Source organism: Rhodococcus sp. SB1D (genome assembly GCF_048573875.1).
GTDB lineage: Bacteria > Actinomycetota > Actinomycetes > Mycobacteriales > Mycobacteriaceae > Rhodococcus_F > Rhodococcus_F qingshengii.
Map to the genome: position 1 here is coordinate 115343 of NZ_JBMAIQ010000006.1, position 228341 is coordinate 343683.

230 protein-coding genes and 4 tRNA genes (1 of these 234 cut by a window edge) are annotated in these 228341 nt (G+C 62.9%); 95 read left to right on the forward strand and 139 right to left on the reverse strand.

Going from position 1 to position 228341, the window contains the following annotated elements; all coding sequences use genetic code 11:
* Positions 1 to 233: 233 nt before the first annotated feature.
* The 12 genes from ACN50D_RS15420 to ACN50D_RS15475 form a co-directional block, all read right to left on the reverse strand.
* Positions 234 to 926: a hypothetical protein gene (locus ACN50D_RS15420; protein ID WP_042453090.1), complete on the reverse strand. Its 693-nt coding sequence runs from the start codon at positions 924 to 926 to the stop codon at positions 234 to 236.
* A gap of 134 nt (positions 927 to 1060) precedes the next feature.
* Positions 1061 to 1780 (reverse strand): 50S ribosomal protein L1, encoded by a 720-nt coding sequence (gene rplA, locus ACN50D_RS15425; RefSeq protein WP_003941982.1) that lies wholly within the window; start codon positions 1778 to 1780, stop codon positions 1061 to 1063.
* A 109-nt stretch (positions 1781 to 1889) separates the two neighbouring features.
* Positions 1890 to 2324, reverse strand: a complete 435-nt coding sequence (gene rplK, locus ACN50D_RS15430) for a 50S ribosomal protein L11 (RefSeq protein ID WP_003941896.1) — start codon at positions 2322 to 2324, stop codon at positions 1890 to 1892.
* 66 nt (positions 2325 to 2390) lie between these two features.
* Positions 2391 to 3227 carry a transcription termination/antitermination protein NusG gene (gene nusG, locus ACN50D_RS15435; protein ID WP_003942049.1) on the reverse strand — a complete coding sequence of 279 codons (837 nt, stop codon included), beginning with the start codon at positions 3225 to 3227 and terminating at the stop codon, positions 2391 to 2393.
* 84 nt (positions 3228 to 3311) lie between these two features.
* Complete coding sequence (gene secE / locus ACN50D_RS15440; RefSeq protein ID WP_064113968.1) at positions 3312 to 3815, reverse strand: preprotein translocase subunit SecE; 504 nt, start codon at positions 3813 to 3815, stop codon at positions 3312 to 3314.
* A 31-nt stretch (positions 3816 to 3846) separates the two neighbouring features.
* Positions 3847 to 3919, reverse strand: a tRNA-Trp gene (locus ACN50D_RS15445).
* 173 nt (positions 3920 to 4092) lie between these two features.
* Positions 4093 to 4518, reverse strand: coding sequence for a (3R)-hydroxyacyl-ACP dehydratase subunit HadB (gene hadB, locus ACN50D_RS15450; protein WP_003941909.1), 426 nt, complete (start codon positions 4516 to 4518; stop codon positions 4093 to 4095).
* On the reverse strand, positions 4505 to 5059 hold the full coding sequence (gene hadA, locus ACN50D_RS15455) for a (3R)-hydroxyacyl-ACP dehydratase subunit HadA (RefSeq protein WP_212633896.1): 555 nt from the start codon (positions 5057 to 5059) through the stop codon (positions 4505 to 4507). The genes hadB and hadA overlap by 14 nt, the downstream gene beginning before the upstream one ends.
* Before the next feature lie 86 nt (positions 5060 to 5145).
* A complete protein-coding gene (gene rpmG / locus ACN50D_RS15460) occupies positions 5146 to 5313 on the reverse strand; it encodes a 50S ribosomal protein L33 (protein WP_003941903.1) in 168 nt (55 codons plus the stop codon).
* Between the two features lie 61 nt (positions 5314 to 5374).
* Positions 5375 to 5447: transfer RNA gene (locus tag ACN50D_RS15465), tRNA-Met, on the reverse strand.
* A 45-nt stretch (positions 5448 to 5492) separates the two neighbouring features.
* Positions 5493 to 5565: transfer RNA gene (locus ACN50D_RS15470), tRNA-Thr, on the reverse strand.
* 311 nt (positions 5566 to 5876) lie between these two features.
* Positions 5877 to 5959, reverse strand: a tRNA-Tyr gene (locus ACN50D_RS15475).
* A gap of 224 nt (positions 5960 to 6183) precedes the next feature.
* Between ACN50D_RS15475 and ACN50D_RS15480 the strand changes: the two genes are divergently transcribed.
* On the forward strand, positions 6184 to 6675 hold the full coding sequence (locus ACN50D_RS15480; protein ID WP_003941854.1) for a YajQ family cyclic di-GMP-binding protein: 492 nt from the start codon (positions 6184 to 6186) through the stop codon (positions 6673 to 6675).
* Positions 6676 to 6746: 71 nt separating this feature from the next.
* Here the strand turns inward: ACN50D_RS15480 and htpX are convergent, their stop codons facing one another.
* Positions 6747 to 7610 (reverse strand): zinc metalloprotease HtpX, encoded by an 864-nt coding sequence (gene htpX / locus ACN50D_RS15485; RefSeq protein WP_029254860.1) that lies wholly within the window; start codon positions 7608 to 7610, stop codon positions 6747 to 6749.
* Positions 7611 to 7763: 153 nt separating this feature from the next.
* The gene (locus ACN50D_RS15490) at positions 7764 to 8813 is read right to left on the reverse strand and encodes a polyprenyl synthetase family protein (RefSeq protein ID WP_037129929.1); all 1050 of its coding nucleotides are present in this window, start codon (positions 8811 to 8813) and stop codon (positions 7764 to 7766) included.
* Positions 8814 to 8917: 104 nt separating this feature from the next.
* On the opposite strand from ACN50D_RS15490, the gene ACN50D_RS15495 reads away from it, so the two are divergent.
* On the forward strand, positions 8918 to 10180 hold the full coding sequence (locus ACN50D_RS15495; RefSeq protein ID WP_372450153.1) for a geranylgeranyl reductase family protein: 1263 nt from the start codon (positions 8918 to 8920) through the stop codon (positions 10178 to 10180).
* Positions 10181 to 10235: 55 nt separating this feature from the next.
* Here ACN50D_RS15495 and ACN50D_RS15500 read toward each other — a convergent pair whose 3' ends face one another.
* The 4 genes from ACN50D_RS15500 to menD all read right to left on the reverse strand — a co-directional run bounded on the left by ACN50D_RS15500 (position 10236) and on the right by menD (position 14239).
* On the reverse strand, positions 10236 to 10934 hold the full coding sequence (locus ACN50D_RS15500; protein WP_042925614.1) for a demethylmenaquinone methyltransferase: 699 nt from the start codon (positions 10932 to 10934) through the stop codon (positions 10236 to 10238).
* 37 nt (positions 10935 to 10971) lie between these two features.
* The gene (locus ACN50D_RS15505) at positions 10972 to 12117 is read right to left on the reverse strand and encodes a glycosyltransferase family 4 protein (RefSeq protein ID WP_197523597.1); all 1146 of its coding nucleotides are present in this window, start codon (positions 12115 to 12117) and stop codon (positions 10972 to 10974) included.
* Positions 12118 to 12185: 68 nt separating this feature from the next.
* Positions 12186 to 12629, reverse strand: a complete 444-nt coding sequence (locus ACN50D_RS15510) for a DUF3592 domain-containing protein (RefSeq protein ID WP_007728471.1) — start codon at positions 12627 to 12629, stop codon at positions 12186 to 12188.
* Positions 12626 to 14239, reverse strand: a complete 1614-nt coding sequence (gene menD, locus ACN50D_RS15515; RefSeq protein ID WP_003942063.1) for a 2-succinyl-5-enolpyruvyl-6-hydroxy-3-cyclohexene-1-carboxylic-acid synthase — start codon at positions 14237 to 14239, stop codon at positions 12626 to 12628. Before menD ends, ACN50D_RS15510 begins: the two co-directional genes overlap by 4 nt.
* A gap of 68 nt (positions 14240 to 14307) precedes the next feature.
* Here menD and ACN50D_RS15520 point away from each other — a divergent pair, with 68 nt between their 5' ends.
* The gene (locus tag ACN50D_RS15520) at positions 14308 to 14910 is read left to right on the forward strand and encodes a flavin reductase family protein (protein WP_039972961.1); all 603 of its coding nucleotides are present in this window, start codon (positions 14308 to 14310) and stop codon (positions 14908 to 14910) included.
* A 58-nt stretch (positions 14911 to 14968) separates the two neighbouring features.
* Positions 14969 to 15796, forward strand: a complete 828-nt coding sequence (locus tag ACN50D_RS15525; RefSeq protein WP_042453072.1) for a siderophore-interacting protein — start codon at positions 14969 to 14971, stop codon at positions 15794 to 15796.
* A 66-nt stretch (positions 15797 to 15862) separates the two neighbouring features.
* On the opposite strand, the gene ACN50D_RS15530 is transcribed toward ACN50D_RS15525, so the two are convergent.
* The 3 genes from ACN50D_RS15530 to ACN50D_RS15540 are packed head-to-tail and all read right to left on the reverse strand — an operon-like array spanning position 15863 to position 17999.
* Positions 15863 to 16309 (reverse strand): DUF6918 family protein, encoded by a 447-nt coding sequence (locus ACN50D_RS15530; RefSeq protein ID WP_003941973.1) that lies wholly within the window; start codon positions 16307 to 16309, stop codon positions 15863 to 15865.
* 48 nt (positions 16310 to 16357) lie between these two features.
* Positions 16358 to 17353, reverse strand: coding sequence for an o-succinylbenzoate synthase (locus ACN50D_RS15535; RefSeq protein WP_007728475.1), 996 nt, complete (start codon positions 17351 to 17353; stop codon positions 16358 to 16360).
* A gap of 1 nt (position 17354) precedes the next feature.
* Positions 17355 to 17999 carry a PaaI family thioesterase gene (locus tag ACN50D_RS15540; protein WP_037129937.1) on the reverse strand — a complete coding sequence of 215 codons (645 nt, stop codon included), beginning with the start codon at positions 17997 to 17999 and terminating at the stop codon, positions 17355 to 17357.
* 83 nt (positions 18000 to 18082) lie between these two features.
* Here ACN50D_RS15540 and ACN50D_RS15545 point away from each other — a divergent pair, with 83 nt between their 5' ends.
* On the forward strand, positions 18083 to 18976 hold the full coding sequence (locus ACN50D_RS15545) for a 1,4-dihydroxy-2-naphthoyl-CoA synthase (protein ID WP_024487301.1): 894 nt from the start codon (positions 18083 to 18085) through the stop codon (positions 18974 to 18976).
* A gap of 28 nt (positions 18977 to 19004) precedes the next feature.
* Complete coding sequence (locus tag ACN50D_RS15550) at positions 19005 to 19394, forward strand: VOC family protein (protein WP_003941917.1); 390 nt, start codon at positions 19005 to 19007, stop codon at positions 19392 to 19394.
* Between the two features lie 97 nt (positions 19395 to 19491).
* Here the strand turns inward: ACN50D_RS15550 and ACN50D_RS15555 are convergent, their stop codons facing one another.
* Genes ACN50D_RS15555 through ACN50D_RS15575 form a run of 5 tightly spaced genes read right to left on the reverse strand, consistent with a single transcriptional unit; the run spans position 19492 to position 25088 of the window.
* Complete coding sequence (locus ACN50D_RS15555; RefSeq protein ID WP_003942018.1) at positions 19492 to 19851, reverse strand: hypothetical protein; 360 nt, start codon at positions 19849 to 19851, stop codon at positions 19492 to 19494.
* A gap of 2 nt (positions 19852 to 19853) precedes the next feature.
* A complete protein-coding gene (locus tag ACN50D_RS15560; RefSeq protein ID WP_003941866.1) occupies positions 19854 to 20612 on the reverse strand; it encodes an ABC transporter ATP-binding protein in 759 nt (252 codons plus the stop codon).
* Positions 20609 to 21352, reverse strand: a complete 744-nt coding sequence (locus tag ACN50D_RS15565; RefSeq protein WP_003942056.1) for an ABC transporter ATP-binding protein — start codon at positions 21350 to 21352, stop codon at positions 20609 to 20611. Before ACN50D_RS15565 ends, ACN50D_RS15560 begins: the two co-directional genes overlap by 4 nt.
* The gene (locus ACN50D_RS15570) at positions 21345 to 23603 is read right to left on the reverse strand and encodes an ABC transporter permease (protein ID WP_125050490.1); all 2259 of its coding nucleotides are present in this window, start codon (positions 23601 to 23603) and stop codon (positions 21345 to 21347) included. The genes ACN50D_RS15565 and ACN50D_RS15570 overlap by 8 nt, the downstream gene beginning before the upstream one ends.
* A gap of 60 nt (positions 23604 to 23663) precedes the next feature.
* Entirely contained in the window at positions 23664 to 25088 is a 1425-nt protein-coding gene (locus ACN50D_RS15575) for an ABC transporter substrate-binding protein (RefSeq protein ID WP_064443322.1), read from the reverse strand.
* Between the two features lie 284 nt (positions 25089 to 25372).
* On the opposite strand from ACN50D_RS15575, the gene ACN50D_RS15580 reads away from it, so the two are divergent.
* The 7 genes from ACN50D_RS15580 to ACN50D_RS15610 all read left to right on the forward strand — a co-directional run bounded on the left by ACN50D_RS15580 (position 25373) and on the right by ACN50D_RS15610 (position 30604).
* Positions 25373 to 26572, forward strand: coding sequence for an inorganic phosphate transporter (locus ACN50D_RS15580; protein ID WP_007728486.1), 1200 nt, complete (start codon positions 25373 to 25375; stop codon positions 26570 to 26572).
* 15 nt (positions 26573 to 26587) lie between these two features.
* The gene (locus ACN50D_RS15585; RefSeq protein WP_003942079.1) at positions 26588 to 26851 is read left to right on the forward strand and encodes a hypothetical protein; all 264 of its coding nucleotides are present in this window, start codon (positions 26588 to 26590) and stop codon (positions 26849 to 26851) included.
* A 54-nt stretch (positions 26852 to 26905) separates the two neighbouring features.
* Positions 26906 to 27241 (forward strand): DUF3349 domain-containing protein, encoded by a 336-nt coding sequence (locus ACN50D_RS15590; RefSeq protein ID WP_003941853.1) that lies wholly within the window; start codon positions 26906 to 26908, stop codon positions 27239 to 27241.
* Positions 27242 to 27245: 4 nt separating this feature from the next.
* Positions 27246 to 27548, forward strand: a complete 303-nt coding sequence (locus ACN50D_RS15595; protein ID WP_003941976.1) for a DUF3349 domain-containing protein — start codon at positions 27246 to 27248, stop codon at positions 27546 to 27548.
* Positions 27545 to 28684: an o-succinylbenzoate--CoA ligase gene (gene menE, locus ACN50D_RS15600; RefSeq protein WP_212633898.1), complete on the forward strand. Its 1140-nt coding sequence runs from the start codon at positions 27545 to 27547 to the stop codon at positions 28682 to 28684. Before ACN50D_RS15595 ends, menE begins: the two co-directional genes overlap by 4 nt.
* Before the next feature lie 88 nt (positions 28685 to 28772).
* Positions 28773 to 29780: a daunorubicin resistance protein DrrA family ABC transporter ATP-binding protein gene (locus ACN50D_RS15605; protein WP_003941960.1), complete on the forward strand. Its 1008-nt coding sequence runs from the start codon at positions 28773 to 28775 to the stop codon at positions 29778 to 29780.
* On the forward strand, positions 29777 to 30604 hold the full coding sequence (locus tag ACN50D_RS15610; protein WP_212633899.1) for an ABC transporter permease: 828 nt from the start codon (positions 29777 to 29779) through the stop codon (positions 30602 to 30604). Before ACN50D_RS15605 ends, ACN50D_RS15610 begins: the two co-directional genes overlap by 4 nt.
* Before the next feature lie 21 nt (positions 30605 to 30625).
* Here the strand turns inward: ACN50D_RS15610 and ACN50D_RS15615 are convergent, their stop codons facing one another.
* Positions 30626 to 33874, reverse strand: a complete 3249-nt coding sequence (locus tag ACN50D_RS15615; RefSeq protein WP_212633900.1) for a BTAD domain-containing putative transcriptional regulator — start codon at positions 33872 to 33874, stop codon at positions 30626 to 30628.
* A 49-nt stretch (positions 33875 to 33923) separates the two neighbouring features.
* On the opposite strand from ACN50D_RS15615, the gene ACN50D_RS15620 reads away from it, so the two are divergent.
* The gene (locus ACN50D_RS15620) at positions 33924 to 34793 is read left to right on the forward strand and encodes a 1,4-dihydroxy-2-naphthoate polyprenyltransferase (protein ID WP_007728497.1); all 870 of its coding nucleotides are present in this window, start codon (positions 33924 to 33926) and stop codon (positions 34791 to 34793) included.
* Positions 34794 to 34805: 12 nt separating this feature from the next.
* Here ACN50D_RS15620 and ACN50D_RS15625 read toward each other — a convergent pair whose 3' ends face one another.
* Genes ACN50D_RS15625 through ACN50D_RS15640 form a run of 4 tightly spaced genes read right to left on the reverse strand, consistent with a single transcriptional unit; the run spans position 34806 to position 36851 of the window.
* Positions 34806 to 35186: a phage holin family protein gene (locus tag ACN50D_RS15625; RefSeq protein ID WP_003941998.1), complete on the reverse strand. Its 381-nt coding sequence runs from the start codon at positions 35184 to 35186 to the stop codon at positions 34806 to 34808.
* A gap of 49 nt (positions 35187 to 35235) precedes the next feature.
* Positions 35236 to 35802: a Clp protease N-terminal domain-containing protein gene (locus ACN50D_RS15630; protein WP_003941949.1), complete on the reverse strand. Its 567-nt coding sequence runs from the start codon at positions 35800 to 35802 to the stop codon at positions 35236 to 35238.
* 5 nt (positions 35803 to 35807) lie between these two features.
* Positions 35808 to 36059, reverse strand: coding sequence for an HTH domain-containing protein (locus ACN50D_RS15635; RefSeq protein WP_003941869.1), 252 nt, complete (start codon positions 36057 to 36059; stop codon positions 35808 to 35810).
* 54 nt (positions 36060 to 36113) lie between these two features.
* Entirely contained in the window at positions 36114 to 36851 is a 738-nt protein-coding gene (locus ACN50D_RS15640; protein WP_054828445.1) for a lysophospholipid acyltransferase family protein, read from the reverse strand.
* A 122-nt stretch (positions 36852 to 36973) separates the two neighbouring features.
* Here ACN50D_RS15640 and ACN50D_RS15645 point away from each other — a divergent pair, with 122 nt between their 5' ends.
* Complete coding sequence (locus tag ACN50D_RS15645) at positions 36974 to 37597, forward strand: GNAT family N-acetyltransferase (RefSeq protein WP_063314764.1); 624 nt, start codon at positions 36974 to 36976, stop codon at positions 37595 to 37597.
* Here ACN50D_RS15645 and ACN50D_RS15650 read toward each other — a convergent pair.
* Positions 37495 to 38598 (reverse strand): PLP-dependent cysteine synthase family protein, encoded by a 1104-nt coding sequence (locus tag ACN50D_RS15650; RefSeq protein ID WP_212633901.1) that lies wholly within the window; start codon positions 38596 to 38598, stop codon positions 37495 to 37497. The genes ACN50D_RS15645 and ACN50D_RS15650 overlap by 103 nt on opposite strands.
* A complete protein-coding gene (locus ACN50D_RS15655; protein WP_030535490.1) occupies positions 38595 to 38981 on the reverse strand; it encodes a DUF4229 domain-containing protein in 387 nt (128 codons plus the stop codon). The genes ACN50D_RS15650 and ACN50D_RS15655 overlap by 4 nt, the downstream gene beginning before the upstream one ends.
* A gap of 309 nt (positions 38982 to 39290) precedes the next feature.
* On the opposite strand from ACN50D_RS15655, the gene ACN50D_RS15660 reads away from it, so the two are divergent.
* Both ACN50D_RS15660 and ACN50D_RS15665 read left to right on the forward strand, forming a co-directional pair.
* Positions 39291 to 39503: a BldC family transcriptional regulator gene (locus ACN50D_RS15660; protein WP_003942029.1), complete on the forward strand. Its 213-nt coding sequence runs from the start codon at positions 39291 to 39293 to the stop codon at positions 39501 to 39503.
* Positions 39504 to 39668: 165 nt separating this feature from the next.
* Entirely contained in the window at positions 39669 to 39875 is a 207-nt protein-coding gene (locus tag ACN50D_RS15665; protein WP_003941996.1) for a hypothetical protein, read from the forward strand.
* Positions 39876 to 39900: 25 nt separating this feature from the next.
* Here ACN50D_RS15665 and ACN50D_RS15670 read toward each other — a convergent pair whose 3' ends face one another.
* The 7 genes from ACN50D_RS15670 to hemL form a co-directional block, all read right to left on the reverse strand.
* Positions 39901 to 41580 carry a MinD/ParA family ATP-binding protein gene (locus ACN50D_RS15670; protein WP_212633902.1) on the reverse strand — a complete coding sequence of 560 codons (1680 nt, stop codon included), beginning with the start codon at positions 41578 to 41580 and terminating at the stop codon, positions 39901 to 39903.
* A gap of 143 nt (positions 41581 to 41723) precedes the next feature.
* On the reverse strand, positions 41724 to 42686 hold the full coding sequence (gene ccsB / locus ACN50D_RS15675) for a c-type cytochrome biogenesis protein CcsB (protein ID WP_003941951.1): 963 nt from the start codon (positions 42684 to 42686) through the stop codon (positions 41724 to 41726).
* Positions 42683 to 44347 (reverse strand): cytochrome c biogenesis protein ResB, encoded by a 1665-nt coding sequence (gene resB / locus ACN50D_RS15680; protein ID WP_003942064.1) that lies wholly within the window; start codon positions 44345 to 44347, stop codon positions 42683 to 42685. The genes ccsB and resB overlap by 4 nt, the downstream gene beginning before the upstream one ends.
* Positions 44344 to 45192, reverse strand: coding sequence for a cytochrome c biogenesis CcdA family protein (locus tag ACN50D_RS15685; RefSeq protein WP_007735278.1), 849 nt, complete (start codon positions 45190 to 45192; stop codon positions 44344 to 44346). Before ACN50D_RS15685 ends, resB begins: the two co-directional genes overlap by 4 nt.
* A 2-nt stretch (positions 45193 to 45194) precedes the next feature.
* The gene (locus ACN50D_RS15690; protein WP_003942071.1) at positions 45195 to 45800 is read right to left on the reverse strand and encodes a TlpA disulfide reductase family protein; all 606 of its coding nucleotides are present in this window, start codon (positions 45798 to 45800) and stop codon (positions 45195 to 45197) included.
* A complete protein-coding gene (locus tag ACN50D_RS15695) occupies positions 45797 to 46456 on the reverse strand; it encodes a histidine phosphatase family protein (RefSeq protein WP_003941868.1) in 660 nt (219 codons plus the stop codon). Before ACN50D_RS15695 ends, ACN50D_RS15690 begins: the two co-directional genes overlap by 4 nt.
* A 66-nt stretch (positions 46457 to 46522) precedes the next feature.
* Positions 46523 to 47848 carry a glutamate-1-semialdehyde 2,1-aminomutase gene (gene hemL, locus ACN50D_RS15700; RefSeq protein ID WP_037129903.1) on the reverse strand — a complete coding sequence of 442 codons (1326 nt, stop codon included), beginning with the start codon at positions 47846 to 47848 and terminating at the stop codon, positions 46523 to 46525.
* A 110-nt stretch (positions 47849 to 47958) separates the two neighbouring features.
* Between hemL and ACN50D_RS15705 the strand changes: the two genes are divergently transcribed.
* Both ACN50D_RS15705 and ACN50D_RS15710 read left to right on the forward strand, forming a co-directional pair.
* The gene (locus ACN50D_RS15705; RefSeq protein ID WP_042453034.1) at positions 47959 to 48306 is read left to right on the forward strand and encodes a hypothetical protein; all 348 of its coding nucleotides are present in this window, start codon (positions 47959 to 47961) and stop codon (positions 48304 to 48306) included.
* A gap of 59 nt (positions 48307 to 48365) precedes the next feature.
* On the forward strand, positions 48366 to 50297 hold the full coding sequence (locus tag ACN50D_RS15710; protein WP_024487810.1) for an acyl-CoA dehydrogenase: 1932 nt from the start codon (positions 48366 to 48368) through the stop codon (positions 50295 to 50297).
* A gap of 40 nt (positions 50298 to 50337) precedes the next feature.
* Here ACN50D_RS15710 and ACN50D_RS15715 read toward each other — a convergent pair whose 3' ends face one another.
* The gene (locus ACN50D_RS15715) at positions 50338 to 51354 is read right to left on the reverse strand and encodes an ABC transporter permease (protein ID WP_007735285.1); all 1017 of its coding nucleotides are present in this window, start codon (positions 51352 to 51354) and stop codon (positions 50338 to 50340) included.
* Between the two features lie 131 nt (positions 51355 to 51485).
* Here ACN50D_RS15715 and ACN50D_RS15720 point away from each other — a divergent pair, with 131 nt between their 5' ends.
* Entirely contained in the window at positions 51486 to 52046 is a 561-nt protein-coding gene (locus tag ACN50D_RS15720; protein WP_007735287.1) for a TetR family transcriptional regulator, read from the forward strand.
* Here ACN50D_RS15720 and ACN50D_RS15725 read toward each other — a convergent pair.
* From ACN50D_RS15725 to ACN50D_RS15765, 9 genes are all read right to left on the reverse strand, one after another.
* Positions 52037 to 52912, reverse strand: a complete 876-nt coding sequence (locus ACN50D_RS15725; RefSeq protein ID WP_081557560.1) for a TIGR03619 family F420-dependent LLM class oxidoreductase — start codon at positions 52910 to 52912, stop codon at positions 52037 to 52039. The two genes, ACN50D_RS15720 and ACN50D_RS15725, sit on opposite strands and share 10 nt — an antisense overlap.
* Positions 52909 to 54567: an ABC transporter substrate-binding protein gene (locus ACN50D_RS15730; protein ID WP_212633903.1), complete on the reverse strand. Its 1659-nt coding sequence runs from the start codon at positions 54565 to 54567 to the stop codon at positions 52909 to 52911. Before ACN50D_RS15730 ends, ACN50D_RS15725 begins: the two co-directional genes overlap by 4 nt.
* Before the next feature lie 24 nt (positions 54568 to 54591).
* On the reverse strand, positions 54592 to 55653 hold the full coding sequence (locus ACN50D_RS15735) for a DUF1214 domain-containing protein (RefSeq protein ID WP_064113988.1): 1062 nt from the start codon (positions 55651 to 55653) through the stop codon (positions 54592 to 54594).
* An 88-nt stretch (positions 55654 to 55741) separates the two neighbouring features.
* On the reverse strand, positions 55742 to 56887 hold the full coding sequence (locus ACN50D_RS15740; RefSeq protein WP_125050482.1) for a sulfotransferase family protein: 1146 nt from the start codon (positions 56885 to 56887) through the stop codon (positions 55742 to 55744).
* 22 nt (positions 56888 to 56909) lie between these two features.
* On the reverse strand, positions 56910 to 57701 hold the full coding sequence (locus tag ACN50D_RS15745) for an SDR family oxidoreductase (RefSeq protein ID WP_064113990.1): 792 nt from the start codon (positions 57699 to 57701) through the stop codon (positions 56910 to 56912).
* Complete coding sequence (locus ACN50D_RS15750; protein ID WP_003942015.1) at positions 57695 to 58054, reverse strand: nuclear transport factor 2 family protein; 360 nt, start codon at positions 58052 to 58054, stop codon at positions 57695 to 57697. Before ACN50D_RS15750 ends, ACN50D_RS15745 begins: the two co-directional genes overlap by 7 nt.
* Positions 58055 to 58078: 24 nt before the next feature.
* Positions 58079 to 59980, reverse strand: coding sequence for a sulfate adenylyltransferase subunit CysN (gene cysN, locus ACN50D_RS15755; protein WP_125050481.1), 1902 nt, complete (start codon positions 59978 to 59980; stop codon positions 58079 to 58081).
* Positions 59980 to 60885 carry a sulfate adenylyltransferase subunit CysD gene (cysD, locus tag ACN50D_RS15760; protein ID WP_019744365.1) on the reverse strand — a complete coding sequence of 302 codons (906 nt, stop codon included), beginning with the start codon at positions 60883 to 60885 and terminating at the stop codon, positions 59980 to 59982. Before cysD ends, cysN begins: the two co-directional genes overlap by 1 nt.
* A complete protein-coding gene (locus tag ACN50D_RS15765) occupies positions 60882 to 61628 on the reverse strand; it encodes a 3'(2'),5'-bisphosphate nucleotidase CysQ (protein ID WP_125050480.1) in 747 nt (248 codons plus the stop codon). Before ACN50D_RS15765 ends, cysD begins: the two co-directional genes overlap by 4 nt.
* A 254-nt stretch (positions 61629 to 61882) precedes the next feature.
* On the opposite strand from ACN50D_RS15765, the gene ACN50D_RS15770 reads away from it, so the two are divergent.
* A complete protein-coding gene (locus ACN50D_RS15770; protein WP_003942004.1) occupies positions 61883 to 62494 on the forward strand; it encodes a TetR/AcrR family transcriptional regulator in 612 nt (203 codons plus the stop codon).
* 12 nt (positions 62495 to 62506) lie between these two features.
* Here ACN50D_RS15770 and ACN50D_RS15775 read toward each other — a convergent pair whose 3' ends face one another.
* The 12 genes from ACN50D_RS15775 to ACN50D_RS15830 form a co-directional block, all read right to left on the reverse strand.
* The gene (locus ACN50D_RS15775; protein WP_003942012.1) at positions 62507 to 62788 is read right to left on the reverse strand and encodes a metal-sensitive transcriptional regulator; all 282 of its coding nucleotides are present in this window, start codon (positions 62786 to 62788) and stop codon (positions 62507 to 62509) included.
* A 31-nt stretch (positions 62789 to 62819) separates the two neighbouring features.
* Positions 62820 to 63092: a hypothetical protein gene (locus ACN50D_RS15780; RefSeq protein ID WP_064443318.1), complete on the reverse strand. Its 273-nt coding sequence runs from the start codon at positions 63090 to 63092 to the stop codon at positions 62820 to 62822.
* Positions 63085 to 63600, reverse strand: coding sequence for a hypothetical protein (locus ACN50D_RS15785; RefSeq protein ID WP_003941872.1), 516 nt, complete (start codon positions 63598 to 63600; stop codon positions 63085 to 63087). Before ACN50D_RS15785 ends, ACN50D_RS15780 begins: the two co-directional genes overlap by 8 nt.
* Positions 63593 to 64030 (reverse strand): hypothetical protein, encoded by a 438-nt coding sequence (locus tag ACN50D_RS15790; RefSeq protein WP_003942066.1) that lies wholly within the window; start codon positions 64028 to 64030, stop codon positions 63593 to 63595. The genes ACN50D_RS15785 and ACN50D_RS15790 overlap by 8 nt, the downstream gene beginning before the upstream one ends.
* A 15-nt stretch (positions 64031 to 64045) precedes the next feature.
* Entirely contained in the window at positions 64046 to 64201 is a 156-nt protein-coding gene (locus ACN50D_RS15795; RefSeq protein WP_003941930.1) for a hypothetical protein, read from the reverse strand.
* Positions 64202 to 64258: 57 nt separating this feature from the next.
* Positions 64259 to 64921: a hypothetical protein gene (locus ACN50D_RS15800; RefSeq protein ID WP_007735307.1), complete on the reverse strand. Its 663-nt coding sequence runs from the start codon at positions 64919 to 64921 to the stop codon at positions 64259 to 64261.
* Positions 64922 to 64970: 49 nt separating this feature from the next.
* On the reverse strand, positions 64971 to 65945 hold the full coding sequence (gene hemB / locus ACN50D_RS15805) for a porphobilinogen synthase (RefSeq protein WP_064074198.1): 975 nt from the start codon (positions 65943 to 65945) through the stop codon (positions 64971 to 64973).
* A gap of 75 nt (positions 65946 to 66020) precedes the next feature.
* Positions 66021 to 67583 (reverse strand): uroporphyrinogen-III synthase, encoded by a 1563-nt coding sequence (locus ACN50D_RS15810; protein ID WP_003941969.1) that lies wholly within the window; start codon positions 67581 to 67583, stop codon positions 66021 to 66023.
* A 60-nt stretch (positions 67584 to 67643) separates the two neighbouring features.
* Positions 67644 to 68618, reverse strand: coding sequence for a hydroxymethylbilane synthase (gene hemC, locus ACN50D_RS15815; protein ID WP_065455925.1), 975 nt, complete (start codon positions 68616 to 68618; stop codon positions 67644 to 67646).
* On the reverse strand, positions 68615 to 69976 hold the full coding sequence (locus ACN50D_RS15820) for a glutamyl-tRNA reductase (RefSeq protein WP_003941867.1): 1362 nt from the start codon (positions 69974 to 69976) through the stop codon (positions 68615 to 68617). Before ACN50D_RS15820 ends, hemC begins: the two co-directional genes overlap by 4 nt.
* A complete protein-coding gene (locus tag ACN50D_RS15825; protein ID WP_007735314.1) occupies positions 69973 to 70860 on the reverse strand; it encodes a redox-sensing transcriptional repressor Rex in 888 nt (295 codons plus the stop codon). Before ACN50D_RS15825 ends, ACN50D_RS15820 begins: the two co-directional genes overlap by 4 nt.
* A 140-nt stretch (positions 70861 to 71000) precedes the next feature.
* Positions 71001 to 71261: a glutaredoxin family protein gene (locus ACN50D_RS15830; protein ID WP_003941953.1), complete on the reverse strand. Its 261-nt coding sequence runs from the start codon at positions 71259 to 71261 to the stop codon at positions 71001 to 71003.
* 200 nt (positions 71262 to 71461) lie between these two features.
* Here ACN50D_RS15830 and ACN50D_RS15835 point away from each other — a divergent pair, with 200 nt between their 5' ends.
* The gene (locus ACN50D_RS15835; protein ID WP_081558766.1) at positions 71462 to 72457 is read left to right on the forward strand and encodes an HAD family hydrolase; all 996 of its coding nucleotides are present in this window, start codon (positions 71462 to 71464) and stop codon (positions 72455 to 72457) included.
* Positions 72458 to 72496: 39 nt separating this feature from the next.
* On the opposite strand, the gene ACN50D_RS15840 is transcribed toward ACN50D_RS15835, so the two are convergent.
* From ACN50D_RS15840 to ACN50D_RS15870, 7 genes are all read right to left on the reverse strand, one after another.
* A complete protein-coding gene (locus tag ACN50D_RS15840) occupies positions 72497 to 73534 on the reverse strand; it encodes a lysophospholipid acyltransferase family protein (protein WP_042923247.1) in 1038 nt (345 codons plus the stop codon).
* Positions 73531 to 74664 (reverse strand): NAD-dependent epimerase/dehydratase family protein, encoded by a 1134-nt coding sequence (locus ACN50D_RS15845; RefSeq protein ID WP_003941967.1) that lies wholly within the window; start codon positions 74662 to 74664, stop codon positions 73531 to 73533. Before ACN50D_RS15845 ends, ACN50D_RS15840 begins: the two co-directional genes overlap by 4 nt.
* Before the next feature lie 216 nt (positions 74665 to 74880).
* Complete coding sequence (locus ACN50D_RS15850; RefSeq protein WP_003402602.1) at positions 74881 to 74982, reverse strand: 30S ribosomal protein bS22; 102 nt, start codon at positions 74980 to 74982, stop codon at positions 74881 to 74883.
* Between the two features lie 244 nt (positions 74983 to 75226).
* A complete protein-coding gene (locus ACN50D_RS15855) occupies positions 75227 to 75463 on the reverse strand; it encodes a helix-turn-helix domain-containing protein (RefSeq protein ID WP_003941845.1) in 237 nt (78 codons plus the stop codon).
* 126 nt (positions 75464 to 75589) lie between these two features.
* Positions 75590 to 76405 (reverse strand): pyrroline-5-carboxylate reductase, encoded by an 816-nt coding sequence (proC, locus tag ACN50D_RS15860; RefSeq protein ID WP_003941923.1) that lies wholly within the window; start codon positions 76403 to 76405, stop codon positions 75590 to 75592.
* A 34-nt stretch (positions 76406 to 76439) separates the two neighbouring features.
* On the reverse strand, positions 76440 to 77285 hold the full coding sequence (locus ACN50D_RS15865; RefSeq protein ID WP_007735317.1) for a thioesterase family protein: 846 nt from the start codon (positions 77283 to 77285) through the stop codon (positions 76440 to 76442).
* Complete coding sequence (locus tag ACN50D_RS15870; RefSeq protein ID WP_063314776.1) at positions 77282 to 77920, reverse strand: MerR family transcriptional regulator; 639 nt, start codon at positions 77918 to 77920, stop codon at positions 77282 to 77284. The genes ACN50D_RS15865 and ACN50D_RS15870 overlap by 4 nt, the downstream gene beginning before the upstream one ends.
* A 150-nt stretch (positions 77921 to 78070) precedes the next feature.
* On the opposite strand from ACN50D_RS15870, the gene ACN50D_RS15875 reads away from it, so the two are divergent.
* The 4 genes from ACN50D_RS15875 (at position 78071) to ACN50D_RS15890 (ending at position 84086) form a co-directional block, all read left to right on the forward strand.
* A complete protein-coding gene (locus ACN50D_RS15875; protein WP_003942051.1) occupies positions 78071 to 78694 on the forward strand; it encodes a TetR/AcrR family transcriptional regulator in 624 nt (207 codons plus the stop codon).
* A gap of 155 nt (positions 78695 to 78849) precedes the next feature.
* Positions 78850 to 80316, forward strand: coding sequence for a wax ester/triacylglycerol synthase domain-containing protein (locus tag ACN50D_RS15880; RefSeq protein WP_003941881.1), 1467 nt, complete (start codon positions 78850 to 78852; stop codon positions 80314 to 80316).
* A gap of 3 nt (positions 80317 to 80319) precedes the next feature.
* Complete coding sequence (locus ACN50D_RS15885; protein ID WP_007735324.1) at positions 80320 to 82656, forward strand: glycerol-3-phosphate 1-O-acyltransferase; 2337 nt, start codon at positions 80320 to 80322, stop codon at positions 82654 to 82656.
* A complete protein-coding gene (locus tag ACN50D_RS15890; RefSeq protein ID WP_003941905.1) occupies positions 82653 to 84086 on the forward strand; it encodes an HAD-IB family hydrolase in 1434 nt (477 codons plus the stop codon). The genes ACN50D_RS15885 and ACN50D_RS15890 overlap by 4 nt, the downstream gene beginning before the upstream one ends.
* Here the strand turns inward: ACN50D_RS15890 and ACN50D_RS15895 are convergent.
* From ACN50D_RS15895 to ACN50D_RS15905, 3 genes are read right to left on the reverse strand one after another with little or no spacing between them, the layout of a single operon-like run.
* Complete coding sequence (locus ACN50D_RS15895) at positions 84066 to 84950, reverse strand: sugar phosphate isomerase/epimerase family protein (protein ID WP_042923251.1); 885 nt, start codon at positions 84948 to 84950, stop codon at positions 84066 to 84068. The genes ACN50D_RS15890 and ACN50D_RS15895 overlap by 21 nt on opposite strands.
* 7 nt (positions 84951 to 84957) lie before the next feature.
* Positions 84958 to 86091, reverse strand: a complete 1134-nt coding sequence (locus ACN50D_RS15900) for a hypothetical protein (RefSeq protein WP_064074200.1) — start codon at positions 86089 to 86091, stop codon at positions 84958 to 84960.
* On the reverse strand, positions 86091 to 87041 hold the full coding sequence (locus ACN50D_RS15905) for a Ppx/GppA phosphatase family protein (protein WP_003941975.1): 951 nt from the start codon (positions 87039 to 87041) through the stop codon (positions 86091 to 86093). The genes ACN50D_RS15900 and ACN50D_RS15905 overlap by 1 nt, the downstream gene beginning before the upstream one ends.
* Before the next feature lie 66 nt (positions 87042 to 87107).
* Between ACN50D_RS15905 and ACN50D_RS15910 the strand changes: the two genes are divergently transcribed.
* Positions 87108 to 87893 (forward strand): hypothetical protein, encoded by a 786-nt coding sequence (locus ACN50D_RS15910; protein WP_003941928.1) that lies wholly within the window; start codon positions 87108 to 87110, stop codon positions 87891 to 87893.
* An 87-nt stretch (positions 87894 to 87980) separates the two neighbouring features.
* Here ACN50D_RS15910 and ACN50D_RS15915 read toward each other — a convergent pair whose 3' ends face one another.
* The 8 genes from ACN50D_RS15915 to ACN50D_RS15950 all read right to left on the reverse strand — a co-directional run bounded on the left by ACN50D_RS15915 (position 87981) and on the right by ACN50D_RS15950 (position 96472).
* Positions 87981 to 88670, reverse strand: coding sequence for a response regulator transcription factor (locus ACN50D_RS15915; protein WP_003942020.1), 690 nt, complete (start codon positions 88668 to 88670; stop codon positions 87981 to 87983).
* Positions 88667 to 89902 carry a sensor histidine kinase gene (locus ACN50D_RS15920; protein ID WP_003941938.1) on the reverse strand — a complete coding sequence of 412 codons (1236 nt, stop codon included), beginning with the start codon at positions 89900 to 89902 and terminating at the stop codon, positions 88667 to 88669. The genes ACN50D_RS15915 and ACN50D_RS15920 overlap by 4 nt, the downstream gene beginning before the upstream one ends.
* Positions 89903 to 90064: 162 nt before the next feature.
* Positions 90065 to 90820, reverse strand: a complete 756-nt coding sequence (locus ACN50D_RS15925) for a phosphoglyceromutase (protein ID WP_003941992.1) — start codon at positions 90818 to 90820, stop codon at positions 90065 to 90067.
* A 46-nt stretch (positions 90821 to 90866) separates the two neighbouring features.
* A complete protein-coding gene (locus ACN50D_RS15930; RefSeq protein WP_064688317.1) occupies positions 90867 to 92468 on the reverse strand; it encodes an AMP-binding protein in 1602 nt (533 codons plus the stop codon).
* Between the two features lie 139 nt (positions 92469 to 92607).
* Positions 92608 to 93105: a YbjN domain-containing protein gene (locus ACN50D_RS15935; RefSeq protein ID WP_047268888.1), complete on the reverse strand. Its 498-nt coding sequence runs from the start codon at positions 93103 to 93105 to the stop codon at positions 92608 to 92610.
* Positions 93102 to 94430 (reverse strand): D-inositol-3-phosphate glycosyltransferase, encoded by a 1329-nt coding sequence (mshA, locus tag ACN50D_RS15940; protein ID WP_083059045.1) that lies wholly within the window; start codon positions 94428 to 94430, stop codon positions 93102 to 93104. Before mshA ends, ACN50D_RS15935 begins: the two co-directional genes overlap by 4 nt.
* A 42-nt stretch (positions 94431 to 94472) precedes the next feature.
* Entirely contained in the window at positions 94473 to 95300 is an 828-nt protein-coding gene (locus ACN50D_RS15945) for an alpha/beta fold hydrolase (RefSeq protein ID WP_042452989.1), read from the reverse strand.
* The gene (locus ACN50D_RS15950; RefSeq protein ID WP_003942019.1) at positions 95246 to 96472 is read right to left on the reverse strand and encodes an MFS transporter; all 1227 of its coding nucleotides are present in this window, start codon (positions 96470 to 96472) and stop codon (positions 95246 to 95248) included. Before ACN50D_RS15950 ends, ACN50D_RS15945 begins: the two co-directional genes overlap by 55 nt.
* Before the next feature lie 111 nt (positions 96473 to 96583).
* On the opposite strand from ACN50D_RS15950, the gene ACN50D_RS15955 reads away from it, so the two are divergent.
* The 3 genes from ACN50D_RS15955 to ACN50D_RS15965 all read left to right on the forward strand — a co-directional run bounded on the left by ACN50D_RS15955 (position 96584) and on the right by ACN50D_RS15965 (position 98815).
* Complete coding sequence (locus tag ACN50D_RS15955; RefSeq protein WP_003942001.1) at positions 96584 to 97357, forward strand: PIG-L family deacetylase; 774 nt, start codon at positions 96584 to 96586, stop codon at positions 97355 to 97357.
* 64 nt (positions 97358 to 97421) lie between these two features.
* Positions 97422 to 97814, forward strand: a complete 393-nt coding sequence (locus ACN50D_RS15960; protein ID WP_007735335.1) for a PaaI family thioesterase — start codon at positions 97422 to 97424, stop codon at positions 97812 to 97814.
* Positions 97811 to 98815 carry a tocopherol cyclase family protein gene (locus ACN50D_RS15965; RefSeq protein WP_212633904.1) on the forward strand — a complete coding sequence of 335 codons (1005 nt, stop codon included), beginning with the start codon at positions 97811 to 97813 and terminating at the stop codon, positions 98813 to 98815. Before ACN50D_RS15960 ends, ACN50D_RS15965 begins: the two co-directional genes overlap by 4 nt.
* Here the strand turns inward: ACN50D_RS15965 and ACN50D_RS15970 are convergent.
* The gene (locus ACN50D_RS15970; protein ID WP_161120413.1) at positions 98781 to 99650 is read right to left on the reverse strand and encodes a LysR family transcriptional regulator; all 870 of its coding nucleotides are present in this window, start codon (positions 99648 to 99650) and stop codon (positions 98781 to 98783) included. The genes ACN50D_RS15965 and ACN50D_RS15970 overlap by 35 nt on opposite strands.
* 70 nt (positions 99651 to 99720) lie before the next feature.
* Here ACN50D_RS15970 and ACN50D_RS15975 point away from each other — a divergent pair, with 70 nt between their 5' ends.
* Positions 99721 to 100080, forward strand: coding sequence for a YybH family protein (locus ACN50D_RS15975; protein WP_054782316.1), 360 nt, complete (start codon positions 99721 to 99723; stop codon positions 100078 to 100080).
* A gap of 15 nt (positions 100081 to 100095) precedes the next feature.
* Here the strand turns inward: ACN50D_RS15975 and ACN50D_RS15980 are convergent, their stop codons facing one another.
* Complete coding sequence (locus tag ACN50D_RS15980; protein ID WP_074447122.1) at positions 100096 to 101367, reverse strand: ROK family transcriptional regulator; 1272 nt, start codon at positions 101365 to 101367, stop codon at positions 100096 to 100098.
* A 342-nt stretch (positions 101368 to 101709) separates the two neighbouring features.
* On the opposite strand from ACN50D_RS15980, the gene ACN50D_RS15985 reads away from it, so the two are divergent.
* Genes ACN50D_RS15985 through ACN50D_RS15995 form a run of 3 tightly spaced genes read left to right on the forward strand, consistent with a single transcriptional unit; the run spans position 101710 to position 105770 of the window.
* Positions 101710 to 102687: a TauD/TfdA dioxygenase family protein gene (locus tag ACN50D_RS15985; RefSeq protein WP_042452972.1), complete on the forward strand. Its 978-nt coding sequence runs from the start codon at positions 101710 to 101712 to the stop codon at positions 102685 to 102687.
* Positions 102684 to 105005 carry an arylsulfatase gene (locus ACN50D_RS15990; protein ID WP_212633905.1) on the forward strand — a complete coding sequence of 774 codons (2322 nt, stop codon included), beginning with the start codon at positions 102684 to 102686 and terminating at the stop codon, positions 105003 to 105005. Before ACN50D_RS15985 ends, ACN50D_RS15990 begins: the two co-directional genes overlap by 4 nt.
* A 15-nt stretch (positions 105006 to 105020) precedes the next feature.
* Positions 105021 to 105770, forward strand: a complete 750-nt coding sequence (locus ACN50D_RS15995) for an SDR family NAD(P)-dependent oxidoreductase (protein ID WP_003942076.1) — start codon at positions 105021 to 105023, stop codon at positions 105768 to 105770.
* Between the two features lie 15 nt (positions 105771 to 105785).
* Here the strand turns inward: ACN50D_RS15995 and ACN50D_RS16000 are convergent, their stop codons facing one another.
* The 4 genes from ACN50D_RS16000 to ACN50D_RS16015 all read right to left on the reverse strand — a co-directional run bounded on the left by ACN50D_RS16000 (position 105786) and on the right by ACN50D_RS16015 (position 110472).
* Positions 105786 to 106544: an ESX secretion-associated protein EspG gene (locus tag ACN50D_RS16000; RefSeq protein WP_212633906.1), complete on the reverse strand. Its 759-nt coding sequence runs from the start codon at positions 106542 to 106544 to the stop codon at positions 105786 to 105788.
* A complete protein-coding gene (locus ACN50D_RS16005) occupies positions 106541 to 108079 on the reverse strand; it encodes a hypothetical protein (RefSeq protein WP_212633907.1) in 1539 nt (512 codons plus the stop codon). Before ACN50D_RS16005 ends, ACN50D_RS16000 begins: the two co-directional genes overlap by 4 nt.
* Positions 108080 to 108199: 120 nt before the next feature.
* Positions 108200 to 109396: a L,D-transpeptidase gene (locus tag ACN50D_RS16010; protein ID WP_042452959.1), complete on the reverse strand. Its 1197-nt coding sequence runs from the start codon at positions 109394 to 109396 to the stop codon at positions 108200 to 108202.
* A gap of 32 nt (positions 109397 to 109428) precedes the next feature.
* A complete protein-coding gene (locus tag ACN50D_RS16015) occupies positions 109429 to 110472 on the reverse strand; it encodes a UDP-N-acetylmuramate dehydrogenase (protein WP_212633908.1) in 1044 nt (347 codons plus the stop codon).
* A gap of 74 nt (positions 110473 to 110546) precedes the next feature.
* Here ACN50D_RS16015 and ACN50D_RS16020 point away from each other — a divergent pair, with 74 nt between their 5' ends.
* From ACN50D_RS16020 to ACN50D_RS16030, 3 genes are all read left to right on the forward strand, one after another.
* Positions 110547 to 111044 carry a DUF2505 domain-containing protein gene (locus ACN50D_RS16020; RefSeq protein WP_042452956.1) on the forward strand — a complete coding sequence of 166 codons (498 nt, stop codon included), beginning with the start codon at positions 110547 to 110549 and terminating at the stop codon, positions 111042 to 111044.
* A gap of 76 nt (positions 111045 to 111120) precedes the next feature.
* On the forward strand, positions 111121 to 111621 hold the full coding sequence (locus tag ACN50D_RS16025) for a DUF2505 domain-containing protein (RefSeq protein ID WP_007735352.1): 501 nt from the start codon (positions 111121 to 111123) through the stop codon (positions 111619 to 111621).
* A 7-nt stretch (positions 111622 to 111628) separates the two neighbouring features.
* Positions 111629 to 112417: a hypothetical protein gene (locus tag ACN50D_RS16030; RefSeq protein WP_007735354.1), complete on the forward strand. Its 789-nt coding sequence runs from the start codon at positions 111629 to 111631 to the stop codon at positions 112415 to 112417.
* 70 nt (positions 112418 to 112487) lie between these two features.
* Here ACN50D_RS16030 and ACN50D_RS16035 read toward each other — a convergent pair whose 3' ends face one another.
* From ACN50D_RS16035 to ACN50D_RS16045, 3 genes are all read right to left on the reverse strand, one after another.
* Entirely contained in the window at positions 112488 to 114521 is a 2034-nt protein-coding gene (locus ACN50D_RS16035; protein ID WP_212633909.1) for an Ig-like domain-containing protein, read from the reverse strand.
* Between the two features lie 81 nt (positions 114522 to 114602).
* Positions 114603 to 116033, reverse strand: a complete 1431-nt coding sequence (locus ACN50D_RS16040) for an Ig-like domain-containing protein (protein ID WP_249343201.1) — start codon at positions 116031 to 116033, stop codon at positions 114603 to 114605.
* A gap of 310 nt (positions 116034 to 116343) precedes the next feature.
* Positions 116344 to 116922, reverse strand: a complete 579-nt coding sequence (locus ACN50D_RS16045; RefSeq protein ID WP_003941523.1) for a type IV toxin-antitoxin system AbiEi family antitoxin domain-containing protein — start codon at positions 116920 to 116922, stop codon at positions 116344 to 116346.
* Positions 116923 to 117049: 127 nt separating this feature from the next.
* Between ACN50D_RS16045 and ACN50D_RS16050 the strand changes: the two genes are divergently transcribed.
* Positions 117050 to 117820 (forward strand): DUF2993 domain-containing protein, encoded by a 771-nt coding sequence (locus ACN50D_RS16050; protein WP_007735358.1) that lies wholly within the window; start codon positions 117050 to 117052, stop codon positions 117818 to 117820.
* On the opposite strand, the gene deoC is transcribed toward ACN50D_RS16050, so the two are convergent.
* The gene (deoC, locus tag ACN50D_RS16055) at positions 117817 to 118482 is read right to left on the reverse strand and encodes a deoxyribose-phosphate aldolase (protein ID WP_047268935.1); all 666 of its coding nucleotides are present in this window, start codon (positions 118480 to 118482) and stop codon (positions 117817 to 117819) included. The two genes, ACN50D_RS16050 and deoC, sit on opposite strands and share 4 nt — an antisense overlap.
* A gap of 64 nt (positions 118483 to 118546) precedes the next feature.
* Between deoC and purU the strand changes: the two genes are divergently transcribed.
* Positions 118547 to 119434: a formyltetrahydrofolate deformylase gene (purU, locus tag ACN50D_RS16060; protein WP_003941509.1), complete on the forward strand. Its 888-nt coding sequence runs from the start codon at positions 118547 to 118549 to the stop codon at positions 119432 to 119434.
* On the opposite strand, the gene ACN50D_RS16065 is transcribed toward purU, so the two are convergent.
* Positions 119431 to 120108, reverse strand: coding sequence for a GntR family transcriptional regulator (locus ACN50D_RS16065; RefSeq protein WP_050793986.1), 678 nt, complete (start codon positions 120106 to 120108; stop codon positions 119431 to 119433). The two genes, purU and ACN50D_RS16065, sit on opposite strands and share 4 nt — an antisense overlap.
* A gap of 174 nt (positions 120109 to 120282) precedes the next feature.
* Between ACN50D_RS16065 and ACN50D_RS16070 the strand changes: the two genes are divergently transcribed.
* Genes ACN50D_RS16070 through ACN50D_RS16080 form a run of 3 tightly spaced genes read left to right on the forward strand, consistent with a single transcriptional unit; the run spans position 120283 to position 123181 of the window.
* A complete protein-coding gene (locus ACN50D_RS16070) occupies positions 120283 to 121035 on the forward strand; it encodes an HpcH/HpaI aldolase family protein (RefSeq protein WP_003941499.1) in 753 nt (250 codons plus the stop codon).
* A complete protein-coding gene (locus ACN50D_RS16075; protein ID WP_003941494.1) occupies positions 121032 to 122396 on the forward strand; it encodes an MFS transporter in 1365 nt (454 codons plus the stop codon). The genes ACN50D_RS16070 and ACN50D_RS16075 overlap by 4 nt, the downstream gene beginning before the upstream one ends.
* Entirely contained in the window at positions 122384 to 123181 is a 798-nt protein-coding gene (locus ACN50D_RS16080; protein ID WP_003941519.1) for a carbon-nitrogen hydrolase family protein, read from the forward strand. The genes ACN50D_RS16075 and ACN50D_RS16080 overlap by 13 nt, the downstream gene beginning before the upstream one ends.
* On the opposite strand, the gene ACN50D_RS16085 is transcribed toward ACN50D_RS16080, so the two are convergent.
* From ACN50D_RS16085 to ACN50D_RS16105, 5 genes are all read right to left on the reverse strand, one after another.
* Entirely contained in the window at positions 123178 to 124209 is a 1032-nt protein-coding gene (locus ACN50D_RS16085) for an alpha/beta fold hydrolase (RefSeq protein ID WP_021333908.1), read from the reverse strand. The two genes, ACN50D_RS16080 and ACN50D_RS16085, sit on opposite strands and share 4 nt — an antisense overlap.
* A 168-nt stretch (positions 124210 to 124377) precedes the next feature.
* Positions 124378 to 124674, reverse strand: coding sequence for a DUF2516 family protein (locus ACN50D_RS16090; RefSeq protein WP_003941505.1), 297 nt, complete (start codon positions 124672 to 124674; stop codon positions 124378 to 124380).
* Between the two features lie 95 nt (positions 124675 to 124769).
* Positions 124770 to 125597: a heparin-binding hemagglutinin gene (locus ACN50D_RS16095; RefSeq protein ID WP_003941552.1), complete on the reverse strand. Its 828-nt coding sequence runs from the start codon at positions 125595 to 125597 to the stop codon at positions 124770 to 124772.
* Positions 125590 to 126096, reverse strand: a complete 507-nt coding sequence (locus ACN50D_RS16100; RefSeq protein ID WP_003941483.1) for a helix-turn-helix domain-containing protein — start codon at positions 126094 to 126096, stop codon at positions 125590 to 125592. The genes ACN50D_RS16095 and ACN50D_RS16100 overlap by 8 nt, the downstream gene beginning before the upstream one ends.
* A gap of 103 nt (positions 126097 to 126199) precedes the next feature.
* Positions 126200 to 127480 (reverse strand): DUF445 domain-containing protein, encoded by a 1281-nt coding sequence (locus ACN50D_RS16105; protein WP_020968906.1) that lies wholly within the window; start codon positions 127478 to 127480, stop codon positions 126200 to 126202.
* A gap of 170 nt (positions 127481 to 127650) precedes the next feature.
* Here ACN50D_RS16105 and ACN50D_RS16110 point away from each other — a divergent pair, with 170 nt between their 5' ends.
* Positions 127651 to 128385, forward strand: a complete 735-nt coding sequence (locus ACN50D_RS16110; RefSeq protein WP_003941527.1) for a TetR/AcrR family transcriptional regulator — start codon at positions 127651 to 127653, stop codon at positions 128383 to 128385.
* Between the two features lie 57 nt (positions 128386 to 128442).
* Positions 128443 to 129297, forward strand: coding sequence for a polyphosphate kinase 2 family protein (locus tag ACN50D_RS16115; protein WP_054827968.1), 855 nt, complete (start codon positions 128443 to 128445; stop codon positions 129295 to 129297).
* Positions 129298 to 129313: 16 nt separating this feature from the next.
* Here ACN50D_RS16115 and ACN50D_RS16120 read toward each other — a convergent pair whose 3' ends face one another.
* Positions 129314 to 129535 carry a hypothetical protein gene (locus ACN50D_RS16120; RefSeq protein ID WP_039973486.1) on the reverse strand — a complete coding sequence of 74 codons (222 nt, stop codon included), beginning with the start codon at positions 129533 to 129535 and terminating at the stop codon, positions 129314 to 129316.
* A gap of 114 nt (positions 129536 to 129649) precedes the next feature.
* Here ACN50D_RS16120 and ACN50D_RS16125 point away from each other — a divergent pair, with 114 nt between their 5' ends.
* Positions 129650 to 130219: a DUF2231 domain-containing protein gene (locus ACN50D_RS16125; RefSeq protein ID WP_064114015.1), complete on the forward strand. Its 570-nt coding sequence runs from the start codon at positions 129650 to 129652 to the stop codon at positions 130217 to 130219.
* 22 nt (positions 130220 to 130241) lie between these two features.
* Here ACN50D_RS16125 and ACN50D_RS16130 read toward each other — a convergent pair whose 3' ends face one another.
* Positions 130242 to 130655 carry a DUF6292 family protein gene (locus tag ACN50D_RS16130; protein WP_003941464.1) on the reverse strand — a complete coding sequence of 138 codons (414 nt, stop codon included), beginning with the start codon at positions 130653 to 130655 and terminating at the stop codon, positions 130242 to 130244.
* Positions 130656 to 130775: 120 nt separating this feature from the next.
* On the opposite strand from ACN50D_RS16130, the gene ACN50D_RS16135 reads away from it, so the two are divergent.
* On the forward strand, positions 130776 to 132044 hold the full coding sequence (locus ACN50D_RS16135) for a glycosyltransferase (RefSeq protein ID WP_212633910.1): 1269 nt from the start codon (positions 130776 to 130778) through the stop codon (positions 132042 to 132044).
* A gap of 68 nt (positions 132045 to 132112) precedes the next feature.
* Here ACN50D_RS16135 and ACN50D_RS16140 read toward each other — a convergent pair whose 3' ends face one another.
* Entirely contained in the window at positions 132113 to 132556 is a 444-nt protein-coding gene (locus ACN50D_RS16140) for an STAS domain-containing protein (protein WP_007735372.1), read from the reverse strand.
* Positions 132557 to 132947: 391 nt separating this feature from the next.
* On the opposite strand from ACN50D_RS16140, the gene ACN50D_RS16145 reads away from it, so the two are divergent.
* Together ACN50D_RS16145 and ACN50D_RS16150 are read left to right on the forward strand one after the other, a co-directional pair.
* Entirely contained in the window at positions 132948 to 133379 is a 432-nt protein-coding gene (locus ACN50D_RS16145; protein WP_003941553.1) for an ATP-binding protein, read from the forward strand.
* The gene (locus ACN50D_RS16150; RefSeq protein WP_003941515.1) at positions 133376 to 134170 is read left to right on the forward strand and encodes an RNA polymerase sigma factor SigF; all 795 of its coding nucleotides are present in this window, start codon (positions 133376 to 133378) and stop codon (positions 134168 to 134170) included. Before ACN50D_RS16145 ends, ACN50D_RS16150 begins: the two co-directional genes overlap by 4 nt.
* 37 nt (positions 134171 to 134207) lie before the next feature.
* Here the strand turns inward: ACN50D_RS16150 and ACN50D_RS16155 are convergent, their stop codons facing one another.
* The 4 genes from ACN50D_RS16155 to aceA form a co-directional block, all read right to left on the reverse strand.
* Positions 134208 to 135248 carry an NAD(P)-dependent alcohol dehydrogenase gene (locus tag ACN50D_RS16155; RefSeq protein WP_003941488.1) on the reverse strand — a complete coding sequence of 347 codons (1041 nt, stop codon included), beginning with the start codon at positions 135246 to 135248 and terminating at the stop codon, positions 134208 to 134210.
* Positions 135249 to 135311: 63 nt separating this feature from the next.
* Positions 135312 to 137627: a 5-methyltetrahydropteroyltriglutamate--homocysteine S-methyltransferase gene (metE, locus tag ACN50D_RS16160; protein ID WP_073512145.1), complete on the reverse strand. Its 2316-nt coding sequence runs from the start codon at positions 137625 to 137627 to the stop codon at positions 135312 to 135314.
* A gap of 91 nt (positions 137628 to 137718) precedes the next feature.
* On the reverse strand, positions 137719 to 138615 hold the full coding sequence (locus ACN50D_RS16165; RefSeq protein ID WP_003941541.1) for a 3-hydroxybutyryl-CoA dehydrogenase: 897 nt from the start codon (positions 138613 to 138615) through the stop codon (positions 137719 to 137721).
* A 184-nt stretch (positions 138616 to 138799) separates the two neighbouring features.
* Positions 138800 to 140089 (reverse strand): isocitrate lyase, encoded by a 1290-nt coding sequence (gene aceA, locus ACN50D_RS16170; protein ID WP_003941533.1) that lies wholly within the window; start codon positions 140087 to 140089, stop codon positions 138800 to 138802.
* Positions 140090 to 140592: 503 nt separating this feature from the next.
* On the opposite strand from aceA, the gene ACN50D_RS16175 reads away from it, so the two are divergent.
* The 4 genes from ACN50D_RS16175 to ramB all read left to right on the forward strand — a co-directional run bounded on the left by ACN50D_RS16175 (position 140593) and on the right by ramB (position 144475).
* A complete protein-coding gene (locus ACN50D_RS16175) occupies positions 140593 to 141216 on the forward strand; it encodes a serine/threonine protein kinase (RefSeq protein ID WP_223304378.1) in 624 nt (207 codons plus the stop codon).
* A 79-nt stretch (positions 141217 to 141295) separates the two neighbouring features.
* Positions 141296 to 141583, forward strand: a complete 288-nt coding sequence (locus ACN50D_RS16180) for an FmdB family zinc ribbon protein (protein WP_037129638.1) — start codon at positions 141296 to 141298, stop codon at positions 141581 to 141583.
* 94 nt (positions 141584 to 141677) lie between these two features.
* Positions 141678 to 142937 (forward strand): formamidase, encoded by a 1260-nt coding sequence (gene fmdA, locus ACN50D_RS16185; protein WP_042923284.1) that lies wholly within the window; start codon positions 141678 to 141680, stop codon positions 142935 to 142937.
* Between the two features lie 125 nt (positions 142938 to 143062).
* Positions 143063 to 144475, forward strand: coding sequence for an acetate metabolism transcriptional regulator RamB (ramB, locus tag ACN50D_RS16190; RefSeq protein ID WP_212633911.1), 1413 nt, complete (start codon positions 143063 to 143065; stop codon positions 144473 to 144475).
* 5 nt (positions 144476 to 144480) lie between these two features.
* On the opposite strand, the gene ACN50D_RS16195 is transcribed toward ramB, so the two are convergent.
* From ACN50D_RS16195 to ACN50D_RS16235, 9 genes are all read right to left on the reverse strand, one after another.
* Entirely contained in the window at positions 144481 to 145503 is a 1023-nt protein-coding gene (locus ACN50D_RS16195; RefSeq protein ID WP_042923292.1) for an alpha/beta hydrolase, read from the reverse strand.
* Between the two features lie 131 nt (positions 145504 to 145634).
* Positions 145635 to 146654 (reverse strand): alpha/beta hydrolase, encoded by a 1020-nt coding sequence (locus ACN50D_RS16200; protein ID WP_208689759.1) that lies wholly within the window; start codon positions 146652 to 146654, stop codon positions 145635 to 145637.
* 68 nt (positions 146655 to 146722) lie between these two features.
* Positions 146723 to 148363 carry a class I adenylate-forming enzyme family protein gene (locus ACN50D_RS16205; protein ID WP_054186878.1) on the reverse strand — a complete coding sequence of 547 codons (1641 nt, stop codon included), beginning with the start codon at positions 148361 to 148363 and terminating at the stop codon, positions 146723 to 146725.
* Positions 148364 to 148372: 9 nt separating this feature from the next.
* Positions 148373 to 149077 carry an ABC transporter ATP-binding protein gene (locus tag ACN50D_RS16210; protein WP_020906733.1) on the reverse strand — a complete coding sequence of 235 codons (705 nt, stop codon included), beginning with the start codon at positions 149075 to 149077 and terminating at the stop codon, positions 148373 to 148375.
* 1 nt (position 149078) lies between these two features.
* A complete protein-coding gene (locus ACN50D_RS16215) occupies positions 149079 to 149852 on the reverse strand; it encodes an ABC transporter ATP-binding protein (protein ID WP_007735383.1) in 774 nt (257 codons plus the stop codon).
* Positions 149849 to 150808 (reverse strand): branched-chain amino acid ABC transporter permease, encoded by a 960-nt coding sequence (locus ACN50D_RS16220; protein WP_228232622.1) that lies wholly within the window; start codon positions 150806 to 150808, stop codon positions 149849 to 149851. The genes ACN50D_RS16215 and ACN50D_RS16220 overlap by 4 nt, the downstream gene beginning before the upstream one ends.
* Before the next feature lie 68 nt (positions 150809 to 150876).
* Complete coding sequence (locus tag ACN50D_RS16225; protein WP_212633912.1) at positions 150877 to 151752, reverse strand: branched-chain amino acid ABC transporter permease; 876 nt, start codon at positions 151750 to 151752, stop codon at positions 150877 to 150879.
* A 15-nt stretch (positions 151753 to 151767) separates the two neighbouring features.
* Positions 151768 to 152952, reverse strand: coding sequence for an ABC transporter substrate-binding protein (locus ACN50D_RS16230; protein ID WP_042452925.1), 1185 nt, complete (start codon positions 152950 to 152952; stop codon positions 151768 to 151770).
* Between the two features lie 126 nt (positions 152953 to 153078).
* Positions 153079 to 153819 carry a TetR/AcrR family transcriptional regulator gene (locus ACN50D_RS16235; RefSeq protein ID WP_208689761.1) on the reverse strand — a complete coding sequence of 247 codons (741 nt, stop codon included), beginning with the start codon at positions 153817 to 153819 and terminating at the stop codon, positions 153079 to 153081.
* Between the two features lie 267 nt (positions 153820 to 154086).
* On the opposite strand from ACN50D_RS16235, the gene urtA reads away from it, so the two are divergent.
* Genes urtA through ACN50D_RS16265 form a run of 6 tightly spaced genes read left to right on the forward strand, consistent with a single transcriptional unit; the run spans position 154087 to position 159605 of the window.
* Positions 154087 to 155343 (forward strand): urea ABC transporter substrate-binding protein, encoded by a 1257-nt coding sequence (gene urtA / locus ACN50D_RS16240; RefSeq protein ID WP_212633913.1) that lies wholly within the window; start codon positions 154087 to 154089, stop codon positions 155341 to 155343.
* A 54-nt stretch (positions 155344 to 155397) separates the two neighbouring features.
* Positions 155398 to 156282, forward strand: a complete 885-nt coding sequence (urtB, locus tag ACN50D_RS16245; RefSeq protein ID WP_003941514.1) for an urea ABC transporter permease subunit UrtB — start codon at positions 155398 to 155400, stop codon at positions 156280 to 156282.
* A complete protein-coding gene (gene urtC, locus ACN50D_RS16250) occupies positions 156279 to 157385 on the forward strand; it encodes an urea ABC transporter permease subunit UrtC (protein ID WP_007735392.1) in 1107 nt (368 codons plus the stop codon). Before urtB ends, urtC begins: the two co-directional genes overlap by 4 nt.
* Positions 157382 to 158218, forward strand: coding sequence for an urea ABC transporter ATP-binding protein UrtD (gene urtD / locus ACN50D_RS16255; RefSeq protein ID WP_003941545.1), 837 nt, complete (start codon positions 157382 to 157384; stop codon positions 158216 to 158218). The genes urtC and urtD overlap by 4 nt, the downstream gene beginning before the upstream one ends.
* Before the next feature lie 3 nt (positions 158219 to 158221).
* Complete coding sequence (urtE, locus tag ACN50D_RS16260) at positions 158222 to 158914, forward strand: urea ABC transporter ATP-binding subunit UrtE (RefSeq protein WP_212633914.1); 693 nt, start codon at positions 158222 to 158224, stop codon at positions 158912 to 158914.
* Position 158915: 1 nt separating this feature from the next.
* Positions 158916 to 159605, forward strand: a complete 690-nt coding sequence (locus ACN50D_RS16265) for a GntR family transcriptional regulator (RefSeq protein WP_020906727.1) — start codon at positions 158916 to 158918, stop codon at positions 159603 to 159605.
* Here the strand turns inward: ACN50D_RS16265 and ACN50D_RS16270 are convergent, their stop codons facing one another.
* The gene (locus tag ACN50D_RS16270; RefSeq protein ID WP_419970234.1) at positions 159606 to 160295 is read right to left on the reverse strand and encodes a hypothetical protein; all 690 of its coding nucleotides are present in this window, start codon (positions 160293 to 160295) and stop codon (positions 159606 to 159608) included.
* Here ACN50D_RS16270 and ACN50D_RS16275 point away from each other — a divergent pair.
* The gene (locus tag ACN50D_RS16275; protein WP_144245902.1) at positions 160285 to 160515 is read left to right on the forward strand and encodes a hypothetical protein; all 231 of its coding nucleotides are present in this window, start codon (positions 160285 to 160287) and stop codon (positions 160513 to 160515) included. The genes ACN50D_RS16270 and ACN50D_RS16275 overlap by 11 nt on opposite strands.
* A gap of 565 nt (positions 160516 to 161080) precedes the next feature.
* Here the strand turns inward: ACN50D_RS16275 and ACN50D_RS16280 are convergent.
* The 3 genes from ACN50D_RS16280 to ACN50D_RS16290 are packed head-to-tail and all read right to left on the reverse strand — an operon-like array spanning position 161081 to position 162954.
* A complete protein-coding gene (locus ACN50D_RS16280; RefSeq protein ID WP_076949134.1) occupies positions 161081 to 161689 on the reverse strand; it encodes a signal peptidase I in 609 nt (202 codons plus the stop codon).
* A gap of 10 nt (positions 161690 to 161699) precedes the next feature.
* The gene (locus ACN50D_RS16285; RefSeq protein ID WP_228232510.1) at positions 161700 to 162317 is read right to left on the reverse strand and encodes a hypothetical protein; all 618 of its coding nucleotides are present in this window, start codon (positions 162315 to 162317) and stop codon (positions 161700 to 161702) included.
* Positions 162318 to 162324: 7 nt separating this feature from the next.
* The gene (locus ACN50D_RS16290; RefSeq protein WP_007735401.1) at positions 162325 to 162954 is read right to left on the reverse strand and encodes a SipW-dependent-type signal peptide-containing protein; all 630 of its coding nucleotides are present in this window, start codon (positions 162952 to 162954) and stop codon (positions 162325 to 162327) included.
* 227 nt (positions 162955 to 163181) lie between these two features.
* Between ACN50D_RS16290 and ACN50D_RS16295 the strand changes: the two genes are divergently transcribed.
* The 6 genes from ACN50D_RS16295 to atzF all read left to right on the forward strand — a co-directional run bounded on the left by ACN50D_RS16295 (position 163182) and on the right by atzF (position 169339).
* A complete protein-coding gene (locus ACN50D_RS16295) occupies positions 163182 to 164171 on the forward strand; it encodes an LLM class flavin-dependent oxidoreductase (RefSeq protein WP_076949133.1) in 990 nt (329 codons plus the stop codon).
* A gap of 9 nt (positions 164172 to 164180) precedes the next feature.
* Positions 164181 to 165401, forward strand: coding sequence for an MFS transporter (locus ACN50D_RS16300; RefSeq protein WP_212633916.1), 1221 nt, complete (start codon positions 164181 to 164183; stop codon positions 165399 to 165401).
* 96 nt (positions 165402 to 165497) lie between these two features.
* Positions 165498 to 166304, forward strand: coding sequence for an SDR family NAD(P)-dependent oxidoreductase (locus ACN50D_RS16305; protein ID WP_125050464.1), 807 nt, complete (start codon positions 165498 to 165500; stop codon positions 166302 to 166304).
* Entirely contained in the window at positions 166301 to 166834 is a 534-nt protein-coding gene (locus tag ACN50D_RS16310; RefSeq protein ID WP_003941526.1) for a carboxymuconolactone decarboxylase family protein, read from the forward strand. The genes ACN50D_RS16305 and ACN50D_RS16310 overlap by 4 nt, the downstream gene beginning before the upstream one ends.
* A 76-nt stretch (positions 166835 to 166910) precedes the next feature.
* Positions 166911 to 167612, forward strand: a complete 702-nt coding sequence (locus tag ACN50D_RS16315; RefSeq protein ID WP_019744458.1) for a GntR family transcriptional regulator — start codon at positions 166911 to 166913, stop codon at positions 167610 to 167612.
* Between the two features lie 17 nt (positions 167613 to 167629).
* The gene (gene atzF, locus ACN50D_RS16320) at positions 167630 to 169339 is read left to right on the forward strand and encodes an allophanate hydrolase (RefSeq protein ID WP_212633917.1); all 1710 of its coding nucleotides are present in this window, start codon (positions 167630 to 167632) and stop codon (positions 169337 to 169339) included.
* Between the two features lie 3 nt (positions 169340 to 169342).
* Here atzF and ACN50D_RS16325 read toward each other — a convergent pair whose 3' ends face one another.
* A complete protein-coding gene (locus tag ACN50D_RS16325; RefSeq protein ID WP_003941498.1) occupies positions 169343 to 169918 on the reverse strand; it encodes a TetR family transcriptional regulator in 576 nt (191 codons plus the stop codon).
* Positions 169919 to 169986: 68 nt separating this feature from the next.
* Between ACN50D_RS16325 and ACN50D_RS16330 the strand changes: the two genes are divergently transcribed.
* Entirely contained in the window at positions 169987 to 171588 is a 1602-nt protein-coding gene (locus tag ACN50D_RS16330) for an MFS transporter (protein WP_047268858.1), read from the forward strand.
* A gap of 52 nt (positions 171589 to 171640) precedes the next feature.
* Here ACN50D_RS16330 and ACN50D_RS16335 read toward each other — a convergent pair whose 3' ends face one another.
* Complete coding sequence (locus tag ACN50D_RS16335) at positions 171641 to 172492, reverse strand: SDR family oxidoreductase (RefSeq protein ID WP_212633918.1); 852 nt, start codon at positions 172490 to 172492, stop codon at positions 171641 to 171643.
* A gap of 118 nt (positions 172493 to 172610) precedes the next feature.
* Between ACN50D_RS16335 and ACN50D_RS16340 the strand changes: the two genes are divergently transcribed.
* Positions 172611 to 173060: a winged helix-turn-helix transcriptional regulator gene (locus ACN50D_RS16340; protein ID WP_007735410.1), complete on the forward strand. Its 450-nt coding sequence runs from the start codon at positions 172611 to 172613 to the stop codon at positions 173058 to 173060.
* On the opposite strand, the gene ACN50D_RS16345 is transcribed toward ACN50D_RS16340, so the two are convergent.
* From ACN50D_RS16345 to ACN50D_RS16355, 3 genes are all read right to left on the reverse strand, one after another.
* Positions 173036 to 174028, reverse strand: coding sequence for an iron-siderophore ABC transporter substrate-binding protein (locus ACN50D_RS16345; RefSeq protein WP_019744462.1), 993 nt, complete (start codon positions 174026 to 174028; stop codon positions 173036 to 173038). The two genes, ACN50D_RS16340 and ACN50D_RS16345, sit on opposite strands and share 25 nt — an antisense overlap.
* A 183-nt stretch (positions 174029 to 174211) precedes the next feature.
* A complete protein-coding gene (gene lpdA, locus ACN50D_RS16350; RefSeq protein ID WP_003941477.1) occupies positions 174212 to 175615 on the reverse strand; it encodes a dihydrolipoyl dehydrogenase in 1404 nt (467 codons plus the stop codon).
* Between the two features lie 49 nt (positions 175616 to 175664).
* Positions 175665 to 176651: a dipeptidase gene (locus ACN50D_RS16355; RefSeq protein ID WP_042450417.1), complete on the reverse strand. Its 987-nt coding sequence runs from the start codon at positions 176649 to 176651 to the stop codon at positions 175665 to 175667.
* Between the two features lie 233 nt (positions 176652 to 176884).
* On the opposite strand from ACN50D_RS16355, the gene ACN50D_RS16360 reads away from it, so the two are divergent.
* The 3 genes from ACN50D_RS16360 to ACN50D_RS16370 all read left to right on the forward strand — a co-directional run bounded on the left by ACN50D_RS16360 (position 176885) and on the right by ACN50D_RS16370 (position 181342).
* Positions 176885 to 177934: an alpha/beta hydrolase gene (locus ACN50D_RS16360; protein ID WP_007733735.1), complete on the forward strand. Its 1050-nt coding sequence runs from the start codon at positions 176885 to 176887 to the stop codon at positions 177932 to 177934.
* Between the two features lie 255 nt (positions 177935 to 178189).
* On the forward strand, positions 178190 to 179206 hold the full coding sequence (locus tag ACN50D_RS16365; RefSeq protein WP_007733734.1) for an alpha/beta hydrolase: 1017 nt from the start codon (positions 178190 to 178192) through the stop codon (positions 179204 to 179206).
* An 84-nt stretch (positions 179207 to 179290) separates the two neighbouring features.
* The gene (locus tag ACN50D_RS16370; protein ID WP_047268841.1) at positions 179291 to 181342 is read left to right on the forward strand and encodes a prolyl oligopeptidase family serine peptidase; all 2052 of its coding nucleotides are present in this window, start codon (positions 179291 to 179293) and stop codon (positions 181340 to 181342) included.
* Between the two features lie 4 nt (positions 181343 to 181346).
* Here ACN50D_RS16370 and ACN50D_RS16375 read toward each other — a convergent pair whose 3' ends face one another.
* The gene (locus tag ACN50D_RS16375) at positions 181347 to 182180 is read right to left on the reverse strand and encodes an alpha/beta fold hydrolase (protein ID WP_042450422.1); all 834 of its coding nucleotides are present in this window, start codon (positions 182178 to 182180) and stop codon (positions 181347 to 181349) included.
* Between the two features lie 51 nt (positions 182181 to 182231).
* Positions 182232 to 183146 carry a polyphosphate kinase 2 gene (gene ppk2, locus ACN50D_RS16380; protein WP_007733731.1) on the reverse strand — a complete coding sequence of 305 codons (915 nt, stop codon included), beginning with the start codon at positions 183144 to 183146 and terminating at the stop codon, positions 182232 to 182234.
* A 145-nt stretch (positions 183147 to 183291) separates the two neighbouring features.
* Here ppk2 and ACN50D_RS16385 point away from each other — a divergent pair, with 145 nt between their 5' ends.
* The gene (locus ACN50D_RS16385; RefSeq protein WP_003941534.1) at positions 183292 to 183495 is read left to right on the forward strand and encodes a PspC domain-containing protein; all 204 of its coding nucleotides are present in this window, start codon (positions 183292 to 183294) and stop codon (positions 183493 to 183495) included.
* Between the two features lie 271 nt (positions 183496 to 183766).
* On the opposite strand, the gene ACN50D_RS16390 is transcribed toward ACN50D_RS16385, so the two are convergent.
* The 4 genes from ACN50D_RS16390 to ACN50D_RS16405 all read right to left on the reverse strand — a co-directional run bounded on the left by ACN50D_RS16390 (position 183767) and on the right by ACN50D_RS16405 (position 188817).
* Positions 183767 to 185212 (reverse strand): wax ester/triacylglycerol synthase domain-containing protein, encoded by a 1446-nt coding sequence (locus ACN50D_RS16390; RefSeq protein ID WP_007733729.1) that lies wholly within the window; start codon positions 185210 to 185212, stop codon positions 183767 to 183769.
* Positions 185213 to 185494: 282 nt separating this feature from the next.
* On the reverse strand, positions 185495 to 187120 hold the full coding sequence (groL, locus tag ACN50D_RS16395; RefSeq protein WP_003941476.1) for a chaperonin GroEL: 1626 nt from the start codon (positions 187118 to 187120) through the stop codon (positions 185495 to 185497).
* Between the two features lie 273 nt (positions 187121 to 187393).
* Positions 187394 to 187951 (reverse strand): DUF6764 family protein, encoded by a 558-nt coding sequence (locus tag ACN50D_RS16400; protein ID WP_039973364.1) that lies wholly within the window; start codon positions 187949 to 187951, stop codon positions 187394 to 187396.
* A gap of 80 nt (positions 187952 to 188031) precedes the next feature.
* On the reverse strand, positions 188032 to 188817 hold the full coding sequence (locus tag ACN50D_RS16405) for an HAD-IIA family hydrolase (RefSeq protein WP_003941506.1): 786 nt from the start codon (positions 188815 to 188817) through the stop codon (positions 188032 to 188034).
* 82 nt (positions 188818 to 188899) lie between these two features.
* Between ACN50D_RS16405 and ACN50D_RS16410 the strand changes: the two genes are divergently transcribed.
* Together ACN50D_RS16410 and ACN50D_RS16415 are read left to right on the forward strand one after the other, a co-directional pair.
* A complete protein-coding gene (locus ACN50D_RS16410; protein WP_007733721.1) occupies positions 188900 to 190048 on the forward strand; it encodes a PucR family transcriptional regulator in 1149 nt (382 codons plus the stop codon).
* 1428 nt (positions 190049 to 191476) lie between these two features.
* Complete coding sequence (locus tag ACN50D_RS16415; protein ID WP_058228005.1) at positions 191477 to 192937, forward strand: wax ester/triacylglycerol synthase domain-containing protein; 1461 nt, start codon at positions 191477 to 191479, stop codon at positions 192935 to 192937.
* 211 nt (positions 192938 to 193148) lie between these two features.
* Here ACN50D_RS16415 and ACN50D_RS16420 read toward each other — a convergent pair whose 3' ends face one another.
* Positions 193149 to 193652, reverse strand: a complete 504-nt coding sequence (locus ACN50D_RS16420) for a hypothetical protein (protein ID WP_042450431.1) — start codon at positions 193650 to 193652, stop codon at positions 193149 to 193151.
* Positions 193653 to 194642: 990 nt separating this feature from the next.
* On the opposite strand from ACN50D_RS16420, the gene ACN50D_RS16425 reads away from it, so the two are divergent.
* Positions 194643 to 195896, forward strand: a complete 1254-nt coding sequence (locus ACN50D_RS16425; RefSeq protein ID WP_007733715.1) for an NAD(P)/FAD-dependent oxidoreductase — start codon at positions 194643 to 194645, stop codon at positions 195894 to 195896.
* Here the strand turns inward: ACN50D_RS16425 and ACN50D_RS16430 are convergent.
* Positions 195868 to 197259, reverse strand: a complete 1392-nt coding sequence (locus ACN50D_RS16430) for an amino acid permease (RefSeq protein ID WP_007733714.1) — start codon at positions 197257 to 197259, stop codon at positions 195868 to 195870. The two genes, ACN50D_RS16425 and ACN50D_RS16430, sit on opposite strands and share 29 nt — an antisense overlap.
* A 189-nt stretch (positions 197260 to 197448) precedes the next feature.
* On the opposite strand from ACN50D_RS16430, the gene ACN50D_RS16435 reads away from it, so the two are divergent.
* From ACN50D_RS16435 to ACN50D_RS16470, 8 genes are all read left to right on the forward strand, one after another.
* Positions 197449 to 197919, forward strand: coding sequence for an SRPBCC family protein (locus ACN50D_RS16435; protein WP_003941500.1), 471 nt, complete (start codon positions 197449 to 197451; stop codon positions 197917 to 197919).
* Between the two features lie 34 nt (positions 197920 to 197953).
* Entirely contained in the window at positions 197954 to 198406 is a 453-nt protein-coding gene (locus ACN50D_RS16440; protein ID WP_007733713.1) for a hypothetical protein, read from the forward strand.
* Positions 198396 to 199415: a MerR family DNA-binding transcriptional regulator gene (locus tag ACN50D_RS16445; RefSeq protein WP_007733712.1), complete on the forward strand. Its 1020-nt coding sequence runs from the start codon at positions 198396 to 198398 to the stop codon at positions 199413 to 199415. Before ACN50D_RS16440 ends, ACN50D_RS16445 begins: the two co-directional genes overlap by 11 nt.
* 72 nt (positions 199416 to 199487) lie before the next feature.
* A complete protein-coding gene (locus ACN50D_RS16450) occupies positions 199488 to 200201 on the forward strand; it encodes a phosphatidylserine decarboxylase (RefSeq protein ID WP_007733711.1) in 714 nt (237 codons plus the stop codon).
* Between the two features lie 59 nt (positions 200202 to 200260).
* Positions 200261 to 201091 carry a CDP-alcohol phosphatidyltransferase family protein gene (locus tag ACN50D_RS16455; protein ID WP_029254795.1) on the forward strand — a complete coding sequence of 277 codons (831 nt, stop codon included), beginning with the start codon at positions 200261 to 200263 and terminating at the stop codon, positions 201089 to 201091.
* A 21-nt stretch (positions 201092 to 201112) separates the two neighbouring features.
* A complete protein-coding gene (locus ACN50D_RS16460; protein WP_003941536.1) occupies positions 201113 to 203290 on the forward strand; it encodes an AAA family ATPase in 2178 nt (725 codons plus the stop codon).
* 9 nt (positions 203291 to 203299) lie between these two features.
* Entirely contained in the window at positions 203300 to 204922 is a 1623-nt protein-coding gene (locus ACN50D_RS16465) for an amidohydrolase (RefSeq protein WP_212633919.1), read from the forward strand.
* A gap of 432 nt (positions 204923 to 205354) precedes the next feature.
* The gene (locus ACN50D_RS16470) at positions 205355 to 206593 is read left to right on the forward strand and encodes an HNH endonuclease signature motif containing protein (RefSeq protein WP_212633920.1); all 1239 of its coding nucleotides are present in this window, start codon (positions 205355 to 205357) and stop codon (positions 206591 to 206593) included.
* An 88-nt stretch (positions 206594 to 206681) separates the two neighbouring features.
* Here the strand turns inward: ACN50D_RS16470 and ACN50D_RS16475 are convergent, their stop codons facing one another.
* The 3 genes from ACN50D_RS16475 to ACN50D_RS16485 are packed head-to-tail and all read right to left on the reverse strand — an operon-like array spanning position 206682 to position 209771.
* Positions 206682 to 207701 carry a DUF2804 domain-containing protein gene (locus ACN50D_RS16475; RefSeq protein ID WP_007730095.1) on the reverse strand — a complete coding sequence of 340 codons (1020 nt, stop codon included), beginning with the start codon at positions 207699 to 207701 and terminating at the stop codon, positions 206682 to 206684.
* Positions 207702 to 207703: 2 nt separating this feature from the next.
* A complete protein-coding gene (locus tag ACN50D_RS16480) occupies positions 207704 to 208456 on the reverse strand; it encodes an isocitrate lyase/PEP mutase family protein (protein ID WP_007730096.1) in 753 nt (250 codons plus the stop codon).
* Positions 208457 to 208502: 46 nt separating this feature from the next.
* Positions 208503 to 209771: a cytochrome P450 gene (locus ACN50D_RS16485; protein WP_003945041.1), complete on the reverse strand. Its 1269-nt coding sequence runs from the start codon at positions 209769 to 209771 to the stop codon at positions 208503 to 208505.
* Positions 209772 to 209899: 128 nt separating this feature from the next.
* Here ACN50D_RS16485 and ACN50D_RS16490 point away from each other — a divergent pair, with 128 nt between their 5' ends.
* The 3 genes from ACN50D_RS16490 (at position 209900) to ACN50D_RS16500 (ending at position 213419) form a co-directional block, all read left to right on the forward strand.
* A complete protein-coding gene (locus ACN50D_RS16490; RefSeq protein ID WP_003945046.1) occupies positions 209900 to 210535 on the forward strand; it encodes a TetR/AcrR family transcriptional regulator in 636 nt (211 codons plus the stop codon).
* A 9-nt stretch (positions 210536 to 210544) separates the two neighbouring features.
* Positions 210545 to 211972 carry a hypothetical protein gene (locus ACN50D_RS16495; protein ID WP_212633921.1) on the forward strand — a complete coding sequence of 476 codons (1428 nt, stop codon included), beginning with the start codon at positions 210545 to 210547 and terminating at the stop codon, positions 211970 to 211972.
* A gap of 67 nt (positions 211973 to 212039) precedes the next feature.
* Positions 212040 to 213419, forward strand: coding sequence for a hypothetical protein (locus ACN50D_RS16500; RefSeq protein ID WP_228402008.1), 1380 nt, complete (start codon positions 212040 to 212042; stop codon positions 213417 to 213419).
* On the opposite strand, the gene ACN50D_RS16505 is transcribed toward ACN50D_RS16500, so the two are convergent.
* The gene (locus ACN50D_RS16505; RefSeq protein WP_007730102.1) at positions 213376 to 213801 is read right to left on the reverse strand and encodes an NUDIX hydrolase; all 426 of its coding nucleotides are present in this window, start codon (positions 213799 to 213801) and stop codon (positions 213376 to 213378) included. The two genes, ACN50D_RS16500 and ACN50D_RS16505, sit on opposite strands and share 44 nt — an antisense overlap.
* Positions 213802 to 213991: 190 nt before the next feature.
* Here ACN50D_RS16505 and ACN50D_RS16510 point away from each other — a divergent pair, with 190 nt between their 5' ends.
* Genes ACN50D_RS16510 through mnhG form a run of 6 tightly spaced genes read left to right on the forward strand, consistent with a single transcriptional unit; the run spans position 213992 to position 220331 of the window.
* A complete protein-coding gene (locus ACN50D_RS16510) occupies positions 213992 to 216829 on the forward strand; it encodes a Na+/H+ antiporter subunit A (protein WP_007730104.1) in 2838 nt (945 codons plus the stop codon).
* Entirely contained in the window at positions 216826 to 217458 is a 633-nt protein-coding gene (locus tag ACN50D_RS16515; protein ID WP_003945054.1) for a Na(+)/H(+) antiporter subunit C, read from the forward strand. The genes ACN50D_RS16510 and ACN50D_RS16515 overlap by 4 nt, the downstream gene beginning before the upstream one ends.
* The gene (locus ACN50D_RS16520) at positions 217455 to 219155 is read left to right on the forward strand and encodes a Na+/H+ antiporter subunit D (RefSeq protein ID WP_212633922.1); all 1701 of its coding nucleotides are present in this window, start codon (positions 217455 to 217457) and stop codon (positions 219153 to 219155) included. Before ACN50D_RS16515 ends, ACN50D_RS16520 begins: the two co-directional genes overlap by 4 nt.
* A complete protein-coding gene (locus ACN50D_RS16525; protein WP_003945063.1) occupies positions 219152 to 219724 on the forward strand; it encodes a Na+/H+ antiporter subunit E in 573 nt (190 codons plus the stop codon). Before ACN50D_RS16520 ends, ACN50D_RS16525 begins: the two co-directional genes overlap by 4 nt.
* Positions 219721 to 219990 (forward strand): monovalent cation/H+ antiporter complex subunit F, encoded by a 270-nt coding sequence (locus ACN50D_RS16530; protein ID WP_003945061.1) that lies wholly within the window; start codon positions 219721 to 219723, stop codon positions 219988 to 219990. The genes ACN50D_RS16525 and ACN50D_RS16530 overlap by 4 nt, the downstream gene beginning before the upstream one ends.
* Entirely contained in the window at positions 219987 to 220331 is a 345-nt protein-coding gene (gene mnhG / locus ACN50D_RS16535) for a monovalent cation/H(+) antiporter subunit G (protein ID WP_003945045.1), read from the forward strand. The genes ACN50D_RS16530 and mnhG overlap by 4 nt, the downstream gene beginning before the upstream one ends.
* Here mnhG and ACN50D_RS16540 read toward each other — a convergent pair.
* From ACN50D_RS16540 to ACN50D_RS16560, 5 genes are all read right to left on the reverse strand, one after another.
* Positions 220297 to 221664, reverse strand: a complete 1368-nt coding sequence (locus ACN50D_RS16540) for a phosphatase PAP2 family protein (RefSeq protein ID WP_003945056.1) — start codon at positions 221662 to 221664, stop codon at positions 220297 to 220299. The genes mnhG and ACN50D_RS16540 overlap by 35 nt on opposite strands.
* A gap of 107 nt (positions 221665 to 221771) precedes the next feature.
* Positions 221772 to 222896 (reverse strand): glutamate--cysteine ligase, encoded by a 1125-nt coding sequence (locus ACN50D_RS16545; protein WP_003945034.1) that lies wholly within the window; start codon positions 222894 to 222896, stop codon positions 221772 to 221774.
* Positions 222897 to 222986: 90 nt separating this feature from the next.
* Positions 222987 to 223688 carry a superoxide dismutase[Cu-Zn] gene (sodC, locus tag ACN50D_RS16550; protein ID WP_212633923.1) on the reverse strand — a complete coding sequence of 234 codons (702 nt, stop codon included), beginning with the start codon at positions 223686 to 223688 and terminating at the stop codon, positions 222987 to 222989.
* Between the two features lie 95 nt (positions 223689 to 223783).
* Positions 223784 to 224374 (reverse strand): LytR C-terminal domain-containing protein, encoded by a 591-nt coding sequence (locus ACN50D_RS16555; protein WP_042926201.1) that lies wholly within the window; start codon positions 224372 to 224374, stop codon positions 223784 to 223786.
* Between the two features lie 53 nt (positions 224375 to 224427).
* Positions 224428 to 224778, reverse strand: coding sequence for a DUF3263 domain-containing protein (locus ACN50D_RS16560; RefSeq protein ID WP_007730120.1), 351 nt, complete (start codon positions 224776 to 224778; stop codon positions 224428 to 224430).
* A gap of 244 nt (positions 224779 to 225022) precedes the next feature.
* On the opposite strand from ACN50D_RS16560, the gene ACN50D_RS16565 reads away from it, so the two are divergent.
* The 3 genes from ACN50D_RS16565 to ACN50D_RS16575 are packed head-to-tail and all read left to right on the forward strand — an operon-like array spanning position 225023 to position 227391.
* The gene (locus tag ACN50D_RS16565) at positions 225023 to 225622 is read left to right on the forward strand and encodes a peptide deformylase (RefSeq protein WP_003945053.1); all 600 of its coding nucleotides are present in this window, start codon (positions 225023 to 225025) and stop codon (positions 225620 to 225622) included.
* A 10-nt stretch (positions 225623 to 225632) separates the two neighbouring features.
* On the forward strand, positions 225633 to 226574 hold the full coding sequence (locus tag ACN50D_RS16570) for an N-acetylglutamate synthase, CG3035 family (protein ID WP_419970235.1): 942 nt from the start codon (positions 225633 to 225635) through the stop codon (positions 226572 to 226574).
* Between the two features lie 16 nt (positions 226575 to 226590).
* A complete protein-coding gene (locus tag ACN50D_RS16575; protein WP_042926198.1) occupies positions 226591 to 227391 on the forward strand; it encodes an exodeoxyribonuclease III in 801 nt (266 codons plus the stop codon).
* Between the two features lie 44 nt (positions 227392 to 227435).
* Here the strand turns inward: ACN50D_RS16575 and ACN50D_RS16580 are convergent, their stop codons facing one another.
* Positions 227436 to 227867 (reverse strand): GNAT family N-acetyltransferase, encoded by a 432-nt coding sequence (locus ACN50D_RS16580; RefSeq protein ID WP_231915197.1) that lies wholly within the window; start codon positions 227865 to 227867, stop codon positions 227436 to 227438.
* A 156-nt stretch (positions 227868 to 228023) separates the two neighbouring features.
* Between ACN50D_RS16580 and thiD the strand changes: the two genes are divergently transcribed.
* Positions 228024 to 228341 carry the 5' portion of a bifunctional hydroxymethylpyrimidine kinase/phosphomethylpyrimidine kinase gene (thiD, locus tag ACN50D_RS16585; RefSeq protein WP_003945044.1) on the forward strand. It continues 525 nt past the right edge of the window, so only the first 318 of its 843 coding nucleotides appear in the window; the start codon lies at positions 228024 to 228026; the stop codon falls past the right edge of the window.

Consider the following 228341-nt stretch of genomic DNA (forward strand, 5'->3'; position numbering starts at 1 on the left):
CCAGGCAAACTGTAGAACCACTACATCAAGCTATCCCCCTACCTCGTTCACCTACGTGGGCCGCCGGGCACTCCCGGACTTTCAACCACACCCATCACTGAGTGCAATCACCAACGGTCTTGGGTAGAACATGATTTTGGGGTGAAGTTCATATCCAGCACTGAACTCCGCCTCGAAGACTACCTGACTGCTCGCTGCACAACCAAATCGGGTTCGTCACGCACCCGATTCCTTCAAGCACCGATAGCCCTGGCGATCTTGTGTTCGATTGCTGCCCGAGCTCGGTCCGGCAACACCAGCAGTCCATCGAGTTCCTTGTGGGCCTTCCGGTACGCACTCTGACGTTCCTGTGGCGTCGCGCCCTCGTCCATGGCCAGTCGCAGCAGACGTTGCGCCCTTACCAGGCGCTCTTGTTCGTCGAGGGTGAATCCGCTCCGTCGGCGGCGCTTCGCCTCAGCTTCCGCGATTTCGAAGGCGATCGAGTAAGCGTGCACCGCCTCGCGGTACTCGGTTTGTGCCTGCTGGTTGCCGATCATCGTCTCCGGATTGCCTGGGCGAAGCAGATCGGCACGATATTTGGCTCGATGAAAATCGGCCGTCAAAGGCTCGCGCATGTCCGTCATCATCGGGGTGTCGAGCAGTGTGACCGGATCGAGCTCATACGAGAACCATCGGGCGTCGACCGCATCGTGCTGCTCGATTGCCTTGGCCAGCTCTCGGCGCTGTGTTTCTTCGTCGGCGTGATGTTGTGCGTTGGCTTGCGCGATGGCGACCTTGGTCTGCTGCTTGAGCCGGAAGCGCTCTTGCCGGCGCTCGATCCGCCTTTCGTTGGCAACCGCGACACCCTTCAGCGCCCCACCGATGGTGCCGCCGAAAACGAAGATCAGCCACCAAAAGTTTCCGAGGAACTGGAACGCTTCGTGCATACCCCGATGATGCCACCGTTAGATCGATACCACCGATGGACCGATACCACCGGCAGGGATCACCCTCTCCCGAAACGACAAGAAGGCCGGCAGGGAGTGATCCCTGCCGGCCTTCTTGTTCGTATGCGGACTGCTTACGCGTCTGCAGCATCCTCGAGGAGGTTGCGAGTACGGTTCGGATCCACCGGGATGCCCGGACCGGTGGTGGTCGAGACCGTGATCTTCTTCACGTAGCGACCCTTGGCCGACGAGGGCTTCGCACGCAGGATCTCGTCCAGGGCTGCGCCGTAGTTCTCCACCAGCTTCTCATCGTCGAACGATGCCTTGCCGATGACGAAGTGCAGGTTGGCCTGCTTGTCGACGCGGAAGTTGATCTTTCCGCCCTTGATGTCGTTGACAGCCTTGGTGACATCCGCCGTGACGGTGCCCGTCTTCGGGTTCGGCATCAGGCCACGGGGTCCGAGGACACGGGCGATGCGGCCGACCTTGGCCATCTGATCAGGAGTCGCGATTGCGGCGTCGAAATCGACCCATCCACCCTGGATGCGCTCGATCAGGTCTTCTGCACCGACTACGTCAGCGCCTGCAGCCTCGGCTTCTGCTGCCTTCTCGCCAACAGCGAACACGATGACGCGAGCGGTCTTACCGGTGCCGTGGGGCAGGTTGACCGTTCCGCGGACCATCTGGTCAGCCTTACGGGGGTCGACGCCCAGACGAACTGCAACCTCAACGGTTGCATCCATCTTGGTGGACGACGTCTCCTTGGCGAGCTTTGCAGCCTGAAGCGGGCTGTAGAGCTTGTCTGCGTCGATCTTCTCAGCGGCGGCGAGGTACGCCTTGCTGCGCTTTGCCATTTGTTCTGTCCTTACTTGTCACTGCAGCGAATTACCTGTGCAGTGGTGAATGGTTCAGTTGTGGTCGGGGCCTGGCCGGCCCTCCCACGTAATGCTGTGGAGCGGACTATCAGCCCTGGACCGTGATGCCCATGGAACGAGCGGTGCCGGCGATGATCTTCGCGGCCTGCTCGATGTCATTGGCATTGAGGTCTTCAGCCTTGGTCTTCGCGATTTCGCGCACCTGATCCATGGTCACCGAGGCAACCTTGGTCTTGTGCGGTTCGCCGGAGCCCTTGGCGACGCCGGCTGCCTTGAGGAGCAGCTTGGCGGCGGGAGGGGTCTTCAGCTTGAAATCGAAGGTCCGGTCTTCGTAGACCGAGATCTCGACCGGCACAACGTTGCCGCGCTGGGACTCAGTCGCCGCGTTGTAGGCCTTGCAGAACTCCATGATGTTCACGCCGTGCTGACCGAGCGCGGGACCCACGGGAGGTGCAGGGTTAGCCTGACCTGCCTGGATCTGCAGCTTGATGAGCCCGGCGAGCTTCTTCTTCTTTGGGGGCATCTCTAGTTCCTAGTTTCTAGCTTGGGTGTGTGTCTTGCGTCGAACAAATTGCAAGTTTTGGGGTGGTCAGATCTTCGCGACCTGGTTGAAGTTGAGCTCAACCGGGGTTTCACGACCGAAGATCGACACGAGAACCTTGAGCTTCTGCTGCTCGCCGTTGACCTCGCTGATGCTGGCCGGAAGGGTTGCGAACGGGCCGTCCATGACGGTGACCGACTCGCCGACCTCGAAGTCGACCTCGATGAGGGGCTTGCCGAAGGACTCGGACGGTGCCTCGCCTGCTGCGACGGCGGCCGCTGCAGCCTGCTGCTTCTTCTGCTCCTGCTGCGGGAGCAGGAACTTGACGACCTCGTTGAGGGTCAGCGGCGAGGGACGCGACGTGGCACCGACAAAACCGGTGACACCAGGCGTGTTGCGCACGGCGCCCCACGACTCGTCGTTGAGCTCCATGCGAACGAGGATGTATCCGGGCAGAACCTTGCGGTTGACCTGCTTGCGCTGGCCGTTCTTGATCTCGGTGACCTCTTCGGTGGGAACTTCCACCTGGAAGATGTAGTCGCCGACATCGAGGTTCTGAACGCGAGTCTCGAGGTTGGTCTTGACCTTGTTCTCGTAACCGGCGTACGAGTGGATGACGTACCAGTCACCCGGGGCGCGGCGCAGCGCAGCCTTGAGTTCGGCAACGGGATCCTCGACCTCGAGCTCGGCGGCGGGAGCGGCCTCGTCGGAGTTCTCGGCATCGTCGGAGATGACGTCCTCGGTCGCTGCAGCGTCTGCATCAGTGCCTTCGGCAACGTCTGCATCGGTGCCTTCGGCAACCACGACGTCTACTTCGGCTGCCGCCTCGGCAGAAACACGCTCTTCGGCCAAAGCCTCATTCGTGTCGTTCTCGGGGGTGCTCACTGGGGCACTCGCTTCCTCTCGTTACTCGGACCCGGGTCGGGTCTTGTCGCGCTCGCAGGCAAAGACGCCCGACTGCTACGGCGATCAGCCGAACAGCCAGGTGACACCCTTGATCACAGCGATATCGACGCCGCTGATGAAAGCGACCATGAAGACCACGAACGTCAGCACGACGCTGGTGTAGGTGATCATCTGCTTGCGGTTCGGCCAGATGACCTTACGGAGTTCTGCGATGACCTCGCGGAAGAATTTGCGCAGGCGCTTGAAGATGTTGTCCTTCTTCGCCTTGGGCTTCTTGCCGGGGTTCGTTGCAGTCGGCTTGGCCGAAGATGTCCGGGATGCCGTCCGGGCCGGAGTCTTCACGGTGGACGCGCTGACCGAGGCGCCGCGTGCAGCGCGCTTGCCGGTCGGCTTGTTGGAAACCCCACTGGATGCGGAGGGAGCCTTTTCGGCACCGTCCTTGTCCAACGAAAGATCGGAACGCGTAGTCGCGTCAGCTGCAGTGTCGTCGACACCGGTCGAATCGGCAGACAGTGAAGTCTCCGCATCCGAAGTGTCGGCGTCGCGCTTGGCGCGCTCCTCGCTCACGTCGTTCCTCTCAGTCGCTGGCATCCGGGGGCAGGGGCGACAGGACTTGAACCTGCAACCTGCGGTTTTGGAGACCGCTGCTCTGCCAGTTGAGCTACGCCCCTTTGGTTGACCTCGACAGGTAGACCCTGCCTGAATCAACCGTTCTGCGATCACACAACATACGCGCTACCCGAGGTGAATGTCTTGCAACATTCAGGGCAGCGCGCAGCGCTGAGGAATCCCAGAAATCTCAGTGTACTTCAAAGCCCCGGAACAAACACAATCCGCCCTGCGATCAGGCTAGACGGACCGTGGCAGTGGCACGACCGAAGATCTTCTTACCTTCGGACTTGGCCACAATTGCCAGTACTGCGGTCTTGCTTTCTTCGTCGATCGACTTCACCTTGGCGGTGAACTCGATCTCGGCAGCCTTGTCGGCTGCCACGATCACCGGGCTCGTGAACCGTACGTTGTACTCGGTCACTGCGCCCGGATCTCCCAGCCATTCGGTGACGTAGCCGGCACCGATGCCCATGGAGAGCATGCCGTGCGCGACGACGTCCGGCAAGCCGGCAAGTCGTGCGACCTCGTCACTGAAGTGAATCGGATTGGGATCTCCCGAAACACCCGCGTAGTTGGCGAGGTTTCCACGCGTCAGGGTGACGGACTTCTCGGGGAGAAGTTCGCCGACACTCACGTCGGAAAATTTACGAAGCGACATGCATCATCACGTCCTTGACTGCGTGGGCGATGTTCTCGTCCACTTCCCCACCCGTTCGAGCAACAAGCGTCGTCCACGTGGTGACGACGGCTTCGTCGTTCTGATCGGTGATGATGTTCTTGGTCACGATGATGTCGCTACCTGCGGCCTGCCTGAACGAATCCAGGAAGACGTCGCTGAAGAGTCGGTCACCGACCTGCATGGGCTTGTGCAGCACCAAGCGCTGATCGGTCTGAAGAATCTGACTCAAGTCGTAGCCTGTGACGATCTCTTCGAACAGACGTCGCTGAGCAATGGCACCCACGATGGCGACGAACGTGATGGGAGCGATCAGGCCGTCGTATCCGAGGCCCTTGGCTGCCGACTCGTCGTAGTGCGCGGGATGGGCGTCCTGGACGGCGCGAGCGAACTCGCGCACCTTCTCGCGTCCGACCTCGTAGAAGTCTTCGACACGATAGTGGTGACCGACCATCTGGACGGCATGAGCGGCCGGGTCCGTAGGGACCTCGGCCGCTGCCTGGTTCTCTTGCAAATCTGTCACGCGGTGAGACTCTCTTCTAGCTAGGACCCGAAGACGCAGGCCCAGAGAGGGTCTTCCGCGAAAATCGTCGTCCTGTTAAGGACTTACTACTTCGACTCGCGATGCGACTGGTGGGTTCCGCAGTTGGGGCAGAACTTCTTGAGCTCCAGGCGATCGGGGTCGTTGCGCCGATTCTTCTTGGTGATGTAGTTGCGGTGCTTGCATACCTCGCAGGCCAAGGTGATCTTGGGCCGAACGTCGGTCGAGGAGGCCACGGGATGCCTTCTTTCGGGTGTATCTGATTACGAGCAATCAGGGTGGATCATGCATATTGTGTAGCGGTGACCGGACTTGAACCGGCGACGCAACGATTATGAGTCGTTTGCTCTACCAACTGAGCTACACCGCCTCGGTGTCGAGTGTCGCGCGGAAAGCACGGCACCACAATCCAGCGAGCCCCCTAACGGAATCGAACCGTTGACCTTTTCCTTACCATGGAAACGCTCTACCGACTGAGCTAAGGGGGCGTGGCTCAGGAGCGCGTTGCCGCTCTCTTGAAGCCTCCGAAAGATTACACACGAACGAGCGCCAGCACCAAATCCGCTGGTCATCGGGGCAAAAATGGTGCCGGAGCCCATTGTTGCACCGATCGGGGCCGCTGGCGAGGGCTTTGCGTGAACCAACTTGACCCCGCACTCCCCCGAAGGCATCCCCAGAAGCACTCCCGAGGCCCCTGAGCCGCAGCCGACGCCGGCGTCACCAACGCCCACCCGACCTCGGAACAAGCACAAAAAAGTCAGCCCCGACTCTCGTAAAGAGAATCGGGGCTGACTTGGTGTGGCAGATGTAGGATTCGAACCTACGTAGGCATAAGCCGACGGATTTACAGTCCGCTCCCATTGGCCGCTCGGGCAATCTGCCGTGCTTGCACCAGGCTTCGATCCGGCGCATTCGCAAGTATATCGCGACGTGCGGCGGCCGAAAACGGCTTCCTCGGTGCGGTGAGAAGAATACAACGAACACACCCCCATTTTGCAAACCGGGTGGTAACGGGCGGTGCCGACCCGATAACGTCGAGGTGTCCACCGGTATGGAAGGTGGGCGGAACTCGATGTTCGTGAACTACCGGAAAGCGGGAGTGTGAAGTGGCTGATTCGTCCTTCGACGTGGTGAGCAAGGTTGACCGTCAAGAGGTGGACAACGCCCTGCATCAGGCTGCCAAGGAGTTGACCACGCGTTTCGACTTCCGAAACACGGGAGCGTCGATCGAGTGGTCTGGTGAAGAGACGATCACGTTGAACGCCGACACCGAGGAGCGACTGCTGGCCGCCCTCGACGTGTTCAAGGAGAAGTTGATCCGTCGCGACATCTCGCTGAAGGCATTCGATGCCGGCGAGCCGGCGCAGTCCGGAAAGATCTACAAGCTGTCCGGAACCTTGGTCCAGGGCATCAGCAGCGAGAACGCGAAGAAGATCACCAAGAAGATTCGCGACGAGGGCCCCAAGGGCGTCAAGGCGCAGATCCAGGGTGAGGAACTTCGTGTGAGCAGCAAGAAGCGCGACGACCTCCAGGGCGTCATCTCCCTGCTCAAGGGTGAGGACTTCGGGATCGCCCTGCAGTTCGTGAACTACCGGTAGCAGGGGCTGCGCCCCTGTGCGCCTTTTTGGTAGTTCCGACGACCAGAAAGGCTCACAGGGGCCGAAGGCCCCTACATCCCCGCCATCTTCTCCAAACGCTCGATCCGGTCCGCCATGGGCGGATGCGTCGAGAACAGCTTGCTGACCTTGTCCCCCGCTCTGAAGGGGTTGGCGATCATCAGGTGGGACTGCGCCGCGAGCTTGGGCTCAGGCGGCAACGGCGCGGCTGCAACGCCCGACTCGAGCTTGCGCAGCGCCGACGCCAACGCCAGCGGGTCACCGGTGAGCTCGGCTCCCGATTGATCCGCCTGGTACTCGCGAGAGCGCGAGACGGCCAGCTTGACCACGGTTGCCGCGATCGGACCCAGTAGGGAGACGAGCAGCAGCGCGATCGGATTGCTTCCCTGCCCGTTCCCTCGGCCGCCGAAGATGCTCGCGTACATCGCGAAGTTGGCCAGGCCAGAGATGACGCTGGCCATCGCGCCGGCCACGGACGAGATCAAAATGTCCCGGTTGTAGACGTGGGAGAGTTCGTGCCCGAGCACGGCACGCAGTTCGCGTTCGTTCAGGATCTGCATGATGCCGCTGGTCACGCACACCGCGGCGTGCCGAGGGCTACGACCGGTGGCAAACGCGTTCGGGGCGTTCGTGGGGCTGATGTACAGCCTGGGCATCGGTTGGTGCGCCGTAGTGGCGAGTTCGCGCACGATCCGGTAGATCGCCGGTGCCTCGACCTCGGTGATGGGCTGGGCGCGCATCGATCGAAGCGCCAGCTTGTCGCTGTTGAAGTACACGTAGGCATTCATGCCGACGGCAAACAGAACGGATCCCCACAGAAGGAACGGGCTGTTGAACAGCGAGCCGATGAAGACGATCAGCGCCGACATCCCCACCAACAAGCCGAATGTCTTCGCACCGTTCGCGTAGCCGTGCAAACCGCTCACCTCTTGCCTCGCTGGAGCCGAAGGCTCACCCGAACTCCCCGGTGTATGCACCGGTTCTGTTCAGTCAACGAAGGACAGGGTCATCAGGGTTCCCACCCAGTGACTGTCGGGGTTTCCACCCGGTGGCCCCGATTCGCCGAGGTGTCAGCCGACTCGTTCGATCGTGTAATCGACGAGACGCACGAGCGCTTCGTTGGCCGGTCCCTGCGGGAGCTCAGCCAACTGAGCTTTCGCCGCGACGGCATACTCGCCCAGCTTTGCCTTCGCCTTGACCATGCCCGGCGAACGCTCGAGCAGTTCGAGAGCTTCTTCTACCAGGGCATCTTCGGTAACCGGGCCCGCGAGCAGCTCCCGCAGGCGATCTGCGTCGGCCCCTTCTTCGCGGAACGCGTACAGGACGGGCAGGGTGTGGACACCCTCGCGCAGGTCGGTGCCGGGCGTCTTGCCGGACTGCGCCGATACGGACGAGATGTCGATGATGTCGTCGGAGATCTGGAACGCGGTGCCGACGGCATCACCCAGGCGCTCGAGGCGCTCGATGTGAGCTGCGTCGGCGCCGGAGAAGGTGCCGCCGAAGCGTCCCGAAGCAGCGATCAGCGAACCGGTCTTCTCCCACACGACCTTGAGGTAGTGCTCGACCGGATCCTGCTCCTTCTTGACACCGATCGTCTCGCGCATCTGGCCGGTGACCAGTTCGGCGAATGTTTCGGCGATGATCCGAACGGCCTCAGGTCCGAGCGTCGACACCAGTCGTGATGCGTGCGCGAACAGATAGTCGCCGGCCAGGATCGCCACACTGTTTCCCCAGCGGGCGTTGGCGCTGGGTGCTCCGCGCCGCATGGACGCCTCGTCCATGACGTCGTCGTGATAGAGCGTCGCCAGGTGAACGAGTTCGGTGACAGTCGCTGCGGTGATGATCGACGGATCGTTCGGCACCGGTCCGAGTTGCGCGGTCAGGATCGTGAACAACGGACGGAAGCGCTTTCCACCAGCTCGCGCGAGATGCAGCGCGGCCTCGGTGAGGAAGTCTTCTCCGTCGGACAGCTCGCTGACCAACAACTCCTCGACATCGGAGAGTCCACCACGCACTACTGCGGCGAGCTGTTCGTCGCCCAGGTCGATGCCTGCAACGACGGTGCTCGATGCGGTTGCGTCGGCAGCAGTCTTTTCGGTGCTCACGATGTCAGTACCCATTCCTGTCGTCAGTGACGGCTCGGTTCCCACGGTAGTGAACCTAGCGGTTCGCACTCGGGACGGCCTCGCCACGGTGGCGATCGCGAGCCTGGGAAGATGTGAGTGTGTCCGTAGAAGAGCAGTCCCCCGTCGTCGATTCGCTTCCGAACGAAACCGACATTGTGGTCATCGGCGCAGGTCCCGCGGGTTCTTCGGCCGCTGCATGGGCCGCCCGCAGCGGCCGAGACGTCGTCCTCGTGGACGCTGCCGTCTTCCCGCGAGACAAGACTTGTGGTGATGGACTCACTCCGCGCGCCGTGGCCGAACTGGATCTCCTCGGCCTCGGCGAGTGGGTTCGGTCACATACGACGAACAAGGGCCTGCGGTTGTCCGGCTTCGGACAAGAACTCGAACTCGAGTGGCCGGGGACGTCGTTCCCGCCGATCGGCAGCGCCATCCCCCGCACCGAACTCGACGACGCCATTCGCCGGTGCGCCGTCGAATCGGGCGCGGTCATGGTCGAGGGCACCAAGGCCGTCGACGTCGAACTCGACGGTGATCGAGTAGCCGCCGTCGTACTCGCCGGCCCCTCGGGACGCAGCGCTCTTCGTTGCCGGACGCTGATCATCGCCGACGGCGTTCGCTCGACGCTCGGCAAGAAGCTGGGACGGCAGTGGCACCGGGACACCGCGTACGGCGTCGCGGCACGCGCTTACGTCGCGACGCCGCGCAGCGCCGACCCGTGGATCACCTCGCATCTGGAACTGCGGGACGCGGAGGGCACGTTGCAGGCGGGGTACGGCTGGATCTTCCCGCTCGGTACCGGCGAGGTGAACATCGGCGTCGGGACACTGGCGACGTCCAAGCGCCCGGCACCAGGTGCCTTGCGACCCTTGCTGGACCTCTACACCGATCAGCGCCGAAGCGAGTGGCAGTGGAGCAGCGAAATACATTCCGTCGCTTCGGCTTTGCTACCCATGGGTGGAGCCGTTTCCAACATCGCCGGACGCAACTGGGCCGTGATCGGCGACGCCGCAGCGTGTGTGAACCCGCTCAACGGTGAGGGCATCGACTACGGCCTCGAAGGCGGACGTCTGGTGGTCGAACAGCTCGGCGCCGACGATCTGACGGAGCTGTGGCCGACCGTGCTTCGGGAGCACTACGGGCAGGCGTTCTCGGTCGCGCGCCGGCTCGCAGGCCTGCTGACGGTTCCGCAGTTCCTGCCCGCGTCGGGTCCGATCGCGATGCGCTCACGGGCACTGATGACGGTCGCCGTTCGGGTGATGGGGAACCTCGTCACCGACGCCGACGTCGATCTGACGGCGAAGGCATGGCGTGCGTCGGGGGCCGCGTCGAGAAAGATCGACTCCCGACCGTTGTTCGGTTGAGCAAGTGCTGTGCGCCTTTATTAACCGCCGGGGGTTGATAAAGGCGCACAGCAGTTCAGGCAGTGGCGTAATGCAGCGCCACGATGCCGCCGGTGAGGTTGCGCCACTTGACGTTCTTCCACCCGGCAGCCTCGATCTTGCGGGCCAACTCTTCCTGGGTCGGCCAGGCGCGGATCGATTCGGCGAGGTAGACGTAGGCGTCGGGGTTGCTGCTGACGGTGCGTGCAACCCGAGGGAGCGCCTTCATGAGGTATTCCATGTAGACCGTGCGGAAGGGCCCGAAGACGGGCGTCGAGAACTCGCTGACGACGAGACGTCCGCCCGGCTTGGTGACGCGGGCGATCTCACGCAGTCCGGCTTCGAAGTCGGAGACGTTGCGCAGACCGAAGGAAATCGTCGCGGCGTCGAACACGTTGTCGGCATAGGGCAGGTACATCGCGTCACCTGCGACCATCGGAACTTTGCGCGAGATTCCGGCCTTGAGCATGCCCTTGGAGAAGTCGGTGGCGACGCACCAGGCACCGGAGCGCCCCAGTTCGACGGTCGAGACTCCGGTTCCGGCGGCGAGGTCGAGCACCTTCTCGCCCGGCTTCAGATCGAGGGCTTCGCGGGTGGCCTTGCGCCAACCCTTGTCCTGGCCGAAGGACAGCACGGTGTTGGTGAGGTCGTATCGCTCCGCGACGTCGTCGAACATCGACGCGACTTCGTGCGGTTGCTTCTCGAGAGTTGCTCGGGTTCCGTGTGTAGTGGCCACACCCGAAACGCTACCAACCCTCGGGCAGCGAGGGCGTTCAGGCTGCTCTGGCACCCGTTCGCCGCCCGAGGCCCTGCACGTCCTCGTAGTGACGGAGCAACTCTTCGCAGATTGCCGGCCAGGTCCGGTGCAGCACCGAGCGCCTCGCCGCGGAGCCGAACTGCACCCGCAGATCACGCTGACGAAGTGCGTCGACGGCGCTTGGCAGGAGTTCGGTGAACCTGTCCGTCGGCAGGAGGTAGCCGTTGCGGCAATGCGAGATCAGGTCACGCGGTCCGCCGGCGTCCGGTCCGACGACAGGCACACCACTCGCGAGGGCTTCCTGAACCGCCTGGCAGAAGGTCTCGTGCTCGCCGGGGTGAACGAATACGTCCAGGCTCGCATAGGCGTCGGCCAGCGCGGTACCGCCGAGTTGTCCGGTGAAGATCGCGTCCGGCATCAGTCGTCGTAGGTTCTCGCGGTCCGGGCCGTCTCCGACGACGACGATCTGCACACTGGGATCGCCGGCCAGGGCCGCCAATCGTTCGACGTGCTTTTCGGGCGCGAGGCGACCGACGAAGCCGACCACCAACCGGTCGCTGTCGCCGATCCAGGACTGCCGCAACACCGAGCTACGACGCGAAGGCGCGAATCGTTGTGCGTCGACGCCGCGGGCCCATCGGTGCACGCGCGGAATGCCGTGCTCTTCGAGGGCGTCGACTGCCGACGTGGAGGGCGCGAGTGTCCTGTTGCAGCTCTTGTGGATTCGACGGGTCCACGCCCATGCGGCGCGGCTGGTGACGCCGAGACCGTAGCTTTCGGCAAATCCGGCGACGTCGGTCTGGTAGACCGCGACGGTCGGGATCCCGAGCCGCTTGGCGACGGCCACTCCCCCGGCGCCGAGCAGGAACGGTGACGCCAGATGGACGACGTCGGGCGCGAAGGTCCGCACGGCCGTGGTCAATCGTGGTTGCGGCAGGCCGACGGGAAGTGAACTGACTTTGGGCACCATGACGGCTGGCACCCGAACCACCTGAACGCCTTCGTGTTCGGTGGCGGCAGAGGTGTCGGATCCGACGGTGTCCGGCGCAATGACCATGGCGTCGTGGCCAGTGCGATCGAGGTGTTCGAGCACGCGTAGTACCGAGTTGGTGACGCCGTTCATGTTGGGCAGGAATGACTCCGCAACGATGGCTACTCTCACACCGAGAACGGTGACAGGGCCAGGAAAAGTCCACGTCATGTTCGTGTGAAGTTCGGGCGAAGCGCGAACTAACTCGAGGCGACCGGCGCCGAACTTGCCGCCTGCGCTTCCCGCTTGCGCAGGTACCAGATCGACGGTCCAGCCAGGAGCCACGTCACGACGATCACCGATCCTGCCGGGATCAGCGCCACCGTCGCGTTGCGTCCCGCTACCCGGACCAAATCAGGGTCGGCTTTGGAGTACTCCACCTCGATGCGTTGTCCCACAGTCAGATTGGTGGGGTAGAGCACGCCGAGTTCAGGGTTGTGGTTGGCGCCGTCCGGTGTCACGAAGCTGATCGCCGAACGTAGCGAGCCTGCCGAGAGCACCTCGGCGGTTGCGGTCCCCATGTTCGATTCGATGGTCCGATCGTTGCGCCAGGCACCGAGAACCAGAATCACCGCGAGCACGGAAATGCCGACCGCAACCACCAGCACACCGATGCGGAGGCGACGCAGAACTGTTTGCGTCACAGCTGTGCCCGCACGGAAGCGTGGAGTTCGCGCAGCCCACTGCGATCCGTCGCGACCTCGAGCACACGAATGCCGTTGGCCGGTTGCGCCAGCGTCGTTGCCAGGGCGTCGACGGTGACCGCTGCGTGCGGCACGCGGTAGGCCGCGCACAGCGCAGCCAGGTCCATGCCGTGTGGTGTTCCGAACACTCGCTCGAAGACGCCGGCGTACTGCGGGTCGCCTTGTTCGAGGAGCTCGAAGATACCGCCGCCGTCGTCGTTGGCGACGACGATGGTGAGGTCGCTCGGCCTCGGCTCACCGGTCCCGATCAGCAGCCCGGACGCGTCGTGCAGGAAGGTCAGGTCGCCCATGAGAGCGACGGTCCGGCCGCCCTCGTACGCCAACGCAGCACCGACCGCCGCCGAGACGGTGCCGTCGATACCTGCGACGCCGCGATTCGACAGCACCCGTACGGCGGGCTTGGGATAGCTCACGAGGGCCGCGTCGCGAACAGGGTTGGATGCGCCGAGCAGAAGCTGGTCGCCGTCCGCGAGAGCATCCATCACAGCAGCTGCCACGTGCAGGCCGGTGGCCTTGGGGTGGGCGTCGAGTTGCTTGCGGACGGCAGTTTCGGCGTGCTCGGTCAGCGCGGCGCATCGAGCGATCCAGGCGGGATCGGGAGTCCCGGTGACCACTGCTCTGGTTCCGGTGGCGAGTACGTTGCCGGATACGTCCGGCCAGCGCGGCCCGGTAGTCAGCGCGTAGACGTCGACGCCCGGGTCGGCCAGCACCTTCGAGACCTGACGATGCAACGTCGGGCGGCCGGTGATGATCGCCTGCTTGGGCTTGAGTTGCGAGAGCGCGAGTGGATGCAGTGCGATCCCGTGCATCGGAGCCGTCGGCTCGGCCACGGTCGGCAGGCCGGCCAGCTCAGGCCGAAGCGCACTACCGTGTCCGGAAATGACCACCGTATCTGCGGTGAGGTCCAGATCGACGGGAACGTCGAGCGTCGCATTCTGGGTGGTGGTCCAGGCCGCACCGCCGGGACGGCCCTCCGGGACCGGCCCCTGCACGTGCACGTCCGGCACCAGCGGCTCACGAAGTGGAATGTCGAAATGCACCGGACCCGCGTTTCCGGATCGGGTTCCGCGGGCAGCGGCGAGGACCCGGCAGACCGCCGAGCGCCACTGGCTGTTCTGCGTCGAATCGTCCTCCGCCAGGCCCAGGCTGATGGTTGCGCGGACTTGACTGCCGAAGAGCCCGAGCTGCTCGACGGTCTGGTTGGCGCCGGTGCCGAGCATCTCGTACGGCCGGTTGGCGCTCAGGACCACCAGCGGCACTCGCGCGTAGTTGGCCTCGAGGACAGCGGGTCCGAGATTCGCGACGGCGGTCCCGGAAGTCATCACGATGGGGACCGGTCGTTTCCCGGCGATTGCCAGTCCGAGTGCCAGAAAGCCTGCTGTCCGCTCGTCGATCCGCATGTGCAGACGCAACCGGCCGTCGAGGTCGGCGGCCTGGAGGGCAAATGCGAGGGGCGCGTTGCGAGAGCCTGGACACAGCACGACTTCACGCACGCCACCACGAACCAGTTCGTCGACGACGGCTGTGGCTTGTGCAGTGGACGGATTCACGCCTTCAAGAGTGTCAGATGTTCGGGCGCAAGCATGCCCAGGGGCGGGGACAGCGGCATTATGTGTGGGTGCGCACACTCTTCGATCCAGCCGAGCTCGAACCCCGCCGGTTCTATCAGTTACTCACCGCTTCGGTGGTCCCCCGGCCGATTGCCTGGGTGTCCACCCTGTCGGCGGACGGCGTCGGCAATCTGGCTCCGTACAGCTTTTTCACCGTGGCAAGTTCGGCGCCGCCGATCGTGCAGTTCACGTCGGTCGGACGCAAGGACAGTCTGCGCAACATCGAAGCGACCGGCGAATTCGTGATCAACCTGGCGACTGCCAGGCTTGCCGACGTGGTGAACCAGAGTTCGGCCTTCTACGACGCCGAGGCCGACGAGTTTCTCGAGTTGAACATCCGTAGCGAGCCGAGCGAGCGGGTTCGCCCCGTCCGGGTCGCCGACTCCCCGATCGCCATCGAATGCACGCTCCACCAGGTCATCGAGGTCGGCAATTCATTTGTCGTGATGGGAAATGTGGTGGCGGTCGCAGTACGTCCCGAGGCTGTCGCCGACGACGGCCTGCCGGACTTCGCGGCAATCGCACCGATGAGCCGACTTGGCCGAGCGCAGTGGGGTCTTCCTCCCGAAGTCGTCGAAAAGGACAGACCCACCACTCCACAGCGACCGTAAATCAGGTTAGGGTTACCTGATTAGGTACGAGTAACAGATAATCAGGGAGCAACCAGTCATGGCCAAGCGCGCCAAGTTCGTGAAACCGGCCTCACGCAGCATCGTGTCGGCGCAGGTCGTGGCGAACAAACGAATCAGCCCCAGCTTCATCCGGGTGACCATTGCCGGCGAAGAGCTGTCCACCATCGCTCCGATGGGTGCCGATCAGTGGTTCCGCATGTTCATCCCGCAGGTCGGCCAGAGTGAACTCCGGTTGCCGAGCGCGGCCAGCAATCTCTGGTATGCGCAGTACCTGTTGATGTCCAAGGACACGCGACCCGTCGTGCGCAACTACACGATTCGCGCCTACCGTGCTGCCGGATCCGGTCTCTTCGGCGAGACCACGGAGATCGACATCGACTTCGCTTATCACGGCGACATCGGCCCGGCATCCGCGTGGGCGGACACCGCGTCGGCCGGCGACGAGGTCGCCCTCTTGGACGAAGGCTGCATCTACAACCCCACACCCGAGGCCAAGTGGCAACTGCTCGTCGGCGACGAGAGTGCACTTCCCGCGATCATCGGCATTCTGGAATCCGCGCCCGCAGACCTGCGTGCCGAGGTCTTCGTCGAGATTCCGAACATCGAAGACAAGCAAGACATTCCGGAGTTGGCGAACGTCAACGTGCATTGGCTCGTTCGCGAGGACGAACACGCGACGCCGGGTGTTCTGACCCTCGAGACCGTCCGCGCCGCCGAACTGCCCGAGGGGCCGTCGTACACCTTTGTCGCCGGCGAACAGGCACTCACCACCGGGCTGCGTCGGCACCTCGTGAACGACCGGAAGTTCGCCAAAACCGACATCACCTTCACCGGCTTCTGGCGCCACGGACATTCGGCTCACTGACAAACGCACCGAAAACGACGAGTGGCCCGAGAGAAACTCCCGGGCCACTCGTCGTTTTACGTTCGCTTATGCAGCGTGCTTCTGGATCACATCGCCCAGACGCGGCAGAGCTGCAGTCACATGCTTCTTCGCCGAACCGCGCAGCTTCGAGTACATCGACTTGACGACGGCCTTGTCGCTACCTTCGATACGCTCGTCCGTCACCTCGAGGAGGGAATCGGCAACCGCGTCGCCGCGGGCGCTGATGAAATCGGCGAAGCTACCTTCACCGGAAGCCGAGAATTCCTGCCAGTACGGCTCGAGCTTTGCCACGAAAGCCGGCAGAAGCGCGGTGACGGCGTCCGGCACGATGGACGGGCTCACCTTCTTGACCGCGCCGTAGCCACCCTTGAGAGCCAGCCCTGAGGCCCCCGACTTATCCGAAACCTCTGCGTCGATCAAGGTCTGCACGTCCGCGACGACCGCGGGAACCCGTGATTCCTCGAGCAGGGTTTCGTTCAGAGCTGCAACCACTTTCGATCCCTTCATTCTTCACTGATGTTCATCAGGTCGCGCCCGAGACTATACGAAATTCGGCTGGTCCCTACTGCCGAGTATCCGATGGCAGCGCCGAGCCCTCTCCAACCACCAGTCGCGCCGGTCCGCGGGCGCGGCCAGCGTCTCGAGCAGAACCGGATCAGGCTCGACGGCACCCACCGACAAAGCACCGTCGACAGCTGCCCCGGTGACCGCGACATCCCGGACGAACAGGCCGCCGGTACCGAGTCCGCAGGCAAACGGAAGGGCGGGCAAGGCTGCCGCGGCCGCCAGTCCCGCGGACATCCCCACAGCCGTGTCCAGAGCGCTCGAGACCACCACCGGCACCCCGTAGTCCGCCAGCTGCGCCGACAGCGCCACCACAGCACGCATTCCGCCCAGCGGCGGCACCTTCACGACGGCCACGTCCGCTCCCCCCGCTCGTACGACGCGCAGCGGGTCCTCGGCACGGCGAATGCTCTCGTCGGCAGCGATCCGCACACCGGTCCCCGCGGCGCGGACCCTGACCAGTTCCTCGACGCTTGCACACGGCTGCTCGGCGTATTCGAGTTCACCGTCATCGGTGATCGCTCGCAAGGCCGTGATCGCCTCGTCCACGCTCCACCCGCCGTTGGCGTCGACGCGCACGTTCGGGATGTGCCGACGCACCTCGTTCACCCGGGCGACGTCCTGCGCCAGCGACTGTCCCTTCTCGGCGACCTTGACCTTGGCGGTCCGGGCCCCGGGGAAGCGCTCCAGCAATTCCGGAACGGCAGACGCGTCGATCGCCGGCACGGTCGCGTTGACGGGAACTGCGTCACGAAGCGCAGGCGGCGGACCCAGCCACGCCGCTTCGATACCCGCGAGCAGCCACTGCGACGCCTCGTCGTCGTCGTACTCGACGAAGGGTGCGAATTCTCCCCACCCGGCCGGGCCGCGAACGAGCAGGGCCTCACGAGTCGTGATGCCGCGAAAGCGAACTCGCATCGGTAGTGCGAGCACCACGGCGTCCGCGATCAGATCGTCGAACGAGGGGAACATGTCAGGGCTGTCCCGGAAGCAGTTCGATCATGAGCGCCTCACCGTCGGCGAGGAGCTTGCCGTCGAGATCGGTCAAGCGCGCGCTGACAAAAGTCTTGCGACCCTCGACCCGATCCACCTGCCCCTCGATCACCAGTTGTTGATTGAGCGGAGTGATCGCGCGGTAATTGATGTGGAGGTAGCCGGTGCGGGAGATCGGACGGCCACCCGCGTGGACCGTCATCCCGAAGACGTCGTCGAACAGCAAGGGCAGGACACCGCCGTGAGCGGCGCCGTTGCCGCCCAGGTGGTAGCGACGGAAGACGCCGGTACTGCGGACTCCTTCGGTGTCGAACTTCTCGACCATCCACGGGAGCATGAGGAGGCTGCCGCGTCCGGGCAGTTGGATGTTCGAGCCTGCGGGCGACTTGCCTTCCGGGACCTCGTACGGAGTCAACCGATCGGCAAGCTCCTCGGCTTGCGTAGCGATGTCTGCGAGTACGTCGTCGGGAACATTGGTCGAGACGGCAAGGTCCTGCAACCTGCGCATCGCTTCGACGAAGCGGCCGAAGTCCGGACCTGCGGGAGTGTGCCGGAACCGTGGAAATCCGCCCCGCTTCTCACCGTCTGTGACGATCTCCGTGCCGTCTGCGGTTTGTTCGCTCATGACCTGCACGTTAGCGCGCCCGGGAACGTGTTCTACCTCAGGTATCCGTTAGACGCGCGAGCCGTGCCTCTATCGTGGCTCAGGTGACCTTCAACCCGCAGCTCTGGCGCCCTGTCCCCGGATTCGAGAACCTCACCGACATCACCTACCACCGGCATGTCAGCCAAGGCACCGTTCGCGTCGCCTTCGACCGACCGGAAGTGCGTAATGCGTTCCGCCCGCACACCGTCGACGAGTTGTACCGCGCGCTCGATCACGCCCGGATGACCTCCGACGTGGGAGCGGTGCTCCTGACCGGCAACGGACCGAGCGAGAAGGACGGCGGTTGGGCGTTCTGCTCCGGCGGAGACCAGCGCATCCGTGGTCGCAGCGGCTACCAGTACGCCGAAGGTGAAACGGCGGACACCGTCGACAAAGCACGCGCCGGGCGCCTGCACATCCTCGAGGTCCAGCGCTTGATCCGCTTCATGCCGAAGGTCGTGATCTGCCTGGTCAACGGCTGGGCTGCGGGCGGCGGCCACAGCCTGCACGTGGTGTGCGACCTGACGCTCGCCAGCCGCGAGCACGCACGGTTCAAGCAGACCGACGCCGACGTCGGAAGCTTCGACGGCGGCTACGGCAGCGCCTATCTGGCAAAGATGGTGGGCCAGAAGTTCGCTCGCGAGATCTTCTTCCTGGGTGAGACGTACACCGCCGAGGAAATGCATCAGATGGGCGCGGTCAACAAGGTTGTCGACCACGCGGAACTCGAAAACGTCGCGATCGACTGGGCCGGCAAGATCAACGGCAAGTCGCCGCAGGCACAGCGGATGCTCAAGTACGCGTTCAACCTGCAGGACGACGGGTTGGTCGGCCAGCAGCTGTTCGCCGGTGAGGCAACACGTTTGGCGTACATGACCGACGAGGCCGTCGAGGGTCGTGACTCGTTCCTCGAAAAGCGTGATCCCGACTGGTCACCATATCCCTGGTATTTCTGACACAGTAGGTGCGAGAGGGAGGTCGGACGTGGAGATTCTGAGCAGTCGGACGATATTGCGCCCGAGCGAGTACGAACGAACGCTGAGCTTCTACCGAGACACCCTCGGTCTGGCGATCGCTCGTGAATATCCCGGCGGCACAGTCTTCTTCGCCGGCCAAGGGCTGATCGAAGTCGCTGCGCACGGCGGCACCGGCGAGGGCGGCTTTCGCGGCGCGATCTGGCTGCAGGTCCGGGACCTCACTGCCGTTCAGACCGAACTGGTTCTCGCCGGGGTCAAGATCGCGCGCGAGGCAAGACAGGAACCGTGGGGTCTACACGAGATGTGGATCGCCGACCCGGACGGGACACCGATCGTGATGGTGCAGATCCCGGAGGACCATCCCATCCGACGCGATTCCCGGCCACCGTCCGCGTAGTCGAGACACCGCTGTAGCCGAGACACCGCTGTAGCCGAGCAATGACAGATGCCCGCCACGACTTTCGTGGCGGGCATCGTTCGGTTCTTCACAAAGATCAGTTGCGCGTGCTCAGCGCCTGCGAGATCTGATCTGTCTGTGCCTGGCCCTCGAGCAGTTGGCGAACCAGCCACAGCCGCAGCACCTTTGCCACCGATGCGGCCAGGAAGAGAGCGGCACCGACCACTGTCAGGGCGAGGAAAACCACGGTGAGGATCTGGTACGACACCAGATCCCGCAGGTCCGAGAGCGTCAGCGAAGAGATGTAGACGACGAAGGCGCCGACCACTCCGACGACCATGAGCACCAGGCCCGCGATGCGCGTCGCCGCGTCGCCGCCTGCCTGCTTCTTGTCCAGCTTCAACTCTGCGATGTTCTTCTTGAATTCCTCACGGCGATCTTCGGCGAGAGTAGTCATCGTCATCCTCCTAGATAACTGGTAGAAAGTTCGTTTTCGATGTCGTGTGGATCGCCGGTCTTGACGACGCGTCCCTGCAACATCAGTGCGGCCGAGGTCGCGATGGGCAGCACCGCTCGCGCGAACTGCTCGGCGACGAGAATGGAAATGCCTTCGGCTGCAAGCGAGCCGACGACGTCGTACATCTGCGAGACGATTCGAGGTGCGAGACCCATCGACAGCTCGTCGAGCAGGAGCACCGTCGGGTGAGTGCCGAGTGCCCGTGACAGCGCCAGCATCTGCTGCTCACCACCGGACATCGATCCGGCCAACTGTCCGCGCCGCTCCCCCAGGATCGGGAACCTGCCGTACGCAACCTCTTCGAGTTCGGCCAGCCCGACGCCCGTTCCGGTGGCGATCCACAGGTTTTCCCGCACAGTGAGGTTGGCGAAGATCCCGCGTCCTTCGGGGATGGAGCAGACCCCCAGCCGAGCCAACTCCGAAGGCTCGACTCCGTTCACGACCTGGCCCGCGAGCCGGAACTCGCCGCGGGTGACCGGAAGGACGCCCGAGCAGATCTTGAGCGTCGACGTCTTGCCGCCGCCGTTGGGTCCGAGCAGCGCCACCACGGCGCCCGGTTCCAGAATCAGGTCCACCCCGTGCAGAACTTCGATGGATCCGTAACCGGCGCGGACACCGGACAGTTCGAGCAACGGTTCGGCGCGGTCGGGGCTGCGTATACCCTCGTCGATTTTCGCCTCGCCAATTTTCGCTGAAGTCATACCGCCTCCTCCTCGGTCCCGATGTAGGCCGCGATCACTTCCGGATCCGTCCGGATCTTCTCCGGATCACCCGAGGCGAGGACTGCGCCGTAGTCGAGCACGTGGATGGTCGAGCACACTTTCATCACCAGCGGAATGTCGTGCTCCACCAGACAGATTCCGAGTCCACCCGCAGCAAGTTCGGTGAGCATCTCGGCAAAGACCTCGGTTTCCTGCTCCGTCTGACCCGAGGCCGGTTCGTCGAGCAGAAGCACTCGCGGATCGGTCATGAGGGCTCGTGCAACTTCGACGACGCGAGCCCGTCCGGTGGGGATGTCCGCGACGTCCTTGTCCGCGACATCCGTGAGCCCGGTCAGCTCCAGCAGGCGATCGGTCTCGCCGTCCACGTCGATCTTGTTGCGGCCGTTCGCCTTGTGGATGTCTCCCGCGACGCGCAGGTTGTCTCGCACCGACAGCGAGACGAACAGTTCGAGCCGCTGGAAGGTACGTGCCAGCCCGCGCCCCGCCCGCTTGTGCGGCGGCAGCTTCGTCACGTCGACGCCACCGAGGAACACCTGACCGGACGTGGGTTTCTGCAGCCCGGTGATGGTGTTGAAGAGCGTCGTCTTGCCGGCACCGTTCGGTCCGATGAGTCCTGTCACCGTTCCGGGTTGCACGGTGAGCGAAACGTCCTTCACCGCGACGTGTCCACCGAAACGAACGCTCACACCGCGCGTTTCGAGAAGTGGTGTATCAGACATGGACGGTCAACTCCTTCGGCGAGCCACCCTGGTACTGAGGAATCCCCAGTTCGCGGTCGATCTCGTCACGGATCTCGGGGCTGTAAGGGACATCGATCCCGATGTCCTCGGGAACGACTGTCGCTTTGGCGGCCAGTTCCTCCGGAGTGAGAACCGCGCTGGGCATGACCATCTCACCGATCACCGGCAGCATGAACACCACCGCGATCGTGATGGACGCGAACCACCAGTTGCCGAGTACACCGGTCAGAGCAAGGACGTAGGTCAGCAGAACGACTGCGGCGCCGCCGATCAGAACAGGCTTGGCACCGGCGAGCCGTCGGTAGCCCTCGATCACGCTGTGGACCGTTCCGCTGGGGTTCGCGCCGACGCCGATGCCGATCAGTGCCGGGCTGACTGCCGCGATGTTGCCGAAGAGCAGCCACATTCCCTCCAACTCCGGTTGCGCCGAAGCCAGATTGGTGAACGAGACCATGATGACCGCAAACCCGATTCCGGCCATCAGTCCACCGAACAGGGCGCCGGTGACGTATCCGATACCCGCGACGACGGTCAGCATGAGCAGCGAGAGGCTGACCATGATGGCAAAGCTCTCGCCCGAGACGGACCCCATGGCGCTCGACATCAGAATGCCGCCGAGACCGGCGATCCCCGAAGAGATCATGAAGACGCTCAGCTTGAGCCGAACCAGGCTCTGTCCGAGCATGGCCGAACCGGCCGGGCTGTCCTTCATCGCCGCGAGTCGGCGCCCGTAGCCGCTGTTACGCAACGCGATGACGCCGACGCCGAGTATCGAGAACAGCGCGGTCACGGTCATCAGGAACACCGTCTCGTTGCTCAGATCGAGCGGACCGATCTTCAGCGGAGGGAGGGCGATGTTCCCGTCCTTGAACAGCGAGTACTTCATGCCGAACATCTCGTGTTCGGTGGTGTCACGAAGAACCATGTTGGAGAGGAACACTCCGAAGGCCATGGTTGCCAGCGCGAGATACAGCCCCCTCAGCCGCAGCGCCGGTAGGGCGACGAGGCCACCGATCACGGCGGTGACGAGGACTCCGACGACGATGCCCCACAGGTTGAGGTGCGCAGCCAACCCGGAACCGGAGATCCCGAAGTGGAAGGCCACGATGGTAGCGATAGCGCCGAAAGACACCGGCGCCAAGTTCAATTCACCCGCGTAACCGGTGAGGAGTGTGAGCGAGAGCGCGATGATCGCGAAAGTCATTCCGATGGTCAGTGTGGTGACGGCGGACGTCACCATCAGCAGACGGATCAGGTAGACGATGACGATCAGGGCCACGCCCCAGACGACGGCCTTGCGCACGCTCGGCACGTGGTAACGCTCGCGAGTACGGGTGACCGCTCCACGCAACCGGTCCTGTGGGAGCACGATCAGCACCACGAACAGCGCGATCATCGGCAGGGAGACACGGAAATTCGACGTCCAACTCCAACTCGTCGGGAAGTACGCCAATACGTACGTACCGGCAAGCCCGAGGACCACGGCGCCGACGAACGTGCGCGGAATGCTGCGCAACCGGCCGAACATGGCCGCGGCAAACGCGTCGATCACCAAGAGTGTCAACATGTTCGCCTCGAGTGTGCCGCCACTGATCGGGGTGATCAGGATGCCGGCCAGGACTGCGAGCGTCGAACCCATCGCCCAGGACAGGGCCGCAAGACGCTCCGGATTGTGGCCGTTGAGGCGCAACAGTTCCGGATCGTCGACGACGCCGCGCATCGCGACACCGGCGCGGGTGCGCGTGAACAGGATGCGCAGGCCGACGGCGATGGCGATCGCAACGAGGATGCAGATCAACTCGTGGTAGCGGATGCTCGCGCCGAACACCGTGATCTTGGACTGGTCGCCGAAGAACATCTGCATCGTCCGAGCGGTCTCGGGGTGCCAGAACCAGTGCGAGATCGAGAGCATTCCGAGCAGGATCGAGACCGTCACAACGATTTTGGTGACCTCGGCGGTATCGCGCAGACCCTTCATGATCAGGACGTAGAGGCCGAGGCCCATCAGTGGCCCGACCAGGACGAGTGAAACCAGCAAGGCGACGAAAGTGGGAAGTTCCCAGCCGTAGCGCAACTGCCAGTAGATGAACGCACCGAGCATTGCCTGTGCACCGTGCGCGAAGTTGAAGATGCCTGACGTGTTGTACGTGAGTACCAGCCCGGAGGCGGCGATCGCGTACACGGACCCCAGGACCAGGCCCAGGATCGTGAAAGTGACAAAAGTGTTCATGGCTGAACCCTCGTTAGGGACTCGGGCGGCGGTTGGCGCTCGCCGCCCGAGTCGGAAGAATCAGGACTGCGGCTTGATGACGTTGGCGTTCTGGTACTTCGTCGACACGCGGTCAGCGCCGAGTTCGGTTCCCCAGGTGCTCTTGTCGGTCGCGACGAGGTACTTGGGGTCACACTTGAATTCGCCCGCGGTGGACGGGAACGCCTGCGAGTAGGTACTGCCCTTCAGCGAGGTCATGAGTCCGCAGGTGGCCGGCATGTTCTTGCCGGGATCGGTGACGGCATGCAATCCGCCGCCGTCCCACTCGTGAATGTTCGAGAGTTCGTTCACCATGCACTGACGCGTCAGATCGCTACCGCACTCGTCCGCGGCGGCCGCCCACAGTAGGAACGACGACGCCGCCTGCATACCGAGGAGCGCGGTCTTGCCACCCTGCTCGGAGACCAGATCCACGTACTTCTTCACTGCGGGCACCTTGTCCGCGTTCTCGAGCATCTGGAAGGTCATGCCCGCGTTGAGGTTGTCGAGCAGTCCGGTGTCCTTGTTCCAATCGGAGACGGTCGCGCCGTACCAGGTGGCTTCACCGAAGAAGACGGGATCGATCCCGACCTGGTCGAGGGCCTTCACGAAGTTCAGCTCCGACGGGCTTGCCGATCGTGACGTCCAGATCCCCTTCGCGCCGCACTCCTTGTACTTCTCGGCGAACGGCACATAGCTCGATTCCCCCTCGTAGTTGAGTGTGACGCCGCAATCCTTGAGCTTGAAACCCGCAGCCTCGGCGATCGAGCGAATCTTCGTGGTGGAGCTGATGATCGTGGGCATCGTGCTGTTGACGACGTCGAAGTCGTTCACCAGATCGGGGTGCATCTCGGCCATCTGGAACCACTGCGAACCGTTCGCGTAGTCGACCGGGAACGGGACACCCTGGAATGTCATCGGTCCGTTGGCTGCGTCGGGTGACACGGTGAAGCCTGGCACGGACACCAGGTTGCACGCGACACGCGTCTGCTCGGCGGTCTGATCCATCGCGAAGCCGTAGCCGACCATCATGAACTGGCTCGCGCACGCTTCCTGCATGACCGAGTTGGCCTGCGTCATCGCGGCGTCGTAGTCGGTTCCGACGACCTTGCGGCCGTTGATGCCGCCCTGATCGTTGCACCAAGAGATGAGCGCGTTCACCGCATCGCTCATTTCCTTGTTCAGCCCAGGAGACTTCACATAACCGCGGTCGTCACCGAACCCGATCTTGATCTCGGTGTCGCTGACGCCTTGATCGGTTGCGCCGGTGGCGTCGCCTTCACCACAGGGCGAATCGAGGGTGCCGAACTTCGCGTCGGATGTGCTCGACGCAAGGTCTGCGCTGACGCCGGGTCCGCCGACAGCGACGGCGTAGGGATCGTCACCACGATTCGATGCGCAGGCTGACGCCAGAACGGCGGTCGCGGCGAGTGCCACGATCAGCTTCGTGGACTTGTTGGGCTTCACGGTCGGAGCTCTCCTTCTCACTGACAGACACCGAGAAACAGGGGTGAAACCCCTGTTCCGGTGCGCTCGGTGCCCGTAGGTAATCAGCGTTTAAAACGGTCCGAATGTGCCTTCCCGGTGAGTGAGACCAAAAAGTGAGGTCCCACACAGGGTTCCGATTTCGTGGCGCTGAACACATCGCGAACGGCAGCGCCGCAGCCCACGCGCGGGGACGTACTCCGCGGAGCCCCTGTTCGCATCCCGTTCGCTGTACTTTTACGCGTTCGATACGCACAATTCACGTTGTGACCGCAGAGCTCGTAATCCTCCTGGTGGTAGTTGTCACCGCCCTCGCGTTCGATTTCACGAATGGTTTTCACGACACCGGTAACGCAATGGCCACCTCCATCGCGACCGGAGCACTCAAGCCCAAAGTTGCGGTCACACTTTCCGCGATCCTGAACCTGGTCGGTGCGTTCCTGTCCGTCGAGGTCGCTGCGACCGTGGCCAAAGGCGTCGTCAACCTCGGCGCGGTCAGTGGGCAGGATCTGCTGCTGATCGTCTTCGCCGGTCTCGTCGGCGGAATCATCTGGAATCTGGCGACCTGGCTGCTCGGATTGCCGTCGAGCTCCTCACACGCACTGTTCGGCGGATTGATCGGCGCCGCAATCGCCTCCATCGGTATGGGCGGCGTCGAGTGGGGTGGAGTTCTGACCAAGGTCGTCGTCCCCGCGATCCTCGCGCCGGTCGTCGCGGCCCTGGTCGCAGGCGTCGGTACCAAGCTCGTGTACCGAATCACCGCATCCGTCAAGGAAGACGAGCGTGAGCGCGGTTTCCGTTTCGGCCAGATCGGCACCGCCTCATTGATCTCACTTGCGCACGGCACCAATGACGCCCAGAAGACTATGGGCGTCATCTTTTTGGCCCTGGTCGCTCACGGCACCATCACCGCCGAGACCGAGATGCCGTTCTGGGTGAAGTTCACCTGTGCCGTCGCGATCGCTCTCGGCACCTACCTGGGCGGTTGGCGCATCATCCGCACCCTGGGCAAGGGCCTTGTCGAGATCGCCGCGCCGCAGGGTCTGGCAGCCGAAGCGTCGTCCGCCGCCATCATTCTCACGTCGAGCCACCTCGGACTCCCCCTCTCGACCACCCACGTCGCCACCGGATCGATCCTCGGTACCGGCATCGGGCGCAAGGGCGCCGAGGTCCGCTGGGGCGTCGCAGGCCGGATGGCCGCCGCCTGGTTGATCACCTTGCCGTCGGCCGCAGTGGTCGGCGCCATCTGCTGGGCACTCGCGCATCTGATCGGCGGCCTGGCCGGCGTGCTCGTCGTCTTCGCTGCCCTCATCGCGTTCGCGATCTTCATGTACCTGCGTTCGCGTAAGGAACCCGTAGACGCCGCCAACGTGACCGCCGAATGGGACGAGAATCCGGATGCGACGGCTCGCGAGATTCCGACTGCTGATCCCACTCCGTCCACCGAACCCACTCGCAACTCCTGAAAGGGGCGCAAGAGAATGCATCTACTCACCGATACCCTCGATTCGCTCTGGCAGGTAGTGGCAGTCGGACTGCTCTTCGGAGCCGGACTGCCGGCGATCTTCGCCTTCGGCCTCAAGTCGCTGAGTCTGCCGAACGCCGACGGCACCGAAGGACCGTCCACCCTGGGTAAAATGGGTGCGTACCTCTGTTTTGCGGTCGTGCTCGTCACGATCTTCGCCGGAATACTGTTGTTGATGAAGAACTTCTTGGCCAGCACGTTCGGAATCCACGTCTTCTGAGTGGTCGTCGCGGCACACCACTGAAACCACCGAAACGAAAATGAGGCCGAGGATTTGAGCAAGTATTCATTGCGCAGCGTGCTCGACTGGCTGCGTGCCGGGTATCCCGAGGGCATCCCGGACAAGGATCATTTTGCGCTGCTCGCCGTTCTCCGTCGTCGTCTGACCGACGAGGAGATCGAGCAGGTCGTTTCGATGTCCATCGAGTCGGCACACGAAGTGCCGGACCGCCATGTCGACTACGACACCATCCGCGCCATCATCGAGGGAATCCTCAACGAGGAGCCGTCCGAGGACGACGTCGATCGTGTCACCGAAAGGCTGCGCGCAGGTGGGTGGCCGGTCATCGAAGACGTGGACACCGACAACGAAGTTCGAGACGTGAGCTGACGTCATGGCCCTTCCGCCCTTCCTCACGTCGATAGTCGGCTGGTTGCGGGCCGGCTATCCCAATGGCGTCCCCGAGCAGGACTACATCCCACTTTTCGCGCTCCTCACTCGCAGACTCTCCGAAACCGAGGTCGACGCCGTCGCCGATGCGTTGATCGAGGACGGCGATCTGCCCATCGAGAAGACCGACATCCAGGTCCTCATCACGAAGATCACCAACGAGATGCCACTCGAAACCGACGTCGACCGCGTACGAAGCCATCTGGCTGCCGGTGGTTGGCCGCTGGCTGGACCGGACGTCCGGTGAACGTTCTTCGCACACTGGCCGTTCCACAGGGTGAGGCGGTCTTCGAGGTACTGCCTGCCATCGCGCAGATCCTGGACGGCGTGCACGACGCCGTGCTTCCCGTCCCGGCGGCCGACGCACGCGAGACGGCCCGACTGAGCGACGCTCTGCACCCCGATCAGCCCATCGACGACGGCATCTCGCTGGTGGTCGCCACGTCGGGGACCACCGGAACCCCGAAGGGCGCGATGCTCACCGCGAGCGCACTGCGAGCCAGCGGCGACGCGACCCACGAACGCCTCGGCGGCACCGGATCCTGGTTACTGGTTCTCCCCCCGCACCACATCGCCGGGATGCAAGTTCTGTTGCGCAGTGTCCTCGCCGGAACACAACCGGTGATCGTCGACGTCAGTGCGGGTTTCGACCCTGCCGCATTGCCGGGCGCTGTCGCCGCGATGAGCGGACCGCGCCGCTACACCTCGTTGGTGCCGACGCAGTTGGTCAAGGCACTCGGTGATCGCGCCGCGGTCGAGGCTCTGGCTTCGCTCGACGCGGTTCTGCTCGGCGGCGCTGCTACTCCCGCACCGGTACTCGCGCAGGCCACCGAAGCGGGCATCACCGTCGTCCGCACCTACGGGATGAGCGAAACGTCCGGCGGTTGCGTCTACGACGGAATCCCGTTGTCCGGAGCACAGATTCGTATCGACGACGGGCGAGTACTGCTGGGCGGTCCGATGCTCGCGTCCGGGTACCGCGGGCTTCCCGACCACCCCGCTTTCGCCGAACCCGGATGGTTCCGGACCGACGACGCCGGAGCTGTGGTCGACGGGGTCCTTCGCATCAGCGGCCGGTTGGACGAGGCAATCTCCACCGGCGGGCTGACCGTCGTACCGCAGGTGGTCGAGGCCGCGCTGGCCGATCACCCCGCCGTTCGCGAGTGCGCGGTGATCGGCATCGAGGACCCGCGGCTGGGGCAGCGGGTGGTGGCCGTCGTCGTACCCGAGGGCGAAGCTCCGACGCTCGACGAACTACGCGCACATGCTCAGCGGACACTCGACGTCACCGCAGCGCCGCGGGAACTCTTCGTCCTGGACGCGCTCCCCCTGCGCGGACCGGGCAAGCTCGACCGCGCCGCCCTGGTAGAGCGGTTCAGCTAGCAGCCGCAGCACCGACCTCGCGCGCTGTGCAAGTAACCGCAAGTTCCACGCAAGGTCCATGCAAGATCGGTCTGCCAAGCTTCATCCCATGAACCACACAGCTTCGCCTCTTGCCATCGAGGCCGACGGACTCGTCAAGAAGTTCGGCGAGCACCGCGCGGTCGACGGCGTCAGCCTCACCGTCCCCACCGGCTCGGTGTTCGGCGTCCTCGGGCCGAACGGCGCCGGCAAGACCACCACCGTCCGCATGCTCGCCACTCTCCTTCGCCCCGACGGCGGTGAGGCGCGCATCTTCGGCCACGACGTCAGCCGTGAACCCACCGCGGTCCGATCCCTGATCGGCGTCACCGGCCAGTACGCCTCCGTCGACGAGGATCTGACGGCGACCGAGAACCTCGTGATCTTCTCGCGGCTGCTCGGCCTGAGCCGCCGCGATGCGCGCACCAAGTCCCTGGAACTCCTCGAGGAGTTCGATCTGGTCGAGGCCGCGACCAAACCGCTGAAGAACTTCTCCGGTGGCATGCGTCGACGCCTGGATCTGGCGGCAAGCCTGATCGCGCGCCCGCCGCTGCTGTTTCTCGACGAGCCCACCACCGGCCTCGATCCGCGCACCCGCGCCCAGATGTGGGTGACCATCCGGCGACTCGTCGCCGAGGGTTCGACGGTGTTGCTCACCACGCAGTACCTCGACGAAGCCGATCAACTGGCCGATCGCATCGCGGTGATCGACCGCGGCCGCGTGATCGCCAACGGCACCGCCGACGAACTCAAGGCTTCGGTCGGGATCTCCTCGCTCCAACTCAAGCTGGTCGATCGTGATCGCACCGAGGAGGCTCGCTCGCTCATCGCCGCTGCGCTGAGCGTCGAGGTGGGTGTCACTCCCGAGGTCGGGCGGATCACCGCCCCGCTGAGCGACCCGTCGATCACGGCGGACCTGTTGATCCGTCTGCGTGAGCAAGGTATCGCCGTCGACGAAATCAACGTACAGAAACCCAGCCTGGACGAAGTGTTCCTGACCATCACCGGGCACCAGCCCGAAGACGGTGGTCGCAACGACGCCCAGTCCGACAACGACTCCGATCGGAGCGTCGCATGACAACCACTCTCACCAAACCCCGGTCGCCGATAGCCCAGCCGGATGTCGCACCCCGCCGCATCAGCCTGCAGCAGAGCTTCGCGAACACGTTCACGATGGCGTACCGCGGAATTCTCAAGATCAAGCACAACCCCGAGCAACTGTTCGACGTCGTCATCCAGCCGATCATCTTCACGTTGATGTTCACCTACATCTTCGGCGGCGCGATCGCCGGTGACGTGACGGCATATCTGCCGACGATCATCCCCGGCATCCTCGTCCAGACCGTCATCACCGGTTCCATCGTCACGGGCACTCAGCTTCGTGAGGACATGGACAAGGGCGTGTTCGACCGCTTCAAGTCCCTTCCCATCGCTCGTATCGCCCCGCTGTCCGGTGCATTGCTCGCCGACGTCGTGCGCTACGGCATCGCCACGACCATCACGTTCATCGTCGGTTTCGCGATGGGTTACCGCCCCGCAGGCGGCGTGGTCGGCATTCTGTCTGCCGCGATCCTGGTCATGGTGTGCGCGTTCTCCATCAGCTGGATCTTCGCTCTCATGGGCGTGCTGATGAACAAAGCGTCCACGGTGCAGGGTGTTTCGATGCTCGTGCTGTTCCCGCTGACGTTCCTGTCGAATGCGTTCGTCGATCCTGCCACCATGCCGAGTTGGCTTCAGAAGTTCGTGAACGTCAATCCGGTCTCACACCTGGTGACCGCGGTTCGCGAGCTGGCCAACGACGGCCACTTCGGTATCCACGTCGTGTGGTCGCTGGTGGGCGCCGCGGTGATCGTTGCCGTCATGGCACCTTTGACCGTGCGGATGTACATGCGCAAGACATAAGTCCCGCACCATCGTCCAGACCTAGTCCAGCACCGGTCCGCGAAGCGCAGCCAACACTGCTTCGCGGACCGCTCTGCGTGAGTAACCCGATACCTTCTCGGTTTCCACAGACCACCTGTCGGCTCCGACCAGACCAACCGCGAAGTCGGAGAGGCGCGCGTGATGGAGCGAGACGAAGTCTTGTCTCCCCGGCATTTTCAACGACAAAGCCATCAGTTCGACTCCGCGTTCGATGTTGCCCGTGACAAGATCGAACGACCCGATCGCCGACGCCAACGAACCCGCGAGCGGCAGGTCCGCGTAACCGTTGGGATCGAGCTTGAGAGCACTCGACTCCTTCATCTGCAGAACGCGGCCCGCCACCAGTTCGTGCCGGCCGTGAACTGCGTGAGCGCACACAGCCGCGGCACCGAGCAGAACGACGAAGGGATCACCGAAGATGTTCTCGATCGCAGAACCCAACAGCTCCAGCGCTTCTCGATACCGAGCCAAGCCCTCGTCGATACGGCCGTCCGCGAGATCCGCCTCGGCGATACTCGCTATGAGCGCCGCGCGCCGTTGATCGGTTTCGATGGCCCCGGTCCCACCCGAATGCGCCAATGCCGGACGTGCACGATCGAGAAGCACCCGACCACCAGCGGTGTCACCGGCCGCGATCATTGCTCCGGCTTGAAAGCAGATGAGCTGCATCGCCTCGTCACGCGCACCGAGGCGTTCCATCGACGCCGCCGCGATCGCGTAGAACTCGATGGCCTCGCCATAGCGGGCGGATTGGCTGTGAACCGACCCGACATGTTGGGCCGCCATCGCCAGACCCCACTCGTCACCGATGCTGGTGGCGTAGTCGAACAGAGTCTCCCCGTCCAGCAACGCACCGCGCAGATCTCCGATGTTCTCCCGCATGTTCGAACGCGCGGACAGCGCCGCCATTCGGGTCTCGGGATCGGAACTGCGAACGCCTTCGGCCACCAACCGCGCAAGTTTGTGGTTGGCGATCCCACTCGTGGTCAGCTCGATCAGAAATGCGAACAACGGACCGAGATCATCGCGCTCACGCAACAGCTTTCGAAGTCGGATCCGCGCACGGGCATGGTTTCGATCGGCCTCTCCGAAGAAGAGATGCATCGCCACCAGGATGAACGTAGCGCCCACCAGTTCTGCATTCACGTCGCGCAGATCGTTGTCCGCGGTCGCCCCGACGATCTTCGACGCCCAGTTCGAAATTTCCGAGTTCGATCCTCGTACGGCCCACAGAATCGCAAGGACGGGGAAGACGTTGGCTACGGTCACCGCGTCGCCGCGTTCCACGGCCCAGCGAAGTACAGCCAGAAGGTTGTCGTGCTCGGCGTCGAGGTCGGCAATCAGACGGAGCTGATCCGTCCGTGCACGCACGACGGCATCCTCGGCGATCGCAATCGCCCAGTCGTCGAGGCGCCGAATCACTTCCGGTCCCTCCCCGGACGCGGCGAGTTGCTCCTCGCCGTATTCACGGACAGTCTCGAGCATGTAGTACCGAAGATCTCCCTGCCCGTCGCTGACGGAAAGAAGTGACTGATTCACCAGCGCTTCGACGGCACTTGCCACATCGGTCAACTCGCCCCACCCGGCAACGGCTTGCGCCGAAGAAAGGGTGAAGCCGGCCGGGAATCGGCACAATCGACGCAACGCAATCTGATCCCCGCTGCCCAACAGATTCCAGCTCCAGTCGATCACCGCGTGCAGGGTGCGATGCCGATCCGGAGACGTCGGATCATCGGAGCGCAACAACGCGAACCTGTCTCGCAGTCTCGAACCGATTTCGTCGACGCTCATGGTGCGGACCCGCGCGGCAGCGAGCTCGATCGCCAGCGGGAGTCCGTCGAGCGTCGTACACAGCTTGACTACCGCGTCGACGTCCAGATGAACAGACGGCCGCACCGCACGGGCTCTCGCCGAGAAGAGTTCGACTGCCGAGCCGGTTCCGTCTTCGATCGCCAACGGCGGCAACGGGTACACCGCCTCGGCACTGATCATGAGCGGAGAACGACTGGTGGTCAGTACCGTCAGCTGACGACCGGCCGCGATCATCTCGGCCACGATCTCCGAACACGCGCCGATCACGTGCTCACAATTGTCGAGGATGAGCAACATCGGACCGGCGGACAGCGCCTCTTTGAGTCGCTCTCTCGCCGAATGCGTTCGGCCGACGGTCAATTTGCCTGGCGCCAGATCGGATTCGCTGATTCCGAGGGTGCCTCCGATGGCCGCGATGACATCTTCGCTGCTGCGCAACGACGCCAACTCCACGAGGACCACCGAGACGCCCGGCTGGTTCACGGATCCGCGCAGGCCCAATTCGTGTGCGAGACGGGTCTTTCCGGCGCCACCAGGTCCGAGAATGGTGACGACGCGCGAGCGGGCGAGCAAGGATTCGATCTGGTCGATGTCGTTGTCGCGACCGAGCAAGGTGTTGGGGGCAGCGCGCAGACCGATCGCACGCGCGGCCCGCGGTGTAGCCGCAGGTGCCCCGAGAAGTTCCGCGTTGAGAGTCACCAGTGCGGGTGACGGATCAGCGCCCAGGCGATTGGCGAGGTGGTTGCGGAACTCCGCGAACACTTCGAGTGCCTCGTTGACTCGGCCTGCTCCGGCGAGCGCACGCATCAACGCCTCGGCCGCTGTGTCGTCGAATGGGCTCGCCAGATGGCGTCCGCGCACCAGGGGAATGGCTGCCGCGTACTCCCCCAATGTGAGCAACGCGTCGATCTGCGCCGTCTCCAGTTCGTCGTACACCCGGCCTGCGTCGAGCGCCAGACGATCTGCAACGTCGCCGACGACGTCACTCCCGGGGGTACCGCGCCACAGGCGCAATGACGCGGTCGTGACGGCGAGCGCTTCGGACGCGTCGGCGCCGACGGTGCGCAGACCACGGGCGGCGTCCGCTGCCCTGGCCAGGTCGACACGCTCCCGAGCGAGAGTGAGCCGGTATCCGGCCGCCGTGACTTCGAGGGCCCCGTCCGGGAGTGCAGATCGCAGGCGCGAGACCTGAGTGTGGAGGGCGTTCATCGGTGAGCGCGGCGGCTCCAGCCCCCAGACGTCGTCGATCAGGCTCTGCGCGGTACGTGGCTCACCCGGATTGCGAGCCAGCGCAACCAGCAGAGTTCGAGCTCGCGGACCCGGCAACGGAACCAGACGACCGCCCACTTTGGTCGAAACGGGTCCGAGCAAGGCAATGTCTGCCAGGTCTTCGCCCGACTGCGCGTACCTGGCGCGCTCACTCACGTCTCGAGTCATGTGCTGATCCACCGCGTTCGATCGTATTGCACAGTGCAAAGATCGTTGTATGGCAACAGCTGCTCAATGGATCGAAGGCGCGAGGCCGCGCACACTCCCGAACGCGATTGCGCCCGTGCTGGTCGGCACCGGAGCCGCGGCGTCCCTGGACCTCGCAGTGTGGTGGAAGGCGCTCCTGGCACTGATCGTCTCCTTGGCCTTGATCGTCGGGGTGAATTTCGCGAACGACTACTCCGACGGAATCCGCGGAACGGACGACGACCGCGTCGGGCCACTGCGCTTGGTCGGATCGAAGTTGGTCAGTCCCGGAGCCGTGAAGGCCGCGGCGATCAGCTGCTTCACCGTTGCCGCGGTAGCCGGGTTCGTTCTGGCGGCGACCACAGCCTGGTGGCTGGTTGCGGTCGGCGTGTTCTGCATCATCGGTGCCTGGTTCTACACCGGCGGCAAGAAGCCTTACGGATACAGCGGGTTCGGCGAGATCGCCGTGTTCATCTTCTTCGGACTGATTGCAGTGCTGGGAACTCAGTTCGTACAGGCCGAGCGGGTGGATCTGGCCGGGCTGGCCGGCGCGATCGCCATCGGTTCGTTCTCGAGCGCGGTGCTCGTTGCCAACAATCTTCGAGACATCCCGACCGACACCGAGTCCGGAAAGATCACTCTCGCAGTCCGGCTCGGCGACGCCAGGACCCGCACGCTGCACGTGATCCTGCTGGCCGTCCCGTTCGTCGCGACCCTGCTGCTGATCCTGCGTACTCCGTGGGCATTGCTCGGATTGCTGGCGTTGCCACTGGCAATCCGAGCCAACGCCCCACTGCGTTCGGGCGGGCAGGGTATGGCCCTGATCCCCGCGTTGCGCGACACCGGACTCGCCATGCTCGTCTGGGGTGCCGCGACCGCAGTTGCGCTCAGTCTCGCCTGAAAGTCGACGGACTCAACGGTTGTCCGGGACGAACGCGCTGAGCAGGAAGTTCACGATCGAGATGATCAGCGCGCCCCAGACTGCCGTCCAGAAGCCGTCGACCGTCAAGCCGTAGGACGTTCCGGACGAGATCCACGCCGTCAGCATCAGCATGAGGGCGTTGATCACGAGCGTGAACAATCCGAGAGTCAGGATGAGCAGCGGTAGCGAGAGAAGCTGCACTACCGGCTTGATGAACGCGTTGACCACCGTGAAGATCAAAGCGATCACCGCGATTACGAGAACCGTGCCCCAGGTGCCGTTGTCGTGGTTGGCGATCGTGATGCCGGTGACCCACGCCGACGCCAGCCAGATGGCTATGCCGTTGATGATGAGACGTGCCAGAAATGTCATGTCTGAATGCTGGCACATCCCGCCCCGTGCATGCGGAGCCGTGCCGAATCTAGGCGGCGCGATTCATCTTCGCTTCCAAGCGCTCACGGATCACCGACATCGTGACCTGCGTTTCGAGGGCCTGACGGGTAGGCCCGTCGGCGACACGCAGGATGCCGAGCAGGATGTGTTCGGCGCCGATGCGATTGTCCTTGTGCGCGAGCGCTTCACGGAGCGAGAGTTCCAACACCTTCTTGGAGTCCTTCTCGAATCGTGAACGAGGGAACCCGAATCGGCTCTTGCGAGAAGTGTCGACGCCGTCCGGCACAGGAGTCTCGTCCAGCACACCTTCGCCGAAGGACTGCTCGAGACTCTCCCGAACCGCATCGAGATCGATGCCGATCGACTTGAGTATCTCGGCGTCGTCGTCGAAATTGTTGGAGCTACCTTCGTTCGATCCGGCGCCGGCGTGGCGGATCACGTCGAGCGTGACACCAGACTCGGTGAGCACCTCGGTGGCGATGCCCCGATCAGAGGTGAGCAGCGCGGTCAGAAGTTCCATCGGCGTGACAGGACCGGAGCCGGCGACAGCATCGACAACGACGCCTCGAGCCTGTGCGGAGAACCTTTCGAACATGGCAATTACCTGCCCTTCTCGCGCAGTGAACGCAGCATCGATTCCGACTGCGCGGACGCGTATTTCTTGTGGACGGCTTGACGGCTGACCTCGAGAGCTTCCGCGATCGCCTGCCAGGACCATCCGTGACGGCGCGCATTGGCGACCTGAATGGCCTCGAGTTTTTCGAGAAGACGACGCAGCGCTCGAACAGCACGCAATCCCTCGGTGGGATCCGGGCTACCAGCGGCAGCAGCGAGAGAGGTCGCTTCGGTCATGATGTCAATTTAGGTTGACAACCGGAATCTGTCAACCAAAATTGACAGGCGCGCCTAGTATCCGGCGACGGCCCCGTTCACTGCCACCTGCAAATCCGCCTGCACAGTTCGGGCGATATCCATCGGCTTGTCCGGAAGTTCGGTCACCGGCATTCCGACAAAGACACTCGCAGCCTTGACGTCGCCGGCCACCGGACCGTAGTTGATGCCGATCGACACCAGAGCCGGTGAGCATCCCAATTTCTCGGCGCGCGCGATGATGTGGCCGATTCCACTGTTGACGTGCTGCAACCGCGTCGGATCTTCGGTGTTGCACGTCCCTTCCGGGAAAATCGCCAGACAATCCCCGTTGCCCAGACGCTCGGCCGCGACGTCCATCATCACTCGGCCGGCATCCGAAACAGCCCGGAGGCCGTAGTTCTTGCTGCGAAAAACCGGGATGCTGCCCATCATGTCGACCTTCTTGCGCTGTGAAGGATCAACGAAGAGTTCGTCTTTGGCGAGGACCCGGGTCCGTCCGATCACTCGACGCAACGGAGTACGCCACGCGGTCGCGGCGAGCGTGAACTGGTCGCTCTCGGTCAGATGATTGACCGCCACGACCAACTGCGTCTTACGTTCCAGCAGAGTCTTCAGCGCAGCTTCCGCACCCGGCGCGTACCTCACTCGCGGGCGGTACTTCAGCGCCAATGCGGCATAAGCGAGCTTCGCCACGAATCGGTTCTGCTGATGACTGCGGTAGTACTCGTACACAGCCTCGTAATTGTCGAGTGAAACTTCAGGATTGCCCATGGTCCGCCCTCGCTGGAGAAGTGCCCCTTGACCAAACGATACACAACCTACGGTTGCGTAGGTTTGCGTTACAGAAGGCGTAGCGCTGGGAGAAACTCCACTCTCGAGGTAAAACGGTTTCTGTGATCCGCTCGGCCATATCCACCGACCTACCCGCACTGCAACAGATCGAGATAGCCGCGGGCGAACCGTTCCGAGACATCGGGATGGACGCCATCGCAGACGATCCACCGCCGACGCTCGACGAGTTGAACGATTTTCTCGCAGCCGAGCACATCTGGGTTCAGACCGACGCAAACGACGTACCCGTTGCGTACGCGCTCGTCGAGATCGTGGACGGCGGTGCGCATATCGAACAGGTCTCCGTTCACCCCGATCATGCCCGCAAAGGCCTCGGAGCTCAGCTGATCGACGCCGTCACCGAATGGGCGGCGGACCATCACCACGATCTCGTGACTCTGACGACGTTCGTCGACGTTCCGTGGAACGCGCCGTACTACGAGCGACTCGGGTTCGTGCGTCTGGCCGAGAACACGCTCTCTCCCGGCCTGATACGCATCAGAACGGACGAGCAGTCGTCCGGGCTGGACGCCTGGCCGCGGGTGACGATGAGCCGCCCGTCACACGGTCCGGCGCCGGCGATTCAGGAACTGGCCGTCCACGCACCCGAACGGACGAACTCGTCCAGCACTGCCGTCGGACCGAGCAGGTCGATCCCTTCCGACGCCACCCATTCGTCGTTGTAGTACGTCCCCGAGTAACGCTCTCCGCCGTCGCACAGGAGGGTGACGACGCTGCCGCTGCGCCCGGCCGCCATCATTTCGGCAATCAACGCAAAAGCTCCCCACAGGTTCGTCCCCGTCGAGCCGCCCACTTTGCGCCCCAGGGCTGTGCTGGCGTGCCGTGCGGCCGCGATCGAGCCTGCGTCCGGCACCTTGATCATTCGGTCGACCACCTGACCGACAAACGACGGTTCGACGCGCGGACGGCCGATGCCCTCGATCCGGGAACCTCGAGTACCGACGATCGACGGATCGCTCGCTCGCCACGCGTCGAAAAACACGGAGTGCTCCGGGTCCACCACGCACAGCCCCGTGTCGAATTTCCGGTAACGAAGAAAGCGGCCGATCGTGGCACCGGTTCCGCCCGTCCCGGCTCCGACGACCACCCAGTCGGGAATCGGATGTTCCTCGTGTTCGAGCTGAGTGAAGATCGATTCGGCGATGTTGTTGTTTCCGCGCCAATCCGTCGCGCGCTCGGCGTGGGTGAACTGGTCCATGTAGTGACCGTTCAACTCACTCGCGAGCCGATGCGATTCCGAGTAGATCGACGACGGATCGCTCACGAAATGACAACGTCCCCCCTGCGCCTCGATCAACGCGATCTTGGCGGGACTCGTGCTCGCGGGCATCACCGCGACAAAATCCAGGCCCAGCAACTTCGCGAAATACGCCTCGCTGACAGCCGTCGATCCGGACGACGCTTCGATGACAGTGGTCTCTTCGGTAACCCAGCCGTTGCAGATCGCGTAGAGGAAAAGCGACCGTGCGAGTCGATGCTTGAGACTCCCCGTGATGTGGGTCGACTCGTCCTTCAGATAAAGCTGGACGGTCCAGTTACTCGGCAGCGGATAGCGCAGCAGGTGAGTGTCCGCGCTGCGTTGCGCGTCGGCTTCGATCAACCGCACCGCGTTGTCGACCCACTGGCGTGAGGTCCGACGGTCGACGTCGAGCGACCCCGTGGTCACCGCCCGTCTCCGCGCAGCTTGGAGCGAAGATCGTCACGATCGGACCGACGCTGGGCGTCGACCGCCGCAATGCCCGCATTAACACGCTTGCGCAGTTTCGCGAAGAGCAGCAACGACAGCGGCAGCGCGATCAGAACTGCAAACAGCGCCGCGACGATCAAGGGAACGTCCGTGCCGGCGAGCTTTCCGCCACCGATGATGACGGCACCGATCACGACGACAAGCAGCAGCCGAGCGACCGAGTACAGCACCACGTCGCGGGCTAGTTGACCCTTGGTCACCGGCCCGGAAGCCGACTTTGCTTGCCCAGAGTTTGCGGAAGGTTTACTGGCCTTGACCGGCTCAGAAGGAACATTTTCGGGGTTTTCAGACAACTGACTCACCCTCTCAGGTTACCCATTCCGAATACGGGTGGGACCGAGCCCGCTATATCCATTTTGTCCTTTACTTAAACATTACTTTTTCTTGAAAGATCGACTACCCGGCTATATCTGTGCAAACATTGCGCTACCACTCAGAAAACGGTCGAATGTGAGCGAAGGACTTCGAAACAAACTCGACGCAGGTTTTTGGCAACTGGTCGACACACCGGTTCGGAACCAAAGTTCGGAATCACTGCTCGGTTCGGAATCACTGCTCGGTTCGGAATCACTGTTCGTCAAACGTTCGACATCAACATGGAGGACCTCACAATGAGCGCACCAACCTTCAATACCGCCGCAGACGCACTCATGACGCCCGGACAGGTAGCGGCATTGTTTCATGTCGATCCCAAGACCGTGACCCGCTGGGCACACGCAGGACGACTGGGCTCGCTTCGCACGCCAGGAGGACATCGTCGATTCCGTGAGACCGAGGTCATGCAGCTTCTGCGCTCGCTGACCACCGAAGCAGACAACAACTGAGCAAACTCGGCTCACTTCGAAGCACTTTGCAGTACCCGACAGATCTTGCAGTACCCGACAGATACAGCACTAGCGCACTGAGCCGAAACGCTTGTCCGCACCACTTCTGGTGAAGCGGGGCGGAGACTGAGTAGGCTCGACTTCAGTTCCCTGAGGAGGTGCGCCGTGTTGTATCTGTTGGCGTTGGTGGGTTTGGTGACATTGATCGTTCTGATGTGGAAGGCATTCGGGCCCGATCCGTCGACGCGCACCCCGGTGAGCGGTGTACGCGGGCCGGATGACGATCCCGAATTCCTGTGGAATGTGAACCAGCAAACACGACGCAAGCGCACGGAAGGTCCGGACGTACCGCCGACTGACGCGTCGACGTAGCGTCCGGGCTCGCCCGGCTATCCGATTACCGCCCCGTCAACGCGAACGGGGAGGCCGGAAAGTCCTGCGCAACCACCGCAGCCAACTCCAGCACCGCTTCCCGAGTACCTGGACGCAGCCGGTCCAGATCGATTTCGGCGCCCTCTTCCAAATGCGGATCGAACGGAATCAGTTTCACCGCTCGACAGCGCTGCTCGAAGTGCTCGACGACCCGCGGCAGATCAACCTTGCCCGAGCGAGGCCGTACCGCGTTGATGACAGCTACGGACGTGGCGACCAGCCTGCTGTAACCGTGAGCGTCGAGCCAGTCAAGTGTTGCGGAGGCGCTACGTGCACCGTCGACGGAACCGGAACTGACGACGATCAACGAATCTGCACCTTCGAGAATGGCCTGCATCGCCGAGTGCATCAATCCGGTGCCGCAGTCGGTCAGAACTATGCTGTAGAACTTCTCGAGCATGTCGACCGTGCGCGTGTAGTCCCCACCGCTGAAGGCCTCTGAAACTGCTGGATCGCTGTCGGAGGCAAGCACTTCGAGCCGGTGTCGATTTTGCGATGTGTAGCCACGGACGTCGCTGTACTTCTCGATGCTGTTCTCGTCGCGCAGCAGGTTTCGCACTGTTGCCGGAGTTTCGAGCGGGATCTTCTGGCTCAGCGTTCCCCGGTCGGGGTTTGCATCGACAGCGACGACGCGATCGCCGCGGATCGAGCCGAACATCGACCCCAGTGTCGCTGTGGTCGTGGTCTTTCCGACGCCGCCTTTGAGACTGAGCACCGCAACCTTGTAGCAGCCCTGCAGCGGCTGGTTGATCTGGCGCGTCAACTCGACGAGGTGCTGCTCTTTTGCACCGTTTCCGAGGTTCACCGATCGGCCGGACAACGTGTACAGCGCCTTGCGCCAGCCGCCCACCGGGGCAGGCCGGACAGGCCGCTTGACGAGGAGCGCAGCCGAGAGATCTTGCGCAGTCATCGGGAGAGCGGACTCGAAGCGACTGTCCGGAGCCGAGGTGAGTCCGGACTGCGGCATCGGAGCGCGAGTAGGTGGCGCCGTCGGCGGGGCCATCGGCACGGCCTGACCATTCTGGAGGGTGTGGCCGTTCTGCACCGGCGCAGCGCCGGGATGACCGAACTGCCGAATCGCGGGATTGGGCGGATGGACGCCGGGCGAAAAAGGTGCCTGCGGTTGCTGGAGCGGTCTCGCGGATGAATGCGCCGTCGGGCCGGGCTGCGAATTCTGAACAGGATGCAGGTTCTGAACAGGCTGCGAGTTCCGAACAGGCTGCGAGTTCCGAACAGGCTGCGAATTCTGAACAGGCTGCGGAACGCCAGTTCGTGAATCCGGAAGCGACCCTCCACGATTCGTAGGTTCGTAGGTCTGCATCGGCATCGCAGGCGAGGTCGAGAACTGGCCGTTGATCGGGCCTGGCTGCGCTGCCGGATACTGGATGACCGGAGTCTTGGGACCTGGTACCGGAGCCGCTGGGGTCGTCGTCGGCGGCGGAGCGGCGGGTGCACTGGGCGCCTGGCCGGCGACTTGCTGGAGCGGCCCGGAGTCGACCGGGGCCACGAAGAGACTACGAACGTCGCTGGGAACCGAGTCCGATGACGGCTCGGGCGCGGATGCGCGCGGCTCGCGCCGCGTCGGCTCGGCAGGGCGCACCGGCTCCCACAATCCTGCTCCGGCGTCTTCAATCTTGTCGGCCATCTCGCCGCTCCCCCTCGTCGATCCCACAGCTACCAGACAGCTAGTAATTCGCCAAGCTGCATCGTAACTGTTGCCCGCCCCTGACGTACCTACCGGTAATACCTACAGACCGGTCGGCAGCCACCCACGGTACCTCGAGAGGATCAGGTGAGTCCCGCGTAGGAGTGCAAGCCGGAGACGACCATGTTGATGATGAAGAGATTGAACAGCATCGCAACAAAACCGGCGATGTTGATCCAGGCGGCCTTCGTCTCCCGCCACCCGGAGGTTGCCCTCGCATGCAGGTAGGCCGCGTAGATCACCCAGGCGATGAAGGACATCGTCTCCTTCGGATCCCAACCCCAGAAGCGTCCCCACGCAGCTTCCGCCCAGATGGCACCGAGGATGACGCCGGCGCCGAACAGCGGAAACGCGATGATCGTGCTCTTGTACGCCAAGCGGTCGAGAGTCTGGGCATCCGGCAGTCGCTCTGCGATCCGGCCACCGATGCTCGTGCCTTCGTCACCGGGCGGGAACTTCAGTCGCAGCAGGAACAGAAGGCTCGCGATACCGCCGATCATGAAGATTCCGGAGCCGACGCTGACGATCGTCACGTGAATCGGAAGCCAGTACGAGCGTAGCGCCGGCACCACGGGAGCCGCGTCGGCGTAGAGGACCGTGCCGGCGAGGAACATCAAGATCAGAACCGGCACCAGCAGGAAGACCCACATCGGACGGTACGCCGGCTTGATCAACAGGACGTGCCCGACCAGCAACGACGCCGCACACGCCATCGCCACGAATTCGTACATGTTGCCGAGCGGGAATCGTTCCGTCGCAAATCCGCGGAGCACGATCGACGCGATGATCAGCACCGTTCCGACGACCAGGACAGCTCGGCCCATTCCGCCGAATCGTTCCGAGAGCGACTTGCTCGGAGTCTCCGCGACCCTGCCAGGCACGGATGCGTCGACACCGCCGGCGGAGACCAGTTCCTTGTCCTGAACCGCCTTTGCTCTGGCCGACGCGTACTGCACGATGAGCAGCACAAACGCCAGCACGAGCACGGTGAAGGCGGACTTGAAGGCCCAGTCGCTGTACTGCGCGAGTGTCTCGTTCGTTGTCATCGGGCGTTCTCCTGCGCGTGCGGTTGGTTCACCGCGGTGGTCGGATTGCTTTTCAGCAAGCGGTCGGCGAGGCGGTCGAACTCGTCGCCCCAGCCTGCGTGGTCGGTGCGGGCAAGCCCACCAAGTTCTACTACAGTACGTCGTTCGTCATCTGGATAGATACGTGCCCAGACGCGGCGACGCTTGATCACGAGCGAGACGAGTAGGCCCGCCATCATGGTCAACGCCGAAACCAACACCCACACCTGAGCGGGATCGTGGGAGACCTGCAGGTTCACGAAGTCGACGGCACCATCGAATCGCACCTGGGTTCCGTCGGCAAGCGTCGCGCTCTCCCCCGGAAACAGATTGACTCGATCCTGCTTGACCAGTCGGCCCTGATTGATCAGTTCGGTGTTGAGTTCGAACAGCGATTGCGGGTTACCGGTATCGAGTCCGGTGTCGCCCTTGTAGATGTCGATGGCGACTGCCGGATCGTTCATCGCCGGGTAACTCGACGACAGCAGGTTGCCGTGGAACAGCGCTGTGGGCGCGAACAATCCTTCGATGGCAATCTGATTCTTCCGACGCTCGTCCGCATCGGGATACATGCCGCCCGGCGGGTCGAAGCGCATCGCGCCACTGCTCAGGAACGTCGTGGCGTCGTCCGGACGCCACTGGAGCGTCTCGGTGCGGGTCTCACCGTTCGGGAACGTGACGGTGAATGTCGGCGCGTATCCGTGTCCCTGCAGGTACACACGATCGCCGGCGATCCGCAGTGGGTGGTTCACCTGGATGGTCGTGTCCCGCCAGGTATCGGACTCGAGGTCGTCGCCTGCCTGGTACGAGATGTCCGAGGTGAACATCTCGGCCTGACCGGTCTCGAGGTAGTCGGCCTGGAAATTCTTCACACGTACACACAGCGGGGTCATGCCGGTGCCGTCGAGGCTCAGACCGGCGACGAAGGAGTCGAACACTGCCGGCGAGGTCGTGCAGAACCCGGGGCCGTCGTTGGCGATGACGATGCGATTGCCCTCGTAGCCGAACAACTTGCCCGCGGCGATCGCGATCAACAATCCGACCAGCGAGAGGTGGAACACGAGGTTGCCGAACTCGCGGAGGTATCCCTTCTCCGCCGAGATGGTGATCTCGCCTTCGCGTCGTGATTTCGAATCGCCGCGACGCGTTTCGACGCGCCACCCGCGCAGTTCTTTCGACACCCGGGCAGCAAGTTCGTCGGGAGTCTCGCCGTCCACGACGCTCTTGGTGTGGTGCGGCAGGCGAGCAAGATTGCGCGGCGCATTCACCGGACGGGTGCGCAGCGCCTTCGCGTGCTCCACGCAACGCGGCAGGATGCAGCCGACCAGCGAGATGAAGAGCAGTGCGTAGATCGCGGTGAACCAGAAACTGCTGAACACGTCGAACAATTCGAGGCGGTCCATCCACGGACCGAGCGTCGGACGCGCGGCGATGTAGTCGGTGACCTTGCCCTCGTTGAGGGTTCGCTGTGGCAGCAGGGCGCCGGGGATCGCAGCGAGCGCGAGGAGGAACAGCAGTACCAGTGCGGTCCGCATCGAGGTGAGCCCGCGCCAGGTGTTGCGCCCGAGTGCAACGACTCGACCGATCACCGACTGCTTCGGCAGCACGGGTTTCGGGTGGTCGTTATTGTCGTCAGCTGTCATATCGGCAGCGTCACCTCCGAGATAAATGCGTCGCGAACCCAGCCGACGAACTGGTCCCACGCGCCTGTGACGAGGGCGATTCCCACTGCCACCAACATGATTCCGCCGAAAATTTGAATGGTGCGTGCATTACGACGCAACCAGCCGACGCCGGTCAGCGCGCGCGCCGATCCCAGCGCCAAGATGATGAACGGCAGGCCGAGTCCGATGCAGTACGCGACGATCAACGTGACACCACGCGCGGCGGTCATCCCGTCGGTTCCCGCCGCTACGGACATCACGCCTGCCAATGTCGGACCGAGGCACGGCGTCCAGCCCAGAGCGAACACTCCCCCGAGCAGCGGCGCACCCACCAGTGACGACACGCGACGCGGTTCGAAACGAACGTCCTTCTGCAGCGCCGGAATCAGCCCGATGAAGACGAGACCCATTGCGATGGTGACGACACCGCCCACTCGCATCAGGACCTCGCGGTTGACGAGCAGCGTGGAGATCACGCCGAATACCGACGCGGTCGCGAGGACGAACACAACGGTGAAGCCCGCGACGAACAGTCCGGCCGCACCGGCCACCCTCAGTCGACTGCTCCGGGTGATCGTCCGCGTCTTCGCCTCTTCGGCGGTGATCGCGGGAGCGTCGGCACCGACGACGCCGGCCAGGTAGGACAGGTAGCCGGGAACGAGCGGCACGACGCACGGTGAAGCGAACGACACCAGACCGGCGAGCACACAGGCGCCGAGGGCGAGCAGAAGCGGACCGGACGACGCCGCGTTCTGAAACGCTTCGCCCACACCGGCACTCAATGTGTCGCTGCCGGCCAGCAGCGTAGTGGTCGTGGTTGTCATTTTTACTGCGCGTCTTCCTGAGCTACTCGCTGGACGACGGGCAGCAAATCCTCGGCGAGAAGTTCTTGGAGGAACACCGCGGCGACGCGATGCTGGCGGTCCAGGACGATCGTCGTCGGAATGACCGACGTGGGGTAGCCGTCACCGAGGGCGATCAGCGAACGCATCGACGGGTCGTAGATCGACGGGTACGAGACCTTGTTGTCGACCACGAAGTCCTGCGCTTTGTTCTTGGTGTCGTCGCGGACGTTGATGCCGAGGAACTGCACGCCCGAATCCTTGGTCTGCTCGTAGACCTGTTCCAGGTCGTCGGCTTCGGCGCGGCACGGTCCGCACCACTGACCCCAGACGTTGAGAACGACGACCTTGCCCTCGAAGTCGTCGACACCGACCTTCTGACCTTCGTTCATCAGATCGGGCCCGGAGAGCTTGCCGATGGTGCCTCGGTCGGACGGCGGATCGTAGAAGATCTTGGTTTGTCCGCCCGGTGAGACGAAGTCGAAAGTTCCGCCCTGTGCGACGGCGTCGTCGCCGGTCGCGCAGGACGAGAGAAGAAGCATCGCCGACGCAGCGGCTGCGAATGCTGCGGCGATGCGGCGCGAAATCATGCTCCTGTCACTCTCGGGTCGGAGGCGCCGGCAGGTTCGGAGTAGACGATGTCGACCAGGGTGTCGCCTTCGTAGACCAGTGAGGTCAACGAGGCCAGTCCGCACTGACGGTGACGGGGGTCGTGCCAGAGACGCTCGCCTTGCAGGAATCGACGCAGAGTCCAGACCGGAAGCTGGTGGCTGACGACGACGGCTTCGTGTCCGACTGCCGCTACGCGGGCGGCATTGACGGCTGCGAGCATGCGATGCGCGATCTGCAGGTAGGGCTCGCCCCAGGACGGGGTGAACGGGTCACGCAGTTTCCACCAGTGACGCGGACGCGAGAGCGCACCGTCCCCGACGGCAACCTTGAGACCCTCGAACTCGTTGCCTGCCTCGATCAGATTTTCGTCCGTGACGATGTCGAGCTTGTGTGCCTCGGCGATCGGAGTCGCGGTCTCTTGTGCGCGCTGCAGCGGCGACGCGACCACGTGGGTGATGTCGTGATCGGCGAGCACCGACGCGACCGCACGAGCCTGAGCTTCGCCCGCCACCGACAACCGGAAACCCGGGAGCCGTCCGTAGAGGATCCCGCGCGGGTTGTGTACTTCGCCGTGGCGCAGGACGTGGACGATGGTGCGGGTGGACGTGTGGTCGGGGTGATCGGCGTCGGTCACAGTCGAGGGTCCTCGCTGAAGATGATGGATGTCGGAAGCGTGCGGGTGTTCTGGAATGGGAACTGGTCAGGGCTTGACGGCAGCAGCTGCGGCCTTGGCTGCGTGCGGCATGGCGTCGGCGATGATCGAGAAGGCTCGATCGTCGAGTGCTGCGGAGACGAACCACGCTTCGAACGCGCTCGGCGGCGGGTACACGCCGCGGGAGAGCAGTGCGTGGAAGAAGGCGGGGAATCGCCAGGTCTGCGCGGCTTTGGCTTCGTCGTAGTTGGTCACCGTGTTCTCGGTGAAGAACACGCTCACCAAGGTGCCTGCGTACTGCACTCGGTGTTCGACGCCTTCGGCGGTGAGTGCTTGGGTCATGAGGTCGCCGAGGGCGGTCGCGTTCCGGCCGAGCTTGGCGTACACCTCGGCGTCGGCGGCGCGCAGGCTCGCGAGTCCGGCGGCGACGGCTACGGGGTTACCCGAGAGGGTGCCTGCCTGGTAGACGGGACCGTCCGGTGCGAGGTGGCCCATGATGTCGGCGCGGCCGCCGAATGCTGCGGCGGGCAGTCCGCCGCTCATGACCTTGCCGAAGGTGTAGAGGTCGCCTGCGACGTTGTCGATGCCGTACCAACCCGAGGCACTGACGCGGAATCCGGTCATCACCTCGTCCATGATCAGGAGTGCGCCGTGCTCACGGGTGAGACGACGCAGTCCCTCGTTGAAACCGGGAAGCGGTGCGACGGCGCCCATGTTTCCGGCGGCAGCTTCGGTGATGACACACGCGATGGCGCCGGGATTGGCCGCGAAGGCCGCGGCCACCGCGTCGAGATCGTTGTAGCGCACGACGATGGTGTCTTCTGCTTGAGCGCCGGTCACGCCGGGAGAGGTCGGCAGCCCGAACGTCGCGAGGCCGGATCCGGCGTCGGCGAGAAGGGCGTCGACGTGGCCGTGATAGCAACCGGAGAACTTGACGATCTTGGTCCGCCCGGTGAATCCGCGGGCGAGGCGGACTGCGCTCATCGTGGCTTCGGTTCCGGAGTTGACCAGACGAACCTTTTCCACGGGCGCGACGCGGGCGACGATTTCCTCGGCGAGAGCAACTTCGCCTTCGGTCGGCGCACCGAAGGAGAGACCTCCGAGGGCTGCTTCGCGAACTGCTTCGACGACTGCCGGGTGAGCGTGCCCGAGAATCATCGGACCCCAGGACGACACCAGGTCGACGTAGTTGTTTCCGTCGACGTCGGTGAGGGTGTAGCCGGATGCTTCGCGAATGAATCGCGGTGTTCCGCCGACCGAACCGAACGCGCGGACGGGCGAGTTGACGCCACCCGGAATCACGTTGCCGGCACGTTCGAAGAGCCGAGCGGAGTTCGTTGCATGCACGTCGGGATCACCGGAAGACACAGTCACGGCTTCCAGTGTCCCAGTTCTGTCGAATCTGACAACGACAGGGTGTAGGACTTCGGTGCTCGAGGCGAGTTTTCCGGTCGAACGGGGCCCCGCGTGAGACGATTCCGGGCATGAAGCGACTGTTGACGACGCTGATGGTCTCGGCTGCGATTCTTCTCACATCGTGTGGTTCGGACGCTTCGAACGACGACAAGGCGACAGTTTCGTCGCCGCCGAGCACCACCGACTCGGCTCGAACCACCGCGGCGACGAGCACCGACCCCGCGTTTCTCGGCGGGTGTTCGGCGGTGTCCGTCTACGTTCAGCAGCGTGTTCAGAGCGGCGACACGTCGACCCAGACGGCGGGCGCCGACTTCCTGAAGATCGTCGAGAACGACCCTTCGTACCAGGCTATGTCCGAGAGCGAGAAGGAACTCTTCCGCCAAGGAATCGAAGCGGGTGCCGCGGGCTCCTGCTGAATGTGAGGTTGGGATCGAACCGGGTTGCCCGCGGTGCGCTACGCGCTATCGTCGGTTCCATGGCCACCACAGCGGACCACCTCAGGACAACACTCGACGGACGCTGGCGGGAGGTGCGTGAGCGCGTTCGCGGCGAATTGAACGACGAACGTTTTGCTCCGCACTACACACCCAACACCGCCATTGCGCGCTCCAAGGCTCTCGAACAGATGCGGGTCCTCGCCGATCTCGGGTACGCCGCAAACGGTTTCGCCGTCTCTCACGGCGGAACGGGCGACGCGGGTGGCGCCGTCACCAGCATCGAGATGCTCGCGATGTCCGACCTCTCACTGATGGTCAAGGCCGGCGTCCAGTGGGGTCTGTTCGGCGGCGCCATCGAAAACCTCGGCACCGAGCGTCACCACCAGGCGTACGTCAAGCCGCTGATCGATCTGGACCTGCTCGGTTGCTTTGCGATGACCGAGACCGGTCACGGCAGCGACGTCCAGGAACTCGAAACCACGGCGACCTACGACGTCGAGACGGGCGAGTTCGTCGTCAACTCCCCCACTCCGTCCTCTCGCAAGGACTACATCGGCGGCGCTGCCCAGCACGCCACCGTCGCAGCGGTGTTCGCACAGCTGATCACCGGAGGCGAAAGTCAGGGCGTCCACTGCTTTGTCGTGCCGATTCGTGACGACGCCGGCAACGACCTCCCCGGCGTCACGACGTCCGACTGCGGGCTCAAGGGTGGACTGCCCGGAGTCGACAACGGCCGCATCGTCTTCGACCAGGTCCGCATCCCGCGTGAGAATCTACTCAACCGTTACGCCGACGTCGCCGAGGACGGCACGTACAGCTCGGCGATCGAGAACCCGAACCGTCGTTTCTTCACGATGGTCGGCACACTGGTTCGTGGACGTGTCACCGTCGGTGGTTCCGCGGCAGCGGCCGCCCGCGTCGGATTGGCCATCGCCGGTCGATACGCCCTGCAGCGCAGGCAGTTCAGTGCTCCGAAGAGTGACGACGAAGTCCTGATCATGGACTACCTCGTCCACCAGAAGCGTCTGCTGCCGTTGATCGCCCGCTCGTACGCTCTGCAGTTCGCACAGAACGAACTCGTAGCCGCGATGCACGACATCCAGAGCAGCGACGACCCGGATCCGCAGGAGCAGCGCGAACTCGAAGGTCGCGCCGCCGGACTCAAGGCCGCCAACACCTGGCATGCCACTCGGGCCATCCAGGAGGCACGCGAAGCCTGCGGCGGCGCAGGCTATCTCGCCGAGAACCGCCTCACCGCACTCAAGGCGGACACCGACGTCTTCACCACGTTCGAGGGTGACAACCACGTTCTGACGCAGTTGGTCGCAAAAGAACTCCTCACCTCCTACGCCGACGAAGTCCGCGGCATGAGCCCTGTCGACTGGATGCGCTTCGCCGCTACGACGGTCTCCGACGTGGTCAAGAAACGCACGGCAGCGCAGCAGATCCTGCAGACGATCGTCGACACTCGCCAGGACAACGAAGAGGACGGCAGCCTCTTCAATCGCGGCACCCAGATGAAGATGTTCGAAGACCGCGAAGAGTACCTACTCGCCACTGCGGCAAGGCGATTGCAGGCAGCGCAGAAGCGCGAGGAGAACCCGTTCGACGCGTTCAACTTCGTGCAGGACCACGTGCTCAAAGCCGCTCAGGCGCACATCGAGCGCGTCATCCTGGAAGCATTCGTCGCCGGCATCGACTCGTGTGAGGACGAGACCGCAAAGGAACTCTTCGGCGAGGTGTGCGATCTCTACGCACTGTCCGTGATCGAAGAGGACAAGGCCTGGTTCATGGAGCACCGGCATCTGTCGGTGGAGCGTTCGAAGGCCGTGACGCGCGGAATCAACGAGCGTTGCCGCACCCTGCGCCCCCACGTCGAGACACTGATCGACGGGTTCGGCATTCCGGACATCCTGCTGGGGTCCGCGATGCTCGACGGACCGGGCACCGACGCGGTACGGCTGAAGTAAAGGGTTCGGGTAGGGTCGGCAATCGCCGGCCCCACCACACTCAGTGCGCTGCTGCCTTTTTCGACTGGCGAGAGGCGAGCAGTCCGGTCAGGCCGAGTGCCGCGACCAGCCAGATCCCCAGAACGAGCAGGTGCGGTCCGGCGCCGTTGCCACTGAAGTAGATGACGGAGCGGATGGGCTCCATGGCTGCCGATCCGAGCCAGAACGAATGGATGTGCTGCCAGAATCCCGGCAGGAACGACACCGGAATGGCACCACCCGAACTCGGGAAGTTGATGAAAACGAGCACCGTCAGCACCGCGAAGATCGCGGCTTGGCCGAGCAGTCGATTGAGCAGAATGCTCACCGCACCGACGGTGAACGTGTAAACCATCGAGATTCCCAGCAGTTGCAGGATCTGGCCGAATGACGCCCCGAAGGCGTGCATGAAGATGCTGGTGATGCCGAAGGCTATGAGCGGGGTGAGTATCGCCGCACCGGCCAGGATCGAATACTGCTCGCGCAACCGCATTCTCGGCGCAACCTGACTGAGCACCGTGATGGTCAGGTAGCCACCGAGGGTGCAGACGATCAGGAAGTAGAAGAGTCCGACAGTCGAGGAGTCGCGCGCCGTGACAGGCGCCGAGTCGATCACCGTGACCTGCTGCCCCGTCTGCTCCGCAACCGAATGCGCCAAGCTGCTCACCACGGAAACCGTCGAGGCGCCCGCGCCGGTGGCGATATGTGCGGTCACGGCGTCACCGATCTCGATGGCGCCGATCGCATCGCGGTTGTCGATCCGAGAGAGTGCGTCGGCGGCGTTGGCTGTGGCAACGATGTCGAACTTGTCACCCGACGAAGCCTGGATTCCGTCGATCAGCGGGGCCGTGACGGACGGCGACCCGACCACCACGATCGGTGCCTGATTCGGCGTCGGCGAATGGAAGGCGCTGACGTAGCACAAGCAGAACATGATGACGAAGAACAACGGAAATGCGAGTCCACTGCCCACCATCTTCCAATTGGTCGGCGGATCGACAACTTCTTCGCTGGGTACTCGGACGTCGGTATCTGTCATATTCCACGCTCTCTTCACTAACCGCATCTAGCTGTCAACACCGTTGACAGACTCAACAGTCAACACCGTTGACACGTTATAGTCAACGCCGTTGACAACGCGGTCGGCGAGCGAGCACCGAGGTCGATGTCGTGACACCCACGAGGCACACGCCAGAGCAGGAGCACCCCTCGACATCCGAGGCGATTCGCGCGGCGGCGTTCCAACTGTTCGGCGAGCACGGGTTCGGCGGCACGTCAGTTCGCGCCATCGCCAAAGTTGCCGGAATCGATCCGGCCCTGGTCATCCGGCATTTCGGGTCCAAAGAAGCACTGTTCCTGGAAACCACGCCGGTTGCGGACTACTTCGAAGGCCAGTTCGACGGCCCACTCGACACCCTCGGTGAGCGAATCGCCGCCTTCGTCCTGGGCAAGGCCGACGCCCGGATGCTGTCGGTGTACACAGCGCTCATGCGAGCGTCGGACAGTCCACGCATCCGGGAGCGACTCCGAGACATGACCGGAGTATTCGCCACCAATCTCGCCGCTCGTCTAGACGGCGAAGACGCGTACACCCGCGCACTCCTGGTCTCCGCCCAGGTGTCCGGGCTGTTGAGCGTCCTCAGCGACGAGAGTATCCCCCAGTCCGCAGATCGCGACGAGTTGGCAAAACTCTACGGCCGGGCGATGCAGACGCTGATCGATCAGTACTGAGCGATGACCTCCTCGGCAAACCGCCGAACGGAGTCGAGTCGTCCCTGACGATCACCGGAGTCAACTCCGTAGTGATACCAGGGCAAAACTCTGATTTCCGTGACTCCGAGAGTCTCGAGTTCGCGATATCCGTCCAGATCACGAACATCCGTCGGCGAGACGTTGACGCCGAAAGGAACATCGGCACGACCGTACTCGACCCGCAATTCCGTGAGACGATCGATGGCGCAGGCTAATTCGGCTTTGGTCGTGTTCACCGACATCCAACCGTCAGCCAGCCTGGCTGCACGACGCAACCCCGGTTCGCTGTGCCCACCGATGTAGATCGGAACCGGAATCTCCGGAGCAGGACTGATCATCAGAGCGTCGAAATCGTAGTGCTTGCCGTGGTATTCGACCCATTCCGGCCCACGTCCCGCACACACCGCCTTGATGATCTCGATGGCTTCGTCGGTACGCGCGCCGCGGGTGCGCATCTCGGTACCGGTGAAGGTGAATTCCTCGGGAATCCAGGACAAACCGACGCCGAGAGCGACGCGGTTCCTCGACATCACGGCCATGGTCGCGACCTGCTTGGCAGTCAACAGCGGATCGCGCAGTGGAAGTTTGAACACGTTGGTGTAGAACTGAATTCGCGATGTGACGGCCGCCATCGCCGCCATGGCAATGAACGGATCAGGCATCGGCGTCTCGGGCGCCCACATCCGCTTCCCGTCAGCAGTGTACGGGTACGGCGCCGACACCTGCTCCGGATAGAACACGGAATCCGGCATCGCGATTCCGTCGAACCCCACCTCTTCGGCGACCTGCGCCAACTCGCACAGTTCCAGCGCGTCGATCATCGCACCCGCCAAGGACCACTTCATCGTTCCACCGTTTCGCCGTTGGGCGAGATCCAAGCGCCGCCCAAGAACATGATGTCGGTGATGTTGCGAACGACGCCGTGAACGTTGCCGTCCCATGCGGTCAACACCGACGCCGGCCCCCAGATCACGTAAGGCACAGTCGCGTTGGCGTACTCCTGCACCTTGCTGATCGCCTCACGGACAGCATTGTCCGTCGATGCCGTCTGCACAGCTGTGATCATCGCGTCCATCTCCGGGTCCGCGAAGCCGGACGGGTTGTTCTTCGAATCACTGGCCATACTGTTGTACAAATTGAGGTACGGCGCTTCTTCTCCGACCGGAGCGCCACCTCTGGTCATGTCGAAATCGTGGTCCTTGTATACCCGTCGAACCAGATCGGTCACATCGGTCGCGTAGTCGATGGTGACGTCGAAACCGATCGCGTTCAGCGAAGCCTGAACCGTCAGTGCCGTCGCCTGTTGGCTCGGCTCCGAGGTGGTGAGGTAGCGGAGTTTCCCGTCGTACCCGTCGGACTTCGCTTGACCGAGCAGCGCCTTTGCCTTCACCTGATCGAACGGAATGCCTGCTGTGTTGTTGTACCAACGTGACGTCTGCGGGACCAGTTCGGAACTGGCGGTGCCCAATCCGTTGTTCGCCCGGGTATTGACCACCGCCGGATCCACCCCGTAGGCGATCGCCTGACGGACGCGAACATCGGCCCCGGGCTTGCCCTCACGGTTGTTGATCGTGCCGATCCCGTTCTGTCCGGTCGGACTGAGGTAACCCGAGTATCCGTCGTCGAGAGCTTGTTCGATCACGGCCTCGTCGCGGAGAATGTACGTCATGTCGATCTGGCCGCTCTTCAACGATTCGTACTGAGACTGCGCACCCGACGTGGGAACAAACCGCACTGTGTCCAGTGGAGGTTTACCGCCCTGATAATCCGTGCGTGCGGCGAGTACCAGTTCTTCGTGCGGGGCGAACTTGGCCAAGGTGAACGGACCCGCCCCGATCGGTGTGAACGCTCCCTCCCCGGTTCCTGAAACCGACCCTGCCTCTCCCCCTGAACTTCGCGCAACGATCATTCCGGGCCCGAGCGACAACAGCGCCGGGAATTGACGCCAGGGCCGCTCGAGCACGAATTCGACTGTGGTGGCGTCGGGCGTCTCGATCCGATCCACGATGTTGAGCCAGGTCTGCGATACATCACCCTTGCCTGCCACGAATCGATCGATACTCCACTTCACCGCTTCCGCGTCGAGCGGACTTCCGTCGCTGAAGGTGAGGCCATCAGCCAAAGTGACGGTGTACGAGGTGAAGTCGCTGTTGTTCGACAGTGTCTTCGCGAGTTGTGGCACGAAGCTCCCGTTTGTGGAGTCGCTGCGTACCAGCGTGTCGTAAATCGCGGCCATTTCGGTTCCGCCGGTCGAACCGGCGGCTTGCGTTCTCGTGGGGTCCAACGAGGAAGGGAACGAATAGGACCCGAAGGTGAGAACACCGCCGTCGATCCGCTCCCCCACATCTGGGGCGCCCACAAAACCAGCTGCGCCACTACTGCTCGGTGAAGCCGATCCCGAGTTGTCCCCACTGCTCGACGCGCAGCCGGCCAACATCAATGCACCGGCAAGCCCGAGCGCGACAAAGCGAGGGCCGAACCTAATCTTCCTGGTGTACATACGTTCCCAATCTCCGTCAGCGTGTCAGATCTTGACTACCTTCGACGTCGGGATCGGGTGCGAGTCCGCCTTGATCCAGCGCAGCGCCCATGTCCCCTCGGCATGCGAATCGGTGTCGATCCAGTTGCCATAACCCGGATCCTTCGCCGCCACGACGATTGTCATGGTGCCGTCGTCGTTGAGCTTCGCGGTGTGATTGTTGATGTAGATGTTCGTGCGGTTGTAGTCGAGGGACTCGACCCAGAAGTTCTGCAGCACGAAGTTGAAGTACTCGCAGTTCGGAACCTCGGTCTCGATGACCCACGCCTCGTCCTCGGCGAGCTTCCAGTAACCGTGGAAGTAGAAGATCGTCGGATCGCCGCCGGCATCCTGGAAGTAGTCCTGTCCCCAGTCGAAGATCTCGTTGGTGTGCGGCTGGAATTTGCGCGACCATTCCAGGAAGGTCTCCGCCATCCCCTTCACGATCCCGACGGACTTGGTGAGGCGCTCGCCGATCTCTTCCGGAGTCAACGGGACGAACTCCCCGTCCGGGTTCAGGCATTCGATGGTCAGATCACCGATGACCTCGTTGCGCCGATCCCGGTGAGTTTGCCGAACGGAGATGAGGTTGCTGTCGGGCGCCAAAGGCAGCCAAGCACCCTCGTCGGGCTTGTCGACGCTCGCGATGAACTCGAAACGGCCGTTCTCGTCGACCTCGAGGTCGTGGATATGCAGATCGCCGGTCTGCAGCATGGTGCCGTCGATGTGGTACCGATTTACGCGCGAGCCGAAGGTGATCAGCGGGACGGTGCCTCGGGTGCCGATGATCCGGTAGTTGTACTTACCGGAAATGTTGGCGCGCATGTAGACGTTGTCCGGGTTGTCGGCACCGATCTTCGTCATCATGTTCGGGTTCGGAGCCGACGAGAACTGCGGCCACCGCGGATCGGTGTACTCGACACAGTTGATCGTGCCGTACCGCAGCAACCGACTCAGGTAGCGGACGCCCTCGGCTTGAGTCAGCGGATCCTGAGGGACGATCTCGTCTTCCAGGACCTTTCCGACCTCGAGCAGATCTGCGCAGAACTTTTCCCAAACAGCATTCATGTGAATCTCCTTGTTTCGGTTGGGGCTTCGCCCTGTGCGCCTTTTTGGTAGTCGGCACTACCAAAAAGGCGCACAGGGCCGGAGGCCTTCAGGGTGTGGTGGAGAACTTCGCTTCGACGTCGGCAGCGCTCACGCCGAAATCCTCGAGCGAATAGCGATGCGACGGACGACGGTGCTCGGCAAGGCTGGCCTGATGCGACGCCTCCACCGCGGCGCGGGCGTCGTCTGTGAAGGGCAGGGCGAACTGTGCATAGATCTTCTCGACGGTGCCGACCGCATCGGCGATGAAGTCCTTGTAGTCGACGTCGATGAACTGATCGGGGTTGTAACGGCTACGGGCATTGTTGAAGTTCGCGTTCCCTCGCGCCCACAGGTCCAGTTGCGTGCGCCCGATGGCGGGACGGTCGAATGCCTTCGACATGTCGTGTCCGCCCTGCTCTACGAGGCTGAAGGTGGACGCCATCGATGTCAACGGGTCTCGGAAGGTCCGAACGAACAGTGCATCCGGATAGACCGACATGATCTCGTCGATCGCGAAGACATGGCTCGGGCTTTTGAGCACCCACCGTCTGTCCTGGTCGTGCAGCCCGATCAACTGCAGGTTCTTCTTGTGCCGCGCATATGTTTCGGTCCAGTCCTGCTCCGCCAGCCACCGGGTGTAACTCGGCACGTACGCCACCGTCTCGAACGCGGTCGAGAGCATCGTCTGCTGCAGCAGCCGCCAGCATTCCTCGACCTCCTCCGCCCCCATGAAATGAACCTTCATCAGGTCTGCCTCGTTACGCTGGCGAGCACGGTAGAAGGCGTCGGAGCGAACGTAATCTTCGTTCTCCGACCACGTGTCGCGCTCGGGGCGCGGCTGCGGCGTCTCGGCGAGCCACATCTCGGCGCCCTGATGCGCTGGGTCGGCACCGAGCAAGCGGTGCAGCGCGGTGCTGCCGGTGCGGGTCAACCCGACCACGAAGATCGGGCGTTCGATCGGAACATCTACGTGCTCTGGATATTTCGCGAATCCGGCCTCACTGGTCAGGCGACCCGCGAGCGCTCCGACGATCATCTTGCGAGCGATCACCTTGCCGTGAGGAGTGAGGTCGGCCTCGTTCTGGAACGACTCGAGGAGAACTCGAAGTCCTTCGAGATAGCCTTCGCTGCCGAAGTTTTCGTACCCGGCCGCCTCGCACGCAGCCTGGTGCAGGTGATCGATGGAACCGATGCCGTCGTAATCCTGTGTCATGGCTAGTCCTTGTATGAGTTGATCAGTGGTGCGTGTGACCGCAGTTGACGTCGAGACATTGCCCTGTGATGGCCCTGGCTGAATCGGACAGGAGGAAGACGACAGCGTTTGCGATGTCATCTGGCTCCGGCAATCGGCGCAGATCGGCGCCCGCTGCGATCTCGTCGTAGATCACCTTGGGGTCGACTCCTGCCTCCGCCGCCTTCTTCTCGAACATGTTCTTGACCGAGTCCGCCCAGATATAGCCGGGAGCAACCGAATTGACTCGAACGCCCTTGGGACCGAGATCGATCGACAAACTGCGTGCCATTGCCAGGAGCCCGGATTTCATGATGCGGTAGGCCCCGAACCCGGGAAGCTGGTTGCGCAACACCATGGACGTGACCATCACGACGGACCCGTGCGACTCGATCAATGCCGGAGCAAATTCTCTGGTGACGTTCAACGCCGCGAGCAAGTTGATGTCGATGCCCGACTGGATGGACGCCACGTCGGCGTCCAGGAGCGGGACCTGCGCGGGTTGAACAAATGCGTTGTTCACCAAGCAATGCGCCGCACCGAACTCAGCGACAGTTGTCTCCGCCAACGAAGCGATCGAATCGACGTCGGTGAGGTTCGTCGGTACGGCCAACGCGATTCCGCCGCGGTCTCGAATCTCCCTTGCCACCGATTCCAAGCGCTCGGGTGTGCGGGCAGCCAGAACAACCTTCGCTCCGGCCGCCGCACTCTGCAGCGCAATCGAACGACCCAGCGCCGGGCCCACTCCCGAGACGACGACAACCTTGCCTGCCAGCAGGCCCTGATGGGTCAGCACAGCGCCTGCGGATCGAGAACAACACTCAGGGAGATGATCTTGCCGTTCTCGTCGAACTCGAACACGTCGGTGGCAGCGAAGTCAGGGATACCGGCGCGCTGCACCCGAAGCTGCATCGCTGCGTACTTTCCCGTCACCGAAATCGGACCGAGCAGGCTGACTGTGAAATCGACCTGCGCGTTCGCGGTATCGAATTCGCGAATCTCGTCGATGCCGCGGTAGGTCTGGACCCCCAGCGGTTCGTGTTGAACTGCGTCGGGCGCAAACAGCGCAACCAGTCCGTCGACGTCGTGACTTCCGAGACACTTGACGTAATCTTCTACGGCAGAAACTATTTCAGCCCTGTCAGGCATGGATGCTCCTCGTGTTCAGGCGGATCAAGAAATGGTTCCGCGGGCGCGGAGATGGTCGACGATCGCGATCGCAGCGTCCTCGGTCGTCGTGACACTGGTGTCGATGTGAATGTCAGGGTTCTGCGGCGGTTCGTACGGCGAATCGATTCCGGTGAAGTTCACCAACTCGCCCCGTCGAGCCTTCTTGTACAGACCCTTGGGATCTCGCTCCTCTGCGACGGCAAGAGCGGTGTCGACGAAGATTTCGACGAACTGTTCGTCGCCGATCAATTCGCGGGCGGCATGACGCTCGGCCTCGAACGGTGAAATGAAGGACGCGAGCACGATCAGACCGGCGTCCGCCATCAGTCGGGTGACCTCGGTGACGCGACGGATGTTCTCGACGCGGTCGGCTTCGGTGAATCCGAGGTCTCGATTCAGCCCGTGACGGACGTTGTCTCCGTCGAGGAGGTAGGTGTGCGCGCCGAGTGCGTGTAGTTGACGCTCGACATCGTTCGCGATGGTCGACTTTCCCGAACCGGAGAGACCGGTGAACCACAGAACTGCGGGTTGGTGTCCCTTGAGCCTGGTGTGCGCGGCCTCGTCGACGTCGACGGATTGCCAGTGAATGTTGTCCGATCGACGCAGCGAGTGCGTGATCATGCCCGCACCGACAGTGCCGTTGGTGAGGCGGTCGATGAGGATGAAGCTACCGGTGTCACGGTTGCCGACGTACGGGTCGAACGGGACCGGTCGATCGAAACTGAGGTTGCACACACCGATTTCGTTGAGCGCGAGAGTAGTCGTTGCGGTCTTCTCGAGAGTGTTGACGTTGATCTTGTGTTTCGGTTTGGTGATGCGCGCAGTGACTGTGACGGTACCGATCTGGCACAGGAACGGCCGTTCGGGCAGCATGGGAGCCTCACCCATCCAGACGATGCAGGCCTCGAACTGATCGGCTACGGCCGGCGGATTGTCGCCGATGGACAGCACATCACCGCGACTGATGTCGATCTGGTCGGCGAGCGTGATGGTGACCGAGCGGCCCGCACCGGCAACGTCGAGGTCGCCACCCATGGTCACGATGCGCTCGACTGTGGACGTCTTTCCACTGGGGAGCACGCGGATGGGATCTCCGGGAGATACGGTGCCTGAAACGATCTGGCCGGAGAATCCGCGGAAGTCGAGGTCCGGCCGGTTGACCCACTGCACCGGCATCCGGAACGGAGCCGCGGCGGCAGCATCGTCGATGTCCACGCTTTCGAGATGCTCGATCAGGCTTGGTCCGGAGTACCACGGGGTATTCGCACTGCGCTCGGTGAGATTGTCACCCATGTATGCCGACATCGGGATGGCGACGAACCCGTCCAGACCGATCTCGTGAGCGAACTCTGCGTAATCCGCGGTAATGGCATCGAAGACCTCTTGCGAGTAGTCGACGAGGTCGAGTTTGTTCACGGCAAGCACCACGTGCTTGATCCCCAGCAACGACACCAGATACGAGTGCCGGCGGGTCTGAGTCAGTATCCCCTTGCGGGAATCGACAAGGATCACAGCAAGATCGGCGGTCGACGCGCCCGTCACCATGTTTCGGGTGTACTGCTCGTGCCCCGGAGTATCGGCGACGACGAACTTGCGTCGCTCGGTCGTGAAGTAGCGGTAGGCGACGTCGATCGTGATGCCCTGCTCACGTTCGGCGGCGAGACCGTCGACCAGGAGCGCGAAATCGAGCCCCTCCCCCTGAGTTCCGCTCTTGCGCGAATCGGCTTCGAGCGCCGTCAACTGGTCGTCGAAGACGAGTTTCGATTCGTAGAGCAGACGGCCGATCAAGGTGCTCTTGCCGTCGTCGACGCTGCCGCACGTGATGAATCGCAGCATGCTCTTGTTCGCATGACGTTCGAGGTACGCCTCGATGTCGTCAGCGATCAGATCCGAGGAAACAGTCATCAGAAGTACCCCTCTTGCTTCTTCTTCTCCATCGACGCACTGGAGTCGTGGTCGATGACCCGTCCCTGGCGTTCGGAAGTGGTGGTGAGCAACATTTCCGAGATGATCTCGGTCAGGCTCGTGGCGGTCGATTCGACGGCTCCGGTCAGCGGGTAGCAGCCGAGGGTGCGGAAACGAACGCTCTTGAGTTCCGGAGTCTCTCCCGGCAGCAACGGCATCCGGTCGTCGTCGACCATGATCAGCGCACCGTCCCGCTCGACGACGGGCCGCTTGTCGGCAAAATACAGCGGAACGATCGGAATCTCTTCCTGGCGTATGTATTCCCACACATCCAGCTCGGTCCAGTTCGAGAGAGGGAAGACGCGCAGGCTCTCGCCCGGCGCTTTGCGGACGTTGTACATCCGCCACAGTTCCGGTCGCTGCTGCTTGGGATCCCAACGGTGCGCAGCTGATCGGATCGAGAAGATGCGTTCCTTGGCGCGGGATTTTTCTTCGTCACGGCGGGCGCCGCCGAATGCAGCGTCGAACTTGTAGTGATCGAGGGCTTGTTTGAGGCCTTCGGTCTTCCACATGTCGGTATGGACAGCGCTGCCGTGAGTGAACGGGTTGATCCCCTGCTTCACGCAGTCCGGGTTGGTGTGGACGATCAGATCGAGATCGCCTGCAGCGGCGGTACTGTCACGAAGTTTGTACATTTCACGGAACTTCCACGTGGTATCGACGTGCAGAAGCGGAAACGGCAGCTTCGACGGATAGAAGGCCTTGCGCGCCAGATGCAGCATCACGGCGGAGTCCTTGCCCACCGAGTACAACATCACCGGGTTCTCGCTCTGGGCAACAGCTTCACGCATGATGTGAATGCTCTCGGCTTCGAGTCGTTCGAGGTGCGTCAGTGTCGCGGTCATCGGCCCAGTTCCTCCAGTGCTTTCGGGGCGAGTTCGGGTCGGCAGATCAGCAGATCCGGCAACCACGGGTTTTCCTGGTTGTAGCGCAGTTCGCTGCCATCGATACGCGAAACATGCAGTCCCGCAGCATGTGCGACAGCAACGGGCGCCGCCGAATCCCACTCGTACTGTCCGCCCACATGTGCGTAGATGTCTGCCTCACCCGAGACGACCGCCATTGCTTTGGCTCCGGCGGATCCCATTTCGATCAACTCCGCGCCCATCGAGTCGGCCATGCGCATGACCGGTTCCGGACGACGCGTCCGCGATACGACGACTCGAACCGGCGTCGCGGCATCCCGTTCGGTCCGATCATCGCTGCTCGAATAGGTGACGCCAAGGGCAGGCATTGCGACCGCACCGGTTGTGAGGACACCGTTTTCGGTCAGCGCAACATGAACGGCCCAGTCCGATCGTCCGGCCTCGCCGTACTCACGGGTGCCGTCGAGAGGGTCGACGATCCACACCCGATCCGCAGCCAGCCTCGCGAGGTCGTCAGCCCCTTCCTCCGACAGCACTGCATCCGCAGGAAAGCGTCGGGCAAGTTCGGCGACGATGAATTCATGACTGAGCCGATCGGCCGCGTTCTTGAAAGTCGCGACATCACCGTCGTTTTCGCCGAGGGATTTCCGATGGTCGAGCAGAAGTTCTCCAGCCGCAGCGGCGATGTCGATCGCCGCGCGTTCATCGTTAGTGCGTGTCATAGGTACTCCACAACTGTGTAGACCTCCCGATCGATACGGGAAGAAAGGTCAGGCAGACCGCAGAGTGTCCAGCGCTTTGCACTGGCCTCGATGTGGTCTGCGCCATACCGTAACACCAGAATGAACGATGTTCATTCTATTTCGAACAATGTTCATTCTATGATCTGAGTCACATTGGTTTCTGGGCGGCGTTCGACAACGAACAGTGTTCGATGTGAATTGAGGATGCCGACCACCGCGACTACGGTGATCAAATGAGCAGTACCAGCAGCAAGTCGATCTACGGCGACGCCGAAGTGCGTCGACGCCGAACTCTCGACGCGGCGATCTCGCTTCTGGACGAAGGAGGCTACTCCGCGCTCACGATCCGCGCTGTCGCCAAACGAGCCGGCACCAGCACTGGCCTGATCTACCAGTACTTCGTCGACAAGCAGGACATCTTCGCCGCCCTCCTCAGCGAAAGTCAGCTGGAAATGGCGGACTTCGTGAACTCGCTCCCCCGCGAGCAGGGACTGAGCGCCTTACTCGAGTCCATGATTTCCGAGTTTGCTCGGCACTGGGCACGGGTGGGTCGACTCACCACCACTTGGCGCGACATCGAAGGCATGGCCGGGTCCGACCGAGAAAGCATGCGGGAACTTCACGCATCCGTAGCGGTCTACAACTCGGCATTGATTCGAGCGCTCACCGAATCTGCTGCAGCCGAAGGGAGCCGGTTGATCGACGACCCCGCGTTGATCCATCTCGTGCTCTCCGGACTCAAAGGCCTGTCGGACACCATCGTCATCAACATCGCCAAAGAAGTCACACCCGAGTACTTCGTGAGCTTCTCCGCCCGGGCGCTCGCGCGGTCCATCACGGAGTGACGGACCGACACCTTACGAACGAACGAGGCGAGCGATGGCCGCCTGAGCTTCCTTGATCTTGACGTCCGCTTCCGGACCACCCTGCTTGGCAGCTTCGACGACGCAACCCGCAAGGTGGGCGTCGAGAAGCTTCAGGGACACGGACTGCAACGCGCTCGTCGCGGCGGATACCTGGGTGAGCACGTCGATGCAGTACCGGTCGTCTGCGACCATGCGTGAAATTCCGGCTACCTGACCTTCGATACGACGAAGGCGCTTGAGCAGATCGTCCTGCTCGGGGCTGTAACTACTCATACCGCAACTATACCCCCTACCCGTATGAGGGCTACTGCGATGCGACGAAGCCCACCCGGACGCGGCGCACGACATCGATGGCCATCAGCCCCGCAATCAGAATCGACAACCCGGCGCCCGAGATCCAGAGACCGTCGTAGTGCGTGCTCTCGAACGGTGGAGCGCCCTCCAGTATCGGTCCGAAGTCGGACGTCGTCGTACCCGCTCGCCAGCACACGACCGCCAGAATCGTTGCGGCGACGATACCGAGTACACCGATCCACGTCTTCACGTCGACACGCGGGGATGGCTGTGGCTCAGTCATCGGCAGACCCGTCCGGTTCGACACCAACCACAACGACCTGACTCAACGCCTCGCGCAGTGCCTGATCGTCCTTTGCCCACGCCCGCACCAATCCCCCGGTGGTCAAACGTAAGCCGATACCGTGCCGACGCCTGGGCACTCCGGACAGCTCACCGAGCGCGCGTGCCGTTTCCCACGGTTCCATTTCGTCCTCGTAGGCAGCGTCGTCGGACTCCGGGAACACCTCGGCGATCTCGGTGATCGGCACCTCTTCGGTTCCCTGACGCAACGTGGTCGCGGTCAGAAGTACGCTCGCGTGCCGCCGTGCTGCGATCACCTGCACGTAGACCAATCCGGTGAGGATCACGGCGAACATCGCCAGACCGAACCAATGCACCACCGGGCCGGTGAACAGTTCGATGACCAAGGCGATCAGGCAGAAGATCGGACCGAACGCGATGGCCCACCACCGAGAACCCGGTTCGTAGTACAGAACGTCCGGGCCGATTTCCGGCGCGCGATCAGCCACGGGCAAACCAACTTCGGGTGGTGTCGCGGTAGATCGCGACGCAGGCACAGATCAGCATGACGGGAACAACCAGCGCGAGCACGGTACTGATCCCGGCCACGACCAGCGCGATCTGCAGCACCGCGAACACTCCGGACACGATCACCAGGATCCGTCGGCACAACGCCCTTCCGGCGCGAGTGGGACCGGCGAGGCCGCCGATCGCGAGGCCGGTCAACAGCAGAACCAGCCCTGACACCCGCACGAAGGTGACGTAGATGTCGATGTTTCCGGCCGAAACGCCTTGATCGGTGAACTGCTCACGCAACGAATACGAAGCGCTGGTGACATTGATCAGGCCGAAGAGTATGAGCAGGAACGCGCTGGCGATCCACAGCCAGAATGCTGCCTCGACAGCCGTCGGGCGCCTGACCTTCGTAGAGATACTCACGGGTTCAAGTGTGCGCTATCCGCTGACGATGCCCGGAATCATGAGCATCAGGAGTGTCACCAGAACAGAGGCTCCGAGGATCGCGAACAAGATCACTTCGGTGCGTGAACCACGTTGGCGCAGTGGCGCGTCGTGGGTGCTTTCCGTACGCAGGGCTTCCTGAGAACTCATCGCGTCCGACCTCTCCCCTACTACTTCAGTGACCCGTTTCACAGTACCCCGAGCTACCTACCGGTTCCCCGCCGGGGGGAAACGAAGAAAGTACGGATTGGACTCTTTTCGGTGCATCATCACGATCGCCCCGACAGCAGCAACTGCCTGCAGGATTTCCGCTCCGCCGAACAGCAGAGTGGCCGCGCCGCCGTCTCCGCCGAGCCCGAAGATCACCGGGATCGCGGAGACCAGCATGAAGACGCCACAGAACGTCAGCAACATTCGAGCCCAGTTCCTGCCGCGACTCATCGCGCGCACGAACAGAAGGAACACCGCGGTGACGATCACGACCAAAACCGCAGAGAACACGATGACCAGTGGGAACATGCCCTCCACGTCGGAACGCGTCAGACCGGCGTCGACAGCTGCCTGATTTCTGAGCATCTCGTCGACGAACATCGACTTCTGCCCGAGCAGCATCCAGATCATCGCGCCGCCCTGGACCAACCCGAGCGCCGTCACAGCCCACCACAACTGAATCGCAGTCACGACGTCCGTCGGCGGCTCGGGTTTCGGCGCAGGTCCCGGGTATCCGTTGTAACCGGGGCCGTATCCCGGGATCTGACCCGTCGGCATCGGTCCGAGTTCGCGGTACGGCTGATTCTCGAACGGCTGGTTCTCGTAGGGAGGTTCCCGGCGGGGCGGTTCCTGGCGCGACGGCGGCCACTGCTCGGTCATGACACCAGCGTATCGGTCGATACCGGCGCAGCCACCATGCGTGACTCCGTCACAGCCATCCGGCAACTTCCGACGCCCAGTACGTGAGGACCACGTCGGCACCGGCGCGGCGAATGCCGATGAGCGATTCGAGAATCGCCGCGTCCCGATCGATCCACCCGTTCTGCGCGGCCGCGGTGATCATCGAGTACTCCCCCGAGATCTGGTACGCAGCGACCGGAACCGGGGACCGGTCGGCGGTCTCACGCAGAATGTCCAGGTAGGACATTGCAGGCTTGACCATCACCATGTCGGCGCCCTCGGCGACGTCGAGGTCTACCTCGCGCATCGACTCGCGGCGATTGGCGCCGTCCTGCTGATACGTACGACGGTCGCCTTGCAGTGAGGATCCGACGGCTTCACGGAACGGCCCGTAGAACGCTGACGCATATTTCGCGGCATAGGCGAGCTGACCGACATCTACATACCCCGAAGCATCGAGTGCACCGCGGATCGCAGCCACCTGACCGTCCATCATGCCGCTGGGACCGAGCAGGTGCGCACCCGATTCAGCCTGCGCGAGAGCCATTTCTACGTATCGGATCAAGGTCGCGTCGTTGTCGACAGCGCCGCCGGCAGTCAACACGCCGCAGTGGCCGTGATCGGTGAACTCGTCGAGGCAGGTATCGGCCATGATGACCGTCGAATCGCCGAGTTCGTCTGCCAGAGCGCGCAATCCGACATTGAGGATTCCGTCGGGATCGGAGGCACCGGACCCCTGGGGATCCTTGTCCTCCGCCTTCGGGACACCGAACAGCATCAGGCCACCGACGCCGGCTTCCACCGCTTCCACCGCTGCGGACCGCAGCGAATCGAGGGTGTGCTGGAAAACGCCTGGCATGGAACTGATCTCACGCGGTGCGTCGATGCCGTCGGCGACGAACATCGGCAAAACGAGGTGCCGGGGTTCGAGCGAGGTCTCTGCCACGAGTCGCCGGAGCGCAGGAGTGCGCCGGAGCCGGCGAGGGCGATGAGTGGGAAACACGAGAAGTAGCCCTCCTTCGTCGGAACCTGTGAGCGGTTGAGGAGTCCACAGACTCCTCAACCACTCACGGGTGCGCTAGCGCCTTCGAGACTTCTTGCGCGGGGGCGGCAAAGCACCTTCGGCGCGCAGGCGAGCAGCATGCTCGGCGAGAGCCTCCACCAGCGGTCCCACCTGCGAGGTCTCGGGCTGCACGTCGACGCGCAGACCGAACTCGATAGCGGTTTCGGCCGTCTTCGGGCCGATGCACGCGACCAACGTGCGGGCGTGCGGCTTGCCGGCGATGCCGACGAGGTTGCGCACGGTCGAGGACGAGGTGAAGCAGACGGCGTCGAATCCACCGGTCTTGATCATCTCGCGGGTCTCGGCCGGCGGCGGCGCTGCCCGGACGGTGCGGTAGGCGGTGACGTCGTCGATCTCCCAACCGCGTTCGCGCAGGCCCTCTGCGAGGGTTTCGGTCGCAATGTCCGCCCGCGGCAACAGAACCCGGTTGACCGGATCGAAAACGTCGTCGTACGGGGCGAATTCGGCCAACAGGCCTTCGCTGGACTGCTCACCGGTCGGGATCAGCTCGGGGTTGATGCCGAACGAGCGCACCTTGGCTGCGGTTGCTTCACCGATGCAGGCGATCTTCACACCGGAGAAGGCGCGAGCGTCGAGGCCGAACTCTTCGAACTTCTCCCACACTGCGCGAACAGCATTGGTGGAAGTGAAGACGACCCACTGGTAGCGACCGTCGACGAGTCCCTTGACCGAACGCTCCATCTGAGCCGGGCTGCGAGGCGGCTCGACGGCGATGGTCGGAACCTCGATCGGGATCGCTCCGTGAGTGACCAGACGGTCGCTCATCTCGCCGGCCTGATCCTTGGTGCGCGGCACGAGGACGGTCCAGCCGTACAGAGCGCGCGATTCCCACCACGACATCTTGTTGCGCTGCGCGACAACCTTGCCGACGGTGACGATGAGCGAGCCCACCAGTTCGGATCCGGCTTCGTTGAGCGTCGCGAGAGTTGCCTCGACGGTTCGCTGCTGACGAGTGGTACCGCGGACGGTGATCGCAGCAGGCGTCTGCGGGGCCAAGCCGTTCTCGACCAGCGCGCTGGCGGTCTCGGCGAGATGTCCGGACGTCGCGTGCAGGACAAGCGGTCCCGGTGCAGCGGCCAGAGCAGCCCAGTCGACTTCACCGCGAACGTCGGCCTCGGTGTGACCCGAGCCGAGCGCCATGCCGGCGTAGCTCGGCACAGCCGAACCGGAAGGCAGACCCGGGAGAACCTCGAACTGAACCTGCGTGCGGGCGACTGCGGTGACCTCTGCGATCACGGAATCCGTGGTCAGCGGGTCGCCGGAGACCAGACGCACGACGTCGTGACCGTTCTTGGCCTCGTGCACCAATGTCTTTGCAACCTCGGCAGGCTCGCCGAGTGCCGGACGCACGTCCGCGATCAGCTCGCCGGTCTCCTCGTCGCGGCCCATGTCGATCCCGACGAGTGCGACGACGCCCTTGTCGACATCCGGATCGGTGAATGCCATTGCGGCGCCGGTGAGGACGTCACGTGCGCGAACGGTGAGCAGGGCGGGGTCGCCCGGTCCCGATCCCACGAACAGGATCCGTCCGGGAGTGTTCTTTCGGACTCGGGTCATCGGTGATTCTCCAGTGCGCTGTATCGAAATGGGAACTTGGTGCAAGTGCAAAGTGGGGCGTCAAACATCGGCTGCCTCGCCTGTAGTCACGTTCATCAACTCGCGGGCGCCGAGTTCGAGTAACTCGCGCGCTACCGCTCGGCCGAGTTCCTCGGCCTTGTCCGGCGCACCCACTGCGCCGGTACGGATGACGTCCGAACCGTCGATGGCGGCTGCGCAGCCGCGTACCGACAGTTCGTCGAAGATTCTGCCGTCGTCGTCGAGGGATTCGACGATCTCCGCGATCGCTCCCACCGGAGCGGTGCAGCCGGCTTCCAACTCGGCGAGCAGGGCGCGCTCGGCAGTAACTGCCGCCCGGGTACCCGCGTCGTCGTGCTCGGCGAGGATCGCCGCCAATTCCGCATTGGCAGAAAGGCATTCGACGGCCAGAGCACCCTGCGCCGGAGCGGGGAGCATCTGCACGGGCTCGATGTTCTCGGTGATGAGATCGAGCAGGCCGATACGGGACAGGCCGGCGCGAGCGAGGATCACGGCGTCGAGTTCACCGGATTCGACTTTGCCGAGACGGCGCTGCAGGTTGCCCCGCAACGGCACGATGTCGAGGCCGAGACCGAGTGCCTTCAGCTGCGAAACACGGCGCGGCGCCGAGGTTCCCACCTTGGAACCGGCCGGAAGCTCCCCGAGGACCAGACCGTCACGGGCGACCAGCGCGTCACGCGGATCTTCGCGTGGCGGAATCGCCGCGATGACGAAACGCGGGTCCTGCGCGGTCGGTAAGTCCTTGTAGGAATGCACCGCAACGTCGACGCGGTTGTCCAGCAAGGCTTCTCGAAGCTCTGCCGTGAACACTCCGACGCCGATCTTCTGGACGGGATCGGTGGACTGGTCGCCCTTGGTCTTGATGATGACCAACTCGGCGGGATGTCCGGCCGCAACGAGGGCATCGCGCACGGTACCGGCTTGCGTGGTCGCGAGAAGACTTCCGCGAGTGCCGATCCGCAGCGGGCTCCCCGATCGAGGGGTGGTGACGCTCATGCCTGCAGGTCCCTTCCAGTGCGGTCGCCGTCCACCAGATCGGTGGGTGTGGCCACGGCCGCGGGAGATCCGGGGCTGAGTTCGAAGAGTTCGCGCAGCGCTGCTGCGTAGGAGTCGCCGCCGGGGGCCGACGCCAGTTGCTTGACGCGCACGGTCGGGGCGTGGAGAAGCTTGTCCACGACGCGGCGCACGGTGCGCGCAACCTCGTCGCGCTGCGGATCGTCCAGGCCGGGCAGACGCGAATCGAGCCGCATCAGTTCGGCTTCGACGACGTCGGCGGCGCGCTGACGCAAAGCCGTGACGGTCGGAGTGACCTCGGCGAGACGCTGTCCCGCGAGGTACGTCGCAAGCTCACCGGCAACGATGGTGCGTGCGGCATCTGCGTCGGAAGCGGCGGCGCCTGCCGCTGGATCACGCTGCAGCGTCTCCATGTCGAGAACGGTCACACCCGGCAGGCCGGCGACGGCGGGATCGATGTCGCGCGGCAGCCCGAGGTCGCAGATGACGAGGTGCTTGGTGTTGTCGCGATCGGGCTCGGCGAGTGCGCGGTGCACATCCGCCAGGGTGACCACTGCCCCGACCGCGCCGGTACAGGTCACCATGACATCTGCCTGCGCCATCGCGGCCGAAAGCTGATCGAAGGCAACACCGTCGGCGTCGACGCCGTTGGAGCGTGCCGTCTCTGCCAGGTGCTCGGCGCGTTCCTGTGTCCGGTTGACGACGACGATGCGTGCGATTCCGGCGCGGGTGAGATGCGCAACCGACAGACCGCCCATCGAGCCTGCACCGACAACCACGGCAGTGCGGCCGACCAGGCCGCCCTCACCGATGATGCCCGCTGCACGATCGAGAGCCACGGACACGACTGATGCTCCGGCGGAGTCGATTCCGGTTTCGGAATGCACTCGCTTGCCGACGCGCAGTGCCTGCTGAGCCAGTTCGTGGACGACGCGTCCGGCGGCCTGCTGCGCATCCGAAGATGCGTAGGCCGAACGGATCTGGCCGAGGATCTGCTGTTCGCCGATCACCATGGAATCGAGGCCGCTGGCCACCGCGAAGAGGTGCTCGACGGCTGCTTCGCTGTAGCGGACGTACGCGTGAGCGTGCAGCGCTGTCAGGTCGAGACCCGAATGGTCGGCCAGGATTTCACCGACCTCGGTGAGTGCACCGTGGAACGCGTCCACCACCGCGTAGACCTCCACCCGGTTACAGGTGGAGACGATCATCGCTTCGGAGATGTGCGAAGACGCCAGAAGCTTGTCGATCAGCTTCGGACGATCGGTGTCGGTGACAGCTACTCGCTCGAGCACCGGGACGGGCGCGGTTCGATGCGAGACCCCGACAAGCAGAACACTCACGGCGCGATCACTGATCCGTTTCTTGTCGAACCTGCTCCGACCGGAGCGGGTGAACTGGTGGATGGGACTGACGAAGCGGATGCGGCGTGAGCCACTCGTACTCGCGGCGCGCTGGATGCCTGATCGGCATTGCGCGCACTGTTGAAGGAGAGAACCTGCATCTCGACGGCTAGATCTACACGTCGCAGTTCCACGTGATCGGGAACGTCGAGGGCGATCGGCGAAAAACTCATGATGCAGCGCAGCCCGGCGCTGACGAACTGGTCGCACACGCCCTGAGCTGCCTCGTCCGGTGTGGAGATGACGCCGATGGTCGCATTCAGTTCACGGCAGGCGACGGTCAGTTCCTCGGTGCTGCGCACGACGAGATCCCCGACTCTGCTTCCGATTCGATCTGCATCACTGTCGAAGAGTCCGACCATCTCGAAACCGCGGCGGCTGAATCCGCCGTAGCCGACCAGCGCCTTGCCGAGGTTTCCGACTCCGACGAGAACGACCTTGTGCCCACGATCGAGTCCGAGTGCACGCTCGATGCGGATGCGGAGCCTGTTGACGTCGTACCCGACGCCACGGACACCGTTGGGTCCGAGGAACGACAGATCCTTACGCAACTTCGCTGATCCGACACCTGACGCCTGCGCGAGTTCCTCGCTCGAGACGATGGAGGTACCCCGGTCGGACATCACTCCGAGGACCCGCAGGTATGCGGCCAAGCGCGTCACCGTAGCCTGGGGGATGACGCGATCCTGAGCGATCGGGTCGGTAACCGAGGCGCTGGAAGCGTCGGTGACGGAAGAGCCCGCAGCGCCGGTGACGCGCTGAGCCACAGGCTCATGCGTCTGGTGCGGTTCGGTCACGTCGCTGGCTCCTCGTCCGGTCGACACGACTGTCGACCTCCACGATGCTCCGGGGGAATGTTCACACCACGGTAACCGCTTGTGAACCCATGCACAAAGTTGCTCGAGACGGGTTCGATGTGCCGTTCACCTGCAAAGCGGCTCCGCGGACAACTTTGAGGGTTGCCTTACTTGCGTAAATCGTCACGAAGGCGCTCCTCGTCGACTTCCCAGTAACCGTGCTCGCGTCCGTCGAGAAGAATGACGGGCAATCTGTCTCCGTACTCCGCTCTCAGCTCTGGATCCGTCGCGGCAGCTTCGTCCACGTCGATGCACGTCAATTCCAGCTCGAACTCGGAACAGACCCGTCGCAGGACCTCCGCCGCGCCGACGCAGGACGCGCATCCTGCGCGTGTCAACAGGGTCACTTCATGCGTAGCTGCAGTCATCGACGCATACCTTTCTTCTACGGGGACGCCATCTACTTGATCGGTCGAGTGTGCCTCCGGAGCCCCACTCGGTGCCAAATCGGCGGAGAGGAACGTCACACACCACAGGGAAGGTCACCATCCAACCCATCGGGCCTCATCGCGGAGGATAGGCTGACTCGAAGAGTTCTCTGCTCGAGAATGCAACACGGGAGGTGCGGGTGCCTGCGCGATCACTACCGAACGGCTCCGGATTCGGATCAGGGCTTGCCGGGGTCATTCTCCCCGGACGTCGCCATGTGAAGAATCCGCTGGGCCCGAGTGAGTCGGAAGTTCGAGCCAATCTCGCCGGCGAGGCGAGCGCTGACGCAGCTCTGGCATTGCACGAAGCTGCCAACCCCACAGAACCGGAAACCGGCGAAGAGCCCCCGGCCGTTCCGCGCGACCTCACGGCCGCCGCATTCTTCGACGTCGACAACACCATGGTGCAGGGTGCGTCGATCATCCACTTCGCCCGTGGTCTCGCTGCACGAAAGTATCTCAAGACCTCGGATCTGGTGGATTTCGCGTGGAAGCAGATCAAGTTCCGAGTCACCGGCCGAGAAAGTAGCAACGACGTCGCCGAAGGCCGCGAGAAAGCACTGTCCTTCGTGGCCGGTCGATCCACCGCCGAACTCGCCCGCCTCGGCGAGGAGATCTACGACGAGGTCATCGCCGACAAGATCTGGCCAGGCACGAGGGCGTTGGCCCAGATGCACCTCGACGCCGGACAACAGGTGTGGTTGGTGACGGCAACTCCGGTCGAACTGGCTCAGGTCATCGCCGAGAAACTGGGATTGACCGGCGCCTTGGGCACTGTCGCCGAGAGTGAGGACGGCGTCTTCACCGGCCGACTCGTCGGCGACATCCTGCACGGCATGGGCAAGGCGCACGCCGTACGGACGTTGGCGGTGCGTGAAGGACTCAATCTCAAGCGCTGTTCCGCCTACTCCGACAGCCACAACGACGTTCCGATGCTCTCGTTGGTGGGGACACCGGTGGCGATCAATCCCGACGCAGATCTTCGTGAACTCGCGAAGAACCGCGGGTGGGAAGTTCGCGATTTCCGCACCGGACGAAAGGCCGCCAAGATCGGCGTACCGACGGCGCTGGTGCTCGGAGCGGTCGGCGGGGCGCTCGCGGCAATTCTCGCCAGGCGCAAAGAACAGAACGCCTGAGCGGGTTCGGTCCGGATCGAGCAGCGATCCGGACCGAGCTCAGCCGAGAAAGACGTTGCGACGCTTGGCCAACAGTCGATACAGCGTCTGCTGAATCGTTTCTCGGACGTGGTCCGTGACCTCGAACAGGACCATCGGATCGTCGGCGGCACCGCTCTCGAAGGTGTCGGTGACGATGGGCTTTCCGAACTCGATGTACCACTTCGACGGCAACGGAACCAGGCCGAGCGGCCCGAAGTGTGGAAACAGCGGTGTCACCGGGAAATACGGAAGACCGAGAACGCGTGCGAGTGTGGTGAGATCACCGATTTTGGGATAGATCTCCTCCGAACCCACGATCGAGCACGGAATGATCGGAACACCGGTTCGCATTGCGGCCGACACGAAGCCACCGCGCCCGAACCGCTGCAACTTGTACCGCTCACTGAACGGTTTCCCGATGCCCTTGAATCCTTCCGGGAACACGGCTGCGACTTCACCGTCGTTGAGCAGACGCTCGGCGTCGGGGTTGCAGGCCAACGTATGACCGGCTTTGCGCGCCAGTCCACCCACCACCGGCATCTCGAATGCCATGTCCGCAGCCAACATTCGCAGTGGACGATGCGCTGGATGGTGATCGTGCACGGCAACCGACGTCATCAGTCCGTCGATCGGGATCACACCGGCGTGGTTGGCGACCACAAGCGCTCCCCCGGTGAGGGGAATGTTCTCGATCCCACTGACCTCGACGCGAAACCACTTCTCGAACAACGGGCGCAACATCGGCATGACCACGTTGTCCGCGAAATGCGGGTCGAATCCGAACTCGTCGACCTCGTAGTCGCCGGACACCCGACGTCGGAAGAATTCTGCTGCCGAGGCGATCTGATCGACGATCGCCGACCTGGCCGAATCGACGAACGTGCTCTCACCGCCGTGGTCGGCCGCCGAGGACACTCCGGACGGATGCCGGCGCTCACTTTGTTCACGGATGTCACGCTCCGCACCGGTGACGGACTCACGCGAACGGGAAGTTGCCGACTTTCCGGTGTGAGTTGCGCTGGGCCGCAGGGGAATTACCTTCGCCACGTCAGTCACCCCTTCACCGCACTTCGTCCCGACAGCGGCATGTGCATCACGTCTGCACTTGTTGCCGCCGCGGCGGTGTCACCGCCGAGGATGGTGGTCAACGCATTCTCCGCCCGATCGATCCACTCGGACTTGATGATCCGGCGCGTCTGCATCGCACGCATGAAATCGTCGAGTGCTTGCATGGTGGTCCATCGCGGCTCGAACCCCAGCTCGCTGCGCATGCGAGTGGTGTCGAGTCCGCAGCCGAACCGGAAGTACTCGAGTTGCTCGTCGGTGTACAGCCTCATGGACGACCCCACCAACGCGCTCCCGACGCTGCGGAACAGAGCGAGCGGCATGGGAACTTCCACCCTGCCTGCCCGGCGGATCGCCTGCGACATCATGACCACTCCGTCGCCGGCGATGTTGTACGTACCCGAAGCGTGTCCGATGGTCGCCTTCTCCAGCGCCGCGAGGGCATCCTCGACGTGGAGCAATTGCAGGCGCGCGTTGCGCCCGACGATGGTGGGCACGAGTGGGGCGGTGACGTAGTGCCCGACGGTTGCAGTCAGCTGAGGTCCGATCAACGGCGCCAACCGCAGAATCCCGACCGAGATGTCCGGGCGCCGACGCCCCATTCCGCGGAGGTATCCCTCGATCTCGAGGCTGTCGCGGGCATATCCGCCCGGCGGCCGGCGGCGCGCACTCATTTCTTCGGTGAACTGAGCGGGATCCTTGGCACTGCACCCGTAGACGACCGAAGCCGAGCGCAGGACCACCTTGCGAACCGTCGGAGCTTTCTGACAGACCGCGAACAGTTGCATGGCGCCGATGACGTTCATGTCCTTCATCGCGGCGCGGCTGCCGGCTTTGGGGGCTTTCTGAAGCGTCGACGCGTGCACGACGGTGTCGACCTCGGCGTTTCGGATCACTTTGCCGATCAGCGGATTGCGGATGTCTGCTCGCACGAATTCCGCGCGGCCCATTCTGCGCATCATGTCCTTGCTCGGACTGACGGCGTCGACGGCGATGACACGCTCGATCGACGGATTCTGCGCAAGCCTGGTCACCAGGTAGCCGCCGAGAAATCTGCTCGCCCCGGTCACCAGTACGACGCGAGGCGTCGTGCCCCCTGAAGTGTTGTCACCTTCAACCACCAAGTACCCCCATATCCAGTAGAAACGCGCTCTGCCGAAGCGTCCCTCCCGCGATTTTCCCCCACTTTACGGGCAGAGGGGGTCCCGCGCTGACTACCCAAATTTCGGCCATTCAAGACAAATCGCCCAGCCAATGAGACGTGGCACACATCGCTTCCCCCGAATATGCTGATGCCCGCCACCCCGGAAGGGGTGGCGGGCATCAACAGGTACTGCTTATTTACCGAGTTTCCTGCGCTGTACTCGGGTACGACGAAGCAGCTTGCGGTGCTTCTTCTTCGACATGCGCTTGCGACGCTTCTTGATCACTGAACCCATAGCGGGTGTCCCTCACGTTCTTCTCTAGCGTTCCTGCGCACGCCGGTCACGTACGCCTGCGCCAAGCAATTGGCGCCTGGCCCTCGTTTTAACTAGCTCAGCGCCTTACGACACCAGCTTGCTGGTACGACAGTGACTCATCGTACCGGTGTGGAGTCACTCGGCATAAACCGAGCCTCCGGCACAGCAACCGCTGTGCCCGCGACTCGGCTCACGCCGAGGTCATCCTCTTCGAACCGGCTGGTCAGCCGGCATCGAAGTACGAGGTTTCGAGGTAATCGTGCACTGCCTTCGCATGTACACGGAACGAACGGCCCACTCGTACAGCGGGCAATTCGCCACTGTGTACCAACCGGTACACAGTCATTTTCGACACCCTCATCAAAGTTGCTACCTCAGCAACAGTGAGGAATTGCGTGCCGGCCACTGCCGGCTTTCCGTCGTGGGACGAACCCATGGACGGCTTGTTTGCAGACACCATTAATCCACATACCTCCAGCACGACTCGCGCCGCCGGCTTCCCCTCCGGCGGAACAGACACGTACGTACTAAGTCGAGCTTAGCTGTACTGGTGGGGTTAAAGCGACGGGTGTGGCTAAACGGACGACTAATCCGCAGCTGCACCCATCGCGGCCGAGCGCGACTTGGCGGCATCCAAGGCATCGAAGAACGCCGTCCGCAGGCCGCCCGCTTCGAGCTGACGCAGTGCCGCAGCCGTCGTTCCGCCCGGTGACGTCACCGCGGCGCGAAGATCCGTCGCGCTGTCGCCGGTGCGATCGAGCATCGCTGCGGAACCGACCATCGTCTGCACCACCAATTCGGTAGCGACTGGGCGCGTCAGGCCGAGACCGACTCCCGCGTCGATCATCGCTTCGGCGACCAGAAAGAAGTAGGCCGGGCCGGAACCGGAGACAGCCGTGACCGCGTCGATCTGCGATTCGGGAACCGTGACCACCTTGCCGACGCTGCCGAGGATGCCGCGTACGAGCTCGAGATGCTCGGCCTTGACGTGCCGTCCGGGCGAGAGCACGCTCACGCCCTCCCCGACCAACATGGGGGTGTTCGGCATGACGCGGATGACCGGGAACCCTGCGGGCAGACGCGTTTCGAAGAATCCCGTGGGGATTCCCGCCGCAAGGGAAACGATCAATTGTTCGAGGTCGCCGTCCAGATCGACCTTCGTCAACGCCGTGAGCGCTGACTCGACGTCGTTCGGCTTCACCGCGATGACGATGACGTCCGCACCCTCGGCGGCATCGGCGACCGTGCTGACGCGGATGGAGTATTCGGCGATCAATTCGTCTGCGCGAGGCTGATATTGCTCGGCGACGACCAGATCCTTGATGGCGTGGCCGGCCTGCAACAGCCCGGAGATCAGCGCCTCGCCGATCTTGCCGCCACCGATAATCGCAATTCTTGTCATGGCGAACAGCCTGCCACGACCGCAGCGATCGACCCTAGCGGGGCATCATCGCCAATTGACGACTCTGGACGACGACTGCGCCCGTCGAATCGAGAACAGCATGATCCTCTTCGAACCACGTGCTGCCCAGAACATCCGAGCTCGCCCGCACGCGAAGCCATCCCGGCGTCGGCAGTCGGCGCAGGTACGTCGTCAACTGCACGGTCGGCGCCCACCCGAACAGGCCGCGGTTCATCGTCACCGGCGCGCTGATGTCACCCGCCATGATCGCGAACAGCACAGCGGTGTCGAGGTCGTTTTCGTCCTCGGGTCGAGGACGGACCCACATCCTGACCTCGGCCTCGCCTTGGCTGCCGGTCAGGAAGTGCGCCGAGGTGGTGTCGATTCGCATGTCGCAACCCTGACCGACATGCACGACCTGCGCCATCGGGTGATCGCCGATGACTGCCACCGCACTCTCCGGCGGTTCCGGTGACATGTCGTCGATCGACGAGGCCGTGACGAAGGTGGGGTCGCCGTCATCGGGGAATCCGAGCGTGACCGCCGCGCGAACAGCGCTGCGGCCCGCCTGGCTCAACTCGACGTCTAATAACGCGACCTGGCGTCCCTGCTTTCGGACGATCACCTCCAGTTCGACTTCACCCGGATCTGGGGCCGACAGATAGTTGGCGCTCACCGCGAGTGGCTGCATCTTCAGAAGCGAGTCGTTCTCACCTGCGCCGTCTCGCAGACATTGACGCGCTGCAGCGGCGCACACAGCCATCATGGAGCCGCCGTGCACTTTCGGCCCGATGGTCCAGATCGAATCGATCGTTGCGGTGTATCGCCCGTCGCCGAGCGAGGTGAGGCGATTGAGATCTTGAAAGGGACTGGTGCTCATCGATTTTCCTGTTCGGTGCTTTCTCGGTGTTGCGGGAAATGTCGTGCGGCCAAATCTTGGTGCGCCAGGCGTCGCAAAGCTGTCAGGACGGGTTCGTACATGGCGGTTCCGAGGACCGCATAGCGAATGCCGTCCTCGGTCGAACTGGTAGGCATCAGCTCGATTTCCACTTCGGCAATCCCTCGGATGTGGTCGCCGTAGGCGCGCAGGCGCGCGTCCGAGAGACTCAGTCCGGCATCCTCGAGGCCGATCAGTGCCCGCTCGAGGTGCGCGACCGCCACGTACCTCGGCTCGAAAACCTGACCGAGAAACTCCAGAACCTTGCGAGCTCTGGGGAACTCTGGATCCGGTTCAGGTTCGACGTACGGGGGTAGTTGCGCGATTGCGCGGCCGAAAGTCTCGAATTCGGATCGTTCGTCAGTGTCCACCAGTTCGAGCACCGCGCGAATCCGTGGAATCGCGAGTCCCGCCCCGGCCAGGGCCCTGATCAACGCGAGTCGCCGGACGTGCTGTTCGCCGTACCTCGCTCCCGTTGCGCTGGTCGGCTCACCCGGCATCAGCAGACCTTCACGGAGGTAGTACTTGATAGTGGCCAGTGCAACGCCGGACTGTGCGGCCAGTTCGGAAACCTTCACCGCTCCTCCGTCCAACTCGCTCGACCCATTACTGGATAGTGATGCTATCCAATGGGGGCCGAGCATCGGTAAGGAGGACACGCCTTGCGCTAGGGTTGAACCTTCTTTGCGCACACCACCAGAAATTTCCGAACGGAGCGAACAGGCGGAATGACGGATTTGCAGTCGGAGGCTCAGCCCGACGAACAGTGGCGCATCGTGGAACCACTGACGCTGACTCCCCTGCTCACCGCCGCACTCGAGGTGTTCCACGAACTCGGTTACCACGGAGCGTCGGTTCGTGACATCGCAAAACGTGCCGGCGTCACCGTGCCGACGCTGTATTACCACCACGGCAACAAACAGGGCATCCTCGTCGCGCTGATGGAACCGGGCATCGAGAACGTCACCGCACGCGCGAGCGCTGCGGTCGACGCTGCCGGACCGTCGCCGACGGCACAGTTCGGCAATCTCGTCGAGGCGTGTGTTCTGCACATGACCAGTCGCTCCGACATAGCCTTCCTCGATTCCGAACTGCGGTACCTCGAGGACGCGGAACGAAAGAGCTACGCCGCCAAGCGAAAGAAGCTCGAGAACCTACTCGTCGACGTACTGACGGCAGGCGTCGAGAGCGGTGAGTTCACGGTCCCGGACATCACCGGAACGGGCCGTGCACTACTGGGAATGTGTCAGTCCGTCGTCCTCTGGTATCGACTCGACGGACCGCAGACTCCGCGCGAAGTCAGTGTTCTCTACCGCGAGATAGCCCTGAAAGCCGTCGGCGTCACTTCTTGAGCACTGAACTTCCCGGCATGTCCGATTAGCCCTTAACTGACGAACGTCACACCTGTCGGCTGACACCGAAACCGGGACGCGCCCACGGTCGCGGGTCCACACTTAGAAGCAGAGATGCGCGGGGTGGATCCGCAGACCGAGGGAGTTCTTGACGTATGGCCAACAGCAATCCATTTGTTCCTCCTAGCGCGGTCGACGTCGACCTTTCCGCGGTCGCCTGGGGGGCGAACCGCACGATGTCCGACTTCGAGACTGGAATGTGGCGGATGGAAGAGGCGCAGCCGCAACTGCGCTCACCGATCGTTGCGGTAGAGGTACTCGATCGTGCCCCGGACTGGGATCGACTTCTCGACGCAGTCGAGTGGGCATCGCACGTGGTTCCGCGTATTCGTATGCGAGCAGTGGAACCGGCAATGCAGCTGGGCAATCCGGTGTGGTCCGTCGATCCCGAGTTCGACATCGGCTACCACCTACGACGCGTCCGCTTACCTGCACCGGCGGACTTCGATCACGCACTGCGCATGTGTCGTCACCTTGCGACGGAACCTTTCGACAAGGCTCGACCGCCGTGGAGCGCGCTGCTCATCGAAGGTCTCGACGACGGTCGCGCCGTGTTCGTGGTCAAGACTCACCACTCCATCACCGACGGCATGGGCGGCATCCAGATGATGACGCTCCTGCACAGCAGACGCCCGGACCCCACTCCGAACAAGCCCGACCGCACACCGCCTGCTCCTGAGCATCTGTCGTCGGTGGGCGCCTTCGGCGAGGAGGTGGTCAGCGAGATCCGGCGTGCGCCCTCGCGTATCGCCAAGCTGGTCCGTGGTGCCACCAATGTTGCGACCACGGCGATCTCGAGTCCGATCACGACAGCTTCCGAGGTCCTCGGTTACGCCAATTCACTCCGCAAGATCGTCACTCCCCCAGCTCGTTCCGGTTCCCCTCTGCTCCACGATCGTGGTCTCGGACGATGGTTCGGAACTCTCGAAGTGGGTGTTCCCGAGCTCAAGGCCGGAGCAAAAGCTGCCGGCGGCTCACTCAACGACGCGTACGTCGCCGCTTTGCTCGGCGGCTTCCATCGCTACCACGAAGCCTTCGGACAATCCGTCGAGAGCATCCCGATGGGTATGCCGATCAGCATGCGCACGGGCGCGGATGCCAACGGCGGCAACCGGTTTGCAGCCGTTCGCTTCAACGGCCCGGTCGCCGAAACGGATCCGGCCAAACGCATCAGGCAGGTGCGAGAGATCGTTCTGAGTCTGCGTGAGGAACCGGCGTTGGACGCTATCGACGTCGCCGCCCCGATCCTCGCTCGCCTGCCGAACTATCTACTCGCGAACTGGTATCTGTCCCAGTCGACAGGACTGGACCTGCAGGCGAGCAACGTCGCCGGCGTACCGGTACCGGTCTATCTCGCCGGAGCGAAGATCGAGCGGATGTTCCCGTTCGGCCCGGCGCCCGGTTGCGCGGCGATGGCGACACTGGTCTCCCACGTCGGGGTGTGCTGTATCGGAATCAATCTCGACACCGCCGCGATCACGAAGCCCGCGCTGCTGATGCAGTGCTTGCAGGAGAGCCTGGACGAGATCGTCGCTCTCGGAGTCACAACGGAAGGTGCGTGAGTCATGAGCGAGAACACGACTAACCCGCGCGTGTACCTCACCGAAACCATGACAGAGGCCGAAGCCGGCGTGCTGCGAAAGTGGCTTGCCGACAAGGCAAGCTCATCCGAAACTCGGCCGGTCACCGTCAACATCACCGACAAGACCCTGGCAGAACTGGCGGCACGGACCGACGACCCGATGCTCGCACCGCTTCGCGTGGTGTGGATTCCGGACACCCATACCAAGCACAACGTCGCGGTGCGACTACGTGATGCGCTGGCACCACGCGATCCTCTCCACCCCGGACGCGGTGCACAACGCAGAACCCTGCGCACCGACCCCTCTCGGTGCCAGGTCATCGAAGGTGAACCCGCACCACTGAGCGATCTCGAGCGTCGCCTCGAAAAGAGCGGTGGCGGTTCGCTACCGGAGTTCATCCGACGGCAGGCCGCTCTGGCACTCGAACGCGCCGAATTGGGCCTACTGGGTGGCCAGTACAAGGTGTCACGGTTCGTCGTCGACGAGATCACCGACACCCGCCGATTCGCCACCGAGGTCATGGCTTTGGCCGACCGGTTGAACATCGCCGTCGCCGAAGTCGATCGCCGCGCACGTGAAGCTCTCGAAGAAATGGTTGCCACCCAGAGTCGCCAAGCCATCGCGGTGTGGGATCGCCTGGGCCGCTACTTCGCTCGCGCCTACAAGCTGGACGTGGACACGAGCCGCTTCGAGGAACTCCGTGAGCTGAACAAGGAACACTCACTGGTCTTCCTCCCCAGTCACCGTTCGTACCTCGATCCCCTCGTCCTGCGTCCGGCGTTGATCGCGAACGGCTTGCCGCTCAATCACGTCATGGGCGGCCTCAACATCAGTTTCTGGCCCATGGGCTCGATCCTCAAGCGCAGCGGCACCGTCTTCATTCGTCGAAGCATCGGCAACGACGAGGTCTACAAGTGGTCGATGCACGAGTACATGCGCTATCTGCTGACCAAGCGCTTCAATCTGGAGTGGTACATCGAAGGTGGACGCGGACGTACCGGGAAACTACGCCCGCCGCGCTTCGGTCTCCTGACCTACCTGACCAAGGCATTTCAGGTCAGCGGAGCGTCCGACGTGTACCTCGTCCCGGTTGCGCTGAGCTACGACCAACTCTACGAGGTCGGGGCCATGGCTGCCGAGGCGCTCGGCGCCGAGAAGACACCGGAAGGCCTGCGCTGGATGGTGGGTTACGTACGCGCCCAGGGAAAACGCAACGGTGTCGCGCACGTGACCATCGGCCGGCCGCTCTCACTCGCGGACGCACTCAGCCAGGAAACCGATCAGCGCCTCGCCATTCAGAAGGCCGGCATCGAGGTGTGTCACCGCATCAACGAGGTCACCCCGGTGACCGTGTCTTCACTGGCGATGTTGGCGTTCCTCGGAATCGAAGACCGGGCGTTGACAGTTCGTGAACTCACCGCGATTCTCACGCCGCTGTTCGGCTACATCACCGCGCGAAATCTTCCGATCGCCGGCGACGTCGAACTGTCCGATCCGCGTGTCATCGAGAAGGCATTGCAGACACACGTCGATTCCGGGGTGCTCGAGCGCTTCGATCGGGGCGGCGAGCAGGTCTTCTACCTCGGCAAGGACCAGCATCTTGTCGCTGCCTTCTACCGCAACAACACGATTCACTTTCTTGTCGTGCGTGCCATCACCGAACTCGTACTTCAGGCAGCCGTCGAAGAGCGGTTCGAGGACCCCATCGGGGACGGGTGGGCAGAGGCCAAGCGCATCCGAGATTTGTTGAAATTCGAGTTCTTCTTCAGTGACCGGGACACGTTCGAGCAGGAGATGCGGACCGAGCTGACGCTGATCGACCCCGAGTGGGAAACCGTCATGGCCGACGACAAACGAACCGAGCACATGATCGAGACGGTTCGCCCGTACCTCGCGCACCGCGTGCTCCAACCGTTCCTCGAGGCGTACCAGGTTGTCGCCGATCAGCTTGTGCTCGCGCCGATTTCGACATCGTTCGACGAAAAGTCGTTCATCAGCAACTGCATCGACGTCGCACATCAGCGTCGACTGCGGCAGCAGATCGCCAGCAACGAATCCGTCTCCGGCGAATTATTCGCCACCGCACTGAATTTGGCGCGCAACCGTAACTTGATCGAAGTCGACGACGACGGAGTCCGGGCCCGGCGCCTGGCATTCGCTGCCGAGATCAAGGTTCAGGTCGAGCGCCTGCGTCACCTTCGCGCACTCGCGCATGCACGACTCGATCAGGTGGCGATGCCGGTACCGGACGCCGCTGCGGTAGTGACCATTCCAGAAGCAAACCGAGCGCCCGCCGCGAACGAGGAAGTAGGACTGTGACCGGACTCGAGCGTCTGCACTCCGCCATCGAAGCCGCCCCGCCCGGGCCCGGAACGATCGCCGCCTTCGACCTCGACGGCACCTTGATCAGCGGGTACTCGGCCAGCGTTGTGTACCGAGACCGCCTGCGACGCTTGGATATCAGCGTCGGCGAACTCTTGCGCACCACCGGTGCCGCGATCGACACCCAATTCCGCGGTGCTGACGTCGGAGCACTCATGGACATCGGCGTTCGAGCCTTGGGCGGCCGTACCGTCGAGGAACTGAACGACTGGGGGCGACGGCTGTTCAAGCAGGAAATCGCCGCGATGATCTACCCGGAAGCCCGCGGGCTACTGGCGGCACACCGGCGAGCCGGCCACACGATCGTGATGGCTACGTCGGCGACTCCGTTCCAGGCCAAGTACGTCGCCGAAGATCTCGACATCGAAGACGTGCTGTGCACCGAGCCCGAAGTCGTCGACGGCATGCTCACCGGCGAACTGTCTTCGCCCGCACTGTGGGGGCCGGCCAAGGCCAATGCCCTTGCAGGCTATGCCGAGAAGATGGGCGCCGATCTGAAGAACGCGTTTGCGTACTCCAACGGTGTCGAAGACGTCTTCATGCTCGAGGCCGTCGGGCGACCTGTCGCGTTGAATCCCGATCGTGGTCTGGCCAAGATCGCGTTGCGCAATCACTGGCCTTCGGTCAGCCTGCGTAAACCGCAACGAGGCGCAACACCGATCTCCACGATCCGAACGGCGACGGCCATGGGCGCGCTTGCTGCCACCGCCGCCCTCGGTGCGTCGGCAGGCATTGTCACCGGGAACCGTCAACTGGGTGCGAACCTGGTCGGCACGTACGGCCCCGACATCTCGCTCTCACTGCTGGGCATCGACGTCGAGATCGACGGCGAGCACAACGTGTGGGATCACCGCCCGGCGGTGTTCATGTTCAACCATCAGAGTTCCCTGGACATGTTGGTCCTGGGCACCGTGATCAAGCGTGACGTGACCGGCGTCGCGAAGAAGGAAGCGGCAAGCGATCCGCGGTTCATGCCCGTCGGTGCACTGCTCGACGTCGCCTACATCGACCGCACCGACACCACGAAGGCGAAGGCTGCACTGCAACCGGCAGTAGACAAGCTGAAGAATGGTGTCTCGATAGTCATAGCTCCGGAGGGCACCCGTTCTCCGACGCCACGTCTGGGCCCTTTCAAGAAGGGTGGATTCCACTTGGCGATCCAAGCCGGTGTGCCGATCGTGCCCGTGGTGATTCACAACGCGGGTGAACGGATGTGGCGCAATTCGCTTGTCGCCCATCCAGGCCCGGTCTATGTCTCGGTGCTCGATCCCATCTCGACCGAAGGCTGGGAGACCAAAGACCTCGACGCACACGTCGAGAAGGTGCGCGCGCAGTTCGAAGCTGCGCTACTTGCCGGCCACCGCTGAGCGTGCCAGGTGCTCGCGTGCAAACGCGAGCGCCTGCGCCAGCATCGACGACCGCTCCCGCCGGGTGCGCGCGTTCTGCGTGTTGATCTCGATGACTGCCTGGCCGCTGAATTCGCTCGCAGCCAATTGCTGACACAACTCCGCGCACGGCTGTGAGCCATGCCCCGGAATCAGGTGCTCGTCCATCGACGCCCCGCGACCGTCGGCCAGGTGCAGGTGCTCGAGCCCCTTGCCCATGCGGGAGGCCAACTCCAGGGCATCCATGCCCGCCGTTGCGGTGTGCGACAGGTCGAGTGTGTAGTGAGCATGATCGGAATCGGTCGGGTCGTACGACGGACTGAACGCGGACAACGCTGCCCCTGGACCGCCACGTTTACGCAGACGCTCCGCGGACTTGTCCTTGCCGCCGAAGAAGCTGTCGGCGCGCATGGGGAACATGTTCTCCACCGCCACCACGACGCTGCTCTTCGATTCGAGTTCGACAACCTGTTCCGCGAAGCCTTCGGCGTACTTGCGCTGCCACCGGAACGGCGGGTGGACGACCACCGTCGTCGCTCCCAAGGTTTCGGCGGTGCGCACCGAACGCTCGAGCTTCTCGACCGGATCGGAACCCCACACGCGCTGCGAAATCAGCAGACACGGCGCATGCACGGCCTGCACCGGAATGGCGTACTTGCGAACGAGGGCAGCAACAGCACCGATGTCCTGACTCACGGATTCGGCCCACACCATCAGTTCGACGCCGTCGTATCCGAGATCAGCGGCGTAGCGAAATGCTGCTTCCGTGTTCTCCGGATATACCGAAGCCGTCGACAGGCCGACGGCTATCGGCCGACGAACCATGCGCTGCGATCCCCCGATCATCGTCCGATCAACCCGAGGTCAACAAGAACGCCAGTGGACCGAGCGTCACGATCATGCCGACGACCACCGCGATCACGAAACTCGTGATGTCGTCTGTCTTGCGCAGAACCCGCACGACGGCAACCAAGCCGACGATCACGATCAGCGCGAGCACCAACGCCACCCATGGCAGCATGTCCCACAGCTTCTCGAAGCCCTTGAACATCGCGCCGCCGACGATCAGTGCAACAACCACCTGACCGGCAAGCACTGCCCATTCACGGATCGAGTTACGCTCGCCTGCCTCTTCCGCTGCCGGTTCGGCTTCGACATCGGACTCCGCGGCGGCACTGGTCTTTTTTGCACCGTCATCGACAGCCGGCGCCTTGACCAGATCGACCACGGCGGTGGATTCGGCCTCGCCGGCATCCGCGTCTGCAATCTTGTCGATCAGTTCGGTGCTCTCTTCCGGCGCGGCCGGAGCGGGAGCGGTCTGTGCAGGTGCCTTGGCGACGGGAGTGGGGACACGCGGCGGCAGGATCGGCGGACGCAACGACGGCGACTGCGTTGCGGCGCGCTCCTGACGCATCAGGTCGCCCGCCAGGGTCTGACCCGACAGCAGGGCTGGTTCCTGCGTTACCTGCGTCGGTGACGAGGAGTTGAGCGGTGCCCGGCTCACCCACTGCCCGGGCGAGGACTTCGAGGTCTGTCCCGGCGAACGTGTGGAAGTCGGCTTCGGAGTGGTGACCGGCGGCGCAGCAACCGGCTTCGACTCACCCTTGGGTGCCTGCGGCTCGTCATCGTCATCGTCGTCGTCGAACGAGACGGCGAAGGCTGCGGTGCGATCGGCGGGAACCTTCGGTGCCGGTTCGACTGACTTGGCGGTTTCCGCGACAGCCTCGGCCGGCGCTGAAGGTGCAGAGTTCTCCGGCGCAGCGGTTTCCGGCGCAGCGGCTTCAGGCTGGGCTGCTGGTTCGTCGGACTCGGGCTCGGCGGCCGCGCGCGATCCCGACTGGCGAACGATCGGGATCTCACCCGTCAGTTCGGCGACGGAGATGCCACCGGCTACGCCGCGCCGGCGTCGTCCACCTCGGGATTCGACGCTCTGACCGTTCCGCTTGAGCAGTTCCGCTACGGAAATCTGCTGACTGTCCTCGGTCATCAAGCACTCACCACCAATTCACCGCCCATTTCTGTGTCGAGCTTTCGCAGAATCAGACCCTCACGCAGTGCCCAGGGACAAATTTCCAGTTCGTCCACTCCGAGCGCCCGCATGGTTGCCTCTGCGATGAGCGCGCCGGCCACAATCTGCTGTGACCGATCCGAGCTCACTCCTTCCAATTCTGCACGGTCCGCTGCCGTCATCCTGGATATGAAGGCTATGAGTTGCCTGAGTCCGCTGGAAGTCAGGGTCCGTTTTGCCCGGGGGCCTGCGGCAGAAGGGGCCGCGCCGGTGAGCCGAGCCAACGATCGGAAGGTCTTCGAAGTCCCGACCGTGCGGTCCCAGTCGCCGGCGGCGCGCAGTTCCTTGGCTGGTCCGACCAACTCCGCGTCCAGCCAGTCGCGCAACACAGCGACCCGGCGCTTGCCCGGCGGATCGGCCTGTAGCCAGTCGCGCGTCAACCGTCCGGCACCGAGTTGCAGTGAGAAGGCGACGTCCGGATCCTCGTCACCACCTGCGGTGAGTTCGAGCGAGCCGCCGCCGATGTCCAGGTTCAGGATGCGTCCGGCGCTCCAGCCGTACCAGCGGCGCACGGCCAGAAAGGTCAAGCGGGCTTCGTCGACCCCGGACAGAACCTCGAGGTTGACTCCGGTCTCGGCGCGGACGCGGGCGAGTACGGCTTCGGAATTGTTGGCGTCACGGACCGCGGAAGTGGCAAAAGCCATCATTTCCTCGCACCCGGACGTCTTGGCGATACCGGCGAATTCGGAAACCGTCGAGACCAACCGATCGGCTCCTGACGTGGTGATATCGCCGCGGTCGTCGGTGTTCTCTGCCAGCCTCAACGTGGACTTGGTCGAGCTCATGGGTGTTGGGTGGCCGCCCCGATGGGCGTCCACAACCAATAGATGGACGGTATTGCTTCCGACGTCGAGTACCCCTAGTCGCACATCGCCACGTTACTGGGTCTACGGTCGGCCCTTGTGACAGCAGGTAACCCAGACCGGTCCCACAAGATGACTCCGAGCCCCGAGGTCGATCTCGATTTCCCGCGCGAATGGGTCGAATTTGTCGATCCGGATAACTCCGAACACCTCATTTCCGCTGATATGACGTGGTTGCTCTCGCATTGGACCTGCGTGTTCGGCACGCCGGCGTGTCAGGGCATCATCGGAGACCGCCCGGACGACGGTTGCTGCTCGCACGGCGCTTTCCTCTCCGATCAGGAAGATCAGGACAAGCTCGATGCGTCAGTGAAAATGCTCACAGCCGAAGACTGGCAGTTCATGGAAAAGGGTCTCGGCAAGAAGGGCTACGTCGAAGAAGACGACCTCGAGGACGAGCCCGCGCTGCGCACCCGCCGCTACAAAGGAGCGTGCATCTTCCTCAACCGGCCGGGTTTTGCCGGAGGCGAGGGCTGCGCTCTGCATTCCATGGCGCTCAAGAAGGGCATCGAGCCGCTCGAGGTGAAGCCGGACGTGTGCTGGCAGCTACCGATCCGCCGCACCCAGGACTGGGTCGACCGGCCGGACGGCGTCCAGATCCTCAAGACCACGATCACCGAGTACGACCGCCGCGGCTGGGGTGAGGGCGGCGACGACCTCGCCTGGTACTGCTCCGGCTCCCCCGACGCTCATGTCGGGGAGCGGCAGGTCTGGCAGTCCTACGGGCCCGAGTTGACGGAGCTTCTCGGAAAGCGCGCGTACGACGAGCTGGCTCGCCTCTGCAGACGTCGCGCGGGCCTCGGCCTCATCGCAGTCCATCCGGCGACCACGATCGCTCAGAACAAAGCTCAGGGCTGACTCCGCCTGAACAAAAAGAATTCAGCCGCTCACACGATCGTGTGAGCGGCTGAATTCTTCTCGACATTTCTTCTCGACGAGGTTCGATCACGCTTCGAGCTTGTAACCCAATCCACGGACCGTGACCAGATGTTCCGGCTTGGCCGGATCCGATTCGATCTTCGAACGCAACCGCTTCACGTGTACGTCAAGGGTTTTGGTGTCACCGACGTAGTCGGCGCCCCAGACGCGGTCGATCAACTGTCCGCGGGTCAGCACCCGACCGGAGTTGCGGAGCAGGTACTCGAGGAGGTCGAACTCCTTGAGCGGCAACGTCACCGGGTTACCCGCGACCTGCACGACGTGGCGCTCGACGTCCATCCGTACCGGTCCGGCCTCGAGCACCCCGTTGTCGGAGGCGAGGTCCGCCTCGTTCTCCACCCCGCGGCGCAGCACCGCACGGATGCGAGCGATCAGCTCACGCGCCGAATACGGTTTGGTCACATAGTCGTCCGCACCGAGTTCCAGTCCGACGACCTTGTCGATCTCACTGTCACGCGCCGTCACCATGATGACGGGGACGCCGGAGCGCGACCGCAGCGCCTTGCAGACGTCCGTGCCACTCATGCCGGGCAGCATGAGGTCGAGCAGGACGATGTCCGCTCCGGAGCGATCGAATTCCGCCAACGCCGACGGTCCGTCGTTGACGATGGTGGTCTCGAAGCCTTCCTTGCGGAGCAGGAACGCCAGCGGGTCCGCCAAGGACTCCTCGTCCTCCACGATCAGCACACTCGTCATCGTTTGGCCTCCATGCCGTTTTCTCTACTGCCTTGTTCTCGTCTGCCGATCCGCGTGGAACCGGCGGTTCCCGCGTCGTCAGAGTCGATGTCGTCGTCCGACTCCACGTGTGCCGGTATCTGCAACGTGAAGGTAGACCCTGTACCCGGTTTGCTCCACAGTTCGATGGAGCCGTTGTGATTGGCCGCGACGTGTTTGACAATCGCCAGCCCCAGACCGGTTCCACCGGTCTGCCGTGACCGCGCCTTGTCCACGCGGAAGAATCTCTCGAACACTCGCTCCTGGTCCGCTTTCGCGATGCCTTCTCCTCGGTCGGTGACTGCGATCGCGACATTGTCGCCGCGTACCGACCGACTGACGGAAACCGGAGAACCCTTGGGCGAGTATGCAATAGCGTTCTCGATGAGGTTGGACAATGCCGTGACGAGGAGAGTCTGATCCCCGAGTACTTCCAGCCCACTCGGATGGTCGGTGGTGACCGTGATCCCGGCGGCCTCGGCCGACAGATTCGACCTCGACAGTGCTTCGGACACCACGGTGTCGACGTCGACCACGTCGAGATCCGGCAGCTTCTCGGCACCTTGCAGACGCGAGAGTGCGATCAACTCGGTGACCATCTTGCCCAGACGAATCGACTCACCGAGCACCCGTTCGCCGAAGTGGCGCACCGATTCCGGGTCGTCAGCGGACTCGAGCAGCGCCTCCGCGAGCAGGCTCATCGCACCGACCGGCGTCTTGAGTTCGTGGCTGACGTTCGCGACGAAATCGCGTCGGGTCGCCTCCATGCGGACCTGCTCGGAATCGTCGTCGGCGAACAGGACCACGAAGTTGCGATCGTCCTTGCTGAGCAACCGGGCCGTGCCACGTACCGCGATCTTGTCGCGGCCCCGCTGAGCGGTCTGCGCCGTCAGATCGACCTCGACGGGTTGACCCGTCCGCAGAACTTCCTGAGCAGCCCGCCAAGCTCGCTCGTCGACCAGACGATTCTTGACGAGACCGAGTTCCTCGGCGCGAGGATTGAAGAGCACGACGTCGTGAAAACCGTCGACGACGGCGATACCGCTTTCCGAAGCCAACACGATGAGGTCGAGAACCTGGGACATCGTGAGCCCGGTCTGTTCGTCCGAGCGCTGACTCTGGCGCGACGACAGCCTGGGGACCAGCACCCCGCCGACGAGGTAGCCGACCAAGCCGGCGACCACGACCAGCAGCACTGCAATCACGACACTCACGGCGCAATCGTACGTTCGCGCGAAGAGTCGGTTACGGCGGGTTCGGACGTTCCCACCCGTGTAATCCGCCAGGTGGACGGCGTTGGTTCGTCGTTCATCTGCTGTTGGCCGAGGCCCCCCGAAATCACTGTTCGGGGGGCCTCGACGCACATCATCGGGTTGCTACTTTCCGCCCTGATTCGCCACCGCGGCGGCGCCGGCAGCTGCGGCCTCCGGATCCAGGTAGGTGCCGCCGGGATTGAGCGGCTTCAGGTTCTCGTCGAGGTCGTAACGCAGCGGGATTCCGGTCGGGATGTTCAGGCCCGCGATGTCCTCGTCCGAGATGCCGTCGAGGTGCTTGACCAACGCACGCAGCGAGTTGCCGTGCGCGGTGACCAGCACGTTCCGACCGGCGAGCAGCTCCTGGGAGATGGTGTCCTCCCAGTACGGGATCAGACGCTTGACGACGTCGAGCAGGCACTCGGTCAAGGGAACCTCGTCGAGGTTCGCGTACCGGGGATCGGTGTCCTGGCTGTACTCGCTGCCGGCTTCGATGGCGGGCGGCGGGGTGTCGTAGCTACGACGCCAGAGCATGAACTGCTCGTTTCCGTACTCTTCCTTGGTCTGCGCCTTGTTCTTGCCCTGCAGAGCGCCGTAGTGACGCTCGTTGAGACGCCAGTCGCGCACTACCGGGATCCAGTGGCGATCGGCGGCGTCGAGCGCGAGGTTGGCTGTGCTGATCGCGCGGCGCAGCAGAGACGTGTAGAGAACGTCGGGCAACAGGTTGTGCTCGGCGAGCAGTTCGCCGGCGCGCTTGCCCTCGGCCATGCCCTTGTCTGTCAGGTGTACGTCCACCCAGCCGGTGAACAGATTGAGTGCATTCCATTCGCTCTCGCCGTGGCGGAGCAGGACCAGGGTTCCGATACTCATGGCGTTCATCCTGGCACGAGTACCGGAACCCTTCTTGATCAACCCTGTCCGGAAATCAGCTCGGGGCAACTTCCGCAGTTCGCAGATCCTTGCGGAGGATCTTTCCGGCCGCGGATTTCGGCACGGTGCTGATGAACGAAACCTGGCGGACCTTCTTGTGCGGCGAGACGCGCTCGGCGACGAAGGTGATCACGTCGGCTTCGGTCAACTCGGCGCCGTCCTGGAGCACGACGAATGCCTTCGGGACCTCTTCGCCCTCGGCGTCGAGCACACCGATCACTGCGGCGTCGGCGATCTGCGGATGGGTCAGCAGCAAGGCCTCGAGTTCCGCCGGGGGAACCTGGTAGCCCTTGTACTTGATCAGTTCCTTGAGGCGGTCGACGATCTTGACGACGCCGTCGCCGTCGACGGTCGCGATGTCACCGGTGTGCAGGTAACCGTCGTCGTCGAGGGTGTCCTTGGTGGCCTGGTCGTTGCCGAGGTAGCCGAGCATGATGTTCGGGCCCTTGCACCACAGTTCGCCGGGCTCGCTGACGCCGTCCGAGCCGAGAGCCGGGTACGCGACCTCTTCGCCCGTTCCGGGGTCGACGAGCTTGCATTCCATGTTGGCGATGGTCGGACCGCAGGTGTCGAGCGCGATGTCGTCGCGGTCGAACGGGATCGCGTGCGAGACCGGGCTCATCTCGGACATGCCGTAGCCCTGGCGGACGTGGCAGTTCAACCGGTCGGCGACGGCCTTGCCGAGCGCCGCGTCGAGCGGGGCCGCACCGGAGAAGATGGTGTGCACGCTCGAGAGGTCGTACTGATCGACGAGCGGATGCTTGGCCAGCGCGACGGCAACGGGCGGTGCGACGAAGATGTACGTCGACTTCTGCTCGGCGACGATCCGCAGGAACTCGACGAGATCGAACTTCGGCATCGTGATGAGGCTCGCGCGGCGATAGAGCGCAGCGTTGAGCAGGACAGTCATGCCGTAGATGTGGAAGAACGGCAGGACCGCGAGAATCTTGTCGTCGGTCTCGATGCCCATCCGCGGAATGATCTGGCAGACGTTGGCCACGAGGTTGCGATGAGTGAGCATGACCCCCTTGGGTCGGCCGGTGGTGCCAGACGAGTACGGCAGCACCGCGAGTTGGGTGGCCGGATCGAAGGAGACCTCGGGCGCCGCTGCACCCTCGCCGAGCAGATCACGCAGCGAGAGGTGGCCTTCGGCCCCGTCGAGCACGAAGACGTTCTCAGCCGGGATACCGACCAGGTCAGCAGCGGCCTTTGCCTGCGGCAGGAGCGGCGAGACGGTGAAGAGGAACTTTGCCTTGGAATCGGTGAGCTGCTTGGCGATGTCCTCGGCGGTGTAGAGCGCGTTGATCGTGGTCGCGACGCCACCGGCACGAAGGATGCCGTGGAAGACGGAACCGAAGGCCGGGACGTTGGGCGAATGCAGCCCGACCACGTCGCCGACGGCGAGTCCGCGCGCTGCGAGAGCGCCTGCAACGCCGTTGATCTGTGCGATCAGCGAAGCGTATGTGGTGACTGCGCCCGAACTGCCCTCGACGAAGGCCGTCTTGTCGAGGTCTGCGGGGTCGGTGTTTCCGAACAGGAAGTCGTAGACGCTGAGGTTGGGGATTTCAACGTCGGGGAACGGACTCTTGAAGCTCACTGTGCTCCTCGAAAAGTTGCGCGGCGGGGTGGTGTGACCAACTTACTGTGACTCACGGGAACAGTATTATTCCGTGACGACAGTCACAAGTAAAGGCCACTTTACGTGACACATCCGCGATGTGTCTCACCCCGCTCGATCAGCTCTGCGCGGGCTCTTCCTCGATGAGGTGCTTGAACGGTTCGAGATTCGCCAGCGACTCACCTCGCGACACCCGCCACGCCCACTCACGCTTGATGGACGAGGAGAAGCCGAGTTCGAGGATGACGTTGAAATCGCCGTCGGCGGCTTCGAGAACCTGACCGAGCACTCGGTCGAGTTCATCGCCGGTCACGGCATGCTCTGCGATCTTGCCGACGAGGTAGATGTCCCCGACCTTGTCGAGTGTGTACGCCACCCCGTACAGACGACGGTTGCGCTTGAGCAGGAATTTGTAGACGCCTTCGAAGTTCTCGTCCACCTTGCGGCACACGAAGGCCTCGACCCGCACACCGTGATTGCCGACGGTGAGCAGAGTCGACGTCTTGAGTTTGTGTTCACCGGGAAGTTCGACGATGAAATGCGCGTCGTCTTTTCTGGTGAAGTCGAGTTCGCGCTCGGTGAGGGCCTGCTCGATGGTGTCCGAAATGCTGCTCATGTACGCACTCCCCCGGTCCGGCGCAGACGCCACAGACCCCGCGCACGGCGGGGCGAGAAGTCGCTGGGACCGGTTCCGTTGTTGTAGTTGACTGCGGCTTTGCGATAGCTCTCGAGCAAACCGTCCGCGGTGTGTTCCCACGAGAAATTTTCGGCGTGGCGCGGTGCCTGCGCGGCGAGTTCGGCCAAGCGCGTCGGTGCTGTCACCAAGGATTCGAGGGCGCCGGCCCAATCTTCGGTGCGGTGTCCTTGAACCAGCAGGCCGGTCTCACCGTTGCGTACGGCTACTCCCAGTCCGCCGACGTCGGCGGCGATCACGGGAGTTCCGCAGGCTTGAGCTTCGATGGCGACCAATCCGAAGGACTCCGAATAGCTCGGCACCGCAACCAGATCCGAGGCACGGTAGACATCGGCGAGACGCTCCGGTGCCTGCGGCGGCAAGAATGTCACCTGCGCGCTGATGCCGAGTGATCGTGCAAGTTCGATCAGCACGTCCGGCCGCGCGAGGCCAGTTCCCGACGGCCCGCCGACGACGAGGATGCGCAACGGCAACTCGGGGCGACGGCTGATCACTTCGGCGGCAGCACGCAGCAGAACGTCCGGTGCTTTCAGAGGTTGGATCCGGCCGACGAAAGTCACGACGATCTCGCCCGGGTCCAACCCCAACGACGCGCGGGCGGAATCGCGATCGCCCGGTCGGTAGCGGGTGAGATCGGCGCCGGGAGCCACGACGTCGATACGCGTGGGGTCTGCGCCGTACAACTCGTGCAGCGCCTTGGCTTCGTCGGTGGTGTTGGCGACCAGGCGATCGGACTCGGCGACTACTTGCTGCTCGCCGATCTGACGTGCTGCCGGCTCCGGGGTGTCTCCCTCGGCAAGCGAAAGATTCTTCACCGCCGCGAGGGTGTGGGCGGTGTGTACGAGGGGCACGCCCCAGCGGTCGCGGGCCAGCCAGCCGACCTGACCGGACAACCAGTAGTGCGAGTGAATCAGGCTGTAGTACCCGGGCTCGTGGCGCGCTTCCTCCCGCAGAACTCCTGCGACGAAGGCACACAGTTGAGTCGGCAGATCCGCCTTGTCCAGCCCTTCGAAGGGACCAGCAGCAATGTTCCGAACCCGCACTCCGGGAGCGGCGTCCACCACGGGTGCGTCGGCCGAGGACGTCGCGCGGGTGAATATCTCCACCTCGACGCCACGTTTGGCGAGCTGAATGGCGGATTGCAGAACGTAGACGTTCATCCCACCCGCGTCACCGGTGCCGGGTTGCGCCAATGGCGAGGTGTGGACCGAGAGAACGGCCACCCGGCGAGGGCGCGAAATGTGCATGGGCGTCACGACTCCATACTGCCCCCTCACCGGGCGCGAACTCTAACCGAGGCTCGAGATGAAGGTTCGCACTTCGGACACGAATCGTGTCGGATCCTCCACGAACGGGCCGTGATTGCAGCCTTCCCAGTACGACGCCTGGGACTTGGGAATCAGTTCCTCGGCGTGCTTACCTGCGCTCACGTCGACGACGGAGTCGTCGGTTCCGTGCAGAACGAGGACCGGGATGTCCAGGTTGCGAAGCAACTCGTCGTGACCGACAGCACGGTTGAACAGTGCTGCGCGCACCCGCGGACGCGTCGAGAGGCTGTACCCGAACAAGGCCTGCGACGCTGCACCCTTGCCCTCGGGTGGGCCGGTGAGAGCATTGCCGAAAGCGCCGAGTGCACGGATCGCCTCGCGGGGATCTTCGGACATCGCGCCGGGAACTGCGCTACGCATCGCCGAGCCGACCTTGCCACCTTTTTCGCCGCGCCCGATGCTGGTGATCGCCCCGACCAGAACCGCGCCCGCCACCGCGCCGGTGCCGTGCGCTGCCAGGTAATCGCAGATCACCAGACCGCCGTACGACCAGCCGAGCAGGATCGCGTTCTCGGTGACGCCTTCGGCCGCAAGAACAGCCGCGACGTCGCCGGCCCAGTTCGCGGAATCGTCGTATCCGGATTCGGGCGCATCTGAGTAACCGTGGCCGCGCAGATCGACGGCGATCAGCCGATAGTCCGCGGCCAGGTCCGCGAGGACCTGCTCGCCCCAGCACTGCGAGGACTGAGCCCAGCCGTGCAGCAACACCAGCGGGGTCCCCGCCGAATTTCCGGTTACTCGATAGACGATGGACGTGCCGTCGACGCTGACGGCTTCACGAATAGACATGCCGTCACGATAGAGGCTGCGACTGCGGCGCCGACGGCGAGCATGTAGGCCGACGGGACGCCGTAGCGATCGATCAGCTGTCCGGCCAGCGCAGACCCGAGCGCCACGCCGACGCCGAGGCCGGTAACCGTCAGGGTCATTCCCTCGGTGAGCTTTTCCGGTGGGACGATCTGTTCGACCAGGGCTGTCGCGATGATGAGCGTCGGTGCGATGGTCGCGCCCGCCAGCACGTAGGCACCCGCAAGTGCGGCCACGTTTCCGACCAACAGAAGCGGGACGCTGAGAACGGCGACCGCCGAGGACGCGATCATCAACTGCCCGCGCAGCGATCGCGCCGGGTGCATCGACCCGAAGATCAGTCCCGCGATTCCCGAACCGCCGGCGAACAGCGCGAGGACCAGCGTCGCCGACCCCGGCGAATTCTGTTCCTTGGTGAACGCGATGGCGCCGACGTCGATGACGCCGAAGATCGTTCCGAGCATCACCATGATCACGATGACGATCCACATCACGTGGTTACCGAGAACCGATCGTCCGCGGCCGGGTCGACGCGGATGCACCTTCGGTTCGGTTCCGCGCTGTATGACCAGCAGCAGGGTTCCGGTGACCAGCAGGATCAACCCTGCCAGTGGTCCAGCCTCGGGGAAGAGCCCGATGCTCAGACCTACCGATATGACCGGGCCCGCCACGAAGCAGAGCTCGTCCACCACCGATTCGAAGGCGAAGGCGGTGCGCAGCTGAGGTTTTCCGACATAGATCGCCACCCACCTGGCGCGAATCATCGCGCCGATCGTCGGAGTGGCGCCGCCGGGGACGACCAGAACGAACAGCAGCCAGTCGGGAGCTTCCATCCGGACTGCGAGCAGGAGCGCCCCGATCGCGGTGACGCTCACGGCTGCGGCAATCGGCAGGACCGCTCGCTGTCCGAAGCGGTCGACCGCACGCGAGACCGCGGGCGCGATGATCGCCGACGAGAGCGCAAAAACCGCGGCGAGCGCGCCGGCGAGCGCGTAGTCACCACGAAGTTGCGAGATCATCGTCACGATTCCGATACCGATCATGGCGATCGGCAGCCTTGCGACAAATCCGGCGGCCGAGAAGGCGACCGATCCGGGGGCGGCAAAGATCTCGCGGTAGGCGCTCAGCAGGCCTTTGTTGGTGGATTCGCTCATGTCAGCTTCTCGTGCACTGAACAAGGTTCACAGAGCCGAGGCCGACTCGACAAATCGTTTTCACTGTGCGCTCGGGTTGACCTGTCGGTAACTTGCCTTACGATTGCGCGAATGAGTGTCCTGGTGTGTTTCCACGCCCATCCCGATGACGAAGTTTTCACTACGGGCGGCGTGATGAGAATGGCCGCCGACGCAGGTCACCGCGTCGTAGTCGTCACCGCTACCGACGGTGCTCTCGGTGAATTCCCCGACGGACTGTTGGACGAATACGAGACGTTGGCTCAGCGCCGCAGCCGTGAGCTCGAGGCGTCCACCGACGCGTTGGGTGCCAGTCGCGTCGTGTCCCTGCACTACCCGGATTCGGGGATGGTGGGTACGCCCGAGAACGAGAATCCGGAAGCGTTCTGCAACGTCGACGTCGAGAAGGCCGCCGAGCGTCTGGCCGAGGTTCTTCGTGAAGAGAACGCCGATGTCCTGACCATCTACGACCCCAACGGCGGATACGGCCACCCGGATCACATCCAGGTCCACCACGTCGGCGTTCGTGCTGCAGAACTCGCGGGCACGCCGTTCGTCTACGAGGCGTCCACCAACCGCGATCACATGAAGATGCTGATGCAGGCCAACCCCGAGTGGACCGAGGAGGCGCAGCCGCCGGACATCGAATCGTTCGGGCTTCCGGCTGACCAACTCACCACCGCGGTCGACGTCAGTTCGGTGATCTCGTCCAAGCGCGCGGCCATGTACGCGCACGCAACGCAGGTCGGCGATTTCGGCCCGTTCCTCGAAATGCCGACGGAGCAGCTCGCCGCGGCATTCGGCACCGAGTGGTTCCGTCGTCGCAACGCGCCGGAAGGGCTGTCGGAAACCGCCCTGCCCCTGTGAGTCACCGCCCTCGATAAACCGAAGTCCCGACGGAGGTTTCGGCGGCTCGTTAACATCGGTAGGCATGGACCTCGAACAACTTGTCGCGAGCATGCCTTTTGCAGTTCACACCGGAATTCAGTTGGACAGCGCGGCACCCGAACAGGTTGTCGGCCATCTGGATTGGGACAGCCACCGCACCACCGCCGGCAACGGAATGCACGGCGGCGCCTTGATGACGCTGGCAGACAGCGTCGGCGCCGTCTGTGCATTCCTCAATCTGCCGTCCGGCGCAAGTACGTCCACCACCAGTTCGTCGACCGTCTTCACTCGCGGCGTGCGCAAGGGCACGGTCACCGCCACCGCCCGGCCACTGCACGCGGGGCGCAGCACCGTCGCGGTGGTGACCGAGATCCGCGACGACGAGGGCCGCCTCGTCGCTCAGGTCACCGCATCACAGGCAGTACTGGGACCGTGAAGCTTCCCGCGTACCGCGCTTCGGGTGCCACCCTGCCGTACGGCAATCTGCTTGCCTCCCATGACGTTGCGATGGAGGGTTACTTCTGGCGATTCACGATGCCAGACAGCGGGCGGGTGGTGATCGCGCTCGCCGGAATCAACAAGGCCGACGGCGGCAGCTGGTCGACGCTCGGTCTCGCGGCACACCCAGGCGGATTCCTCCGCACTGCTGAGCATCCGAATGGATCGGCCGATCCCCGTATCCTGGGGGCCTACGCCGACAACGCTTTCCGCGGCAATGCCGATCGACTCCAGGTCGATTTCGGCGACAGTCATCTCGACGTGCGCATCAGTAGTCAGCGATTCTGGCCGCACCGCCGCTTCGGGGGATCGAGTTACTTCCAATCAATTCCCGCACTCAATCAGTACTGGCATCCGTGGCTGCTCGGCGGCCGGGTCGAGGGAAGCGCCGTCATCGACGGGCAGAGCTGGGATCTCACCGGAGCGCAGGTGTACGGCGAGAAGAACTGGGGAAAGGGAGGATTTCCGGAATCCTGGTGGTGGGGACAGGCACAGGGGTTCACCGATCCTCGAGCCTGCGTGGCGTTTGCCGGCGGACAGGTCAGCGCCGGACCTCTGCGCACCGAAGTCACCGCCGTCGTTGCCGCGCTACCGGACGGAACGGTATTGCGGCTGGGTAATCCACTGACGTCACAGGTGGAGACGACGGTGTCCGACGATCGCTGGACGCTTCGGGGTTACAGCCGGAAGTGGAGCGTCGACATCGACGGGACCGCACCCATCGCCGACGCACACATACTTCCTGTTCCGATACCTGCCGAGCGTCGAAACGTGCCAGGAGCGCTCGAGCATCTCGGTGGAACGATGTCGGTCATCGTCCGCCGGCGCGGCACCATCGTCTGGAAGGACAGGTCGAGGTTGGCTGCTCTCGAGCACGGCGGATTGGATCGGGCGCAGGCCGAACTCACTCGGCGGGAACAGCTCTCGCAAGATCGATGAGAGCGGAGGCCGCAGGATTCTTGCCGCCCGACGAACGCCAGACCAATTCCAGCCGAGATCGCGCCTCCGGTTCGAGATCGATCCGATGCAACTCCCCCACTGCCGACTCGGGAAGCACGGCCATTCCCAGCCCCTGCGCGGCCAATGAAACGATGATGCCGAGGTTGCTTGCCTCGAGCGCAACCGTCGGCGTGGTGCCGGCCGCGGCGCATGCGAAGTTCAGACACGTCCTGATACCGGTTCCCTCCGGCAGACAGATGACCGATCGCGTGGCGAGCTCGGCAAACGGTAGAGACGACACCTCGGCCAGCGGATGATCCGTTGCCACTCCGGCCACCAGTCGTTCGTCGGTGATCACCCTCGATTCGAGCCCTTCCGGCAACTCTCCCGCCACCCCGATGACGGCTATGTCGAAGGTTCCGTCCAACACTCCGGCAAGCAGACTGCGCGAATCGTCCTCGGCCAGCGAGATGTCCAGTCCGGGGTGTTTGTTGTGCAACCGACTGAGCAGATCTGTGAGGTCGGCGGAAGCGCAGGCGGTAACCATCCCGACCGAAACGGAACCGCGAACAAGTCCGTTCAGGGCATCGACAGCGTCGCGGGTGCTCTGAACGGAAGCGAGTGCAGCGTAGGCGTGCGGGAGGACAGCTCGCCCGGCGTCGGTCAGACGAACGGTTCGACCACTACGATCGAGCAATTCCTGCCCCAACTCACGTTCCAGCCGTTTGACCTGCGCACTCACACCCGGTTGGGCTACGTGAAGCCGCTCGGCGGCGCGAGTGAAGTTGGCTTCCTCCACTACCGTGACAAAGTATTCGAGCTGCCGAAGTTCCATAACTGTTGATTCTAGCTGCGAGACAAACTAGATCTTGGACTTATCACCGGTGCGGTAGAACGATGGAAGCATGACAACAACAGATGACGTTCAGAAGGCCGGAACCCCGGAAGACATCGCGAAGCTTTTTGTGCAGTTCGCCAACGCTGGTGACGCAGACGCCGTCGCCGCACTCTACGAGGAGGATGCGGTGATGGCCTTCCCGCCCGGATCACTCACCGTGGGCCGCCAAGCCATCCGCGAGGTGATCTCTCAGATGCTGGCAGCTGCACCGAGATTCACCGTCGAGGAAGCCCTACCAACGGTGATCAGCGACGACCTCGCCATGACCTCGACCAAACCTTCCGACGGAACCGGCGGACGCACACAGGTGGCGCGCCGCCAGCCCGACGGTTCGTGGTTGCGGGTGCTCGATCGACCGGAACTCTGACTGCCCTCTTCGCAGTCAGACGGCCGACGCACGCCGCATGGCCGCCGCCGGATCGGCGAACAGCGAGCTCAGTGACACGACCGTGGAAGCGTATTCCTGAACCCGATTGCCGAAACCGGTAATTCGAATGTCCTTACGCTCCAAGGAGGATGCCGTCGAGAAGGCCTCGGCGACATGGGGCACCCCGGCCGGATAGTCGGTGAATGCCTGACCACCCAGAATCACCCGATCCGGGTTGAACAGGTCACGCAGCATCGCCACTGTCCGGCCGAGGACGCGTGCTCGATCAACCAGAAGCTCGTGTGCCGGAATGGAACCCGACGACGCGGCCCGGTAGACGTCCGCGATCGTGACACGCTCGCTGCCCTGGATCACGGCGCCCGAAGACAAAGCCTGCGCGACTACGGCGCGGTCACTGATCGTCGCTTCAAGGCAACCCACGGCTCCGCAGGTGCACCGTGCGGACGAACCGGTGGGGAGGTGCGCGATCGAACCGGGTCCGCTGGACGGCGTGTGTACTCGCCCTTCGAAAGTGATTGCGATGCCGGCAGTTTCACGAGCGTAGAAGTACAAGCCGGTAGTGCCCGGCGTCGGGGCTTCGGCACGATCGGTGCTGAGCAGAAGTTCCGACGCAGCCATCGCCTCGACGTGGGCGGCTACCGATACAGGGAGATCCAAGCCGGCTCCGATGATGGACCCGACCTTGGCGCCCTTCCATCCCAGACGCGGGTGATCGACGACTCCGGTCGCTGAATCGACGCGACCGCCGATGGCCACGCCGACGGCGAGCGGACGACGCTTGTGCCACCGCGAGGCAAAGGATTTGGCCGAGCGCGCAATGGTGGCAAGCGCGACAGCAGAATTGGTGGCAGGCGTCGGAATCTCGACGGCGCCGAGCACCTTTCCACGAATGTCGCTGGCGATGATGCTGGTGACGACGGCACCGATGTGGATGCCGACTGTCAGATAAGGCTCGTGGTTGACCTCGAACGGAACTCGCGGACGCCCGATTGCTCCGGAGGCCGTCAGGTCCGCGCGTTCGCGCAGGATCCCGAGGTCCAGCAGGCTCGTGACCTGCCGGTTCACGGTGGCGATGCTCAGTCCTGATGCCTTTGCCGCAGTGTCACGTGAGAGCGGCCCACGGGATCGAGCAATGCGCAACACAGTCGCGGACGGGCCGTCGGCGATGCGTAGTTCGGGCGCAACTATCTGGGTACGGGTCCGGGTTCCCGAGAGCGCGGTTCGCGATCGGATGTTCGGAATGGCGGAGATTGTGGGTGTCGACATGGCTGTCCCTTGCAGAAGGAGGAGAAGGCGCATATCTCTGTCGACCGAGAAATCAGCGTTTCCACTGGTCACACGAAGAAATAGACAGAAAAGGCGCAGAAATTAGCTGCAGAAAGAACGGCGGCGACAACACAGCTCTCGCGCCAGAGGCAGACGCGAACCAAGCGCAGCGGTCACATAGGTGACCCGCAAAGCGGCAGGCTGGTCGGTCGACATGGCTCCAAAAGTAGCAGCTTCACCGAGATTCACAAATCAGGTGCGGTAACGATCACACTGAACGCAACCCTGTCGGGGCGAAATCTCGCGTGTTTGGGTGGGCACACTCCCCACGAAAGGTGCACCATGTCTACAGCTTTCGCCAAGCCGACCCTCACGAATTCGGCATCAACGAACGGAGCGGCCGTTGACGCCGCTCGCGGCACTGTCACCACCCTCGGCGCGCATATCGGCGCCCGAATCGACGGAATCACTCTCGGCGGGCATCTCGACCCGGCGACGATTTCCCTCATCCGGCAAGCACTTCTCGAACACAAGGTGATCTTCTTTCGCGGGCAAGACCACCTCGACAACGATTCGCAGTACGAGTTCGCCCAACTGCTGGGTACCCCGACCACTGCCCACCCCACCGTGAAGTCGCACGGCGCAAAAGTTCTGCCCATCGACTCGGACCTGGGCAAGGCCAACAGCTGGCACACCGACGTCACCTTCGTCGACCGCATCCCCAAGGCTTCGATCCTGCGCGCGGTGCAGCTACCCGAATACGGCGGTTCCACGACGTGGGCGTCAGGGGTAGCCGCCTACAACGGACTGCCGGATCCGCTCAAGGCGCTCGCGGAGAACCTCTGGGCTCGCCACACGAACGTCTACGACTATGCGGCAACCAGCGCCGAGCGGCTCACCGAAGATCGCACGGCCGCCTACCGCGAGGAGTTCCAGTCCACGTACTTCGAGACGGAACACCCGGTGGTGCGGGTCCACCCCGAAACCGGAGAACGCACGCTCGTCCTCGGACATTTTGTCAAGAACTTCGTCGGGTTGAGCACCGAACAGTCGAACGGTGTATTCAAGCTCTTGCAGGATCACGCCATCAAGCTCGAGTACACGACGCGGTGGAACTGGGAAGCGGGTGACGTCGCGATCTGGGACAACCGCGCCACCCAGCACTACGCGATCGCCGACTACGACGATCAGTACCGGCGTCTGGAGCGCATCACCCTTGCCGGCGACATCCCGGTCAACATCCACGGGGAACGAAGCCGCAGCATCGCCGGCGACGCTTCCGAATACTCGATCATCGAAGGCGCCTCGACTCTCCCATGACTTCACCGGATTCCGCCCCTCCTCCGCACGCCCGCGGATACGAAGGCTTCGAGGGTCGAATCGGCCGCACCGCAGCCGATTCGACCCCGTCGTGGCCCACCTCCACGCCCCCGATTCCCGGATCACCCAACATCATCGTGGTTCTGATCGACGACATGGGGTACAGCGACATCGGGCCGTTCGGCTCCGAGATCGAGACTCCCACCCTCGACCGCCTTGCCGCGCAGGGCTTTCGGATGACCAACTATCACACGACGCCCCTCTGCTCGCCGTCGCGCGCAGCTCTTCTCACCGGCCTGAATCCGCACCGCGCCGGGTACGGTTTTGTCGCCAACGCCGATCCGGGCTACCCCGGACTGCGTCTGGAATTGGCCGACGACGTCCAGACACTCCCCGAAATCCTCCGCGGCGCGGGCTATGCGACCTATGCCGTCGGCAAGTGGCACCTCGTACGCGACGCCAACCTGGCCCCGGGACGAAGTCGTGACTCCTGGCCGACGCAGCGCGGTTTCGATCGCTACTACGGCTCACTCGAAGGCCTCAACTCCTTCTACTATCCCAATCAACTGATCTCCGACAATTCTGTGGTCGACGTGGACGAGTACCCCGAGGGGTACTACCTCACCGACGATCTGACCGACAAAGCGGTCGGGTACATCAAGGACCTCCGCGCCCACGATCAGGACAAGCCGTTCTTCCTCTACTTCGCACACGTCGCCATGCACGGACCGTTGCAGGCCAAGCCTGCCGACCAGGAAAAGTACCGCGGCCGCTACGACGAAGGGTGGGATCGAATCCGCGAGTCGCGGTTCGCCTCTCAGCTCGTGCAAGGCCTCTTTCCGGAAGGTACGCAACAAGCACCGCGAAACTCCGAACCCGGCTTCGACGTCCCCGAATGGGAATCACTCACGCCGGAAGTGCAGTCCAGGTTCGCCCGCTACATGGAGGTGTACGCGGCGATGGTCGACTCGATCGATCAGAGCGTCGGACGCATCGTCGACACCCTGGACGAACTCGGCGAGCTCGACAACACGATCATCGTCTTCACCTCCGACAACGGCGGCACCGCCGAGGGCGGTTCGGACGGGACCCGAAGCTACTTCGCACAGTTCGCGCATATTCAGGATCCGGACTGGGTGGGCGATGTCCCCCACGACGAATCCCTCATCGGCGGACCTGAATTGGGCGTCCACTATCCACGTGGATGGGGACAGACGTCCAACACCCCGTTCCGGTTCTACAAAGGGCAATCCTTTGCCGGCGGGATCCGTGTTCCTTTTCTCCTGTCCTGGCCCGCTGGACTGAAACCCGGAGCAGACGACAACGGGATTCGCGACCAGTTCGCGTACGTCACCGACCTGACCCCTACGCTGCTCGAACTGGCCGGAATCGACGCACCCAGTGTGCGAAACGGGCTCCCGGTGAAAGAGTTCGACGGGGTGTCTTCCGCGTCCGTTCTGCGTTCGTCTGCCGCTCCGAGCACTCACACCGAGCAGTACACCGAGATGACCGGCAACCGTGGCTACTACAAGGACGGCTGGAAACTGCTGGCTCTCACCCCGGCAGACATCGACAAACCGCACTGGCAGTTGTTCGACGTCCGCACCGACCCGACCGAGCTCGACGACCTGGCATCACGGTTTCCCGACAAGGTTCGCGAACTCGCCGAGGCCTGGGACCACTCGGCGTGGGCGAACACCGTGTTTCCTCTACTCGGCAATACCGTCGGCGCGGTTCGCCGTCCGGAGGAAGGAGCACTCTCACGCCCGGTGCGACTACTTGCCGGAACGCCCCCGCTGGAGCGCTACCGCTCATCCAAGCTGATCGGGTTCCGCGACTTCGACATCACGGTCGAACTCGACGGTTACCGCGAAGGTGACGCCGGTGTCCTTGTCGCCCATGGCGATCCGCAGGGTGGGTACCTTCTCTACGTCGAGGACGGGCATCTGCATCTCGGGTACAACGCGTTCGGTTCCTACTCCGTTGTCGACGCCGGACCGCTGGCGCTCGGCACCGAACGCATCGAGCTGTCGGTGACGGTGGTACCGCGGTTGCGTTGGGATCTCCACGTCAGCGTCGACGGCATTCACGCGGGCCAGCTGCTCGGGCAAGTACAACTGGTGGGAATGGCGCCGTGGACCGGTATCTCGGTCGGTGTCGACGCCAGGGGACCTGTGTCGTGGGAGGTACGACGACGCCATGGTCCCTTCCGGTACAGCGGCGCGCTGCGCGCCGTCACCTACACACCCGGCCGGATACAAGTACCGCGTCGTCACATCGAATCCATCGAACGGGAAGCAGAGTATGCCGCCGACTAGCCCTACGATTGCATCATGACCATTTCTTCCGATGCCCGCATCGCCGTAGTCACCGGAGCCAGCTCCGGAATCGGTGAGGCCACCGCCCGCACCCTGGCAGCTCAGGGATTCCACGTCGTGATCGGTGCTCGCCGCGTCGATCGTCTCGAGAAGATCGCCGAGGAAATCGGTGGTACCGCTCTCGAACTCGACGTCACCGACGAGGATTCCGTCGACGCGTTCGCGGCCGTGGTCCCCCGTGTCGACGTGTTGGTCAACAACGCGGGTGGTGCAAAGGGTCTGGCAACAGTCCTGGACGCGGATCTGGACGACTGGCGGTGGATGTGGGAGACCAATGTTCTGGGCACGTTGCGTGTGACGAAGGCACTGCTGCCCAAGCTGATCGATTCGGGTGACGGTCTGGTCGTGACCATCACCTCGGTGGCCGCGCTGGAGGCATACGACAACGGCTCGGGCTACACCACCGCCAAGCACGCTCAAGCCGTCCTTCATCGGACATTGCGTGGTGAACTGTTGGGTAAGCCCGTTCGACTGACCGAAATCGCGCCGGGAGCCGTCGAGACGGAGTTCTCACTCGTCCGGTTCGAGGGCGATCAGGACAAGGCCGACAAGGTGTACGAGGGAATCACACCGTTGGTGGCGCAGGACATCGCCGAGATCATCGGTTTTGTCGCGTCGCGGCCGTCACATGTGAACCTCGATCAGATCATCGTCAAGCCGAGGGATCAGGCAAGCCCCGGTCGGTTCCACCGCACCACCAGCTAGTTCGAATCGTTCTGACTAACCAGTGCGAATCACCCGGTGCAGGACGAGGCCGAGATTGCGTGCAATCTCGGCCTCCGTCATTTCCGTGGAAGCGCTACGGGCACTTACGGTTTCACCAGCGGTGACGATGTACCGACCATCTCCGGCATAGTCGTACCAGTGGAACGTTATTCCGTCGTCTGTCGGTCTGCTGTCCAGCGCTCCTCCCGGGTATGTGGTGACTTCACCTATCGAGGTCCGCTCTCGGCCGAAGAATCTGCTCACTTCCTCGCTCCCGCGCGCACCGGCAGCACTGCTCAGAAAGCTCGCTCTACCGGAAGTTTTCGGCCTTTCGATGCTCACACCACGCTCCGATCCAGCGGGGGAGGTCGGCAGGTGATCGACGAGCATCCGTGGAATTGCCGATGGGCGTACCACGGTGAAAACCACGTCGGAGCCACAGTCGACAGTCCTGCCGGGCAGTTGAGTCAGGAGCACCCCCAGGTCGCCGGCAACAACGCCGTGCAATCGCGTCACCGTACTCATGTTCTGCCCGTGAAAACCGGAAACCTCCACGCGAGCATCAGGATTCGCAAGAGCACCGAGAACGTGATGCAGCCGATCGTCGAGCAACCAAGCCAGGTGTGCTCCCGCTCGACGTCGCTCTTCTGTCAGCTCGTTCATGGTTTCGGCCGTCGGACGAAACCGCAGCGGGTACGGGAGTCGGTCACGTCCGACCGCTTCCCAGAGAATCTGGAATTCGAGGCCGGTGAACTGCCACTGCATGGTGGTCATTCGCCCAGCACCGCCGGGGAGACCATCGGTAGGTCGCCGACCAGGGCATTGCCGTTCTCGACGGTGACGAGGTAGCCGGGGGTGTCGTGAACGTTGTCTTCGTCTTGCCCTTGCCCTCGTCCCGGTGCCATGCCGCCGACGCCACCCATCGCGCCCCGACCGCTCTGCGCGCCCGTCGCCGAGGTACCGCCAGTTCCGTTGACGCCCCCACGCCCGCCACCGGCGAGGCCACCGGTGCCGCCAGGGCCGAGGGCTCCGACTCCGGTTCCGCCTGGCCCGAAGCCTCCGGTACCGATTCCACCAGCAGGACCACCACCCGAACCGCTACCTACCAGGCCTGACGGCGTTCCGGAACCAAGCTGAGCGCCATTCGGAGTTGCACCTGCCAGGCCACCTGGCGCTGCACCGGCCGGCAGTGGGCCGGCATGTGCCGCCGTGGTCCCGGCCGGGTCGGAATCGGTTCCGGATCGAACTGCATCGACGTTCGGATTCCCTTGGGCATCAACGCCGCTACGGTTGTCACCATTTCCGGAATCGGTGCCGGATGGATTCTGACCGGAACCGTCTCCGGCCGGGTTTGCACCGCCGGAGTTTCCACCGTCCGCTCCCCCACCGACTCCGCCACCCGATGTAGATGGCGTGCCGAGCCCGTTTCCTGGACCCGAAAAGTTCCCGCCGTCGGCACCACCACCACCGAATGCACCGCCACTTCCAGCCCCGCCACTTCCAGCCCCTCCACCGCCGGTGACCGGATTGAATGCGGCCGGGAGGATCGGCACCTGATCGTCCGCACGCTTCATGGACGGCAGATACACGTCCTTCATCACCTGGCGCGCTTGACGTTCGGCTTCTTCCGCTTCGTATTGGGCCTGCTTCCATGTAGCCCCGGGAACCATGCTGAGAAACCTCTCGACCGTCGAGGCGCCGTCGGGTGCCGGAATCGAGCGTTTTGCCTCGTCGAGTGCGATCTTCGCCTCCTCGATCTTGTTCGAGATCAGATCGACCCGCACCTTCAGCTCACCCGCATCAGCCGAGTAGGCCAGCACTGCTTCCAGCGCAGCCGAGCCGCCGCGCCCCTGCCAGCCTTCGGTGATCGCACCGTTCACGTCGTTCTGGAACTTCCCGATGCCGGCTTCGACCCGGCCTGCAATGGCCTTCCAAGCCTCACCGATCGCATTCAGGGTTGCCGGATTCATCTCGTTGACGTGGTCGAAGATTTCGGAGTGCGACATCGCATCGAACGGATCGTCGTCCACGATTGCGTGTTCGCTGTACTCGAGCGACGACGTCTGGGCGGTGAGGGCATCGCGCTCACCCCAGGCTCGTGCGCGCTCCACATCGGCGTCGACGGTCGCAGCAGCCATCTCGTCGTCGAACGCGCCGCGGTCGTCGGTTATGGATTGCACCAGAGCAGATGTAGCGATTGCGCTCGCGATGGGAGTGCCGACAACTGGCAATGCCGCCACGCCGGGAGGCACGGCCTGCGTCGCATCGGAGATTCTTCCCAGCACGTCTTCCAGAAATGGAATGCCCACCGCTGTCCCCCTGAAGTCGAAAACCCCCGTCGGACTCCCCCGAGCCGACAGCACTTACCTGTACAGACGCAAGCAGAGCCCGGACGGTTCCCTCATCCACGGATTTACCGCAGTACAGAGTTACGGCAGTGCCGACATCGACTTCCAGGTCGGCAGATCGATTGCCCAGTCGTAGATGTCGCCGTCCGCAGGAGACAGGTCGATCGACGTGCCGGTCACCTCTACGGGGTCACCGTAGAGGGCGGTTCCGAAGTATTCCTGCGCGTCGGATGTCGACAGGTTGATGCAACCGTTCGTGACGTTCGACGAGCCCTGCACCCCGGTGGTCTCAGGATTGGCGTGGATGAATTCGCCGTTGTTGGAGATGCGCACCGCCCACCGCTCACGCACGTTCTCGTAGAACGGCGGATTGGACATCATGAAGTCTTCGTACTTCTCCGTCACCATGTGAATGCCGCTGCGCGTGACGTTGCGAGGTTCGTTTCCCTCGCCGTAGCTGACGGGAATGTCCATGATCGTCTGACCGTCGCGCACCACCTGCATGCGGTGGCTGGGCGCATTCGCCTTCACGATCTGGCTACGACCGATCGTGAAGTCGAGCGTGAGATCCTGGTCGCCGAAGGCGCCACCGCCGTAGTTCAAGCCGTAGAGCTTGGCGTCCAGATGGACAGTCGTGCCCGGCACCCAGTAATCGGCCGGACGCCAATGGGCCCGCGATCCGCCGTTGTCGTCGGCCAGCCAAGCCCACGATCCGGCGGTGGGCGGCACGGTGGTCACGACAAGCGCCTTCTCGACGGCCGCCTTGTCGACGACGGAGTTGTCGAACTGCAACGTGATCGGTGCCGCGATACCAACTTCTTGGCCGTCGGCGATGTTGAGGGTGGCGCCGGTGGTCGACTCCGGGGCAACCGTCGTAAAGCTCCCTTGGACTGGCACGGATTTACCGTCGGTTCCGGTTGCCGAGCCTGACCACGAATACGTGGTGCCGTAGCCGAGTGCCTCACTGACGGTGAACGATGTCTTGTCAGGCGACAATTGTCCTGCAACGGCTTTACCGGCCGCATTGCTGAGGCTGACGTCGGACAGCGTTCCCTGGGTCACGGCTACCGAGACGGGGGCGACCGGGCTGACATCTTTGGTGCCGGGCGCCGGCGTCGACACCACGGTCGCCACCGGTGCTGGCTCGGCGGCCGCCGCGCCGCCCTGTCCGTCCTTGCCACCGATCGTGCAGCCGACGACGGCCACCATCACAGCGAGCAATACAGCTACCAACGCAACAAGACGCGAACGACTTCTCCTACCACCCAGCTCATGCACTTCAACAGGCTACCTGCGGGCTCCGTCAGGAATCAGATGGTGCAGCCCACAGTTACCGGTTCCGGTTCCAGGTGGACACCGAACGCGGCTTCGACGCCGTCGCGCACTGTCCGCGCGAGCGAGACCACATCCGCGCTCGTTGCCGACCCTCTGTTGGTCAACGCCAAGGTGTGTTTGGTCGACAGCCTGGCCGGTGCATCTTCGCCGGGATAACCCTTCGAGAATCCGGCCCGTTCGATCAACCATCCGGCCGAGAGCTTGGTTCCACCACTGCCGGGGAACTGCGGCACGGTGACGCCGCCGAGCTGTTCGGCGATTGCTTCGAGCACGGCAGGCAGCTTGTCGTCGGGCACCACGGGGTTGGTGAAGAAGGAACCCGCGCTCCAGGTGTCGTGATCGTACGGATCAAGGACCATCGCCTTGCCTGTCCGAAGTCCCAGAACTGCCTCGCGGACCTGCGACGCAGGTAACCGCTCGCCTTCTTCTGCCCCCAGTGCGGTGAACAGTTCGCGGTACGCGAGCGGGGCGCTCAATCCGTCGGTCGACGCGTCGAATTCGACGGCGAGAACCAGTGCTGCGTCCGAATGCTTGAGGACGCTCGACCGGTAACCCAAGTCGAGTTTCGACGGTTCGACCCACGACACTTCGCCACTGCGTCGGTCGAGCAATTGAACCTGCCGGAGCCGCGAGCCCACCTCGACGCCGTACGCGCCGACATTCTGCACCGGCGTCGCACCGGTCGAGCCCGGAATCCCGGACAGGCACTCGAGGCCACCCAGTTCCGCGGCGACCGATTGACCGACTACTTCGTCCCACACCGCGCCCGCTTCGGCGACGACGCGGTCCGTGTCGAGGCTCACGGTGGTGTTGGCCACACGAACGACAACTCCGTCGAATCCCGAGTCGGAGATCACGAGATTGGATCCGCCGGCGAGAATCAGCGTCGGGATCTGCTCGCGATCGAGCAGCGTCACGACGTCGATCAACGACTGCGTCGTCGGACATTCGGCGAGCAGCCGCGCCGGTCCCCCGATTCGGAGCGTCGTCAATCCCGACAAGTCAACGTTCTCGGACACGAAAGCGCCTGATTCCACGACGCGTCTGCCAATGGTTACGTCCCACACATCGATAAACGGTAGCCTCCACAATCGTGAGCCGTCGCATCGAGCATTCGTCGAAGTACACAGTCCCCGCCGAGAAGGTCCATGAGGCGGTGACCTCCGAGCAGTACTGGCGCGACCGAATCGTCGCTGTCGGTGGTCCCGGCGCAACGATCGAAGAGCTGACCGTTCGCGACGAGACCGTCGCGGTCACGATGTCGCAGATCATTGCCGCAGAGCACCTCCCCAGCATGGTGTCGAAAGTCGTCAACGGCGACATCGTCATCAAGCGCAGTGAAACGATGGCGCCTTTCAAGGACGGCAAGGCCACCGGCACCTTCTCCGCCCACGTCGACGGCGTTCCCGCCCGTGTCGAGGGCACGCAGGTGCTGACAGGTGACGAGAACTCCGCCACTCTCGAGATCGACGGTGAGGTCGAGGTCAAGATCCCGTTCCTCGGCGGAAAGATCGAAAGTGCGATTGTCGACGAGGTTGTCCGGCTCATCCAGGCCGAACAGGACTTCACCCGGGAGTGGATCACGAAGTAAAACCCTGCGGGCGGCGGCAGTTGTGGATACAGCCGATTTGGCTTGTCACAGCGTGTAACCGGTATTCTTTCCGATCATGGCTCGCCGCATCGACTACTCCGCCCGCTATCAGCACTCCCCCGAGCAGGTCTATGCGGCGCTGGCGGACCGCTCGTACTGGGAGGCCCGTGTCGAGGAGATGCGCAAGCATTCCGAGAACCATGTGGAACATTTCGAGGTCACCGATTCCGGAATCGATCTCGTGCTCCACCACATTCTTCCGCGCACGGATTTGCCCGACATCGCTCAGACGGTGATGAAGAAGGATCTTGTCATCACTCGTAAGGAGTCGTACGGCGCCTTCGGTGACACCGTGACCGGAACGTACGAAGCGTCCATCCCGGCCGGGCCGGGGAGTTTGTCCGGCACCATGGAATTGTTCGCGACCGATACCGGGTCCACGCTGCGAACCACGTCCGAGGCCAAGGTCTTCATACCGTTCATCGGCGCGAAGTTGGAGCAACTGATGCTCATCAACCTCGTAGATCTGTTCCGCACCGAAGCCCAGGTCACCGCGACCTGGCTCGCTGCACGCTGAACCCGCCGTGAAGAAAGCTCCACCCCCGAAGATCGAGGGGGTCATCACCCGTGGCACGACGGGAATCAACAGACTGCGACGTAGTGACCGGTGGATCGTGCACAACCGCACTATCGCGCACGCCCTGAACAACGCGACCGATCCGTTGATCGTCGACCTCGGGTACGGGGCGAGGCCGGACACCACCTTCGAGATGGCAAGCCGCCTCACCGCTGTCCGGCGGGATCGACGCGTCATCGGGCTCGAGATCGACCCCGCCCGCGTGGTCGAGAGTCGTGACGGTGTCAGCTTCGCCCGTGGTGGATTCGAACTTGCCGGTCTCACACCCGTCTTCGTACGCGCCTTCAACGTGCTCCGGCAGTACCCGGAGGAGGCTGTGGACTCTGCGTGGGCACACATTCAGTCCGGTCTCGCACCGGGCGGGCTGCTACTCGACGGAACCTGCGACGAACTCGGGAGACGTTGCGCCTGGGTGCTTCTCGACGCTGATCGTCCATTGACCCTGACACTGGCCTGGGATCCCTTCGACATCGAGCGCCCTTCCGACATCGCGGAACGTCTCCCGAAGGCTCTCATCCACCGCAACGTTCCCGGTGAGCCGATCCACGCGTTGCTCAGCGCGGCCGATCGAGCCTGGGCCACCGCCGCGCCGCACGCCTCGTTCGGACCTCGCCATCGTTGGGCTGCCGCATTGGAAATTCTTCGTGCGCAAGGAATTCCCGTGCAGCCCGCGCGGCGACGTCTTCGTGACTGCATCCTGACCGTGCCCTGGCACGTCGTAGCGCCGAATCCCTGAACTCACAGACGGGAAACGCCCCGCCGCGGAGGTGTTCTCCGCGGCGGGGCGTCCGTGTGCAGGCGTCGGGCTAGGACCCGAAGATGTTTTCCAGGCTTCCCAGTGAACCGGTCGAACTGCCGCCGTTGCCGGGATCGCCGCCGTCGGACGCTGCCGTTACCTTGACGGTGACTGCGGCCTGGGTCTCGGAACCGAGATAGCCGTCAGTTCCACTGAACACCGCGGTGATTCGGCGATCTCCGAGTTCAGTGAAGGTGTGCGAGAGCGTGGCCTTACCGTTCACCACCGCAACCGGTCCACCGATCGGGGTGGTTCCGTCCATGAACTGGACCGTTCCTGCGCTGAGCGTAGGTACCACTGCCGCAACAAGATCGACCTTCGCGCCCTTGACCGCTGACGCCGGAGCGCTCACGGTGATGGACGTTTCCTGATCCTCCGCGGCCGGAGCCGTGACCGAAACCGACTGAGCAGCCGAGGTAGAGGTGAGGAATCCTGTTGCACCCGAGTAGACGGCCGTGATGTCGTGCGTACCGACGCTCGCGAACTCGTGCATGATCGACGCCTTGCCCTCGACGACCGGCACCGGTGAGCCGAGATTGCCCGAGCCGTCCTTGAACTGCACTGTGCCGCCAACCGGCGTCGGCGTGACGGTTACGGACAGACCAACTGCCGTACCGGTTTTTGCATCCGCCGGAACGGTCAAGACCGTCTGGGTCTGCTGGTCGGTGGGAGCCGGCGCCTTGACGTTCACGGTCTGGGCGTTCGATGTCGAGCCCAGGTAGTTACCCGAACCCGAGAACACTGCGGTGATGCTGTACTCACCCGCCACGGTGAAGATCGGCGTGGTTTTCGCCTTACCTGTGGCGTCCACGGGAATCGGGGAGCCCAGATCCCTGCCACTTTCCTTGAACTGCACGGTGCCACCTGCAACACCGGTCGAGACCGAGGCAGTGAACGACAATGTCTCTCCGGTCGAAGCGGTCGACGGGCCGACGAGGGTGGTCGTTGTGTTCTCCTCGACCACCACCGGAGCGACTGTCAGCGCATGTGGCGCCGACGTCGAAGTCTGGTAGACACCGGAACCGGAGTACACCGCCACGATCGAATGCGCTCCGACTGCATAGGAATTCGTCAGCGAGGCCTTGCCGTTGGCATCGACGGGAACGGCGCCGCCGAGGTCGGTTGCACCGTCCTTGAACTGCACCGTGCCACCCGCCGGAGTGGGCGACACCGTAGCCTCGACGGTCACGGACTCACCTGCAACTGCACTTGCGGGACCGGTGATCGCGGTTGCAGTGCTCTTGTCCGCTTCGGACACTACGACGTCGACAGCTGACGACGTGGAAGACGCCACCTTTGCATTACCGAGATACTTGGCCGTCACGCTGTGGGTTCGGACGTCAGCCGGTGTCCAGGCAAGCGTTGCAACACCATTGGCGAGCGCGCCCGCACCGATCTTGGTGGCACCGTCGAAGAACTCCACCGAATCACCGTCGGCACCACCGGTCACCGTCGCGCTCAGCGGAACAAGTTGTCCCAACTTCACGCCACTGGTCGGTGACAGCGTCGTCGTCGAGACGTTCTTCTGAACGTTGATCGACGGACCACGACCATTTGTCGTGTCGTCAACGAACACCGTCCCGTCGAAATGCACCGTCGTCGACAAATCAGTACCACGAGCACAATCCGCACCGACGCGATACTGGAATTCGAACGTCTTGACGTCACCACCCCACATCGGCCATTCCGTAGCACCCGCACTCAAACGAACAGAATCAGTAGCCACCTCGTTGACACGGAACGCACTACCGTTCACCGTCGCCGAACCATCGACATACGTCATACACGCCGGATGAAAATCGCGCACCGCATACAGATTGTGAACCGCGGCAGTTCGCTTGAACACCGTCTTCGACGTGATCACATCACCCTCGGACGGCGTCCCGTTACTGATCGTCCGAGTCACCTTGTACCCGTCGGAATTGAACTCCGCCGTCACCGGAGCCGCACCAGCAACCCCGACACCCGCAACCACCGCGAAACCCGCAGCAACAGCAAACACACTCAAACCTGCAACTGCACGGCGTGCAGAACCTACAGACATAGCTTTTCCTTCTCGAGAAGTGAGCGAAATGGGTGATGCCCCGCCGCCGAACGCGGGCGGGGCATCACCAGGTGTCGGCGGCTAGGAGCCGAAGATGTTGCCGAGGCTGCCGAGCGAACCGGTGCCGTTGCCTGGTTCTTCACCGTCGACGGGTGCGGCGATCTGGACGGAGACCTGATCGGACGATGCCGTCACCGTGCCGGCGCCCGAGTACTCCGCCGCGACGACTCGCTGCCCTTGAGTTGCGGGCTTCCACGAAAGGCTGGCCTTTCCGGATGAATCGACCGTGGCCGTGCCGATGACGGTCTCGCCGTCCTTGAAGGTGACTGTGCCACCCGCATTGGCGGGGCTGATTTGAGCGGAGATCGTCTGGGCAACGCCGACCTGGCCCGCTACTACGCTGAGATCTGTTGTGGAGCTTGTTGTTCCGGCGGGTTGTTCGGCGACTGTCACATTCGCGGTGGTACTCGACCCGGTGACACCGGATCGACCGGCGAATACGGCTTCCACCGTCTGTGCACCGGCGACCGTCGGAACCCAGGCATAGGTCGCTTCACCGTTGCCTGCCACCGGCACCGAAGCGAGCACCGTTCCGCCGACCTTGAACGTGACCGTTCCACCGGTGCCCGACGCGGACACAGTCGCTTTGAGATTGGTCGACTTGCCGACCTGCGCGCCCGAGATCGGCGCCAGCGTCGTACTGGACTGAGCATCGGCCTGCGAAACGTTCACGATCAGCGCTGCCGAAGCGGAACCGACGGCACGCGCCGTGTCGGCGAACTTCGCTGTGATCGAGTGGTCTCCACGGGTGGTCGGTGTCCAGGCAAGTGTTGCAACACCATTGGCGAGCGCGCCCGCACCGATCTTGGAACCGGCGTCGAAGAACTCCACCGAATCACCGTCGGCACCACCGGTCACCGTCGCACTCAACGTCACCGGCTGCCCCACCTGAGCGCCACTGACCGGTGACACGGTGGTCGTCGACACGTTCTTCTGAACGTTGATCGACGGACCACGACCATTCGTCGTGTCGTCAACGAACACCGTCCCGTCGAAATGCACCGTCGTCGACAAATCAGTACCACGAGCACAATCCGCACCGACGCGATACTGGAATTCGAACGTCTTGACGTCACCGCCCCACATCGGCCATTCCGTAGCACCCGCACTCAAACGAACAGAATCAGTAGCCACCTCGTTGACACGGAACGCACTACCGTTCACCGTCGCCGAACCATCGACATACGTCATACACGCCGGATGAAAATCGCGCACCGCATACAGATTGTGAACCGCGGCAGTTCGCTTGAACACCGTCTTCGACGTGATCACATCACCCTCAGCCGGCGTGCCATTACTGATCGTCCGAGTCACCTTGTACCCATCGGAATTGAACTCCGCCGTCACCGGAGCCGCACCAGCAACCCCGACACCCGCAACCACCGCGAAACCCGCAGAAACGGCAAAAACACTCAACCCACCGACAACACGACGAACACCACTCACGGACATCCAGATCCCTCTCGACAACGGGGCAGACAGGCGTCCAGGACAAGCGTCCGTCTGCTTTCGATGCCGTGACGTTATCCCATTGACTGTAAAGTAACTACGCTTTTCGCCGATTTAGTTCATCGGCGACATCGCCGAACGGCAGTAACAGTGGGCTGAACGTCCCGAACCGCACATCTGGATGCGTTCTTACCTGCGCTAAAGACAAAACAGTCGCCCGAAAATAGCGATTTACAAATCTCTGATATCGGCGTCATATTCGATTTCGGGCGTGATGCCAGAAGGTCGCAGGAGCCTCGAAGATCTCTCTCGGCTACAGGCTTGCGGCCAGAGCCAACTCGACCCGAACAGCAACGTCGACGCTCGCGTTCTCACACGAGAGATACAGCTCGTGCGCGTCCAGTCGACCTATCGCGACCGCATCGGCGACTACTTCGTTGAGCAGGACTTGAGAAATTCCACCGGAAGCGAGGTCGTGCACGGTACGCAAAGGCGTGGTGATGCGGATGGGCCCGATCTGTTCACACTCGTCGTCCGCGAGCGGCAGTCGGTGCAGTGCTACCTGGCGGGTCGGCGCCGCGAGAGGGTGCGCAACGGAGAGGTGAATGAAGCGAGGTTGCAGGTGCCCGAGGCCATGCAGATCTGCGGCACTGTAGTGCGAGACGGTGGCGCTACCGGCGAACCACGTGCACCACTTCGCGAACTCGTCCAAGGCGGTATGTCTGACGCGTTCGAGGCGAAAAAGCCCGCGGCACTCACATGTCCATGTTCCGGATTCCGTCATTTCTTCCATCAACGCCAGACCGAAACCCAGTTCGGATGCCTGGAGAGCCGTGACAAATCCGCACTGTCGCAGCGCCAGCAGCTCGAGTGATTCGTAGTCCGAAGCCATGACCACCTCCGGTGACCGTCGAAAACGCCGTTTCGAACAGACTACGGGCGAGTGTGTCGCGCATCACAGGAATGAGGAAGTGCGTATTCACAGAGTTCGTTCAGACTCGTCGGGAAGAATCTGGCGAATGACTGTCGCAGCGAACAACCCTCGTCCGCGCAACCGAGTGCTCATCATCCTTCTCGTGGTGATCGCCGTACTCGTCGCGGCGCTCGTCGGTGGAGAACTGTACGTACGCAACCAGGTGAAGACCTGCATGGCCGATCAGTTCCAGAGCGAACTGGGATCCCAGGTCGACGTCGGGTTGAGCTGGAAGCCCGTACTCCTGCAGGCAGTCGACAAGAAGGTGCCGTACATCAGCATCGACAGCGACGACTCTTCGTTCGGCCCCGCAACGGGGATGCAGGTTCACGCGAAGGTGAACGACATCAACTTGCAGCCCTCGGCGGGCAACAGCGGCACCATCGGCAGCTCCAGCGCCGACGTCACCTGGTCTACCGCAGGCATTCTCGCCACCTTGCAGGAGCAGACCTTCGGCGGGCTCGTCTCCGGCGTCACCGCCGACTCGAGCGCCGGAACACTCGCGTTCGACGTCGGTCCGGTCGGGCTCGCGAAGCTCACGGTCAAGCCCACCGTCACCAACGGTGTGGTCGACGTCCAGACCGTCGGCGCCGAGATTCTCGGATTGGGTCTGCCGACCGATCTGGTCGACGGCATCGTCCAGACACTCACCGACAGCCTGCAGACCTACCCGCTGGACATGAAGCCCACGAAGCTGACCGTCACCGACGACGCTATCCAGATCTCGTTGGAGGGCGGCGCTTACGCCATGCCCGTCGCCGACGCGAACAACCAGAACACCTCGGCGGTTCCGGACAGCTGCGGCCTGCTGACCTAGTCGGCCAGACCGTCCAATACTGCTCGACTTCCGGATAGTCCGAGGCGGGTGGCGCCGGCCGCGATCATGTCGAGCGCTGCCTGCGTCGTACGTATTCCGCCACTGGCCTTGACTCCCACGCCCGGGCCGACCGTCTGCGCCATCAGTGCGACGGCCTCGACCGTCGCTCCACCCGCGGGGTGGAAGCCGGTGGAGGTCTTGACGAAGTTCGCCCCGGCACGCACAGCTGCGCGGCAACATTCGACGATGGCCTCGTCGGACAGCGCTGCGGTTTCGAGGATCACTTTGAGGATCGCACTCTCCCCCATCGCCTCGCGGACGGTGAGGATATCGGCCAACACCGCGCTGTAGTCGCCGGCGACCGCCGCTCCTACGTCGATGACCATGTCGATCTCGGCTGCGCCTTGATCGACGGCCAGTCGCGCTTCAGCACCCTTGACCAGCGAATGATGCTTCCCCGACGGGAATCCGACGACGGCCGCCGTCACAAGTCCCTCGGCGCGAATCGGCAACATCGACGGCGAGACGCAGACAGCCAGCACACCGAGGCTGCGTGCTTCGTCGATCAGGGCGGTCACATCGGCCGCGGTGGCTTCGGGTTTGAGGAGAGTGTGGTCCACCATCGCGGCAACCTGGGAACGAGTGAGTGCAGCTTCAGACATGTTGGAAAGCTTGGCACACCACCACGCGACCGTCGCTGCAGCCGCACCTGAGAGACTAGGCCGCATGACCGCTGCACCATCGATCGATGATCGTCGCTATGTTCTGTCCCTCGGCTGCCCCGACACCACGGGCATCGTCGCACGCATCTCGACCTTTCTCACCGACGTCGGTGGATGGATCGTGGAGGCCGCATACCACGCCGATGCCGACACCGGATGGTTCTTCACGCGTCAGGCGGTCCGTGCATCGTCGGTGAGCATGAGCATCGACGAGCTTCGTGAACGGTTCAAAGCTGTTGCGGCCGAGATCGGTCCGGAAACCGAGTGGACTCTTCACGACTCCGGCGCACCCAAGAAGATCGTGTTGCTCGTGAGCAAGGAAGGTCACTGCTTGCATGACCTCCTTGGCCGCGCCGCGGGCGGGGAACTCCCCGCAGAAATCAGCGCCGTCATCGGAAACCACGAAGATCTGCGCAGTGTCACCGAGCGCCACGGGATCGACTTCCACCATGTTCCGTTCGCCAAGGACCCGGCAGAACGGGGACCGTCCTTCGAGAAGGTCCGCGCCCTGGTCGACGCTCACAATCCCGACGCCGTGGTTCTTGCCCGATTCATGCAGGTGCTGCCCGAATCACTGTGCGAGCACTGGGCCGGGCGCGCGATCAACATTCACCACAGCTTCTTGCCGTCGTTCATCGGTGCCCGCCCCTATCACCAGGCGTTCGCCCGCGGCGTGAAGTTGATCGGCGCCACCTGCCACTACGTGACCGCCGAACTCGATGCCGGTCCGATCATCGAGCAGGACGTGATCCGTGTGGACCACGCCGACGATGTCGCCGACATGGTCCGTCAGGGTCGAGACATCGAAAAGCTCGTGCTCTCCCGCGGACTGCGCTGGCACCTCGAGGATCGTGTGCTGGTCCACGGGCGCAAGACGGTCGTCTTCAGCTAAGGCTGATCAGCGGGCAAGAGGGCAAGGACCTCCGGTACCGGCCGGAGATGTGCGGCCAGAATTTCGAGAGCCTTGTCTGCATCGGATTCGTCCAGCGCCGCAACCAAGGCGCGGTGCTGGGCATTGATCGTGTCGAGGCGGTGCGGTCCCACGTTGAGTGCGCGCACCGCAACTCTCTGCTGCCGTGACCGCAGCGACTCGTAGAGTTCGGTCAGTACCGAGTTCTGAGCAGCTCTGACCATCGCAAGATGGAACTGCCGGTCGAGACCGGAAACCTCGAACCAATCACGTTCGCGCCCTGCTGCTTCCATCGGTTCGATCAGCTCGATCATCGACGTCGGTGCGCCGAAGCCTCGGGCACACAGCACAGTCACCGCGTGACCCTCGATCAGTTGCCGGCTCTGGTAGACCTCTTCGAGCTCTCGGGCCGTCACCGTTCGTACCTGCGCACCCTTGCGCGGCAGGAGGGTGATGAACTTTTCGGCGGCGAGCCGATGGAATGCCTCTCTGACCGGTGTTCGGGACACTCCCATGGTTCCGGAGACCCACAGCTCGTCCAGGAATCGGCCGCCCTCGATCGATCCACGAATGATCTCGTCCCGCAACCAGACGTAGACACGGTCGCGTGCCGGCCCCTGGGCGGCTGACGGGTCGGCAGTTGCCGGTGTCGACATCACAATCCCTTCGCACTGGCGTCCGCCGGGTTGACGAACTTGTAACAAATTCATCATACCGACTCTGGACACACCAAGTATTCACTGTGTATACATGACGTATACGACAGCTGTGCGGGTCGTCACACCGATCAGATCAGTCGTAAAATCCCTACTGCCAAGGAGCCCACCAGCATGTTCAGCACTCCCGCCGACCGCCGTCACGCGATCTGGCTGTCCGATCCAAGCTTTGCCGCAGCAGAAATTGCGCGTGGGCTCGGCTACGGCGCGGCGATCCTCGACATCGAACACGGGTCGTTCGACCTTGCCGACCTCGAGCGATTCATCCCCTTCCTTCGCGGCCTGGAAATGGAGGTTCTCGCGAAAGTACTGGGACCCGAGCGCGGACCCATTCAGCAGGCTCTCGACTTCGGCGCCACTGCCGTTGTCATTCCGCACATCGAAAATGCTTCCCATGCAAAGGAAGTCACTGCGTTCGCCAAATTCCCACCGCTAGGCGACCGTAGTTTCGCCGGCGGGCGCACGACCAACTACGGCGGTTTCACCGACGACTGGGTCCGTCGCCAGGACACCTTCACCCGTTGCTACCCGATGATCGAGGACGCCGGAGCAATCGAGAACATCGCAGACATCCTGGCACTGGACACCGTCGACGGCGTCTTCGTGGGCCCGTCTGATCTTTCGCTGCGCCGAGAACGCGGTGCATACACACGTAACGAGGGCGATTTTGCCGACCTCGCTATCGTTGCCGCAGCGGCAGCCGAAGCAGGCAAGCCGTGGGTACTGCCGGCGTGGAGCGTGGAAGAGAAAGAATTTGCCGTCCGACACGGCGCTGATCAGATGGCGTTGATCATGCAGCACGGTGCCCTCGCTGCCGGCTTTGCCGGACCGCTCGATCAGATCACTCGGATTCGGGAGTCTCGATGACAACACAAACCTCGGAACCCGGCTCGTCACCGATAAAGGCGGCCGTCCCGCCGAAGATCGGCCGTGCCCGTTGGGGTATCGCCGGAGTTCTCGGCGTCGGCATGTTCGTCAACTACATCGACCGCGTGAACCTCTCCATTGCCGCACCGGAGATCATGCGCGACTTCGACATCAGCGCTTCGCAAATGGGAATGGTCTCGTCCGCGTTCCTGTGGACGTACGCCATGCTCCAGATGCCGATCGGTTCGTTCATCGACCGCATCGGCGTGCGGTGGGTCAATCGAGCTGCCGCGTTTCTCTGGGCCGTGGCGTCGTTCGCCTCCGCTGCGGCAGGTGGACTGGGAATGCTCCTGGTCGCCCGACTCGTCCTCGGTGTCGGCGAAGCGCCTACTGTCCCGGCCGGCTGGAAAGCAATCGGCCAATGGTTCCCGAAGCAGGAGCGCGGGACCGCGACTTCCATCTTCGACGGGTGCGCCAAGATCTCGAACGTGATCGGCATCCCGATCATGGCGTTCTTGGTCACGACGTTCAGCTGGCACGCGGCCTTCATCTTCACCGGCATCCTCTCCGTGGCCTACCTCGCGATTTGGTGGCTGCTGTATCTGACGCCCAAAGAGGCACTGGCGAAAGGTCGGCTGAGCCAAGCGGAGTTCGACTACATCCGCGAGGGCGGCGCCGAAGACGAGGACGCAGAAACCAGCGGTTCGCTCAATGGTTTGGGCTACCTCCTGCGGCGACGCAAGACTTGGGGACTCGCACTCGGGTACGCGTCCTATACGTACGCCTACTACGTGCTCTTGACCTGGCTCCCCGCCTACTTGGAGAAGAGTTTCGGGGTCAACCTCCTCAAGGGCGGCATCTACACGATGATCCCGTGGCTCGTCGCCGTGATCGCACAGTTCCTCATCGCCGGCATCCTGATGGACAGGTGGTTGGCCAAAACGGGTGACGTCACCAAGGTCCGCCGTACGGTCCTCGTGGTCAGCCTCCTGGCATCACTTGCTGTCACGGGAGCGGCATACGCGGGATCGATCGCAGTCGCCCTGATCTTCCTCTCGATCGGAGCCGCAGGACTGGCAGTGTCGGTCCCCGCAGGTTCGTCCATCGTGGCGCTCATCGCGCCGGAGGGATACACCGGGTCGCTCGGCGGCATCGTCAATTTCGTGGCGAATCTGCTCGGAATCGCGGCGCCCATCGTGACCGGCATGGTGGTCGACGCCACCGGTTCGTTCGCCGGCGCGTTCATCGCGACCGGTGCGGTACTCATCGGCGGAATCTTCTGTTACACCGTGGTGCTCGGCAAGATCGAGAGAATGCCGGCGCCCCAAGCCCAGAAAGGCACAACCACATGGTCGACGTAGCAATCGCACAGTACGCTCCAGGACTCGACAAGCAGTCGAATCTCGAGCAACTCACGAAACTGGCAAGCGAAGCGGCGGAATCCGGTGCTCGCATCGTGGTCGCTCCCGAGTACGCGATGTTCACGGCTCCGAGCATGGACTCACGTTTCGTCTTGACCGCCGAGTCGCTCGACGGCGAATTCGTCTCAGCGCTGGCAGACCTCGCAACAACTCTCGGCATTCACATAGTCGCCGGGATCAACGAGGCAGTTACGGGCTCCGACAAGATCTCGAACACCTTGGTCGCCCTGGCCCCGAAACTCGGTGTCGTTGCGATCTACCGAAAGCTGCACCTGTACGACGCTTTCGGTTACAAGGAATCGGACGTCGTCCGTGCCGGTGAGATTCACGACCCCGAAACCTTTGTCGTGGAAGACGTCCGGTTCGGTCTTCAGACTTGCTACGACCTTCGCTTCCCGGAAACGACACGACGGATCGTCGATGCAGGCGCCGACGTTCTCCTCCTCCCGGCAGAGTGGGTGCCCGGCCCGTTGAAGGAAGATCACTGGACAACTCTCGTCCGCGCCCGCGCGATCGAGAACACGATCTACGTCGCGGCGGCCGACCAATGCGCACCGGCGGGATCAGGCGCGAGCATGATTGTGGATCCGATGGGCGTCATCGTCGCATCTCTGGGAGAACGCGTGGGTATGGCGACTGCAACCGTCTCCCTCGAACGAATCGCGGAGGTTCGGATGAAGAATCCGGCTCTCGAACTACGCAGATTCGGAGTCACCGCGCGCTAGAGATTGCGCAGTCGCACGATTTCCTTGTCGAACTCGTCGATGTTCTCGATCGACGACATGTGACCGACGCCCGGCAACACGATCAACCGTTCGAGGTTGCCGGCGTCGTCGAGGACTTGCGCAAGCTTGCGCGCATGGACCGGCGGAGTGAGCCGATCGAGCGAACCGACGAGCACGGTGGTCGGCACTTCGAGATTGTCGAGTCCCTCGTGAATGTCGAGGGTGCTCAGCGCTGCTCCCCAACCTCCACGGATGCGGGGCTTGCACTCACGAACGATGTTCTCGCAGAACTGAATCTCGGCCTTGGTCGCGTTCGGTGACATCGAGACGTACTGGATCGCCTTCGTCATGGCGCCCGAGGAGACGAACGGAACGGGCGAACTGAGGATGGCGCGGCCCACGGGGACCGGCACGCGAGGGAAACGATTGGGCAGTGGGATGACCGTGGTCTCGGCGATCAACCTTTCGCTCGCGGTGCTCGCGAGCATGACCGCCGACGCGTACTTCTTGACCTCGTCGGGGTGACGACCTGCCCAGGCGATGATGCTCATCCCGCCCATGCTGTGACCGACGATGACGGCCTTCTTGTCCTCGCGAACCGTGGCCGCCAGCACTGCAGAGAGATCGTCGGCAAGGACGTCCGGGCCGAGCGGAAGATTGCCGACGGTGCTGCGGCCGTGACCGCGCTGATCGTAGGTGATGACGCGATATTCGCCGGCAAGCGCATTGACCTGCGGGTACCAGAATTCGGTGGAGCACGTCCAGCCGTGACTGAGAACGATCGGATCGCCGTCGACGGGACCGTAAGCCCGGACATTGATGATCGCACCGTCGTCGGTGGTCAGTTCGCTGATGTCAGCTTTGAGCGTCGGAGTCTTCAGGAGTGCATTGGGCTCGACGTCGCTCGAAAGAGTCAACCCACGCGTGGATCGCCGATGACGGATCCCAGCGACGGCCGCGACGAGTGCTCCCACTCCGACGGCGCCTGCCAGTACTCGAAGCTCTGTGGTGCGCGAACGACTGGACATGCATTTACCCCTGACTGCTGCTGACGACAGACGGATGCAATCTATGTGTGACTGCCGTTAACCGACACTATCACTCGAACAACGCCCGTTGTCAGCGTTGGAGAGAAGAGTGGGGCAGCACACCATGAGCCGGGAACCACGGCTCGGAATGAGCGGGAGTACGGCAAACTACCAGCGAGAACCGCCGTGCTGAATGTCGTCCACCCGCGGGCGAACGTCGACGAGATACACGCACACTGCAACGACCGCGATGATGCCCAGGAGCCCGACAGGGGACGTCGCCAAGAGAATCAACGCCGCGACGATCAGAATTCCCAGCCAGATCGGCTTGGTCAATTTGTTGACCGCGGTGAAAGCGTCAGGACGCTGCCTGACGGCATGAACGATCGCGTAGACAGCACCCACCAATGCGAGCACTTTGAGTGCGAGAAAGATCAGACCGACTAGCCCATCGACTTGAGTCACAACTACATCCTAAGTTCTCATCCGGTTCCCGACGAACACGAAGGCTCCCACACTCGGCTGAGTGAGGGAGCCTTCGTCAGGTGGAGCTGGGCAAATCAGGCCTTCTTGGCCGGAGCAGCCTTCTTGGCCGGAGCCGGCGCGGTGGCCTTGGCGGGAGCAGCCTTGGCGGGTGCAGCCTTGGCCGGAGCGGCCTTCTTCGCGGCGGTGGTCGCGCGCTCCTGGACGTCGGAAGCAGCAGCGGTCACGCGAGCGGCAGCTTCCTTGGAAGCCTCGTCAGCCTGGTCACCGAGGTCGAGGACCTTCAGTGCAGCCTCGTCGCCTGCGTCGGCGATCTTCTCACCGGCGTCAGAGATCTTCTCGCCGACCTCTTCTGCGGTGTCGGAGATGCGTCCGGCAGCGCGGCCGGCCAGCTTGGCAGCCTGCTCGCCTACGGCGCGCGTCTGACGAGCAACGGTTCCGAGTGCGTCTTCGGTCAGCTCGACGGCGTCGCCGAGTGCCGACTCTGCAGCAGCGATGCCTTCTTCGACTGCGGGCTGCTTGCGGATGCGCTCGACTGCGTCTTCGCCACGTTCTGCGAGGGAGTTGTACAGATCTCCGGCAACCTTGAGGTATGCCTCGGCGACCTTGCGGAGTTCCTCGGGTGAGAACTTCTCGCGCAGCTCGGCGAGCTCTTCGGGCAGCTCGGACGGCAGGCCGGCGAGACGCTCGCGCAGCGCATCGACGCTCTCGGCAACGTCACCCTGGACGGAAGCGAGCTTCTCGCGAGCACCGTCGACACGGCCGTTGACATCGCCCTGGGTGTTCTCGGCGCGCTCACGAACCTGAGCAACTACATCGGCCACGGCCTGGACAACCAGGTCGCCTGCGCCGACGGCGGCGTAGAGCGAGGTCTTGACGCTGTCGATGGCGTTCTTGTCAGTCATCTTGTTCTCCTAGTGAAGTCTCGGTGTCTGGAATTGCGGCCGATTCAGCGAAATCGGGCGCTGCGGCTGGTCTTGACGACTCGTTCTCGCGACAGAACGAGTCGTAGATTTCGAGCAGTACTTGCTTCTGCCGTTCGTTGATGGCCGTCTCGGCCAACACCGCGTCCCTGATGGGACTGTGCGGGCGTTGCTCGAGATATCCCGCTTGGACGTACAGCACTTCTGATGAGACTCGAAGGCCCTTGGCGATTTGCGCCAGTACGTCCGCCGACGGTTTGCGCAATCCGCGTTCGATCTGACTCAGATACGGATTGCTGACGCCGGCGAGTTGAGCGAGTTGGCGCATCGAAACTTGGGCGGCTTCCCGCTGTGCACGAATGAACCCCCCGATGTCGTGTGCCGCAGAGCTGACGACGCGAGCTGCCAAGTCGCTTGCTCCGGCTGCGGCACCGGATGATTCACGATCTCCGTCATCGGAGTTCGTCGACTTCGCTGGCATTGCGTCCTCCCTTTCCAGTGGACATTTCCCAGGATAGGAGAGGGTGCTAACTATTGCAAGCACTACTGCTAGCACTCGTGGTGGACGTCACATACCGGACAGCTCAGCCGAAGATGAGCGTCGAAATCGTGTAGATCAGCAGTCCGGCGATCGAGCCGACAACGGTGCCGTTGATACGGATGAACTGAAGATCTCGACCGACCTGCAACTCGATCTTCTGGCTCGCTTCGTCGGCGTCCCACCGCTCGACGGTGTCACTGATGACTCCAGTGATCTCGTCGGTGTAGTTCTCCGCGATGTACTTGGTGCCCTGCACCAGCCAGCCGTCGACCTTCTCACGCATGGACTCGTCGTCACGCAGCCTGACTCCGAAGCCGGCGACGTTCTCGGCGACCTTGGTCCGCAGGGTGCTGTTCGGATCGTCGACGGACTCCATGATGAGCCGCTTGGCAACCTGCCATGTCGACGACGCCAGACCCGTCACTTCCTCGCGACCCATGATCTCGGCCTTGATCCCCTCGGCCTTCTTGATGGTCTCCGGGTCGTTCTGCAGATCATCGGCGAAGTCGATCAGGAAGCGGTTGGCGGCGAGGCGTACCTCGTGTTCGGGGTTGGAACGGACCTTCCAGGTGAACTCGACGAGTTCCTTGTATATCTTCTCCCCCAGCATGGCGTCGACGAACTTCGGCGACCACGCGGGCGAATCGCGAACGATCACACGATCGATCGTCTCCTGGCTGCCGAGAGCCCACTGATGTGCCCGCTCGGCAAGCAATTCGATGATCGGCAGTTGCTTGTTGTCCTTGAGAAGTTCACCGAGCACTCGGCCGATCGGCGGTCCCCACATGGGCTCGGCCAGACGCTTCACGATCGTGTTGTCGATGATCTGGGCGATGTCCTCGTCGCGAAGAACCTCGACCATGCCGCGCAAGACCGTCGACGTCTCGGCGGCGACGCGAGCGGCGTTGGCAGGTTCGGCCATCCACGTGCCGAGCCGCAGCGGAATCTGCGCCTGCTGCACCTTGGCCGACACAACCTCGGGAGCCAGGAAGTTTTGACCGACGAATGAGCTCAGGCTGGCTCCGAGCTGGTCTTTCTTACGCTTGATGATGGCAGTGTGCGGGATGGGAAGGCCCATCGGATGACGGAAGAGCGCGGTGACGGCAAACCAGTCGGCAAGCGCGCCGACCATGCCTGCCTCGGACGCGGCCCGGACGTACCCGACCCACTCTCCGGCGCCGCGGGATTCCTGCCACCGGCAGAAGATGTAGACCACCGTCGCGAAGCCCAGAAGGCCAGTAGCGAAGACCTTCATCTTGCGAAGGTCCCGACGCTTGGCGGCGTCGTCGAAGGCGGAGAGGCTCAGTTGCTGCACCCTCGCCATTGTGCCGAAAGGTGTGACGCGGCGTAGCGCGAGCGACACGAAGTCCGATTCTGCAGGACCTAATCCCCCGAACTGCGGATGTGAGTGCCCGAGATAAAGGCGCGGACATTAAGCTGGACCGGAAAGTAGACCGATCGGACGTGGCTCGCACCACAGATATGAGATGACTCGTGGCCAAGAATGCCGTGCAGGACAACGAGCAGGTAGACGGCCCAGTCGTTGCTGATGCGAAGCCCGAGAAATCCGACGGTCGGAAGCGTCGTTGGCGTGAGCACAAGATCGCTCGCCGCGAGGAACTCGTCGACGGCACCATCGCCGCCATCCGCGCGCGCGGCCGTGAGATCGGCATGGACGAGATCGCGTCCGAGATCGGTGTCTCCAAGACCGTGCTCTACCGATACTTCGCCGACAAGAGCGACCTCACGACCGCCACGATGATGCGGTACGTCGAGACCATCCTGTCGCCGCGTATCTACGAAGCGATCAGTGGCGATCTCGACGATTTCGAACTCACCCAGGCGAGCATCACCGCATACGTCGAGACGGTGGCATCCGACCCCGACATCTACCTCTACGTCATGGCCAACGGCGCCGGCGCCAACCGCGACGTCGTTGCCGATTCCGAGCGCATGATCGCCGAATTGCTCTCCACGGTGTTGGGCAATCGTCTTCGCGAGATGGAGATGGATTCCGGCGGTTCGCTGCCGTGGGCGTTCGGGATCGTGGGCGGAATTCAGCTCGCGACGCACTGGTGGATCTCCAACAAGTCGATGTCCGCGGAATCGCTGATCGACTACCTCACGATGATGACGTGGGGCGGCATCACCGGCATAGCTGCGGTCAACGGATCACCGGCCAAGTTCAAGTCGGTTCCGCATCCCCTCGTCAAGCCTGCCGAGGACTGACTCGCCCGAGACCGAACTTTCGAGCCGCCGGGCGCGATCCTGTGGCACTCTTTCGGCATGGCACAAGACTCGCTGTGGGAAACACCGGCCGCCAAGACCCTGCGGGCGGAGCCCGGGTTCGAACTCGATCAACTCGATCGCAACAGCACTCCGGGATTCACCGGAAACAAAGCTGACGGCGAACGTCTGCTCGAGGAACGCGGCGCGGTTCTGTCCGACCTGCAGGAGTTGCTGTACGCCAACGGCCGGTCCGGGGACAGTCGTTCAGTCCTGCTGGTTCTGCAAGGAATGGACACCGCAGGCAAGGGCGGCATGGTCCGACACGTGATCGGTCACGTGGATCCTTCGGGAGTTCAGCACGCGGCCTTCGGCGTCCCGACCGAAGAGGAAAAGCAACATCACTACCTTTGGCGGATCAAGAAGGAACTCCCCCGCGGCGGCTATCTCGGTGTGTTCGATCGCTCCCACTACGAGGACGTCCTGGTAGTGCGCGTCCACGATCTTGTCCCGGAGGATGTCTGGAGCAAGCGCTACGACGAGATCAACCAGTTCGAAAAGGAACTCGTCGACGCCGGAACCACCATCGTGAAAGTCGCGATGTTCGTCTCGCTCGACGAGCAGAAGAAGCGACTCGAAGAACGTCTCGACCGCCCGGACAAGTACTGGAAGTACAACCCTGGCGACGTGACCGAACGCGGTTTGTGGCCTGCATATCAACAGGCGTATCAGGCAATGCTCGACAAGACGTCGACCGAGCACGCGCCGTGGTACGTCGTGCCGTGTGATCGGAAGTGGTACAGCCGCATTGCGGTCACGGAGCTACTGATCGACGCTCTGGAAAAGCTCGATCTCGACTGGCCCCCTGCCGACTTCGACATCGAGGCGGAGAAGGCACGACTCGCACAGTCTTGATCAGAAGCAGGCCTGATCAGAACAGGTGTGGGGATTCGCGGTGCACTTTGTGGTCGTGACGCACAGTACTGGCGTACAGGGCTACCGCGAGGCCGATGCACGCGACGCCGGCGAGGCCGGCGATCAATGCCCAACCACCCTGGCCTGAACCTGCCGCCACCAGAAAACTGCCGAGGCAGACCACTGTGGCCAGCACCAGGAAATACGACGCCCACGCTGCAAAGAGATTGAGCTTCATCGTTCGCTCCTCCGGTCGGATCTCTTTCGTTTCGACCGTACGCCGGAGCATGACGGTCGACAAGACACTGCCGTCGCGAGGTTTCCCGACGTCTACGCCGGGTAGCCGAATTACATGGACATCGGAACTCTTTATCGCGGAATCGAATCCGCTCGCGGACTGGACGGTCCGTCCACTGGCCTCAGGCGCAGAATCCTCGAGATCACGGAGCGATCCGACCGATCGCGCACTGTCGCCGCACTTCTGCGCGGCGCCGCCGTCGGGCATCCCATCCATCCTGCCCTCGTGACCATTCCCGCGGGCGCGTGGACGGCTTCGTTGGTCTTCGATGTTCTAGGCGATCCGCAGACTGCACGACGGCTGATCGGGCTCGGATTGGTTTCGACTCCGCCGGCTTTGCTGACGGGATGGCTGGACTGGTCCGAACGTGGCGACGTCGCACGCCGAGTGGGGCTGGTGCACGCGGCGTCGAATGCAGTGGGGATCTGGTCTTTTGCGGCGTCGTACAGGCTACGCGGAAAGGACTCACTCGCGCTGGCGCGAGTGCTGTCGGTGCTGGCGCTCACCGCGGTCGGTGTCGGTGGCGCGCTCGGTGGTCACATCGTTTTCAAGCTCATGGACGATCCGGCCGTCGAGGCTGCAGCGACTCCGGTTCTCGATCCCATCCTGGATGTAGTCAACTGAGCCGATCGGACCTCGATACTGTTCAGGCGTAAGCACTTCCGGAGTAGCTCCGCAGTTCTCGCGCGGTCTCGTCCGAATCCGCCAATGGTCTGTTCATGACCCAGTGTGGGCTGCGCGTACCCAGTGTCGCGGCAAAATCGGCGACGGCGTCCGGGGTCGGCACTGCGTGTTCGCCCAGATATCCGAGAACGATGAGGTCCTCCCCTGATCTGGTCTCCACGGCCAGGGCCCAACCGCACGTCTCCTCCCACAGCAAAGCCACCTCGCGCCCGGGGAAACGCGGCACAGTTCGGTCCAATGCGATGTAAGCCTCCAGAGGGTGCTCGCGCCTGCAACACCACTGCTCGATGCCGGCCCCCACACCGACCGCCACCCGTTGTACGTACCGCTCGAACCCGAGTCCGACGGTTGCGTCGACCAGCATTTGTTCTGTCATCGAACCTCACTCCTCGCCATCGTGTTTGGAATGTGCCCAGCGCTGACCGCGTCGAAACCCGGTTCAGATCACGGACTCCGGGTATCCCCAGACGAACCGATCAAGTGGAGAGGGGACCCGATGAAGTACTCGCCCGCTATGGCTCCCGGACGAATGCTGAAGATCTCCATGGTGTCGGTGAACGCCGATCCACTCGCACCGGTGGGCTGCTCGGCAGCCGGTGCACAGAACCTGCACGTCGACGAACTGTCTGCCGCCTTGGTTCGTGCCGGACACGACGTCACCGTCTTCACCAGGCGTGCCCACGTCGGTGGGCCGGACCGCGTTCGCGCCCGCGCCGGGTACTCCGTCGACTATCTCGAGGCCGGCCCGACGCAGGCTCTCCCGGATGCCGACATCCTCCCTCACCTGGGAACCTTTGCCAGCATTCTGCGCGCTCAGTGGAGTACCGACCGACCCGATGTGGTGCACTCGCACTTCTGGATGTCCGGTGTGGCAACGGAACTCGCGACCCGATCGCTCGGCATCCCCGTACTTCAGACATTCCATTCCCTGGGATCTGCGGCGCACCGCCACCTCGGAGCAGCCGACGACAGCCCCTCGGAGCGGACTCACCTGGAACCGTTGATCGCCAGGGGCGCAACCCATGTCATCGCGACCAGTTCGGACGAAATCTTCGATCTGGTCCGGCAGGGATCACCACGATCACGGACCACGATGGTGCCCTCGGGCGTGGACACCGAAGCATTCACCCCGGAGGGACCCGCCGCGAAGAAAACCGCACCGCATCGATTGATCTGCGTCGGAAGACTGGTGGAGCAGAAGGGCTTCGATGTTGCCGTCGCCGCGCTGGCTTCGCTGCCGGATACGGAGTTGGTGGTGATCGGCGGGCCACCCGTCGCGCAACTGAGCACCGACGAAGTGGCGATCCGCTTGGTCAAGCTCGCCGAGCGCCTCGGCGTCGCAGATCGCGTCCAATTGTTGGGACGGGTTCCGCACCGCCAAGTACCGAAACTGATGCGATCGGCCGACGCCCTCGTGTGCACCCCTCGATACGAACCGTTCGGAATCGCGGCACTGGAAGCAATGGCGTGCGGAGTTCCCGTAGTCGCGACTCCTGTTGGCGGACTGCGGGATACGGTGATCGACGGACTCACCGGGCGTCGGGTCCCGGTCAACAACCCGGTGGAAACCGCTCGCGCAGTCCGCCATCTTCTCGACGACGAGGACGAAGGCGCGGCGTTCGCACGGCAGAGCCGGGCCCGAGCGTGCGAATCGTATTCGTGGGATCACGTCGCCACCGAAGTGGTCCGCACCTACGGCCGCTGCGTCACAGCACCGCCGAGAGCCCGCCAACACAAGGGCACTCACCGAAGTGAAGTGCACTGACGCTGACGGGCTCTACGAAACTGAATTCACGAAGGTGATTTCACGAAGCTTGGACTGAAACTGCGTGATCAAGCGGGAAAACGTCGGGTCTCTTCGAGTCCGATTGCATGATCGAGCGACTCGTAGCAGGCAAACATCGACTCCTGACCAGCTGCTTTGAGCAACCTTTGCACCGGGCGGGCGCAGACGAGCGCGAGTGTGCCGCCCACGTCGCGTGATCGCGTCGACAGGACCGACAGCACGGACAAGCCGCACGTCCCCATGAATTCGAGTTCGGATAGATCGACGACCAGCGTCCGGTCCGCGGCCACGTGGTACGTCAAGAAGTCACGAAAAGCATTGGCGCTCATCAGATCGATCTCACCACGAACTTTGATCACAGCGGTGTGTGCACTGATGCGGTGCGCGTGAAACGATGCGGTCGCTGTCCCGGTCGCGGGAGGTCCGTAGTCTACCGATCCCTTCGCCGCGTTCGTAAAGCCTGAAATAGATGATCCTGGAACAACAGTCATGGTTCTCCCATCCCGCAACGGTTTACACTCTGCAAAAGAGAAGGGACCTCCGAAGGAGACGCACGATGAACGGGTCTCCAGAAATACGGATAAATCCCTCATCGGCTGTGTGCTCAACCTCGGTTTGAAACAGTACGCCAGCATGACGGACGTCACAAGTGCGTTGCGACCATTCGTTTCGGTGTTCCGAACAAAAATGTGGTTTGGTCTGCGGTTCCGCGAGGTAATCCGATGTTGCGATCGCCAACGGTCGTGAGCAGAATCGTGTCGTTTACCCCGGCACCACCATCGACCAAATTTCGTGTTCGGGGGTCACTGTGAAGGTCGGGATGGGTATCGTTCTCGGCACCAGACTTCACCGCGACCCCTGGTACGACGATCCGGAGAACTTATGGCACACCTCAGCGCACTCGAGCCCGATCAGGATCAGACTCAGCCAGTTGTGGAGTTGAGGATTCAAGCGACTCTCGATCAGCTGTCGATTTTGCGTGCACTGGCCGCCACCGTTGCCATTCAGGAAAACTTCGACCTCGACGCCATCGCCGACATCAAACTGGCCATGGACGAAATCTGTACGCATCTGATCGTTCGCGCTGCGCCTGATTCGGTTCTGGTGTGTCGGTTCGTCTTCACGCCCCCGCAATTGCACGTGTCCGTGTCCACGACGACCACGGAGTACGAGGACAGCAGTCAGCGTTCGTTCGGGTGGCACATCCTCACCGAACTCACCGATTCGATTTCGCTCGACCAGGAAGAGAACCTCGGCGGCGTCGGCTACATCACCACCATGAAGTTCACCAAGGCCCTCAGCGGGCGCCTGTGACCGCTTCCGCAGACGGCCCGTCACGCCCGCGTCGGCGGTCCACCGACGAATATCGGGACGTAATACCAGTTTTCGAGGAACTGCGGACCCTCGAGCCCCACAGCCCGGAGTACGAACGAGTGCGCACTGCACTCATCACCAGATGCCTACCGTTGGCCGAGCACATCGCCAGACGATTCGACGGTCGTGGCGAGGCACACGACGATCTGGTTCAGGTGGCGCGTCTCGGTCTGGTCAACGCCGTCGACCGTTTCGATTCCACGCGCGGATCCGATTTCGTCTCGTTCGCAGTTCCCACCGTCATGGGCGAGGTTCGACGACACTTCCGCGACACCGGTTGGGCATTGCGGGTTCCCCGCCGGATGAAGGAGTTGCACTTCCAACTCGGGCAGGCCATCAGCGAGCTGTCACAACAGCTCGGACACGCGCCGACCGTCGACGAGTTGGCCGAGACGTTGGGGATCGAACGCGAAGAAGTTGCCCAGGCCTTGATCGCCGGCAACGCGTATCAGACGGTCTCGGTCGACGGTGCCGCGTCCAATCACACCGACGATCTCCCGCTCGTGGAGACACTCGGTGACTACGACGCAGCTCTCGAGAACGTCGAGAATCACGAGGCGTTGCGTCCGCTTCTCGACAAGCTGCCCGAGCGAGAGCGGACGGTGTTGATGCTCAGATTCTTCGGAAATCTGACGCAGACACAGATCGCCGAGAAAGTAGGTGTGTCCCAGATGCACGTGTCGAGGTTGCTCGCGAAGACACTGAGTAATCTTCGCGAGCAACTCGACTGAGCTCCGCGAACAATTCGACTGGGCAGGACCGAGCGGGTCAGATCGTTGCGGTGTCGATCACGAATCGGTATCGGACGTCGCTCTTGATCACGCGCTCGTAAGCGTCGTTGATGTCGCTCGCCGGGATCAGTTCGATTTCTGCGCCGATGCCGTGCTCGGCGCAGAAGTCGAGCATCTCCTGTGTCTGCGGGATACCTCCGACCATGGAACCGGCGAGGCTACGACGGTTTGCGGCGAGCGAGAATGCTCGAACTTCGATCGGCTTCTCGGGCAGGCCGAGTTCGACGAGAGTGCCGTTGATGGCAAGCAAGGACATGTAGGCGTCGATGTCGAGGTTGACCGAGACCGTGTTGAGGATCAGGTCGAACTCGCCGCGAAGAGCCTTGAACGTCTCACGGTCGTTGGTCGCGTAGTAGTGATCGGCGCCGAGGCGAAGCCCGTCGTCTTTCTTGCCGAGCGTCTGGCTCAGGACGGTGACTTCCGCTCCGAGCGCCTTGGCGATCTTCACGCCGACGTGCCCGAGGCCGCCGAAACCGATGATGGCGACCTTCTTGCCGGGGCCGGCGTTCCAGTGCCGCAGCGGTGAGTACAAGGTGATGCCCGCGCACAGGAGCGGCGCTGCAACGTCGAGTTCGATGCCCTCCGGGATCGAGAGCACGAAGTGCTCGGTGACGACGATGTGCGTCGAGTAGCCACCCTGAGTGCGCTCGCCGTCGCGGCCGGTGGCGTTGTACGTACCCGTCACACCCTTGCGGCAGTACTGCTCTTCACCGGCGGTGCAGGCGTCGCACTCCCCGCACGAGTCGACGAAGCAGCCGACGCCCACTCGGTCGCCGACCTTGTGCTTGGTGACATCGGAACCCACGGCGGCGACGACGCCGGCGATTTCGTGTCCGGGGACGATCGGGTACTTGGCTCCGCCCCACTCGTTGCGAGCGGTGTGGATGTCGGAATGGCAGATGCCGGCAAATTTGATGTCGATGAGAATGTCCAGTGGACCGAGCTCGCGGCGTTCGACAGTGGTCTTCTCGAGGGGACCGTCAGCGGACGTCGCGGCATAAGCAGCAGCAGTAACCATGCACACATGCCTACCCGTGCATGGAGGGACCTGCAACTCGCAGGCCCCTCCATGACTTGTTCTTTACGTGGCTTTCCCGGCGTCGCGCTCGGCTTGCTCGGCCCGACGACGCAGGCGCCTCGCGGCCGCAACCATATTGCGCAGCGAAGGCTCGAGTTGCCACGGATGGCGGGTCTTGAGGCCGCCGTCCGGGTTTGCCCACAAGCGATCGAGAGAGATCGATTCGCTTGCCTCAGTGAGCAATTCGTCGAGTTCGTCGATGTCGGGAATCCGAGCCGAGCGAGATTCGTAGACACCGGGACCGACGCCGTGCGTGAGCGCGCCTTCCTTGAGTGCTTCGAGAACCCACGTGATGGAGCGGGTCGCGACGATAGCCGTCACATCGGCGTCCAACCGTTCGATGGCGTCGACCACCGACGACCGAGCGGAGTACGTCAGATGTGTGTGGATCTGTGTTTCCGGCTTCGCTCCACCTGTTGCCAGACGGAACGCGTCGACGGCCCACTCCAGGTAGGCCTCCCGGCCGTCCTCACGCAGTGGCAGCAGTTCACGAATTGCCGGTTCGTCCACCTGGATGATGGCGATTCCGGCAGCTTCGAGATCCGCGATTTCGTCTCGAATGACAAGTGCCAGTTGCTCTGCCGTTTCGTAGAGCGGCTGATCCTGGCGAACGAACGAACGGGCGATCATGGTGACCGGACCCGTCAGCATGCCCTTGACCGGCTTGTCGGTCAGCGACTGCGCGTACGCGATCCACTCGACCGTCATCGGCTTCGGACGTGCGATGTCGCCGTAGAGAATCGGCGGACGCGTGCAACGAGATCCGTAGGCCTGGACCCAACCGTTGTGCGTGAAGGCATAGCCCTCGAGCAGTTCGGCGAAGTACTGGACCATGTCGTTGCGCTCGTGCTCGCCGTGCACGAAAACATCGAGACCGATGTCCTCTTGCAGACGGATTGTGCGCTGGATCTCTTCCTGGATGCGCTTGTAGTAGTCGTCCCACTCCAAACGCCCCTGGCCGAGTTCGTAACGAGCCTGGCGAATCGCGTCGGTCTGCGGGAACGAACCCAGTGTCTGGGCCGGCACCAAGGGCAGATTCAACCGTTCCTGCTGAGCTTTACGACGCTCCTCGTACGGTGCACGCACACGATCTTCGGGCTTGATCGCGTTCACCCGAGCACGGACAGCGTGCTTGAGCTTGAAGTGCACCTTCGTCGGACGCTTACGCCACTTGTCCGAAGGACCTTCGGTGAGCGCCTTCGCCAGTGAGACGACTTCGCCGACCTTCTGCTTCGCAAAAGCCAGACGGTCTGCGACGTCTCCCGGAATGTCGTACTCGGAGAGCACGTCGTACGGCACGTGCAGCAGCGACGACGACGTGGAGACGACGAGGTCAGGCACAACGTCTTTGAGTTCGTTCAGGTACGTCAAGGTGTTGAACCGGTCGACGCGCCAGACGTTGCGACCGTCGACGACGCCCGCGTAGATGCGCTTGCGCTTGATGTTCGGCACCGCGGCCAGTTCCTCGGCCGTGATCTTGCCGTGCACCAAGTCAAGACCGAAGGCTTCGATCTTGGTGGGCGCCAAGATGTTGAGGGCTTCGCCGAACTTGCCGTACGGACCCGTCACCAACAGGCGCGGGCGCAGCGGGGCCGTCGACAGCTTCTCGTACGCACGTCCCAGAGCGGCTAGCTCCTCGGGGGTGCGATCCTCGGTGACCGAAGGCTCGTCCAACTGAACACAGGTCGCACCGGCCTTGGCGAGCTGCTCGAAGAGCTTCTCGTACTCGGGCAGGAGCGCGTCCAACAGGTCGAGCGGGGTGAAGTTCGGATCGGACTTCTCGGTGGCAGGTCCGACCTTCGAAAGCAGAAGCAGCGAGACGGGCCCCATGATGACGGGGCGCAATTCGATGCCGCGCGCCTTCGCACGTTCGAACTCGTCGAGAAGTGCATCCGAGTTGAGCGAGAACACTGTGTTCGCGTCGATCTCGGGCTGACGGTAGTAGTAGTTCGTACCGAAGAAGCGCACCAGCTCGAGAGGCGGGAAGTCCGGGCGGCCGCGGGCCATCGTGAAGTAGAAATCGAGCGGCTCGAGGGCGCCCTCGAGCGGCTTGAACCGCTCCGGCACTGCGCCGAAGAGCAGCGCATTGTCGAGCACGTGATCGTAGAAGGAGAAGGTGTTGCCGGGAACCTGGCTCAATCCCGTCGCAGCCAATTCGCTCCAGGTCGATTCCTGGAGTTCCTTGGCGACCGCGAGAAGTGCGTCCTTGTCCGAAGTGCCGTGCCAGTAGGACTCGAGGGCGCGCTTGAGCTCACGGCGCGGCCCGATGCGCGGATACCCCAGGACGCTGGAGCCGAATGCTGCAGTGCTGCTGGACATGCGGTCGACCTTTCTAACCGAGGGGCGCGAGCGCCCTGTGCGCCTTTGTGGTAGCCGGAACTACCAGAAAGGCGCACAGGGGCGTTGGGCCTTAGCTTGCCTGCTTGGTGGAGCGACCGTTGTCGGCGTATTCGTAGAAGCCCGCGCCGGACTTCTTGCCGGTCAAGCCGGCTTCGACCATACGCAGGAGCAACGGCGGAGCGGAGTACAGCGGCTCCTTGAACTCTTCGTACATGGAGTCGGCGATGGACTTGACGGTGTCGAGTCCGACCAGGTCCGTCAGAGCCAGCGGACCCATGGGGTGCGCGAGGCCGAGAACCGTTGCCTTGTCGATGTCTTCCTTGGTCGCGAAGCCCGACTCGACCATGCGGATCGCCGAGAGCAGGTACGGCACCAGGAGTGCGTTGACGACGAAGCCGGAGCGGTCGGCACTGCGGACGACCTGCTTGCCGAGGATGTCGCTGGCAAAAGCCTCGGCGCGCTGCGAGACGGAGGCACTGGTCTTGAGCGTCGTCACCAATTCGACGAGCGGCAGAACCGGAACCGGGTTGAAGAAGTGCATGCCGATGACTCGCTCGGGACGCTTGGTCGAGATGCCGAGCTTCATGATCGGGATCGACGACGTGTTGGACGCGAGAACCGCATCCGGGTCCGTCACGACCGCGTCGAGCTCGGCGAAGATTTCGCTCTTGATCTTCTCGTCTTCGACGACGGCCTCCACGACGAGCTGGCGGTCCGCGAAATCTCCCAGATCGGAGGTGAAACGCAGACGCCATGCGGCCTGCTCACGCTCACGTTCTGTGATCTTTCCGCTGCTCACGCCGCGGTCGAGCGAACGCAGGATGCGTGAACGCCCGGCTGCTGCAAGCTCGCGAGTCTGCTCGAAGACCAGAACATCGACATGTGCGCGGGCGCACACCTCGGCGATTCCGGCACCCATGATTCCGGCGCCGATAACGCCGACGCGCTGAATTTTTTCGCTGGTCACGTCAGCTCCTTGTTTGTCTCGTGGAGTTTGTCTGGTGAAGGTGTTGCAAAACAAGCACTTCGAACTGCGTCGACGCTGGTGGCCGACGCAATCGGAACTGCCTTGAAGACGAGAGAAAGTAGTGCGGTGATACAAGCAGGGGAGAGACCCGAAGCCGAGCCTCTCCCCCACCCGAAGTCAGTTCTTAGTGGAACTGTCCCTCTTCGGTGGAGCCCTTGAGAGCTGCCGTCGAGGTGTTGGGGTCAACGGTGGTGGCGATGGTGTCGAAGTAGCCGGCGCCAACCTCACGCTGGTGCTTGATGGCGGTGAAGCCACGCTCTTCGGCAGCCTTGAACTCGCGCTCCTGCAGGTCGACGAATGCCGTCATGCCTTCGCGGGCGTAGCCGTAGGCAAGGTCGAACATGCCGTAGTTGAGCGAGTGGAAGCCGGCCAGCGTGATGAACTGGAACTTGAAGCCCATTGCGCCGAGCTCCTTCTGGAACTTCGCGATGGTCGCGTCGTCCAGGTGCGCCTTCCAGTTGAAGGAAGGGGAGCAGTTGTAGGCCAGGAGCTGGTCCGGGAATTCGCTGCGAACGGACTCGGCGAACTTCTTTGCAACCTCGAGATCCGGCACGCCGGTCTCCATCCAGATGAGGTCTGCGTACGGTGCGTAAGCCTTGGCGCGAGCGATGCAGGGCTCGATGCCGTTCTTGACGCCGTAGAAGCCTTCAGCCGTGCGGGTTCCGTCGAGGAACGGGCGGTCACGCTCGTCCACGTCGGAGGTGATGAGGGTTGCGGCCTCAGCGTCGGTGCGGGCGATGATGACGGACGGAACGTCCGCGACGTCGGAAGCCAGGCGAGCCGAGGTCAGGGTGCGGATGTGCTGCTGCGTGGGGATGAGCACCTTGCCGCCGAGGTGGCCGCACTTCTTCTCCGAAGCGAGCTGATCCTCCCAGTGGACACCGGCAGCGCCGGCGCCGATCATGGCCTTCTGCAGCTCGTAAGCGTTGAGAGCGCCACCGAAGCCGGCTTCGGCGTCGGCAACGATCGGAGCGAGCCAGTTGCTGACGGAGGTGTCACCCTCGGTCTTGGCGATCTCGTCGGCGCGCAGCAGTGCGTTGTTGATGCGACGGACGACGGTCGGAACCGAGTTGGCCGGGTAGAGGCTCTGGTCCGGGTACGTGTGGCCCGAGAGGTTCGCATCGCCGGCAACCTGCCAACCGGAGAGGTAGATGGCCTTCAGGCCGGCGCGAACCTGCTGCACAGCCATGTTGCCGGTAAGTGCACCGAGGGAGTTGATGTAGTCCTCGTTGTTCACGAGATCCCACAGGATCTCGGATCCGCGACGAGCGAGGGTCTGCTCCTCGACGACGGTGCCCTGGAGCTTGACGACCTGATCGGCCGTGTAGTTACGAGTAACGCCCTTCCAGCGAGGGTTGGTGTCCCAATCCTGCTGGAGCTCAGCTGCGGTCTTCGGGGTGCCGGTGGTCGACATCAAGACTCCATCTCTTTGATCTGCTGGTCCGGCCTGTTGTGAGCAGTACGTGCGTACTACTTCACATACTTGCCAGGCCCTTCTTGTGTACTTACCGAGAATGGCACATCGAAAAAGTGCCGTCTACCTGTTGCTAATGCCAATCTTCGCTACCTTTTCAACACACTTTGCTAAGTCTGTGAAGATTCCTACGCGGCTGGTACTACCCAATCGGACAGGTTCCGTACTGGCGAGTAGGAAAGAAACCGCAGGCTGTGAACGAAATGCACTCAACTCCGCCGCTTGCGAATTCCGGCAGTTCGCACGCCACTCGGAACAGGCCCGTCCGCTACTTCGGAGCCAACTTCACTACCCGCGAGTGACCGCAATCACTCCTCGGCAACAGCCTTCGCTAGGACAATTCCGGGATCTACCCCTGGGAAAGCCGGAGACAACCCGTTCGCCGGCCATATGCTGTCGAACCATGACTTGTCGTTCGACGCCCCCGACCGGGCGATAAAGCGGTGCCCGACAACTATCAGCGGCCACCGAACAACCAGGCATGGTCGCAATCCGGTCCACAGCCGCCGCAGTTGGGCTACCGAGCCGCGCCGCAGTCGTATCCCCCGCCCCAGGGATTCCCGCCTGCACCGCCACGTGGAAATCCGCCGCCGCGTCGGCCCGGCTGGGTGATTCCGGTATCCGTAATCGGAGTCATCACTGTGTTGGCTCTCTTCGGCGGGCTTGCCTGGGTCCTCTGGCCGAAGGACGTCCCCAACTCGGCCGCCGGTGGCGCCGCCCACACCACCATCAGCGCCGCGAACACACCCGGCACCACGACAACCGCTCCCAGCACGACATCCCCGACGACCACACGCGCCGCGAACTTCCCGGCCGGTGCGTCCGCCTGCCCCGGCGGGCAGCCGGCCGGAAGTTACAAGGAGTCCGCGACAAGTGGGGGCAAAACTTCATGTGAGTTTGCCGAGGCGGTTCGGATCGCCTACGGGAACTCCGGTGCAACCGGTGCATCCAGCACCGTGTCCGCACGTAGTCCGGTGACCGGCAAGGAGTACACGATGGCATGCAAGGTGACCTCCGGCATCGTCACCTGTACCGGCGGAGACAACGCGGTTGTGTACTTGCGCTGACGGGCGCAATTGCGGCATCGGCAACCCGGTGCGTGTCGTTCCAGTGTCGCACTTACGGATCCTCCGATAGCGTGACCGCATGCCTCTGTACGAGTTTCGCTGTACCGGCTGCGGCCCGCTCGAGCGGTCGTTCGCGATGGCCGAAGTGCCCCAGTCGATTACTTGCCCCCAGTGCAGTCTCGAGTCCAAGCGGGTGGTCTCGTCTCCCCGGTTGAGTCACGCGTCGTCGGCCGCGATGGGTCTACTGGACAGCACTGCTCGATCGGCTCACGAGCCTGCCGTGGTCAGTGGGTCGCTACCCGGCCGCGGCCGGCAATCTGCCCCGACGACGTCCAATCCGTTGCACCGCAAGCTACCTCGCCCCTGAGCGTCCTCACCGCGCGTCCTCGCCATGAGGCCCGATCCGACACGAAAGTCCTGCCGCCACGAGTTTTCCGTTTCTTCGAGAATGAGGAGTGCATATGCCTGAACTGCTGTTTCCACTCGATTCCGCCAAGAAATTCACCGACCAGGCAATCGTCGGCCACAATCGGTGGCACCCGGACATCCCAGCGGCGGTGACAGTGAAACCCGGTGATGCGTTTCGTGTCCATTGCCGCGAATGGTTCGACGGCGCAATACACAACGACGACTCGGCCGACGACATTCTCAATGCACCACTGACCACGGTCCACACGCTGTCCGGCCCCTTTGCCGTCGAAGGCGCGAAGCCCGGCGACCTCTTGATCGTCGACATCTTGGATATCGGGCCTATCCCCCAAGAAGATTCGGGTCCGTTGGCCGGCCAAGGCTGGGGGTACACGGGCATCTTCCCTCGGAACAACGGCGGCGGCTTCCTCACCGAACAGTTCCCCGATGCGTACAAAGCCGTCTGGGATTTCTCCGGCCAAACGGCGACGTCGCGTCACATTCCGCACGTCTCGTTCACGGGCATCGTCCACCCGGGACTCATGGGCACGGCTCCGTCGGCAGCCTTGCTCGCCAAGTGGAATGCCCGCGAGGGCGCCCTCATTGCCACCGATCCCAATCGGGTTCCCCCGCTTGCACTTCCGCCCGAGCCCCGCGATGCAGTACTGGGAACCTTGACCGGTGACGAGTACACACGCGTGGCCGGCGAGGCGGCTCGTACCGCTCCCCCGCGTGAGAACGGCGGAAACCAGGACATCAAGAACCTCACCAAGGGCAGCCGAATCTTCTATCCGGTGTTCGTGGACGGTGCGAATCTGTCGGTCGGCGATCTTCACTTCTCCCAGGGCGACGGTGAGATCACTTTCTGCGGTGCCATCGAGATGGGCGGCTTCATCGATCTTCGTGTGGACATCATCAAGGGCGGAATGGATACCTACGGCGTTTCCGAGAACGCCATCTTCATGCCGGGCAACACGGATCCGCAGTATTCCGAGTGGCTTGCGTTCTCGGGCACTTCCGTCACGTTGGACGGCGAACAGAAGTACCTGGATTCACATCTGTCCTACCAGCGTGCGTGCCTGCATGCGATCGAGTATCTGACCAAGTTCGGGTACGCGCCAGAGCAGGCGTACCTGCTACTCGGCGCGGCGCCGATCGAGGGCCGCCTGTCGGGTGTCGTGGATATCCCCAACTCGTGTTCGACGGTCTATCTCCCGACTGCGATCTTCGACTTCCCCCTTGCACCCTCGTCGAGCGGGCCGTTCCAGATCGATCCCGGAATCGGCGCCCCTCGTTCGGAGAACAGGGTCTAGGCCTCCGGCCCCGTGAGTGGTTAGGGAGTGCCGAGGCTCCTCAACCACTCACGGGGGCGGAGCCCCTGTGCGAAGACTGCGAACCCACCTTTGCGAAGCCGGACTGTCACTCGTATCCTGGGAAAATGTCGAAAACCTTTGTCGGTGTCCGGCTCCGCCAACTGCGGACCGAGCGCGGGTTGAGTCAGGCTTCCCTGGCCAAGACGCTCGAGATCTCGGCAAGCTATCTCAATCAGATCGAGCACGACGTCCGGCCACTCACCGTGCCGGTGCTCCTGCGAATCAGTGAAGTCTTCGGTGTCGACACCACCTTCTTCTCCCCGCAGGACGACACACGCCTGATCGCGGAAATGCGTGAAGTTGCCCTCGATCAAGAGATGGGTATCGACGCCGACGCCCACGAAATCGCGGAGATGGTCTCCACCCACCCGGGCCTGGCCAAGGCGATGGTGAACATGCATCGCCGCTTCCGGAACACGACGGCGCAGCTCGCCGCAGCCACGGAGGACCGTTTCTCGGACGGCAGCGGCAGCGGTTCGATCACCATGCCGCACGAGGAAGTGCGCGACTACTTCTATCAGCGACAGAACTACATCCACGATCTCGACACCGCGGCCGAAGAACTCACTGCCCGGATGCGCTTTCACCGTGGCGACGTCGCCGGCGAGATCGCCAGACGCCTCGAGTCCGTCCATGACGTGCAGATCGTTCGACGAGTCGACTTGGGCGAGAACATACTTCATCGCTACGAACCGGACACCAGGGTCCTGGAAATTTCCGCACGACTCTCCGGCGGGCAACAGGTCTTCAAGTTCGCGACAGAACTCGCATACCTCGAGCATGGCGACCTGCTCGACTCGTTGGTGGCCGAGGGCAACTTCACCAGCGAAGCGTCGGTCTCCCTGGCGAAGCTTGGTTTGGCCAACTATTTCGCCGCGGCCACCGTGCTGCCCTACAGCCAGTTTCACGAGGTTGCCGAGGACTTCCGGTACGACATCGAGCGTATGTCTGCCTTCTATTCCGCGAGCTACGAGACGATCTGCCACCGCCTCTCGACCCTGCAGCGCCCCAAACTTCGCGGGGTTCCGTTCATGTTCGTGCGTGTCGATCGTGCCGGAAACATGTCGAAGCGTCAGTCCGCCACCGGATTCCACTTCTCCACCAGCGGCGGTACGTGTCCGCTGTGGAACGTCTACGAGACGTTCTCGTATCCGGGCAAGATCATGCCTCAGATCGCACAGATGCCCGACGGCCGCCGATACCTCTGGGTTGCTCGCACGGTCGAACGTCGAGCGGCTCGATACGGACAGCCCGCAAAGATCTTCGCCATCGGATTGGGATGCGAGATTCGACACGCCCACCGACTCGTCTACAGCGACGGTCTGGATCTGGACGAGTCGAATCCGGGAACGCCGATCGGCTCGGGCTGCCGTGTCTGCGAACGCCTCAATTGTCCGCAGCGTGCCTTCCCTCCGTTGGGTAAAGACCTCGACATCAGCGAGCACCGGAGTTCGATTTCGCCGTACGTGATTCGCTGACCGCGCTAACGCACATGGTCGCGCAGGAACGCGACTGTGCGATCGAACGCGACCATCCCGTCCACGGTGTCGAGGTCGAACTGATATTCGTGGTCGAGTGCAGGCTCGTGATCGTCCGGGTAGAACAGTGCATCGACCTCGACGCCCAGATCGGCGAGCCGTTCTGCCATGGGTTTCGACTGGCTGGCGGTCAGTGGGTCGACATTTCCGCCGGTGATGAACGTCGCTGGAAAGTCCGAGGTCACATGACCCAGTGTCGACATCTGACCCACTGCAGTCGACCCGTCGAAGTCCCTCGTTCCGAGGTACCCCCACAGCGATTGCTTGTCGACGCCCCAACCGAAGTACTTCCCCTGTGACAGCAGCGGTTTCAGATCGAAGACCCCACAGTCGAGGACAACTCCGCGTATCTGCTCGGGACGTAATGCCGGCTCCACACCCATTTCCGACGCGTAGTCAGGGCTGGTCATGACGGTCGCCAACTGACTGGACAACTGCGCGCCTGCCGAATCTCCGGCAAGAAAGAGGTTGTTCGAATCGACATGCAACCTGTCCGCATTGCTCACGATGAATCGATACGCGTCGTTAAGCTGATTCACTGCGGTGGGGTAATACGCGTCCGGCCCCAGTGAATAGTCCACCGAAATCACAGTGAACCCTTGATCGGCCAGTAGTTTGAAGTAACCGTCGGTGTCGGTTTTCGAACCCGCTATCCAGCCGCCGCCGTGCACCCAGACCACCGTCGGTAGCGCCGAAGTGGACTCCGACGGGTAGTAGACGTCGAGTTGTGCATCGTCGTCGCCTTCGCGGTACGACTGATCGAGGACCGAGACGATTCCTGATGGTGCATGTCTGTCGAGTTGTGCGTGTGTCGCTTCGGAGCCACCCGCTGACATCCACCGTACGACGAGAACTCCTGGCCACGGACTGACGAGTGCCGCGGTTACCCCGGACAGCAGAATGACGACGAATACCGCCGCGGTTCCGACAATGCGCCTTCGCCGTCTGTCGGGGGAAGACGCGCGCACAACAACTCCTGGGGTCGGATCGGATTCACCCAGGCTAGACCAAAAGGACTAGTTGAGAATTCCCTGGCAACGCACCCGCGGAGCTTTGTCCAAAATGACCATTTTCGCAGTGGTTCACCACAATCCGACATTTAGCCGGTATGAGCCTCGAGAAACTGAACCGTGCGATCGAGTGCAGTGAGACCGTCGGCATTGTCCAGATCGAACTGATACTCGTGACCGAGCGCCGGAACGTGATCGGCCGGATAGAACAGTGTGTCGACCGCAACTCCCAACCCGGTCAATTTGTCAGCCATCGGTTTCGACTGAGAATCCGTCAACGGATCGGCGTTGCCGCCGCTGATGTAGGCAGGCGGAAATCGATCGGTGACGTGGTTCAAGGTCGACATCTGATCCGCTGCGTCGGTACTCATGAAGTCACGCACGCCGGTATACGCCCAGAGGGACCGATCAACTCCCCAACCGATGATGCCGGGTCCGCCGACCATGTTCCCGACGTCGTAGATTCCACAGTTCAGGATTACTCCACGTAACTGATCCGGCCGCAGCGACGGGACCACGCCCACACGGTTCGCATAGGCGGGATCAGTGATGAGAGTGGCGAGCTGACTCGAGAGTTGCGCTCCCGCAGAATCACCGGCCAGAACGATCTTCGTCGGATCAACATGCAGCCGTTCCGCATTCGCGACGACGTACGCGTGAGCGTCGTTGAGCTGCCGCACTGCCGTCGGATAGTGGTGCTCAGGTCCGAGTGAGTAGTCCAGGGACACAACTGTGTAGCCACGCGAGGCCAGCAACTCGTAGTACGGCGCGTAGTTGGACTTGCTTCCCGAGATCCAGGCACCGCCATGAGTCCAGATCACCGTAGGCAATGCGGTCGTCGTCGCTGCGGGAAAGTAGACATCCAGGTATGCGTCGTCGTCATCGGCGCGGTACTGCTGGTCCTTGATCGAGTCGACGCCTTCGGGCGCGTGCTTCTCGAGCGCCTCGGTGACTTTCACCGCATCACGATCGAAGACCCATCGCACGGTGAGTGCGCCAGGTCTCGGGCTCAGAACGAAGGCCAGAACCACGGCTCCGACCAGAACGAACACAATTGCCAGAGCCCACAGCAAGCGCCTGCGCCACCGATGCGGTGAAGGGTTCGTCATCGGGTTTCCTTCACTCTCGGCACAATGTCCGGATCAGCGTAACGCGAAGCCGGTACCGCCAAGTGCGATCAGCCGAGTTCAGCGATCCGCCTCTGCGCGAGTGCCTTGACTTCACCCTTGGCTACTTTGCCGCCTGCCGCCATCGGCAATTCGGCGACCGTCATCACGTACTCGGGTATGTACTCGCGGGTCACTCCTCGGCTCTGCAGCCAGGCGGTCAGATCCTCCGAACTCAGATCGTCATCGGCGGACACGACGACCGCACAGACCTTCTCACCGAACAGCGGATCGTCGACCCCGACCACGGCGACCAACTCCACCGAAGGGTGCGCGCGCACGTACTCCTCGACTTCGACCGCGGAGATGTTCTTGCCGCCACGAATGATGATGTCGGCTTTGCGCCCGACCACACGCACCCGTCCTGTCTCGTCGATCTCGACGATGTCGCCGAGAAGCATCCAACCGTCATCGGTGTACAACTCGTCGTTCGCATCGGTGTCCCCCCAATAGCCCTGACACATCAGCGGTCCGTTCACCCCAGGCTGACCGCGGCGGACGGAGCCGGTCATTTCCTTTGCCGCATCGTCGAATACACGAACTCGCATGCGATCGATGACGTGGCCGCACGTCTTCAGTCGGGTGTCGGAATCGTCCGAAACCGTCGTCACCGAGACGGCGCCGGTTTCGTTCGATCCGTAGAACTGCAGGACAGCCGCTCCGGTACGTTGTTCGAATGCCAGCGCCTCCGAATAGGGCACGGCTTCACCACCGGTGAACATGAAACGAAGTGACGAGAGATCGGCCGATTCCGCGGCCTCCGAACGCAACAGCATCTTGAATTGTGTACTCACACAATTCAAAGCAGTCACCCGTTCGCGCTCGATCAACTCGATCATCACCGAAACGTCGAAGCGTTCCATGACGACATTGCGAGCACCGAGTAGTGCCGGCAGGAAATGCGAAGTCCAGAGGCCGAATCCGAAAGGTGCTGGAACCGCGCCGAGGAACACCTCATCCGAACCGATCGCCGCCGCCTCGGCGGCAATCTCGGAGAAACCAACCCAACGATCCTCGGTTTGTGTGACCAGTTTGGGTAGGCCCGTTGTGCCGGAGGTCGAGTTCAGCATCGAAACGGCTGACGTGACAAAACACGGACTGGTTGCGGGGAACTGCTTTAGCTCGACCGGCAACGAGGTGAGTTCGCCGTTTGCGCTCACGCGTTCGAAACTCACGTCGGCGCGTTCGTCGGCGAAGACGACGTCCAGTCCGGGATGCTCTGCCCGCAGACTCGCCACGAGTTCGGCGGTATCGACGCCGCGCAGCGTGCGAGTGGTGACGAGTACGGAGGCTTCCGAGCGGGCGATCAGATGAGAGATCTCGCGAATGCCCGAGCGCGAACCGATTCCGACGGCGACGCGGCCGGTACGAAATGCTGCGCAGAGAGCCGCATGAAATACAGCGGTGTCGGGGAGCAACACGGCTACATGTCCGTATCCCTCACCAGCTAGATCCAGCGCCGACGCGATCGCATCGGCAGCCGCGTCGTACTGCTTCCACGACACCCTCGATTCCGGAGTGACAAAGGCGGTTTCGTCCGGGATGGTCTCAGACCAATGCCTGACCATTTCGCTGATGCTGACGCCGGCGAAGCGGTCCGGATTCGTGGCGAATTCACCGACGGTGAAGTCGAGTGTCTTCGTTTCAAGCATGATCGTCGATCATCTCCCGTCGGCGCTGAGGACGCCCATCGATTGTTTGTACGCGTTGTCCAGTGTCGCTGCGGAATCGCATTCGCGGACGAGTTCGCCGCGCTGCATGACATATCCGCGGTCGACAACCGATTTCAGTGCAGTAAGTGCCGGTTCCGTCACGATGACGGTCACACCCTCGGCGGCCAGACCCCCGACCAATGCTCGCAGCTCCGCGACGATTTTCGGTGCCAGTCCTGTCATCATCTCGTCGAGGAGCAACACCTTCGGGGTTTCCAGAAGGGCCCGCCCCAGAACCAACATCTGCTGCTCACCACCGCTGAGGACCCCGGCATAACTCTCCGAGCGTTCACGCAGGATCGGGAACCTCTCGAAAGCTGTTTCCACGGCTTCGGCTTTCAATCCCAGCAGGTCTGCGCCGACGCGTAGGTTCTCGCGAACGGACATTCGCATGAACAGTTGCCTGCCTTGGGGAACGTAGGCAAATCCGCTGCGGACACGATCCAGTGCCGATAATTTCTGGATCTCTCGACCATCGAATTTGATTGTCCCGGTGGCGGGAACCGAGCCGTAGATGGATCCCGCCAAGCTGGTCTTGCCCGCACCGTTCGGCCCGACGATCGCTGTCACTTCACCGGCGGGGGCGACAAGGGAGACTTCCCGGACGGCGACAGCGGATCCGTATCGAACTGTGACTCTGTCGAGTTCGAGCATGTCAGGCGCCTTCCTCGTATTCGGAACCGAAATAGACTTCTCGCATCGCGTCGCTGGCCAAGCACTCCTGCGGTGGTCCGTAGAACGCCACTGATCCGAAATTGAGCAGCACGATCTTGGTGGCGAGCGCCGCGATGAGATCGACGTTGTGATCGACCAGGACTACTCCCTTGCCCTGCGCGGCAATCGATCGCACGGCACCGGAGATGGCAGCGATGCCGTCGTGATCCGCACCGGCAAACGGTTCGTCCAACAGGAGGACTTCGGGTTCGGTCGCCATCGCCCGCGCCACCTCGACCAGACGCTGCGCGCCCAAACTGAGATCCCCGCAAGCACTCTCGACGTCGGTGACCGAGTATCGCGCAGCAATCTCCCGGGCCCGCTGTGCTGTCCGGTCCCAGTTCTCGAAAGGTCCTTTGATCGCCCACCACAGCGAGTGCAGCGGTGAGGTGATCTTGTGCCCGTACAGTCCCGGGATGATGTTGTCGACGGCGTCGAGTTCCGCCGCGAGCTGCGGATGTTGAAACGTGCGCGAGAGCCCTTGCCGTGCACGGCGCTCCGACGGCCCGGTCAAGGGAGCACCGGCGAGCGCGACGGTTCCGGAGTCTGCTTGCTGTGTGCCGAAGATGCAGTCCACCAGTGTGGTCTTGCCTGCCCCGTTCGGGCCGACAAGGCCGATCACCTCTCCCGGTCCGACGCTGAACGAGACATCGTCGACAGCGCGGACGCCGCCGTAGGACTTGTGGAGCCCGCTCACTTCGAGTAGCCGAGTCATCGATTGCCACGCTCCTTGTACAGACGGTTCATTCGACCCAGAACGTTCTGACTCCACCCGATCACCCCACCAGGCGCGACGATGAGGATCACCAGGACGGCTCCGGCAAGCAGGAGTTCGCCACTTCCCTGGTACCCGGGCATGTTCAGCGTCACGATCACCACGATCAATGCACCGAGCGGAGCACCCCACGCCGAACTGCGACCGCCGATGATCGGCATGAAGATCGCAAGGAAAACAATACTGAGAGTGAAGGTTTCAGGAGTGACAGCTTGCACCGACACGGTGAACAGCGATCCGCCGGTCGACGCGATCGCGGCACCGATCGCCAGCGCCACAACGGTCAGGTGCGCAGGATTGACGCCGGAAGACCGTGCGACATTACGATTGTCGCGGGCAGCTTGCAACATCAGCCCCCACACCGATTTCCGAAGTCGATCGACAGTGACCGCGATCAGACACACGAACAAGATCGCGAACACGACCAATGCGTAGCGCGGTGGCTCCCAGCCGAACATCGTCACAGTCTCGACGCCCGAGATCCCGGCCGACCCGCCGGTGAAACTCGGCCCGTCGATCAACCAGTGCTCGAAAGCGATACCGAACAACAAGGTCACCGCGGCAAGGTAGAAGCCGGAGAGTTTCTGTGTTGCCAAGCTGAGGAGTACTGCAACCGCTGCAGCGGCGAGGGCGCCGAGAATCCATCCCCACCACATCGACAACCCGGTCCGAACCGAGATCAGCGCAACGGCATACGCGCCGATCGCCGCATACGCGCTGTACGCCATCGACAGTGATCCCGCGAGCACGAATGGCACGTACATGCCGAGGGCGATCAGCGAATACGTCGCAGCGAGGAACACCAGATCCTGCCGGTACAGACTCGGCCCCATCCACAGCAGCACGGCAGCAACCACGGCCACGGTGATCAGCGCTTCTCGTGACACGGCGAGCATCCTCGTCCGGGAACTGCCGGCCGGAGTGGGCGGACTTGACGTCGGCGGACTGGTAGAAAGCGAGGCCATCAGACGCGAACCTTCCTCGAGAGCAAGCCTTCCGGACGGAAAGCGAAGAACACCAGGGCAATCAAGAGAATCGCGGTTTGAGCAGCACTCGCACCGAAGTAGTACGGGGCGAATACCTGGACGACGCCCAACACCATTCCGCCGATCAGCGGAGCCCAACTCCTGCCGGTACCACCGATGACGAGTGCGATGAATGCCGTCAGCGTCCATGACAGACCGCTCGTGAACTGAACACCGGCCTTGGGAGCGAACAGAAGTCCGGCGACCGCGGCGATCACACCCGCGAGGGTGAACGCGATGAGGCGTACCCGATCCACCGCCAAGCCCAGGACGCGGGCGGCATCCGGACTGTCGCCGACGGCGCGGAGCAGACGGCCCGACGTGGACCGGTTCAGCCACAGTCCGATACCGACGAAGATCAGAGCAGTTCCGACGACGAGCACAACGGTCGAACTGTCGACGGTCGCACCGAGTACCGATATCGGATCGAAGTCGAAGATCTTCTGCCCGGGAAGTGGTGTGCGGCCGAAGACAGTGCCGGCGAGCTGCTGGATCCCGAACAGTACTGCGGTCACCGCCACCAACGCCGGTAGTTCCCCACGACCCGAACGCTTCTGAACCTGTTTGACCACAAGCTTTTCCGTCAAGATCGACAGCGCCACCGCTACCGCGATCCCCAGCGGCATGGCAATCCAGAGAGCGAGCCCGTAATTGATCGCGACCCAACTCGACGCCATTGCCGCAGCCATAGCGTACGGGCCCATCGCAAAGTTGAAGAAGTCGGCGCCGACCACCACGAGATACATTCCGAGGGCTATCAGAGAGAAGAAGGCACCGATCTCGATGGCTGCGAGCCACAGTTGTGCGTCTGTCATGTCAAAGCTCCTCGGTTATCCGCACGGGGGTTGGTAGGAATCCCACGGATGGGCCGGTTTGTTGTCCTCACCGAATTCGACGAGCACCAGTCCGCAGAGGCTGTCCGGAGCAAGGTGATCCTGCGAGGAGAACGACAGTGTCAGTCCGTCCTGGCCGAAGCTGGCGGGAAGTGCCGAAACCTGTTGAAGAGCATCACGAACGGCCGTCCGATCTCGGTGATCGCCGGCAATCTCGATGGCCTCGGCCAACATCATGACGGCGTCGTACGCCTGTGCGTCGTAGGCGGTCAGTTGATAATCGGGCCCCTTGACCGCCTGCACCTTGCGACGCAGTTCGGCGGTTCTCGGGTTGTTCTCACTGAGCGAGCCCATGTACACCATGCCGCTCAACGCCTTCGGGTCCGCCAAAGCCCAAGATGCGGGCTGGTTTCCGATGGAAGCGAGTGAGAAGCGTTGCGTCTGCGGGGTGACCTTCGACAAGGTGTTGTGCGCGAGGATTTCGAAGTGCCCGCCGATACTGGCGACCAGAATCGCGTCCGGTTCGGTTTCCGCGAGACGTGAGACCTGTGCGGTGATGTCCGCGGCATCGACCGGCGCCTTTTCGACGCCCGTCACTCTCGCGCACTTCTCGAGCGCCGGCCGCAGGGTCTTGATGATTCCGTCGATGGACGCACTCGCGTCACCGAGAATTCCCAGGGACTTGTACCCCATCTTCTCGAAAGCCCCGCAGTACACCTGGGCGTACTGCTTCAACGAGTTCGGAATCATGAACGAGAAGTCGTTGTCGGGCGCCGAGGCAAAGGCGTCGCTGAGAACGACCGGAGCTATCGCAGGAATCTTCGACTGCTGGAGAATCGACTTGGCCTGCAGCACCGACCCGCTGCCCGTGGCGAGGATGACCGCACTTGATCCGTGATCGACCAACTTCCGAATGATCGACGGGGTCTTGGTGGGACTGCTCTCGTCGTTCTCGACAACCAATTCGACTTGCTTACCGTTGATTCCGCCCGCCTGGTTGATCAGGTCGACGGTCATCCGCACGGTCTTGCCGGCGATCGTGCTGTATGACGCACCGGGCCCGGTGGAGTCCTCGTCCAAACCGATGACGATGGTGTCTTCGGGAATGACACCGGCAGATGCGCACGCGCTCGCCCCGAGGACCACTGCCGCGCAGACGGCGATCGCCTTTCCGAGTCTCACATCGAACTCCCGTCCAAACTATGCTTGGTAAATCAAACAAGCGCTTGATTTACGAGTGTGGACAGAAGTATGCACTGGGTCACACTGATAGTCAAAATCCGAACTACACGCGCAGGAACTGCGGTGTTACGGCTTCTGCAGCTGCCGGATCGAGGAGCTGAGTTCGCGAATGACGGACTTCAATTCGTCGACATCAGAGCGGAGTTCGGCAAGGTCCGAGTCGGGAGATTCGGCCTGCGCTTCCTTCTTCGCCGTGCGCCGCGCAATGCGCGCCACCGGCTCGCCGTCGACGGAACGTGCGGCAAAGCCGTCCAGGAAAACGGAAATCAGATTGCGCTGCAAATCTTCGGCCAATTCGGAAAGCTGCGGGCGATACTGCGCGACGGTGGACCAGACGGATTCACGCAAGAGACGGTGAAACTGTTCGGGATCGATGTCATCCCGAAACTCCGCGTCGGCAATTCCGCGAGCGATAGCCGATCGCCAGTAGCTGTGTGCCTTCTGAACCAGGATGGTGATGGGCGCGTCCGCCGGTTGCGACGAAAGTATGGCTTCTCCCTGATAGACCTCCGTGGCATACGGGTGATCCACCGCCGAGGCAAAAGACACCGACACCATCGTGGCCAGCCGATTTCGAGCCGAACCTTCCGGTTCGATCGAGTCCTCGTACCGGACGTTGAGATCTTCGAGGAACCGGACGACGATCTCGTTGGCTATCGCATCCTTGGAGTCGAAGTAGTGATAGAGGCTGCCGGAGAGGATCCCGACTTCGTCGGCGATGTCTCGCACCGTCGTCGCGGCGATTCCCCGCTCACTGAACAGCTTGGCCGCATGAGCGAGTATTTCGTCCCGTCGGGTCGAGCGCACGAGAAGATCCTTCCGACGTTCCGATCGTCAAGCGAGTGCTTGATCAATTTCTCGTCGATGCTAACACCGCACCCTCGCTGACCTGCGGTGTGAGGTCCTGGACACCCAATCGAAACACCGGACACACACTTGTCACCGACAGTCATTCCACCGCAACAACTTCCACCTACTCTGTGCACTCGACGAATACAGCGTTGTATACGCACTCCGGATACAGATCTGTCAGAGCCATTGTCTGCCAGAGCCATCGACACGAAAGGCCCGTACATGCGAACCTTCTCGAAGCGCACCCTTGCCGCGCCGGCCGCTCTCGCCGCGCTGGGCTTGGTTCTCACCGGCTGCGGAAGCAAGGCAACAGACACCGCATCGGGAGATTCGACGGCTACGTCGTGCGTCGACACCTCGGGGGACACGATCAAGGTCGGTTCCCTGAATTCACTCTCGGGCACCATGGCCATCAGTGAAGTGACGGTCCGCGACTCCATCTCGTTGGCGGTGCAGGAGATCAACGATTCCGGCGGTGTGCTGGGCAAGAAGATTCAGATCGTGGCAGAGGACGGCGCGTCGGAGCCGACAGTGTTCGCCGAGAAGGCCGAGAAACTGATCAGCAGCGATTGCGTCGCAGCAGTTTTCGGTGGCTGGACCTCCTCGAGCCGCAAGGCCATGCTGCCCGTGTTCGAGGACAACAACTCTTTGCTCTACTACCCGGTCCAGTACGAGGGACTGGAAGATTCGAAGAACATCTTCTACACGGGTGCAACGACCAACCAGCAGATCATCCCGGCTCTGGATTACCTGAAGGAGAAGGGTGTCAAGTCGCTGTATCTGGTCGGCAGCGACTACGTGTTCCCGCAGACCGCCAACCGCATCATCAAGGCGTACGCGGCAGCGAACGGCATCGAGATCAAGGGCGAGGATTACACGCCTCTGGGTTCGACCGACTTCTCCACCATCGTGAACAAGGTCCGCACAGCCGACGCCGATGCCGTGTTCAACACACTCAACGGCGATTCCAACGTCGCATTCTTCCGTGAATACTCGAATGTCGGCCTGAAACCCGCCGACATGCCCGTCGTCTCCGTCTCTATTGCGGAGGAAGAGGTCGGTGGTATCGGAGTCCAGAACGTCGAAGGCCAGCTGACGGCGTGGAACTACTACCAGACCATCGACTCCCCCGAGAACAAGAAGTTCGTCGCGGCGTACAAGGCAAAGTTCGGCCAGGACAAGCCCACGTCCGATCCGATGGAAGCGGCATACACCTCCGTCTACCTCTGGAAGAAAACCGTCGAGAAGGCCAACTCGTTTGCGGTCAAGGATATTCAGGACAACGCCGACGGTGTGACCTTCCAAGCGCCCGAAGGACTCGTCACCATCGACGGCGACAACCACCACATCACCAAGACTGCCCGGATCGGCGAAATCCGTTCCGACGGACTGATCTACACGGTCTGGGATTCGGGACAGCCGATCGAGCCGGATCCGTACCTGAAGAACTACCCCTGGGCTGAGGGGCTCGGTAGCTGATCGACAAAAGGCGGAATTGACGGAATCGGCGAGTAGAGAGGTGGAGCGTCTGTCATGGATGTTGTGATCGGGCAGTTGTTCACGGGTTTGAGTATCGGATCGATTCTCCTGTTGGCAGCGTTGGGGTTGTCTCTCACGTTCGGGCAGATGGGTGTCATCAACATGGCACACGGCGAGTTCATCATGGCCGGCTCGTACACCGCATACGTAGTGCAGCAGGTGATCTCGAATGCAACGGGATCGTTGATCATTTCTCTGCTCGTCGGTTTCGTCGTCGGCGGACTGATGGGTGTTGTGCTCGAAGTGGTCCTGGTATCGCGGATGTACCACCGACCCCTCGACACCCTGTTGGTGACATTCGGCGTCGGATTGATCCTTCAGCAGTTGGCGCGCGACATCTTCGGCGCGCCGGCAGTCAATGTTTCGGCGCCGAGCTGGCTTTCGGGCGGGGTCGATATTTTCGGCGCCGTGGTGCCGAAAACCCGCATCTTCATTCTGGTGTTGGCGATCGCAGCAGTGATCGCACTTTCGGTCGCACTGAAGCAGTCGTCGATGGGTAGACGCATCCGGGCCGTCGTCCAGAATCGCGATCTGGCCGAGACGAGCGGAATCTCCTCTCGTCGTACGGACATCACGACCTTCTTCCTCGGTTCCGGGCTCGCCGGCGTCGCGGGTGTCGCGTTGACGCTCATCGGTTCCACCAGCCCGACCATCGGCCAGTCCTATCTGATCGACGCCTTCCTGGTTGTTGTCGTCGGCGGTCTCGGTCAGATGAAGGGAGCCGTGATCGCAGCCTTCGCCCTCGGCATCTTGAACTCGTTCATCGAGTACTCGACGACGGCGTCGATCGCGAAGGTGATCGTGTTCGTCATCATCGTCGTCTTCCTTCAAGTTCGGCCGCAGGGCCTGTTCGCAGTCAAGACGAGGAGCCTCGTATGAGCATCCTGAACAATTCCCGAATTCGGGTGTGGGGCGGTTTTGCACTTGCCGCGATCGTGCTGTTCGCCGTCGCTCCGGCTGTGCTCTCGGACTTCAGGCTGTCACTGTTGGCCAAATTCCTGTGCTTCGCCATAGTCGCTGTCGGCATCGGTTTGGCTTGGGGCAGAGGCGGAATGCTCACGCTCGGCCAGGGCGTCTTCTTCGGAATCGGCGCATACGTGATGGCGATGCACCTCAAGATCGCCGATGCCGAACTCAAGGGCGACGCGGTCCCGGACTTCATGTCCATCGCCGGCAAGACCGAACTGCCGGGATACTGGCAACCGTTCGCCTCGCCATTCGTGGCGATCTTCGCCATCCTTTTCCTGCCGGCCGCTGTTGCCTTTCTCCTCGGACTCGGTGTGTTCAAGCGGAGAGTCAAGGGCGCGTACTTCGCGATCCTCTCGCAAGCACTCGCCGCGGCTTTCGCGATCCTCTTGATCGGCCAGCAGTCGATCGGTGGCAGCAACGGCCTCAACCGCTTTCGCACGTTCTTCGGTTTCAACCTCAACGATCCGGCGAACAAGCAGATGTTGTTCTTCATCGCCGCCGGAGTTCTTCTCGCATCGGTCGCTCTGATTCGCCAGCTGATGAACTCCCGATACGGCGAACTCCTCGTCGCCGTCCGCGATCAAGAGGAGCGCGTACGTTTCCTCGGATACGATCCGGCGAACATCAAACTGGTCGCCTACGTGACCGCGGCGTTCCTCGCCGGTATCGCCGGTGCGCTGTTCGTTCCGATCGTGGGCATCATCTCCCCCGCCGACGTCGGGATCGTTCCGTCAATCGCCTTTCTCATCGGGGTCGCGATCGGTGGCCGCGCAACGCTTCTGGGTCCGGTACTCGGTGCGATCGGCGTCGCGTGGGCGCAGTCGACATTCTCGGAGAAACTCCCTTCGGGATGGATCTACGCACAAGGGTTGATGTTCATCGTCGTGGTCGGGTTCTTCCCGGCAGGTGTGGCCGGATTGTTCGCCCTGATGCGCCACCGCAAGAAGCGTGAGACCCCGGCCGACCCGCCGGTCAAGGTCTCCCAACCCGAACCAGTGGAGGTGTCGTCATGACCAACACAACCGCCACCAGCGAACCCACACCGGCACTGGGTGGCAACGCCGGAATGTCGTCCGAGTACCTCGAAGTACGAAATCTTTCGGTCAGCTTCGACGGTTTCAAGGCCGTCGACGGCGTCGACTTGACCCTCATGCAGGGCGACCTGAGGTTTCTCATCGGCCCGAACGGGGCTGGAAAGACAACGTTGGTCGACGCCATCACCGGACTCGTTCCCGCGACGGGTTCCATCACGAAGTCCGGCGAGCAACTGCTCGGCAAGAAGGTTCACAAGATCGCCCGCCTCGGCGTCGGGCGAACCTTCCAGACGGCAAGCGTCTTCGAAGAGCTCTCGGTGCTGCAGAATCTCGACATCGCGGCCGGAGCCGGCCGATCACCGTGGAACCTGCTCAGAAAACGCAAAGGTGTGCTTCCCGAGATCGAAGAGGCGCTGGAGACAACCGGGTTGGAGCACCTCAGGGACACCGCCGCAGGCATTCTGGCGCACGGACAGAAGCAGTGGCTCGAAATCGGAATGTTGTTGGTACAGAACTGTTCCGTGCTCCTGCTCGACGAGCCCGTCGCAGGCATGAGCCTCGAGGAGCGCGAGGAGACCGGGAACCTTCTGCGGCGCATCGGCGGTGCGCGAACCGTCGTCGTAGTCGAGCACGACATGGACTTCATGCGATCCTTCGCCACGTCCGTCACAGTGCTCGCCGCTGGGAAAGTGCTTGCCGAAGGAACTGTGGCGGAGGTCCAAGCCGACCCCAAGGTGCAAGAGGTCTACCTCGGCACAGCCGCTGCCGGAACCGATCTCGGCGCCGACACCGAACCGACCCCGGAGGACTGAATCATGCTCGAGCTCGTCGACATCCGCGCCGGCTACGGACGCACCGAAGTGATCCACGGCGTATCCCTGCTGGTTCCCAGCGACGGAGTTGCGGCAGTCATGGGTCACAACGGTGCGGGTAAAACCACCTTGCTGCGCGCCGCCGTCGGTCTGATCAAACCTACACGGGGAAAGGTACTTCTGAACGGTGAGGACATCACCGGTCTACGGCCGAGCGCCCGCGTCGCTCGCGGACTTGCCTACGTACCCCAGGGTCAGCAGTCGTTCGGACAACTGACAACTGCCGAGAATCTTCGGGTGGTCGCCGACGGGCGCAAACGCGGAAAGGCACTCATCGCAGAGGCATTGGATCTGTTTCCCGCACTCACCACGCTCCTCGACCGTCGCGCGGGACTTCTCTCCGGTGGGCAGCGACAACAGCTTGCCATCGCTCGCGCCCTGATCACCGAGCCCAAGATCCTCATTCTGGACGAACCAACCGAGGGCATTCAGCCCAACGTGGTCGCCGAAATCGAAAGAACCGTCATGGAACTCACCGAGCGCGGCGATCTCGGTGTCCTCCTCGTAGAGCAGCACATCGGTTTCGCGCTCCAATCTGCTCAGCATTACAGCATTCTCGCGGCCGGACACGTGACCTCGACCGGTGAGGGCGGCACCACGTCCACCGAGGCGGTTCGTCGAGCGATGGCAGTCTGACATGAGTGTGCGCCCGCCGCTGCGCGAGCAGGTCTATCGGTCGATCCGGAACGATCTGATGTCGGGTCAGATCGCGCCATCCGAACGACTCGGCGAAGAACGGTTGGCTCATCTCTACGGTGTCTCGCGAACACCGGTGCGCGAAGCGCTCGCGAAGTTGGAATCCGACGGGCTGGTCGAGCGCGACGAACATGGACTCTTTCCATACCGACCGCACCTCGACGAGTTGGGTGGCCTCTACGAGCTGCGCATACTCCTCGAAGTGCACGGGCTTCGGCGGGTACTAGACGGTGAGGCCCCCGCTCATGATCGAGACGCGCTCGGTTCCGAACTCGACAAGTGGTACGCATTTCTCAAACAGATGCCGGTACCGGACGCCGGCTTCGTGACGCTCGACGAGGAGTTCCACATCGCGCTCCTCGCCTCGTCCGGAAACCACGCGTTGGTCGACGCCTTGCAGGCCGTCAACTCGAAGCTGCGCCCCGTGCGGATGTTCGACTACCTGACTCCCGACCGTATGAAGGCCACCGTGGAGGAACATATCTCCGTCGTCGAACTGGTGCTGGACGGCAAGATTCCGCAAGCACACGAGGCACTGGTGTCGCACATCGACATCTCTCGTGCGGTTGTCCTCGACCGCGCTCGGCAGGCCCTCTCGTTGGCCGCCATGGCCAACGCTGTGCGGAACTGATCAGCGTCGTGTCGCTGACTTCAGGGTGAAGACTTCGGTGACGTGGTCTCTCGTCAGGGGGACCAGCAGATACTCCCCCGCTACGGTTGGCTGCGGGCCGAGTTCAGAACCGGGGACCGTACCCGTTGTGCCGTCCGAGCATTCGACTGCAACTTCGCTCGTGTAGTCCGCGTCAGGAGCAACCTCGCAGGAGAGTCTGGTATCCGTGGTGAAGCCGGAGATGCTCGAATCGGCAGGGCCGTGGATCGCTGTCCCGATTGGATCTGCCGGAGCCGGTGTGCTCGTAATTGGTGTGGCTGTCGTTGTCGGGGTGATTGCAGCCACACTGGTAGTTACAGCCGCGCTGGTCGTTGTGGCCTCAGGGGCAGATGTTTTGGTGGGTTCACCCGTCGTAGGTTCAGGAGTCGTAGGTTCAGGAGTCGTAGGTTCAGGAGTCGTCGTTGCCGTAGTCGGCGTGGTCGTCACGGGAACAGCTGTCGGTGTTGCCGGTGCTGTCTGTGTCGGCCCCGCGGCTCGAGCCAACTGTCCGCCGGCGGCAAGACTCAGCGGCGTCGCCGGGGGTGAAGAATCAAGTCCGCACTGAGCGGCCGACAGATTGACGGATATGTTCGTCGATCCCAGGATCACTGTGACCAGCCCTTCGCCCAAGACCGACAACGCGATGGTTACGGCCTCAACTGTGAAGCTCACTGAAACAGTGGAGGACGCGACAAAAGGCGCAGAACTGGACGCCACTCGGGTACTGGTGACCTTGATGTTCGAGAAGCGCGCTTCTACCCGCGCGAGCAGTGGGACATTCGCCATCACGAATGTTGCACTAGTCGGCGACGTCGACGTGGCCGAACCGTTTGCGCCCACTGCCGGGATGGCAACTGTGGCGCCGCCGACTTTCACGGTTCCCGTCGGCTGATCTGTAGCAGCAGAAGTACTCGCACAGCGGGCGTTTGTCTTGACGCTCGTGCTCGTGATGGCGTCCGCCGGTATCAACGTGATCCCCAGTACCGAAACCAGATTCAATTGCAAACCCAATGTAGATGTAGTTTCCGCGTCCGCATCCGACCCAGCCGCCCCACATGGGGACGATGCCGATGCTCCTACGAGATACGCGGCGCACTGAACGGCACTACCCGTGCGGCTGAGCGCGGGCAGCCCCAGCAGCACACCGGAATTGTCCGCCAACGAAACCGTCCCCGTGGCCTTGCCCGGTGCCAGCTGAGTTTGCACGGTCGGATGTTCAACCAGCGAACCGCCGAGATTTCCTCCGAGAGTTATCAATCCGCCGGTCGCTGTTCCTATGCCCGACGTCGATCTGCCGTACCCACTCGTCGTCCATGAACCGGTGGAAATCGGGCCGGTAACGTACTCGGAGTCTGTCCACGCCGCTTCTGTCTCTCCGAGGAGTGGGTGAGACGAGAAACCAGAGCCCAGAACAACCGCAACTGCCAATACGATGACTGAAAATAGGTGGCGACGCTTCATTGTCTACCGCCGTCTGGCGGTAGAAGAACCTGAATGGGTTCGGTTTTCGGGTCGGCCGAGTCGGCATCATCGTCGTCATCGGTATTGCGCGGCCAGAATACCGCGACCACCAAAGCGGCCATGGTCAGCGTGATCGCCCCCAGAACAAGAGGATTCGAGAAGTAGACGATCACCCGCGCCAATCCCGGAACGTGCCAGAGCACCTTTCGGACCGTGGTGACCTCGTATACCGCGGGATCAGCCGAAGCGTTGGCATCACCCTTGAGATCGAGAATCGTGATGCCGTTGTCCTGGGTACGAGCGGAGACGACCCGGTGGGTCACCGGCAGTTCGGACACTCCCCGATCGACGGTGACGACGTCGCCCACCTCGACGGAATCTGCCGTTACTTCCCGCACAACTGCCAGAGATCCGGTCGGAATGGTCGGCGACATCGATCCGGTCTTGAACAAGATCAGTGTGATGTCGAAAACGAAGGCACAGATCACCAAAGCGATACAAACAACCCCACCGGCAGCGAGAACCTGAAGGATGCAGTCCCCGATGATCGTGGGGATCGAACGCTTCTTCGTCCGGGCATGTGTTGCCCGGGCATGTGTTGGCATTGCAGCTCCTTCAGGGTGTTGCACTGAACTGCCAAGTGGGAGTTGCCGTTTTACCGGTCAGCGCCGAGTTGCTCCAATTAGCCGAGGTTGCGGGCAGCGAAATCTCGAAGCACAGCGCCACCGCGGCGCCCGGGGACGCTCCACCGGTGGGTAGCGCGATGGCCCCGACTGCGGAACCAGTTGAGAGCGACGGAAACACCGTCGCACTTCCCACCACGAATTGTGGTGTTCCCGTGGCGAAGGCTGACGCATCACAGGTCGTCGACTTGACCACCCGATACCGCAGCGCCGACGCCAGAGTGGAGTCGCCGGCAACCGTGGCCGCCTGCAGAGTGACGGATGCTGCCGGCGAGACCGGCACTGTTCGAAGAGATATCGGGCCGTACGAGAACGCACCGGGGCGAATCAGGAGCGCCGAGGGCGTGTACGTGAAAACGCCAGGGGCACTGGATGAATGCGACGACCATCCACCGCCGACGTTCGACTCGATTCCGAATGTTCCGGTGCGAAACGATGCATCGCCCATCGTGCTGTCCACCCAACTGGCGGCCACGGTGGTTGCACCGATACCCAGGACGAGTCCCGAGGCCGCCAGTGCGTACACCTGACGCATTCGCCGTGTGACCACGCAGGCGTCAGGGGGTGGACTGGCCGGTGAACTGCCAGAGCAAGCGCCCGGTGTTCTTGCCCGACACGATCGAAGGGTCGACTCCGGCAGGCAGCGTGACCGCGAAGCACAGTTCCACCGGCACGCCCGTGCCTAGCAAGGTGACATCCGAACCCGAACCTGCCGTCAAGGCCACCGGACTGGCTGTCGTGCCTACCCATGCTGTTCCTGCTCCAATTCCCGCTGCCGTGCAGGTCGTGGAGGGGACACCTCGATACACCGAGTACCGCAGGGCGGGTTTGAGGTCGGTATCACCGCCCGTTGCACCGAGTAGTTGTACCGTCGCGCCGGAAGTGCTGGCCGTGGGACCGATCCGAAGCGCTACCGGCGCGTATACCGTCGTTCCGGGTGAGAGTGCGTCGAATCCCGTGCTGAATTGGAAGTGGCCGGCGGAAGCGTCCACTTGATACTCACCCCAGGTCGTCAGTCCGTCGAAGCTGCCCTGGAGATTCCAACTTCCCGTCTTGAACTGCGCGTCGCCGAAAACGTTGTCTGTCCACGCCGCCAAGGTGACAGCGGCGCCGATACCGAGGACAAGTCCTCCGGCAAGTAATGCACGTACTTTGCGCTTGTTTACAGCCTTCCGATCAGTGGCCATGCTGGTCTCGATTCACTTGGAATGCGAAAGAACCTCCGATTCGGGAAATCTAGCCCCCAATTTCATCCGAAATATCCGAAATGACCGAAATCGAGACAAGAACTTCACGCCTTGTCCGCCTCGCCACCATCCGTGGGCGCTGACCAGGCGGAAATAGGAAAGCCGGCCAGATGGTTGCACCTTCCAACGACGTTTGCGTTCTATTCGCTGAGAAAGGCACCACATTCATGGCCGTCCCACTTTCCATCCTCGATCTCGCCCACATCGGCGACAACGAAACCGCCAAAAACAGCTTCGACGCCAGCGTGACCTTGGCGCAGCGTGCCGAGGAGTGGGGTTACAAGCGAATCTGGTATGCCGAGCACCACAACATGGGTTCCATCGCGTCTTCGGCCACCAGCGTTCTGATCAGCCACGTCGCCGCGCACACCAGCAAAATCCGCCTCGGCGCCGGTGGAATCATGCTGCCCAACCACGCGCCGCTGACGATCGCCGAGCAGTTCGGCACCCTCGAGACTCTGCACCCGGGTCGCATCGATCTCGGTCTCGGTCGCGCGCCCGGTAGTGATCAGAAGACCATGCAGGCTTTGCGACGCGACCCGAGTTCTTCGGACAGCTTCCCGCAGGACGTACTCGAGCTTCAGGGCTACCTCGGCGACACTTCGCGCGTCCCCGGAATCAATGCCGTTCCCGGTAAGGGCACTCACGTTCCGCTCTACATTCTCGGATCGTCACTGTTCGGAGCCAAGCTTGCCGCGATGCTCGGCCTGCCGTATGCATTTGCCTCGCACTTCGCCCCCAACGCCCTGCGCGACGCCGTCGCGATCTATCGACGCGAGTTCAAGCCGTCGGAGCAGTTGGCGGAGCCGTACGTCATCGCGGGCGTCAATGTCATCGCCGCCGACACCCATGAGCAGGCTCAGCAGGACTTCCTCGCGGCCAAGCGTTCGCGCGTCAGCCTTCTTCTCGGACGCGGACGCAAGTTCACGGACGACGAAGCGGACATGCTGCTCGACTCCCCCGCGGGTCAGCAGGTTCTGCAGATGACCAAGTACAGCGCCATCGGCACGCCCACGGAGGTCCGCGCCTACCTCGACGAGTTCACCGAGCATGCACAGGCCGACGAGCTGATCACGGTGTCGACCGGTACCAACCGCGAGGCCTGGTTACGCACGTTCGAACTCCTCGCCGACGTGAGCGATCTGGTACCCGCCTAAGCTGCCGGTATGGGCGATCCATCCCGTCGCGGGTTCATCTCGGTACTGGCAGTTCTACTTTCGACGGGTTGGGCCGCCAACCACTTTGCTTCGCTCATCCCGGTTCTCCGGATGGACGAGGGTCTTTCGCATACCGTGCTCGACGGTGTTTTCGGTATCTACGCGCTCGGACTCCTACCCGGCCTGTTGACCGGTGGAGCACTGTCGGATCGCGTCGGCCGAGCTGTAGTCGTCCTGCCCGGAGCGCTCATAGCCTCGCTCGGAACCTTGATTCTTCTTCTCTGGCACGACGCGCCCGGGCTCATGGTCGGGCGCCTCGTTGTCGGTATCGGTGCCGGTCTGGCAATCGGCGCCGGCACCGCGTGGGCGGCTGACCTTCGCGGCAAGTCCGGAACCGTGATGGCGGGCGTAGTACTCACCTCGGGTTTTGCACTGGGACCACTGTTTTCGGGTCTGTTGGCACAATTTGCCGCCTTCCCACTCGCTACGCCCTTTGTCGTCTCGGCCGTCTTGTCGGTGGGTTCGGTTACCGCGGCAGCTGTGTGGAGTCGTACACCTGTTCCCGTAGAAGCCGCGACCATCACACCCGTCCCAGACGGCGCGGAGCGCTCCGTCGCAAATGCGCCAGACGGCGCGGAGCGCTCCGTCGCAAATGCGCTGCTCTGGGCACTTCCGTTGGCGCCGTGGGTGTTCGCCAGCGCAACAGTCTCTTTCGTGACCATGACGGCCAGGCTCGGGGACCGCTACTCAGGTCCTCTCCTTCCGGGTTTCGCGGCGGCGCTGACTCTGGGTGCTGGAATCCTGGTTCAAACCGCTGCGCGCCATCGCAATTGGGGTCCTCAGGCCGGCACGGTCGGCGCCGCACTGGCGGCGCTCGGATACTGCCTGGTCGCAGTCGGCGGCGCGCACCCCGCGCTCGGGTTGTTCATCGTCTGCGCGCTCGTCCTCGGTACGGCCTACGGACTGTGTCTGCGTGAGGGACTGCTCGACCTCGAGTCGCTGGCTCCCCCGGCCTCGCGGGGCGCCCTGACCGGGATCTTCTACGTCGGCACCTATCTCGGATTCGGACTGCCGGTGCTACTTGTTGTCATCGAACCCACGATGGGTCCGTCACTGCCGTTGGTGATCCTCGCCGCTGTTGCCGCCGTCGTTGCCGTGGTCCGATTCCGTCGATTGCGGTCGACCCAGGCTTCCTCGTCACATCCGCGTCTCGAAGCCGCATCGGTCTGAACACCCGTTCGGACGGAGTTGGCGGTACTTGCAGTCGCAGCTACCCGGCGGTGTTAGCGTCGGAGGACCAGAAGGTCACTGCGTAGGGACACAGCAATGGGCAAGAGCGAGGCGGGCAAGGCCGAATCGGCCAAGAGTAGTGCGGACGACCTGACGGGTCGGCGCATCCTGATCACCGGCGCTGCCCGCAATATCGGTTCTTCGCTGGCCAGACGCCTGTACGACCGTGGTGCGTCCGTGGGACTGCTCGGCCTCGAGCCTGAACTTCTCGAACAAGTCGCCACTTCCTGCGGCCGCGCGCCGTGGCAGTTGTGCGACGTCGCCGACCTCGAGCAGGTATCTCGCGGCGTCGACTACATCGCTGAGAAGCTGGGAGGCATCGACGTCGTCGTCGCCAATGCCGGGGTCGAGGCGAACTCGTCGATCCTCGGCGGCGACCCTGCGGACATGCGCCGCGCCGTCGAAGTCAACCTCATGGGCACGTACTACACCCTGCGCGCAGCAGGTCCGCACATCAGTCACGAAAACGGTTACGCCCTGGTGGTCGCCTCGGCCCACGGCGCCGCCAAGCATCCGTTTCGCGGACCGTTCGGTGCTTCGCGCGCCGGCGTCGACGCGTTGGGTGACGCGTTGCGCTTGGAAATGAAACACCTCGGCACCAAGGTGGGCGTCGCGTACATCGGCGACATCGACACCGATACCACCGCACTCTCTTTCGACGGCGCTCGCGGAACCCTCGCCAGCGCCGGCACCACGACCGTCGCTGACGCCGTCGACGCGTTCGAGCGCGGTATCGTCGGCCGGAAGTCACGCGTACACGCGCCCCGCCGCAGCGCCGCGGTTCGCCACATCGCGCAACGAGCTATCGACCTCCGTCCCTCTCACATCCGTGGAGTCGCATGAACCCCCGCATCCCGCCCGGCCGATTCAAGGACCTCGGTCCGATCAACTGGGGAATCTGGCGTGTCCTGTCGAAGGCTGCCGGAGCACCCGATGCGCATCTGTTCAGCACCTTGGGGCGCACGGGTGGACTCTTCCGCGGTTGGCTGCACTACTCCGGCTCACTCATGCCCGGCGGCAAGATCTCTCGCCACGACACCGAACTGATCATCCTGCGGGTCGCGCACCTGCGGGACTGCGGTTACGAGATGGATCACCACATCAGGCTCGGCCGCAAAGCCGGAATCGACGCAGAAGAACTGGCCCGAATCATCGAGGGCCCTGGCGCTTCCGAGTTGAGTCCGCGTCACCGTGCGATCTTGACTGCGGTCGACGAGTTGGTCACCACCAAGGACGTCACCGACGACACGTGGGGAACGCTCTCGCAGCATCTCGACGATCGTCGGTTGATCGAATTCACCTTGTTGGTCACTCAGTACGACGGCCTGGCCACCACGATCGGAACCTTGCGGGTTCAGCGCGACTTCTCCTGAAGTTCCGCGGCGGCCGTAACTCAGCTCTAACCCGAAGACATCTGGACGAAACACCTGATCAATAGCGTATACAGGTATGTCGACAGGGATGAATACGGCGCCGGAGCCACTGCGTGAGGTGGTCTACCGGGAACTACGCACCGAACTGGTCAACGGGACTATCGGGTTCGATCAGCGCCTGACGGAACCGAAACTCTCCACGCGTTTCGGCATTTCTCGCACACCAGTACGGGAAGCGTTGACGATGCTGTGCGCCGATGGACTCCTGCGCCGGGAAGAGTACGGGTTCTCCGCCGTGCGCCCGAGTATCCCGCGGATCCGAGATCTGTATGAACTCCGAATCACTCTGGAACTACAAGGAATTACCCGGGCGATCGCAGATCCGACGATCCGGCACGACCGAACAATCCTCGACGACGAATTGGTGCGGTGGCGTGCCCTGGCTCTCGATCCGCCCGCTCAGGAACCGGGGTTCGTCGAACTGGACGAGGAATTCCACGTCGCCGTACTGAGGGCGTCGGGAAACAATGAACTGGTCGCGTCGCTGCTGTCGGTGAATTCCCGTATCCGGCACGTTCGGATGTACGACTTCATGGTCAACGGCCGCATCGACACCTCGATCGCGGAGCACATTCGAATCCTCGAAGAACTACGTGCCGGCAATCTGCCCGAGGCCCGCACGCTTTTGCACCAGCACATCGGCGAGTCTCTCGACGTCGTCCTCGACCGGGTGACCCGCGCGATCACCGCGCTCTCACTCGCCAACATCACGGACTGATCGGAGCAGTACACACCATGACCATCGCAGCAGAAGTTTTCACCCCGACAGCCCGGGTCGAGCAGGCATTCCAGCGGATCGAGGAAGTAGATCGCCCCGAAGTCTGGATCACGTTGCGCCGCAAGGAAGATGTGCTTGCCGATGCCGCTTCGGTCGAAGCCAGAATCGCCACGGGCGAGCATCTTCCTCTGGCTGGGCGTCTGGTCGCCGTCAAGGACAACGTCGACGTCGCCGGTCTGCCGACCACAGCGGCGTGCCCCGAATTCGCGTATTCGCCGGACGAAACCGCCAGTGCCGTTGCGCGGTTGATCGAGCACGGGGCTGTTGTTCTGGGGAAGACCAATCTGGACCAGTTCGCCACCGGACTGGTCGGAACGCGCAGTCCGTACGGAGCCGTTCGCTGCGCCTGGGACGAAGAGTTGATCTCGGGCGGTAGTAGCTCCGGATCCGCCGTCGCTGTCGCGCTGGGAATTGCAGACATCGGAATCGGCACCGACACCGCCGGTTCCGGCCGGGTGCCGGCAGCGTTCCACGGGATCTACGGACTCAAGCTCTCGCTCGGCGTCATCCCAGCCCACGGAGTAGTGCCCGCCTGCGTGGACTACGACGCTCTGACGGTATTTGCCGACGACCTCGAATCGGCAACCGCGGCAGCGGCAATCATGATCGGCCACGAACCTCGGGATCCCCGCAGCCGCGTCTGGCCTTCCGACGTTCGTCTCGCGGCGGCGCCGAATCCCCGCGTCGCCGTCCCCCGAATCGAGGATCTCGCTCAACTGAGCCCGTCGTATGCAGCAGCATTTCAGGACACTGTGACAGCTCTGGTAGCCGGCGGCGCCGAGACCGAGACCGTCGACATCTCCGGGCTGCTCGACGCGGCCCGATTGCTCTACGACGGCGCCGTAGTGGCGCAGCGGTACGCCGCTGCCGGCGAGTTCCTCGAAACTCGTCCTGCCGGAGCAGATCCCGCGGTGTCCGACATCGTGCTCGGTGCGAAGCACCCCACCGGATACCAGCTAGTCGACGATCTCGATGCTCTCACCCGCGCCAAGGCTGCCGCCCGGGAACTCCTCGCCGGGTTCGACGCCCTACTGCTTCCCACCACCACCGAACACCCGACGATTGCCGCCGTGACCGAGGATCCGTTCGGAATCAACCGCCGGATGGGAACTTTCACCAACTTCTGCAACCTGCTCGACATGGCGGCCGTCGCGGCGCCCGGACACCGCACTGCCGAAGATCACCCGTTCGGCGTCATGTTCGTCGTACCCGCTTTCGACGACCAGAGCGCCATCGACCTCGCTGCGCGACTCGGCGGCGTGCCTTCACCTACCCTCGTCGATACCGGAATCGACCTCGCAGTATTCGGCGCTCACCTGCGCGGGCAACCCCTCAACACACAGTTGGTCGACCTCGGCGCGCGGTACGTCGAAACCGTCACGACCTCGGATGCCTACCGGCTCTTCGCTCTCGACACGACGCCACCGAAGCCCGGCCTGGTACGCCGTGGCCCTGGACTCGGCGCACCGGTCGTCGGCGAGATCTTCCGAATCTCACCGGCCGGGCTGGGAACATTCCTCGCCGCCTTGCCTGCACCGATGGCGCTCACGAGCGTCGAGTTATCCGACGGCAGAACGACAGTCGGTTTCAGCTGCACTCATGACGCCGTAAACGGCGCAGCTGACATCACCGACTACGGCGGTTGGGCCGCGTACCTCTCTCGCTGACAGTCACGGCTTGCAGATTCGAGTGACGGCCTCGCGCACCACTTCACGGCGGCGCGCGATCTCGTCGGCGTCGACGTTCTGGTTGTCGGCCACACCGGGGGCCACCACCCAGCCGAACACGAGGCCGAACAGCATCGTGATCAGGTCCTGGGGGTCCCAGTGCTTCGAGATGAGGCCGTCTTCTTGAGCCTTGCGAATCGTGGCCATTCGCGGAACCCAGCTGGAATGTTCCTCGGCCAGCTTCTTCATCCGTGGTGCCTCACCCTGCAATTGACCCCAGATCATCATCCGTTGAATCTGTGGTTTGCCGAGCATTGCGTCGAACAGTTCGACGGCATGCGCGGGCATGTCTTCACCGGTGAACTCGACGGATTCCATCGCCTGCTCGAAGTCGACGTCGAGCACCGCGTGGAACAACGCGACCTTGTCACCGAAATAGGCGTAGAGGCGCTCCTTACTGGCGTTTCCGTTCTTCGCAATCCGATCGATGCGCGCACCGGCAAGCCCGTAGGTGCCGAATTCTTCTTGCGCAGCGTCGAGGATTCGCTGTTTCGTCGCGGTCACGTCAGTGGGAGCCATAGTGATGATGGTAACCGAACGAACTATTTCGTTTGACTCACCCGAGAAGGCTGGAATACCTTTTTCCAATGACCACCACGTCCCACGTCGACGGCGGCACTCTGCCACCGATCCCGGCTGTCTCCGAGAATCCGAATCATCAACGTCGCTGGCTGGTGCTCTGCATCGTCGCGTTCGCTCAACTCATGGTGGTGCTCGACGGCACCATCGTCTCCATCGCCCTACCGGCAGCCCAGGAGGAACTGGGCATCAGCGACCTTGACCGCGCGTGGGTGGTCACGTCGTACGCCTTGGCGTTCGGTGCGCTGCTGCTCCTCGGCGGACGTATCGCCGACTACTGGGGCCGCAAGCGCTCCTTCATCGTCGGCATGGCGGGCTTCGCGGTTGCCTCCGGCATCGGCGGCATCGCGCAGAGCGGTATCGAACTGTTCATCGCCCGCGCCGGCCAGGGCGTCTTCGCAGCACTGCTCGCGCCCGCCGCGCTGTCGATGCTCACCACCACCTTCATCGGAGAGAAGGAGCGCGCCAAGGCTTTTGCCGTCTACGGCGCGATCTCCGGCGGTGGCGCTGCTATCGGCCTTCTCCTCGGTGGAGTGCTGACGCAGTACGTCGACTGGCGCTGGTGCCTGCTCGTCAACATCCCGATCGCGCTGATCGCCATCGCTGCGGCCGTCCCGATCGTCAAGGAAACCAAAGCGCACGGCGACACGAGCTACGACCTTCCCGGCGCTGTCCTAATCGCCCTGGGGCTCGGCTCACTGGTCTACGGATTCACACGCGCCGAGCACGGCTGGGGTCAGGCGGACACTTTGCTGTTCATCGCACTGGGTCTGGTCTTCCTCGCGATCTTCGTGGTCGTCGAGAGCCGCAGCAAGAATCCGCTTCTACCGCTGAGCGTTCCGTGGCATCGCGATCGCGGCGCTGCTCTGATCGGCTCCATGCTGGTGGGCGCCGCCCTGCTCGGCGGCACGTTGTACCTGACGTTCTACCTGCAGATCGTGCTCGGATTCAGCCCGGTCATGGCCGGCGTCGGATCGCTGCCGATGGCGTTCTTCATCGTCTTGGCGTCGACCATCGCAGCGCAGTTGTCCACCAAGATCGGCCCCAAGCCGCTCATGGTCGCCGGCCCGCTGGTGGCAGCAGTAGGACTGCTCATGCTGACCCAGATCGAGGTACACAGCTCCTACTGGACGCACGTGTTCCCCGGCCTCGCCATCTTCGGCTTCGGACTCGGTCTGCTGATGGTGCCGATGCAGAACCTCGCACTGATCGGTGTCCCCGACCACGACGCCGGCGCTGCCAGTGCCCTGGTCAACGCCACCCTGCAGATCGGCGGCGCACTCGGAACCGCACTGTTCACCACGATCTACGCTTCGGCAAAGTCGGCCTTCACCGTCAACAACGCGGCGCCGATCCCGCCGGAAGGCATTCCTGTCGACATGTCGAACGCGACCATCCCGACCGGCGATCAGTTGGCGCTACTCCCCCAGCCGGTGCAGGACTTCGTCGCCTCGATGACGGACTACTTCTTCGGCGCCGAGGTATCCGGATACTCGGCCGCATTCGGTTGGGCGGCAATCCTGTTGGCGATCATCGCACCGGTAGTGCTGGTTCTGGTCCGCGCCAAGAAGGGTGATCTGCCCGCCGAGGGTGCAGTCCACATGGGGTAGCCCCCTGTGCGCCTTTATTAACCGCCCGCGGTTAATAAAGGCGCACACCAGGTCAGGCCTTCTTCAACACCTCAGTCACCGGAGTGCTGCTGCGGCCGATCAACTTCTGCAGGTCACCAGACTCGGTGTCCAACGCCCCCTTGGCAATTGCAGCATCGGAATCGGCGAGGATCTGCGCAACCGGTGCAGGCAGTCCGACGCTCTCGAGAATGCCTTCGTATGCCTCCGCGTCCACAAACTGGTACGCGACGGGCTTGCCGGCGAATTCGCTTATCTTTGCGGCCAATTCGGCGTAGGTGAGCCTCTCGTCACCGCCCAACTCGTACACTGCGCCTTCGTGGCCATCGGTGGTCGCGACTACTGCTGCGGCGTCGGCGTAATCCGCACGCGCCGCAGCCGCGATCTTGCCTTCCGCTCCCGCACCGACCAGTGCGCCGCGTTCGATCACACCGGCCAGGTCGTTGGTGAAGTTCTCCCAGTACCAACCGTTTCGCAACAGCGCGAACGGAATACCGCTCCGAGTGAGCACGTCCTCGGTCGCCTTGTGCTCGGCAGCAAGCTTCATCGGCGTGTCCTGAGCATTCAATATGCTCGTGTAGGCGATGAATCCGACGCCGGCAGCCTTCGCCGCGTCGATGATGTTGGTGTGTTGCGCGAGCCGTGACCCCACTTCACTTCCCGAGATCAGCACCAGCTTGTCGACGCCCGCCAATGCGGTTTCCAACGCCGAGGCATCGGCGTAGTCCGCTTGGCGTACAACTACTCCGCGGGCGGCGAGGCTTTCCGCCTTCTGTGGATTGCGGACCACTGCGACGATGTCGGACGCGGCGGTTCCCCGCTCGATCAACGACTCGACTACCAGTTGTCCGAGGTTTCCGGTTGCGCCGGTGACTGCAATGCTCATGCGAACTCCCGATCCAGGTTGAAGCGTAAATGCGTTCTGCAACCATCATGCACTTATTTTTCGTAAGTGCAACATGTCGAGTTAGCGCTATGGGATCGTGCAGTAGTAGCCTGGGTTCATGACCAGCACCGACTCACCTTCACGTGCTGCCCAGACCCCTGATCCGAATGCCGACGTCGTGGACCCAACACTCGAGGCTGACGTCTTCGCTCGCGGGTGCAACTCTCGGGCGGCATTGCAGAATGCAACCGGACGCTGGGGCGCACTCGCGCTGGCGGCATTGAACGAGGGCCCGTACCGGTTCAGTGCCCTGCGCCGACGCGTCGACGGAGTCAGCGAGCGCATGCTCTCGCAGACCCTGCAAACACTCGAGCGGGATGGCCTCGTGCACCGTGAGGTACTCGAAACCATCCCGCCCAAAGTTGAATACAGCCTGACCGAACTCGGCGCCGACGTCGCCGCAAAGATCACGGCCCTGATCGAACTACTCGAATCGCAGGTGCCGAAAATCGTTGCGTCACAAGCGTCGTACGACGCCCGGAATCAGCTCAACTTGTCCGAGAGCTGAGCGATGAACTCGTCGAATGCGTAGGGAACGCTCAGCACCGTCGGAGCGGACGTAGCCATCGCGTAGTCCATTCCGACCAGACGAACCAGACGGCCGTTCGACACCGAGGTCATGTTCGCGAACGGACCGAAGGACATGAGCTTGTCCAGGTTGGTGCCGTCGGCGTCGACGAGAATGAAGACGTCGGCGTCGAGTGTGTCGATGGATTCCATGCCCACGGACACCGAACTGTCGCCGGAAGTGCACACTGCGTCGACACCGGGCGAGGTCTTCACCCCGAGCTGGCCGAGAAGACGGATCCGCGGGTCGGTGCCGCAGAAGACGATCAGGCCCTCGTCGGTGCGCATTGCATACGTTGCGGTTTTGCCCTGGAACTGTGGGTGATCAGCGGCTTGCTTCTCGAAGTACGCCCCGGTCTCGTCGATCAGCGTCTGAGCCTGCTCCGGCTGTCCGAGCGCTGCACCGATCATGCTCATCTGCTTGTCCCACGCCGTATCCCACGGCTGGTCGGGGAACGCGACGGTCGGCGCGATGTCACTGAGGCGCTTGTACTCGCCCTCGTCGATGCCGGAGTACACGGCGAGGATCACGTCGGGATCGAGCCCGAGGATCTGCTCGAACGGGATATCGGGATTGGTCGTCATGAGAACGGGCTTGGCACCGTTCAGACGCGAAGCGTCCCAGGGCAGGATGTTGTTCTCGATGCCGTCGCCGGAGAAGCTCTCCATGGCGACCGGAACCTTGTTCAGTGCGATCACCGCATCCTGGCCACTCCATCCGATGGTCACGATGCGCATAGGCTCCGCGTCGATCGTCGTCGAACCGTAGGCGTGGTCGACGGTCACGGGGAACGCCCCCGCCTCGGCGGCACCCGAAGCTTCGGTGTCCGATCCGGAGTCACCTGAGGTTCCACAGGCGGAGAGCGTCAGCGCGACGCAAGCCGCGAGCAGTACGGAACGAGTTTTCATGAGTGGTCCTTCGAAAGCCGAATGGTCGACTCGGGACGCTAATGCGTTGCGCGCCTACACCCCGACTCGAAGGCCTCAGATGGCGGTTTCGCAACACAACTCGACACAAAAGACGAAAAACCCCGTGTGCCTTTCCGGTAGTGCGAACTACCGAAAAGGCGCACGGGGCCGAAGGCCCTGCCGTCAGAAGTTGATCATGTGGCCGGCGAGGCCGTGGATCGCTTCCTGCAGTGCCTCACTGAGTGTGGGGTGGGTGTGGACGTTGCGTGCCAACTCGTTGACCGTGAGGTCCCACTTCTGGGCCAAGGTCAGCTCGGGCAGCAGTTCCGAAACGTCCGGTCCGATGAGGTGCCCGCCGAGCAGTTCGCCGTACTTCTTGTCGGCGATCAGCTTGACGAAACCGGTCGGGTCACCGAGACCGTGTGCCTTGCCGTTGGCAGCGAACGGGAAATTCGCGACCTTGACGTCGTAGCCCTCGGCCTTGGCCTGCTCCTCGGTCAAACCGAACGAGGCGACCTGCGGCTGGCAGAACGTCGCACGCGGCATCATCCGGTAGTCACCGAGTGTCTGCGTCTCCGCGCCGCCGATGGTCTCGGCAGCGACGACAGCCTGAGCTTCTGCGACGTGCGCGAGCTGCAGCTTGGCGGTGACGTCACCGATGGCGAAGATGTGCGGGACGTTGGTGCGCATGTAGTCGTCGATCGCGATGGCGCCGCGATCGGTCAACGCGACACCGGTGTTCTCGAGACCGAAGCCCTCCACGCGCGGTGCGAAGCCGACGGACTGCAGAACCTTGTCGACGACCACGGTCTCGATCTCGCCGGACTTGTTGTCCTTGATCGAGACGGTGACCTTGCTGCCGTCGTCGCTGATGGACTGCACAGCGGCACCGGTCTTGATGGTGACGCCCAGCTTCTTGTACTGCTTGGCGATTTCCTTCGAGACGTCGGCGTCCTCGTTGGGCAGTGCCCGATCGAGGAACTCGACGATCGTAACGTCGACGCCGTAGTTCTTGAGGACGTAACCGAACTCCATGCCGATCGCGCCGGCACCGACGATGAGGATCGAACCCGGAAGGTCACGGGTGAGGATCTGCTCTTCGTAGGTCACGACGTTCTCGCTCAGCGAGGTGCCGGGCAGCAGCTTGGTGTACGAACCGGTCGCGATGATCGCGTTGTCGAACGTGATCGTCTCGGTGCCACCCTTGCTCAGCTCCACGCTGATGGTGTTGGCGTCGACGAACGTGCCCTTGCCGTCGTACTCCGGGATCTTGTTCTTCTTCATCAAGAAGTGAATGCCCTTGACTCGCCCGTCCGCGACCTTGCGGCTGCGATCGAAAGCGGAGCCGAAATCGAAGGACACGTCTCCGGACATGCCGAACGTCTTCGCTTCTTTCGTGAAGATGTGCGCGAGTTCGGCGTTACGGAGAAGCGCCTTGGACGGAATGCAGCCGACATTCAGGCATACACCGCCCCAGTACTTCTGCTCGATGATGGCGGTGCTCAGGCCCAGTTGTGCCGCGCGGATAGCAGCGACGTACCCACCGGGGCCGGCTCCGAGGACAACGACGTCATAGTGTGAGGTCACGATTCACCAGGGTAGTCCTGCATCGTTTCGCTGTCCCCAGATGGTCGTATTACCCGTCGGTAGCCCACACTTCTCGGGCAACTCGGGCGAAATTTCCGCCGTACACGGCCTCGATCGACGGCTCGTCGAAGCCCCGCTCACGCAATACCTGATCAAGTGTCAGCACGTCCTCCGGAGGAGTCCACTGCAGTGGCCCCCACGCGGTGTACGCCTCGGAGAACGACGACGGGTTCTGCTCGATCTCTTCGCGGAAGTCGTCGGCGTCGAAGGAGAAGTCGGAGCCGATCCCGACATGATCGATGCCGACGAGTCCCACAGCCTCTTCGATGTGGTCGGCCATCGCGGACAGCCGAGCCTGGTCGTCATCCGGTCCGTTGACGCCGAGGAATATGCCCACGCCGTTGACCCCGATGACGCCGCCGGTCTCCGCACACGCTCTGGCCTGATCGTCGGTGATGTTGCGCGGATGCTCCCACAACCTTCGGAGGTTCGAGTGGCTGTAGATCATTGCTCGCTGGGTGATAGCTGAGATGTCCAACCCCGTCTGTACCGAACAATGTGAGCCGTCGACCGTCATTCCGACGCGATTCATCTCGGCAACCAGGTCACGGCCGTATCCACTCAACCCCGTGTCCGCCAGGTCCAAGCAGCCGCAGCCGGCAGCGTTCATGTAGTTATACGTCGGCAACATCGAGCGGACTCCGAGGTCGTAGAAGTACGAGACGTTGGCCAGGTCTCCCTCCAGCGGATTCGAGTCCTCCAGGTCGAAGGCCAGGGCGATTCCGCCGGACTCCTGAATCTCGACGACGCCGTCGACGCTGAAGACAGGGGTGATCTCCGGGAACTCGACCCGCGCCTGCCACGCGAAACTCTTGGCGATTGCCGTCGAGTCCGCGCGAGTCTGCGGCGAGTAACCGACGTTCACCGAAACGTAACTCCCCGCTGGGCGCTGATATCGGAGAAGATCTTCGACAGACGCGTTCGACTGCAGAGGTAGGCAACAATGTTGTTCCCATAGTGGATATGTCCGGTTCACTCACTAATCCCGTCGATGATCAGGGAAATTCACCTGAAACTGGTCGTACGTTCAGCAAATCTCTGGTTCACTGGCGGATAACGCACCGATGCGGTAGAACTTACAAGACTCACACGCCCTGTACCTATCGACAGAGCATGTACCCAGCATGAATTCCCGTACGGGAACAGCAACAAAGGACCGTTCACTCCTGGGCGGATTCGAAGGAATTTTAGGTGGAGGTTTCTGAACGTATGCGTGCTCGCACTTTCAAGCGTGGCCGTCTGGTCGCCGCTGTAGCCGCAGTATCCGTGCTGCCGATGCTGATCAGCCCTGCAGTGTCGTCCGCAGGCGGAGATCCGTCGACCACCACGGCAACTGTTGCCAAGGCAAACACAACGGGTTCCAAGCTCTCGAGCCGCACGGACAACGGGCGCATCGCCACCATCAAGGTGTACTCCCCTTCCATGGAACGCGATATTCCGCTCGAGGTCATCCTCCCGGCAGACGGCAGCGAACCCCGCCCGACCCTCTACCTGCTCAACGGTGCAGGCGGCGGCGAAGACCGGGCGACGTGGCAGCGTCAGACCGACGTCAACGAGTTCTTCGCTGACAAGAACGTCAACGTCGTCACCCCGCTCGAAGGTGCATTCAGCTACTACACCGACTGGGTGAACGACGACCCGTCCCTCGGCCGTCAGAAGTGGCAGACGTTCCTGACCCAGGAACTCCCGCCCGTCATCGACGCCGAGTTCAACACCAACGGCGTCCAGTCGATCTCCGCGATCTCGATGACCGCGACCTCGGTCCTCAACCTCGCCATCGCAGCTCCGGGCCTCTACAAGGGCGTCGGTGCATACAGCGGATGCGCCGAGACGAGCACACCGGTCGGCCAGTCCTCCATCGAACTGGTTGTGGGCATGCGCGGCGACGCTGACGTGACCAACATGTGGGGCCCCCTCGACGGCCAGGGCTGGATCGACAACGACCCCGTCGTCAACGCCGAGAAGCTCCGCGGCACCGAGCTCTTCATCTCCACCGGCTCCGGACTCCCCGGCCCGCACGACACCCTGAACAACGAGGCGATCAACGGACAGGTCGGCACACTCGCCAACCAGGTGATCGTCGGCGGCGTCATCGAGGCAGCAGTCAACTACTGCACCCACAACCTCGCCTACCGCCTCAACGATCTCAAGATCCCGGCCACCTTCGACTTCAAGCCGACCGGCACCCACTCGTGGGGCTACTGGGAAGACGATCTCCACAACTCCTGGCCGATGCTCGCTCGTTCGATGGGCATCTGACCGAAATCGTTCCGACTCGACCCCGCTCCCTGCACTTCCGGGAGCGGGGTCGAGTGCTTGTCTGGGCCGATTCGGGGGTTAATTCGGGGGTTAATTCCGGGGCCAATTCAATTGTCAGGCAATCGAATCGCGTCACTTTCTGCGCCCGCTCTGCTTTACTGACACATAACAAAAAGTGAACCTGTTCCAGTAAGGGCTCACAGGCACTTCGATCCGTTCCGGATCCGAAGACATTCAGGTGGAGGATCCGAACGTATGCGTGCTCGAATTTTCAAGCGTGGCAGTGTGATCGCAGCTCTCGCAGTGGCCACGGTGCTGCCGATGCTGATCAGTCCGGCGACAGCTTCTGCGGGCGGTGACACGTCCGGATCGCACGTCGTGAGCAACACCAAGACCGGCGACCGCAAGGTCACCATCTCGGTCTTCTCCCCGGCGATGGATCGCAACATCCCGCTCGAGGTCATCCTCCCCGCAGACAACAGCGAACCCCGCCCGACGCTCTACCTGCTCAACGGTGCAGGCGGCGGCGAAGACTCGGCGACCTGGCAACGCAAGACCGACGTCATGAACTTCTTCCAGGACAAGAACGTCAACGTCGTCACTCCACTCGAAGGCGCGTTCAGCTATTACACCGACTGGGTGAACGACGATCCGGTTCTCGGTCGCCAGAAGTGGCAGACGTTCCTGACCAAGGAACTCCCGCCCGTCATCGACGCCGAGTTCAACACCAACAAGGTCCAGTCGATCTCCGCGATCTCCATGACCGCGACCTCGGTCCTCAACCTCGCCATCGCGGCTCCCGGCCTCTACAAGGGCGTCGGGGCGTACAGCGGATGCGCTGAGACCAGCACCCCCGTCGGTCAGAGTGCGATCGAACTTGTCACAGGTACCCGCGGTGGAGCTGACATCACCAACATGTGGGGCCCGCTCGACGGTCAGGGATGGAAGGACAACGATCCGGTCCTCAACGCCGAGAAGCTCCGCGGCACCGAACTCTACGTCTCCACCGGCTCGGGACTCCCCGGCCCACACGACACTCTCGCCAATCCCGCGATCAACGGTCAGGTCGGTGCGCTCGCCAACCAGGCAATCGTCGGCGGCGTCATCGAGGCAGCGGTCAACTACTGCACCCACAACCTCGCCTACCGCCTGAGCGACCTGAAGATCCCGGCCACCTTCGACTTCAAGCCGACCGGCACCCACTCGTGGGGCTACTGGCAGGACGATCTCCACAACTCCTGGCCGATGCTCGCTCACTCCCTGGGCGTCTGACCCGATTCGTTCTCACTCGACCCCGCTCCAGTGTTTCGGGAGCGGGGTCGAGTGCTGTCGGGAGCGAGCAGTAAGAATGGACGTATGACTTCCGATCAGCAGCCCACCACCGGCGACGACCCCTACCTCTGGCTCGAAGACGTGACCGGTGAGTCTGCACTCGATTGGGTCCGTCAGCACAATGCCGTGACCGAGGAGCAGCTCACCGACAACGAGCGCTTCGATCGACTACAGAGCGACGTGCGCGAGATCCTCGATACCGACGCGCGAATCCCCTACGTCCGCCGTCGAGGTGAGTTCCTCTACAACTTCTGGCGCGACAGCACCCACGTTCGCGGATTGTGGCGACGCACGACGTTCGATCAGTACGTCACCGACGACCCGGAATGGGACGTCCTCGTCGACCTCGACGCCCTGGCCGAGGCCGAGGGCGAGAACTGGGTCTGGAAGGGCACGCAACTTCTACGGCCACACCGCAACCGTGCATTGATCAGCCTCTCCCGCGGTGGGGCAGACGCGGCGGTCGTTCGCGAGTTCGACATCGACAAGCGCGAGTTCCTCGCTCCCGAGGGCGAGAATCCCGGCTTCTACCTTCCCGAGGCCAAGACCGACATCGACTGGATCGACATCGACACCGTCTACGTCGGAACGGATATCGGACCGGGGTCGCTCACCGATTCCGGATATCCCCGTCTGGCCCAGCGGTGGAAACGCGGCACTCCCCTCTCCAGCGCCGAGACCGTCTACGAGGGCCAGGCCACGGACGTGGCGATCTCGGCTTCGCACGATCCGACGCCCGGATTCGAACGAGACTTCGTCACTCGCTCGGTCGATTTCTACAACTCTCAGCATTTCGAAGTTCGCCCCGACGGTGAACTGGTGCTCGTGGACGTCCCCGAGGACGCCGGGATCTCGATTCACCACGAGTGGTTGTTGATCCGCACCAAGTCCGTGTGGGCCGTCGAGGACACCGAATATCCGACCGGCGCACTGCTTGCCATCCGTTACGACGATTTCCTTGCCGGCTCACGAGCACTGACATCGATCTTCGAACCCGACGCACATTCCTCGCTCGAGCACTACACCTGGACACGCGATCATCTGATTCTGGTGGTCCTGACCGACGTGCGCACGACGCTGCGAATCCTGACGCCGGGCGAAAACGGCTGGGAGGATCGACCTTTCGAAGGGCTTCCAGAACTGACCAGTATCGAAATTCTCGACACCGACCCTGATGTCAGCAACGAGTACTTCGTCAATTCGAGTGGATACACCTCCCCTGCAACTCTTTTGCACGGCGTGATCGGCGAAACCGAACCCACTGCCCTCAAGCAGGCTCCCTCGTTCTTCGACGCCGAGGGCATCACCACGGAGCAGTTCTTCGCCACCTCTGCCGACGGCACCCAAGTTCCGTACTTCGTGGTGCGCAGTCCGCGTAGCGAGCCCGGCCCTACCCTGCTCTACGGGTACGGCGGATTCGAGATCTCGCTGACACCGTCGTACAGCGGTTCTCTGGGCCGTGCCTGGCTGACGCAGGGCGGAACCTATGTGGTTGCGAACATTCGTGGTGGCGGCGAGTACGGACCCGGTTGGCACACACAGGTTCTCAAGGCCGGGCGCCACAAGGTGCACGAAGACTTCGCTGCCGTCGCGAGAGACCTCGTCGATCGCGGAATCACGACCCCGGATCTTCTGGCAGCTCAGGGCGGTAGCAACGGCGGCCTGCTGATGGGCATCATGCTGACCAAGTACCCCGAGCTCTTCGGCGCCATCGTCTGTCAGGTCCCGCTGCTGGACATGCGCCGATTCCATCTCCTGCTGGCCGGCGCTTCGTGGATGGCCGAATACGGTGACCCCGATGTCCCGGAGGAGTGGGCATTCATCTCGGAGTACTCGCCGTATCAGAACATCGACGCCGCCGCGTCGTACCCACCGATCCTGATCGCGACGTCCACCCGCGACGACCGCGTCCACCCCGCGCATGCCCGCAAGATGGCCGCACGGCTGGAAGAGCTGGGCAAGCCGGTGCTGTATTTCGAGAACATCGAGGGTGGCCACGGCGGCGCCGCGGACAATGCTCAGCTGGCCTTCAAGACTGCGCTGACCTACGAGTTCCTCTGGCAGAAACTCGCCTGATCTTTCAGCGGTCGCGCAACCACGCGACGACGCGCTCGCTCACAGCGGTGGGATTGCGTATCCAACCGTTGTGACCGAGTGGTTCGTCGATGTGCGTCATCGTCACTTGGGCCCCGGAGAGCTTGTCCACCAGGTTCTTTGCCGACCGGCGTGGAGCGAGATCGTCCCCTTCGATCGTGATCGACAGAACCGGCAAGGTCAGGCGAGCGATCCGCTCCTCGTAGTCGATATCCGCACCGACGGGTTCCATGCGACCGGTCCTGGCGAACCGGGCCCAATCGGTGATCAGTACTTTCGACTGTCGACCGAAGCCGCCGACGTTGACCCGGTCTCCCGGCCAGAAGCCGGCAATGTTGGCTGTCACCGACATCGCGGACGAACCCAGATAGAGTCCGGGCGCACGGATTCCGGGGAATCCGCGGTGATACGGCGATCCGGAGGCAACCAGGATCAGTCCGCCGAGCCGGCCCCGAATCCTCGACGCGTACATCACCCCGATCTGGCCGCCCATGCTGTGCCCCATCAGAAATGGTGTGCTGGCCGGGAACCGCTCGCGCACTACCTCGAACGTCGCCGGACAATCGATCGAGACCAGTTCCTGATATCCGAAAGCACTCGACGCGCTCGGGCGCGGTTTGCTGTCACCTTGGCCGCGCAGTTCACCGATGGCCGCGTTGAAGCCGGCTTCGACCAGGGCCTGCGCCACCGGATCGTAGAACCCGGCGGGAACTCCGAGCCCGGGCAACATCACCACCACGGGTGCGTCGTCGTTCGGTCCGGGAAACAGACGGATCGGGGTCACGGTGCCGTCGGGGAGTTGGATCGGTACGGTCTCCATTCAACTCACACTAACCACCCACGCCGCGGATGGGCAGAGCACACGCGCCGACTATTCGAGGCTGCCCACGATCAGCGGATCCGGAGTACCCACGATCTCGTAATCCTTGTTGTCGTAATCGAACTGACTGAGCACGTGACGCATCGCGTTTATCCGCGCGCGTTTCTTGTCGTTGCTCTTGATGACGGTCCACGGAGCGGTGGCGGTATCGGTGAACCGGATCATCTCTTCCTTCGCCGCCGTGTACGCATCCCACTTGTCCAGAGAAGCGATGTCCATCGGCGAAAGCTTCCACTGCCGCACGGGATCGACCTGTCTGATCGCGAACCGCGTGCGCTGCTCCAGCGGTGAAACCGAGAACCAGAACTTGATCAAGCTGATGCCGTCGTCGACGAGCATCTGCTCGAACAACGGCACCTGGCGCAGAAATCGCTCATGCTCCTCGTCGGTGCAGAAACCCATGACCCGCTCGACCCCGGCCCGGTTGTACCAAGATCGATCGAACATCACCAGTTCCCCGGCGGCGGGAAGGTGCTGCACGTAGCGCTGGAAGTACCACTGCGTCGACTCGCGAGCCGACGGCTTCTCCAGCGCGACGACGCGAGCGCCACGAGGATTGAGGTGCTCCATGAATCGTTTGATCGTTCCGCCCTTACCGGCAGCGTCGCGTCCTTCGAACACGATGGCGTGCCGTGCGCCGGTTTCTTTCGACCAGTTCTGCAGCTTGAGGAGTTCGATCTGCAGCAGACGCTTGGACATTTCGTACTCGTCCCGAGGCATCCGTGCGTCGTACGGGTAGCCCTCCCGCCAGGTGTCGACCTCGAAACCGTCCGGCGACGTCAGCAGCACCGGATCGTCGTCGTCATTGTCGTCGACGGTGAAGGCGGCGGTGTCGGCCAGATCGACGGCGGTCGAGAGATCCGCGAAGGCGCTGAGGAACGGTCGGCGTTCTGCTAAATCGGTCACCGCCGACAAGGTAGTCTCCCGCAGCAACCGTTCGGTGAAGCTGGGATGAACTACCGGGGTATGACACGACGGGCTCAAAAGATCAGGGTGCAGATGGGGGTCGTCCCCGATGGTGCCTGATGCGATCTCGCTTCAGAATTGAAGCATGACATTCGAAAGCAACACACCTCGCCCCTTCACCCGTTCCAACGACAAGAAAATGTTCGCCGGAGTGTGCGGCGGAATTGCAGATTACTTCGGCGCCGACGTAAATCTTGTCCGTCTACTCGCCGTTATCGCGGCTATTTGCACGGGTGGAACCGCGGCTTTGGTATATCTCGCCGCCTGGATGCTCATGCCGTTAGGTTGAGAATTCCGGCACTTGACATGGCGAGAATTACGCGCCGACAAAAGGTATTTCGGGGCCTACGCGCCAACACGAGCAGGCCCCGAAATCGACAATCTACTTGGCGGCCTTCAACTCTCCACCGCTGAGCGCAGCGAGGGCCTCGAGACCCTTGACGGCCAGGCCCCTGACGCTGCCCAACCAAGATGTTCAGTGGTTCACTTGGGACGAGCAAATGACGCCGATCAGAAAACTCAGGGAACGACAGGCGGCGTAAAGCTGAGGTGTCGAGAGATTATCGTTCGACCAACTCACGATTTTGGTCGGAAACTGCCTGCAGAAGCGCCGTGAACCCCACCCGCAATAATTCGATGTAGTGCTCGATATCTGGCATCGTCTCTCGCGAGACAATGACATTGAGCGTCAGAGAACCTCCACGCGCAGCAATGAGGAAGTGGCGCAGAATGTCTCCGTCGACCGGCGCCTGCCCGCCGAGAACTGCCACCGCCGGCGCACCTTCGAAGACATTGCCGTCGACCGATACCGGGACATTGCTGATCGTCGTGTTCTGAATGACCTTGTGCGAAGGGTCAAGCTTGTTGATCCGACGCGAGAGACCGGTGAGTCTGAGCAGAGCCGCGGGCGACGTTTCGATGCGTGTGCCGTATCGACGGACGGCTGGGTGCAAACTCCGCCCCTTTGCCATCAGCGCCGAATCCCTGATTCGTGTCAGCCGCTCGACCGGATCTTCGACGTCCGTGTGCAGATCGACCGTCAACAGCGCCAGTTGGTTGGCCGATTCCCATTCGGCGATCTGCCGCATCGATCGGGGAACCATCGCCGCCAACCCACTGCCTGATTTCTCGCCCTTCTCCGACAGGTATGCGTCGAGAGCGCCGGCGACGACGGTCAGGAAGATGTCGTTGACCGTCACGTCCGGAACGGCCGCTCGGATCGCTTTGATGTCTGCGCCGTCCAGCGTCAGGAAATCGATCGTGATGTCTCCGCCCAGCATGCCGTTGAATCGGGTCGGCAGGCGGTCGGCCGAGTACGTAGGCAGCTCTCCGGCCTCTTCCGCCTCCCGAACCGTCTCGGCCGCAACCTTTGTCACGGACAGACCCCGGCCGAAACGGATCGCCTGGCCGGGCAAACCCACGACCGTGCGCCCGATCAAATTCAGCGACGAAAGCCCCGAACCGGCACGCTTCGTCTCCGGCTTCGGCGGACCGGAGAACAGAAGGTTGGTCAGATCGCGGATCGCCAGACCGTCACCGGCCCCGTGGTGGGTCTTGAGCATGATCAGCGTCAGATTGCCCGGTAGCTCGTCGATCCCGTGCACTCCGGTCATGACGTGCAACTCCCAGGGCGGCCGGGACAAGTCCATCGGCTCACCGAGCGAGCGCCCGAGCAATTCACGAACCGGCGCCCACCCGGCAACCGGGGCACGATGGACGTGCACGTGATCACCGACGTCGAAATCGGCCGGGACCCAATAGGGATAGTCCAGATCCAGCGGAACTCGCTGGAGTCGACTCGTGAACAGTGGCCAGTATCCGAATCTTTCGGTGATCCACCGAACCGCGTCGTCGTGCGTCATCTCTGCGAGCGGATGGCCCGTCGTGTCGAAGAAGTAGGCGCACACCATGTGGCTCAGATGTCCGCCGGACTCGTTGTAGACGAACTCCGCGTCTCGCGGCCCCATCTGAGATACCGCGGCTGGCAACGAGTTCCGAAAGATCATGCATGCCCCTCAATTCCGACGCTGAACGAATGTCCGAATTGTAGCGAGCTGACATGCCGATCCTCTGGGTTCTGCTCGGAATCGTTGGGTATCACCGGATCCAGCAATCGGAAAAGGTGCCTGTGATTCCGATCGATCAGGAGGCAACCTCTTGGTTAGGTGAATCCGCAATCTGCATCGCGGCTGCCGCTGCCAAGTCATCGAAACTTGCCTCCCCCGCACGAGCAAAAGCCCGGCCCACCGAATGGTGGGCCGGGCTCCAGGAGCTAGGTGGAGATGGACTCAGAAGTCCATGCCGCCCATGCCGCCGGTCGGATCGCCTGCAGGCGCTCCGGCCTTCTCGGGCTTGTCAGCGACAACGGCTTCGGTCGTCAGGAACAGAGCCGCGATGGACGCTGCGTTCTGCAGTGCCGAGCGGGTGACCTTGACCGGGTCGTTGATGCCTGCAGCGAGCAGGTCGCCGTACTCGTTGGTCGCAGCGTTGAGGCCGTGACCTGCGGGCAGGTTGGAGACCTTGTCCGCAACAACGCCGGGCTCGAGGCCTGCGTTGAATGCGATCTGCTTGAGCGGAGCGGACAGTGCAACGCGAACGATGTTCGCGCCGGTTGCCTCGTCACCTTCGAGCTTGAGGTCGTCCAGTGCGGGAGCTGCCTGGAGAAGTGCAACGCCACCACCGGCGACGATGCCCTCTTCGACGGCTGCCTTTGCGTTACGCACTGCATCTTCGATGCGGTGCTTGCGCTCCTTGAGCTCGACCTCGGTAGCAGCGCCGGCCTTGATGACTGCAACGCCGCCGGCCAGCTTGGCCAGACGTTCCTGCAGCTTCTCACGGTCGTAATCCGAGTCGCTGTTCTCGATCTCGGCGCGGATCTGGCTGACACGACCGGCGATTGCGTCGGCGTCGCCGGCACCCTCGACGATGGTGGTCTCGTCCTTGGTGATGACGACCTTGCGTGCCTGGCCGAGGAGCTCGAGGCCTGCGGTCTCCAAGGAGAGTCCGACCTCTTCGCTGATGACCTCGCCACCGGTGAGGATGGCGATGTCGGCGAGCTGAGCCTTACGACGGTCACCGAAGCCGGGAGCCTTGACGGCAACAGACTTGAAGGTGCCACGGATCTTGTTGACCACGAGGGTGGAGAGAGCTTCGCCCTCGACGTCCTCGGCGATGATCAGGAGCGGCTTGCCGGACTGGATGACCTTCTCCAGCAGGGGCAGCAGGTCCTTGACCGTGGAGATCTTGGAGCTGACGAGCAGGATGTACGCGTCTTCGAGGACGGCTTCCTGACGCTCTGCATCGGTGGCGAAGTACGCCGAGATGTAGCCCTTGTCGAAGCGCATGCCCTCGGTGAGCTCGAGCTGCAGGCCGAAGGTGTTGGACTCCTCGACCGTGATGACGCCTTCCTTGCCGACCTTGTCCATAGCCTCGGCGATGAGCTCACCGATGGACGGGTCGCCGGCGGAAATACCGGCGGTAGCAGCGATCTGCTCCTTGGTGTCGATCTCCTTGGCGGTCTCGAGCAGGCGAGCTGTGACAGCCTCGACAGCCTTCTCGATGCCGCGCTTGAGGCCGAGCGGGTTCGCGCCGGCTGCGACGTTGCGCAGACCTTCACGGACCAGTGCCTGTGCGAGAACGGTAGCGGTGGTGGTGCCGTCGCCAGCGACGTCGTCAGTCTTCTTGGCGACCTCCTTGACGAGCTCGGCGCCGATCTTCTCGTACGGGTCGTCGAGTTCGATCTCCTTGGCGATGGAAACACCATCGTTGGTGATCGTGGGGGCGCCCCACTTCTTTTCGAGAACGACGTTGCGACCCTTGGGGCCCAACGTCACCTTGACAGCGTCGGCGAGGGCGTTGAGGCCTCGCTCGAGGCCACGACGTGCCTCTTCGTCGAACGCGATGATCTTTGCCATTGCGAAGTGATCCTCCGGATAGGGGGTGACACACAAGGTGACCGCTCGTCGGGTCACCTCATCGGCACAAGGCGACCGTTTGACCGGTCACCTCATTACACGGGCGACCGATTTGCCTGGTCACCCATCTACGCCTGTGGTCTAGTCAGTGCCCGCGACGGACGACCGGGGGTGTCTATGGTTCCCGGTCTCACTGCCTCGACCTGGCACTCACGGTTCGCGAGTGCCAACTGCATTTTTAGCACTCGAGCGTGCCGAGTGCAAGGTTGAGCCTCAGCCCGCGATGCAGAACTGTCCGTTACTCAAATTGACCGCGAACGAGAGCACTCCGACGCAGTCGACGCCATTGGCATCGGCTGTAGCGCCCGCCCCGTAACCGGCGATGGCGAAGGTGACATTTCCGTCAGCCGCCCCGGCCCGCGCGATACCGCCGCCGAGCGCGAATGCCTGCGCCTGACCGTTACCGCGAGACGCCCCCAGCGCGGTTCCGAAGCCGTTGGCATATGAATTGGAGTAGCCGTTGTCGGCGGCGACGCTCACTGCCGTACCGCTCTCGGCGGCACCGGCCTGCGCGCGGCCGGCTCCGACGGACTGCGCGCCGCAGCTCGCGGTCTCGGAGACCTGGATGTCATTTGCCGACGGCGGCGAGACACACGCGACGGGCGCCGCGGAAGCAGCTCCCGCACCGGTCAGCGCCAGCCCGGCGGCGAGCCCCATACCTACAGTCATCACAGCCCCTGTTCTCGCCAGGCGGCCCCCCAACCGACTACTGGAAATTCCGCTGACTCGAGAGTATGAGCGACGGAACCAGACTGACGAGATCAAGGGCATAGAAACTCCTTCGTGGAACAAGTTCATTGGATTCGGGCGCGAGAGTACCCGCTCGAGTGAAGTCCGTCACCCCCGCCTGGTCAAGCCTCGAGGACGACCCCGAGAAGGGCCGGGAGATCCGCGACCGAATCGATGACATGATCGGGCTTCTGAACCGAGAGGTCGAGCACTGTTTGCCGAAACTTGCCTGTGCGCACCAGAACTCCGGTCAGGCCGACCCGCTGCGAGGAGAGGACGTCCCCGATCAGATCGTCGCCGACCATCACCGTCGCCTCAGGTTCGACATGCATCAACTCCGTGGCTGTCAGGAACCCCGTGAGAGACGGTTTACCCACTGCGGCGATGTTTACACCCGCCACTTCCTCGAAGCCGGGCAAGTACGTTCCGGTGTCGATCCGAAGGCCGTCTACGGTCTCCCACATCATCCCGCGGTGCATCGCGACGACGGGCACTCCGGCGAGCAATAGTTCGAGCACTCGGCTCAGCGCCTCGTGGGTGAACTCCGGGCCGGCGCCGCCGAGAATCACGACCTCGGGATCGGCGTCGTCGAACTCGATTCCCTCGAGATCGGCGGACACGTCACCGTGATTGAGTACCCACGCCCTCGCGTCCGGGTACGTCGCCCGCACGTACTCCCCCGTGAGCCTGGCGGCAGTAACTATCTGGCTCGCCTCCACCTCGATACCGGCGTCGCACAACCCCTGCGCGATGAGTGTCGAACTGCGCGAGGTGGTGTTGGTCAGAAACCCACAGGCCAATCCGCGCCGCCGAACTTCGCGTACTGCTTCCCCTGCTCCCTCGATCGGCTGCCAGGACGTGAGCAGGACTCCGTCGATATCGAACAGAACACCTTCGATGTCGGCCATTGCACCAGCCTATATTCGCCATCGAGGTCCTGCCGAGGCGTCGAAACCCGAAATCCGTCCATCGCTCAGTAGGCTCCCACCCATGGACCTGCGCGACGACGACCTCTTCTCCGTTGCCGGTTCTCTGGCCGAATTGCTCGGCGCTCCCGTCACGATCGAGGACGAGAACTCGACGGTTCTCGCGTACTCCGGCGGCGAGCAGGCCGTAGACGAAGCTCGCATCGGCACGATCCTAGGTCGGCAGGTACCCAGCCGATTCCGCCAATTACTCTCCGATGCAGGAGTATTCGATCGGCTTCACCGAGAGAGCGATCCCATCTACGTCGACCTCGAAGACCCCGCGATCACGCCGCGACTGGTTATCGCAGTTCGCGAGAACGATCACCCCGTCGGCTCGATCTGGGTCGCACTGGCCGGAACACCGACGCCCACACAGGAATCGATACTTCGTTCCGCGGTATCTGTCGTGGCCGAGAGAATCGCCTCGGAGCGTGACCGGGTCGACAGCACACGTCGTCGCCAATCCCAGCGCGTCCAAGCACTGATCGGCGGTGGCGAACCCGCATTCCGCGCCGCCGACGACTTGCGGTTGGCAGGTCCGCTCACGGTGGTCGCGGTCGGAACCGTCACGGGACCACTGCCGGCGGGGTTGGTCGCCTCCTTGAGCTTGTACCTGGACACTCTGGCCGTCGACGCCGTGATCGCACAGTTGATCGACTCGACGTACCTTGTTGTCGGCGCTGACGAAGCGAACGCCCGCCGACTGTTGGAGGACTTCCTCAGCCGCGCCCGCACACGAGCACAACTTGCCGTTGCGGTGGGCCGCACCGTGAAATCAGCCAGCGAATGCCATTTGTCACGCGCCGACGCCGACCATGTTCTGGGCGCGCTGCGACACAACCGGTCCGGCGGGATTGTCGCGGGTATGAACGACACCTTGGCGTCGGTACTGGCCTTACATGTTGCCGACATATTCGACGGACTGAGCACCGCCACACCTATGCACGCCCTGGAAGGGTACGACCGTCGACATGGAAGCGAACTCGTCGCAACGGCCCACACCTTCCTCGACAAGGGCGGTGATGTCGCGAGTTCCTCCGCAGCATTGCATGTTCACCCCAACACTCTCCGCAATCGATTACGCCGCTGCAAGGAGATGTGCGGGGTTGACCTGAGCGACGCGGACACTCGACTGATCCTGATGCTTCAGTTCAAACTACGAAGTTCCTGAGCCGGCGAAGAAGGTATCGGAGCATCTCCCGTGCCGCTCCACTTTGGGGGGTATTCGACAAAATATCACCCAAAAGTATTAACGACCAGTCCGCCAAAAGTCATAATTACCGGCCACGATTCCCAAAACCCAGCAATTCGGCAATCATCAATCTTGCAATCTGGTTAGCGTTCCGCAAGATCTTCCTCTCACGGCCCAAATAGGCCATTTTGGTTGCCTGACCAGCACAAATGAAACACGTTTCAGTTTGGTTCTACAAATTCCTAGTCAAAGTGGACTTGCTCGAGCTAACCTCATTCCCGTCACGCCACATAAGACCCCGAACGCCACACGGATCTCTTAGCAGAACGATCGCAAGGGTCCGTGCACTAGTCGAACCTGCTCTTTGTGGAATGCAACAAGCATGCGCCGATGTACAAAAAGTCTTCCAGATCTATCGAAAGGATGGAACTTCATATGATCGCAATGTTCCTTCAAGCAACGGCTGCGTTGTTCACCGGATTACTGGACAATGTATGGAGCGGATCCCTAGTGCCCGGCATCGAGGGCGCCACCGGCTCGCTAGCCGGATTAATCGAGACCGGCTCATCGCAACCCTGATCCATTTCAGAACATCACCCAACGACAGGAGTAAACGATGGATCTAGGATCGATGGTGCCTTACCTCAAGGAACCGATAATTTTGCAGATCATTTCATTGCTCGTATACAGAGGCTCCATGGCGTCAGTCGACTTCGACTGGCAACCCCCACTCGGCTGACTTCAACAGAATTTCCTACCGTGATAAAAATCTACCGCAAGGAGCGTTAGCATAGTGGATACAGCAAGTATCATCGACGCAGTCACGAGCATTGATTCGCAATCATTGCTTCCCCCGTTCGTTTATGTGCAGGCAATAGTCGACGGCATCTTCAAGTCTATCTCCGCAGCCATCAACCTAATGGCTAGCGGTTCTGCAGGTATTGGTGGAAGCATTCAGACCGCCCTCGGCTCGACCGTTGCCCCGTAGTCGGGAGAGGAGACAATAATGTTCGATCTTTCAATGAGCTATCTGTCGGATCTGGTGGGATTTGGCTCAATCGACCTAGTAGGTACGTTCGCGAAGTATCTCAACACCCTGTCCGCGTACACGCCGACGCCGCTCTAAGGAAAGGTGATTTACAATGCTGCAAAGATATATCACCAGTTTGATCGCCTGGGCTACTGGGACCATAGAGTTGACCGGCCTGGGAAGTACCATTCTGCAGAAGTAAATTCTCTGGTGCAACTTCTCTACTCTGAACTTCGATGATCCCCGAGGCTCCAATTCGCCTCGGGGGTCATTTCGCGTTCCAAGCACGAGAGTTTTCCAGGCACGAGAGTTCCGGGCCACGAGAGTTCCGGGGCACGGACACTTTGATCCGGCACCCGCCACGTGAGGAGTTCGACATGAGACTGCCCAACCTGCTGGATGCGGCTGTCACACAGGTGAATCCGCGAGACGCGGACTTCGTCTACAACGAGTCCGCCGGCCACCTGAAGCATCTGGTCGGCGTGTACTTCTTCGAAACATCTCAGCACCCAGCCGCAGAATTCACGCAGGCGCAAGCCGTCGATTGGGTCACCGCCAGGCTCGGACACAATCGCATGTTCACCCACCGAATCCAGCACACGCCACTGGGACTCGGCCATCCGTACTGGGTTCCAGACCCCAACCTGGATGTGGGCGACCACGTGCGGGTCAACGCGATTTCCGAGCCGGGTTGGGCACCATTTCAAGAAATGCTCAGCGCCCTGCTGACCTCGAGAATGGATCTCAGCCGCCCACCCTGGGAACTGCACTTTTTCACGGGGATCGAGGGGCTTGACGCTCTACCCGGCAGGCTGACGGCGGTTGTGCTCAAGTCTCATCACAGCGCGGCCGACGGAATCGCGATCCGAATGCTGGGTGAAGCCATATTTTCGGATGCGCAACGGCCGAGGAAATCAGCACCTGCAATACGGTTCCTACGGGGACGTCTCTTCACGCGATCAGTGCTGAGTTTCCCCGGCCAACTTATCCAGTTCGCCAAGAGCATTCCGGGCAATCGGGCTGCTGCCCGTGCGGTAGTCGAGGCGAAGAGTGCTGGAGAATGGGACGAGTGCATCTACGAAAGTACTAGCACCCGCTTCAACTGCAAGGTAAGCGGGTCGGCATTGGTGGAGCCGATCATCCTCGCAGGCAACGAGGTTCGGCATGTGAAGAACGCAGTCCCCGGAGCGACTGTCAACGACGTCCTTCTGGCTGTGGTCGGTTGCGCGATGGCGCGATACCTTACCGAGAAGAGCGAAGCGCCTCGAGGTTCTCTGTTCGCGATGGTTCCGCGGTCCATGCGCAAGCAAGAGGAGTGGGAGTCCGCAAACCAATTGGTGAATCTGTCCGTGAACATGCACACCACGATCACGGATCCGCTGAAGAGACTCGCTCTCATCGCAGAGTCTGCACGCTCGGAGAAGGCCCGTACGTCCCACACAGCGGTCCGGCGGATGAGCACAGTGTTGGAGACCCTACCCGCTCCGATAGCGCGGTTGATGGCATATTCACGTCACCATGACGACTACAAGCCGGATGGGCCGCGGTATCAGCACACGATGGTGAGTAACATTCCGCTCTCGGTCAACGGACTGACCCTGAACGGGGCAACTGGCACTGCCGTACTCGCTAATCAAGCACCGGTCGACGGTGACGGGCTGCGGCACTTCATGGTAGCTGCGAGTGGCGGCAACCTAACGCTCAACGTGATTGCAGACGCCGCAACGATGCCAGATCTAGGCCACTACCTGGAGTTGCTTCGCGCGAGTTTCGAGGAACTGAAGGAAGCCGCAAAGACGCGTGAGCTCGAGAGCAACTCGACCGTCATCGCATCCTGATCCCTTATTCACCAAGACATTACGAGCCCGGCCTACCACTGCGGTAGGTCGGGATTCTTGTCGAGCGGGTAATTCTGCACGTAACTCGCATCCACATGGTCTGGAAGCGCCTCCCGGCACACACTTCTGGCACTCACGCACAAGACTACGCAAAACAGCGCTGCCTGAGTGGGGTGTCAGGCAGCGCTGTTATCACCGGGGTCCGGATTGACTATGGATGCAGAACGCCCGCACCCGAATTCAGTGCCGGGTAACTACCGGTCGCACCCACCGCATTGGCGGGAATGCATGAGGTCGGCGCACTGACTGTCCCGAAGATAGGCACTGACGCCTTCGATGTGAAACGGAAGTAATTCGCCGAGAAGTTATACATCTGGGCCGCGGTGCCCTGAGTGTCGAACTTCACGTCCAACGCACTGTTCCGAGTTTGGAAACTGATCTTCGGAAGCTGGTATGTCACGCCTACGCCGACATCCGCACCGTCCACGATCAGTTGCGATCCGGTATCGGTGAGAGTGACCGTGCCTGTGTAGCCCGAACCGGAACCGGCCACCAGTGCGGCCGATCCTGCGACGAACGTCGCTGGGTCATAGCGGTAGACAAGCCTGACGTCATCAATGCCGAGGAATGTGACACCCGAGACGCCAGAACTGCTGGGCGTCGTCGCTGAACCGGGCTGAAGGGTGTATGAATTTACCCCGGGCGTGGCATTCACAGTGACGTGGTTAGCCGTGACCGAGGTTGGAACTACCTGATCCACGGTCTGCCCAACACTTACAGCGCGGCACGCCTGGTTATAGCTCGTCACCGTCGTACCTGCAGTTGCCGACGCCGGTGCAACTGCTGCGAATACCATGCCCGCCGAAGCAGTTGCTACTGCTAGAGCGGCCACCGTACGTTTTGCCGTTGAAACATGCATATCTTCTACTCCTCATTCCCTTTCGGGATCGGTTTATAGCGTTGATAGCACTTCCCGCCAAAACGCAGTTCGAGTAAAGTTGAACTACTGCATTGACAGCCTCCGCATCACCGGAATTTTCGCGGCGAAGGGGAAGTCTTTGAGGCCGTGCGCAGCACGATAGGATTTGTTCACTACCGATGCACGACCGAAATCTTGACAACGGAGATTAGCGATACGACATCACCCGGGAATCATGTCTCGATTCCGAAAAAGATGACGTCCGACCGTGAGAAACCACCTCCAATCAGCTGGTTTGGTAGCACCCATTCCACTGGATGCTCACACCGAGCGGTAAGTTGGAACAGCTGATCGACGATTGAAGGCCATTCACGATTTGCCGTTTATGTGATGACCGTCACCATACCTCAATTACTAGAACTTGTAACAGTTTTTGAAAGAAATCTCTCGACAACTTGAAATGGCGCCCCCACTTACATCCAGGATTTGCACGCGACTAATACCAAGGAACTAACATTCAGCGAAACATTAATACTAAAGTATTAACAACGCAGCTCATTCGAGAGATGGTTAATACTTTAGTATTAATTCAAAAGTTCCAGCGCATTTACGAACCGACTCACTGTGATTCGCTTCCCAAGCGAGGGCTGTGCACTCGCACAACGCATTCCCCGAAGCTGTGGCCGAACGGCCAGTCCTTTTGCCGCCCCCGCGATTCATGCTTGGGAGAAGAGCCGGATGTGACCGGCGTCTCGGTTCGAGCAGAGTCTGTAGAAGGAGTGCGTCATGGGAACTCGTCAAAGCCCCGATCGTGTGGTCGTGGTCGGTGCGGGTGTTGTCGGATTGTCGACGGCCTGGTTCTTGCAGGAACGTGGAGTCGAGGTCACCGTCGTCGATCGCGACGGCGTCGCAGCCGACGCGAGCTGGGGCAACGCCGGTTGGCTGGCCCCCGCATTGACGCTTCCGCTGCCCGAACCCGCAGTGCTCCAATACGGCTTGCGCGCGATGCTCAGCCCGTCGTCCCCGGTGTACGTGCCACTCACCACCGATCTGAAGCTGATTCGGTTCCTGGTCGGGTTCGCGCGCCACTGCACGCCGTCGAAGTGGCAGGAAGCGATGTCGGTCTACACCGAGGTCAACCGAACAGCCTTGGGCGCGTACGACGAACTCGCCGACGGTGGCGTCAAAGAGCTGACCCGCCTGGCCGATCCTTTCCTCGCCGCGTTTGCGTCCGAGAAGGACCGACAGACCTTGGTGGACGAGTTCCATCACGTCGAAGCTGCCGGCGGAGAAGTCGACTTCGACCTCCTCGACTACGACGCGATTCACTCGCTCGAGCCTTCACTCGGCCAGGGTGTGAAAGCCGGTTTGCGTCTGCGTAATCAGCGTTTCATCGATCCCCCGTTGTTCGTGAACTCGTTGGCGGACGCGGTTCGTGAACGCGGTGGAGAAATCGTCAGCGGTTTCGACGTCACGCAGATCGACGATCGGGTCGGCGGAGTCACTGTTCGCAGTGCACACGGTGATTCACGCGACGGCGACGCCGTGGTCATCTCGAGCGGTGCCCGCTTGAACAAGCTCGCAGCACCGTTCGGTGTGCGCAAACTGGTGCAGGCCGGACGCGGATACAGCTTCAGTGTCAAGCCCGAGCACCTCCCCAAGAACCCTGTGTATTTCCCCACCCAGCGCGTCGCATGCACTCCGTTGCACGATCGCTTCCGAGTGGCCGGAATGATGGAATTCCGCAGCCCTGACGCGCCGCTGGATCCGCGCCGCGTGCAGGCGATCATCGATGCGGCCAAGCCGATGCTCAGCGGCATCGACTGGACTGCGCGGGAAGAGGAGTGGGTGGGATCACGACCGTGCACTACCGACGGCTTGCCGTTGATCGGAGCCACGAAGTCGCCGCGGGTGCACGTCGCCGGTGGTCACGGGATGTGGGGAATCGCCCTGGGTCCGTTGACCGGAAAGATGGTGGCCGACTCGATGACCGGCGCTCAGACGCCGACCGTCATGCGCCACTTCGATCCGCTGCGCTGACAGCCGGTTTCACCCACTTGTAGTACGCGCCCGTCAGCAGAACCAGCCATCCGGCACCGACGAGCAAAGCAACTCGGGTATCGGCGATGACGCCGAGCAACACGATGACAAAAGCCAGGAACACGATCGCGAAGATCTGACCGTACGGCCACAGCGGCACTGGAAACTTCAGTGCCGCTGTTTCGTCTGCACTCATCTGAGCGCGGGAACGGAACTGCGAGAGCAGGATCATGATCCAGACGAAAATCGTGGCGAAGGTGGCCAGCGAGGCGATGACGAGGAACACCTGGTCCGGGATCAGGTAGTTGAGCAGGACTCCCACCAACAGGGCACCGGTCATGATGACAACGGTCATCCACGGAACACCGTTGGCGGAGACTCTCTTCATCACCTGCGGGGCCTGACCGGCATGCGACATTCCGAACATCATGCGACCCGCACCGAAAACGTCGCTGTTGATGGCCGACAGGGCTGCGGTGATGACGACGATGTTGAGGATCGAAGCGGCCGTTCCCAATCCGAGGTTCTCGAAGATCTGGACGAACGGGCTGTTGTCGGAGTTGATGGCCTGCCACGGAATGATCGCCATGATGACGGCGAGGGTGCAGATGTAGAAGAGAATGATGCGCACCGGCACCGTGTTGACGGCTTTCCTGATGGTCTGCGCCGGATCCTCGGCTTCGCCCGCGGTGATACCGATGATCTCGGTGCCGCCGAACGCGAACATGACGATCGCGAAACACGCGACGAATCCGCCGAAGCCCGTCGCGAAGAACCCGCCGTCCGACCAGAGGTGGCTGATTCCGGCATCGGTGTCGTGAACGCCGAATCCGAACACGATGATCGCGATGCCGCCGGCGATCATCGCGATGATGGCGGTGATCTTCACGAGCGTGAACCAGAATTCCAGTTCGCCGAACACCTTGACGCTCAACAGGTTTATCGCGCCGATGAAGAAGACGACAGCCAGAACCCAGATCCATCTCGGTACGTCCGGGAACCAGAACTGCATGTACAGGCCGAAGGCGGTGACGTCGGCGAGGCACACGATCACCATCTCGAACGTGTACGTCCACCCGGTCATGAAACCGGCGAGTGGTCCGAGGTGCTTGTTCGCGTACTCGCTGAACGAACCGGAAACCGGGTTACGGACCGCCATCTCGCCGAGCGCTCGCAACACCAGGTAGACCGCGATACCGCCGATCAGGTAGGCCAGGAGCACCGACGGGCCGGCTCGTTTGATGGCCTCGGCGCTGCCGTAGAACAGTCCGGTTCCGATGGCTGATCCGAGGGCGATGAAGCGGATATGGCGCGCTGTCAGCCCTCGCTTGAGGCCATCCTGCGTCGCTGCGTCGCTGTTCACTTCTCGGTACTCCAGTCGGATGGATCGTCATACGTGCGCGAACCATTGTCCGCTACCACCGCGCGTGTTCCCGCACGACCCTGTTGGACGGCCGTACAGTGACCTGACACACATGGTCCATTGACGGATCGCTTACGATCGACAAAAGTGTTTGTAACTTTACGTAGCATCAACTCGACTGGAGAGACTGTGTCCAACACCCTCGAAGCAAGCATCGACATCGACGCATCACCGCAGGATGTGTGGGCAATCGTCGCCGACCTGCAGCGCATGGGCGAATGGAGCCCCCAGTGCAAGGTCATGAAGGTGATCGGCGGGACCGTGCGTGAGGGTGCCAAGACGATCAACGTCAACCGCAAGGGCCTGCTGGTCTGGCCGACGTCGTCGAAGGTCGTTCGCTTCGAGCCCAACAAGTCGGTGGCGTTCCGCATCGCGGAGAACCGCACGATCTGGTCCTACGAACTCGAGCCGACCGCTACCGGCACCAAAGTGACCGAGCGTCGCGAGGCTCCCACCGGAACGTCGAAGGTCTCGCAGTTCCTCGTCAAGACCGTCCTGGGCGGAAACGCCGACTTCGAGGTCGAGCTCGTCGAAGGCATGAATGCCACATTGAAGCGTGTGAAGAGCGAGGCCGAGGCGGCTGCACGCACCTCTGCTTGACCCTCGACCTGGTCGAGGCATCAGGATCCGTTCCATGGATCCCGTGATGACACAGATAGCGCAGGCACAAGAATTGGCGAGCTCCGGCGATCGAGCCGGGGCTCGCTCTGCGTTCGAGAAGGTGTGGGAAGAGATCAGCGCCGCCCCCGATGCGCTCCACATCGTCTCCCTCGCGCACTACATGGCCGACGTTCAAGACGATCCGGCTCAAGAGCTCTGCTGGGACCTGCGCGCCCTCGACGCTGCCGATTCGTTGACCGACGCGCGAGCCCAGGAACACCACGCATCGCTGCAGGTCGCCGGTTTCTATCCATCGCTGCACCTCAACCTGGCTGCCGACTACCGCAAACTCGGACGCGACGCCGAGGCCGTCGAGCATCTGACGAAGGCCGAGGCGTCGGTCGGCACACTCGCCGACGACGGTTACGGCCGGATGATCAGGGGCGCTATCGAGCGACTGCGGGCAGAATTGATCCGTGACCACTAGTTCCGCCCTCTTGACGATCGGCGAGATGTCCCGGGCGTCGGCGCTCCCGATCAGCGCGCTGCGGTTCTACGACAAGGAAGGCGTACTCGTCCCGCATTCCGTCGATCCGCACACCGGTTACCGCTGGTACACCGACGACCAACTCCGCGACGCACGCGTGATCGCCGGTATGCGGCGCGTCGGTGTTCCGATCCGCGACATGATGGCCGTCCTGACCGGACCGGAACCCCATTCGTGCCTCGACGCTCATCTGCGCAACCTCGAGGACGGTCTCGCCGACGCCCGGGCCGAACTGGGACGAATCCACCGCCTGATCGACGCGCTACCTATCTCCGGCGGCGTGGACATCGACTCGTGGGATCTACGACGCGCACTCGACGCCGTGCTGTTCGCCGTGAACGAGGAATCGGAGTTCCCGATACTTCGCGGCGTCCACCTCGACATTCACGACGGCGTCGCTGCGTTTGTCACCACTGATCAGTTCCGGCTCGCGGTCGCCGAGGTGAAAGTTCACTCCGCTCTGACGGTGTCCGCTGTCGTTCCCGTCACCTTCGCGCGATTGTTGCGCGACGTCGCCGGCGTCGTGACGCTGACTTTCTCCGCGCGCACGGTGACTGCGTCGTATCCGGGAGGTGAGGTGTCCAGCCCCCTGATCGAGGACGGAGAGTTCCCCGATCACCGAATCCTGCGCGAGCACCACAACGCCGTCGAACTGAGCGGCGACCACCTTGCCGCCCTGCTCAACGGCACCGAGGACAGTGCCGTCGTCAGCGTCGGCGAAGACGGTGGTGCCCGGGTGGATCCGGGCGGAACGGATCCCCGTGAGAAGTTCCGAGTACTGGTCGACCGGCAGCGACTGCGCGACGCCGCCGCAGCCCAACCGGGGCGGCAACTGGTGATCCGAGTAAGCGGTGCGACGCTCCCGCTGGCGATACGCACCGGCGACTGTGTCGGGTACTACTCGTACTTGATGCCACTACAGCCTGTAGGAGAGAAGGCGTTCACGTAATCTATGGATGCTCTACCACCCCGTACTGTCAGTGCGACCAGCAGAAGACCTACCGAGTAGTTAGAGGAGCCTGTGGCACGCCGACCCACACCCCCCGGAACCCCGCAACCCACCGGGATCGGACATATCGTCGATCTGGTTCGCCATGCGATTCCGCCACTTCATCCCGCCGGCCTGCCGTTCGTGCTGGCCCCGCTGGGAGTTGCAGCTCTGGGCCGCAACCGTAAGTGGGTGCGCCGAGCCGGTCTGACCACCGCCGCCGCATGCGCCACGTTCTTCCGTCACCCGCACCGGGTGCCGCCCAACCGCATCGGCGTCGTCGTCGCACCCGCCGACGGCGAGGTGGCGTTGGTCGACAACGCCGTTCCGCCCGCCGAGCTCAATCTCGGAAGCGAGCCGCGCCCGCGCGTCAGCATCTTCCTGTCGGTTCTCGACGTGCATGTCCAGCGCAGCCCTGTCGGTGGAACGGTCAAAGAGGTCGTTCACCAGGCAGGCAAGTTCCTCTCCGCAGATCTCGCCGACGCCAGCGAGGTCAACGAGCGCAACAGCATGCTGATCGAAACCGCCGATGGTCACGAGGTTGCGGTTGTCCAGATCGCGGGACTGCTTGCACGCCGCATCGTCTGCTACGCCGGTGTCGGTGACGTCCTGCCGATCGGCGACACGTACGGACTGATCCGTTTCGGCTCACGCGTCGACACCTATTTCCCCGCCGGAACCACACTCCTGGTCGAGCCGGGACAACGCACGATCGGTGCTGAAACAGTTATCGCGCAACTGCCGTGAAGACGCCGAAGATGAAGTCAGCCGTGAAGAAGCCGGGAGCAGCCCAACCCGGCGCGAAGATGCCCAAACGCACCCAGGCGGTGCGGTTGCTGCCGTCCGTCATCACCATCCTGGCGCTGTGCGCCGGGCTGTCCGCCGTCAAATTCGCTCTCGACGGACAACCCGGTACCTCGCTCGCGATGATCGGCGCAGCTGCCGTCCTCGATTCACTCGACGGCCGCATCGCGCGACTGCTCGACGCCACCAGCAAGATCGGCGCCGAACTCGACTCACTGGCCGACTCCATCTCCTTCGGCGTCGCCCCGGCCCTGGTCCTGTACGTGACCTTGCTGGACGGCACCAGCATCGGCTGGATCATCGCGTTGATCTACGCGGTCAGCATCGTGTTGCGACTCGCACGTTTCAACACCCTGCTCGACGACGACGACGTCCCCGCGTATGCACGTGAGTACTTCGTCGGCGTTCCGGCTCCGGCCGGCGCACTCATCGCCCTCACTCCCCTGGCCGCGACGGCTCAGTGGGGTGACGGCTGGTGGTCTTCGCACTTCGTCGTCATCGTGTGGACGCTCTTCTCGGCTGCACTGATCGTCAGCCGCATCCCGACGCTGGCGATGAAGTCGGTATCCGTGCCGCCGCACATGGCGGCCGGCCTGCTCGTCCTGGTGACGTTGGCTGCAGCCGCACTCATCACCTACCCGTACATCCTGCTGATCGTTCTCATCGCGATCTACCTGGTGCACATCCCGTTTGCCGTGCACTCGAAGCGGTGGGTGGCAGCACGTCCCGAAACCTGGGACATCAAGCCTTCCGAACGCCGCGCGATCCGACGCCAACCCAACGTCGGTGGCCGCCGCTCGGCCGCTCGTCTCGGATTGCGGCGACCCCGCTAGTCCACGACGTACTCTCGAGAGGTGACTTCGCCGGAACTCGCCCTCACCGTTCGACTCAACACCTCTGCCGCCGACCTACGCCGCGGGGTCGTGCGCTTGCACCCCGAAGCGTTGGCGGCGTTGGGCATCCGCGAATGGGATGCCATCGCACTCATGGGAGCCCGCGGCACCGCGACCGTCGCGGGCCGTGCACCCACCGGAACCCCGGCAGGCACGATCCTTCTCGACGACGTCACCATGTCGAACGTCGGCCTGACCGAGAACTCTTCCGTCGTGGTCGGTCCGGTGACGGTGTACGGAGCGCGATCCGTCTCCGTCACCGGCTCGTCCATGGCGACAAATTCGATCAGCTCGACGGTTCTGCGACAAGCTCTTCTGGGCAAGGTCGTCAGCGTCGGCGACACGGTCTCGCTCCTCCCCCGCGATCTCGGTCCGGGTACGAGCACTTCCGAAGCCACCCAAGCGCTTTCCCGTACCTTCGGCGTCGCGTGGACATCCGAACTGCTCACCGTCACGGCCGTCGAACCTGCCGGTGGTCCGGTCAGCGTCCAGCCGAATTCGGCAGTCAACTGGGGTTCCGGCTCGGCGGGCACACTGACACCGAGTGCGCTTGTTTCCAGTCCGGCCGCCGTCGCGATCGAGCCTGCACCGTCGGTTCCGCTGGATCACCTCGTCGGCGCGCAAGCGCAGGCAGCCAAGCTGACCGAGTGGCTCGGCCTGGCACTCGACGAACCAGAACTGCTCCGTACGCTCGGCGCCTCACCGCACCTCGGCGTCCTCATCACGGGCCCCGCCGGCGTAGGCAAAGCCACGTTGGCCCGCTCGGTCCTGTCCTCGCGCAAACTGGTCGAACTCGACGGCCCGGGAGTCGGTGCCACCGAGGCGAATACCCGCCTGCAGCGAATCGTCGACGCCGTTGCTGCCGTGCGCGGCGGTGGCGTACTACTGATCAGTGACATCGACGCTCTGCTTCCGGCCACCGCGGAACCGGTGTCCGCACTGATCCTCGAACAACTGCGCAGCGCCGTCGCAACCCCGGGCGTGGCATTCGTCGCGACCTCCGCCCATCCGGAGACCGTCGACGCGCGCCTTCGCGGCCAGGATCTCTGCGATCGAGAACTCGCACTTACCCTGCCGGACGGCGCAACTCGCAAGGCGTTGCTCGAACTCCTGCTCCGCCGCGTGCCCACCGGAACCCTCGAACTCGACGCCATCGCCTCGCGCGCACCCGGATTCGTGGTCGCCGACCTCGCGGCGCTCTGCCGTGAAGCTGCATTGCGAGCGGCGACGCGGGCGTCCAAATCCGGTGATTCTCCGGAGATCACGCAGGAAGATCTTGTCGGTGCCCTCGAAGTGATTCGGCCACTGTCTCGTTCGAGTACCGAAGAACTGTCGATCGGCAGCGTCACCCTCGACGACGTCGGCGACATGGTCGAAACCAAACAGGCCCTCACCGAAGCGGTGCTGTGGCCGCTACAGCACCCCGACTCCTTCGCACGCCTCGGTGTCGACCCACCCCGCGGCGTGCTCCTCTACGGCCCTCCTGGCTGCGGCAAGACGTATCTCGTTCGTGCCCTTGCCAGCTCAGGTCACCTCAGCGTTCATGCCGTGAAAGGCGCAGAGCTGATGGACAAGTGGGTCGGCGCCTCCGAAAAGGCCGTAAGAGAGTTGTTCCAGCGCGCACGCGATTCGGCGCCGTCGTTGATCTTCCTCGACGAAATCGACGCCCTTGCCCCGCGTCGTGGTCAAAGTTCCGACTCCGGGGTGTCGGATCGCGTCGTAGCCGCGTTGCTGACCGAACTCGACGGCGTCGAACCGCTACGCGACGTCGTGGTGTTGGGCGCCACCAACCGACCGGATCTGATCGACCCGGCTCTTCTGCGCCCCGGCAGACTCGAACGTCTCGTATTCGTACCGCCGCCGGATGCGGAGGCCCGCAAAGCGATTCTGCGTGCTTCCGGCAAGTCGGTACCGCTCGCCGAAGATGTCGATTTGGACATTCTGGCCGTCGATCTCGAGGGATACTCGGCAGCAGACTGCTCGGCTCTCCTGCGTGAGGCTGCACTCGCCGCCATGCGTCGGAGCATGGACGCGGCCGACGTGACGGCCGCGGACGTGGCAACCGCCCGTGAGAAGGTACGTCCCTCACTCGATCCCGAGCAGGTGGCACACCTACAGGCGTACGCGGACAACCGATAAGGACTGACCATGGCTGCTGATCTGGTTCTGTACGGCGACATCGTGACCATGCACGAGGAATCACCACGCGCCCAGGCGCTCGCCGTGACGGGCGGCCGGATCACAGCCGTCGGCGCGCGCACGGACGTCGAGAAACTGGTGGGGCCGGATACCCGCGTCGTCGACGTCGGAGGTGCCGCTGTTCTGCCGGGGTTCATCGAACCGCACGGTCACCCCCTGGAAGAAGCCATCGTTCTCGGGCCTGACGTCGTCGACATCCGGCCTGTCACGATCGCCGAGGCGGATGCCGTAGTTGCTGCCGTCGTCGACACTGTTCGTTCGCGAGGTGCTGCCGGCGCTTCTCTGAACGGTTGGGACCCGTTGCTGCAGAAGGGCCTACCCGATCCGACCATCGACTGGCTGGACTCCATAGCGCCGGAGTACCCCCTCGTGATCATGCACAACTCGGGACACGTCGCGTATTTCAACACGGCGGCAGCAGTGCAGGCCGGCATCACCCGCGATACCCCCGATCCGATCGGCGGATCGTACGGCCACGACGCGACGGGCGCACTCGACGGAGCCGCGTACGAAATGCCTGCGGTGTTCGCAGTCGCGGGCCACGCAGTCACCATCGGTGACGACTTCCCCGCACTGGTGGCGGCCGAATGCGCCCGGCTGAACGCCGCGGGAATCACCACCATCGCCGAATTGTCGTTCGACCCCAAGATGCGGCCCGCCCTGGCAGCGATAGCCGACGCCGGACTCCTCACCACCCGCCTGCGGCTCTACGAGATGTCCAACGACGCGCGCACTACCGAGGCGTCACCGGGCGACGGAAACGACCTGGTGCGCCAGATCGGCATCAAGGTCTGGTCCGACGGTTCGCCGTGGGTCGGTAACATCGCCACCAGCTTCCCGTATCTCGATACCGAAGCCACCCGCGCGCTCGGGATCGCCTGCACGCACGGGCACGCCAACTACACCGGCGAACAGATCCACGACATCAGTTCCGCCTACTTCGCCAAAGGGTGGCAGATGGCGTGCCACGCCCACGGTGACGACGCGATCACCATGGTTCTCGATGCGTGGGAGCAACTTCTGAAGGAGCACCCCCGGCCCGATCACCGGTTGCGTCTCGAACACGTCGGCGCGATGCGTCCGGATCAGTTCGTCCGCGCGGCGGAACTGGGCGTCACGGTCAGCATCTTCATCGACCACCTGCACTACTGGGGTGACGTTCTGGTGGATGACCTGTTCGGCCCCGAATACGGATCCGTCTGGGCCGCAGCAGGATCTGCACTCGCGGCCGGGCAACGGTTCACCTTCCACAACGACGGTCCCGTCACCCCCGCCAATCCGCTACGAAACATGCAGGACGCCGTCACCAGGCTTTCGCCCAGCGGTCGCGTCGTCGCACCCCAGGAACGGATCCCCGTGGACGCCGCCGTGCGCGCCCATACGGTCAACGCCGCTTGGCAGCTGTTCAGCGAAGATCACATCGGGTCCATCTTTCCCGGCGCCTACGCGGATTTGGTTGTGCTGTCGGCAAATCCCCTCGACGTCGAGCCGGCCGAGCTGGCCGACATCACGGTGCTCGCCACCATCCTGGAGGGTCGGACGGTGTACGGAGACCTGAGCGAGATCGGCTGATCGGTCGCCGCGGACAAGACTGTTGCCCTCCCTGCTCGAGTTCCAAGGATCGTTGCGAAACCGGAGACGGCGCAGGTGGTCTCAGGGTTCAGTGCGGATGTCGTCAACGACCTGAGCAATCGCATGTTTCGCCCAGGCCGTGATCTGCTCGTTCGTGTCGCGGTAGCACGGCAAGGCAACCAATGCAATCGACAGAGCCCATGCGCGGCCACGCGTCCAAGTGCCCTCGTCCACGTCAACATGAAGCCGGAATGTATGCCGAGTGCTCGGCGTCAGCAGAGTCCATGCAATGAGGCAGTCGAGATTGCCTGCCGCAAATCGAATGAAGATCCGAAAAGTCCCAGAAATCAGAATTGTCGAAAATTATTGCATAGGAACAGTTTTCGAGATTCAAGTCTTGTGTTCGAAACTTTGTTCGATTAGACTTTGAGCATGGACAGTCGGGAAGCGTGGCAGCTGGATGGTGAGGGCCTCAAGAGTGAGGTTCTGGATCTGGTGCGCGCCCGGCACGAGTTGCAGTCGCGGATGGTGTTGCTGATCGTCGAAATGTTTTCCCGGGACGTTCTCGGCGGGAAGGGTTTTCGGGCGATCGCACAGTGGTTGCACGGGTCGACGAATCTGGAGATCGGCGAATGCAGCCTGCTGGTCGGGTTGGCGCGGTTGCTGATGCTCGAACCCGTGGTGGGCGATGCGTTTCACCGCGGTGACGTTGATGCGTTGAAAGCCCGTCAGGTGGCGTCGTTTTGTCAGCATCCACCGAAGAACATGACGCCGGCGGATGTCGACAAGGCCCGCGGGATCTTGTTGGGGTTGGCGTCGAAGAACATCGTGGATTGCGATGCGGTGCGGGCGGCGATCCGGCGGATCGAGAAGCAGTACGGCAAACGCGAGGACGGCGTTCCGGTGGGTGAGGATTCGGAGCGTAACGAGTTCTACGCCTCGAAAGGCTTGTACGGGCGGGTGACCGTGAAGGGTGATTTGGATGCGGTGAACGGGGCGCGTCTGATCACGTTGTTGTCGAGCCTGTCTGCGCCGATACCGGAGAAGGACGGCGTGAAGGACACCCGTACTCCGGCGCTGCGGCGTGCGGACGGGTTCTGCGAACTACTGCGGCGGTACGAGCGGGCGGGGTTGGGTCCGATCGAAGGCGGGGTGAAACCGCACGTCACGGTCACCGCGTCCGCGAAAGACATGACGGATCTGCAGGCTTTGAAAGACCTCCTGCCGTCGACGGAGGAACTCGGGTTTGCGTGGGCGGATTGGGTGGGTCCGATCAGTATCGATACCGCGCGGATGTTGGCGTGCGACTGCACCGTGACGCGGATTTTGTTGGATGAGAATGGTGTTCCGCTCGACTGCGGTAAGGAAGCGAGAACAGCGACGGTGCCGCAGAGGCGGGCGTTGGCGGTTCGTGATGGTGGGTGTGCGTTTCCGGGGTGCGGAACGCCGTCGGGGTGGTGCGATGCTCATCATATTGTTCACTGGAACGATGGTGGCCCAACAGATCTCGACAATCTGATCTTGTTGTGCGGTCATCACCACCGGACACTGCACCACACCGAATGGCGGGTGGAGATCGGGCCGGATCGCAAAACGGTGTTCTACCCGCCGATGTCTGTTGATCCGTATCAGCAGCCGATCGGCGGGAACGGCCCACCGACAGCAGCCTGAAGTGAAACAACTCGAGACGCGAGCACCGGGGCACGATCATGCCCCGGTGCTCGTGCTGCGTTCCGTCATCTTCGCGGAGACGTACGGCCTACCAGCGGTTCCGAACCTCCTCGGCAAATCCGAGGAGATCTCGAACCACCACGGAGGTACCGTCGTCGAGGATCACTGTGCCGGAGAACTTTCCGAACACCTGATGCTGAATCGAACGCAGCACCCCGACGTCGAAAGTCGCGGCACGGTCGATGATCGGCTCGAAAGTCATCTCGAAGCGACCATCGTTGCTCGAGAAGTTCCACGGAGCGCCGTCGTACGTTCCCTGCGGGATGCCGAAGTCGATCCTGTCCAGTTTGTGTGCCCGCCCTCCGACAAACACGATGTTCTCGCTGGCCGCCGTAGTATCGCCGAAGCCGTAACCGATGTTGAATCCGAACCGCTCGCCGTTCACCACTCCGGATGCAGAACCCCAGTACCAGGTGTTGTCGTAAGTCCAGACTCCCCTGCCCCAATCGAGAACGCCGAACGAGTCCTCCGAGCGAAATGTGAAGTCGTCGCTCCCGATTCGCACGGTCCCGGCAGCGGGCAGGCAGTTGATCTTCTGGTTGTAGTAAAACGATCGGGACGCCTTCGGAAACGGTGTGGCGATCACCATCCGGTCATCGGCAGGACTCGCCAGGAACAAATCGGCATGAAGACCTCGTCCACCGTCGAAAGCCGGGTAGTCGACGATCAGGTGGCGCCCACCGTCCACATGGCGAAACTCGAAGCGAGCTTTACCTTTCGACACCACCACATCACCGTCGTCCGCGCTTTCGGGCAGACCGAGCCTTCCCATCGGGAACGGCAGCATCACGTTTTCGGTAATCTCGTGTGGTGTTCGGAAATCGAGCCAGGAGACTCCGAGCAAGCCCATGTACCCGTTGTCGGCGACGGTCAACGCGATGCCGTAATCCGCAGTAAGAACGCAGTAGTAGTCCCACTCCTTGATCCGGAACTTCGGAGCGGCGATCGCAGAGCGTCGATACTTGCGAATCTCCGATGGGGCCCAACCCGTCTCGACCAAATGTCCGCCATCGTCGAGAAGCGGGCCGGGCGACATCAGTGTCTGCATTCTTACTTCCAGCGTCCCAAGATCTCGTTCGCACGGTTGGCCAATGCCATCTGGAAGAACGGACCGAAGCTCACACGTGCCACTCCGAGCGGACCGAAACTTGCCGGGTCGTCCTGATCCGGGATTCCGATCGCATTGATCGGAAGTGGAAGTTCGGACGTCAGGCGGCGCTGGGTCGCGTCGTCATGCCGCCCGACGGGGTAAAGAACGTCGGCGCCGGCGTCGGCCGCCAGCTTGAGGCGTGCGATGGCGCGATCGACGCGATCGGACTCGTCACCGACCTGCTTCACGAACAGGTCGGTGCGCGCGTTGACGACAACGTGAACTCCGGCTGCGTCGGCGGCCTGACGAAGCCCACCCACGAAGTCGGCGTGCTCCTGCGCCTCGCGCAAGCGTCCGCCTTCACTGTGAACGGTGTCCTCGATGTTGAGTCCGACAGCGCCGGCATCGATCAACCCGTCGATGAGAACTGCCGGCTCGAGCCCGTAACCACCCTCGATGTCCACCGAGATCGGGGCGTCGACCGCACCGGTGATCTGCTTGATCCGGTGCAGAAGTTCGTCGAAGGTGATGCCCTCGTTGTCCGGCTTGCCGATGGAATCGGAAACCGGGTGGCTGCCTACCGTCAGGGCTGCAAAACCTGCAGCCACCGCAAGATTCGCCGACCACGCGTCCCATACCGTCGGGAGAATGACCGGGTTGCCTGGCTGGTGCAACGCCAGTAGAGCTGTTGCCTTGTCGTTGATCGAAGTCATGCGGTGGCTCCTCGAGATCGTGGGGTGTACCTCTCACCTACCGACTCTAGTGAGCGACCGGGCAGCCTGTGCTCTTGTAATCGACCTGGAACTCCTTGATGCCGTTGATCCAACCCGAGCGCAGACGGCGCGGATCACCGATCTTGGTGATGTCCGGGACGTTGTCGGCGATCGCGTTGAACATCAAGTCGATCTCCATACGAGCGAGGTTGGCACCGATGCAGAAGTGCGCGCCCGTTCCGCCGAAGCCCAAGTGCGGATTGGGGTTACGAGTGATGTCGAACGTCATCGGGTTCTCGAAGACGTCCTCGTCGAAGTTCGCGGAGCTGTACAGCATCACCACGCGCTGCCCCTTCTTGATCGACACTCCTGCCAATTCCGTGTCCTCGAGCGCGGTGCGCTGGAAGGCGGTGACGGGTGTCGCCCAACGGACGATCTCGTCGGCCGTCGTCTTGGGACGTTCCTTCTTGTACAGCTCCCACTGCTCGGGGTTGTCCAGGAACGCGATCATTCCGTGCGTGATGGCGTTGCGGGTGGTCTCGTTTCCTGCGACCGCCAGGATGAGCACGAAGAACCCGAACTCCTCCGGGCTCAAGGAGTCGCCGTCGATGTCGGCCTGGACCAGAGTGGTGACGATGTCGTCTGCCGGGCAGGTACGACGTGCGTCTGCCATTTGGTACGCGTATCCGAGGACCTCGGTGGACGCGACTGCCGGATCACCCTGGTATTCCGGGTCGTCGTAGCCCATCATCTCGTTGGACCACTTGAACAGCTTGTCTCGATCGTCCTGCGGTACACCGATCAGATCCGCGATCGCCTGGAGCGGCAGCTCGCTGGCAACCTGCTTCACGAAGTCGCCCGGGCCTTCGCTCACAGCGGTGTCGACGATGCTCCGTGCACGACGATCCAATTCGTCGCGCATGCCGTTGATCGCGCGAGGCGTGAACAGCTTCGAAATCAGCTTGCGGAGCTTGGTGTGCTCCGGTGCATCCTTGTTGAGCAGAAGATGACGGAGCATCTCGACGGCCTCACGTGGCATGTCGTCGGCGAAACGCGCGATCGCGGTGTTCTCCCAGCTCGAGAACACATCGCTGCGCTGGCTGACCTCTTTGACGTCAGCGTGACGCGAGACCACCCAGTAGCCCTCGTCCTGGAATCCACCGACCGTCGGCGGCTGCTCACACCACCACACGGGTGCGTTGCGACGCAGTTCGGCGAATTCCTCGAAAGGGATCCGCTCCCCGAGGACAGCAGGATCGGTGACGTCGAATCCGGCCGGCAGGTCAGGCGTGCGTGTTGTGTCCGAGATGGTCATGGCGTCCTCTGATCGGTCGAATGTGCGCTACACCACAGAGTAGCTTTCACTAACGGACTGTCAAGTGAAAGACGGAGAGTCTCGTGCAACTGACCCGTGAGAGCCCCCGCGGCACTAGGATCCTGGTAATGACAGATACCTCCGGCAGACTGACGCTGCGAGAGAAGCAGAAGCAGCGAACCCGCGCAGACCTCGTGGATGCCGCCGGCGCGCTCTTCACCGAACGCGGATACGCGGCTGTCACCGTCGAGGACATCGCCGGCCGGGTCGGTTGCAGCCGAGCCACCTTCTACCTGCACTTTCCCGGAAAGATCGACATCCTCAAGGCGCTCGGCTCGAACACCGTCGTATCCAGCACCCTCGCCATATTCCAGGATCTCGACCACGTACTCGATTCCGGTTCGCGCGAAGAATTCGCCGGCTGGATCAACCGCGCTCTCGACTGGTGCCGCGATCACCACCACATGATGCGGGCGTGGGACGAGGCCATGGTCCTCGAACCCGAGTTCCGCACACTGGCCCGCGAAGGCATCTCTGCACTGCCCAACGCGATGCCGTCGTACCTCGCCCGTTGGCCGCAGAATCGACACGACGAGGCGAAACTCCGGGTCGAACTCCTGCTGACACAGGTCGAGCGCTTCTTCATTCGCTGGGCGGAACAGGGCGCGATCACCGCGGGTGCGGACGTCGCAGCAGACGTTCTCACCGACATCTGGTTTCCGGCACTCACGCCGCCCACGACCGATGTCGCGGCGCCGCGATAGGTTGGCCCGATGCCACTCGATCTTCGAGCGATCCTCACCACCGTCGCTGCGCTCCTGTCCGGGATACTCGCTGCGCTGGCCCTGACCAATCCGGTTCTCCGTGACTGGGCCATCGTGGCCTCTCCGTCGGAAGTAGATCGCTGGATCAGCAGTGGACCCACCGCTGTCGGGCTCGGCGCCGTGGTTGCCGTGCTTGCCTGCGCACTCTCACAGCGTCGCGGCTCCCGTCGGGCAGCCTGGATCGCGATCACCGTCGGGGTCGCCGTCATCGCGATCATTCGGGCAGTCGTGCCCGAGGTTGCGTCACTGGACCTGCTGATCGCCGTGATCATCGTCAAAAGTGTTGCAGCCGGTGCGATTCTGGGTTGTGTGGTTGCCGTCAGTTGGGATCGCACCGCCACGAAGAACGCCACCCTCCTCGGCGTGCTTGCCGCCTTCCTCACGGTTCGCACGTTCGCCGGCGGGACGGGCCGGATGAGTACGTCTTCGGTAGGTGAGCCGTCGTGGTGGCTGATCGGCGCCACGGCCGCAGCAGCAATCGCCTGTGCAGTGACCGCGCAATCCGGCTTCCGGATCCGCAAGCCCGACGCGGGCGAAATCCGCATAGCGCTCGTGGTGATCGCCGCGCTGGCGATCGGGCATCGAGTGCTCGGCGCCGTGATCGATCGCCAGCAGTACGCGTCCGAGGCAACTGCCTGGATCGTCATGGTCTTGGCAGCGGGCGCTGCGCTCGCGTTGACATGGATCGCCGCCTACCGTCTCGGCGACACCTCCGGTGCTGGTGGCAAGTTCCTCTGGGCCGCAACCGCTCTGGCCGCTGCGTCGGCTCCGCTGTTCGTCGACATCGCGAAGGGTTCCGGCCACTGGGGAGACCTGAAGTCCCCCTGGGTACTGGTGCTTTTCGCAGCCCTGCCGGTCGCCGTCGGATTGCGACTGCACAAGCAGGTGCCAAACCTCGTTCCCATCGCCGTTCTCGTTGCGGTACCGCTGTCAGAACTACTGCCCTTCGACTCCGCGCACGGTGTCTGGTCAATCGCACTGAAGATCGCCTCGCTGGGTCTCGCCGCCGGATTGCTGTTCGGTGCCCTGGCTCCCGGCAGCCTGGTCGACGCCACACTCGGACTCGCCATTCCCTTTGCCGCAATGACCTTCTCGTCGATCGCCATTCTCACCGATCAGCTCACCGCGCCGCCAGAGTTGACAGCGGCAGACATTCAGCGATTGATGGAACTTCCCATCCCGGCGCACGTCAGCGCCAACGGAGGACTATTCGGACGCGGAATAGGCATCACCATCGACTACGTCACCCCTCAGACCGTCGGCGCTGCAATCCTCTTCGCCTTGATCATCGGCTTCTGCGGTGCAGCGATCCTCCGACGGTCCCATCCACCCGTCGACACCACGGAATCTCGGATCGAACCGGGGCCAGTCGACTGACACACCGTCACCGGACTGAGACCTGCTATTGCGGTGCAACTGGTACCGGATTGACTATTTTGGAGCAGTGCCCATCGCCCGCAGGACGCTGCTCGTCGCGCTGAGTGGTGTGACGGCATTCGTCGTCACCGTCGTCGCCTTGGCACCGTTCGTGAACAGCCAGTCGACGTCGATTTCGACGGGCGACAGGTTCTGGTCCATCTCGACCATCGGCGCCGGCGTCTTGGCTGTCGTCGCGGTCGGGACAGCCGCGATGATGGCCCGCTGCCGGTTGCGGACCGCGGCCATGACGGTCTTCGGTGGACTCCTACTCGAACTGCCCGGGCTCTACGATCACAACTTCGAGGCACTCTCACCCGTCGGTGCGGGAGTCGCTGTCGGCGCGGTCACGGTTGCTGCCGCTCCCCGGGTCCGAGCCGCTTCCGTCGCGGGAACGATTGTTGCCGTGCATGTCTCGGATTCACTCCTCGACGAAGACGCTATTCCTCGGCGGTACGCGGACTACATCGCCGACAACACCAACCAGTTTCAACCACCAGTGTTGGGGGCAACACTGTTCGCGCTCGCTTTGGCCGCCGCCTGCGTCGCCGCGTTCTGGTTCCACGACTTCGACAAGGACCACCCCAAGGAACGGATGGCCGTTCGACCGGTGACTATCGCGGCGGTGCTCACTCTCTTCGGGGTCGCTGCGAATTGGTGGTTCGAGATCACCACCGTCACGGCGGCGGTGCCTCTACTACTCGTCGCGCTGGTGATCACGGTGATCTGCGCGCGGGTGCTGGGCGACGGCAGTCGAATCCTGCTGATGTGTACCGCTGCCGTCGCAACTCTGGCGGCGGTCTCGGCGAACCGTCCCGCAACCGAAGCCATGGAATGGTCGAAAACCCCCGCCTCCACCGCCGTCGTGATCGGACTCGTCATCGTCGCCGCGGCAGCGATCGGCGCGATCGCTCCCTCGCGAGTCGTCGGCTACGGATTGCTCCTGACGGTCACGGTCGCCGGGATCGTCAGCTACGCCACGTCGCCGTCGCCGAAGATCGGTGACGTTCTCACGATCAGCGATCTTCTTGTCGCCTTCACCGCTGCGGTCGTCACGTACGCGATCGCCAGCGCGATGTACCGAGAGCCACCGCGGACCGGAGCGTCACGAGCCCTCGTCGGACTCGGTGTCATCTTCGGCCCGACGGCGCTGGCCCTGCTCGTCTATCCGCAGTTCGACTACGGATGGACGGCGTACACGCCGCTCGACGAGAACAAGCCCTTCAACGGCATCACGACGGTCGGCCCGTTCGAAATCTCGACCGACATTCTGATACTCGACGCCGTGGCGCTGATCATCGTGGCCGTCTGCGCCTACGTGAGTCTCCGATTGGGGCGGATCAATCGATCCGTTCCTCCGCCGATCAGTCGATCAGATCCATCGACGCCAGGCGATGGAACACTTTGAGTGATCCGGGCGCCACCTCGTCCATCGCTGCATACTCGGCGAGCGTGAAGTAGCGGAACTCGGCGATCTCGCTGGTCGGGTGCGGGTCTCCGGCCATCTCCGCCAGATAACAACTCATGTGCAGGCCCGTGTCCGCGGAATGTCCGAAAGCGTGAGCCTCGAAGACGTCGAGGAACGTGACCGTCCCGTCGACCAGATCGACGTCGAGTTCCTCCCGAATTTCGCGGTGCAGTGCCTGCTCGGGCGTCTCCCCCGGGTCGATCTTTCCGCCGGCCATGTAGAACGCCGTCTTGCCCACGGAGCGGGTCTGGATCAGCTTGCGGTCACGAATGTGTGCAAGGGCAGCGGTACGGATGATCGTGGTGGGTGTCGACGAATTCACGTCGTCCAACCTACGTGTATCAGCGAGTGCCGATGATGTCCGAATCGACTCGCTGCACATCGAAACTGCCACGCCCGGTAATATGTACGCAAAGACAACCTCTCCGACAAGGTGAATTGTCTCGTTAATCCGATAGGTTCGATTTTGTTCGGACACCCCGCCGCCCGCTGACAACACGACGGAGTGCCTTTTGCTCGCTATCTTGCTTGCCCATGCCGTTGCCGCCCTCTTGGCTCCGCTTGTGGTGCGCAGGTTAGGGCGAAACGGCTTCTTCCCCCTCGCGATAGTCCCCCTCGCCGGCCTCGGCTGGGTCATCGACAAATGGGGCACCGTCGAGACGCTGCACATCACCTGGGTTCCAGGGCTGTCGATGGACATCGACTTCAGGTTCGACGCGCTTTCGGCCATCATGGCCGTGCTCGTCCTGGGTGTCGGCACGCTCATCCTGGTCTACTGCGCCCGCTATTTCACCGACGACGAACCTCGACTCGGTATCTTCGCCGCCGAGATGGTCGCCTTCGCGGGTGCCATGTTCGGGCTAGTGACCAGCGACAACATGCTGCTTCTCTACGTGTTCTGGGAACTGACAACGGTCTTGTCGTTCCTGCTCGTGGGTCACTACGCCGAACGCGCCACCAGCCGCCGCGCCGCGACCCAGGCACTGCTGGTCACCACCGCGGGTGGTCTGGCGATGTTGGTCGGCATGATCATCCTCGGCCAGGTCGGCGGCAGCTACAACCTGTCCGAACTGGTCGCGAACCCGCCGACGGGGTGGCTCCCGTCCGTCGCGATCGTCCTGATCCTGATCGGTGCGCTCTCCAAATCGGCAATCGTGCCCCTGCACTTCTGGCTTCCCGGTGCAATGGCCGCGCCAACCCCTGTCAGCGGTTATCTTCACGCTGCTGCAATGGTCAAGGCCGGTATCTACCTCGTCGCGCGCCTGGCTCCCGGGTACGCCGATTCGCCGCCGTGGCGCATCACCATCATCAGTTTGGGTCTGCTGTCGATGATCCTCGCCGGTTGGCGAGCCATGCGCGCGTACGACCTCAAACTCGTCCTCGCCTTCGGAACCGTCAGCCAACTCGGCTTCATGATGGTCCTGGTCGGCATCGGCACGCGTGACGCCGCCCTGGCCGGCATGACGATGGTCGTGGCGCACGCGATGTTCAAGGCCGCACTCTTCATGGTCGTTGGCATCATCGATCACACGACCGGTACCCGTGACCTGCGCAAACTTGCTCACCTGGGTAAAGCGGCACCCGCTCTCGCGATCATCGCGAGCCTCGCTGCCGCCAGCATGGCCGGTCTGCCACCGCTACTCGGATTCGTCGGCAAGGAAGCCGCACTCGAATCGGTGCTCGAAACGAACGCGCTCGGCCACTGGTCGTCCATCGCCGTCGTCACGGTGATCGTGTTGGGCTCGATCCTCACCGTCGGCTACAGCGTCCGCTTCATCTGGGGCGCCTTCGGACGTAAGACCCTGAGCAAGCCCAGCCCAGCCGTGAGCAAGATGCACAAGCCGGGTTGGCTGTTCCTGTTCGCGCCCGGCCTGCTCGCTGTTCTCGGTCTGGCCGCCGGCATTCTCTCGCCCCAGCTCGAGAAGCTGCTGACCCCGTACTCCACCACACTGGCCCCCGGACCTCACGCCGACTACCACCTCGCGCTGTGGCACGGATTCAACACTCCGCTGCTGCTCACCTGCATCGTCATCGCCGGCGGCATCGCGCTCTACATCGCGCAGCGTCAGATCAGCCGACTGCACTTCGAGCACCCGCCGCTCGGCAACGCCGACCGTATCTACGACGCGACCCTGCGCGGCATGGACACCATCTCGATGCGCCTGACCGGTGCCACTCAGCGTGGTTCGCTCCCCCGCACACAGTCGACGATTCTCGCGACGCTGGTCGTTGTGCCGCTGTTCCTGCTGATCATCGACACCGATGGCGGCGGAGTCGACCTTCGGATGTGGGATTCACCCATCCAGTTCACTATCGCGCTGATGATGATCTCGGCCGCCATCGCCGCGACGCTGATGCGCAACCGACTCGCCAGCGTCATCCTCGTCGGACTCACCGGCTACGGCTGCGGCGTGTTGTTCGCGCTGCACGGCGCACCCGACCTCGCGCTGACCCAGTTCCTCGTCGAGACACTGACACTGGTGATCTTCGTGCTCGTGCTCCGGAAGTTCCCCGCCGAAGTCGACGAGAGCAAGGCGATCGGCTTCAAGTGGCCGCGTGCCGCACTCGCTGTCGCCGTCGGTATCACCGTCACCACCATCGCGGCCTTCGCGACCAATGCCCGAAACACTCGTCCGATCTACGAGCTGCTTCCCGACGCTGCCTACGACCTGGGCAACGGCAAGAACGTCGTCAATGTCCTACTCGTCGACATCCGCGCATGGGACACCCTCGGTGAGATCTCGGTGCTGCTGGTCGCGGCAACTGGCGTCGCCAGCCTCGTCTTCCGCAACCGCCGGTTCGGTATCGCGCCGCGCGTCGCGGACGCCCCCTCCGTCATCGTCGACAAGGCAGCTGCCAACTCGGACACGACGTGGTTGCGCGGCGGAGACCTCATCGATCCTCGACACCGTTCGCTGGTTCTCGAGGTCACCACGAGGTTGATCTTCCCGACCATCATGGTGTTGTCGATCTACTTCTTCTTCTCCGGTCACAATGCCCCCGGTGGCGGTTTCGCCGGAGGCCTGACGGCGGGCCTGGCGCTGGTACTTCGGTACCTCGCCGGCGGACGCTACGAACTCGGTGAAGCCGTACCCATCGACGCGGGCAAGATTCTCGGCCTCGGTTTGGCGCTGGCCGCGGGCACCGCCCTGGTGTCGCTGTTCCTCGGCGCCCCGGCGCTCTCGTCCGCCGTATTCGAGTTCACACTCCCGCTCATCGGCCACGTCAAACTGGTCACCGCACTGTTCTTCGACCTGGGCGTCTACCTCATCGTGGTCGGCCTGGTCCTGGACGTACTCCGAAGTCTCGGCGCCCGCCTCGACGCAGAAATCGAGGTGAAAGCACCATGAGCGCAAACATCGGAATGCTGATCCTGATCGGCGTCCTCACGTCGGCCGGTGTCTACCTGCTGATCGAACGAAGCATCACTCGGATGCTGCTCGGTCTACTTCTATTCGGCAACGCCATCAACCTCTTGATCCTGACCGTCGGTGGATCGGACGGGAATCCGCCCATCGTCGGCCGAGATTCGGTCCACGAGGAAATAGCGGATCCGCTCGCCCAGGGCATGATCCTGACGGCGATCGTGATCACGATGGGTATCGCCGGCTTCGTTCTGGCACTGGCGTACCGGTCTTACAAGATCAACACCGCCGACGCCGTCGAGGACGATCCCGAGGACACCAAGGTTCTCAAGCGTCGCCTGCCTGCCGACGCTCCCGACCACGACCGCTCCGACGACCCGGTCACCGGTGCCCCGAGCATCGGCGGCGACGCATTCGACAAGGACGGCAACCCTATTCCCCTCGAACAACTGGTCAACCTCGAGGACATCGAATGCTACGACGACCTCCACGACGGCGACTTCGAGGACGAACCGGTACCCGACTGGGCCACCGACCTTGCTCGTAAGAAGGAATCCGAGAAGCGGCGCAAAGACGCTCGCCAGACCAAGATCGAGGGAGGTGGAGGCGCATGACCATCTCGGACAACCTGATGGGAGCCCTTGCGCCCCTGCCCGTCTTGATCCCGATGCTGGCCGCTGCTGCGACGCTGGTCGTCGGCCGACGTCCTCGTTTTCAGCGCGTGATCACACTGATCGCGCTCGTCGGCGTCGTCGCGGTGTCGGGCTTGCTGCTCTACCTCGCCGACCGCGACGGTACGACGGCCGTTCAGGTCGGCGGCTGGGACTCCCCCATCGGCATCACACTCGTGGTCGACCGTCTCTCGGCGATGTTGCTCGTGGTCTCGTCGGTGGTGTTGCTCGCCGTCATGATCTACGCGATCGGTCAGGGTATTCGCGACGGCAGCGAGGCCCAGCCGGTCTCGATCTTCCTGCCGACCTATCTCGCATTGACCGCCGGTATCTCCAACGCGTTCCTCGCCGGTGACCTCTTCAACCTCTACGTCGGGTTCGAGGTTCTGCTCGCCGCGAGTTTCGTGCTCCTGACGCTCGGTGCCAGCGCTGACCGCGTCCGGGCCGGTGTCTCGTACGTGATGGTCTCGATGGTGTCTTCGCTGATCTTCCTGGCGGGCATCGCTTTCGCCTACGCGGCGACCGGCACCCTCAACATGGCCGACATGGCCCTGCGCTTCGACAACATTCCGCCGGGCACACGAACCGCCATCTTCGCTGTCCTGCTCGTGGCGTTTGGCATCAAGGCCGCGGTCTTCCCGCTGTCTGCGTGGCTACCGGACTCGTATCCGACCGCGCCCGCACCGATCACCGCCGTCTTCGCCGGGTTGCTCACCAAGGTCGGTGTGTACGCGATCATCCGCGCGCATTCACTGCTGTTCCCGCAAGGGGAACTCGACAACGTACTGATGGTGTGCGGCCTGCTCACGATGGTGGTCGGCATCATGGGTGCCATCGCGCAGAGCGACATCAAACGTCTGCTCTCGTTCACACTGGTCAGCCATATCGGTTACATGATCTTCGGTATCGCTCTGTCCACGACGTCCGGGCTGTCCGGCGCGATCTACTACGTCGCCCACCACATCATCGTGCAGACGACGCTCTTCCTCGTCGTGGGCCTGATCGAACGACAAGCCGGGTCGTCGTCGCTGCGCCGTCTCGGCGGTCTGGCGGCGGCCAGCCCGATCCTCGCGATCGTCTTCCTGATCCCGGCGCTGAATCTCGGTGGTATCCCGCCGTTCTCGGGCTTCATCGGCAAGGTCGCGCTCCTTCAGGCCGGTGCGGCCGACGCCAGCGCGTTGGCTTGGATCCTCGTTGCCGGCGGCACGATCACCAGCTTGCTGACGCTCTACGCCGTCGCCCGCGTGTGGACCAAGGCTTTCTGGCGAGCCCGGGCCGACGCGCCCGAAGGTGACCTCGCCGACGTCAGCCCGTCAGCGTTGATCGACGAGTCCGAAGAGGACATCGCGTTCGTCGACCGCGAGGATGTCGGCAAGATTCCGCTCTTCATGCTGATTCCGACGGTCGGACTTGTCATCGTCGGTCTGGCACTGACGGTGTTCGCGGGCCGGATCATCGACATCAGCGACAGAGCGGCGAAGGACCTGCAGGACCGGTCCATCTACATCGACGCGGTTCTCGGCAACCACCGGCCCGTGCCGGTCGACGAAGCTCCCGTCGCTGCAGACGACCCTGCTGTAGCTCCCAGTACCGATGTCCCGAATACCGAGGCCCCGAACACCGAGGAGGCTCCGCGATGAAACGCGAACAGGTACTCCGCGTCGGGATCCTGCTGTGGCTGATGGTCGTATGGATCCTGTTGTGGGGCAACATCAGTTTCGGCAACATCTTCGGCGGACTCGCCGTCGGCCTGATCATCATGGTCCTGCTTCCCCTCCCCCGCGTACCGGTCGAGGGTCGGGTACATCTGCTGTCGATTCTGCGTCTGTTGTGGATGATCGTGTACTACGCGATCCAGTCGAGTATCCAGGTCGCGTGGCTGGCGATCCGCCCGTCGCCGCCCCCGGTCACCGGAGTTCTGCGGTACCAACTCGGGATCAAGTCCGACCTGGTTCTCACGCTGTGCATCGACGTTCTCAACCTGATCCCCGGCACGATGGTTCTCGAGATCGACCAGAACCGACGCATCGTCTACGTCCACGTGCTCGACGTCGGCTCGCAGAAAGCCGTCAGCGCGTTCTACCGCTCGGTGGAGGACCTCGAGCGGTTGTTCATCGCGTCGTTCGAACGTGATTCGGACTGGCAACCCAGCCCATGGCACCAGCGCGACTACGAATTCGATGCACCCCGGCAGGAGGACCAACCATGAACGGGTTCATCACCACGATCTTGATCATTTCCGGAGTGATTCTGCTGATCGCCGCCGTACTGACCACGTTCCGATTGCTCGACGGTCCGAGCTCACTCGACCGCCTCGTCGCCCTGGACACGATCATCGCGGTCTCGATGTGTGGACTCGCGGTCTGGGCCGCGTACAGCAAAGACACGACCATCGTTCCCGCGATCGTCGCGCTGGCGCTGGTCGGCTTCATCGGTTCGGTGTCCGTCGCGCGCTTCCGGGTGAGTGACCAGTGATCGGCAACATCCTCGACACGATCGGGGCCATCTCCATCTTCCTCGGCGCGCTGCTCGCGCTGACCGCCGCGGTGGGAATCGTTCGCTTCCCCGACACTCTGCGTCGTATGCACGCGGCCACGAAACCTCAGGTGGTCGGACTGATCTTGGTCCTGATGGGCGCCGTGTTCCTGCTTCGTGGGAGCGTCGACATCTGGATGTTGGTCCTGGTGGGCATCTTCACGCTGCTGACGGCGCCCGTGATCGCGCACAGCGTCGGCCGAGTCGCCTACCGCGAACAGCGCGAAGAGGACGACCTCATGAAGATCAACGAGCTGGAAGACCCGGACTCTCTCCTGTAACGGCATCCCACTCGCCGTCGCGCTCGCCCCACACCGCAAGAGCAGTGCCGGGGCGGGCGAAGAAGGTGGCGAAGTACGCCACCGACATCAGAACCAGGACAGCCATCAGCAGCGGCCCGAAGATCGCCGGGTACTCGGCCATCTGCACCGCAGCGAACCGGTACGAGAGCAACAATCCCGCCAGGAGTGCCGAGCCACCGATCAACAGACGCACTCGGAACCAACCCCAGCCGCGCTCCGGATCCCGTAGCGCCGCATCGAGGGTCAAGCACAGGACGGCACCGGCAATGAGGTCGACGCCGTAGTGGAATCCGAAACCGAGCGTCGCGGTCAGGGTCGCAACGAGCCAGAACGATCCCAGGCTGCGAATCCACCACGGCCCGCTGCGCGAGTGGATAAACAATGCGACCGCCCACGCGGTGTGCAGGCTCGGCATGCAGTTTCGCGGTGCGGCGTCGTCGAACGGCAGCGACGACGGTGATGCGAAGTCGAAGTTGGGCACGATGTTCGGCCAGTAGTCACCGATCTGGAATCCGAACCCACGCGGACCGAAGGCGAACACCGGGCCGACCACCGGGAACAGGACGTAGAAGATCGGGCCGATCAGCCCGATGAGCAGGAACGTGCGCAGCAGGTGATGCGACGGCCATCCCTTACGTACTTGATAGAGAGCAACCACGATCACCGCGACCGGCAGTTCGACGTAGATCCAGTCGAGGGCTGCGGCACCGACGGGGCCCATGGCGTCGACGATCTGGCCCATCACCCACGACGGATTCCCGAGAGCCTGGTCGGCGAGGAACACGTACTCGTCCCACACGTCGGTGCCGACGAGAATGGTGATCTCCAGCCACGTCTCGGCAACCTTGGCCGCGATGATGAGCAACGCGCCCAGCGCGACGCCGTGCAGAACGCTGAGTCGACGCTCACCGGACAACTTCCACACCGCGTACACCGCGATGGCCGTCAGCACCCAGGTGCCGCCGGTGCCCATCGTCAGCGGTCCACCCGAGAACCAGCGGATCGCGCCGACGACCACGTCGATCACGACGGCCGCGGATACCGCGTAGATGCGTTCTTTGTTGTTCAGTCCGACGAGCGCGAGAGCGAGGCCCACCCAAGGCATGGTCGCGGAGCGGGGAACGAGGAAGTAGTCACCGAACAGGCTTTCCACCGGACCGAGATAGCCCTTGTACGACGCGAACGCCTGCACGCCCAGGACCAGCACGGTCAATGCTGCTGTGCCGATCAGAAGGAGTCGGTGAGAACTCGACCACGAACGGTCCGACTGTCCGGGTGCGCCCCCTCGTTGGGACCAACTGTCTATCAACACCGGACAATAGTAAACGGCGTGTGAACTGAATATGGACACCCACTGGACAAACGGTTGGTATGCCCGGATTTCCAGTCCGCGAAACAGCCCTTCGCACTGTGAACCTGCTAGGTGCCCAACTCTGCGACCAAGGCGTCGACGACCGCAACCAGATCGCCGCCCGTCGCTTCCGCGACACGACGTTGCCGCTGGTAGGACGCGCCGCGACGGGGAATGTCCGCCACCGACGCCAACTCGTCCGCGCAGCCGAGCGAGACCGCGATCGGCGCCAAGTCGTCGAGTAGGCGATCCAGATCGTCAGTGACGAGGCACTCGTTTGCGTCGGAGTCGAGGATGATCTCGGCGTCCAGTCCGTATCTCGCTGCGCGCCACTTGTTTTCCTTGACGTGCCACGGCTGCATGTTCGGCAGAGTCTCACCGGCACTCAGTCTGCGGTCCAGATCGACGATGAGGCAGTGGACCAGAGCAACGAGGGCACCCAGTTCGGCGCGCGTCGAGACGCCGTCGAACACCCGGACCTCGATGGTTCCCCACTTCGGCGCGGGACGGATGTCCCAGTGCATGCCACCGATCTTGGTGATCACACCGGTCTTCATCTGGTCGTCGATGAACGACTCGTATTCGGCCCAGTTCTCGAACTGGTACGGAAGACCTGCGGTGGGGAGCTGCTGGAACATCAACGCTCGATTGGACGCATAGCCGGTGTCGACACCGGCCCACATCGGCGAGGATGCCGACAGCGCCAGCAAATGCGGATAGCGCTGCAGCAGTGCGTTGATGATGGGGAAAACGCGGTCCGCGGACGAGACACCCACGTGGACGTGCACGCCCCAGATCAGCATCTGCCGACCCCACCACTGCGTGCGTTCGATGAGCTCGTCGTAGTCGGGCGTCCGGGTGACCAACTGAGTCGACCATTGCGCGAACGGGTGCGTGCCCGCGCTGATGAGGTCGACGCCGAGCGGATTCGCGGCGCGACGCAGCAGATCCAGTGACCTGTCGAGATCACTCATCGCCTCGCCGACCGTCGAATGAATACCCGTAACGAGTTCGACGGTATTTCGCAGTAGTTCCTTGGTGATGTGCGGGGTTTCGGAGCCGGCAAGCTCTTCGACCGCCGAAAACACCTCGGCTGCTGTGTTGGAGAGATCTCTGGTCTTGCGATCGACCAGCGCGATCTCCCACTCCACGCCCAGCGTCGGGCGCGGCGAACCTGGAAATGGAACTACCACGCAGAGAATCCAATCACAGTGTCGGTAAAAACACCGTGCTGGCTACTGCGTGGTAGTCGCCGGAAGTGATGCAAAACTCAGGTGAGTTTGTCAGCTCTTGGTGATGACACCGCAAGCAACGCGTCCGCCTGCGTCACCGGTGTCGAGGGTCTGCTGATCCGGTGCCGGCGCGTAACGCGTCGGGATGTTGCCGAAGTTGTCCGCTCCGGCGTGGATCATGACGGATGTTCCACCGTTTGCGACCAGTTCGTCGACGGTGAATGCATCGGTCCTGGTGACCAGTGTGGCGGTGCCGTCTTCGAGGACCTGAACCGAAGTGAGGTCGCCGCTCGCCGGGTGGCCCGTGTGACCCTCGGCCTGGAAGTGTCCGCCTGCCGAGAGGAAGTTACCCGGCTCTCCGCCGCTGGGGGCAACGGAATTGGTCTCGCACTTGGCGACCTGGTGGACGTGGAATCCGTGGAAGCCGGGGGTGAGGCCCTTGGCGTCGAGGGTGACCTTGACGTCGCTACCTTCCTGCGCGAACGTAACCGTTCCGACCTTGGCGCCGTCGGTGCCGTTCAGCGTTGCGGTGACCGTTTCGGCAGAAGCGCCGGCGTGAGCCGTCTCGGAACCGTGGCCGCCCGCGCTTTCGTGCGCGCTGGGATCGGCTGCACCGGTCCACACCGGAGGAGTCGTGCCGGGGACGCTGCTGGGCTCTTCGCTGTTACTGCAAGCGGTCAAGCCGAAAGCGGCAATCGCGACTACAGGGGCAACGACGCGCCAGGACATACGCCGGGTGCTGCTGGGGGCCATCGAACCGCTCCTTTGAGGTGGCGAGAAAGTGCTTCTGATCATAACGGCGCGTGTAGTAGCTGGAACCGACGGGTCAGTTCCACCTTCACGACCGGTCAGTTGGAGGTCACGATCACGATCACGCCAGGTGACGCGTTCGCGATGCCGGCGAATCGAGGCTCTGCGGAGACTCCGAGTTCAGCCGCGATCTTCTGCGCCGCTGCCTTCTCCGCCGCGGACGATCCGTAATACACCGTCGTCGTACTGACGGTGCCCTCGCTGTAGTTACCCGTCTCCTCGACGTTCCAACCTGCTGCCGTCAATTCCTCGGCGGTGCCTGCTGCCAGACCGGAGACGGTGCTGTTGTTGAGAACTCGAACGCTGACATTCGACGTGTCGGTGCCGCTCGCGGAGCTGGAAGTCGTGGTCGTCGCAGTTCCCGAGGGTCGCGACGTGGTGGTGGTATCGCCCGAAGCGGGTTGTGTCGTCGCTGCCGGCTTGGTGGTGGCCGGCGCGGGGGCGCTCGTCGTGGCAGACGCCGAGGATTCGGTCTGCTCTGCTGCGGTGTTCTCGTCGCCCGATCCACCGTCGCTCGATCCACCCAGTGAGGCTGCTCCGAGACCGATGAACACGATCGCCAACGCGATCAACACCATGGCGATTGCGCGAAGCGGAGGTCCGGACGGCTGCTCTTTCGGGGTACTCACGATGTCGACCTTATCGCCAGTGTGTGGACAGCCCGATCATATGTACGCGTGATTCAGGTGACCTCGAAGCCGAGGCGGCGGGCGGCCCTGGCCTTCTGACGGCTGGCACGCAGACGACGCAGGCGCTTGACCAGCATGGGATCAGCCGCCAAGGATTCGGGGCGATCGACCAAGGCGTTGAGAACCTGGTAGTAGCGGGTTGCCGACATGTCGAACAACTCCTTGATGGCTTCTTCCTTCGCACCGGCGTACTTCCACCACTGGCGCTCGAAGGAGAGGATGTCGTGCTCCCGGCGGGTGAGGCCGTCTTCGCCCACCTCGTGCATGCCTGCTGTATCTACTACCGAATCGTCGGCGCCAGTGCCTTCGGACTGGTTCCGACTACGCGCGGTTGCGCCGTCCATGTCACTCCTCGACTGCTGTGCTCGGCGTCAGCGAGACTCGTATGCCCGGTGTTCTTTTTCCGACCGAATTCTCGCGGCCGTGAGTTTCCCGGTCCCCTGGCCCGAAGGTAACTCACAATTTCCCCCGCGGCCCACGTTCCGACCGAGCAACGAATTACATCGCTGTTCTTCAGCAACCATTGAACCATGATCGAGTGTGCGGGCCGTGATAACTACGCGGGCGCGCCGCACTATCCTTGTCCGCATGGCTATCCTCCCCATCCGAATCGTCGGCGACCCAGTACTGCACAAGGCGACAGAGCCGGTCACTCAGTCCCCGGCCGAGATCGCCGAACTGATCGCAGACATGTACGAGACGATGGACGCTGCCAACGGCGTCGGTCTGGCGGCCAATCAGGTCGGTGTTCCACTGCGAGTCTTCGTCTACGACTGCCCCGGTGACGACCGCAGCAGCGAGCGTCGACGCGGCGTCGTCGTGAACCCGGTACTCGAGACGTCCGAAATCCCCCAGACGATGCCCGACCCGGACGAAGACTTCGAGGGTTGCCTGTCCGTTCCCGGCGAGCAGTTCCCGACGGGTCGCGCCGATTGGGCGAAGGTCACCGGCACCGACGCCGACGGCAACCCGATCGAGGTCGAGGGCACCGGATTCTTCGCACGGATGCTCCAGCACGAGACCGGGCATCTCGACGGTTTCCTCTACACGGACGTACTGATCGGCCGCAACGCGCGCGCTGCCAAGAAGATCATCAAGCGTTCCGGTTGGGGCAAGCCCGGTCTGACCTGGACGCCGGGGACCGTCGACGATCCGTTCGGTCACGACGACGACGATTACGAAGACTGAGAATTCTGCTCTGAACGGCAACATTTCGATCGGTAGCCGGGTGGTTTTGCGATACAAGCTCCCACCCGGCTATTCGCATCCCATGACCGACGTCATCGGCATCCTCGAGGGCGCCGATCCCATCGCCGTTCGCGCCGGCGACGGTCGGCTGGTCCAGGTCTCCGCCGATCAGGTGATCGCGCTCAAGAGTCTCTCGGCCCGCCCGATTCGCATCGGCGAGATTAGAAACCTCGAAACGGCTGCTGCGGCGGCGTGGCCGGGGGTCGAGCAGGCGTGGATCGACGGTTGGTTGCTGCGCGCCGGTCACGGTGTCACCGGTCGCGCCAATTCCGCTTTGCCGCTCGGCGGTGCGGGGGCGGTTGCCGGCTTCGACGCGAGCACCATCGAGCGGATACGCCAGTGGTTCGGTGACCGCGGACTGCCGACCCTGCTGCTCCTCCCCGATCGACTCGGCACCGCTCCGGACGGGTGGACCAGCAAGAAGGAAACCATCGTGATGGCCGCCGATCTGGGCAATGTCACGCTGCCGCTCGGTCCTCCGGTCACCTCGTTCGCCGACCGCCCCGACCACAACTGGCTGTCGATGTACGACGCCCACGGCGATCCGGCGTACGTCGAGGCGGTCCTCACGGCTGTCGTGGGCACTGCAACTTTCGGCGCGATCGGAAACACCGACACGACGCTTGCCATCGGGCGCGCTGCGCTCACCGAGGCACCCGACCACAAACGCTGGGTAGGACTGACCGGCATTCACGTCGCCCCTGAACACCGTCGTCACGGAATCGGGTCGCTGATCTGCGGAGATCTACTCTCCTGGGGTCGTGAGAACGGTGCGACGCACGCGTACCTCCAGGTTTCGGCGGACAACTTCGCGGCGATCGCGCTCTACGAGCAACTCGGATTCGTCGAACACCACCGCTACCGATACGCCACCGATCCTGTCGGCGGCTGACGCTAGGCTTGCCCTCGTGCGCATCGCTACCTGGAACGTCAACTCCGTCCGTGCCCGTACCGACAGGATCATCGACTGGCTCGGTCGATCCGACGTCGACGTCCTGGCAATGCAGGAAACCAAGTGCAAGGACGAGCAGTTTCCGTACGAACGCTTCAAGGAAATCGGCTACGAGGTCGCCCACGTCGGGTTGAGCCAGTGGAACGGTGTCGCCATCGCTTCCCGCGTCGGCTTGGACGACGTGCAGATCGGATTCGAGGATCAGCCCGGGTTCGACAAGGATCCCGAGGCAGACCCGGTCCGCGAGGCACGTGCGATCGGTGCCACCTGCGGCGGTGTGCGGGTGTGGAGCCTGTACGTCCCCAACGGCCGTGAGCTGGAAGACCCGCATTACGCCTACAAGCTGGATTGGCTGGCCAAGCTGCGCGACGACGCGGAGGGCTGGCTCAAGCAGGATCCCGACGCGCAGATCGCCCTGGTCGGCGACTGGAACGTCGCTCCCACGGACGACGACGTGTGGGATCCCGCTTTCTTCGAGGGCAAGACCCACACGTCGCAGCCGGAACGAGCTGCGTTCACCGCCTTCACCGAGTCCGGGTTCGCGGACGTAGTTCGCCCGTACACACCCGGTCCCGGCGTGTACACGTACTGGGATTACACGCAGCTTCGCTTCCCGAAGAAGCAGGGTATGCGAATCGACTTCATCCTCGGCTCACCGGCATTCGCAGCACGCGTCGAGGCGGCCGAGATCGATCGAAACGAGCGAAAAGGCAAGGGCGCCAGCGATCACGCTCCGGTGATCGTGAATCTCGGGTGATCGTGAATCTCGGAGCCTGATCGTCTGTTTGCACCCTCGGGCTTCTAGTCCTCGACGAGCAGTTCCAGATACTCGGGATGCTCGCCGAGGTACCGCTGAACATAGGTACACACGGGCCGTACCGACCAATCACGTTCACGGGCGCAGTCCATTGCGAACTGCACGAGTACGGCTGCCAGTCCCTGCCCGCCGTACTCCTCTTTGACGACGGTATGCATGTACGCAACCACGTCGCCCGCTTCGGCTCCGCTCCCCGAAATCTCGTCTTCGTCGCGGTATCCGAGGATGCCGACCAACTCGTCGTCGGAGAGCAGTTCGAATCGTTCGTGCGACGGATTGTCCACGAGCGTGACTTCCGGTGAGGTTCCGGTTTTCGAATTTTCGATGTCGTTCATTGCGGCGACCTCCACGGCACGATGTGCACCTGCGCGATCGGCGACAGCTGCGTTCGCACGCTCTCCATAACTGTGATCCATGCCACTCATAGAATCAGCTACCGACGACGCTGTCCCGGGTTCGACCAATTTTTGCACCGGGAACGACCGGATCGCAATCGCAGTTCGCGCCGTCGTTCCCGCGAGAGGTGGGACCGAGCTGCCGTTTCCCCAGGTCCGATCGGTAGGCTCGTCGTCGTGAAGCTGCTGCCCCTAACCCCCGCCGGACAGACCCCGATTCGGGCATTGACCATCGCCGGAACCGACTCCGGTGGCGGAGCCGGCATTCAAGCCGATTCCCGCACGATGGCGATGTGCGGAGTGCACGCCTGCGTGGCCGTCGCCGCAGTGACGGTCCAGAATTCGGTGGGAGTCAGCGGATTCCACGAGATTCCGCCGGAGATCGTCGCCGACCAGGTGCGCGTCGTGGTCTCGGACATCGGCGTCGGTGCGGCGAAGACGGGAATGCTCGCGTCGACGACAATCATTGAAGCGGTGGCCGCGGTTGCCGCCGAG

Bases quoted from the DNA above. Each gene is read 5' to 3' on its own strand.
- ACN50D_RS15915 (WP_003942020.1), bottom strand. From the start codon at position 88,670: ATGACGAGTGTGCTGATCGTGGAGGACGAGGAGTCCTTGGCGGACCCG.
- ACN50D_RS16560 (WP_007730120.1), bottom strand. From the start codon at position 224,778: ATGGACGGCGCAACCGCGCGTAGTCGGAACCAGTCCGAAGGCACTGGC.
- ACN50D_RS15635 (WP_003941869.1), bottom strand. From the start codon at position 36,059: ATGACCGAAGCGACCTCTCTCGCTGCTGCCGCTGGTAGCCCGGATCCC.
- ACN50D_RS16220 (WP_228232622.1), bottom strand. From the start codon at position 150,808: ATGCTCGCCGTGTCACGAGAAGCGCTGATCACCGTGGCCGTGGTTGCT.
- urtC (WP_007735392.1), top strand. From the start codon at position 156,279: ATGAGCATCCTGAACAATTCCCGAATTCGGGTGTGGGGCGGTTTTGCA.
- ACN50D_RS15900 (WP_064074200.1), bottom strand. From the start codon at position 86,091: ATGACCGAGGACAGTCAGCAGATTTCCGTAGCGGAACTGCTCAAGCGG.
- ACN50D_RS16455 (WP_029254795.1), top strand. From the start codon at position 200,261: ATGCCCAAACGCACCCAGGCGGTGCGGTTGCTGCCGTCCGTCATCACC.
- ACN50D_RS15775 (WP_003942012.1), bottom strand. From the start codon at position 62,788: ATGAGTAGTTACAGCCCCGAGCAGGACGATCTGCTCAAGCGCCTTCGT.
- ACN50D_RS15955 (WP_003942001.1), top strand. From the start codon at position 96,584: ATGAGTGTCCTGGTGTGTTTCCACGCCCATCCCGATGACGAAGTTTTC.
- ACN50D_RS16135 (WP_212633910.1), top strand. From the start codon at position 130,776: ATGAAGTACTCGCCCGCTATGGCTCCCGGACGAATGCTGAAGATCTCC.
- ACN50D_RS15615 (WP_212633900.1), bottom strand. From the start codon at position 33,874: ATGACTCGAGACGTGAGTGAGCGCGCCAGGTACGCGCAGTCGGGCGAA.
- ACN50D_RS16530 (WP_003945061.1), top strand. From the start codon at position 219,721: ATGAACGGGTTCATCACCACGATCTTGATCATTTCCGGAGTGATTCTG.
- ACN50D_RS16485 (WP_003945041.1), bottom strand. From the start codon at position 209,771: ATGACCATCTCGGACACAACACGCACGCCTGACCTGCCGGCCGGATTC.
- ACN50D_RS16075 (WP_003941494.1), top strand. From the start codon at position 121,032: ATGACAACACAAACCTCGGAACCCGGCTCGTCACCGATAAAGGCGGCC.
- mshA (WP_083059045.1), bottom strand. From the start codon at position 94,430: ATGCACATTTCGCGCCCTCGCCGGGTGGCCGTTCTCTCGGTCCACACC.
- ACN50D_RS15960 (WP_007735335.1), top strand. From the start codon at position 97,422: ATGGACCTCGAACAACTTGTCGCGAGCATGCCTTTTGCAGTTCACACC.
- ACN50D_RS15585 (WP_003942079.1), top strand. From the start codon at position 26,588: ATGCATCTACTCACCGATACCCTCGATTCGCTCTGGCAGGTAGTGGCA.
- ACN50D_RS16415 (WP_058228005.1), top strand. From the start codon at position 191,477: ATGAGACTGCCCAACCTGCTGGATGCGGCTGTCACACAGGTGAATCCG.
- cysN (WP_125050481.1), bottom strand. From the start codon at position 59,980: ATGACTGTTTCCTCGGATCTGATCGCTGACGACATCGAGGCGTACCTC.
- ACN50D_RS15610 (WP_212633899.1), top strand. From the start codon at position 29,777: ATGACAACCACTCTCACCAAACCCCGGTCGCCGATAGCCCAGCCGGAT.
- ACN50D_RS15855 (WP_003941845.1), bottom strand. From the start codon at position 75,463: ATGGTGTCTGCAAACAAGCCGTCCATGGGTTCGTCCCACGACGGAAAG.
- urtE (WP_212633914.1), top strand. From the start codon at position 158,222: ATGCTCGAGCTCGTCGACATCCGCGCCGGCTACGGACGCACCGAAGTG.
- ACN50D_RS16345 (WP_019744462.1), bottom strand. From the start codon at position 174,028: ATGAAAACTCGTTCCGTACTGCTCGCGGCTTGCGTCGCGCTGACGCTC.
- ACN50D_RS15850 (WP_003402602.1), bottom strand. From the start codon at position 74,982: ATGGGTTCAGTGATCAAGAAGCGTCGCAAGCGCATGTCGAAGAAGAAG.
- ACN50D_RS15750 (WP_003942015.1), bottom strand. From the start codon at position 58,054: ATGCCTGACAGGGCTGAAATAGTTTCTGCCGTAGAAGATTACGTCAAG.
- ACN50D_RS16070 (WP_003941499.1), top strand. From the start codon at position 120,283: ATGTTCAGCACTCCCGCCGACCGCCGTCACGCGATCTGGCTGTCCGAT.
- ACN50D_RS16365 (WP_007733734.1), top strand. From the start codon at position 178,190: ATGCGTGCTCGAATTTTCAAGCGTGGCAGTGTGATCGCAGCTCTCGCA.
- sodC (WP_212633923.1), bottom strand. From the start codon at position 223,688: ATGGCCCCCAGCAGCACCCGGCGTATGTCCTGGCGCGTCGTTGCCCCT.
- ACN50D_RS15705 (WP_042453034.1), top strand. From the start codon at position 47,959: ATGAAGCGACTGTTGACGACGCTGATGGTCTCGGCTGCGATTCTTCTC.
- ACN50D_RS15685 (WP_007735278.1), bottom strand. From the start codon at position 45,192: ATGACAACCACGACCACTACGCTGCTGGCCGGCAGCGACACATTGAGT.
- ACN50D_RS16105 (WP_020968906.1), bottom strand. From the start codon at position 127,480: ATGGCGAGGGTGCAGCAACTGAGCCTCTCCGCCTTCGACGACGCCGCC.
- ACN50D_RS15895 (WP_042923251.1), bottom strand. From the start codon at position 84,950: ATGATCGGGGGATCGCAGCGCATGGTTCGTCGGCCGATAGCCGTCGGC.
- ACN50D_RS16520 (WP_212633922.1), top strand. From the start codon at position 217,455: ATGACCATCTCGGACAACCTGATGGGAGCCCTTGCGCCCCTGCCCGTC.
- ACN50D_RS15980 (WP_074447122.1), bottom strand. From the start codon at position 101,367: ATGTCGACACCCACAATCTCCGCCATTCCGAACATCCGATCGCGAACC.
- ACN50D_RS15525 (WP_042453072.1), top strand. From the start codon at position 14,969: ATGGCCAAGCGCGCCAAGTTCGTGAAACCGGCCTCACGCAGCATCGTG.
- ACN50D_RS16475 (WP_007730095.1), bottom strand. From the start codon at position 207,701: ATGCAGACACTGATGTCGCCCGGCCCGCTTCTCGACGATGGCGGACAT.
- ACN50D_RS15560 (WP_003941866.1), bottom strand. From the start codon at position 20,612: ATGACTTCAGCGAAAATTGGCGAGGCGAAAATCGACGAGGGTATACGC.
- ACN50D_RS16205 (WP_054186878.1), bottom strand. From the start codon at position 148,363: ATGCTTGAAACGAAGACACTCGACTTCACCGTCGGTGAATTCGCCACG.
- ACN50D_RS16290 (WP_007735401.1), bottom strand. From the start codon at position 162,954: ATGGCCACTGATCGGAAGGCTGTAAACAAGCGCAAAGTACGTGCATTA.
- ACN50D_RS16225 (WP_212633912.1), bottom strand. From the start codon at position 151,752: ATGACAGACGCACAACTGTGGCTCGCAGCCATCGAGATCGGTGCCTTC.
- ACN50D_RS15540 (WP_037129937.1), bottom strand. From the start codon at position 17,999: ATGAGCGAACAAACCGCAGACGGCACGGAGATCGTCACAGACGGTGAG.
- ACN50D_RS16095 (WP_003941552.1), bottom strand. From the start codon at position 125,597: ATGACTGACAAGAACGCCATCGACAGCGTCAAGACCTCGCTCTACGCC.
- ACN50D_RS16295 (WP_076949133.1), top strand. From the start codon at position 163,182: ATGGCCGTCCCACTTTCCATCCTCGATCTCGCCCACATCGGCGACAAC.
- ACN50D_RS16335 (WP_212633918.1), bottom strand. From the start codon at position 172,492: ATGAGCATTGCAGTCACCGGCGCAACCGGAAACCTCGGACAACTGGTA.
- ACN50D_RS16390 (WP_007733729.1), bottom strand. From the start codon at position 185,212: ATGATCTTTCGGAACTCGTTGCCAGCCGCGGTATCTCAGATGGGGCCG.
- urtD (WP_003941545.1), top strand. From the start codon at position 157,382: ATGACCAACACAACCGCCACCAGCGAACCCACACCGGCACTGGGTGGC.
- rplA (WP_003941982.1), bottom strand. From the start codon at position 1,780: ATGGCAAAGCGCAGCAAGGCGTACCTCGCCGCCGCTGAGAAGATCGAC.
- ACN50D_RS16410 (WP_007733721.1), top strand. From the start codon at position 188,900: ATGGACCTGCGCGACGACGACCTCTTCTCCGTTGCCGGTTCTCTGGCC.
- ACN50D_RS15830 (WP_003941953.1), bottom strand. From the start codon at position 71,261: ATGACTGCAGCTACGCATGAAGTGACCCTGTTGACACGCGCAGGATGC.
- resB (WP_003942064.1), bottom strand. From the start codon at position 44,347: ATGACAGCTGACGACAATAACGACCACCCGAAACCCGTGCTGCCGAAG.
- ACN50D_RS16125 (WP_064114015.1), top strand. From the start codon at position 129,650: ATGGACATCGGAACTCTTTATCGCGGAATCGAATCCGCTCGCGGACTG.
- ACN50D_RS16040 (WP_249343201.1), bottom strand. From the start codon at position 116,033: ATGTCCGTGAGTGGTGTTCGTCGTGTTGTCGGTGGGTTGAGTGTTTTT.
- ACN50D_RS15975 (WP_054782316.1), top strand. From the start codon at position 99,721: ATGACAACAACAGATGACGTTCAGAAGGCCGGAACCCCGGAAGACATC.
- ACN50D_RS15730 (WP_212633903.1), bottom strand. From the start codon at position 54,567: ATGTACACCAGGAAGATTAGGTTCGGCCCTCGCTTTGTCGCGCTCGGG.
- ACN50D_RS16360 (WP_007733735.1), top strand. From the start codon at position 176,885: ATGCGTGCTCGCACTTTCAAGCGTGGCCGTCTGGTCGCCGCTGTAGCC.
- metE (WP_073512145.1), bottom strand. From the start codon at position 137,627: ATGTCCAGCAGCACTGCAGCATTCGGCTCCAGCGTCCTGGGGTATCCG.
- ACN50D_RS16310 (WP_003941526.1), top strand. From the start codon at position 166,301: ATGAACCCCCGCATCCCGCCCGGCCGATTCAAGGACCTCGGTCCGATC.
- ACN50D_RS15690 (WP_003942071.1), bottom strand. From the start codon at position 45,800: ATGATTTCGCGCCGCATCGCCGCAGCATTCGCAGCCGCTGCGTCGGCG.
- ACN50D_RS16140 (WP_007735372.1), bottom strand. From the start codon at position 132,556: ATGACTGTTGTTCCAGGATCATCTATTTCAGGCTTTACGAACGCGGCG.
- ACN50D_RS15945 (WP_042452989.1), bottom strand. From the start codon at position 95,300: ATGTCTATTCGTGAAGCCGTCAGCGTCGACGGCACGTCCATCGTCTAT.
- ACN50D_RS15660 (WP_003942029.1), top strand. From the start codon at position 39,291: ATGAGCGCACCAACCTTCAATACCGCCGCAGACGCACTCATGACGCCC.
- ACN50D_RS15990 (WP_212633905.1), top strand. From the start codon at position 102,684: ATGACTTCACCGGATTCCGCCCCTCCTCCGCACGCCCGCGGATACGAA.
- ACN50D_RS16180 (WP_037129638.1), top strand. From the start codon at position 141,296: ATGCCTCTGTACGAGTTTCGCTGTACCGGCTGCGGCCCGCTCGAGCGG.
- ACN50D_RS15725 (WP_081557560.1), bottom strand. From the start codon at position 52,912: ATGAAGTGGTCCTTGGCGGGTGCGATGATCGACGCGCTGGAACTGTGC.
- ACN50D_RS16100 (WP_003941483.1), bottom strand. From the start codon at position 126,096: ATGCCAGCGAAGTCGACGAACTCCGATGACGGAGATCGTGAATCATCC.
- ramB (WP_212633911.1), top strand. From the start codon at position 143,063: ATGTCGAAAACCTTTGTCGGTGTCCGGCTCCGCCAACTGCGGACCGAG.
- ACN50D_RS16215 (WP_007735383.1), bottom strand. From the start codon at position 149,852: ATGACTCGGCTACTCGAAGTGAGCGGGCTCCACAAGTCCTACGGCGGC.
- ACN50D_RS15910 (WP_003941928.1), top strand. From the start codon at position 87,108: ATGACTCCGAGCCCCGAGGTCGATCTCGATTTCCCGCGCGAATGGGTC.
- ACN50D_RS15935 (WP_047268888.1), bottom strand. From the start codon at position 93,105: ATGAGCAGCATTTCGGACACCATCGAGCAGGCCCTCACCGAGCGCGAA.
- ACN50D_RS16565 (WP_003945053.1), top strand. From the start codon at position 225,023: ATGGCTATCCTCCCCATCCGAATCGTCGGCGACCCAGTACTGCACAAG.
- ACN50D_RS15605 (WP_003941960.1), top strand. From the start codon at position 28,773: ATGAACCACACAGCTTCGCCTCTTGCCATCGAGGCCGACGGACTCGTC.
- ACN50D_RS16340 (WP_007735410.1), top strand. From the start codon at position 172,611: ATGACCAGCACCGACTCACCTTCACGTGCTGCCCAGACCCCTGATCCG.
- ACN50D_RS16305 (WP_125050464.1), top strand. From the start codon at position 165,498: ATGGGCAAGAGCGAGGCGGGCAAGGCCGAATCGGCCAAGAGTAGTGCG.
- ACN50D_RS16525 (WP_003945063.1), top strand. From the start codon at position 219,152: ATGAAACGCGAACAGGTACTCCGCGTCGGGATCCTGCTGTGGCTGATG.
- ACN50D_RS15970 (WP_161120413.1), bottom strand. From the start codon at position 99,650: ATGGAACTTCGGCAGCTCGAATACTTTGTCACGGTAGTGGAGGAAGCC.
- ACN50D_RS16080 (WP_003941519.1), top strand. From the start codon at position 122,384: ATGGTCGACGTAGCAATCGCACAGTACGCTCCAGGACTCGACAAGCAG.
- urtB (WP_003941514.1), top strand. From the start codon at position 155,398: ATGGATGTTGTGATCGGGCAGTTGTTCACGGGTTTGAGTATCGGATCG.
- ACN50D_RS16325 (WP_003941498.1), bottom strand. From the start codon at position 169,918: ATGGCTCCCACTGACGTGACCGCGACGAAACAGCGAATCCTCGACGCT.
- ACN50D_RS15570 (WP_125050490.1), bottom strand. From the start codon at position 23,603: ATGAACACTTTTGTCACTTTCACGATCCTGGGCCTGGTCCTGGGGTCC.
- ACN50D_RS16145 (WP_003941553.1), top strand. From the start codon at position 132,948: ATGGCACACCTCAGCGCACTCGAGCCCGATCAGGATCAGACTCAGCCA.
- ACN50D_RS16025 (WP_007735352.1), top strand. From the start codon at position 111,121: ATGGCTCGCCGCATCGACTACTCCGCCCGCTATCAGCACTCCCCCGAG.
- ACN50D_RS16120 (WP_039973486.1), bottom strand. From the start codon at position 129,535: ATGAAGCTCAATCTCTTTGCAGCGTGGGCGTCGTATTTCCTGGTGCTG.
- ACN50D_RS15800 (WP_007735307.1), bottom strand. From the start codon at position 64,921: ATGACCGAGCAGTGGCCGCCGTCGCGCCAGGAACCGCCCCGCCGGGAA.
- ACN50D_RS15780 (WP_064443318.1), bottom strand. From the start codon at position 63,092: ATGACTGAGCCACAGCCATCCCCGCGTGTCGACGTGAAGACGTGGATC.
- ACN50D_RS16200 (WP_208689759.1), bottom strand. From the start codon at position 146,654: ATGACGAACCCTTCACCGCATCGGTGGCGCAGGCGCTTGCTGTGGGCT.
- ACN50D_RS15670 (WP_212633902.1), bottom strand. From the start codon at position 41,580: ATGGCCGACAAGATTGAAGACGCCGGAGCAGGATTGTGGGAGCCGGTG.
- ccsB (WP_003941951.1), bottom strand. From the start codon at position 42,686: ATGACAACGAACGAGACACTCGCGCAGTACAGCGACTGGGCCTTCAAG.
- ACN50D_RS16065 (WP_050793986.1), bottom strand. From the start codon at position 120,108: ATGTCGACACCGGCAACTGCCGACCCGTCAGCCGCCCAGGGGCCGGCA.
- proC (WP_003941923.1), bottom strand. From the start codon at position 76,405: ATGACAAGAATTGCGATTATCGGTGGCGGCAAGATCGGCGAGGCGCTG.
- ACN50D_RS16400 (WP_039973364.1), bottom strand. From the start codon at position 187,951: ATGCCCTTGATCTCGTCAGTCTGGTTCCGTCGCTCATACTCTCGAGTC.
- ACN50D_RS16465 (WP_212633919.1), top strand. From the start codon at position 203,300: ATGGCTGCTGATCTGGTTCTGTACGGCGACATCGTGACCATGCACGAG.
- ACN50D_RS16300 (WP_212633916.1), top strand. From the start codon at position 164,181: ATGGGCGATCCATCCCGTCGCGGGTTCATCTCGGTACTGGCAGTTCTA.
- ACN50D_RS16210 (WP_020906733.1), bottom strand. From the start codon at position 149,077: ATGCTCGAACTCGACAGAGTCACAGTTCGATACGGATCCGCTGTCGCC.
- ACN50D_RS15555 (WP_003942018.1), bottom strand. From the start codon at position 19,851: ATGACTACTCTCGCCGAAGATCGCCGTGAGGAATTCAAGAAGAACATC.
- hadB (WP_003941909.1), bottom strand. From the start codon at position 4,518: ATGTCGCTTCGTAAATTTTCCGACGTGAGTGTCGGCGAACTTCTCCCC.
- ACN50D_RS15765 (WP_125050480.1), bottom strand. From the start codon at position 61,628: ATGACACGCACTAACGATGAACGCGCGGCGATCGACATCGCCGCTGCG.
- ACN50D_RS16375 (WP_042450422.1), bottom strand. From the start codon at position 182,180: ATGGAGACCGTACCGATCCAACTCCCCGACGGCACCGTGACCCCGATC.
- rplK (WP_003941896.1), bottom strand. From the start codon at position 2,324: ATGCCCCCAAAGAAGAAGAAGCTCGCCGGGCTCATCAAGCTGCAGATC.
- ACN50D_RS15880 (WP_003941881.1), top strand. From the start codon at position 78,850: ATGGCCAACAGCAATCCATTTGTTCCTCCTAGCGCGGTCGACGTCGAC.
- ACN50D_RS15875 (WP_003942051.1), top strand. From the start codon at position 78,071: ATGACGGATTTGCAGTCGGAGGCTCAGCCCGACGAACAGTGGCGCATC.
- ACN50D_RS16000 (WP_212633906.1), bottom strand. From the start codon at position 106,544: ATGACCACCATGCAGTGGCAGTTCACCGGCCTCGAATTCCAGATTCTC.
- ACN50D_RS16405 (WP_003941506.1), bottom strand. From the start codon at position 188,817: ATGGCCGACATCGAAGGTGTTCTGTTCGATATCGACGGAGTCCTGCTC.
- aceA (WP_003941533.1), bottom strand. From the start codon at position 140,089: ATGTCGACCACCGGCACCCCGAAGACCGCAGCTGAGCTCCAGCAGGAT.
- ACN50D_RS15620 (WP_007728497.1), top strand. From the start codon at position 33,924: ATGGCAACAGCTGCTCAATGGATCGAAGGCGCGAGGCCGCGCACACTC.
- purU (WP_003941509.1), top strand. From the start codon at position 118,547: ATGACCGCTGCACCATCGATCGATGATCGTCGCTATGTTCTGTCCCTC.
- ACN50D_RS16495 (WP_212633921.1), top strand. From the start codon at position 210,545: ATGCCACTCGATCTTCGAGCGATCCTCACCACCGTCGCTGCGCTCCTG.
- ACN50D_RS15625 (WP_003941998.1), bottom strand. From the start codon at position 35,186: ATGACATTTCTGGCACGTCTCATCATCAACGGCATAGCCATCTGGCTG.
- deoC (WP_047268935.1), bottom strand. From the start codon at position 118,482: ATGTCTGAAGCTGCACTCACTCGTTCCCAGGTTGCCGCGATGGTGGAC.
- ACN50D_RS16480 (WP_007730096.1), bottom strand. From the start codon at position 208,456: ATGACTTCGATCAACGACAAGGCAACAGCTCTACTGGCGTTGCACCAG.
- ACN50D_RS15735 (WP_064113988.1), bottom strand. From the start codon at position 55,653: ATGAATGCTGTTTGGGAAAAGTTCTGCGCAGATCTGCTCGAGGTCGGA.
- ACN50D_RS15995 (WP_003942076.1), top strand. From the start codon at position 105,021: ATGACCATTTCTTCCGATGCCCGCATCGCCGTAGTCACCGGAGCCAGC.
- ACN50D_RS15865 (WP_007735317.1), bottom strand. From the start codon at position 77,285: ATGAGCACCAGTCCCTTTCAAGATCTCAATCGCCTCACCTCGCTCGGC.
- ACN50D_RS15740 (WP_125050482.1), bottom strand. From the start codon at position 56,887: ATGACACAGGATTACGACGGCATCGGTTCCATCGATCACCTGCACCAG.
- ACN50D_RS16265 (WP_020906727.1), top strand. From the start codon at position 158,916: ATGAGTGTGCGCCCGCCGCTGCGCGAGCAGGTCTATCGGTCGATCCGG.
- ACN50D_RS15950 (WP_003942019.1), bottom strand. From the start codon at position 96,472: ATGAGCGAATCCACCAACAAAGGCCTGCTGAGCGCCTACCGCGAGATC.
- ACN50D_RS15810 (WP_003941969.1), bottom strand. From the start codon at position 67,583: ATGACCCGAGTCCGAAAGAACACTCCCGGACGGATCCTGTTCGTGGGA.
- ACN50D_RS16050 (WP_007735358.1), top strand. From the start codon at position 117,050: ATGACTGTCGCAGCGAACAACCCTCGTCCGCGCAACCGAGTGCTCATC.
- groL (WP_003941476.1), bottom strand. From the start codon at position 187,120: ATGGCAAAGATCATCGCGTTCGACGAAGAGGCACGTCGTGGCCTCGAG.
- ACN50D_RS16130 (WP_003941464.1), bottom strand. From the start codon at position 130,655: ATGACAGAACAAATGCTGGTCGACGCAACCGTCGGACTCGGGTTCGAG.
- ACN50D_RS16045 (WP_003941523.1), bottom strand. From the start codon at position 116,922: ATGGCTTCGGACTACGAATCACTCGAGCTGCTGGCGCTGCGACAGTGC.
- ACN50D_RS16515 (WP_003945054.1), top strand. From the start codon at position 216,826: ATGAGCGCAAACATCGGAATGCTGATCCTGATCGGCGTCCTCACGTCG.
- ACN50D_RS16035 (WP_212633909.1), bottom strand. From the start codon at position 114,521: ATGTCTGTAGGTTCTGCACGCCGTGCAGTTGCAGGTTTGAGTGTGTTT.
- fmdA (WP_042923284.1), top strand. From the start codon at position 141,678: ATGCCTGAACTGCTGTTTCCACTCGATTCCGCCAAGAAATTCACCGAC.
- atzF (WP_212633917.1), top strand. From the start codon at position 167,630: ATGACCATCGCAGCAGAAGTTTTCACCCCGACAGCCCGGGTCGAGCAG.
- ACN50D_RS16155 (WP_003941488.1), bottom strand. From the start codon at position 135,248: ATGGTTACTGCTGCTGCTTATGCCGCGACGTCCGCTGACGGTCCCCTC.
- ACN50D_RS16440 (WP_007733713.1), top strand. From the start codon at position 197,954: ATGGATCCCGTGATGACACAGATAGCGCAGGCACAAGAATTGGCGAGC.
- ACN50D_RS16470 (WP_212633920.1), top strand. From the start codon at position 205,355: ATGGACAGTCGGGAAGCGTGGCAGCTGGATGGTGAGGGCCTCAAGAGT.
- ACN50D_RS15565 (WP_003942056.1), bottom strand. From the start codon at position 21,352: ATGTCTGATACACCACTTCTCGAAACGCGCGGTGTGAGCGTTCGTTTC.
- ACN50D_RS15885 (WP_007735324.1), top strand. From the start codon at position 80,320: ATGAGCGAGAACACGACTAACCCGCGCGTGTACCTCACCGAAACCATG.
- cysD (WP_019744365.1), bottom strand. From the start codon at position 60,885: ATGACCGCGACACTGACGCACCTCGAACGACTCGAAGCCGAGAGCATT.
- ACN50D_RS16280 (WP_076949134.1), bottom strand. From the start codon at position 161,689: ATGCCAACACATGCCCGGGCAACACATGCCCGGACGAAGAAGCGTTCG.
- ACN50D_RS15985 (WP_042452972.1), top strand. From the start codon at position 101,710: ATGTCTACAGCTTTCGCCAAGCCGACCCTCACGAATTCGGCATCAACG.
- ACN50D_RS16385 (WP_003941534.1), top strand. From the start codon at position 183,292: ATGACATTCGAAAGCAACACACCTCGCCCCTTCACCCGTTCCAACGAC.
- ACN50D_RS16580 (WP_231915197.1), bottom strand. From the start codon at position 227,867: ATGGATCACAGTTATGGAGAGCGTGCGAACGCAGCTGTCGCCGATCGC.
- ACN50D_RS15640 (WP_054828445.1), bottom strand. From the start codon at position 36,851: ATGGGCAATCCTGAAGTTTCACTCGACAATTACGAGGCTGTGTACGAG.
- urtA (WP_212633913.1), top strand. From the start codon at position 154,087: ATGCGAACCTTCTCGAAGCGCACCCTTGCCGCGCCGGCCGCTCTCGCC.
- ACN50D_RS16490 (WP_003945046.1), top strand. From the start codon at position 209,900: ATGACAGATACCTCCGGCAGACTGACGCTGCGAGAGAAGCAGAAGCAG.
- ACN50D_RS15715 (WP_007735285.1), bottom strand. From the start codon at position 51,354: ATGACAGATACCGACGTCCGAGTACCCAGCGAAGAAGTTGTCGATCCG.
- ACN50D_RS16115 (WP_054827968.1), top strand. From the start codon at position 128,443: ATGGCACAAGACTCGCTGTGGGAAACACCGGCCGCCAAGACCCTGCGG.
- ACN50D_RS16315 (WP_019744458.1), top strand. From the start codon at position 166,911: ATGTCGACAGGGATGAATACGGCGCCGGAGCCACTGCGTGAGGTGGTC.
- ACN50D_RS15535 (WP_007728475.1), bottom strand. From the start codon at position 17,353: ATGTTCCCCTCGTTCGACGATCTGATCGCGGACGCCGTGGTGCTCGCA.
- ACN50D_RS16330 (WP_047268858.1), top strand. From the start codon at position 169,987: ATGACCACCACGTCCCACGTCGACGGCGGCACTCTGCCACCGATCCCG.
- ACN50D_RS16425 (WP_007733715.1), top strand. From the start codon at position 194,643: ATGGGAACTCGTCAAAGCCCCGATCGTGTGGTCGTGGTCGGTGCGGGT.
- ACN50D_RS15795 (WP_003941930.1), bottom strand. From the start codon at position 64,201: ATGAGTTCTCAGGAAGCCCTGCGTACGGAAAGCACCCACGACGCGCCA.
- ACN50D_RS15770 (WP_003942004.1), top strand. From the start codon at position 61,883: ATGAGCAGTACCAGCAGCAAGTCGATCTACGGCGACGCCGAAGTGCGT.
- ACN50D_RS15925 (WP_003941992.1), bottom strand. From the start codon at position 90,820: ATGAACGCCATGAGTATCGGAACCCTGGTCCTGCTCCGCCACGGCGAG.
- ACN50D_RS16370 (WP_047268841.1), top strand. From the start codon at position 179,291: ATGACTTCCGATCAGCAGCCCACCACCGGCGACGACCCCTACCTCTGG.
- ACN50D_RS16085 (WP_021333908.1), bottom strand. From the start codon at position 124,209: ATGTCCAGTCGTTCGCGCACCACAGAGCTTCGAGTACTGGCAGGCGCC.
- ACN50D_RS15420 (WP_042453090.1), bottom strand. From the start codon at position 926: ATGCACGAAGCGTTCCAGTTCCTCGGAAACTTTTGGTGGCTGATCTTC.
- ACN50D_RS15595 (WP_003941976.1), top strand. From the start codon at position 27,246: ATGGCCCTTCCGCCCTTCCTCACGTCGATAGTCGGCTGGTTGCGGGCC.
- ACN50D_RS15710 (WP_024487810.1), top strand. From the start codon at position 48,366: ATGGCCACCACAGCGGACCACCTCAGGACAACACTCGACGGACGCTGG.
- ACN50D_RS15490 (WP_037129929.1), bottom strand. From the start codon at position 8,813: ATGGGTACTGACATCGTGAGCACCGAAAAGACTGCTGCCGACGCAACC.
- hemC (WP_065455925.1), bottom strand. From the start codon at position 68,618: ATGAGCGTCACCACCCCTCGATCGGGGAGCCCGCTGCGGATCGGCACT.
- ACN50D_RS15630 (WP_003941949.1), bottom strand. From the start codon at position 35,802: ATGTTCGAAAGGTTCTCCGCACAGGCTCGAGGCGTCGTTGTCGATGCT.